The organism is Robertmurraya korlensis NBRC 107688 (genome assembly GCF_001591645.1).
Lineage (GTDB): Bacteria > Bacillota > Bacilli > Bacillales > Cytobacillaceae > Robertmurraya_A.
The window spans coordinates 1-171,385 of sequence record NZ_BCVH01000010.1 but is presented as its reverse complement, the minus strand read 5'-3'; the positions used below and the strand labels follow the sequence as shown (position 1 = coordinate 171,385).

Sequence of the window (171,385 nt, the reverse complement as noted above, 5' to 3'; positions counted from 1 at the left end):
CCTCGTTTTGTTCTTCATCACCGCACTAAAGATTTTATTCTCGTTCACTTTCCATTCCTTCTGATCTTCATACAATACTACTCCATCATCTAAAAAGTAAAACGTGAATTCAATAAGAATTCACGTCTTCATCCTATTACTCTTGACTTAAAATTCCAGCCGTTTGGTCACAAGATTGTAGAGCTGAGTTTACTTGTTGCAATGTTTGCTCGATGCGGTCACGGTTAGATCCCTTTTCAACTGTATTTAAAGCATTTTGTAAGGAATCCTTTGCTTCTGATAGGGCACTTACTGAATCCTGAACATATCCTCTAGCGTTTTTCTGCATGGAAAAAACCTCCTTATTATCGTACGGAGATATTATTTACCTTTTAAAAGAGAATATTCTTTCTTTAGGATGAAAAAATGGAATTTCCATGACAATGAAAAATAAGGCTGAGGCTAAAATCTATTTTTCGCACCTTTCTAACATGCCTGTCTATAATGTATAGTGATATTTTTTCGTACATTAAAAAAGGGAGCTGAGGATCATTGCGCAGCGAACAGCTTGATGATTTATATAGCCTAATTAAATTAACCGGCACAAAAGCGGAAGCTTTGGCTAACGATTGGATCAAAAGCCGAGTAAACCAAGAGGACATCGTTGAACTTTTAGGTAGTAGAACCAAATGGTATGGGAAGCTAATTAAAGAGCTACAAGATGCTGTGGAAACGGCCTCTGTCCCATTAAATATCCCCACAAAAAGAGATGTAGCAAGCATTGCCAAACTGACCATTCAAAATGAGGATAGGCTCGAGGAAATCCAGCAGAGATTAACACAAATTGAAACAACGCTAAAGCGAATAGAAGCATCCATAGGTACTAAACCTGCTTCTACAAAAGCACCCTTCCAAAAAGCGAGCCGAAAACCTCTTGACCGTAAAGAGAGAGCAAAGCTTGTCCAAGCGAATCTTGAAAAACTCTCCGATGCATTACTAAAACAATCAAAGCATGGTGAGTAAGATGGGGGCTGATCGATTCAAACTAGAAAGGACACGGTGGAATTCACTTTGTCGTGCATTGACCGAAGGCACTTCTATTCCAACCTCCACACCTAGACAAGCACTCTGGAAAAGAAATAAAGCAACCTTATGGTACTATCCCGCAGCTGACAAAAAGTATCATACACCACTCTATTTAGTTTATTCCTTAGTAAATAAACCTACGATATTGGATTTATTACCAAATAGAAGTTTAATTGGAGCACTTACCAATGCTGGTTATGACGTGTATCTGATAGACTTCGGAATTCCAGGTTATGAAGATGGCGATATGACTATCGACAATTATGTAATTAAGTATATTCAGGCAGGAGCAAGGGTTGCCCTGCAGCACTCAAATAGTAATGATATTAGTGTCATGGGATTCTGCCTAGGAGGAACTCTTGCTGCTATGTACGCCGCCATAGCAAGTGAGCCTATAAAAAATCTAATTCTCTTTGTGACACCGATTGATTTTTCTTATTTTCCAAAATTTGATCTCCTACATCAAGCCATCCTGGATGAAACAATTGACGTGTCACCACTTATAGATGCATTAGGGATTATCCCAGCGGCATTTATGAATTACGGAATTCGATTAATAACTTCCCCTGTCTATATTTCTCCTTATTTATCTTTATTAGAAAAAGGGCACATTAAGGACTATGTGGAAAAATGGTCCTTGTTCAACCATTGGACAAAAGATCATATTCCCTTTCCTGGTGCTGCTCTAAAGCAAATTATTCAAGATCTAATCATCAGCAATAAGTTAATGAATAGTAAATTAACGATTGGAGGTGAACCAGCCCGAATGGAACAGATTTCTGCTAACCTTTTAGTCATTGCTTCTACGAACGATGACCTGGTCCCTCTCGAACAAGCCTTGCCTATTATTGATTTAACAGGGAGCGAAGACAAAGAGCTCATCCAATTGCCAAATGGACATACTGGTCTGGCAACCGGGGCAGGTTTGCCTAACAATCTCTTTCAATGGTTAGCTCACCGTTCTCTTCCAATCACTACAGAAAACGAGGAGGTTATCTAATTGGAAAGAGGAATATATGATGAGGTTTACGACTATTTAGGTTTTGCTTATATTGTCTTTCAAATGTTTTTTGAGAGAGGAAACGATAGGTATGATATGGATCTTTATGCATAATAGGAAAAGGGCCCCACTGTGGAGGCCCCTTTTCCTTCTATAAAATAAACACAACAAAGATAATCGTTGCAAGAACAATTCGATAAATCGCAAACGGAATTAACCGAACCTTATTAATTAACGCAAGGAAAAAACGAATGGAGATTAAAGCAAAGACAAACGCACTAATAAAACCTGCAATAAAGAATGGCAGTGCATCCATGGTGAAGTGTTCCCAGCTATTTAAAAGAGATATCATACTTGCACCAGCCATAATCGGAACAGCCATAATGAATGTAAAATCAGCTGCCGCACGGTGACTTAATCCTAAAATGACTCCTCCCGACATCGTCGAGCCTGAACGAGAAAATCCTGGCCATAATGCAATACATTGGAACAACCCAATGATAATCGCTTGCTTGTACGATATCTGATCGACCGTTTCCACGGTTGGCTTTTTATCCTTTGGCAGAAGATCGGCAATAATCATTAGTACCGCACCAGCCACAAGTCCAATTAATACCGTTTCTGTTGTAAAAAGATGCTCATCAATATAGTCATCAAATAATACACCAAGAACACCGGCTGGAAGTAGACCAACGATTACCTGAGATAGTCTTAGCTTCTTTCCACCAAGCTCTTGCTTCTTTTTTCGGGATGATAATCCTAATAACTGAATAAAACGGTCTTTAAATACAATCACAACTGCCAAAATCGAACCTAGCTGAATCACAACCTTAAATGTGTTAGCTACTTCACTACCAAATAATTCTTTCGATTTAAAAAGCATATCATCCACAATAATCATATGGCCAGTTGAGGAAACTGGAGCAAATTCCGTTAAACCTTCTACAAGGCCTAAAACAATCGCAACAAAAATATCCCATATATTCATAAATTTACATACCTCTATTTCTATTAATTCGTTCTATCCGTTGATATTTACTTCTTATAAAAAATTCTTCGTCCAAAGAAGATAAGTATCGCTAAAATTGCAACCGCACCTACTGCATAGATAATATCAGAATAAATCTCGGTGTAACTTAAAATCTGTGTCCAATTTTCCCCGAGCTTTGCACCTATTACTATTAAAAGTGTGTTCCAAATGGCTGTTCCTAAAAGAGTAAAGAGTAGGAACAGTGGCATTTTCATATTTGACATCCCAGCAGGGACAGAAATAAGACTTCTCAATAACGGAACCATTCGGCAAAAGAATACGGTCCAAATTCCATAACGGTCAAACCAGGCATCCGCTTTGTATACATCTTCTCTTTTGAGCTGAAGATATTTGCCCCAACGGTCCACAAGCTTCTCCAAACGTCCCACATCGAGAATCGTACCAATATAGTATAGAATTGTGCCTCCAACTACTGATCCAGCCGTTGACGCGACAATCATCATCGCTACCGACAATTCTGTCTTTGTTGTCATAAATCCACTAAACGGTAAAACCAGTTCAGATGGGATTGGCGGAAACACATTCTCGATCACAATAATTAAAAATACGCCAAGATACCCGTAGTTCTCAATAATATTAAAAATCCATTCTTCCATAATTTCCTCCTTGCCAAAAAGCCTATTCAAAATCGAATCGCTTCTGTCTTCAACTTCATAATTGTAATCATTGTTGCAATACCCTGTCTACCTTCTTTTTACATTCTGGATGATTTTCCCTACCCTAATCCCAGGTAAAGCGTTCTTCCTTCCATGGGTTTCCATAGTTGTGGTAGCCATTTTTCTCCCAAAAGCCAGGTTTATCATCCTTGGAAAACTCAATTGCTCGCAGCCATTTCGCACTTTTCCAAAAGTACAAATGTGGAATGACAGCACGTAGTGGATATCCATGCTCTGGGGTGAGAGGCATCCCATTAAAGCTGTGAGCAAGTAGACTTGTCTCTTTTGCAAAGTCTTCAAAAGGAATATTCGCTGACCAGCCTTCTTCCGCATGAAAAATAACATGCTTTACTCCATCTAACAGTTCAACAGCACCTAGCACTGCCTGCGTGCTGATTCCACTCCAAGTGTTATCAAGCTTCGACCACCCAGTCACACAATGAATATCATTTTGGTATTCTGTTTGCGGTAGCTTCATTAGCTCAGGAAAAGTGAAAACCACTTCCTTTTTCACTTCACCAAATAGATGAAGAGTCCATTCATTTAGGTCTTGATAATATGGGACATTCCCATGATGTAACACAGGAAAAGTCGTTGTTATATTTTGATTAGGAGGAACACGTTCGTTCGTCTTCTTGCTAACTTTTCCAAAGTACATACAAGCACTCCCCTATTGTTAATATGTATGAATGAATGAAAAAATGCAGCCTTCATTAAGAAAGCTGCACTTTCATCTATTATAATACCATAGCGGCAATCCAACCGAAAATGACAAGTGGAATATTGTAATGAATAAAGGTTGGGACACATGTATCCCAGATATGATTATGCTGACCGTCTGCATTCAATCCTGCTGTAGGACCGAGCGTGCTATCAGAAGCTGGTGATCCTGCATCTCCTAGTGCTGCAGCTGTACCTACCAATGCAATCGTAGCCATCGGACTAAAGCCTAGTTCCATGCAAAGTGGGACGAAGATGGTAGCAATGATCGGGATGGTTGAGAAGGAAGAACCTATTCCCATTGTTACTAGTAAACCAACTACTAACATTAATATCGCTGCCAATCCTTTTTTTCCACCAATGACATTCGCAGACTGCTGAACAAGTTCATCAACAGCACCAGTTGCTTTTAATACCTCGGCAAATCCAAAGGCCGATAACATCACAAATCCGATAAATGCCATCATTTTCATTCCATCGGTTAACAACTCGTCCGCCTCACGCCACTTCACGGAACCACTTAAGTAGATAAGAATAATCCCTGCTAGAGCACCGATGATCATGGAATCGAGTAAAATTTGTACAACCAGTGCACCAACAATGGCTAACACTGCAAAAAGGATGGCAAACCTACTTTGTTCTTGCTTTTCAACTTTGATTAAATCATGTGTAACATAGTTTCTACCTTTACGATAAGAAAAGAAAATAGCTACTAATAATCCAACCAAAAGACCTGCTGTTGGGATGAACATCGCTGTTGGTATATCGGCAGCATCAATGGTTAGTCCACTATCAGACATGTTTGTAGCTAAAATATCATGAAAGATTTTTCCAAACCCTGCTGGTAGTAGAATATAAGGTGCCGTTAACCCAAATGTTAAAACGGATGCTATCAATCTCCTATCTATTTTCAACTCATTCATCACATTTAATAGTGGTGGAATTAAAATAGGAATAAAAGCAATATGGATAGGAATCAGATTTTGCGAGAAACATGCCATTAATAGAATAGCAAACACAATAAGAGCTTTAGAATAGACTTTTGCTTTTGTATCACCGTTCTTTTGAACCATCTTTAAGACGGCATCAACCAATACATTTGGCAGCCCTGTCTTTGAAATCGCAATAGCAAAGCCTCCTAATAAAGCGTAGCTTAAGGCGACTTCAGCACTTCCTCCTAATCCTCCAGAGAATGTTTCAATCGTTTCTTCAATCGATAATCCCCCTGTTAGACCTCCAACGATTGCCCCAATAATGAGAGATAACACGACATTTACTCGAAATAAACTTAATATTAGCATAACAAGCACGGCCAGTATAACTGCATTCATGTTGTTTAAGTGCTCCTTTCAAATTACAATCCTTTAGTTTGGTAAATTGGTAGAGTGATAAAATACAAGATATAAAATAGCATAACTTTTCAAGGTGTGTCAAGATAATAAAAAAACTCTAAGGACGTTTATCCCTAGAGTTTTCCTCAAAATTATTTGATTGCCTCAAATCTTTCAACAAATATGGCAAGTGTTCTTGTCATCACACCAGTTGCTCCATCTGGTCCTAAATCTGAAGCTTTAGAAGTTGTTGCAGTCCCCGCAATATCTAAATGTACCCATGGGGTATTTTCAGCGAACTCCCCAACAAAGGCTCCACCCATAATCGCATGTCCTTCTCGGCCAGGTGAATTGTTTAAGTCAGCAACCTTACTATTTCTTACTCTTTCTTTATCCTTTTCGAAAAGAGGAAGACGCCAAATTGGCTCTCCTGCTTCAGAAGAAGCTTCAAGGATTTGCTCAAATAATGCTTCATGATTCGTTAAGGCACCGGTTGTATCTGTTCCCAGTGCGATAATCACTCCACCCGTTAGTGTTGCGACATCCACCAAGTACTGTGCTCCATGGAACTTTGCGTATGTGACAGCGTCTGCCAATACTAATCTTCCTTCTGCATCCGTGTTTAATACTTCTATCGTCTTTCCGCTCATGGATATGATTACATCATCCGGCTTAAAGGCTGTACCACTAATCATATTATCTGTTGCAGGAATCACAGCAACAACATTTTGATCAGGACGTAATTCACCAATGATCTCCATCGCTCCCAATACGGCCGCTGCGCCACCCATATCGGTCTTCATGCCAACAATGCCGTCCTTTGGCTTAATAGAATAACCACCCGTATCAAAGGTCACTCCCTTACCAACTAAGCCAATTACATCAGTCCATTCCTCTTTCCCTTGATACTTTAGAACGATCATTTTTGGTGGCTCACTTGATCCTTGATTAACAGCTAACATGGCACCCATACCAAGCTTTAGCATATCTTCCTTCTCAAGAATTTCTATCTCAAATTCGTATTTTTCTCCTAGCTGTTTTGCGTAATTAGCCATATCGGTCGCTGTCAGCATATTTCCAGGTAGATTTACAAGGGTACGAGCAGAATTTGTACCACGACCATAAACATAACCTACCGTTAACGCAGCCTGATGGTCTTCCCTTTCCAGCTGTCCGCTGTAAACATGAACTTTTTCAGTCGTTTTTTCTGGTTCATTTGATTTTTGTTTATAGCCCTTAAATTTATATGTAGCTAAAGCAAGCGCTTCTCCGAGTGCATGAGCCACATCCATTGCCACTAAATCTTTCGCTACAAAGGAATCTAAGTAAACAGCCACCTCAACCAGCTTTGCCGATTGAATTTGTTTACAAACGGCCCCAAATGCTTCACGTATAGAGGCAAAAGAAGCATGATCCTCTTTTCCAAGTCCTACAACAAATAAATTTCTTGAACCAATTTTTCCAAATGTATGTATTTTCGTTATGCTCTTCTTTTTTGCAGATAAGTCACCGCTTTTTACTAATTCTGTTAAATAGCCATCAAATTGTTCATCTAACTCTTTTAATTCTCCATCGAACTTTATTGGCTTATCAAACAGACCAATCACTAGTGCGTCCATTGTTGCTGAAAAATCCACTTTATTATGTACGGAAAACATACCTTCACCTCCATCAGTTATAAACCTATTATATAAAAAACTATTTCGAATATCTAATTATCTTCTTCTAAAAATAAATAGTACCGAGGCAGTCTAGGAAGAGTCCCTACCTTTTCAAAGGGAATTCGATCAATATGTTGTGGTATAATAGTAATACATTGGTAAATAAATGCATGGAGCTCTTCAACATCAAGCCCCCAATGTGTGGGACGATACGAGTCTAAATATTCATAAGCCACCTTCATCATTGATCTTGCACCGACGACGTTACCATATTCGTAATGATAAATGGCGACACTCATTTGTAATAGGCCTTTTAAAAAGTAATTTCTTTTATCAGTCATCCACATTTCTTCCAGTAAATCGTGACAGGTATAATAATCACCTTCATTAAAAGAAATAAAAAACTCATAATATTCAGCTGGATAGTGTGACAATGACTTCCCCCCTAAATATGCTCCATTTACCACTATCTTAACAAAGGGAAATGGGAAAATCATGTTATAAACTAGAGCTTTTGTGGTATTGATTAGTGATGGAGAAAAGAGGTATATACATTATGGAATTTTTATTTAACTTCCCGTTAATTGCTTCCTTATTAGCGATCTTTTTTGCACAATTTGTGAAAGTTCCTATTCAATATCTTGCCACACGTAAGATTGATTGGTCCCTCTTAACAAGCACAGGAGGGATGCCCAGCTCCCATTCTGCTGCAGTTACTGCACTTTCTACAGGGGTTGCATTCGAGGTCGGTCATGACTCCGCTTTATTTGCTGTCTCGGCTGTTTTCGCTATTATAACCATGTTTGATGCTACTGGGGTACGAAGACAAGCCGGAGAACAGGCAATCGTGTTAAATCAACTTGTACATGACTTTCATAAATTTCTAGATGAAGCAAAAGGATGGCCGAATAAGCCTGAACAGGAGAAAAGAAAAGAGTTAAAGGAGCTTCTTGGACATAAACCAATTGAAGTATTCTTCGGAGGAATTACAGGGATACTCGTTGCGTTCTTCCTTCGATTCATCACTACATAAACAAAGATAATTTTTCCACTTAATTATTCGAGATATTTTGGAAGACTAAAAAGGCAAGTTCCTCACAAGAGAGACTCGCCTTTTTTTCTTATTCTCTTTCGGAACTTATATATTGCTGACGGAATACTTGTAAGGCCTTGTCTTCATTTAAGGCACGCAGTTCATCTTCTGTCAGTTTTCCATCACCTTTTTCAACCACATAAACCTCTAGTGTTTTTTTACCCCAGTTGTTGTAAACATCTTCAACTGTTTCATAATAAAGGTCTACTTTATTTCCTTTAATGGCTCCACCTTTATCAGCAACTACCCCGTAACCGTAGCCAGGAATAAAGAGGATTGTTCCGATTGGAAAAACATTTAAATCCGCAGCTACTGTTGAAAATAGATCTCTAGTTACCTTTACACCTGAATATGTAATTCCGAATTCTGGATGCCCAGGATTCTTTCCAGTTGATTCAACTCCTGCAGTGTAGCCAGTGGCAGTAACAGTTGCTTTCGGATATTGTCCCCAATCAAACGCTTCTTCAAGCTTAGGTGGAGCACCGATTACTTCTTCACTTGATGAGATTAATGTTTCCTCACTAGCTATATTATTTAAGAATTTAAATGCCAATCCAATCGATTTTAATGTGTGATCAATGACTGAGTCGTCACCAGAGCCTGTGTTTGCCTTTGTCACAAGTGATTCTGCTTTTACTCCTGAGATACTTTGAAATGTTGCACCTAAAGCTCCAAAAAACAGCACCATCAACATAACACGCCTTATCCACAATTTCATTATTTTCATCTTTTTTTCACTCCTCCCAAAACTAGTCATTTCCCATTTTTGAGAGAAGTATTCATATTTTAGTGAAATAGTAGACTTTGGAAAACATAGGAAACTAGGTTATTCCATGAAAAAAAGCCTCCACTAGTGAAGGCTAAAACATGCGATATCCTCTATTTCTTAACATTTTAATCGTGATTCCCGCAAGGATTGCTCCTGCCATTCCACTACTTAAAATCAGAATGTCCGCTAGAGCTAGGTTCATAAAACGGTTCCCCAAATCTTGAAACGCAGAACCAGTATTCGTAAAATATTCACTGAAGCTAACCACATCGACAATAAGAATTGAAACGATTGGATAAATAATTGCCATGATCCATGACATTCTTAGTAACATATTTAAGATGAATCCGATTCCAAAAAATAAAACAAAGAACAAAAGCATAGATATTGGTAGAACAAATATCGTCATTGGCATTTGGTGTTTCCCCCTTCACACATCAACATTTAGTGTACTAAAAGCAAAGGATTCTCGTCAATAAAATGGGGGAAGGAAAGAAGAACAAAAAAAACTCCGCATCTTATACGGAGGAAGTGTGTTATTTTGAATCTTTTTGTTTTCCAGTTCCCCCACAGCTTGGGCATGTTTCAGATCCCCCAAGTAAAAGCTGGAAGTAGCCCTTGCCCGAGCAATAAAGACATTCCTTTGTTTCTACCTTCACTGCATTCATTTTCCTCAACCTTTCCAAACGACTGAATTTTCAGATAATATACCATGAAAAATCAAAAAGGGAAAGTAAGAAAATCTTCCAAAAACAAAGAGTGGAAACGCATACAAATGTTCTTTTCTTTAATTTCCATACTATTTCTAAAAATTTTAATAATTACAAAAACAACTTATAAGATGTGTATCCGAACTGTTGTCCTGGATCAATACTGTCAACTTTGATTCTCTTTTCTGAATTCATTGCTTCTATCATAAACGCTAGCATGATGGAAGCTGTCTGTTCATCTTGCAACTGGTCAGGATGGATAAAAGCAGCCTCGTAAAGCTCATTTTCTTGAATAACAATACGTTCTTCCGGATTGGATTGCTGTAGAAGAAACATAATCATATTGTCGCTAATTTCATGCTTTATGACACCTGTTCGTATGCCAAGTAACTCTTCAACCCGGCAGGTTAACCCCGTTTCTTCCTTTACCTCACGAATAACGGCTTCATCAGCTGTTTCCCCTTCGTCTACAAACCCAGCTGGTAAGGACCACATCCCCTTTAATCCCCCATATTTCTTTTTTACCACAAGCCATTCGCTCTGAGCGTTAATGACCAAGCCAGCAACTGCTAGCCATACCTTTCCTCTATCCGTTCTTTTCAATATAGACACCCCACTTATTTATCCATTATATCATTGAGGTCATGAGATTTTTTGTCAAAAAAAGAACAAGCTGTTTGTTCAGCTTGTTCTTTTTACTCTATTATAGAACGTTGAATTTTCCTTTTTTCAGTACTAATGACGGTCCACCAATCATAAATAAAGCACGGTTATCAACCATCTTCTTCATAAATGAAGCCGTTCCACCAGTCATCTTCTTACCAAAGGCTACTCCAATGGCATCGTCATGTCCAAGTGAGCATACAGTACCTTTATTGTCGAATGTAAAGTGACCTAACTCCCCTTTGTCACGAATAAGTGCTACAAGATTGCTAGCACAAAGTTCCCCTTGTTGCATAGCAATTTGAGCAGTTGGAGGGTATGGACGATTCACCTTTTCATCAATAATTAGTGAGCAATCACCAATAATGAATACATTTTCGTGTCCTGGAACACGTAAGTCAGGTTGAACCTTTACACGGCCTCTCATTGCTTCAAATCCAGAGTTTTCAATAATTGAGCTACCACGAACTCCAGCAGCCCAAACCACTGTTGCAGACTTAATTTCTTCCACTTCGTCTTCGCCTTTACCAACAATTATACCAGTTTCATTTGCTTCTTTAATAGCCGTACCAATCATGAACGTAACACCTTTACGCTCTAATTGAGCTGTTGCATAGCTAACAAGTTCTGGGTCAAATCCTGGTAAAACCATTGGAGCTGCTTCTACGCAGATAAGTTTTACTTTATTGAAATCAATATCGTATTCACGGCATAATTCTGGAATACGGTTTGTTAGTTCGCCAAGGAATTCAATTCCTGTGAATCCAGCACCACCAACAACGATTGTTAATCTCTCTTCTTTCTTCTCTTCTTCCATATTATACGTAGCGAATTGATATTCAATATGCTCACGAAGTTGACGTGCTGCATTGATATTAGCAATCGCAAATGCGTGCTCTTTCAAGCCTTTAATTCCGAACGTTTCAGGCTCTGCACCCAGTGAGATAACAAGGTAATCGTACTCTACTTCACCATTTTCAAGAACCACTTTCTTTTCTTCATGGTTAATAGAAAGGACAGTGGCTTTAATAAACTCCACTTTGTTTGTGTCAATAACATCTGTTACATTGTAACGTACACGGTCATGATGTAATGTACCAGCTGATGCTTCATGTAACCATGTTGTTTCATAGTGGTAATCATTTTTGTTAATAAGTACGATATCTGCTTCATTAACACCGACTTGCTTTTGTAATCTTGTTACTGTCATTAATCCACCGTATCCGGCACCTAGTACTACGATCTTTGGCTTTCTCAAGACGTTCAAACCCACCTTTATTATATATAGTTTTTTGTGTTTTTTTTATCTTCCGCTTCAACAAAGGAATTTATTTTATAATAACACCGAAAAAGTTTGTGATGTTTTTCACGAAAGAAGACAAAAAAATGTTGGAAAAAAGACACAAAAAGTTAACAATATGTCTACATATCATCATATTCCTTTTTATCTACTTTTTCAAGCAGAAAATCTTCCAAAAATCGATCCTATAAATAGTAAACTTTTCTGACAATCTCTCTGCTGATAGTGATTATTTATGTGGCATTTTCATTATTTAGTCATAACCTCGAGCTATTTTTAATATTTTTTGTAGTATGAAATCCTACACATAGTTAGGGGGATATAGAATGAAAGAGGACCAGACAGTATACGACATTACCATTATCGGTGGAGGACCTACTGGACTATTTACTGCCTTCTATGGGGGAATGAGACAAGCTACTGTAAAATTAATTGAGAGCTTGCCACAGTTAGGTGGGCAGTTGTCCGCTTTATACCCTGAAAAATATATATATGATGTTGCTGGATTTCCTAAGGTTCGGGCCCAGGAATTAGTGAACAACCTAAAGGAGCAAATGGCGAAATTCGATCAAACGGTTTGCTTAGAGCAAGCAGTTGAGAAAATTGAAAAATTAAAAGATGGAACCTTCAAACTAACAACGAATAAAGAAGTCCACTTTTCAAAGACCATTATCATTACTGCTGGGAACGGAGCCTTCCAACCCCGGCGTTTGGAGTTAGCAAACAGCTCACAATACGAAGGAAAAAATCTGTACTACTTTATTGATGACTTACACCAATTGGCCGGTCAGAAGGTTGTTGTATTTGGTGGAGGGGACTCAGCCGTTGATTGGGCTTTAATGCTTGAACCAATTGCCGAAAAAGTTACAATTGTTCACCGCCGTGATAAGTTTCGGGCTCATGAACATAGTGTACAAAACCTTAAGAATTCCAAGGTCGAGATAAAGACCCCATACGTTCCTGCTGATTTACTTTCAAATGGTGAAGGAAATATTACACAAGTCGTGCTAAAGAATGCAAATGATAAAACTAAGGAAATTGTCGAGATAGATGCTGTAATTTGTAACTACGGTTTCGTTTCATCGCTTGGCCCCATAAAGGAATGGGGACTTGAAATTGCAAAAAACTCGATTGTCGTGAACTCCAAAATGGAAACAAATATCCCAGGCATTTATGCCGCAGGTGATATTTGTACGTACGAAGGAAAAGTAAAACTAATCGCATGTGGTTTTGGTGAAGCACCAACAGCAGTCAACAACGCAAAAACATTTTTCGATCCCAAGGCACGGACTCAACCATTGCATAGTTCTTCAATGTTTAAGTAGAAAAGCGAAAGTGACCGTTTAGAGACGTATGGACTGGAGCGCTTTGACTGAGATAAAGGAAACACGAAGAGCGGATGCGATTCGATGTTGACTTATCGTAGGGAAAGAGCGAAGTACACTAGTCTCTGGTCACTGAAGCTGGACAATGAAAAGCGGAAGCAGCTTGTTCAGGCGCGACAGGCATAAGATGAATCACGCAAGAAGGCCTGCCTTCTGGAGGGATTTAGCTTATGACCCGAGCCCTTAGATGCTGGAGCTGGACAGAGTAAAGCGGAAAAAAGTGCAAGGATCGCTCCTTGCACCTTTTTAGCATTCTTCAGGTGTACCTTGATCCGTTGCTGTACGGAAGGACGATCCACACCCACATGAAGCAATCGCATTCGGATTTTCAATAGTGAATCCACCACCCATAAGGGATTGCTTGTAGTCAATAACTGTCCCTGCTAACGCTGGAGCACTTTCCTTGTCAATTAAAAAGGTAATCCCATGCTGCACTAGCTCGGTGTCCCCGTCTTCTACTTCATGCGCAAATCCAAGTCCATACGACAAACCACTGCAGCCGCCACCTTTAATTGCTACGCGTAGGTACGCATTTTCCTCTTCATTTTCTTTCATCATATCTTTTATTTGAAGTGCAGCTGATTCTGTCACAGTAATAATATCCTTCATGAATACTCATTCCTCCCTCGAACATCTTTACTTTTAGTATATACAGCTACGTCCTTATACTCAACTGAACGGACTTATAAAAATGGAATTGGTTTTGGTAAATGGGCCTTTGTTAATTGATCGAGGGCTTGGAAGAAATTTGATTTGTTGATACTTAAACAAGGTTTAGGAATTCTAAATTTCGGTTTAGTTCATCGGTTCTACTATATATTGGAAATCATATGTTCTAAATTACAACTTAGTTCATCAATCCTACTATATATTAGAAATCATATGTTCTAATTACAACTTAGTTCACCTATTCCACTAGATATTGGATATCACATGTTCCAAATGCCGATTTAGTTCATCAATTCTACTATATATTGGAAATCATATGTTCTAAATTATAACTTAGTTCACCTATTCCACTAGATATTGGAAATCATATGTTCTAAATTACAACTTAGTTCATCTATTCTACTATATATTGAAAATCATATGTTCTAAATTACAACTTAGTTCACCTGTTCCACTAGATATTGGAAGTCACATGTTCCAAATGCCGATTTAGTTCATCAATTCTACTATATATTGGAAATCACATGTTCTAAATTACAACTTAGTTCATCTATTCCACTAGATATTGGAAATCACATGTTCCAAATGCCGATTTAGTTCATCAATTATACTATATATTGGAAATCACATGTTCCAAATGACGATTTAGTTCACCGATTCTACTAGTTACTGGAAATAACATGCTCTAAATGGTGATTTAGTTCACCGATTCTACTAGTTACTGGAAATAACGTGCTCTAAATGACGATTTAGCCCATTGATTCTACTAGTTACTGGAAATAGCATGCTCTAAATGACTAATTATGCCCTTATTCCACTAAATACTGAAATACCCTAGGCGCTAAGCCTCCTTCTTTCCAAATATAAAGTTTTCATAGTTCTTTTATCCCGAATAATAAGGTACAATAGTATTATATTAACCGTTAAAAAAACAAAGGGGTGTGTGTGATTATGACTGAACTACAGCCGCTTTATGATAAAAAATGTGAATGTATGATGTGTAAAACCAAGTTTACGACTAAGAAGCTTCGCTCACGTTTTGTAGTAGTAAAGTCCTACGATACTGACTTTGCCCCTACATATGAAAACATAGAAAATGATCCTAACCTTTATTTTGTAGCCGTATGTCCGAAATGTGGCTTTTCTTTTACAGATGATTTTGCTCCTTACTTTCCACCAGGTAGCAAGGAGACCATTGATTCAAAAATTGCCCAACAGTGGCTTCCACGTAGCTTTGGTGAGACAAGGACGTATAAAGAAGCAGCCAATACAATAAAACTTGCTGCCTATTGCGGAACGTTGAAAAAAGAAAAGCATGTATCAATTGCAGGGTTATATATGAGGCTTGCTTGGATTTACCGATCCATACTAGATTCCGAGCAAGAGCAACGATTTATGAAGCTTGCTGTCGATGAGTATATGGAAGCTTATATCACTGATGATTATCGTGGTACACAGATGACTGAACTCCGGCTTATTTATATGATTGCCGAGTTATCTAGACGAACGGGCCAGATAGATCAAGCAGTAAAATATTTTTCAAAGGTAATTGAAAAGCAAGGAAGTTATAACGAGGCAAAAATCGTTGAGATGGCAAGAGATCGCTGGCAAGAAATACGTGAAAATCAAAAGGCAAAAATATAAAAGGGTCCAGTTGCTGGACCCTTTTTTGTATTCAAAACATTGGATTCTCTTCTAAATAACGATAGATATTCTCCACTAGCTCATCAGGCGTATCTCCAGAAACGACTTCGCCATTTACTAGTGCATACAATGTTGATGCGCATTTGCCACAATAGCCAAGGCACCCATATTCAATAATATCTAGGTCATAATCCTTTTCGAGTTGCTCAAGTGCTTTTTGAGCCCCGCTTGCTAAATTGCTTATACAAAACTCTATAATTGGTTTTATCATTTCTCCCACCTCTACAAAGCTAATGTACCTTGTCCAACAAAAAAGTGCAAGTAGCTAGTTTCCTTCCATAAATTTAAATTGTCAAGAAATTGTACTGAATGTGTTGTGGTTTTGTCACAATTTCGTTATACTTTTTATGGTGTTTTGTATCATATTAAATCTTTTTCTATCGATTTATCATTGTAATATGTCATCATATTGCAAACGTTTTTATAAAAGAGAATAGCAACTCAACTGTAGAGAAAAAGGGGAAATTAATTATGAAGAATCTCGTTATTCTCGGCGGAGGCTACGGGGGAATGAGAATACTCGCACGCTTATTACCCTCTCAACTTCCTGACGATGTAACCATCACGCTAGTTGATAAAATTCCTTATCACTGCTTAAAAACCGAATATTATGCTCTTGCAGCTGGTACCATTTCTGATCAGCATGTGAGGGTCGCTTTCCCAGAACATCCAAGGCTAACGATTAAATATGGAGAGGTTAAATTGATTAACCTTGAAGAGAAAACCGTTCTTGTGAATAACGATCAGATCACTTATGATGATTTAGTTATTGGACTAGGTTGCGAAGACAAATACCACAATGTTCCAGGTGCGGATCGTTATACGTATAGCATTCAATCCATTGAAAAGTCTAGAACAACGTATCAAGCATTAAACAACCTGTCCCCAGGTTCGGTAGTAAGTATTGTTGGGGCTGGCTTAAGTGGGGTAGAACTAGCAAGTGAATTAAATGAAAGTAGACCTGATTTAAAGGTAAAGCTATTCGACCGTGGCAATCATATTTTATCTGCCTTCCCTGTTCGTTTAGGAACGTATGTGGAGAATTGGTTTGATAATCACGGTGTTGAAATTGTTAACAATTCACATATAACAAAGGTGGAAGAAAATCTACTATACAATCACGATGAGCCACTACACTCAGATGCGATTGTATGGACTGCTGGCATTCAGCCTGTAGAGATTATTCGAAATTTGGATGTTGAAAAGGATCATCAAGGTCGAGTAGTGTTAACTGTCCATCACAATTTGCCTACTAATGAACATGTGTATGTCGTTGGAGATTGTGCAAGTCTTCCACACGCCCCTAGTGCTCAATTAGCAGAAGGCCAAGCGGAACAAATCGTCCAAATCCTATTAAAAAGATGGGCAAATGAACCTCTTCCTGAAACCATGCCTGTTATTAAATTAAAGGGTGTTCTCGGCTCTCTGGGTAAAAAGCATGGCTTCGGATTAGTTGCCGAACGTCCTATCACCGGCCGTGTTGCTAGATTATTAAAATCAGGTATTCTTTGGATGTATAAATATCATAATGGGTAAAACTAAACTGAAAAGTCTCTCCTAAGTTTGTAGGAGAGACTTTTGTTATTCCTCTGATTTACTTAATAATTCGTTAGCCAAATGTGCAAGGTTGGTAGTCGTTTCATTAATCTCTTGAATTGATGAAACGATTGTATCCAAATCCAATTTATTTCGGTCAAACAACTGTAGATATTGTTCCATTTCCATTTTTACCGTTATAAGACCACTTTTGACCTCTTGTATTTTGAGCTGTGATGCTTGGGTTGAATCGTTCATAGAATCTAACCGTTGAGATAGATCCGTAATTTGTTGGTGACTCTCGTTAATTAATACTTTAATTTCTGCACTCAACTTTTTGGAGTTTTCCGCTAGCTTTCGTACTTCCGTTGCAACAACCGCAAAGCCTTTGCCCCCTTCTCCCGCTCTTGCTGCCTCAATCGATGCGTTTAAGGAGAGTAAATTCGTTTGGTCGGCAATCTCTTCTATTCCTTTAGCCATTTGAATAATCTGGTCCGAAATCCCTTTTAATACTTCAATTCCCTCTAGAGACGTACCTACTTCTCCTAGCACACCATTAAAGGTTATTACCATTTCTTCCATTTGAATCTGGTTAAAATTCGTCAAGCCGAGGAGATTTTTGCTGCTCTTTTGGGTCGATTCTGTTTCTTCTCGAATGCGTTTTGCCTTTTGATTTGTTTCGTTAATGGAAGCCTCTGTCTCCTCGACAGATGAAGCCACTTCCTGACTCATTGCTGTAAGTTCTCTTCTCAACAATTCGTTTGCAGAGTTCAACTCTTGTAACTCATTAATTCTCGCTCCCATATAACTCGATACAATGAGCTGTGAATCCAAATTGATTACATGAGTTAATGCAGTCAACACCTTACTTAGTATTTCTGGATTCTTTTGAAGGGCCTCAACAATCTTAGGGATGAGTAGGGTGTTTAGTGCTGAATACGTGGCTAAAAACCATTCAACCGGTAACTGTCCTCTCATATGGGATAACCCAATGCGACTTCTCATTGAAAAATAGTCTTCGTTTAAGTTTCCTGTTACCAAGCTTTGGAAATATTGAATAAACACTTGGTATAAACGATCCCTCGTTGTCTGTGTTGTAGCAATGTTCGATAGAATAGGAAAAGTAAATAAGTGATCTAGCACCTTCGTGATTAACTCATCTAATAATGGAGCAATCACCGGCTTTGTCTCACGTAATATTTGTAAATGTTCGGTATGAAAACCCATAAATCGTAATCTTTCTTGCAATTCCTTGTTAGGAAGAGCAATTTCTAGCTCGGCATCTGAGTACCGCATATCAGCTTTAAAAACCATATCTTTCTTTTTAAAAAACACAAAAATACCTCCTATGTCTTAGGTAATAAGAACCACAGTATTCATTATGTGTTTCAAAAAGAAAGAGAGCAAATTTGAATGTTCTCGAATAAAAGACAAAAAAGGTAACCATATAGCTACCTTTTTTATTGAACAGGTACTTTACTAAAAAAGTTTCGAATGACCTCCAGAAACTCATCTCCATACTTGCTATATTTATTTTGCCCTACACCGTTAACAGTTAAAAATTCTTCAGGTGTTTGCGGTACTTTTGCACACATATCTTTTAAGGTTGCATCCGAGAATACGACAAACGGTGGAACTTTTTCTTTCTCTGCCAAACTTCTTCTCTTTGCACGAAGCTCTTCAAACAGAGGGTTGTCCACCTCAGTAATCTTGCTAATCTTTACAGCTTCTTTTCTAAGTACTTTCTCATTCCCTACTAACACTTCTCTTCCAGCAGGTGTGACAAAAATGGTTGGATAAGCTCCATGCTCCACACCAATCAATTCACGAGTAATAAGAAATTCAATTTCCTCACTAACTTCTTTTGCATTCTTTGATTTTAAAATCCCATACGTACTTAGCTGGTCAAATCGAAAGTCAAACACCTTTTTATTTTTCGATCCGGTCAATACTTGTGCTACTAGGTTTTTTCCATATTTCTGCCCCATACGAATGATACATGATAAAATCATTTGTGCTTCCTTGGTTACATCCACGCTTTTTCTTTCATCTTTACAGTTCCCGCATCGCCTACAATCGGTCGTCTCTTCTTCACCAAAATACTCAAGAATATGAGAGTGTAAGCATGCTTCTGTATGGCAATAGTCGATCATCGATTGAAGCTTTTCGAGTTCCTGATTCATACGGCTACGATCAGCCGACTGATCGATTAAAAACCGCTGAATTTGAACATCCTGAGGGGAATATAGAACGACACATTCACTTTTAAGTCCATCTCTCCCCGCACGCCCAGCTTCCTGATAATAGCTTTCCATATTCTTCGGAAGCTGAAAGTGAAGCACATATCGGATATTGGATTTATCTATCCCCATCCCAAAGGCTGAGGTAGCAATCATAACGCTACTTTCGTCTTTTAAGAATAACTCCTGCTCTGAATTGCGTTCCTCGTCACTCATCCCAGCATGGTACCGGGTGACTGCTACTTTTTCTTTTTTTAGTCGGTCATACAGCTGATCCACCATTTTTCTCGTGGCTGCATAGATGATGCCACTTTCTTTACTATTTTTCTTAACATAGCTCTTTATATAAGCATACCGATCCTGGCCTTTTACGACCGAGAAGCTTAAATTTTCACGTTCAAACCCTGTAATAACACTGTTGGCATCGCTAATGTCTAAGGTTTTACATATGTCTTCTCTTACTTGAGGAGTCGCAGTGGCTGTTAATGCTAGAACGACTGGTTTATCATGTAGGCTCTTAATAAACCTTTGAATTTGCAAATAGCTCGGACGAAAATCATGACCCCATTGTGAGATACAGTGAGCCTCGTCAATTGCAATAAACGGAATACGTAACATTTGCAGGCTTTGCTGAAAATCACTAGATTCTAGGCGTTCCGGTGCAAGATATAGAAGTTTGTATTTGCCTTCCCTTGCGCCGGTTAACCTTTCTTGTATCTCTTTTTGTGTTAACGAGCTATTAATATAGGTGGCAGAAACACCTACCTGAAGAAGCGTATCGACCTGATCCTTCATTAGAGAAATCAAAGGTGAAATAACGATTGTTGTTCCTTCAAAAAGTAAGGCTGGAATCTGATAACAAAGGGATTTACCTCCACCTGTCGGCATAATACAAATCCCGTCATTTCCGTTAATGACCGTTTGAATGATCTGTTCTTGACCCTTTCGAAAGGTAGAATATCCAAAGTAGGATTGGAGTAACTGAATTGCTTGATCGAACAAAACTCGGGTCTCCTCTCTATTTGCTTGCCTTATATCCGTGCTTCTCCATTGCCCCAAAGATTGTCTTTAGTTTCGGGTTTCCTTCCCCTACCACTTCGTCCTCTAGGACAACAACAGGATAAAACATATCTTCTTCTATGACACGTTCAGCAAAGGCTTGCTTTTTTTCATCATTTGGTGGTTGGTAAATATCAACATAACTTATTTGAAATGGTTGGTTTGGAAACTTCCTTCCGATAGCCGCTTCCAACCACTCGTAGGTTTCTTTTGAAGACGGTAAATTCACACAGCTTGGACAAAGTACTTCTGCTCCATACACTACAAGCTCAATCATGTTCCTTCCCCCTTTACTCACTATGTCTATTTTACATGATAAAAAAGGAGAACACACATGTTTAACGATTTTTGGATATGAGTATTTCCAATAGATTTTTTTAATTAAAATGATTATAATAAGGGGTATGAAGGGAGCGATTTAAATGGCAGAGCAAGAAATGTTGGAACAAGTACAAGAAGTATTAAATAAATTACGTCCTTTCCTTCTTCGTGATGGTGGGGACTGTGAATTAGTAGACGTTGAGGATGGAATTGTTAAGCTTCGTTTGTTAGGTGCATGCGGCAGCTGCCCAAGTTCAACAATCACGTTAAAAGCTGGGATCGAGCGCGCTCTATTAGAGGAAGTTCCAGGCGTAGTTGAAGTAGAACAAGTTTTCTAATTCAAATTGAAGAAAAAGCGATTTCTTTCGAAATCGCTTTTTCTTATTTTTCAAGTCTCTTTACCTTTTTTTGTACTCGGCTTCCGTCATTGTCTATTTCTAAGGAATAGAACGATACATGAGGTAAATATGGCTCCATACGAGAGATTACCTCTTGTCCAAGTCCTTTCTCTACAAAACAGATGACACTTGGACCAGCTCCGCTTAAAGCAACCCCAAAGGCACCGTATTGACGTGCTAAGTCTTCTACTTGCTCGAGCTCAGGTACTAAGGATTTTCGGTAAGGCTGATGAAACAAGTCCTTGCTCATCATTTTACCAGCTAACTTTAAATTGCCTTGTAAAAGAGCCGCCACTAACACGTTAGATACAGAGCTAGCACGAACAGCTGACCCGTATGATAGCTCCGAAGGCAAGACACCTCTAGAAGCCTTTGTCAGAAGTTCTTCTTTTGGTACAACCATGACAATATCAAAGGCAAGGTCCTTATACGTTAAAAAATCAACCTCATCACCGATTTGAGTTCCAATGATCAAACCTCCATAAAGAGCTGCACCTGCATTATCTGGATGCCCCTCCATGACAGAAGCAATTTTCATCTTCTCCTCTTTGGAAAAGCCTAGTTCTCCAACATGATCAGCCAGTTCAATAGCTGCAACAATTGCTGCAGCACTTGAACCAAGACCTCTCGCTAAAGGAATATCACTTTTCATCTTAATGGAACATGGAGATAGACTTTTTCCGTGTGTCTTGGCAATTTCGATGGCAGTCGAAACAATAAAGTTTGTTTCGTCCTTCGGAAATACCTCAAGCTTTTCTGACAACATCTCAATTTGCCATTTCTCGGATTTTTCCACTTCTAGTGATAAGTAGAGGTTTAGTGCTAACCCGACAGAATCAAAACCAGGTCCTAAATTGGCCGTACTTGCTGGTACATCGATAAAAAGTACAGCTTCCTCAATCATTGATGAACAACCCCTCGAATATGGTTAGCAACTGCTTCCTCATCATTTGGTAATGATACTGGCTTAATTGGACTGCATTCGATCGCTGTATTAGGATCCTTCAATCCATTTCCTGTTAAGATGGCAACAATTTTGCTACCCTTAGCGATTGTGCCATTCTGCAATTGCTTATACACACCAGCGATAGACGCACATGATGCAGGCTCTGCAAATACACCTTCAGTAGATGCAAGCTTTTGATAAGCAGCCAAAATTTCTTCATCGCTTACTTCGTCAATCTTCCCAGCCGACTCCTCAACAGCAGCAGAAGCTAAATGCCAGCTAGCTGGATTTCCGATACGAATCGCGGTTGCAATTGTTTCAGGGTTTTCAAACACTCGGTTATGAACGATTGCTGCTGCCCCTTCTGCTTCGAACCCATGCATTTTTGGAAGGGTTGTTCCCTTAGCCTCGTGATATTCCTTAAAGCCTTTCCAGTACGCGCTAATATTCCCAGCATTCCCTACAGGAATAGCCAAAATATCTGGAGCTCCACCCAGCTGATCACATACTTCAAATGCAGCTGTCTTTTGACCTTCAAGTCGGTAAGGATTTACCGAGTTTACTAATGAAACCGGTTCTGTTTCACTAATTTTACGAACCATAGCTAATGCTTGGTCAAAGTTTCCTTCAATAGAGATAATCTCTGCTCCGTACATGATTGCTTGTGCAAGCTTCCCCATTGCAATCTTGCCTTCAGGAATAACAACAATACAACGCATTCCAGCTCTTGCTGCGTAAGCCGCGGCAGCAGCAGAGGTATTTCCTGTAGAAGCACAAATAACTGTGTCACTACCCTCTTCCTTCGCCTTGGCAACGGCCATTACCATTCCACGGTCCTTAAATGAACCTGTTGGATTTGTTCCCTCTGTTTTAACGTAAAGCTCTACTCCCCATTCTTTTGACAAATTCTCAAGGTAAATTAACGGAGTATTTCCTTCGTTTAATGTTAATTTCGGAGTGTTCTCACTTACAGGAAGAAACTCTTTATATTCGTGTATTAATCCTTGCCACCTCATGTTTTACTTACTCCCTTCCACTCGATACGAGCTCTTGATTTGCTTTGTTGTTTCTAAGTCTCTTAATTTTACTAAAATATCCTCGTAATCCTGTAAAGAAGCATGATGTGTGACTAACACAATTTCCGCTAAGCCTTTTTCCTTCACTGGAAGCTGGAGAATCTTCTCAAAGCTTACATGGTTTTCTGAGAAAATAGAAGTGATATTGGCAAATACACCCACTTCATCTTTTACTAGAAGACGCAAGAAATACTTTGATCTGATTTCATGTGCCTCTTTTAGTTTTTTCTTGTATTGAGGAGTTACCGCGCTTGTACCATTCACACCAAGACGCATGTTTTTCATTACTCCAACAAGATCTGAAACGATTGCTGTCGCTGTTGGAAGGCTTCCTGCACCTGGTCCGTAAAACATCGTTTCCCCAACCGCTTCCCCGTAGACATATACCGCATTGTATTCGTTGTGAACGGATGCTAGTGGATGTGAATCTACTAAGAAGGTTGGCTGAACACTTACCTCGACTTTATCATCGTCAAGATCGGCGATTCCAATCAGCTTCATTGTGTATCCAAGCTGTTTTCCATACTCTAAGTCTTCCTCAGTTATATCGGTAATTCCTTTTACTTTTACATCATCTAAATCAATTTTCATTGAAAAGCCAAGTGTCGAAAGAATGGTCATCTTCCTAGCTGCATCAAGCCCTTCAACATCTGAAGTAGGATCACTTTCAGCAAACCCAAGATCTTGTGCTTCCTTAAGCACCTCTTCATACGCACTTCCATCCTGTGCCATCTTAGTTAGGATGAAGTTAGTTGTTCCGTTAACAATCCCCATCATCTTCGTAATACGATCAGATGCTAATCCATCTACCAACCCTCTTAAGATAGGAATTCCACCTGCTACACTTGCTTCATAAAACAAGTCACAGCCATTATCAGATGCCGCGGTGAGTAGCTCTGAACCATGGAGAGCCATCAAATCCTTGTTTGCTGTCACCACATGTTTTTTATTATTTAGAGCGGATAAGAGATGTTGTCTTGTTTCCTCTACACCACCCATCACTTCGATAACCACATCAATTTCTGAATCTTGTAGTATATCCCTCGGGTCTGTTGTTAACATTTCTCTGTTTAAACTTACATCCCTTTGCTTATCGATATCTTTTACTAATACTTTTTTTATTTGAACAGGACAGCCAACTTGGTGCATGAGCTTATCTTGATGGTTCTCAATAATCTTTACTACACCCGTACCGACCGTGCCTAAACCTAGTAATCCAATTGAGATAGCTTTCATTCTTTTCCCCTCCTACGTGTATTTCTGGAATGAACAGTTGTTTGTGTATAGTAGACATTATAGATGGAGGGGCTTAATATTACAAGGGTTAATTTGTGTATATCTATTGTTTGCAAACGCTTAATCCCTTATATTATTTGATTATTTTGAGAAATATATTTTTTTATCTTATAGCCAATCCAACTTCGGAATCTTCATTCTTCGGACCGGTACCTCTGCAAGTTGATAAAAGGACGTTAAGAAATCCTCATGCTCCTTTGTTTGATCAAGGCTTTTGATAAAGCGGTCTTGCAGGCTATTTTTCTCTTGTTCGGAGCTGGTGATATAATAATTTTCTACATTATCAAAGAAATGTAGCGGGAATAGCAACCGAGCATACACTAACCGCCAAGAGAACGAAGAGAGTGGCATCACTGTCTGATAATCCTTAAAGAACTGGTTTACCTCAGGCTCATACAGCTTTATATTTGTAAAATACCGATCTCTTGTCCATTCAGCTAAATCTCGACTACAGTGATCAAATACCCATTCAAACGGATTTTTTATATAGATTTGATTTCCCCATGTATGTTTGGTAAACCGAACATGACAAATGGTTCCACTATCAACCGCTTGGGGGTCTTCATCTAGCTCTGTATCAACTAAATATTGAATAGCATTTTCAGCAAGCCCCATATAATAAGGAAAGGCTTCTAAAAACAATCGTTCAAATTCATGGTCTGGCTGCTTATATAGCATATCGTTCCATACCCGTTCCATTTGATCTAAACGTTGTTCCCAATATTGCTTCCACTTTCCCATTCGGTTGATTTTATTCGTTTGGAAATTCACCGTTCTTCCCCTGTAATGGAACTTAGATAGTTTCCGGCCCATATGTTGTTGGTTCCTATTTGTTGACATATGACAAACAAGCACCACGTACTTTGCTTGTTGACTCTCAAGTAACCATTGACCAGAATCTTTTTGTAAAAATTGACAAGCGTGTCTATCACCTTGATTCATAACATGTGTAGAGAGCTGCATTAGCTCAGATATATCATCCTCCGGGAGAGAGCTTACGGGTACGAGCATATATAATTGATCTTTTATTCTCCCCGACTCGTAACGCCCCACCGATAGTGGCTCTTCTAATTGAAGTTGGAAATGTTCACTTAGTATTTCTTGAAGCATACATACACCCTCTTTCGTTCACTTTACTACTTATGTATATGTTCATGGAATAGAAAACTTGTGTTTTGTTGCATAAGGGAGAGCAAAGAGGCAAATGCTTCAAAGGTAGACCGTGCACGTGAAATTAGTTCTGTGCATAATTTTGATGATATAGTTATATATATAGTGAAAATGAGAGAGAAAAGGTGAAGCGAATGGCTGAAGAGAAGAAGATGAGTCTAACAGAAGAAACAGCACGTAAATGGCTACACGAGCGAGGCGTGGAAGTTCAAGATATTGCTGACCTTGTCTATTTTCTACAGGAAAAATACCATCCTGATTTACAGATGAAAGACTGCATTGAAAATGTGGAACGTGTCCTTTCAAAGAGAGAGGTCCAAAATGCCATTTTAACAGGTATTCAGTTAGACATAATGGCTGAAAAAAAACTTATGGAGGAACCTTTGCAGTCCATTATTGAGGTGGATGAGGGTCTCTACGGGGTTGACGAGGTTCTCGCATTCTCCATTGTAAATGTGTACGGTTCCATCGGTTTCACGAACTACGGGTATATTGATAAATTAAAACCCGGGATATTAAAAGACCTCAATGATAAATCCTCTGGGAAATGCCACACCTTCTTAGATGATATTGTTGGAGCGGTTGCGGCTGCTGCTTCCAGCCGATTAGCACATCGTGCGCAGAATACGGAATGACACACAGAAAAGCTACCAAAAGGACAGGGATGAACATGAATGTTCGTCCCCTTCTTTATGTTTATACTTCCCACTGGTCCAATGAGTCTAGACAATAGGTTGGTTGCTTTTCGTATCCTTGTAATAGTTCCTTCGTCGTGACACCTGTGTGCACCAGTAACGTGTCTAGGCCCGCATTCATTCCAGCGAGGATATCCGTGTCATAGTAATCTCCTACCATGATAGTTTCCTCTTTCCTAGTCCCTAGCACCTCAAGTGCTTGCTCCATAATGATAGCCTCTGGCTTTCCAATAAAAATCGGCTTTGTTGCGGTTGAGACGGCAATTACTGAGGTGAGAGAGCCATTGCCAGGAAGCAATCCACGCTCTGTCGGGATCGCAATATCGGCATTCGTAGAAATAAAGGTTGCCCCAGCTCTAACCGCTATACAAGCTGTTGCAAGCTTTTCATATGTAATGTCACGGTCAATTCCACATACAACATAGTCAACATCCCTCTCAGCTTGCTCGAATCCTTTTTCAGCTAATGCGGTTTGAAGTCCTTCTTCCCCTATACAATACACAGTTGCGTCTTGTTTTTGCTTGGAGATATAGTTTGCTGTAGCCATACTGGTTGTAAATACCTGGTCATCAGTTGTTGGAATCCCAAAATCACGCAGCTTTGTCGCTACCTGACTAGGCGTTCTTGAGGAATTATTGGTTACAAATAAATAGGGAATATTTTGCTCCTTTAACTGTTTTACGAAGTCCGCAGCCTCTTGGATTAATTCTGTTCCCCTGTACATTGTGCCATCAAGATCGATTAGATAGCCTTTATATTTTTTCATATTTTTAACTCCTCTACCTTTATTTTATTATCATTATTCTGCACCAAACAGATGGAAAACACAAAAAGCCTCATTAATTAGAGGCTTCGCTTAGTTTTTGAATGCAGTGACTGGACCGAGTTCGTTCGTTAAGTACTCTCTTACACGCTCGGCAACAAGCTTAACAGAAGGAAGGATTCGAGAAAATGTATTCTTCACATCTTCATGATTAATCCTTGTATAATCCTGAACGAGTGTTTTACGATATTGAACCATCACTTTTAGGTCTTGGCTCATATCCGTTGAAATAACCTTTTCATCTTCAAGAATATCAATAATATCCTCATAGCTTCCGGGATCACGCATGATAAATCCATCGATCATCGCATTTCCGACATCAAGTATAGATTCAATCATCATTTGTGTAACTCGCTCAAGCGCTGCCTGTTCAAGTGGAGTCTTCCAGTCATTCTTTCCTTCAAACTGCTGTATTTGCTTTTCTAAATAAATCAGTCTTTCCTCGATCAGTTCTCTATCAACAAAGTACAAGTTGGTCAGCTCCTTTTCAAATTTAGCACAAATTTTTATCCGTTATACAGATGCTAGTCCATGCATTAACGAAGCTGGCCTAGCAAATAAGTATCCTTGTGCTAAATCGACTCGATTTCTAGATAAAACAGAGGCTTCCTCTTCGCTTTCAATTCCTTCAGCGACAACAAGAGACCCAGCCTCACGGGCAACAAGAAGAAGGCCCTTAAGCATAGATTCTTTTACTGAGTTTTTGTCAATATCCTGAATAACTGAACGGTCAATTTTTATGATATCAGGCATAATTTCACTAATGGTATTTAATGAGGCATAACCTGCACCCGTATCGTCCACAGCAATCCGGAATCCTAAATTTCTTAGAAGGTTTATATTATAAATAAAGTATTCCATTCCATCAATGGAATCTCTCTCTGTAATTTCAATCGTAATTTGAGTTGGAGCGATTTTTTTGTACTTCCCCATCAAATTCTTTAGATCACGAAGAAACTTTTGATTCCCTACCGTAATCGGGGTAAAGTTTATAAAAATATCGTGGGTACAGCCTGTATCGTTAATTTGTTCGAGTACTTTCTCTAGAACAATTAACTCGAGGTCATATAACATTCCTGTTTGTCGTGCAATCGAAAATAGATGCAATGGGTTTTCATATTCCGTACCCTTTGGTCCTCTTGTTAGCATTTCCCATGCACGGATTTCCTTTGTGGCCACATCAAAAATCGGTTGGGCTAGGAGAATAATATTTTTTTGCGCTACAATTCTACTCAGGCTATAAAGAAGCTCATTGAACTCGGTTTGTACTCGCTTTTCTGCCATCGCTAATGCTTGCTGACCGGCCTTTAAAATAGCTTCCTGAATGGAGTATTGCTTCTTTTCAACGAACATATAGCCTGATTCAAACTGTATTTTCAAGGTAGGAAACTGGTGGCATACTCTTCTTTCTGCTTCCCTTAAGACCTTTTTCATCACCTGATCGATTTCAGATATACAATGTTGCTCATGATCTACCTTGAGGAATAACGTGATTCCATCACTGTGGTAATCATGCAATAAAAGCAGATCCTTATCTTCAATCTGTCCTTGAATCACTAATTGAAAATTCATCTTCAATTTTTTAATAAAATCTATATATTGATTTTCACTTAACTGCTCATAAATGTCTTTCATATTAGAAATGTTAAACACTATAACAGCCACTTCATGCCCTTGATTAAAGGATTTTTGTACCCCCTGAATAATTGGGTCTCTTATGACGAATTGTGGCGGATAAAATCGAATGGATCTTAGTGGCCAGACTACCTTTCTCCACTGTAAAAAATTCTTTAATGACTTCGTGGTCCATGCCATTTCGTCTCATTCCTCTCAGAAGTTCGCGATGAAAACTATTTCCATTGTATCATAATTTAGGAAAAATGAGACGTTTTTCCTGTTCTATATTTCTCTTCAGAGTATGCATCTAGTATGGGCTTGTCACTTCTGTTAAGATGTTAATAGTGCGTACAATGAGACAAAGGGGTGACTAGGTTGGGAGATCGTTTCTTTTTATACGATGAACTAGTTAATACAAAAACACGCTTCGTAAGCTTTATGGGTGAAAACACTCGATTTGACTTAGCCATTATTCAATCAGATAGATATTATGGCAAACATGTCGTTCTTGATATTCAAGGTAGTCGATTCGCCATCATTGGCCCAGACGATTTAAAGGAAGAAGGATATTTAGAATACGCCTACCAGCTTTCTGAGGAAGATGCGGAAGAATTACGTTCCTTTTTAATGGAATTAATTTAAGCGTTGAATGCTTTCTTCATCCTCTCACATACTAAGGAGAGAGGTGAAAGGCATGAGTGATGAGAAGTATACTGATTTTTCAAATGTAGAGGTTGGGAGAAGTTATATTCCTGCTCAACAAACACCAGAAGGTCCATATGGCTCTCCTTACAAGGCTAACGAGCCTCTACAAGGGAAAAAGGAACCTGCAGGAGCGACGGAATTGCGTTCTTATAGTGCTTTCAACTACGAAAATAAGACGCTTCATGAAGGGCTTCCTAGACAAATGGACGGGGCACATCCAACACATGATGACCCTACCAGGGATACTCAGATCCCTTATAAGCAGAATCAAACTATGGACGAAAAATGACGTGTATTGCTACACGTCATTTTTTATCGTATTGGTATTTTTTACACGCTTAGCTACAAAGTATGGACACCCAAAGTTACAGTACTCGTACAGATATTCTGTTAATGTACTGATCTTCGTGTCAAATGTTGCTTTATGATTCGAATCCTCAAAGAACCCTCGTAGACGTAGTTGACCGTACCCCCAATCACCCACGATATAATCATATTTCGTTAATATATCGCTGTAACGAGCCTTAAAGGCATCCTCATTAAATCCATTTGATCTTTCTTCCACTACTTCGTAACAAATATTGCCGATACAGATCATTTGCCCACCTCACTAACTCATCTATTTTAAATTATAACTGATTCTCCATGAATTACTAAGAGGAAAAAAGAATTCCCGTGGTCATTCTATAAAAGAGGGGGTGTAAATCTTGAAAAACTCAATGATAATCCTTGGAATTTGTGCAATGACGACACTAACCGCCTGTCAAAATAACTTAGGACGTGATGATGTTCAGAACGAAAGAAGCAACGCTCTAAGTGTCAATGATCCAACCGGTGACATTTACAATCGAGACAAGGATGGTTCAGAAGACTTCGGATATGTCAGACACAAAAAGGATGAAATGGCTCGTACCCAGTCCAAAAACCACTATGCTGCTATTGATCGCGAAAAAGTGGCAGATATTATTGGTGAATATTGTACAGACGTCCCTAATGTAGACGATATTTCTACCTTAGTAACAGATGAGGAAGTCCTGATTGTGTACAACACTGATTCAAGTGATCGAAATTTAACAGCCGACCAAGTAAAGCGAATGGCCATGTCCGTTGTTCCAAGATGGTACCATGTATATGTAAGCGATAATGAAGCACTTCGTCCAAATGTAGAGAACTTTGCAAACCTTGGGCCTAATAGCCCAAATACCGAAACGGGAATCAATCAGCTTATTAAGCAAATGTTAGCTTCTCCTCAAGGAAAAAAGATGAGCACAGGTGAAAATGCAAATGGTGAGGCTCAAGGAGAGCTAAACGAGGATATGGATAAAGATGATATTAGCGAACATATGACGAAAACTAACCAATAAGTAAAAGAGGCTTACGAACTTCGTAATGCCTCTTTTACTCATATTAAGCTTCCTTAGCTTCTTTTTCGCCTAATAATTGCTTATGCTTAGCTGCTGCATTTACCTGCTCATCAGCATGGTAGGAAGAACGGACAAGTGGCCCAGCTTCACAGTGGCTAAAGCCTTTGCTTAAGGCAATTTCTTTTAATTCAGCAAACTCTTCTGGACGATAGTATTTTTCAACTGGAAGGTGCTTTTTAGACGGTTGTAAGTACTGCCCAATTGTTAATATATCTACGTTGTTTGCTCTTAGATCATCCATCGCTTCAACTAAATCTTCCATTGTTTCACCAAGACCGATCATGATGGAAGACTTTGTAGGAATATCCGGTTGCATTTCTTTTGCTTTTCTTAAAAACTCTAGAGAACGATCATATTTGGCACGTGCTCTGACACGATCGGATAAACGTCTTACCGTTTCAATATTATGATTCATAATATCTGGGCGAGCATCCATGAGCATACGAAGGTTTTCTTCTACCCCACCCATATCGGATGGCAGTACTTCAATGCTAGTGAACGGACTTTTTCTACGGATGGCACGTACTGTTTCAGCAAACACTGCAGCACCGCCGTCTTTTAAATCGTCACGTGCAACAGCAGTAACAACCACATGCTTTAGATTCATTAATACAACTGAATCAGCCACACGTTCTGGCTCTTGAAGATCAAGTTCTGTTGGAAGACCCGTTTTAACCGCACAGAAACGGCATGCACGAGTACAAATATCTCCTAATATCATAAATGTTGCTGTACGCCTAACAGCCCAACATTCATGAATATTTGGGCATTTTGCTTCTTCACAAACGGTATGAAGCTTTTTCTCTCTCATCATCTTTTTTAAGCCTGTATAATTTTCGTTCGTGTTTAATTTAATTTTCAACCACTCGGGTTTACGTACATATTCTTGTTTTTTACTCATCTACCCACACCATCCTTATATGATAAGTGTTTTTTTACACTATGTAGCTATTTCAGACTACTCCTGAATCACTTTAACATAATGAAGATTATACGACAAGCAAGAGACCTACTATTACCAGTAATTGATATATATTGTTTTAAATGTTTTAAGACAAACTAAAGCATGTTAATTCTTTTGAAGGAGGATCATCGTGCGGAAACTGCTAAAAGGAATCTTTATTTTTCTTGTTATGATGCTATTATTACCTTCTGTTCGATATGTACAAGCTGAAACGGATCAACAAACCATTTATGCAAAGCGACTCGAGCTTTATAAAGAAGTGGAAGCAGCTACCCAGATTCCGTGGTACTATATGGCTGCTGTAGACCAATTTGAAAGAAGTCTTAGGCAGTCCCGACGAGACCTACCAAAGGCAGAAGGTTTTACTGGAATTTACTACAAACCGGAGGAATGGGTTGGTCCTCTTAATCCAAATCTTGAAGATGAGAATCCAATGTCAATTAAGTTCTTTAACGGATTTGGAATTGACGGGAACGGTGATGGAAAGGCAAGCATGAAGGACGATGAAGATGTTCTTTTTGCTTTTGCAAATTACCTACTATCTTATGGTACGGACCATGATAATATTAAAATTGGTCTTTGGAATTATTATAAGCGGGACAAAACGGTAGGTATTATTGTTGGAAAATCCGATATTTATAAAAAATACGGTCGATTGGATCTTGATACTCATGCCTTCCCCGTTCCTCTAAGATCCGATTATAGCTACCGAAACACATGGGGAGACGCTCGTGGCTGGGGCGGCAGACGAATGCATGAAGGAACAGATATATTTGCACACCATGGTGTCCCTGTTCGTGCAACCTCTTATGGCATTGTTGAGATGAAAGGCTGGAACCGCTTTGGTGGCTGGAGAATTGGTATACGAGATATCAACAATAACTATCATTATTTCGCCCATTTAAGCGGCTTTAGTAAGGACCTACAGGTAGGACAAATTGTTGAACCTGGAATGGTCATAGGTGGTGTAGGAAGTTCTGGTTATGGTCCTCCTGGAACATCAGGGAAATTCCCTCCACATCTTCATTATGGAATGTATCGTGATAACGGATATACAGAATGGAGCTATGACCCTTTCCCACATTTAAAGCTTTGGGAACGTCAAGAACGTGCTCGACGAAAATAAAAAGAGGACTAGCGGCCATCAAACCGTTAGTCCTCTTTCTAAATATTAGTTAGCTTTTTTGCCTTTTGCATAAGCATTTGCCACACTTGCTGCAAATCCACCCCAAAGGATAACCATTCCAATAACCATCATAACAATTGCACTTGTTGACATTATTTTGAAACCCCCTTGCTATCGGTTGAAGGTAAATCTAAAGCACCTTTTTGCCACTTGAAAGCAGCGAATACAAATCCAACTACAATCGCAGCTAACGCTACTCCCCAGCCTGTATATAATAGGAAGCTAGTTGGATATCCTTCGTAGTTATCTTTTATGTTGTTGATAAAGTTTTGAATCATCATATATCCTAAAACAACTGGTGTAATAACACCTAAGCAAACTTTCCACCATGCACCTAAAAGCATATCTGACATGCTATTAGCATGCTGTTGAAGAACCTTCATTTCACGTAATACCCATGCTACTATTACTACTTCCGCAAATCCAGCAACAACAATACCAAATTGGTTGATGAAGTAGTCAGCAGCATCAAGGAAGTATAATCCACCTTGAGTAGCAAATAGAATGGAAATGACCGCCGAGATTCCTCCGCCAATCGCTACTGCCTTGTTACGTGATACTTTAAATTTGTCTTGAATACCAGCTACATATGTTTCAATGATTGAAATTAATGAAGTTAAGCCAGCTAATACTAAGCATAAGAAGAAAATTGAGCCTAATAAACCGTTAAATGCAGGGAATTCACTAATGATTTGTGGGAAAACAACGAATGCTAACCCTACTCCACCTGCAACTACTTCACTAACAGCAACACCTTGCTGAGCAGCCATAAAACCTAATGCAGCAAATACTCCAATACCTGCTAACAACTCAAAACCAGAGTTAGCAAAAGCAGTGATAAAGGCATTATTCGTTAAGTCTGTCTTCTTTGGTAGATAACTTGAATAAGTAATCATAATCGCAAAACCAATTGATAAGCTGAAGAAGATTTGACCGTATGCCGCTACCCAAACCTTAGGCTCTGCGATCAAGCTCCAGTTCGGCTTAAAGAATGCATCCAAACCTTGAGCAGCTCCATCAAGTGTTACAGCGCGAACAACTATTACTAGGAATAAAATAACAAGTGCTGGAATAAAAATCTTGTTCGCTGCTTCGATACCCTTTTTAACACCTTTGAAAAGAACACCAAGTGCGATAATCCAAACTAGTACTAATGGGATAAATACGCTAGGAACAATGCTTCCAACCTGACCAGGTGCCTCAGCAAGCTTTAAATAGTCTCCGAATAAGAAAGCTCCTGGATCCTTGCCCCATTTCTCTCCAAACGAGAAGTAAGCAAATGACATTGCCCAAGCGATAATGACAGCATAATATGTTGAGATAACAAATGAAATCGCAACCTGCCACCAGCCAAGCCATTCTGTTTTTTTGTTTAAACGAGCGAAAGTTAATGGTGCTGAACCACGATATTTATGGCCTAGTGTAAACTCTAGAACGAGAAGCGGGATACCAGCAGTTAAAATAGCAAATAAGTACGGTAAAAAGAATGCTCCTCCTCCATTTTCATAAGCTACTGCGGGAAAACGCCAGATATTTCCTAATCCAACAGCTGATCCAACTGCTGCCATGATAAAACCTGCACGAGTCCCCCATTGTGGACGATTATCCATAGTAAAAATGACCTCCTACTGCGTCCCAACCTTTTTTCCTTATTTTAGAAAATAATTGGAACTTTTTATATTTTCTGATTATTTAATTTAATCTAAAGTTAGTATAGCTAGTTTTTGTCCATCTGTCAAAACATTATTTTCAGAATAATAATTTAGTTTAAAACTTTCTATATAAGAGAAGTCGTCAAAAAATGAAAAAACTAACATTTCAGAATATTATTCTCACATACTTATATCCCCTCATCCTAACCATTTCCTACACCCCTTTCTCCTACTTTTATTTAGAAAAAAGTCAGAAGAATACAGATATCCTCTGACTTTTTCACTTAATGGTTAGTTATCTACAGGTAGCTCAATTGATGCACCAGAGTCTCCGCCACCACCGTTATAAAACTGTGGAACTTCTCCCTTTATTAGACCGGTTGCAACAGGTACATCCTCTTTAACGGTAATAATTTCCGTAGCAAATGGAATGATGATTTGCACCTTTACTTCGACTTGAACATGAATTTCCACCCAAGTATTATTGATACCCAACTCCTCTTTTATTGTCTTAAAGGTAGAGGTAACGGACCCAATAGAATTGAATTTTATTGGTATCTTTGGTCCTAAGTTTCCTAAAAGGGCATTATTGGTAGCTTGACCTAACGGAACATAATAAACAATACCATTTTCCTTTTTATCCGTATTGATTTCAATATCGGTGAAGGACTCGAGTTCTGTAAGATCTCCCTTTTCGGCTTTTTTGATGTTGTCTTGTACCAATTCAGTCACTTCTGCTTTTACACGGTTTAGATGTTCCGCGTTTAGAAAGACCACATCTCCATTTCCAGTTTCTTCAAATTTAATATCCATCACATTCGTTATTTTTTTACTGACTGCATTATTTATAACGAGTGAAGCAATTTTTCGAGTTTGTGAGTTTGCATAGCTAACAAGTGTGGGCTTTAGCCCTTCATTAATTATCCATAGACCAGCTGCTGTTGAAAAGATGAAAAATACAAAGGTAAGTAAAAAAACATATCTGAACGGCAATGGACCTCTCCGCGGCAGACGACCGCGAAATTTACGCAAGACAAATCCCCCCTTTACAAGCTATATGTATGCTGTAAAGGGGGGAACTAGCGCAAAAATATGAATTTTTTTATCCTAACTGGACTGGTTAAGGTTTTTTTGGAAAAGTTGTATCGCATTCAACAATCATTGAAGTTAAGCTTTTACTTAAGTCTAGCTCGTATGGTTCAATGCTTTTTCCATCTTCTTCAATGATCCGTATGATTGGCCGATCGCTGACTCCCATATTTTGCTTGGATACAACTCCTTTACGCCCATCATCTAGAATCACAGTAATACCAACAGGATAAATAGCTACTCCTTTACGAAATGCCTCTACAATTTTAGGATCAAAAAGAGTTCCTGATCCAGCAAACAAAATGTCTAGCCCATGATGTGGAAGCATGGCATCCCTATACACACGATTGGAGGTAACCGCATCAAACACATCAGCAACAGCAATGATTTTTGCCAGCTGATGAATATCATTACCTTCAATCCCACGTGGATATCCACTTCCATTTAGCCGTTCATGGTGCTGATACGCACAGTGGGCCACCATCAGTGACATGGCTGGAACATTTCGAAGCATCTGAAATCCTTCTTCAGGGTGTTTTTTTATCTCTTCGTATTCTTGGTCAGTAAGTTTTCCCGGCTTCTGAAGAATATCACTCGGTACTTTCACCTTTCCTACATCGTGAAGAATGGCTCCCATTCCTAATATTTCAAGTTCTTTCGGAGCAAGCTTTAACTTGATTCCAATCGCAAGGGAATACATCGTCACGTGTAAGGAGTGAGTAAAGATATAGTTATCATATGTATAGACGTCCGCTAACATGGTAAGCAAATTTTCGTTATTTTTCAGCTCAAATAATAGCTGTCGAATCAGATTTTTAAATCTTTTAGACGCTTTCTCAATAACAAATGTGGTATTAAATTTGCTGTCATTTTGAAGCTCCTGGAAGGTCGTTTCAATCGTCTGAACCGCCTCTCTTCGAATCGAATCCGGCAGAACCTCGATATACTCAATCCCTTCTGTTAGAGAATCTTTTATATATATGTACGTAATACCAAGCAGTAGTAACCGCTTAAGCATTTTTTCGTTTAACTCTACTCCCTCGCTCAGTAAAATCTGTCCTTTATCGTTTCTAACCGTTTTTCCGAGTATTGTTCCAGATTCTACATTAGCGGTAGCTACTAGTCTCATTATAGTTCTCCTGTATTAGTCCGACTGAGATTATTCAACAATTCCTGACAAATTCCTACTTTATCTTCTACGATAACTCTATTATCGACTTAATTTCAACATACTTTAGTACCTAATTATAAAAATAAATAGGCCAAATGACTAGATTTTCATATAAATAAGGACAAACCATTTCTCCTTTACCATTATTTCCAATAAAAAGTAAAAAAGGCGCATATTCTGCGCCTTTTTATATCATTTTTAACATGGCATCTTTTCCAAGCATTCCCTTTGTAATCCCTAGGCGTTCCGCTTCATACGTAACGGATTCTAAAGGTGCCTCTAAAAGTTGCTCAATTGTTTTAACGCCAACCGCTCTACCGGCAATGACTTTTCTATCCTTAAGCTTTTCATTGAGAAGTGCCACATCAAGAGCACCACACATGATGTATCCTTTATCATTGCTCACAACGAGCAGATTCGTTTTTGGAAGTTTTACTGACACACTTAAAAATGTATGTCCATTTATTTCTATAGGTGAAAGCTCAATCACTTGCTACACTCTCCTTTCTTCCTTAACAACGTATGTAATTGGAAGAAAAAATGTGAGTTGCATTTGCCTAGCTATTGCAAGTTTTGGAGCTTCCAGCGTAATAAATCACGCATAAACTCAGGGAAGTAGAAAACTTTATGTTCGGCTCTTCTAATCTCAGGAAATAGCTGGCCGAAAGTAAACATGTCTGGTATAGCTACTTGATAACGTGCTTCTCTATCAATTGGCTTTCCATTTATTAAAAAAGAAAGCCCCTTATTCCCACGCTCCGCTTTAACACCTTCAAAAATCATCTTCCCCATGAATGTGCCACGAAATCCAAACCCCTTTATCATCATATTTTCCCACTTTTCATCTAAAGCGAGTCTGATGACCTCTTGATATTCAGCACCTGAAAGGTCAACTACCGTAGGATTAATCGGATGGGGACATACGGTTAAGAGATCGAATTCTGTAACCGTTTCACTTGGTAAATCATGTAATAGTAATCCCTCATTTAAGAAGGCACTATCAACCTTACACCAGCTGCGAAGGGTTTCACACAAGAGTCGGGCTAACACTGCCTTAGAACGGTAGGGTTCTTCAATCCTAGCAACCTCGGTAACAAGCAAGGTCTTCCCTTCCTCATAGAGAAGACCCTCCTCTTCCTTTTCATTTTCAACATAAGGAAGCTCATTTGAATCGTAAACAATTGCTCGCTTCTTCATCACATGAAGCGTCTCGTTATCTATTGTTAGAGTGATATGACCAACAAACATGCCATACTTTCCTGCCGCACCAAGCATCACTCCATTTATTTCCTTGCCTTCATGAAACACGTGATGTGTGTGTGCCCCTAAAATCACATCAATTTCAGGAAAATGTTCAGCAATAAATTCGTCATCATGTATGCCTAAATGCGAGAGGAGAATGATTATATCTGCTTTATCTCGTACTTGTGCCAACTGCCTTTTTAATTCTGCCATCGGTTCTGATAATTCCCAACCTAGCTGCCCATAAAAACGTGAAAAATACGCAGTCAAACCAATAACAGCAACGCGTGCTTTATTTTTCAGTTCATAAATATGATATGGTTTCACCCAAGAAGGGCGGCTACCCTTATCCGTAAAAAAATTCGCTACAATAACATCGAACTTTCTCTTTTGGTAAAGAGCATCTAAGTCTTCATACGAGAGAGTAATTCCTTCATTATTTCCAATGGTCACGGCCGTATAGCCCGCCTTATTTAATAAATCTATGTTCCGCTTTCCCCGTGTAGCATCCGTTAGTGGATGCCATCGATCCATATGATCCCCAATGTCAAAAAGGAGAACATCTTCGTTTTCGCTTTGATGTAGGTCTCTCCTTCTCTGCAAAAAGGAGCGGATTCTAGCCCAGTGCTCAAAATGACTATGTAGGTCATTCGTGTGATAAATATGAATGTCTTCTAAGGTCATACCGCTTCTCCCCTCACAATAATGCTAAAACAAACCTAGCTGACGAGGTGCTAAGTTTTCATACTCAATTCCAAGCATGTTTATCAACTCAAGCGCGTTTTCAGCAGCATCCCCACCAGAATTATTATTAAATACGATATAAAGCTGTTTTGTTTCTTTTTCTAGCTTTTTTATATGGTCTACCCATTGTAGCAGTTCATTCTGATTATACCGATATAAGTATCTGACTTCACGCCAGTTTTCTGTACGCTTTTGCCATCCGTGTACATTTCGTCCATGAAAGCGAATCAACACCTTATCCTTCCCCAGTGATTCGAGTACAGTAGGAACAGACCCCTCTCCTGATTGAGGTTCATCACATATGCTATGAATCCATTTTTCTTCTTTCATAAATTGAAGTGTTCGCTCATAAAAAGAGGGGCGAAACCACGATTGATGACGGAATTCAAGGGCACATGGAATATCATCCATCTGCTCCTTACACCAACGCAAATAATCAACATGCTCCCGTTTACAATCAAACCATGGTGGGAACTGAAACAAAACAATTGCTAATTTCTCCGCTTCTATATAAGGGGTAAGAGAATCCTTAAACGCTTGAAACATTTGCTCCTTGCTTTCAAAAGGAATCTCTCCTCGCGTATGCCCAGTCATTCCTTGATATGCCTTAACAATAAAGTGAAAGGTAGGCGGGGTATCATCAATCCATTTTTGCGCATTTTTTACGGGCTGAATAGCGTAAAAGGAAGAGTCGACTTCTACCGTTGGAAAATAACCAGCGTAGTCTTTTAATTTACTTCTAGGTGAGGTATGTGGACCATACAAACGATCATGGTCACCCCAGCCAGTCACACCGATATAGATCATTCCACCCCTCCGTCCTTTTGTCATCATCATATCATATGTATGAAAAAACGTTCACCTATTAGGTGAACGTTTCCCTTATTCATTAACCGATAGAACCTTCCATTTCGAACTTGATTAGACGGTTCATTTCAACCGCATACTCCATCGGAAGTTCTTTCGTGAACGGTTCAATAAAGCCCATTACGATCATTTCTGTTGCTTCCTCTTCAGAAATACCACGGCTCATTAGATAGAACAATTGCTCCTCAGAAACCTTAGAAACCTTCGCTTCATGCTCTAATGAGATGTTGTCGTTTAAGATTTCATTGTAAGGAATGGTGTCTGAAGTAGATTGGTTATCCATGATTAGCGTATCACATTCAATATTCGCACGAGCACCGTCTGCTTTACGTCCAAAATGAACGATCCCACGGTACGTTACTTTTCCACCTTGTTTCGAAATTGACTTTGAAACGATGGTAGAAGACGTGTTAGGTGCTAAGTGAATCATCTTCGCTCCAGCATCTTGGTGTTGACCTTTACCAGCTAATGCGATTGATAATGTCATTCCACGTGCGCCTTCACCCTTAAGGATAACTGCTGGGTATTTCATTGTTAGCTTTGAACCAATATTTCCATCGATCCATTCCATAGTTGCGTTTGCTTCACAAACCGCACGCTTTGTAACTAGGTTAAACACATTGTTGGCCCAGTTTTGAATCGTTGTATAACGGCAGTAAGCGTCTTTCTTGATGATGATTTCAACAACTGCACTGTGAAGTGAGTTTGTTGTATAAACAGGTGCTGTACAACCTTCTACATAGTGTACATGCGCGCCTTCATCAACAATGATTAAGGTACGCTCGAACTGACCCATATTCTCTGAATTGATACGGAAGTATGCTTGAAGTGGAGTTTCCACCTTCACACCTTTTGGTACATAGATGAAAGATCCACCTGACCATACTGCAGAATTTAACGCTGAAAATTTGTTATCGGTTGGTGGGATAACTTTTGCCCAGTGCTCACGGAAAATATCTTCATTTTCGCGAAGAGCAGAGTCAGTGTCCTTGAACACGATTCCTAAGTTTTCAAGGTCTTCCTGCATGTTATGATAGACAACCTCAGATTCATACTGTGCAGAAACACCTGCTAAGTACTTTTGCTCTGCTTCAGGAATTCCAAGCTTATCAAATGTTTGTTTAATTTCTTCAGGAACTTCATCCCAAGAACGTTCAGTCTTTTCAGATGGCTTTACGTAGTACGTAATTTCATCGAAATTTAATGCCGCTAAATCTCCACCCCATTGTGGCATTGGCATATTGTAAAAATGCTCAAGTGATTTCAAACGGAAATCGAGCATCCATTGTGGCTCTTGTTTCATTTTTGAGATTTCTTCCACGATTTCACGTGTTAAACCACGCTTCGAGCGGAAGATAGACACATCTTTATCGGCAAAACCATATTTATAATCACCGATTTCAGGCGCTTTTTTAGCCATTGTCGTGTTCCTCCATTCGTAGGAGCATGCTTTTATGCTTCCCTTTATTGTTGTTCTTCTTCTTTAATGCCCTTCTCCATTGCTTTCCATGCTAATGTCGCACACTTAATTCGCGCTGGAAACTTGGAAACACCTTGTAACGCTTCTATATCACCTAAGTCTAGACTATCATCGTATTCCTTGCCTTGCATCATGAGAGAAAACACTTCCGATAGCTTTAAGGCTTCTTCAAGTTTTTTCCCTTTGACTGCTTGCGTCATCATGGAAGCAGAAGACATAGAGATTGAGCAGCCTTCACCTTCAAACTTTGCATCCTTCACGACACCTTCTTCCAGCTTTAGTGTAAGCTGAATTCGGTCTCCACATGTTGGATTATTCATATTGATGGTGAGGCTATCGTTTTCTAAAACCCCTTTATTACGTGGGTTTTTATAATGATCCATAATAACCTGTCTATAGAGGGTATCTAAATGATTAGAAGACATCGCTAAAATACTCCTTTGTTTTGACAAGCCCTTCCACAAGCTTATCAATCTCTTCTTCGGTGTTATACAGGTAAAAACTGGCACGAGCTGTTGCAGAAGCCTTTAGCCATTTCATTAGTGGCTGTGCACAATGATGGCCAGCACGTACAGCAATACCTTCTGCATCTAGCACCGTTGCAACGTCATGCGGATGGACATCATCAATATTAAATGTAACTAGCCCCGCACGGAGGCTAGGATCTTGGGGACCGTAAATCTTCATCCCTTCAATACGTGATAACTTATCCATCGCATAGGCTGCTAACTTATGCTCATGTGCTTCAATATTGTCTAAACCGATTTGTTCTAGAAAATCAATGGCAGCTCCAAGTCCGATTGCACCTGCAATAATTGGTGTACCTGCTTCAAACTTCCAAGGGAGTTCTTTCCAAGTAGATTCATATAAATCTACAAAGTCAATCATTTCTCCACCAGTCTCGACTGGCTCCATTTTTTCTAAATGCTGCTTCTTTCCATAAAGAACACCTATCCCTGTTGGGGCACACATCTTATGTCCAGAAAAAGCAAGGAAGTCACAGTCAAGATCCTGAACATCAATCCTGGTGTGCGGAGCAGCTTGGGCACCGTCAACCACCATCACAGCACCATTTTCATGAGCAATTTTCGCAATTTCCTTAATCGGGTTCATGACACCTAATACATTTGACACCTTCATTACAGATACAATTTTGGTATTAGAAGTAACCGTTGCTCTTACATCATCTAGGCTAATCGTTCCGTCTTCTTGAAGGGGAATATACTTAAGAGTAGCTCCTGTTTTCTTTGCTACTTGTTGCCAAGGAATAATATTCGCATGGTGCTCCATAAAGGTGATGACAATTTCATCACCTTCACGAAGATTGTCTGTACCATAGCTGTGAGCGACAAAATTTAATGCCGTTGTTGCTCCACGAGTAAAGATGATCTCTTCTGTTGATTTTGCATTGATAAACCTTCTAACCTTTTCACGTGCCCCTTCATATGCATCGGTTGCCATTGTACCAAGCGTATGAACACCACGATGCACATTAGAGTTGTATTCCTTATAATACTTTTCTAACGTTTCGATAACCGCAATTGGCTTTTGAGAAGTTGCTGCGCTATCAAGATACACTAATGGTTTGCCGTTCACTTCTTGATGCAAAATCGGAAAGTGACTGCGAATATCCTGGATATTCATTATCTAACTTTCCTTTCGATAACTTCCACCAACTGCTTTTTTACACCTTCAATTGGAAGCTCATTTACAACAGGAGCTAGGAAGCCATGAATGACAAGGCGCTCTGCTTCTGTTTTAGGAATCCCACGGCTCATTAGGTAATAAAGTTGAAGTGGATCCACGCGTCCTACAGAAGCTGCGTGGCCTGCTGTTACATCATCTTCATCGATAAGAAGAATTGGGTTAGCATCTCCACGTGCTTTTTCACTTAGCATCAATACGCGTGATTCTTGCTCCGCATTTGACTTGGTTGCACCGTATTCGATTTTTCCAATTCCGTTAAAGATAGAAGTTGCACTATCCTTTGTCACACCGTGCTTTAGAATTTGACCATCTGTGTGCTTACCCCAGTGAACAACACTTGTAGTGAAGTTTTGCGTTTGCTCCCCACGTCCAACTGTTACCATTTTCATGTCGCCAACTGAACCATCACCAACAAGATTCGTTACATTATCAGAAACGGTGTTTCCATCATTCATTAACCCAAGTGCCCACTCAATACGTGCGTCTCGTCCCGTTACTCCACGACGGTTCACGTATGTTGTTACACCTTTTGCTAACGTATCAACAGCACCATATTGAACAGTTGCATTTGTCCCTGCTACTACTTCCGTTACGATGTTGAAGATTGAATTAGCTTCTTCTACAGTTGAAATATAGTTCTCTACGTATGTGACGGAGCTGTTATCTTCAGCCACTACAAGAACATGGTTAAATACGTTTGCTTCTTTATCATCGTGGATAAATACCGCTTGAACCGGTGTGGAAACTTCTACATTTTTAGGAACATATAAGAATACTCCACCGTTCATAAATGCAGCATGAAGAGCAGTCAGCTTATGCTCATCAACCTTCACAGCATCTTTCATGAAGAACTTTTGTAGCAGGTCCCCATGTTCACGAGCAGCTGTAAAGATATCTACGAAAACCACTCCTTGATTTTTTAGTTCTTCTGAAACGGAAAGAATCGTCGGACGGTTATTACGTTGAATGTATAGTGTTTTCTCGCCTTCTTCCGTACCGATCAAAGATTTCACTTCTTCTGGAAGATCAGCAAGAGAAGCATAGTCTTCACTCTTAACAATATGCTTATCGAATTGAGTAAAGTTCCACTTTGTAATATTTGTTTTATCAGGTTTAGGAAATGGGAGGGTTTCAGCCGTTGCTAACGCATTTACACGCTGTTCGGTTAACCACGCTGGCTCACCCATCTCTTTTGAAAAAGAAGTCACATATTCCTTATCGAATGGTAATACGGTTTCAGTAGTCATCTCTGGTCCCCCTAACTTACGCTTCTTGCCCGACAGTTTCGTCCTCAATGCCAAGCTCTTGTTTAATCCAATCATATCCTTCAGCTTCCAAACGCTGAGCAAGCTCAGGGCCACCAGATTTAACGATACGTCCTTGCATCATTACGTGAACGTAGTCTGGTGTAATATAATTTAATAAACGTTGGTAGTGAGTAATCATTAAGCATCCGAACTCAGAGCTTCGCAATTCATTGATCCCTTTAGACACTACTTTTAACGCATCGATATCTAATCCTGAGTCAATTTCATCAAGGATTGCAATTTTTGGTTGAATCATCATTAATTGAAGGATTTCATTACGCTTCTTCTCTCCACCAGAGAAACCTTCATTAAGGTAACGTTGAGCCATATCTGGATCCATTTCTAAAAATTCCATGTTTTTGTCCATTTCACGGATAAATTTCATTAAAGAAATTTCGTTTCCTTCTTCACGACGGCTGTTGATAGATGAACGTAAGAAGTCTGCGTTCGTTACCCCACTAATTTCACTTGGGTATTGCATAGCTAAAAATAGACCAGCACGAGCACGCTCGTCTACTTCCATTTCAAGTACATCTTCTCCATCAAGAGAGATTGAACCAGAGGTAACTTCATACTTAGGATGTCCCATAATTGCTGAAGACAAGGTTGATTTACCTGTTCCGTTCGGTCCCATAATAGCGTGGATTTCTCCACCTTTAATTTCAAGAGTTACCCCTTTTAAAATTTCCTTTTCATCGATTGACACATGTAGATCCTTAATGGATAAAGTTGATCCTGACATATCTATTACCTCCATAATTTGAAAGAAAATTAGTTATTTCTTTAGTATTAAAACTTTATTTTAATTCTCATTCTATTCTCATTACAATCTTATAACAAATGAAATGTGATAGCAACTCTTATGAACTGACTTCTCGGTATATTACTTACCTATTTTTTTCTTCCATTATCTTTTCTATGTACGGGAACCACTTGATCAATAGGAAAACCAGTGGGATATTCCACTGGCCTGTTCTCTTCCTTATTATTATATACTCTACTAGTTATGAACCCTACGATCTAAATCAGCAATCATTCTTTGACTTTGCAAATAATTCAGTTGCCTTGCTTTTTCAATTTTCAATCTAACTTTATGTCTTCGACTGTAGGTTTCATATCCTACTCCATGAGCTCCATACAACGCCTTTTCCATCTCGCTCGTGTAGTTCAACCTTAGTTGACTGATATTGAATCCATCCCTTCAAATGATCGTTTTTTTTCGCCTTTATTGGTCACCTTTATCGTAACACAGGTCGAATGAACGTCACAAAGCTGAAAAAACACGATATTTTAGGATGTATGAGGGTCAGAGACTGTTAGAAAAAATTACAATACGATTTCCATACTTTTCTTGTCATTTCCTCTTATTAAAAGCTTAACTCATTGTTTTAATTGGTTAAAATCATCCATTGTATTTTGTACAAGGGTGACAGCCTGGCTCATGGCAGCGCCTCCACCAAAAGCTGCTGTTACACCAATTGCCTCAAGAATTTCTTTTTCAGATGCCCCTTGATCCATGCATCCTTTCACATGATAGATGATACAATATTCATCCTGAGAATATAGGCTAATTCCTAATGCGATTAGTTGCTTTTGCTTTTGAGATAATACGCCCTCTTGAAAACATGCTTCGGTGAATGCATTAAAATGACTAGCAATATCCGGCATTTTCTGAGTAAACGTGCCAAGTCCTAATTTATAATCATGTAGAGCCTCTTCACTCGGATTTCTTGGAATAAACCCTTGGTCCATTTTGTCCCACTCCAGTCTATAAGATATGTAGTATCACATAAATTAGTATCCTTGAATTAAGACAAATTATTACATATCCATAAAAAAACAGATGACTCTTATCAGAGACATCTGTTTATCACATTATTCAGATACTGGTACTACAGCACCTTTGTATTCTTCTAGGATGAAGTCTTGGATTTCTTTAGAGCGCAGAACCTCTACTAAAGTTTTGATTGCTTCAGAATTTTCATCACCTTTATTAACTACGATTAAGTTCGCATAAGGAGACTCACTGCCTTCAATCGCAATAGAATCTTCAAGAGGGTTAAGACCAGAATCCATTGCATAGTTAGAGTTGATTACTACTGCATCCCCTTCATTGTTGTTGAAGATTTGTGGTAATAATGATGCTTCGTACTCTGTATCAAAGTGGATGTTCTTTGGATTTTCAGCAATGTCTTCCATTGTTGCCTTTACTTTGTCAATGCCCTCTTTAAGGGTAATTACCCCTTCTTTTTCAAGCAACGATAAGATACGTCCGTGCTCAGCAACAGAGCTACTCATGATCACATGTGCTCCTTCTGGAAGTTCATCTAAGCTTTTGTACTTCTTAGAGTAAACACCCATTGGCTCAATGTGGATTCCACCAGCGTTAGCAAAATCGTAGCCATGCTCTTCTATTTGAAGCTCTAGGTAAGGAATGTGTTGGAAATAGTTAGCATCTAAATCGCCAGCTTCTAATGCTTGGTTAGGTAAGATGTAATCTTGGAAAGTTTCAATCTTTAAATCGATTCCTTTTTCAGCAAGAAGTGGCTTTGCTTCTTCTAAAATTTCAGCATGTGGTACATTAGAAGCTCCTACTACTAATTCAGTAGTGTCTGCTGCTTCTTCACCTGCGTTTGACTCATCGTTCGCTGTTCCGCAAGCTGCAAGAACTAAAGCAACGGTTAATGATAAAAATAAGCTTAAAAATTTCTTCATTCTTCTTTCTCCTATCTTTTGTCTAGTTTTGATGTTATAGAATCTCCAATAAATTGGATAATAAACACAATAATTAAAATAATTATAGTCGCCATAAAAGTCACATCGTTACGGCTTCTTTGGAACCCTTCTAAAAATGCAAGATTTCCTAGTCCACCTGCACCAATTACTCCTGCCATCGCCGTATAGCTCACTAAGGCGATTGCCGTTACCGTAATACCCGAAACTAATGCTGGCATCGATTCAGGGATTAGTACCTTCACAATAATCGTACTTGTTTTGGCTCCCATTGATTTTGCCGCTTCAATTACGCCTTTATCAATTTCGCGAAGCCCAATTTCTACCATTCTTGCATAGAAAGGAGCAGCACCGATAATTAATGCAGGTAAAGCGGCATTTTCACCAATCATAGTCCCTAGGATCGCTCTTGTAAAAGGAATAAGAAGAACGATTAGGATAATAAAGGGAATCGATCGAAACACGTTCACAACAGAACCGATTACTTTATTCACCACAATATTTTCCCAAATATTACCCTTTGCAGTTAAGAATAATAAAAGTCCTAAAATTAATCCTAGAATAAACGTAATAACAACTGAAATAGCTGTCATGTAAAGAGTTTCATTCGTTGCTTCAATCATTTTTTCCCAATTCACATTTGGCAAAAGTGTCTCAAGCATTCGAAATCACCTCCACTCCTACTTGTTGTGACTCGATATAAGAAATCGCTTTTGAAAGCTCTTCGCTTTCCCCATCCAAGTGGATGAAAAGAGTTCCGTAAGAACCATTTTGAGTTTGTGAAATTTTTCCTTGCAGGATATTTACAGTCACATTGTAGTGACGAATAAGGTTAGTGATAAGCGGCTGCTCAGCAGCTTCACCAACAAATCCTAATTGAACGACTGTACCATGAGGGTATAGCTCTAATAAATGCTCAATCGTTTCCTTCGTCTCTTCCGGCTCTGTTACCTGTTGAACAAATCGTTTCGTGATTTCTTCTTTCGGGTGTTTAAATACATCAAGTACCGGACCAAGCTCAACAACCTTTCCACCTTCCATAACAGCTACACGATGACAAATCTTTCTGATGACGTGCATTTCGTGAGTGATAAGAACGATAGTTAATCCTAAGCGCTTATTAATATCTACTAATAGCTCTAGAATGGAATCCGTTGTTTGTGGATCAAGAGCAGATGTTGCCTCATCACAAAGAAGAACCTTTGGATTGTTGGCAAGTGCTCTCGCAATCCCAACTCTTTGTTTTTGTCCACCACTCAGTTGTGAAGGGTATGCGTCTTCTCTACCTTCTAATCCAACTAAACGAATAAGTTCATCTACTCTTTTCATTCTTTGGCCTTTCGGAACTCCTGCAATTTCAAGTGGAAATGCAATATTCTCCCTTACAGTACGAGACCAAAGAAGATTAAAATGTTGAAAGATCATACTTATTTCTTGTCTAGCTTTACGAAGGCTACTTCCTTTAATTTTCGATACTTCATTCTTTGCCACAACAACGGATCCCTCAGTTGGAATTTCTAAACCGTTAAGCATACGAATGAGAGTACTTTTCCCTGCACCACTATAGCCGATTACACCAAAGATTTCTCCTTCTGTAATCTCTAAGTTTACATTATCAACAGCCGTTACTTTTCCTTGTCTTGAAGAGTAAATCTTCTTCACATCTTTTATCGAGATCAAAGGTTTCTCCTCCTTCCATTTCCGATTATTCTGATAAAACTACATGGTTTCGTGCTACAGAAGGCTTCATTTCCCCTATGTTCTAACATCCGTTCCATTCCTATTCGAATGAGGACAATCTATAAGAACAAAAAAACCTTTCTGCATGAGCAGAAAGGCAGAAACAATTACCTTTCTCTCATCTATCAAAGCATACGCTTTGTGTGAATTGGCACCATTTCAATATATGACGGTTGCCGGGCTTCATAGGGCACATCCCTCCACCTCTCTTGATAAGAGCTTATCAATTTATATGAACTTTTTAGTTGTAGTCTTAATCACGATTGCTATCGTATCATGGAAAAATAAGAGTGTCAACGATAAATTTCGACAAAAATCTTATGGATTACACATTGCTAGTAAGTGACGTTTTGCCTGTCGCTAATGTAATCGCTTGCTCGAGATCTTCAACTAAATCTTCTACATTTTCAATCCCTATTGATAGGCGAATTAAGTCCTCTGGAACCCCTGCTGCTTTTAGCCCTTCAGTGTCCAGCTGTTGATGAGTGGTGCTAGCTGGATGAATAACTAAGCTTTTGGCATCCCCTACATTTGCGACATGAGCCCAAAGGGTAAGACTATTTATGAACGTTGCTCCAGCCTCTCGACCTCCGTCAATTCCAAAGACAACGATTGAACCCGCTCCTTTTGGTAAGTATTTCTTCGCAAGCTCATAGTCTGGGTGCTTTTTATTTCCTGGATACATCACCCAATTAACTGCCGGATGGGCTTCCAAATAGTTTACCACCTTTTCCGTATTTGCCACATGCTCCTTCATTCTGACATGCAGGGTCTCTAAACCCAGTGTGAACTGGAATGCATTCTGTGGACTTAATGCTGGGCCAAGATCCCGCAGTAATTGAACCCTTGCTTTCACAATATAAGCGGCGGCACCAATTGCTTCACTATATACAAGATCATGATAGCTTACGTCAGGCGTTGTAAAGCCAGGGAATTTCGATGAATTCCAGTCAAACTTACCTCCGTCTACAATAATACCTCCAAGCGTAGTCCCATTACCTAATAACCACTTTGTTGCCGAATGAATAACGATATCGGCACCATGCTCGATAGGACGGCATAAATAAGGAGTCGCGAAGGTGTTATCAATAATTAATGGTACTCCCGCATTATGTGCGATGTTTGCTACTTCTTCGATATCTAAAATTCTCAAACTTGGATTTCCGATTGTCTCTGCAAACACGGCCTTTGTTTTCTCTGTAATAGCTTCTTTAAAGTTCTCTGGATTGGTGGAATCCACAAATTTCACTTGTATTCCATATTTAGGTAAAGTCACAGCGAACAGATTATATGTACCACCATATAGATTTGAAGCAGCAACAATTTCATCCCCTGCTTCAGCCAAGTTAAGAATGGCCAGTGTAATCGCTGCCATACCACTCGAAACAGCAAGTGCTCCTACTCCACCTTCTAACAGGGCCACCCTCTCTTCGAATACAGTAGTTGTTGGATTATGGATACGTGTATAAATATATCCAGGCTCAGCAAGTGCAAACAGATTTGCTGCATGCTCTGTGTTCTTAAACTGATAGGCATTGTTTTGATAGATTGGTACAGCTCTTGCTCCAGTTACCGGATCCGGGGTTAACCCACCATGGACACCAAGCGTTTCTAACCGGTACTTCTTCTGTTCTGACATTTCATTCACTCCCAATCATTTATTGTAATAAAAAACCCCTCATCTTAAGAAGAGGGGGAAATTACGTCTCTCCTTATCTTCCAGAGTAACCTCTGCTGGATTTAGCACCGTGTATTCTACCGGTTGCCGGGTCTCAAAGGGCCAGTCCCTCCACCACTCTTGATAAGAATTTTATGTTTAAGTCAATCACGTAGATGATAATAGCATGGATAAAATTAGGCAGTCAATGATAATTGCGAAAGTTCAGAAAAGTTTCATATATTATCCACAAGCTTATATGGCTTTACTAAAAAGAACATTGTTTCTAAGTATAATGTTGTTCGAAAGCTAGCCTGTAAGGTAACAAGATTCGATACCATTGCTTGTCTTAACTTAAACTCCCCACGAAGCAAGGATAATAAATGATCCTTCTTTCCTTGAAGCTGTGCATCGATATGATGATTTCCCTCCAATAATAATTCAACATTCCCTTTACTTATATGGATAAAGAAGACCTCATCTTCTGATTTTATACAAATAACGGTAGAAGCCTTCTTTAAAAAAGGCAGTAAATGGCTTCGGTTATTCCATTCATTCACGGTTTTTTGTAACTCGACAAGCATCATTCTTCCCCTCTCAATATCCGGATACCTATATATATTCCACTCGGAGAGAAGTCTTACCTTTAATATCTTTTCGACAAATTCCCAAGCAATTGTTAAGATAACTCACAAGGCTTTGTATCGAATGCTGTAGTTAGACTTCATTTCCCGAGAAATATGTCAACTTTTTGAACGATATTAATTTTACTGTCGAAGGATTATGGATTTCATATACAATAAAAAAATCAGACAAATACTGTCTGATTCCTACAATGACCTTAAACTTTCATATAAAAATGGTACCGATTGAAACGCATATATTTTCTTCACAAGTTCGTTGTTTCTTAACACAAGTAAACAGGGAACTGACTCAATCGAATATTGCTCAGCTAACGTTGGGACATAGTTTAGGTCAGCCTTTAGCCAGTTGTGCTGTGGCAAAAGCTGTTCAACGACCGAGAGCATTTTCCCTGCTACCTGGCATGTACCACATAAAGGTGTGTACAAGTAGAGAAATTTGGTCTCCTCATTCGCGAGGAGTATTTCCCTGTTATTTTCAAGCAATTCTTGCATGTTGTTACCCCTTCTTACACTTTGTCTAAAAATTGCGTAAAGACGTCGATGTTTGCCCCGAGCAGTACAGTAGCTAAATGATGTTCTGGTGCGGTAGCGACTTCTCTGTACGTTCGATCGATGTATAAATGGTCTGCTTCAGGAAATTCCCTTTTAAATAATCTTCGAAGCTTTTCTCCAGCTTCATCGGCATCCACAAGAATATAGACATCCTTTCCAAACAACTCATCAATGATCTCATCTAGCTTTGAAAGGGATATCGTTCCATTCGTACAAATAATGTCTACAGGCTCCTTAATAACCTTTTGCACCTTCTTTTTGTCTGACGTACCTTCCACAATAATTACTTTTTCAGGTCTCATTTCAGTCATTTGCATCACCTGTGAACATGTTGTATTTTTTCTTTACTTTATTCATTATTCTCGAAAGAGGTGTACAATTCCTCTAACTATTTTTATTATAAAAAAATAAACAGCGGAAAAACACCCGCTGCTCTTAGATTAACACCATCCACCCTCATCACAATCGGTATATCTTGGTTCGTCAGAGGATGGGGTCGATACAAGCTGAAAAATCTTCTCCCCAGCGTTTTCAAAATGATGCTCAAGTTGCATATTACTACCACTCGGTAAAGTTACCTTCCCGATTCGCTCGTTTTCTAAATAAAGAACTATTTCCCCATTTTGAAGTTTCCCGACAACACGGTCTGTAATATCTAACTTCCCTTGCTGCAAAGTCATGTTGGTAGCATCCCTTTCTTTTCTGTTATATGTTTAGCATACCCATGTTTGCTAGAAAAAAAAGAGACAATAAAAGACACCTATAAAGGTGCCTCATACATTAGTCTTCGTTAACCATTTCTTCATATTGATCAGCTGTCATTAGTTTATCTACTTCACTTGCATCTGTTGGCTCAATAACAATCATCCAAGCCTTTTCGTATGGTGATTCGTTAACGAACTCTGGGCTATCGTTTAACTCTTCGTTTATTTCCACTACTTTTCCACTTACTGGAGCGTAAAGCTCGGAAACTGTTTTAACAGATTCAACGCTACCAAACGGCTCATCAGCTGTTACTGTGTCTCCTACTTCTGGAAGTTCAACAAATACGATGTCACCAAGCTCAGATTGAGCGAAATGTGTAATACCGATACGAACCGTATTTCCCTCTGTTTTTACCCATTCATGCTCTTCAGAATAACGTAGATCCTTTGGTATACTCACGATCAAACCCCTCCAAATTATGTACTAATAGTTGATTACTTTGTAAGCCATACTTGTTCATAGTCTGCTTCCTTAAAGCCAAGCGTTACCTTCTCTCCATCTGTTAGCAATGGACGCTTAATTAACATTCCATCCGAGGCGAGAAGTTCAAGAAGCTCGTCCTCCGAAGATGTTGCAATTTTATCTTTCACACCAAGCTCGCGGTATTTTTGTCCACTTGTGTTAAAGAATTTTTTTAGCTCAAGTCCACTTGCATTGTAGTAGGATTCTAGTTCCGCTTTTGAAGGAGGCTGCTCTACGATATGTACCTCTTGATACTGAATATTGTGCGAATCTAGCCACTTTTTTGCGTTTCGACACGTTCCACATTTCGGATACCAATAGAAGGTCAATGCCATGTTACCACCATCCTTTTACACGTTCAATTGCATATTAACATAATTAGGTACAAATTCATAACCTTGACTACGAAATTTTCGAGGAATTTTATTCTTACAACCAAATACCCCCTACGCTACCTGAAGGGGGTATTATCCTTAGTTATAGGACAAATTTTTCTGCATCGATTAGTTTTTCTGATGCTTCGCGCTTTTTCGCAATGACGTTGATTGGTGTGTGTCTTGTAAATTTACGAAGTGCGGAAATCATCATTCGGAGTGCATCGCCTGTTTCTGTTGCCACAAGTGTTTCCTTTGCATGCTGCTCAATTTCATTGAACGCTTCCTGACAAAAGATTTGTGTATATAATAGCTTTTGCTTGCTCTTATCTTCTCCATCTTTTGCGATTGCTTTCTCTGTTCTTAGAACCACTGATTCCATTGCATAGGCATTGGATACAATATCAGCAATGTTCACTAAAATTTCCTGCTCTCTTTCAAGTGCTTTACCAAACTTTTGAGCAGCTAAACCAGCAGCAAGAAGACCAATTTTCTTTGCATTTTTCACTAGATACTTCTCCTGAGCTAACGGCTCATCTCCTGGTTCTTCCGGCATCAGCATCATAAGCTCTTCTTGTAGGGCTTGCGCTTTCTGGAATAATGGAAGTTCCCCTTTAAATGCTTTTCTTAAATAAGTTCCTGGAACTAATAGTCGATTGATTTCATTCGTCCCTTCAAAGATACGGTTTATTCTAGAGTCGCGGTACACTCTTTCAATTTCATACTCGCTCATAAAGCCATATCCACCGTGAAGCTGTACCCCTTCATCTGCTACGTAATCCAACACTTCCGTCGCGAAAAATTTATTTAATGAGCATTCAATTGCGTATTCAGCAATGGATGCGGCTACCGCTTTCCCATTTTTCACTTCTTCGTCCGATAGCTTGCTCATACGCTCTTCAAAAAGTCCCACCGTTCGGTAAACGGAGCTTTCCGCTGCGTATATTTTTGATGCCATCGTTGCGAGCTTTTCTTTTGTTAAATTGAATTGGGATAGCTTTGTTTTAAATTGTTGGCGTTGGTTCGTATACTTCGTCGTAATCTCAAACGCCGCTTTAGAACCGCCCACTGCCCCTACCCCAAGCTTATAACGACCGATATTTAGAATGTTAAAGGCAATAATATGACCCTTCCCATACTCTCCCAATAAGTTCTCAACCGGAACTTGAGCATCTTCTAAAATCAAAGTACGTGTGGAAGAACTCTTAATCCCCATCTTTTTTTCTTCTGGTCCAACAGACACTCCCGAAAATTCCCTTTCAACGATAAAAGCAGAGAAATGTTCGCCATCAATTTTTGCATAGACAACAAATACGTCAGCAAAGCCTGCATTTGTAATCCATTGCTTTTCTCCGTTAAGAACATAATGGGTTCCTTCTGCATTTAATACCGCTGTTGTTCTTGCTCCTAATGCATCTGAACCTGAGCCTGGCTCTGTTAACGCATAGGCAGCGAGCTTTTCACCTGTTGCTAGTGTCGGTAAGTATTTTTGTTTTTGACCTTCGTTTCCGAACAATACAATTGGAAGGGAGCCGATCCCCACATGCGCACCATGGGAAATCGAGAATCCACCACCTCGAGACATTTTTTCAGCGATTAATGCGGAACTGATTTTATCAAGAGCCAAACCGCCGTACTCTTCCGGAACGTCAGCCCCTAAAAGACCAAGTTCACCTGCTTCTTTTAAAAGCTTTACCGAACGGTCAAATTCGTGATTTTCGATATGCTCCACTTGAGGGAGAACTTCATTGGTAACGAAATCCTCCGTCATTTTTGCAATCATCTTTTGTTCATCTGTATAATCCTCAGGAGTAAAAACTCGATCATAGGAAACGTCTTCAATTAAAAAGCTCCCACCTTTAATAAGTTTGTCTGTTTGATTAGTCATGTTATTTCCTCCGTTCTATTATGATGGCTTTATAAAAGTTCAAACACTCCAGCAGCACCCATGCCGCCTCCGATACACATGGTGACCACCCCAAATTGTTGATTGCGTCGCTTCATCTCGTGAATAAGAGAAAGGGTTAGCTTTGCACCAGTACAGCCAAGTGGGTGACCTAGTGCAATGGCTCCACCATTGACATTCACCTTTTCCTCATCAAGTCCTAGCTCACGAATGACTTGAATGGATTGAGAGGCGAAGGCTTCATTAAGCTCAAATAATCCAATATCCGATAACTCTAATCCAGCGAGCTTTAATGCTTTTGGAATCGCTACAACAGGACCAATTCCCATAATTTCAGGTGGCACGCCTCCAACAGCAAACGATCTGAACTTAACAAGAGGAGTGAGTCCATGAGCCTCTGCTTTTTCTCGATCCATGACCATAACTGCGGCCGCACCGTCACTTGTTTGTGAGGAGTTTCCTGCTGTTACTGTCCCTGTTACGGAAAAAGCCGGACGAAGTTTTGCTAATGTTTCTATCGTTGACTCAGGACGTACCCCTTCGTCTTGACTGAAAACAAACGGTTTCTCAACTAGCTTATTGTCTTTCCCAATCGAACGTAGAATAACGTCTACTGGAACAATCTCATCAACAAACTTTCCTTCTTGAAGGGCTTTCGCTGCTTTTTGATGACTGCGTACCGCAAAAGCATCCTGATCTTCACGAGAGATTCCAAATTTCTTTGCTACCTCTTCTGCTGTGTGGCCCATTCCCATATAGTACTGCGGTGCTGATTCAGCCAGCTTGGCATTTGGTCTGACTACATGGCCCATCATCGGCACCAAGCTCATTGATTCTGACCCACCAGCGATGATAGTGTCGGCGTGACCAATCATAATTTTTTCAGCAGCGTAAGCAATCGATTGAAGACCAGATGAACAATAACGGTTGATGGTAATAGCAGGTACCGTGTCAGGGAGTCCTGCAAGTGCCCCAATATTCCTTGCCATATTGAGCCCTTGTTCTGCTTCTGGCATAGCACAACCAATAATTAAATCATCAATATTCCCATCGTAATTTCCCGCGCGCTTTAATGTTTCTCGTACAACCAGTGCACCAAGATCATCAGGTCTAACACTAGCAAGCGATCCTTTTTTTGATTTCCCCACTGGAGTTCGTGCTCCTGCAACAATTACCGCTTCTCTCATCACGTTCCCTCGCTTTCACTTTATACTACGACTCTATTAATCTATTAGTTGCGCAATGGTTTTCCTTTAATGAGCATATGCTGCATTCTTGCTTGTGACTTCGGCTCTGCGATCAAGCTCAAGAACGCTTCTTTTTCCAAATCAAGTAAGTATTGCTCATCTACTTCTGTTCCAAATGGAACTTTCCCACCGGCAATGACATAAGCAAGTTTCTTTGCAATTTTCAAATCATGCTCTGAAATATATCCGGAGTAGTACATCGTTTGTGCTCCTAGTAGTAAAGTAGCGTACCCTGTTTCACCAACGACTGGTACCTTCTTTCGAACAGGTGGCTTATAGCCTTTTTCATAAAGAGCTAGGACAACCTGCTTTGCATCGTATAGCTGGTGATCTCCATTGACACTAACTCCATCAGCTTTGTTTAAGAAATTGTTTTCACGTGCTTCGTCTCCTGATGTTGACACCTTTGCCATCGCAATCGTTTCAAACACTTTATTCGCTACGTTTTGAAGATCAAATGGAACACCGTTTGGCATGCTGCTTAAAAACTTCATGTACAGCTCTTTATTCCCTCCACCTCCAGGGATAAGGCCAACTCCTGCCTCAACGAGTCCCATGTAAGTTTCCATCGTAGCTTGGATATGTGCAGCCGGTAAGCAAACCTCTGCTCCTCCACCTAGTGTCATTGCAAAAGGTGCAGCAACCACTGGTTTTGTGCTGTATTTTATCTTCATCATCGCTTGCTGGAAGTGACGAACAACCATATCAATTTCAAAAATATTATCGTCCTGAGCTTCCATAAGGATCATCGCAAGGTTGGCACCGACACAAAAGTTCTTTCCTTGATTCCCGATCACCAAGCCCTTGAAGTTCTTTTCCACTTCATCAACGGCAAAATTAATCATTTGTACAATGTCGAGTCCAATCGCATTGCTTTGTGAGTGGAACTCGAGAAGTGCTACTCCATCTCCGAGATCAATTAAGCTCGCACCACTATTCTTTTTAATCACACCACGCTGTTTTTTGATTTTTTTCAAATTGATAACCTTAGGATTCTCTTCAACTAGTTTGTATTCACCATTCGTATAGAAATAAAGGTCACCATTTTCTTCTTCCTTATAAAAGCTTGTATGACCATTTGCTAGCATTTCCTTGACCCAGCTAGAGACGGTAAGGCCATCTTTCTCCATTTTGGCAATGGACTTTTCTAGACCTAATGCATCCCAAACTTCAAATGGCCCTTGTTCCCACCCGAAGCCCCATTTCATGGCACGGTCAATGGCGACGATATCATCGGCAATTGTACCGAGTAAGTCTGCAGAATAAACAAGTACTGGACTAAAAATATTCCATAATAATTGCCCTGCACGGTCATCCGCATATACAAGCGCTTTCATTTTATTCGCTAGTCCTTCTTCCTGTTTACTCATTTCGACAGAGGCAGTTTTTAATTTTTTCCGCTCCACGTATTCAAGAGTGGCAGGGTCTAATTCAAGTATTTCTTTTCCTTTTTTCTGGAAGAATCCTTGACCAGATTTGCTTCCAAGCCAACCCTTTTGTAGCATCTCGTTCATAAAGGCAGGTACTTCAAATACTTCCTTCTCCGCACCTTCCACCTGTTCATACACATTTTTTGCTACATGCGCAAATGTATCAAGTCCAACCACATCCAAAGTACGGAAGGTTGCACTCTTTGGTCGCCCAATTAATGGACCAGTTACCGAATCAATTTCTCCAACACTGTACCCACCTTTAAGCATTTCTTGTACTGTCACTAATAGACCGTACGTGCCAATTCTGTTAGCGATAAAATTTGGCGTGTCCTTAGCAACAACAACCCCTTTTCCAAGAATATCCTCCCCGTATTGCTTCATAAAATGAAGTACATCGGGTGAAGTATGTTTGGTTGGAATGATTTCTAAAAGCTTTAAGTATCTAGGTGGATTAAAAAAGTGTGTACCAAGAAAATGCTTTTGGAAGTCTATAGAGCGTCCTTCTGCCATGGCCTCAACAGAAATACCTGAAGTATTTGAGCTTACAAAGCTACCCGGCTTTCGATATTGGTCCACCTTCTCGAAAATCTGCTGTTTAATGGTTAGGTTTTCTACGACGACTTCAATGATCCAGTCAACTTCGCTTAATCGTGAAAGGTCATCTTCAAAATTACCTGCTTCAATAAGGGCCAAATTGCCTTTTGAGGTTAATGGTGCCGGCTTTTGTTTTATGAGCTTTTGAAGTGCTGTTTGGCTGATTCGATTTCTTACAGCTTTATCCTCAAGCGTCAACCCCTTTTTCTTCTCGTCATCAGTTAGTTCGCGTGGAACAATATCTAATAGCAGTGTTGGAACACCGATATTGGCTAGGTGTGCGGCGATACCGGACCCCATTACCCCCGAGCCTAAAACGGCAGCTTTTTTAATTTGTTGGATCAACTTTTGTCTCCCCCTTTTACTTTTTGAGTGGATTCGATAGTTTGAATGAATACTCATTCATTTTTGGTTACTCTAATCATAAGATATTTAAAAATTTTACGCAATCCTTTGTCATTGAAATTTGAAAATTTTTTGAAATTTACATTATTTTATGCGAGCAATAGAAAGCTATGATTGTGGATATGTTATACACGAGTAAAAATGTTTGGGGGTGTACCTATGGCAAAAATGAAGAAAGACCCATCAAAGGCTGGAGTAAGTGCTGCTAGCGTTAAAGGGAATGCTGGCCCAACTGTTGAAAATGACGGTGGCGGGAAAAGAAACAGCCAAAACAATCAGTATAAGAGATAAATGCTGTGTGCCCGCACTTAGTTTGGTGTCGGGTACATTTTTTTTTGAAGTACTGGTATTTGATTAAAACAAAACAAAAAATCTGACTATGTATAAAGTCAGATTTCCTCTAGGATTCATTCGTGGTTCTTAAGTTTTTTGAAGGCCTTTCTAGTTTCGCCCACGTCTCTCATCAGACGATACGGTTTACTAAGTACCCTTATTGGAAATTCTCCAATAAACTTACTAAGGTCTTCCCTATACTCTTCATTTAGTCTTGTAGGTTTTGTTGTAATGCGTTTGTATACTTCTTTATACAATTCTCTTGTAGGATTTAAATTCATTTCAAGTTTGCGGTGGCAGTTTGTGCACTCTGTACTATGGATCTTATCGTTTAAGTACTGAACACGGTGAAGGGTTTCATCATGACAGCGTGAGCAATATAGGGAGACATCAATTTCTGAGATTTTCATATTTACCTTCTCCTTATTACATATTCCGGCAATACATACCACTTCTCTGTTAAATGCCACTTAATTATATAATAGTATATTTTATCCTTTATCGAAAAGGTACAAGAAAAGAGTTATTCATTATATTTATTAATCATTGCACTTGCCGTTAGTTCATCGGTGATTAAAACATCAATAAATTTCCCTTTTAATGCACCTAATATACTTTCTACTTTATGTTCCCCTTCAACAACTGCAATTACTTTTTTTATACTTTTGAACTCTTCCAGGGTAATGCCAATGACTTTCTTATTTAATGTATCATTTATTGGCTGACCATTTTCATCAAAAAAACGATAACCAATATCTCCAACAGTTCCTACTTCTCGGAGATGAGATAAATCATCCTCTTGCAAATATCCTAGTTTCATTAAAGTTGAGTCGGTAAATGGATTGCCAATTCCGACTAGTGCAATATCCACATTCCTACCGTTTTCTAGGACCGTTTGGATATCCTGCATTCCCATTAACCGCTCCTTTAGTTCTTCCGTTTCAACAATTGCCGGAGCATATAAATAAGTACAAGTACTGTGAAGCTTTTTAGCTAATTCACTTGCAAGCTGATTTGCATGGATTTGTACTTGCTTTACACCCATCCCACCTTCCAATGGAACGACGGTAACCTCTTCTCTTCGTTCAAAAGGGTATTCTAAGACAAGATTAGCTAATGTATCTCCCCATGAAATCCCAATACTCTTAACATCCTTCATACTATTTGAAATATAGTTAGCACCAGCCTGCCCTACTTCCCTCTTGGCCATTTCACCGGTTAATCCGTTATTCGGAACAACCACTACATCAGTAAGATGGAAATATTTCTCTAGCTTCCGCTCTAATTCAACTGTGTGGACACTTTCATCCTTAATATAGACCTTAACGATTCCTTCATCCTTTGCCCTTTGAAGCAATTTGGATATAACAGGTCTTGAAACTCCTAATTTTTCGGCAATTTGTGCCTGTGTCCAGCCGTCATGATAATACATACTGGATACCTTCACCAATTGTCTCTTTTCTTGCCAATCCACATTAGCCATCTCCTTCACGGCAATGATTTTTTTATTTTTACAATTGTTTTGTATATGAACATTTTAAACCATATTATTTCAAAAATCACCACACCCATAGCAAAAGTGCCGAGAATATTTATTCTCGACACCAGTCTTAGTACTCACTATGTTCTATACCAATATATTAAACAGCTGATTGTATAGCTCTATCCGTTCTTATTTTGTTAACTGCATTCACGGCTGCTTCATAGAAGGTTTCTGATATAGTTGGGTGTGGATGAATCATCTTAGATGCTTCTTCGATCGTACCCTCCAAATACATGAAAGCGGAGGCTTCGGAAATCATTTCTGTTACGTGAGATCCGGCCATCACAACACCTATGATTTCACCGTATTTTGCTTCATAAATAATTTTTGTAAATCCTTCTGGTTCTCCCGCGCTTAGTGCTTTACCGCTCCCGGCAAAGTCGAATTTTTCCACCAATACTTCCATCCCCTGCTTTTTCGCTTCTGCCTCAGATAAGCCGACAGAGGCGATTTCAGGTAATGTGTAGATACAACGCGGCATGACTTTGTAATCAATTTGGTCAATCCCGCCCGCAGCATTATTGGCCGCAACGACTCCTTCAGCACTTGCTGCGTGAGCGAGTTGCCAGCCCCCTATGACGTCACCAACTGCATAAACATTGGTCTGCGAAGTTTCCATTTTATCATTTACTTTTATAAATGGTCCGTTCTGTTCAAGATGAAGTTCTGTAACTGCCGATAGATTCGGGCGGCGTCCAGTGCTCACAAGTAATGTATCTGCTTGTAAGGTAAGTTCTTGCCCCTTTGCATCCTCACATATGACGGTTTTCAGACCTTCTGTTTCCTGAACTCTTAGGACCTTTGCACCCGTATGAATGTTAATCCCTTTTTTCTTTAACATTTTTGTTAAAAACTTGGATGCCTCAGCATCCTCTGTGGGAATGATTCGATCAGCAGCCTCAACGATGCTTACTTGGGCTTTTAGTGAAGCGAAGATAGTTGCAAATTCAACACCGATCACTCCGCCTCCAATAATGATCACAGACTTTGGTATTTCCTTAATATCGAAGATTGTATCACTTGTATCAAATTGAACAGTATCCAATCCCGAAATCGGTGGTACGGCTGGTGTTGATCCTGTTGCCACAATCACTTTTGCTGCCTGAACCGACTCTTCTCCAACAGCCGTTTTCACCTTCACTACTCCACCAGGAAGTACTGAGCCATACCCGTTATATACATCAATTTTTCCTTGTTTTAGTAAAAAGGCGATGCCTCCACGCAACCGTTGTATCACGTCGTCTTTTCGCTTTTTTATTTTACTAAAAGAAAAGGTAAGGCTTCCGGTTTCAATTCCCCAATCCTTTGCCTTTTCAATTTGTTCAATGACTTCCGAATGCTTTAAATAGGTCTTTGATGGGATACACCCGCGATTTAAGCATGTTCCTCCAAGGAAGTCTGCTTCAATAAGGGCTGTTTTTTTACCGAGCTCAGCAGCATGTAGAGCTGCTACATAACCGCCAGGGCCTCCTCCAACTACAACAATATCGTAGAATTTAGTCATTAATATTCACCCCTATACCAGTAACTCGAATGGATTTTCAAGGATCTGCTTTAACTCGGTCAAAAATGCAGCTGCCGGTGCTCCATCCAATGCTCGGTGGTCAAAAGATAGACTTAACGTCATCATTGGACGGATTTCAAGCATCCCATTGATAGCGACTGGCTTATCCTGTATCCGGCCCACCCCAAGAATCGCGCTCTCAGGCTGGTTAATAATCGGTGTAAATGCATCGACTGCGTACATACCAAGGTTGCTAACAGTAAAAGTTGAGCCCCTCATTTGATCTGGTAGTAATTTATTTTCTCTGGCACGCTTGCCAACGTCTTTTGCGTCTATTGTTAATTCAGCAAGTCCCTTACTTACTACATCTTTAATCACCGGGACCATCAACCCATCCTGAACTGAAACGGCAAGACCAATATTGATCTCACTATGCTGAACAATTTCGTCTCCGTCAATCGATACATTCACTTGTGGATGACGGACAAGAGCGGCTCCTACAGCTTTTACGAGAATATCAGTAAACGATACACGGAATCCTGTTTGTTTTTCAATCACTGGGAGAAGGGCGGCACGAAGTTCTTTCACCTTTGTCATTTCCACTTCAGACGTTAATGTTACATGTGGTGCAGTGTATGCACTTTGTGCCATCCTGTCAGCTATCACTTTTCTCATACCAGACATTTTTCTACGCTTCGTTGCAGGTTCTTGAAGCGCTACTGCCTCCTTAGGAACTGCCGCAGAAACCACATCATCCTTAACGATTTTTCCATTCACGCCACTGCCTGTTACAGATGATAGTTCCACCTTCTCTGTTTGTGCGATTTTCCTTGCAAGTGGAGTAGCTTTTGGTATGGATGTCTTAGCTTCTAAGTGGGCGATCACATCTTTTTTATGCACACGCCCATATGGTCCGCTTCCATCAATGAATACTAATTCAAGATTATTTGTCCGTGCTATTCGACGTGCTGCCGGAGTTGCACGTGGTTTCTCACCTTCTTGAGTATGGCTGGCTGTTGGGATAAGCTCTTGCTGTTCGGAAACAGTAGCTTCTTCTTTTTCTTCTGTCGTTCCTTCTTCCCCAGTCATTCCTGGAGAGCTATCAGGTACCTTATCTCCTGCCTGGCCAATATAACCAATGATCTGATTAACTGGTACCTCTGCATCAACATCAAAATATTTTTTTAGTAACACGCCTTGATCGTATGCTTCTACTTCGATGTTGATTTTGTCGGTCATAATTTCAAAAAGCGGTTCCCCGATTTCTACCGTTTCCCCTTCTTCTTTAAACCACTGAAGGAGGGTACCGACTGCCATTGTGCTGCTTAGCTTCGGCATAAATATTTCTTTTGCCATATCGTCCCTCCTCCTTACTTGTTCTTTACTGTTTCTCTTACAGCTTCAATAATATCTGGAACTTGTGGGATTGCTGCTTTTTCTAATGTTGGGTTATAAGGAATGGGAACCGCCTTACCACCGAGACGTTTGATTGGTGCATCTAAATAATCAAATGCTTCACTTTCAGCCACCACACTTACAATCTCACCGCCGAAACCGCCGCGCTGAACAGCTTCATGAACAACAATTAAACGACCTGTTTTTTTCACCGAATTAATAATCGTTTCTTTATCTAGTGGAACAATGGTACGAGGATCAACTACCTCTACACTGATTCCCTCTTTTTCAAGCTCAGAAGCTGCTTCCAGTGCTTTATGAACCATGATAGCCGTAGCAACAATCGTTACATCCGTTCCTTCACGCTTGATGTCTGCTTTTCCTAGTTCAATTTTGTAGGATTCTTCAGGAACATCATCAGTCGTTCTATACAATAATTTATGTTCGTAGAAAATTACTGGATTATCATCATCAATGGCTGCTTTTAGCAAGCCTTTTACATCATAAGCTGTGGACGGCTGAACGACTTTTAATCCTGGGATATGTGCCATCCACGCTTCAAGACTTTGTGAATGCTGAGCCGCTGCACCTGTTCCAGAACCTGCGGGTGTACGTAGAACCATTGGTACTTTTCCTTTACCACCGAACATATAACGCGTCTTCGCAGCTTGGTTTACCATTTGATCCATAGCGATCGTGATAAAATCAGAAAACTGTAGTTCTAAAATTGGGCGCATCCCTGTTAATGCTGATCCGATTGCTGCACCCGCAATGGCTGCTTCTGAAATAGGTGTATTACGGACACGTTCAGGACCAAACTCTTCAATCATCCCGCGTGTTACACCAAATGCTCCCCCATAAACACCGATATCTTCACCAAGAATAAATACATCGTTGTTTTCTCTCATCTCCAGGCTCATCGCTTCTCTTACTGCTTCTAAATAGGTTATTTGTCTAGTAGTCATGTTCCCTCTCTCCTTTCTTTACGCGTATACGTCCTCTAGTAAACTATCAAGTGATGGTTCCGGACTGTTCTCAGCAAATTTCACAGCTTCCTCTATTTCCTCATATGCTTGATCCTGAAGTTGTTTAGCCGTTTCTTCTGTTAATATGCTGGCTTCAATTAGTGTCTCTTTAAAACGTTTGATCCCGTCTTTTTCTCTCCATTCCTTCTCTTCTTCACGGGTACGATATTTTTTTGCATCGCTCTTGGAGTGACCTTTCCAGCGGTAAGTTTTCATTTCAATTAATGTTGGGCCTTTGCCATCTCGTGCATGTTCAACTGCCTCATGAACTGAATTCATAATTTCAATCATGTCAAGACCGTCAACCACTTTTCCAGGGATTCCATAACTACTAGCTCGGTCAGCAATATTTTCTACACGTGTCATTTCCTTAACCGGTCCTGACATTCCGTATTGGTTGTTTTCACAAATGAAAATAACTGGAAGGTCCCAAATGGCTGCTAGATTTACAGATTCATGGAAGCTACCTTCGTTCGAAGCACCATCGCCAAAGAAACAAAGAACCACATAATCTTCTTTTTTCATTTTTGAGGTAAGAGCAGCTCCTACTGCAAGAGGAAGACCCCCACCGACAATACCATTCGCACCTAAATTACCTTTTTCCACATCGGCAATGTGCATGGAGCCACCTTTACCTTTACAATAGCCTGTTTCCCTGCCGAATAGTTCCGCCATCATTTTGTTAATATCGCCTTCTTTTGAAATACAATGACCGTGACCACGGTGTGTGCTAACTATTTTATCTTTCCTACCAATGACCGCTATGGATCCGGCAGCCGATGCTTCCTGGCCGACACATAGGTGTGTCGTTCCATGAATCATTCCTTTCGCAAAAAACTGGTCAACCTTCTCATCAAAATAACGAATCAGCCACATCTCTTTATATAAATCTTTTAATTTCTCTTCTGTAATCATCTCAGGAAGCTTTAATGTTTTAACCATCATTATCTGTTCCTCCTTTTACATTTGTTCTATACTGTTACATTTGTAAACATCATATAATCTGTATCCGTTTTAGTCAAGTGAAAAACGAATAATTTTAATTATTTTTACAATGGTACAAAGTCTGATATAAAAGGAATGATTGCGTTTTCACTAATGTGTACTATAAAAAACTAAAGGGAAAAAGGGAGCCAGTTTTTATATAAAACCAGATCCACCTTTTCCCTCTTTATTAACACTTGTCTATTTAATTATTTCAAAGAAATGACTGTTCCTTCATTAATATTGTTAGGGAAGGAATGAGGGGCCGCAAACACCGCTCCAGGCAAAACTTCTTCCATTGGTTCCTGGAAGTAAATTGAAACATGCCCTAATTCCCTGAAATTTTTGTTTGCAAGGTCTCCCAATGCAGTAATGGTAAAGCTTTCCTCACCAAACTGAATCGTTCCTCCCTGCTTTAATGGCTCTTCTTCTAGATTTTCAAATTCATGAATGACAGCCATTTCACGTAATTCCTTAGGTGCTTGTGGTCCAAATAATATTAAAATTTTATCTTCTTTAAAAGTTGGTACTAATACCCCAATTTCTTTTACTACTGATTTCGTCATCTTTATCCTCCCGTTTTGTTCGCTAGTTCTAAATTATAATGTCACAAGTGGGCGTTGTTCAGAGCTTGTTGGAAACAGCTGATCTTGTAAAGATCGTAACTTCCAAACGGTTGTATTTGTATCCAGTTCCACGTCATCCTGTGTTAAAAATTGGCCTGTCTTAATATCTTTTTTCGCTACTACTTTCCCACTGATTAAACCAATTGGTATATGTCCGTTAGTTTTCATATCAAGATGTGTTTCTAAGACACCACGTACGCTGTAACCACCGATTCCGTCTAACGTCTCACCTGCTTTAATATCCCGTTTAGCCACAGAAACGGTTTCAGAAATTGGTGCTCCTAGCGGATGAATAGAAGAATCATGTTCTAACACTGCTTTTGCAATCGTAATCGGAGTTTCTAAACTAGCTAGGTGATATGGGCGATAGAATACATAGTGTGGTCCATTTCCAACTTTTAAGTATCGAAGTTCTGCGTCAACTGGTTCAAGATCACTTTTCACAATGACGAATACTCCCGGAGCTAAACCGTTTACATATTCTACAACGCCAAAGCTATCTAGAACTCCTCCATTTTCCTTTAAGTCCAATTTATCAGCAACATCTTGTACGGTTGCTGATACTCCATGCATTCCTACTTTATCTGGCACTAAGCCAATCGCGTTACTTAAAAGATTCATTTCAGCCATTGTTTTTGTTCCATCTTGGAATGCCGCAAGCATGTGTGCACTCATGTGCTTTGCCTTCGCTTCCGCTGCAGCTACATCAGGATTAGATAGCGGATTGAACGGATTATTCTTCCCTTTCCCAGCAACCAATACTTCTAGACCCATCGTTTTTGCAAATTCATATAATTCTAAAGTAGCTGCCGGCTCATCACCTGCAGAACCTGAATAAACCAAACCAGCATTATTGAACATTTGATACATAATTGATCCGATTGTTATATCTACTTCTACATTGAGTAGAACAATATGTTTTTTTGATCTTAATGCCTCAAGAGAAACGTTCGCTCCTACTTCTGGAACACCTGTTGCATCTACAACCACTTCAACATGATTGGATTGAATAACTTCACGATAGTCACTAGTTACGACCATTGCGTCTTTTCTGCTAGATTGTGAGTGGTAGAAGTCAGCTGCTCTTTGTGCTGCCTGAATATTTACATCACAAATTCCAGTTACGATCATACCAGGGATTTTTGAAATTTGTGCAATCATCCCGAAACCCATTTGACCTGCGCCGATTACTCCGACTTTAATTGGTGCATTTTCACGTTCACGTTGTAGTAGCTTAGTGTAAATTGACATGATAAATTCCTCCCAAAAGGTAAAGTTATACGCTTACATTCCTCTTACACTATTAATTTTTTATATACTTTTCGCTGTTATATACAAATGTTATTATCAGTAACAATTAATCTAAATTTATAACATTTGTTACAACTACTATCATTTGTTCCACAATATTAGTGTAAATGCTTATGTAAGCGTAGTCAAGTCATAATTTTCAAATATATCAGATAAAACACTAAAATTTTGGTTCTTCTCTGAGATTTAAAAAAGCTGCACCCTATTTCGAGTGCAGCTCGACAAATTATCCTTCTACCAGCGCATTTCCTGTTACTTCATCTGTAATCAACACATGAATCAGGCCACCCTCTAGTGCTGCTTTGATAGCCTGGACTTTTTCTAAACCAGAAGCAACCCCTATGACTAACGGAATTGCTTTCAATTTTCCTAGTTCAATAGCTATCACTCTTTCATTCCATGAGTTGTCTACAGGCTTTCCAAACTTATTGATGAAGTTATAACAAATATCACCTACAATTTCGTGATCATTCGTAATCTGTAAGTGGTCCGAGCCCATATAGGATTTCACCATGGTAGAGTCTTCAGGACGGCCGCCAATACCGACCACTGCAATATTAGACTGCTCTGCTAGATTTAAAGTGAAGCGGATGGACGGCTGGCGAATTAACACTTCCTTTGCTTCCCTCGTATCAACCATTACTGGTACATGGAGGAACTCATACTTGGATTGAAGCGCACTTCCGACTTTAGAGACAATACTGTTGGAATGGATATCCACCCGCTCGTTCCCCATTCCACCTACTAATGGAACAACGGTTACGGATGGAAATATCTGTACTGAATTAATTGCCTTGGCCACTTCATTTAATGTCGTACCTGACGACATACCAATAATTTGACCATCCTTAATAACCCGCTGTAAGTACTCGTTGGTCGCTTCTCCTAGTTGTTTTTTCGAAGACTCTCGTCCTACACTTTCAATACAAACTACTTCACGTAAATTGTATAATCGCTCAATTTTACGTTCTAAATTCCTAAACTGGTGGACTTGATCATCATGAATGATGATTTCAACAATCCCCTCTTCTCTTGCCTTTGTTAGCACCTTTGAAACAAGAGAACGGCTGATTCCTATTTTTTCTGCAATTTCCGACTGAGTTGCACCTTCGTCATAATACATTTGTGCGACTTTGACTAGAATCCTTCTATCTTGAATAACCACAGTAATCCTCTTCTTTCATATCATACTGCCCCTATATACCCTTAAATCTTAATACATACCGAAACTTGCAAAGTAGGCAATTACAACAGATACAACGCCTGTGACTAAGCGACTGTACAATACTGCAGGCACTCCGTACCGTACCGTTTCAGGTTTCGCCTCCCCTAGAGATAAACCAACAGGAATAAAGTCACAGCCTACCTGCCCGTTAATAGCAAATAACGCAGGTAATGCGTATTGTGGCGGAATATTACCTAATGCAATTTGTGTACCTATTAATACCCCAATAACTTGAGCAATAACTGCCCCAGGTCCTAAAACTGGAGATAAAAAAGGTAGGGTACAAACCATAACAATAACTAACAATCCCCATAGTGAACCAGCTAGCGGAGTCAATGCCTGTGCGATCCAATCACCAACACCAGTATAGTTGATAATCCCCATTAACATACTAACGAATGCCATGAATGGTAGGATATTTTTAATAAGGATATCCATAGTATCACGGCCAGCTTGATAAAATGTTCCTGTAACGTTCCCAATTCCTTTTGAAAAGCGAAGTAAAATATTATCTTTTTGCTGGGTAGCTACTTCCTGTTTTAATTGCTTATAACTCTCCTTGAACTTTTCTTTATCCTTTGTATCAAATTTGGGATCATCGGTTACCTCCTGTGCACCAGCAGACTGACTATAGCCTTCTGCAATCGCCACCTCTTTTGGTGTCACCCCTGATACAAAAATATCATCTGTAATATATTTAGAAAGTGGACCTGAAGGAGAGGATGGAAGAACATCAACTGTCAATATCCGTTTCATCGGATATACACCAATCCTTGCTGTACCACCGCAGTCAATAACAACACATGCCATTTCTTCTTCCGGATAGGATCCCTTAAACCCATCAACAGCCTCAGCACCAGTCAATTCTGCAATTCTAGCAGCAACCGGATGAATTCCGCCTCCTGTAATTGAAACAATCTTATTCTTTTTTGCATTAGGTTCAATAAATAGACCAACACCCCAGCCGCCTGATCCTTTTGATACGAATACTCCACGATAAGTCGTCATCTACAACCTCTCCCTTCTATGCTAAGTCTGCGCCCTCTTTTTTCGCTAAATATTTCGTAATTAATTCCGTTACAATTCCACGAATTAAGATAACAACCACACCGACGATAAAATAACGGACAGCTAAGTCTGCTACTGGCAAACCTAATTCCTGAATTCCATTGGCAATTCCTAAGTAGACAAACAACTCACCGGCATTGGCATAAGGAAATAACCCTGTAACTGGATGAACGAAAGATACCGCTGAATCATAGAAAGCAGGTTTTTGCTTTTCAGGTAAGAAACGGCCGAAAGTATATGCCATTGGATTTGTTAGCATGAGGACTGATAGAACTGGCATTAGAGTGTAACGAAGGATTGTATATTTTGCAGCAAACTGAATGATTTTAGTGACTCTTTCTTCCCCGACGAATTTCATCATGGCATACGTAAACGTTAGTAGTACGACCAGTGTTGGAACAATTCCTGTAACTAGCCCCATAAATGTTTCTCCGCCCGCCTGGAACATTCCGATAAAATGCTCGCCTAACCATTTAATCCATTCCATTGTTTGACCCCCTTTTTATACTCCCATTGACACTTTGTTCTTAGATATAGTTAATAAAGCATTTTCACCCGCTTGTAACAATGCCTTACTATAGGCAGGAAGTTTGCTTTTCCCTTTTTCAGGAATCACATCATTCACATCACTTACGATTTCGCCTACATGTCTGCCCTTATATTGATCTAACGGCTTGAACTTAGTTAGAACGGACATCCCCTTTAACATGTGACATTCGTGAATAATATAGTTACTGTCCACAACCAATATGGCTATTGCACCTGGCTTGAACTTTCCACGTTCCATCCCTGAGAACATGAAATAACCATCTTCCCCCTTGTAATCCCTGATGATTTTATCTATGTTTCTTTTGTACTGTTTTATCTGGATAAATGATAATAAGTATTGAACAATGAGAATGGAACAAAGTATAATCGCAAGCTGCATAAAATCCCCCCTATTTCCACTTCATAGTTTTCTAGATTCTTAAATACCTCCTTTCCTGCATTATAATAGCGCTTACATTTTCATTTAAAAATTTTCCATTTAGTTAGAAACAAATGTTACAGCACGCAACTTCAGATAAGTTATCATTACATTTGTTACAACGTTTAACATTTGTTAAACTAAGGATAATAAAAATACCTATCACTGTCAATAACTATTAATATAAAATTCTAATAATTTAAAAAACCGCCCACTCTCTTAAAATGGGCGGGCGGTTCCTCTCTTATTTTTTTAATATTCCCTTTAGCACAAAGGCCACATTTGCTGGGCGTTCGGCGAGGCGGCGCATGAAGTAGCCGTACCAGTCGGTTCCATAAGGCACGTATACTCGCATTGTATACCCATCTTTTACGAGCTCAACCTGGCGTTCCGGGCGAATTCCGTAGAGCATTTGAAACTCGAATTGGTCGTTGGTAATTCCATGCTTTTTGGCTAGCTGTTTTGTGTATTCAATAATGGCATCATCGTGAGTAGCAACGGCCGTGTAATTTCCGTTTAGCATATGCATTTTAATGATTTTTTTGAAATTGACGTCAACATCTTTTTTATCAGGGTATGCAACTTCTGGGGATTCTTTGTAGGCACCTTTCACAAGCCGTAAATTTGGATGAAAGTCATTGAGCTCTACTATATCCTTTTCTGTACGGTACAGATATGCCTGAATAACGGTTCCTACATTGTCGTATTCACTTTTTAATTGCTTAAAGATTTCAATCGTTTTTTGAGCCCGCGAGTAGTCTTCCATATCGATCGTTACAAACACATCGTTCTTTTTGGCCGCTTCTAATATTCTTCTCATGTTATGGAGAACGACCTGATCCGAAATATCTAATCCCATTGATGTCATTTTTAATGATAGCTGGGATTGAAGCTTTTCTCTTCCAATGGCTTCTATGGCAATAATCGAGTTATCTGCCATTTCATTTGCCTCTTTTTCATTATCTACAAATTCCCCTAAATAATCGATCGTGACTAATAAACCATTTTTATTGAGCTCCTGAATGACTTTTGTTGCGAGTTCGATCGTTTCACCAGCAACAAAACGTGATGCACCGAAGCGTAATCCATATCTCTTTGCCAGTTTGGTTAATGCTTTATTTTTAGAAAGGAATAAAAAGAAATCTCTCATCAGTTGTTCCATTTTGACTTCCCTCCTGTAAGCGTTTACTATATTATATGAATAGGAATAGCTAAGTGTTTTATACTGCCATTTTATCATTTCAATTGGTTTATTTATACGATGTTGGGAAGGAATCACACGAGATTTCCCCATGAAAAAACCGAGCCAGTGGACTCGGTTTTATTTTTTTGCTTGTCTATGTGCTTCGTTTAATTCTTTTATTTCGTTAATGGTTTGCTTTATGTCTTCTTTGGCATCAGGATACGTATCATTCCAATGCTTGACAAGAGCTGGCATGGATTTGCTCATGTGAGAATATAGAATCCATGCCTTCACTTTTTCCACTTGGTCAGTCTCTGATTCACCTAGTAGCAATTCAGTATATTTTGTTAGTAATCCATTGATTTTTTCATCAAGATGATTGCTCACTTGTTCCCTCCGTTCTTACGTACCTTTTTGGGTTGATTACAAGTTTGTGGACAGATTTTACAACGGTCCGTGGTTCCTGTTAAGGCATAAAAGAAGCAGCAGGTTGTTCGTACACGAACTTCTTCACCAAGATCAGGAATATAGCGTTTTTCATGAAAATGCCGTTTAATGGGATTTTCGTGATAACTTCCAAACAATGAGCCAGGTGCCTGTTGTGCAATGAAGTGTAAATCCTCCTTTGAACGCTTTCGAACCTCTTCATCCTCATATTCAGATAATACCGACTCATATAACCAAAAGATATAAATCGAAATATTTTCCCATAACACCAGCTTGGATTGTCTTGACTCGGTTTTTACACTCTCCACAACTGGAGTTATGATACTGGAGAAAAAGTCAGCAATTGCTTCATCCCTCCATTGTTCTCTATCACCAGAAGGTTCACTTAGACTCCACTTTGAAAAATAGAACGTAGGAAGCCAAATCGGATCTTGTTCATCTGTTTGAAGATGCATATCCTCAAGATCTATATGAAATCGTTTGTTAAAAGCGGTCATTGCATACAAATAAATAGCTGCTAAAAAGGCGTATCTTTTAATAAACATAGATGCTGTAACTTTTATATTAGGAGATTGGATATGTTCGGAAACACGACTTAAAAAAGGTCGAAGCTGATTTTTTTGAAGAAGCTCATGTAACGTAATCGATAAATCAGATTCCTCATGGACTTTTTCCAATGTAAATCGGTAATTCTTCAGTTGATTTAATTCTTTTTCTGAAAAAAGGTTATCCATTGACCGCTCCTGCCTGTTTAAATACGGTTCTTCCTTTTCCATAAGGGATACAAAGTGGGGTTCCAAATAATGGATCAATCGAAATTTCACAATCCATTCCGAATACCGTTTTCACAAGACCTCTTGTCACTACGTCCTCTGGCTTGCCCATCGCAGCTATTTTCTTGTCCTTTACTGCCACGATATTATGTGCGTAACGACACGCTAAATTCAAGTCATGTAACACCATCACAATCGTGCGATTTTCCCTTTCATTTAGTTCAAATAATAGATCAAGGATGTCAATTTGATGTGTCATGTCTAAGTAGGTAGTTGGTTCATCAAGAAGAATAAAGTCTGTATCTTGAGCTAATGTCATCGCAATCCATGCTCTTTGACGTTGACCACCTGAAAGAGAATCAACCGGCCGTTCCTTTAGTTCTAGCAATCCGGTTGCTTCAAGTGCCGTATAGACCTTTTCTTCATCCTCACTTGACCATTGTTTCAGCCACGTTTGATAAGGATATCTTCCTTGTTTTACAAGCTGAAGCACGGTCAACCCTTCAGGTGCAACTGGTCCTTGTGGCAATACAGCCATTTGCTTTGCGACATCCTTCGAGGACATCTTTGCAATCTCCTTTCCATTTAATACAATTTCCCCGCTTTTTGGCTTTAATAAACGAGCAATAGAGCGTAAGAGGGTTGACTTTCCACACCCATTTCCGCCTATGAATACAGTGATTTCACCTTTAGGTATGTTCAAATCCAAATCATCTATAATAATCGAGTCACCATATGATAGCGTTAATTGTTTTGTTTCGATGGCTTTTTTCATCATTATTTGCACTCCTTCCCTATCATTATGTATTTCTTGTTTTAAAAAGAAGATAAATAAAGTACGGCGCACCGATACCAGCTGTAAACACGCCTGCAGGTATCTCTAATGGAGAGAACAACGTTCGTCCAATCAAATCGGCCACCATGACTAAAATTGCACCAATTAAAGCAGAAACCGGAAGTAACGCTCCATAAACAGAGCCCACTAGACGACGAGCCATATGAGGGGCCATTAGTCCAACAAACCCAATTCCTCCGGCAAAGGCAACAGAACATCCTATTAAAGCTGTACTTATGAGCAGCAACACAAATCTTAGTTTTTGCACAGAAGTTCCTACACTAGTAGCTACATCATCGCCTAATCCGAGTACATTCACTTTTCTAGCCATAAAAAAGCTAACCAACATAAGAGCGAAAGCCCATGGTACAATCGTAAATACATTTGCCCAAGTCGAGCCATGGACCGTACCTGTAATCCAAATATTTGCTTGGCTTGCTCGGTAAATAGGACCCATGAGCATCATCATCGTAGTTAGCGCTTGAAAAAGTGCTGACAGACCTATTCCTATTAATACAAGGCGAATCGGAGACACCCCGTTTTTCCACGCAAACAGATAGACAAGTAAGCCTGCAACAGCTGATCCGATAAAAGCCGCAAGTGGCATCCATTGAATACTAACGGTTAACGCATTGCTTTCATTACTAAAGAGTGCTAGAAATAACACAACCGCTGTTGAAGCTCCTCCAGTAATTCCGAGAACATCAGGTGACGCAAGAGGATTTCTGATCATTCCCTGTAAAATGCCCCCAGCTACAGCCAGAGACATTCCGACGACTAAAGCGACAATGATCCTTGGCAGTCGAAAGGATTGAATCACGAGCTTTTCCATCTCTGTTCCGCCTCCAAAGAAAACGGAGACGACAGTGAGAGGATTGATTTTCATCTCACCTAAACCGGTGCTAAAAATAAAAACAGCCATTGTTACTAATAGCAAGCAAAGCATCACAAAGCTCGCTTTTCTGTCTATTAATATAGACACTTTCTCTTGAAACCATCGAAGATTTTGATATTGCTTCACTTTGCGTTAAACCCCCTTCTAGCAATATAGATAAAGAAAGGAGTCCCTATAATTGCTGTCATCACGCCGACTGGTACTTCCTCAGGCATAATAACGTACCGTGCAAGGATATCAGCCAATAGTAAAAGAATGGCTCCTAAAAATGCTGAGTAAGGTATGACCCATTTATGATCAATTCCAACAATGCTTCTTGTTATATGAGGAATAACAATCCCTATAAACCCGACAGGACCAGCAACTGCAACTGCCCCTCCTGCTAACAAAATGACAATTAAACCAATTCCGATTTTTAGTAACCCGGTTCGAATACCAAGTGCCTTAGCCACATCTTCTCCCATTGATAGAACATTAAGCTTTGAAGCTAGAAGGAATGCACCCATCCAGCCAACAACAAAGTAAGGGATAACAGAAATAAGAATTTCGAGTTTTCTCCCTTGAATGGAGCCAGCTAACCAAAACAAAACTTGATCAAGTGCCACTTCACTTAATACAAGAAATCCTTGTGTAAAGGAGGCAAACATCGCAGCAATGGCAGCACCAGCCAATGTTAGCTTCATTGGGGTTAGTCCTTCTCGTCCAAGCGACCCGATGAAATAGACGCTGATGGCTGCAACCGCTGCACCGAGGAAGGCAATCCACGCAAAGGCTTGTAAATGACTGATTTGAAAAAGCGATACGGCTATAACCACAGCAAAACCTGCCCCAGCATTGATACCAAAAATGCTAGGTGACGCCAATGGATTATTTGTTAATGTTTGCATCAAAGCTCCAGCGATGGCGAGACTACTTCCCACTGCCGCTGCAATTAATGCTCTTGGCAATCGAACCGTTTCTATGACTAAATGCTCGTTTGTACCATTATTGTTTTGAAACGCTTCCCATGCCATTTTCCATGACGTATCGGTATATCCATATACAATGCTTGCTCCTATTAAATAAAGAAATAATAAAATGACAAAAATGAGACCGACTATTTTTTGAGAGTTATTTTTTAAAAGCATCCTTCTGTTCCTTTTCTACATATTGTTACTGCTTACAAGATTCAGTCTATTGGATGCCATACACACTGTCAATGATTTTGAGAATCATTTTCAATAAGTAACACCAGCTTTTTACAATCTTTTCTAATTGAAAATAAATCTCAATTAACTATTGACACCCCTTACAATTCATTTTATGATAATACCGTAAGTGAAAATGATTATCATTAACAATTACATACATTCATTGTAGGAGGAACTTATGAAACTAATTAAATTTTCTTTCACTATGTTAACCATCTTAATTCTTAGTCTTCTAGCAGCATGTGGAAGCACTGAAGAAGCATCCACAGAAAGTAATAAAGAGGATGCGAAGACAGAAAATACAAGCTATACCGTCGAACACGCAATGGGGACAACCACTATACCTGATACACCTAAAAAGGTTGTTATCTTAACAAATGAAGGAACAGAAGCCTTATTAGCATTAGGAGTAACACCTGCTGGAGCGGTTCAATCTTGGACAGCAAATGGAGATCCTTGGTATGAGCATATTGCTGAGGACATGAAGGATGTTCAAGTGGTAGGGTTTGAAACAGATACTCAGGTAAACCTTGAAGCCATTGCTGCACTACAACCCGACTTAATTATCGGAAACAAAATGCGTCAAGAATCAATCTACGATCAATTAAGTGCCATTGCTCCTACTGTATTCTCTGAAACATTACGAGGAGACTGGAAGGAAAACTTTGAGCTTTACGCAAAAGCGTTAAATAAAGTAGAAGAAGGAAACAAAGTGATTTCTGATTATGATACTCGTGTTGCAGACTTAAAAACAGAGCTTGGTGATCAACTTCAAAAGAAGGTATCAATTGTTCGTTTCCTAGCTGCTGATGTTCGTATTTATCAAAAAGATTCATTCTCTGGAGTCGTTCTAGACCAATTAGGTTTTGCACGTCCCGATAGTCAAAATGTAAATGAATTTGCGATTAAAGGTGCTACAAAAGAACAGATACCATTGATGGATGGAGACATTCTATTCTATTTCACCTATGAAACTGGTGACGGTGCTGCAAGTCAAGTCGAGAAGGAATGGATTGAAGATCCACTTTTCAAAAACCTTGAAGTAGCCAAGCAAGGAAACGTCCATAAAATCGACGATGCCATCTGGAATACAGCTGGTGGAGTTGTCGCAGCGAATCTGATGCTTGATGATATCGAAAAGTATTTCTTAAAATAAGTTAACTTCCTAAATTTGATATAGATGACTCGCTCAGATTTCTTACCCCCCTCAACGGAAATCGAGCACTCCCCTTAAAAAACCCTCGCCATAGCGGCGAGGGTTTTTAATCGTCGTTTGAAAACATATACTTTTTATGGTGATAACGAATCGAGAAGATTAAGCTGATGGCAAGGAAATTCCCCATTATTGAACTTCCACCATAACTAATGAATGGAAGCGGAATTCCTGTGATTGGTAAAAGGCCAATCGTCATCCCGATATTTTGAAACACATGGAAGGTAATCATACTTATAATCCCGACACAAATATACGTATAAAACTCATTCTTCGTTTCCATACCAACCTTTGTAATATGGTAGATCAGTAAGAAAAACAAACTAATAATGACACTAGCACCCACAAACCCAAATTCTTCTCCGACAATACTAAAGATAAAATCGGTATGACTTTCTGGCAGGTATACTTCCCTTGTTCCGTAGCCCTTCCCTGTCGTTTCTCCGGATCCAATGGCCAGCAAAGAACGGGTTAGCTGGAAGCCAGTAGAACTTTGATAATTGTAAGGGTCTATCCACGAGTAGATTCTTCCAAACTGGTATTCCTTCACTCCCAGATACTTTTCTAGTATTTCTGGTTTCCAAAGCACTAAGTAGAATATGACTCCGATGAATGTGACCCCTGCTGAAAAGATCGGAAGTAGGATTTTCCATGATACCCCCGATATAAAAACCATTCCTATCATAATCGCTATCATAACAAGAGATGTCCCTAAATCTGGCTGCTGCATTACGAGCAGTAACGGTACCATCGTGATTAGGACAATTTTCCCCAATAAAATAAAATCCGTCTGAATGGTTTTTATCCGAAATTTCTCATGATGATCTCCTATTGCTCTGGCAAGTGCAAGGATTATAAACACCTTCATGAGTTCGGCTGGCTGAAGCGAGCCAATAAACGGCGCTTTATACCAACTCTTCGCTCCATTTATCACTGGTGCAATACTAGATGGAGCAATAATAAGAAAAGCCAATAAGAATACACCGAATCCGTAGGCATACCATGAGAGCTTTTTAAGCTGATCCGAATCAAGGGTAATGACCGCAACAATGATTCCAACTCCAATTCCATACCAAATGATCTGTTTTAATAAGAAATTCGAATCATACTGTCCTGTCGATTGAGCACTATAAATTGCCGTACAGCTCGAGAGAAACAAAAGTATTAAGATAAATATTAAATGAAAGTCTATTTTAGACGATGACTGTTGATTTGAGGACATAAAAATACTCCCATCTGAAAACATGGTATTCAATATTCCATTATATTTTTAATTCTTATAAAGCACAACTATTCTCTTGCAAGTGGAAATGTTTACATAGAATCACAAATCTAATCCTTCGTAACGATTTTGCGTTGTGGCCAATTTGTGAACGAACCTTACAGGACTTAACAAAACCAAACATAACTTAACAAATATCACAGCTTTCTCTTCTACTGATAGGTAAAGTAAATAAAAAGGTATGGAGGTGTTTCATTGGAAACCGAAGCGTATACACCCGATGAAGTTGCAAAGCTGTTTAAAATATCTAGGCATACGGTTTATGAACTTGTGAAAAGAGGAGAACTAAAAGCATTTAAAATCGGTAATAAGATGAGGATTGATTATGGCGAAGTAATTCGTTTCAAAAAAAATAAAGAAACTCCCTCCATTTCACATGAACAACCTGTCCATTCCCTTTCAATTACTGGTAGTCACGACTTTTTACTAGAATCATTAGTAAAATATGTTACCTCCCAATCGAACTTTTTGGCCATTCGTCCCTCTTTTATCGGAAGTGTGGAGGGGCTCATGATGCTATACCGTGGTGCATGTGATATCGCTGCTATCCATCTTCTGGATCCAGCCTCACAAGAGTACAACCTTCCATTTATTAAGCAATTATTCATTCACGATCCCATAACCGTTATTCGAGTCGCTAGTCGTGAACAAGGGTTACTCGTTGCAAAAGGGAATCCAAAGAATATTCACTGTCTAAAGGATCTAACAAATAATAGTAGGTTTGTGAATCGTCAAAAAGGATCCGGAACTCGTTTTTTATTCGACTCCTTGTTAGCTAAAGAACGAATCCATCCTCTACAAATACACGGCTACCACGATGAAGAGTGGACCCACTTACATACAGCGATTAAAGTCAAGCAAGGGGAAGCAGACGCTGGAATGGGTATCAGAAGCGCTGTCATAAAGCTAAATCTTGACTTCATTCCTCTTGCAGAGGAGCAATTCGACTTGGTGCTTCGTTGGACCGAACAAAATAAAGCTGCCATACAGCATTTCTTAGATCTCATCCAATTCACTTCATTTATACAAGAGTTTGGCAATACAGAAGGCTATAAAACAGAAGACTTTGGAAAAGTTATTTATTCTTATCAATAAGGGGATTCCTATGGAAACAAATCTACTTCAAAAAATCCTTACTTTTAGTTGTTTACTAATTGTTTTCCTCTCTACAATGATCGGTTGTGAAAGTAACACTAGTAAAAAATCAAATGCAAAAATAGAAGAAACAAAAGACCTTATCCTCGCAACAACAACAAGTACACAGGATAGCGGACTGCTAGACGTTCTTATACCTATGTTTGAGAAAGAATACTCCATTCATGTAAAAACAATTGCCGTTGGTTCCGGCCAAGCTTTAGAAATGGGAACAAAAGGGGAAGCAGATGTGTTGCTTGTACATGCTCCTTCATCAGAGGAAAAGTTAGTTAGATCTGGAGATGTAATAAATCGACAACGCGTTATGTACAATGACTTTATTCTCGTTGGACCTAGTGATGATCCCGCCAGTTTAAGTGGAAAGACGATTACCGAGTCCTTTTACTCCCTCGCCAATGGGAATGGCATTTTTGTTTCAAGAGGTGATGACTCAGGGACTCATAAAAAAGAATTAACCATTTGGGACTCGATCGGTGGACACCCCGCTTCTATGGAGTCGTACATTGAATCTGGACAAGGAATGGGTGCAACTCTACATATTGCTGCAGAAAAAGGCGGGTATGTGTTAACCGATCGAGCTACGTTTCTTGCTCAACAAAAAAACTTTCCCCATCTCTCTATTATCATTGAGGGTGATAAAGACCTTTTAAACATCTATCACGTCATGCAGGTGAACAAAGAAAAACACGAAAAGGTTTATACATTTGGCGCTAAGGCTTTTGTGGACTTTATGGTTTCAGACGATACACAAAAAGTAATTTCAGAATTTGGGAAGGAAGAGTTCGGACAGTCTCTTTTCACCTCCTATACCGAATAACAAAGAGGGTTACACAGATGGAGCTTTTACTCAGTGGATTTACACACGCTTTATATTTACTGTTTTCTGGAGAAAAGGATGTTTACACCATTACCCTCCTCACCCTTAAGGTTTCTTTTACAGCTGTGATGATTTCAAGTTTTATTGGGCTACCGCTTGGGGGGGTACTAGGGTTAACTTCCTTTTCCGGAAGACGGTTTCTGCTTGTACTAGTGAATATTGGTATGGGCCTTCCGCCTGTTGTGGCTGGTCTTTGGATAACCATGCTCTTGTGGCGATCTGGCCCACTTGGTGATTACTCGCTTTTATTTACGCCACCAGCGATTATTTGTGCTCAGGTTCTTGTTTCCCTTCCGATTATAATTGGGTTAACTTGTTCTGCTTTTCAAAAACTAGATAGCCAGATACTCCTCCACCTTAAGGCGCTTGGCGCAACAAGATCACAAGCCTTTCTTATTCTATTAAAAGAAGCAAAAATTGGAATCCTTGCTGCTATTATTGCTGGTTTTGGAAGAATTATGGCAGAGGTTGGTGCCGCCATGATGGTCGGTGGAAACATTCAAGGGGACACAAGAATTTTGACCACTTCTATAGTTATGGAGGTATCAAAAGGAAACTTTGAGGTTGCTCTTGCTCTTTCTTTTATCCTTATGATTCTTTCCTTTACCATTACATTCTTCTTAACATTTTTACAGCAAGGGAAGGAAACAAGATAATGCTGAAACTCCAAAATATCTCCTATATAAAAAATGACCTGCAGATTCTATCCATTCCAGATTTCGAATGTATGAAAGGAGAAATCATGGGGGTCATGGGACCAAACGGTGCTGGTAAAAGTTCTCTTCTTAAAATTTGTGCCTTTTTGGAAGAAGCGACTGACGGTAGCATATTTTTGAACGGACATGAAGTATCCACTCATACCCTTCCTCTGTTTGAAAGAAGAAAACTTGCTGTCGTCATGCAACAATCTCTTCTATTTAATACAAATGTATTTGAAAACATTGCCATCGGGTTAAAATTTCGGAAACTATCAAAACCGGTAATCATGAGGAAAGTAGAAGAGTGGATGGATCGATTTCAAATATCGCACTTAGCAACCCAGCATACCTATCATTTATCAGGTGGAGAAGCCCAAAGAGTGAACCTGGCTCGCGCTATGGTCCTTGAACCTGATATCCTGTTTTTAGATGAACCTTTTTCAGCACTAGATTTTCCAACCAAGGTGACACTTTTAAAGGATTTAAAAGCCATACTTGATGAAACGAAAACAACTACCTTTTTTATTAGCCATGATTTAACGGAAATAAAGTATATGACAAACTCACTTACCATTTTAATGAATGGAAGAATCACTGAGTCCGGAAGGACAGAGTCAGTGATCTCCTACCCCAACTTAATGACTGCTCGTTTTTTAGAGCAATGGAATTTATGAGCGATTTAACAACCTTCTTCTATAGGGGTTGTTTCTTTTTTCTCTTCTGAAAAAGTGGCTCGGCTCATATAGTAGCTATGGAGGTGTTGACATGAAGTCTTCAAAGCTATCATTTTGGACCTTTTTACAAGGCTGGCTGGCTATCATGCTAGCTACGTTCTTACTTGCAGGACTGGCTACAACCTATACAAATGCCTTTACTTCTGAAACAGTCAAGAAGTGGATTTCGAATATTGATACCCATGAATGGCTGGTTTATTTCGTAAAATCCGAGAACCATCATATATATTCTGAAAAAGCGAGCCTTACTGTTTCCTCCTTATCAAAGCTTGCTTTAAAACTGGCAACCAATATTCAACCGGAAGATACAAGAACATTTCTCGGAAGAGAACTTCCAGGTTTTACCGTGTTTGATACAAATATCGTAGTTGCAGGTAGCGGCACAAATTTTACAAACCTACCGATTGAATCGGCTCCACCCGTAGAAATTTTATTACAAGAACGTGAAATCGCGAGGGAAATGCTGAAAGAGGCTGAAGGTAGCCAAGCACCTGTTGTAGCTGGAGAAAAGAGCGTAATGATTTATCACACTCATAGCTGGGAATCATTTTTACCGTTATTAAAAGATGCCAAAGAACCTGAAGAGGCTACAAGTAACAATGAATCCGCAAACATTGTTGCCATTGGGAAAAAGCTTACTGAGGAGTTAAATGCAAATGGAATCAGTGTTCTTCACGATACAACAAGCATGCCGAACCTATTAAAGGAGAATAACCTTACTACCGATCATTCCTATAATCTTTCTCGGAAGCTCGTCCAAGAGGCACTTGGACGAAATGATGGAATTAATTACGTCATTGATATTCACCGTGATGCGCTTCGTAAAGACAAAACAACAGAGGTGATTAATGGAAAATCTTACGCAAGACTATTCTTTGTTGTCGGGAAAGCAAATAAAAATTACGAACAGAATCTAAAAGTGGCAACCGAGTTAAATGAAATGATTGATGAAAAATATCCGAACCTGAGTCGCGGTGTTCTTGCAAAAGGAATAACGGAAGGAAATGGTGTCTACAATCAAGATTTGTCGTCAGGGTCAATCCTCGTAGAGTTTGGAGGAGTGGATAATGATTTAACCGAGCTGTACAACACGGTTGAGGCCTTTGCGGAGATCTTTAGTGAGTACTATTGGAAGGCAGAGAAGGTAAATGGATAAATTACATGTTCTCCCACATCATTATTTATTTTTCACTTTTATTTCTTCTTTATTTTTGTATCTCATGTTAGGCTACCACCTGATTACGATTGCTTGGCTTGCAGCGGGGATTATTACCTCGATTACCGTTTTAATTGAGGATCAGCTTCTTAAATTTCAGCAATCGGAAAAAGACTTATGATTCGTTAACTTTTTACCTTATATGGTAAAATATATCATATGATGAGAGGACGTGTTGTAATGAAATATGCTGTAGTAACTGGGGCTTCCAAGGGGCTTGGTGCATCGATTGCGGAAAGAATTCTTCAAGAACAATTTGGGCTCATTTCTGTCTCTAGAACTGATAACATCACCCTAAAACAACTAGCTGAGGATAATGGATTATTTTATCAGCATGTATCGTGTGATTTAACGAATAGAAGCGAAACAGAACAAGCTTTTTCTTCTATTGCGGAAACCATTTTTTCTAGCACAGAAAATGAAGTCTTACTCGTGAATAACGCAGGTGTCGTTGAACCGATAGACCGAGCTGGGAACTTAGATCATGAGGCGATTGAAATCGCCCTTCAACTGAACCTTGCTGCGCCCATGTTCACAACGAATCTTTTTTTACAAAAGGCAAACGGTAGCAAGCTAACCGTTGTAAATATAACATCAGGTGCTGCCGAAAGACCTGTTCATGGCTGGAGTGTGTATTGTAGTACAAAGGCTGCATTAAATATGTTTACCAAAACCGTTGCAGTTGAACAAAATCATTTAGGTAATGCTACTGTTATTGGTTATAGTCCAGGAATTATGGATACCGATATGCAGGGGGTCATTCGTTCCTCAAAAGAACACGCCTTCCAAGAAGTGAATAAATTTATCGCCTATAAAGAAAATGGGATGTTAAGAAGCACAAAACTTGTTGCCGATGCACTCATTGATTTGCTTCGTACAGATGAGGTTGAAAGTGGAAAAATTTATAGCGTGAATAACTTACTAAAGTAGCTTCTATTTTGAAGCTACTTTTTTTATGCTTGACTTGTAATTGGATGTTTAAAATAAGCAGGAAATTCCAGAGAAAATTTTGTTTTTACAAAAAGCACATCATCGATTGAGTCGATTGGATGAACCTCATAATTCTCAGGATGATCTGGTGTAAAATGCAGATACACTTTTCCCCCTAACGAGGATAAAGTTTGAATTTGCTTATCTAAGTTTACAACCTTCTTACTAAGACAATCAAACAAATGAACATCTCCGTCTATTAATTGATAGATAAGAATCGATTCATTTGATTCGTCATAATAAAGATCGTTTGAAAACACATGTAGAAAATGAAAGAAATTAATTCCCTCTGTATGTAGAGTAGAAAACTTTTGCGATACTGGCTTTCTATTTTTACTAAAGTCACGAAGTACATCTATATCGGTTTCTAGGTGCAACTTCCTTATGGAGTTGTTATGTTGTGTTGATGGGAGGTTTTTACTAAATAGATGTTCTTTTTTTCGATTAAACCCAAATTTCGGATAAAATTCAAGTACGGTACGGTTCGCAAATAAATAATAAAGGTCTACCTGTTCGTCATAATCATCGATTACTTTTTGTAAAAGCATTCTTGATAGCCCTTTGTTTCGATAATTCTCATCCTTCATAACCGTTCCAAGCTGAACTGCTTTTTTCTCTTGACCATCTATAAGAAGAGTCAGCACATTCACGGAGACATTGGCAATTACCTTGTTCTTTACTACAAATGAATACGGGATATACCGTTCATTCCAGTACCCCTTTTCATACCATTCCTCAAACTGAATACCAAAAGTAGACGTTGCAAGGTTGTTAAAGCTGTGACGAAGAGTCATTTGGTCTTTGTAATTCTTCACGAATTCCATATGATAACCCCATTATCGTATTTTAAAAATATTTTTCCTCTATATGTATAAAATGGTAACATATTGGCAAGGATAATAGTACAAGTGTAATTCCCCCTTTTTCTTTGACTCCCATTTGTGGGGGTCTTTTTCTTTTTCATGGTTTAAGGAACCCGTTGTGAGCCAAACTATCTTTTGAACCTACTTGAAAGGAGCTCATGACATGACAAAAAAGTTTAATAAAGGCAGCAAAAATCAAAATTCTCCTAAAAACCATGGTGTTTTACACGGAAGCGGGGACAATAGCAAAGGAAACAAACGTAATAAAGACCAAAATGATAAAACTGATCTTGATTAATGAACATAAAAAAGGTGCTGAAAATGCTTCAGCACCTATCTTTTTGGGTTAATCTTGATTGCTGGTGTATTGTACATAAAATGGGTTGGAAGTGGATCTGCTGTTTGATCATGGGAGAGCGCCTGATCGATTTCTAAATTTGCTTTTGTTGCTTCCGTATCACCAGGAGCAGATGAATGAACTTCACTATCCTCCAGTCTTTGAGTTAATTCAATATTTGCATCATTGATGGCTGCAACTTCGTCTTCTTTATTTTGCAATTCACTCACCTCTTTCATATTATCTGTCCCCTCTCCTATCTTATCCACTGTATTTCAATTGATTAGCACACTAACTAGTTGTATAATATAGATATAGTTAGTATACTAACTTCTTTTCGTGGAGGATTCTTTTAGATGATGGATAATTGTACAAATCTCGGTTATTTACTTACCTTATCAGCAAAATTAATGAAATATCATTTAATGAAACAATTGGATCAAGAAAATTTTACGGTACAGCAATGGGCAGTGATTAAAGACTTGGAGCGTCTAGAGGGATTGGGTGGTGCTGAAAATAATTTTATGGCCGTTTCGATTGCTAATCGACTCGATATGGATAAACCTACAATTTCAGGAATTATCAAGCGTTTGTTGGAGAAGGGATATATTGAAAAATACCCTCATTCTACAGACAAACGTGCTTCTATATTAAAATTATCTGCTCAAACCAAAGAGATCCTCCCCCGGTTAGAGGAACTAAGCGATCAGACGGTTTCGGCTGCGGTTGTTGATTTCACAGAGGAGGAGATCTCACAGCTTACCCATTTATTATTTCGTATGACAAAAAATTTAAAGGAAGAGGAATGAGGGTATGGGAAAAATACTAGTGTACGGCGGGGGAAATTCGTTAAAGCAGGTGTTTACTCTGTCCAAAAGGCAACGGATCTTAATTCCCATGTGGAGGTTGTTCCGTTTAATTTTATGGATGAAAAGACATTTGATGAGGCGTTACGTGACGTAGATAAAGTATTTCTTGTTCGTCCCCCACAGCTCGCTAATCCGAAAAAAGATATGAAGCCATTTTTAAGAGCAGCAGAAGCTCATAAAATTAGCCAAATTGTATTTGTTTCTTTAATGGGAGTCGAGAAGAATCCGTTCGTTCCACATCGAAAAATTGAGAAAATGATTAAGGAGTTTCACATTCCTTATACGTTTCTTCGTCCAAGCTTCTTTATGCAAAACTTACATACCACCCACCTTGATGACATCAAGCTTCGGGATGAACTATATATGCCTGCGGGAAAAGCCAAAACAAGTTTCATTGATACAAGAGATATTGCAACAGCTGCTGCTGTATGTCTGTGCGAAGACACTCATATTGGTAAATCCTACACTCTAACAGGTAGTGAGGCACTTGATTACTATGAGGTTGAACGGATATTATCAGTTGAACTCGGAAGAAAGATAGCATATAAAAACCCAGGTACCATTGAGTTTAGACGAACATTAATTGCTCGCGGAACGGAACCAACATTTGCGAATATCATGATGATGCTTTATTTAGCTACAAAGCTTGGAACAGCTTCCAAGGTAACAAATGACATGGAAGAATTGATTGGTAGAAAGCCTATTACTATGAAGCAGTATGCTGAGGATTATCGGGAAATGTGGATATAAAGGAGTTATTTCAACACTATGAAAAACCCCGCCAACAAGGGCGGGGTTTCCATATTTTATTTTTCTCGCAAGAACGGCCACCAGTTGGCTTTTCCAAATGTTCTTACCATAACGGGGATAAATAACGGAAGAATGACAAGAGCATATAGGAATAATCCAACTAATACGATTGATGCGATTTGTAGTAGAGAGAGCATTCCAGAAGGCATCATGGCAGCAAAGGTTCCGCCTAAGATGACTGCTGCTGAAATAATAACTGTACCCATTTTTCTCATTGATTCAAGCATCGCATCACGAATGGATAGGTCCTTATATTCGTTAAAGCGGTCCATTAAGAAGATACTGTAGTCAACTCCGAGTGCGATTAAGATGACAAAGCCGAAGAATGGTACGGCCCAGCTAATCCCTGTATAGCCTAGTAGGTTAACGAAAATCGCTTCGTTAATTCCCATGGATGTGTAGAACGTTAAAATTAACGATGCAATGATATATGCTGGCATAATCATCGAACGGAACAGAATCACCAATATGATTGTTATACCAACTAACATCAGCACCACTGTACGTGAGTAGTCTTCACCTGAAATCGCATCTAGATCGGCATTGGTTCTAGTCACTCCACCAACAGCAACAACAGCATTTTCAAGCTTTGTATTCGCTGTGGCACTTTTTACCGCTTCATTTAGTTTATCGACTTGATTAATTGCCTCGTTAGAATAAGGATTTGCTTCAAGGATGACATCTATCGTCATTACTTTACGATCTTCAGACATAAATGTGTCTAATACCTGAACAAAGTCTTCACTTTCAAGAACCTCAGGCGGTAAATAGAATGCACCATTCTCATTTTCAGAAAGTCCTTTAATATAGTCTTGCGCCGAGCCTAGACCATCCGAAATTTGATTTAATCCATCCACACTTTGGTTCAAACCGTCAGTTAGTTGGCCTAATTGACCGCCTAACTCACCGAATCCAGCTGCTAATTGTTGTTGACCGTCACGAATTCCGGCTAAACCAAAAGTAAGCTTTGGCATATTATCAACAATTTGACCTTGACCATTTGCAAGTTGATTCAGACCCGCAAGCTGTTTGTCGATTCCAACAATAAATTGCTCTAAACCTGAAACTATTTTCTGCTGATTCTCATTAATTACAGCAAATCCAGCATTAGCCTCAGCCATCCCACTAGCTATTCCCGCTAATTGAGGTTGAACGGTTTGAACCGTTCCCTTTAGTCTTTGGTACGATTCATCCATTTGTAGTGCAGGATAATTGGTTTCTAAAGCAGCAAAATACTGTTCGGTAGAAGCAAGAGCAGCAGAAAGCTCGTTTAAGCCAGCTCCCATTTGTCCATAAGCACCAGTTAGCTTTTTGTACTCCGCCAACAGCTGCTCAGCACCAGATTTTACATTTCCAAGCTCTGTTTTGATTTGTGCGGAGCCCGCAGCTCCTTGACGAATTCCATCTTCAATTTTTGCTAAGTTTGTTTGAATTTCTGTTAAACCTGATTGCACCTGAGAAGTCCCCGTTACAAGCTCTCCGATACCAGCTGTTGCTTTCTCAAGCTGTGGAGCGGAACTCTCAAGACCATCACTTGCTTCTTTTAGACCAGAGCTAATTTGATCAAGACCTTCTTTTCCTTCCCCAAGCCCTTCCTGCAATGTATCAGCTTGCTTCGCAATTAAGAAGTCTTCAATTGGTTCACCAGTTGGTCGTGTAACCGACCGAACGGTATCTACTAGTGGTACACGTGCTAACTGCATACTGATTTCTTCAACTAAATTGATATATTCCATCGAATCCATTTTTTCGTCATTTTTTAAAACGATTTGAGTCGGCATCGATTCACCTGGTCCAAAGCTATCAGCAATGGCATTGAAAGCACGAATCGAATGAACGTCACCACTTATTTCTTCGAGAGAGTTATATGATAGTTTACTATCATAAGTAACTAAGAAAGGGACACAAACTACTGCTACTATAAGAAGAGCAATAACAGGGCGTTTTAGAGAAAATTGACCAACGACACCCCAGAATTTGCTTTCTCCATGCTCTGCCGTACTTTTTGACGGCCAGAAGATTTTCCCACCAAGTACTGCCATAAAAAATGGAACAATTGTAAATAATGCAACCAATAATAACGCTACTCCAACTGCAACAGCTGCGGCTGATTGATAAAGTACAAACTTTGAAAATCCGATAGCTGCAAATCCAATCATGACAGCTAAACCACTAAAAAACACCGTACGTCCTGCATTTTTATAAGTAGCCACAATGGCATCCGCACGATTCTCATGATGTGTTAATTCTTCCTTGTATCGGCTTAAAAGAAGGATACAATAATCGGTTCCGATTCCGAACAGTATAGCTACAAGGAAAATTTGCGTGTAGCTTGAAATCGGGAAGTCTACTTTATCTACTAAGATGGAAACAATTGATTGAGCTGCCAAATAAGAAAATCCAACTGTTAGTAGTGGAATGATAGGTGCTACTACTGAGCGGAATACGAGTAACAACACAACTAAAATGAAAACAACTGTTATTCCTTCTGTCTTTTTCAGACCTTCTTGAGAGCTTGTCATCAAGTCTTCATTGATTAACCAGTTGCTCGTGTAATCGTGATCTACCTTTACATCCTCTATAGTTTTATAAAGGGCTTCACTTACTTCTTTTGGTTCACGATCGTTCCACACAATGGTTAGCGAGGTAAGAATCGCTTTTCCATCCTTTGAAACAAGCTGCTCTTCTAAAACCTCTTCGTTAAAGTGCGAAAGAATTTCTGTAATGCCAAGCTCTTCTTTTTTGTCTTCAAGTGCTCGAATCGCCTTTTCGGCTTCTTGTATTTCTTTTTCTGTTAGTTTTTCTTTACTATGAAAAACGAGGGCGACCTGCGTATCATCGCCTCCACCTTCCTGCTCTTGCACCTTTTCCATAATATCAGAGGCTAATGAGGAGGAATATCCTTCAGGCACATCAATTTGCCCCTTCTCACGAACAAGGTCGGCCATGTTAGGAGCTAGCATGAATAACCCCACAATTAGTGCAATCCATGCCACTAACACTAACCATTTATTTTTAATAATTGCATACATGGGCTAATCCTCCAGTTGATTTTTCTTTGTTTCTAAAAGTACATCATGCAATTTTTCGTATGACTTGATAAACATTTCAATTTCCTGCTGATCAAACTTGGTGATAATCGACTCAACCAAGTTATGGATTCTTGCTTCTGTTTCTAGATAGAGCTCGTTGCCTTTCTCAGTCAACGTTAAGTACACCACTCGACGATCATTTTCATCTCTCGTTCTCTTAATAAATCCTTTGGTCCATAATCGAGTAATGATAGCTGTGATGGCACTCTTTTTTACAGAGAAAACATCTGCAAGCTCTGACGATGTACAGGATTTATTTTGATAAATGTAGCGCAACGTATAATGCTGCTCACTTGTTAGATCACAATCAAGCTGCTCCTTCACAAGCGCTTCCCCAATTTTGTTCACGGAAAAAGATAGAGCTATATATTGATTCACAATTTCCTTTATACGTAGGTCTGGCATCAGTAACATGTCACCTCCAAAAAATAGTTTCACCATTTAATTGTTCAACTGTTTAACTATCTACTCGATTATCATAAGTGAGTTACTTATCTCTGTCAATCAATAAAAAAACGAACCAACTAGATTGGCTCGTTACTTTAATAAGCTATGATGAATCATTTCCAGTGTTCGTTTAAGATCAGCGACTTCTATTTGACCAGGAGCTGACGCTTTCTTTAACGCACCGAATGTAACACTCGATCCAAACACTTCTCCTGATAGACGACTGATGGCACCTTGCCCTGCCATAGACATCGTAATAATAGGTGTTTCAGGATACTTTTCTTGCATTTCAACCGTAGCCTCCAACAGTGCTAGCACATCTCTAGCAGAAGTTGGCATCACTGCTATTTTCGGGATATCGCCTCCTAGCTTTTTAGCTCTTTCAAGGATTTCAACCATTTCACTCTTAGAAGGTGTAGCAGCAAAATTATGACTAGAAAGGATCCCGAATCTACCGTTCTCATGAATGACCGAAAGTAACTGATTAATATCCTCTTCCCTATGACGTAGTTCTACGTCTACTAAGTCCACCATACCAGATTTGGCTGCTGCTTTGTTCAACTCGAAATAATAGGAAGGATGAATCTCCCTCTCCCCACCCTCTTCTAGGCTTCGAAATGTAAAAACAAGAGGAAGATCTTCCAAAAGCCCATGAATAGAAGAAAGTGTGGTCATAACCTTACTGAGGTCTTCGAATTCGCTGAAAAAGTCTACTCGCCATTCCACCAGGTCAACATAATTTCTATTTGACTGTATAAGCTCTGCCTCCGCTAAAAGATCTGTCACTGTTCTCCCTGTCATCGGTACACAAATCTTCGGTGTTCCTACCCCAATTTGAATATCTTTTACATTAATGAAATTTGTCAAGCTACGTCCCTCCATTCTTATCCTCTACTTTATCCTACAATCACTGTTTAAGACTACAAAAAAATAGGATACTCTGCAAAAAAAGAGTACCCTTTCTTCGATCATGAAGTTCCCTTGTATACTACCTTTAATAGCTGCTTTAAATCTTCTTCCGTTACATCCTTTGGGTTACCAGTAGTACAAATATCGTGAAGTGCTGAACATGCCATATCAGATAAGGCTTTCTCAAATTCTCCTTCATCGATGTTACATTCCTGAAGATGCAAAGGAATTCCCATCTTTTTGTTTAATTCAACGATATGGGTGATCAAGCTCTTAACCCCTTCTTCCGTACTACCGCAAGGGAACCCTAACATGAAGGAAATAGAGGCATACTTTTTCGCTGCTTTCGACGTTTCCACGGATCCATCAAATAGTCCTGCATTGTATGCGATTACATAAGGGAGTAAAATAGCATTGCTTCTGCCATGCGGCATATGAAACCTACCACCTAGTGTGTGTGCCAGGCTGTGATTGATTCCCAATGCTGCGTTCGTAAAAGAAATTCCAGCTATACATGAAGCAACATGCAACTTTCCTCTTGCTTCTAAATCCTCACCAAATCGGTAAACCTTTAATAAATTTTTAAACACGTCTTTAATAGCCTTTTCAGCATACATATCCGTGATATCAGTTGCTTGTTTGGAAACATAAGCTTCAATGGCATGTGTTAAAACATCCATTCCTGTATCGGCACTCACGGAAGGAGGAACCGTCTTTGTTAATCCTTCATCGAGAATGGCAATATCCGGATACATGAGTGGGTCACTTAAAGGTATTTTTGTACAATTACTCTTGTCAGTAACAACCGCATAGGAAGTTACCTCTGAACCGGTACCACTTGTGGTTGGGATGGCAATAAATTGGGGCTTACCCCTACAGGTTTCACCTGATATTCGCTCTTGTACACGAATCGCTAGTAAAAGCATAGCCTTCGCTGCATCAATGGGTGACCCTCCACCAACAGCAATGATACAACTTGGTTGCTCCTTAACCAGCAGTGTTAATCCTTTTTCGACGGTTTCAAGTGAAGGATCCGGTTCAACTTCGGAGAAAATCGCATAACTCTTCTTTTCCTCACTTAACATTTTTGTTATCTTTTCTACGATTCCAATCTTCACCATCATTTCGTCGGTAACAATAAAGATTTTGTCTGCCTCAATTTTTCGTACATAATCTAACGAATCGGTTCCGTAATATAACTTTGGGCCAAGAAGAAACTGTTTCATCTAATGATCCTCCATATCATCTCTGGTCGCTGACCTACATAAAACTAAAGATAAATAAGCTACAGAGAAATATTGTTGTTGCAGGTGGATCAATATGCGTGTCACAGTTATTGTTAAATGTTCGACCCATAATTTCACCAATGACTCCTGCAATGACAGCGAACAGTGTACCGATAAGAATACTTCCTGAGGCAATAGTTGCATAACCGGCAACTAGTGTGACATGGTGTGTTGCTGGAATGTTAAATCCAAATTGAACAAACATTAGTAAAGCTGCACTGATCACAAAGCCCAATACATTTATCTGTGTTAAATCTACTAAATACGATATGACTGCACCAAAACCAAATGAGTAAATAACAATAAATAATAGATTAGATTTATCTGGGAAAAAGGCTCTTTTCGTTCCATCTGAATTTTGTATCGTTCCGAAAATCCCTGTATGACCGAACGCGTAACGAGAAATGATTCCCGAGAAGAATACCGTCATTGCTACTGTGTCCGTTGGGATTTCTAAGTAGCCAAACAAGTAATTTAATAGGTATCCTCCAATCCCAAATACACCACCGACTAAAAGTGACATCGGGTCACTGTTGATCGTACTAGGTGAAGTTAAAATATCCATCCCGTTCGACAGGCCTTTTTTTCTGTTTGCCTCATATGCTGCTGCTGCAACACCACCGGCAAATGCAATATGAGGACCAAGCAAAGTTCCGAATACGACATTTCCTAAGATCAAATCAGATCCCCCACCAGCAATGATGGCAACCCCTATAAGTCCTACTAATCCCGTGAAGATAAATGCTGGTAAAGCACCAATTAATGCTCCGAAAACCCCGCCACCAAAAGCTGCAAGTATAATTGAATAACTCATTGTCATTATCCTCCCTTAATCATGCAAATTTCTATCTAATTGATAAACCATCTACTAGTACACATCGTCTCTTTCTTGCAAAATGCTTAGCAGAAGTCAATCCTTCCCCAGTCGGCCCTGCGATCGTAAAAGTGGTATAACCAACTCCGCCCACGCCGATACCTGCGTATGAAGGTCCATTTTTCACGAAAATCGTTGTCTGAATTTCCTTTGCAAACTTGGTTAAGTTATCAATATTTTTTGAATGCATGATGGCCGTATGTCTAAATCCATGCTCAACTTCTACTGCTAGGTCAATCCCTTCATCCACATTATTTACCCGTACAATTGGTAGAACCGGCATCATCAATTCAGCCAGGACAAGTGGATGACGTCCTTCATATTTGACATCGACAATCACGACGCGAACCTCTGGTCCAACCTCTATTCCCAGTTGTCTCAAAATAAAATCCGCATTCTTCCCAACAAAATCCTTGTTGGCATGACCGTTACGGACAACCAAATCTACCAGTCTTTGAATTTGTACTGGATCGGTTAGTTGATAAGCACCATTGTTTTTCATATTTTCAATGAGGCAATCAGCGATACAGTCTACAGCAATGACCTCTTTTTCAGCCACACAAGGGAGGTTATTGTCAAAAGAACAACCATCAATAATATCCTTCGCTGCTTTTTCTATATCAGCGGTTTCATCTACGAGTGCTGGTGGGTTTCCAGCTCCGGCACCAATAGCTTTTTTTCCTGTAGATAAAACGGCCTTTACAACTGCTGGTCCACCTGTTGCAACTAGCATTCGAACTTTTTTATGGTTCATCATAATGTTTGCTTGCTCGATGGAAGGCTGAAGTGTGCTTACGACTAAGTTTTTAGGTCCACCAGCCTTTGATATTGCTTTACTTATGATCTTAATGGTTTCTATAGATGTTCGTTTTGCTGTTGGATGGGGACTAAATACGATTGCATTTCCGGCAGCAAGCATTCCAATCGTGTTACAAATAATTGTTTCTGAAGGGTTTGTAGTTGGCGTAATAGATCCAATAACCCCATATGGTGAAAGCTCCTCAACAGTTAATCCGTTGTCTCCTGAACAAGCCGCCGTTGTTAAATCCTCAATGCCTGGTGTATTGTTAACTGCTACTAGATTTTTATTTATTTTGTCTTTCACACGTCCCATGCCTGTTTCTTCAACAGCCATTTCAGATAGGAGCTCAATATGCTTTCGAAATTCAGTGCGAATCGACTCGATGATTCGTCCTCTTTCCGCTAGAGATAGCTTTACAAGCTCCTTTTGAGCGACAAATGCAGCATCTATCGCGTCATTCATTTCGGAATATAAGCCATTCTCTCCATCCAAAGGGGGATCCTCATGGTTATTTAATCCAGCAAGGACCTGCATTACAATATCTTCAATTTGTTTCACTTCAATCATTTGATTTCACCTCTATTAAGCTTTCAAAAATCTTAACACCACAATTGGCTAACAAAATATCCTCTTCCACCGTTCCACCACTGACACCGATCCCACCTATTATTTTTCCATTAACCGTTAATGGGAATCCTCCTCCAAATGGAACAATTCTATTGTGGTTGGATTGGTGGAGGCCAAACAAGTCAGCACCCGGCTGAACGAGTGGGGCAAGGTTATGAGTGGGTGCTTTTAATGCCACAGAGGTATATGCTTTATTAGGAGCAAGTTCCACACTTACAAGCAGCGCCTCATCCATCCGATGTAAAAGAATGACATTGCCACCCTCATCAACGATAGAACATACGATTGGCACCCCCATTTCTTCGGCTTTTCTTTCAACTGCTTTCGCTAGCTTTCTAGCTAGATGAAGATCAATCTTCACAAGATAAGGGTTTACTTCCACTCGATTGAGCACTTTTGTAATCACTTGATCAACTAACGAGTAATACACTTCTGCTCTTGCTAACATAAAAAGTACATCTGATAGGCGATTAATATACTTAATCACCACTTCTCTTATTTCTGAGGTCTTACTTAGTTCAACCACGAGACGCTCCGCTCTTCGAATAATAGAACGAGCTTGATGTAACTGGGCAGAGGCAGTCGTCTCTCCAGGAATAATGAATTCCGTAATAGGACCTAAAAGCCCATCATACTCATCAATTACTTTTTCGAAATAAGTAATATCCTCGGTGGAAACAAGCTTTTTGATATAGCTTATCCCCTTTTCGTCACTTGCGAGTTCAGCACCGACAACAAATAGTTGCCGCTGTATGTTATGGATAATACTTTTCAATTCTTCACGCTTAATCATCGAATAGGCGATACCAAGCACAGCATTTGCCTCGTCGAGAGTCCCATAGCTAGAAACCTTCAAATGATCCTTGCCAATCCGACTACCGCCCAGAAGCCCTGTTTCACCTTTATCACCTTTTTTTGTATAGATGCTCATCACTCACACATCCTTATTTGTTCACTTCTAAGCTATCAATAATACCGACAATGGCTGCATCTATGGCAGAACTAGGTTTCCCAAATACCGATCTGGCTGCACTACCTTTTGTTATCAGCACAACCTCACCTGTTCCAGCTCCAACTGCATCGACAGCGACCTCTGGCAGCCCTAGTAATTCTTCTTTCTCATTGATACCTTGAACGATAAGTAGCTTTTTTCCAACGAAGTCCTCTTCCTTTCTTGTTGCTACGACCATTCCAACTACTTTAGCAATATACATTTTGCCTCACCCTTATCTCTCCTGATGGATGCTTACACCCCATTCACTTGCGGCTTCTCTAGCCAATGCCGTTATAATAGTCTGTTTTGACACTACCAAGTCACAGCTTGCTTGTTTTGCTTCGAATACAGCCAATCGACTCAACACACGGTCAGTATAATAAATAGACGATTTTTCAACCGGATTCTCTTCTTCTTCTGTTTCACTGAACTGGAAGGTAACCTTCCTTGAAGCCTCTGCTATATCTTTTGCTCGGACTAAGCTAATTCCATAGGCACGTAGTTGCTCTAAATGATGACTATTCATGTCTAAGTAGGCTTTTGGTGAGTGATGCATACGATATTTCTCCCGAATAGGATTCTTTAAGTCGCAAGCATCGTCAGCAGCAACGATTGGTGTTCCAGTCGTTATATAGTGAGAAACAAGATTGGTTACAGCAGAATCGACAATCCCTAATGAGATTTTTGTTGCAGAATTTAATGTAAGTGTGGGAATGATTAAAAGGCTAGTATCTTTATAAAATTCACCTAAGCCCTCTAGTTCTTTTTCATAGAACACCTCGTTTGTACCTAGATCCTTTTCTATCGTTCCAGGTAAAAACACATGCTCTGCACTGCGGGTTAATAGAATTTTAAAGGACCAGCCTTCTTTCTTCATGGTCTTCAGTTGTTCGAGTGCATCCTCGAAACCTAGTGCTCCACCAGTAAAAACAACAATCGCTGTTTTTAACCTTTGGTTTAATCGACGAATGACTTCCTTTACAATGTCTTGGATAGCTTTCTCTAAATCCAATCACTCCACCTCATTTCACACAATTCATAGCGATTCCTATCGGTGTGATAAAGAGAGGATTCTCCGGCTTAATTGTATCGATCCCAATTTCTTTCAAAAAAACACTTTCAAAGTCTTCAAAGAGACAAGCCCCACCTACGACGTAAATTTTGTCCGTTGCAGAGTATCGCAGATGACGGTTAACAATTGCCGCCATCTTTTCAATGACGGGTTTGACGACGGTGAAGATTTCGTCTTGTCTTTGATTGTCCTTTTTAAGCTTTTCCGCTTCTTCAAATGAGATCTTGTAATTTCCGGCAACAACTAAGCTCATATGCTTCCCACCGGTTGGTTCATCGGCCGTATAAATGACCTCCCCATTCTTTAGGATACTGATACCTGTTGTTCCGCCCCCAACATCAACCACGGCACCATCTTTTACACCTAAAAAGGTTGCAGCTGCTGTTGGTTCATCAACAACATTGACTATTTCAAGTCCTGCTGATTCAATGACATTCGCAATCGCTTTTGCGTTACCACCTATTGTTCCAGGAGGCACGGCGGTAGCTGCATACAGTAATGGAACACCGAGTAAATCCTCAACCTGTGTTTTAAGCTCCTTTACAATTTTGACCGCCCCTACATAATCTACGACAAGGCCATCCTTTACCACTGATGCTGGATGAAGAGCACCTGCAACTGGTTGATTTGACTCATCTAATACAGAAAGAACAATATTGGCTGTTCCAAGGTCGACACCGACCTTTAACTCACCTTCAAATTTATTCACTTTCTTATTCTCAATTAAACTGGCAAAATCCCGAATGTACTGGTTTATATATTCTAAGTTCACAGTCATTTGTTTTTAACCTTTCATGATTTTCCCAATCGCACCGGTACCAATCCCCGCTGCATTGGCTTCATCGGTATCCAAATGCATCTCTTCCACAAACCGATTGGACACTCTAATTAATACATTGTTAAAGGTTACTTGACGGATTCCATCAAAATGAACACTAACCATCTCTTTATCTTTTAAATGAAACTTCTCTGCAAAGGGTGGAGAGACGTGTACATGTCTTAATGCAGCGATAACTCCTTCGTTGATATCTAACTTCCCCTTTGGCCCAACAAGAGTGATACCAGGGGTACCAGTAATTTTCCCTGATTCTTTAACTGGTGCCTTCACACCTAACTTAAAGCTATCGGTTAAGCTAATTTCTAATTGTGTTAAGTTTCTAACAGGACCTAATATCCGGACATTTTCAATTGATCCTTTTGGACCGACAATTGTGACGGTTTCATTCGCAGCAAATTGTCCAAGTTGCTTAAGATCCTTCATTTTCGTCAACTCATATCCTGTTCCAAATAAGGCTTCTAGATCCTCTTTTTTTAGGTGTAGATGGCGGTTTGAAACACCCACAGGTACGTATGGTTGTTCTTCTAATTCTTTTATGCGTTTTACAACCTCTTGGACAATAACCCCATAGTCCCTCATTCCATCATCTCCTGAAACATTAAACTTCTACTTTCTCTACCTTTGGAATTAATCTCTCAATATCTGAGTGTGGTCTTGCGATTACATGAACAGAAACCACTTCACCCACTCGTTCTGCTGCAGAAGCACCTGCATCTGTTGCAGCCTTCACAGCTCCAACATCACCGCGAACCATTACTGTAATTAGACCTGAACCAATTTTTTCATAACCGACCAATGTCACATTCGCTGCTTTCGTCATTGCATCGGCAGCTTCAATGGCACCAACCATCCCTTTTGTTTCGATCATCCCTAATGAATCTCTCATTCTATTTTCCTCCTATTGTTGCATGATAGTGGATGCACATCGTCCTTGCTTCTCCTTTTCTTCTCGTACACATTGGATCCTTACAAATATTGCAAACCTCTTGGTCATTTTCTTCATTCAGTGAATCTCCATCTACATTTGCAACATCGTTCCCATGTTCATCCTGCTCTACAGACTTTCTTACAGGTTGTTCCTCCACCACCGCTTCTACCGGGCTTTCTGCTTCCCGTACTTCCTCTTCATTTGTTGACATCTGTTCTTCTTTTTCTACTTCCTCTTCCTCTTTTTCAACCTCAGTTATGATTTCTTTTGACACCCTACTTCTTGGGATGGTCATTTTCTCAATTTCATCGCTTGGTCTAGGGATAAAGTGCTTGCTTACAATTCGATTTACCTTTGATGCCTCTACAGTTGCAGCCTCAAGCGCTGCCTTCACAGCCCCCACATCTCCTTCGAATTTTACGGTGATCATTCCGCCGCCTTTTGAATTTTCATATCCTATTAAGCGAACGTTTGCTGACTTAACAGCTGTATCAGCCGCAACAATTGCCGCTGTCATCCCTACCACTTCAATGAGACCTAACGCATTTCTCGCCAAAATGCTTCCCCCCTCTACTTCAGATTGGTCAACTTTTGTACGACTGCTTGAACAATAAAAGCTATCTCCTCTTTAGAAAGTACACGCACTTCCTCATCAGATGGCTCCTCCGAATGGCATACTTCCTTAAATGGAATATTTTTTACAATTCGAGCCGCATTCGCTCCGAGCGTTCGTAACAATCCTTCACTCGACTGTAGTTTGAATTCAAAAAGCGGCTTTTCGTATGGCAATTTATTATAGTGAACCACTCCATGACCTGATTCACTAATCCCAATACCTACTCCAAGGTTGGAGCTTCCAGCCGCTCTGTATCCTAACGCTAAAGCGGATTCGGCATCATGCAGCTTTAAAACATATGGAACACCTTCCTCTTCCATACCATATAAGAGGTGGTTCACTAAGGTAGGCTCTTGTACCCTGCTGCAATAATACACATGGATTGTAGGGGAGTGTTCGTTATCTAGCTTCAATGAACTCATCTCCCTTCCTTCAATGCCATAATCAATCCAGTTGCCACCGCATTTCGAGGGCCTTCCGTTCCTCTTATATTTCCTCTTCCTGCCACCACACCATAGTGTGAAAGGGAGTCGGTCACAAGCTGTGGCACTTCGAAATCCAATGCAGACCCTCCTACTAAAACTACAAACTCAATATCTCGAATATTTCCAGTTGGACACACCATACTTAGCGCACGAATAGCGTTTGTCACAAACACCTTTTCTTTAGCTGAGCGCCGAATCAGTTTGATTTTTTCCACTGAGTGATTACCAGGAATCGGAATAAGATTTCCATCCTTTAAGATAACCACCCTTGCGAATACTTTTGGATCCAGTGGATGTTCAAAAAATTCAACCGTTCCATTTTCATGTCTTATATGGAATAGACTCTCAACCTTTGCAAGAGGATATTTCTTTATATCTTCCGCCAAGTCTAAATCCTCAAGACCAAGTTCTGAATTAATAAGCAAAGTGACCATGTTACCTGCTCCAGCTAAATGTACGGAGGTTGTTTTCCCTTCCGAAATCATGATGGATGCATCGGTCGAACCCGCACCCATATCAAGAATGGCAATCGGTAAATTGGTACCGGGTGTTGATAAGGCTCCTCTAATCGCCATATCCGCTTCTACCCCACCAACCTCAACCTCCACATGTATCTCTTCCCTTAATTTTTCAGCAATCATTTGCATTTGCAGCCTATCTGCTTTCACCATCGCTGCGATTCCCACAGCATTTTCCATTGAAAATTCCTCAGCAAGTCCACCCTTCACCATTTGTGGGATAAAGGTATCAACCGCCAATAAGTCCTGGATCATAATGTCATTTGGATGTTGCTTTGTCAGTTCAGCCATTACTTGTCTGACACGTTCAAGCATTCCTCCTGCATTAGTTCCTGGTTCTCCCTTAATGTCTTGAACAGGTGCAACGGATGTAAGTACTTCCATAATCCTGTTGGCGCCTTCATCTACATCAACAGAGCCTTTTTTTCGGGTACCAATGATTTGAATCTTTCCCGCTGGAATACTCCTTGCCTGTACGTCACCTGCTGGTGTTTTTATAACAACAGCTGATCGATTCCCAATAATTGCTCGAGCGATCGGTACAATCATTTTGGTTTCTTCTGCACTTAGTTCAAAAACGGTTGCGATCCCATATGGATTTGATAAAACTTCTACTACGCCTCCAGGGGGAGCAACTTCAATGGCCGCTTTCATTCCAACAGGTACCTTTTCCAAAAGACTTACCTCATCGACAATCGGAATTTTCTTGTTTAGGCGGTTATTAATTAGTACACCATCATCCTTCTGGACAACTGCGCCAGTCACTAGAACTCCCTTGGAAACTGCTTCGTTAATGAGTTCCGCAGCTATGGTGAAATCGACCTGTTTCCCAATTAATACGATAACGTTACTATTTGAACCCTCCTGATGGAGCCGTTCAATCGGCACTGTACGTCCTATGCCAATTCCTAGTCCCCCAGGTGTAGCTGGGTTATGTCCGATCATGGTCGATTCAGTAATAATCGTTTCCGTGATTGTTTCCATTGCGACGTCGCCTATTACTGGAGCCGCTTCATTGATACGAATCAAGTCTAGGTCCTCTACCTTTTTTCCCACCTTATGTAAGGCCTGCCTAAGGGACTCCAAGACCCCATGGATATTTTGTCTCGTTCCCTTAATTCCGGTGGTATTGACAATACCAGTGGCTAAAAATTTAATTTCATTAGTAGAGCTGACTTGAGCTAAAGCTGTTTCTGTGGTGGCATTCCCTATATCCACACCTGCAACTAGTTTCATATTTTTCAGACCTCCTGGTGTCGTCTGAGGAATGATTAATCCTGTCTCAACCGATTTCTACCTTTGTACACATCCGCTGCTTCTCTTACAAGACCAGCATTGATTGGTGCATTGTACTTAACCTCAAGTTCTTCAGCAATAGCGTACAATTCTTCCCGAGTAGATCGGTATGGACGAAGCGCATTATATATTTCTAGCATTCTTTCATCGGGAACTTTAATTAACTCAGCTGCTCTCCGTAAATTTCGAGCAAACGGCTTACGACCAACTGAATCTGCAATTTGAGCTTGGTACTCAAGTGTTTCTGGTGAGATACGAACATCCTCTGGCTTAACGGTACCATCTAACACTCCTTGTAACGTGATTTCGTTGATTCCTTTTCCAGTAGCTGATTTTAAAAGCTCAGGGCGTTTTTCAGCGATTGGATAATCACGGGTAGCTGTAAGGTTTTCAGCTTCCTTTACGGCTGTCATTACGGATTCCGCTTGAGGCTTTTCAGTACCCATAGAAGCCATAACCTCTTTAACTAACTGTTCAATTAATGCTTGATTCATATCTTTCACCTCCGGTTAAATGAAATTCACTTCTAATTCGATTGGTTTTGAGTTTGGTACTACATGCTCCGTTTCTTTAATATGAAGCAGCGCTGCCTTCGCTTGATACTTAGGTCTGGCCATTTGATCGTTTCTTGTTGGAACTGGATCAGGAGACTCACCCTTTGCGTATTTAGCAGCATTTTTACCTATTTTTCTATATGTCTCTAAATCTAGTAATGGAGCTTGTGGGAACAGCTCAAGATTACTTAAGATTAGTAAATCTTTTTGATGGATAACCGTTGTTCCTTTTGATTGAAGGCCAATTCCAATGCCAGAACCGCTTAATCTCGCCCCTTCATGAGCAACAAAAGCAACGTCAGAGCTCCTTTGAACTCTCACTACACGAGCAACTAAGCCTTCTTCCTCGATCCCTGCAATGATCTCTTTTAGAACATCTGAGTGAGGAATATTTTCAATCGTTTTGGTTTGATACTTTCCAAAGGCAGGAGCAACTGAAATGACTACTTCATCCTTTCGAGTTCCAACCTTTGCATTTCCTAGCTCTGTTAGCTTTAATCCTTTTGCTGTCGCTGCTACAGAGACTTGCTTAGGTGCTTCAGCTGCTGCTGATTCATTGGATAAATATCCTTGTAGTACTTCTTCTATTACACTGCGAATTAATTTTTCATTAATCTCCATGCTTTCCATCGCTCCTTTCTTTTAGTTGATATCCTCGGCACGAATAGCATTTGGAATGTTCTTGATTTCTTCCCAACGTGCTTCGCTTAATTGATAGCCTGTTCCTGGCCCCATATAATCATTGCGATTATTCACTGCACTAATTATGTTAAAATCCTTATCAATAATGGCTGATGTATGAAGGTAGTCACCAGAAATACGTTGCTTCAGCATGTTTAATACATTCTGTGCTACGTCATCAAAACCGTGTTTGCTCAATGCTTTTACGACATCGATTCCAGTTATACCCTTCTTCATCATTTCTTCTGCGGCGCGTAGGTCTTCTACGACATGTCGATCTGGCATGTCTTTACTTCCGTTAGCATAAGTTGCAGCTTCCACTTCTTCATCTGTAATCTCAGGTAATCCCAGTTCTTCAAATACTGCCTGAAGAGCACGAGCTGCTTTGTTTCTGACAGCAACCACATCTGCTTCTAGAACTGGACGTAAGCCGCCATCTACCTTTAAGTCACGTTGAAGAATGTTATAGTCATCAAAATCCTCAGCATCAAAGTTAGAACCAGCAAACATATTGTCATAGTTTGGTGTGGCACTATAACCAGAGAAGATAAAATCTGTCCCCGGGAGCATTTGCATAAGCAATCGAGCGGTTCTACGAATATCAGAATGTGAGAAGGTTTGGTCGTTACCAGAAGCAACCTCCATATCTAACATCGTCGTAATTAAGTTTTCAGCTAAAACGGCTCTAATACCTGAAGGAACGGCACCCGGAACACCGATACAGCTGATAGAACCATTTTGTAGTCCTTGAGATCCTGCACCTTTTGTGATGAAAATACAGCGCGCTTCAAGATACAGCATGGATTTTCCTTCGGCATACCCCATTTGCACCTCTGAGCCTGTTCCAGAAGTAAAACGCATCTTTAATCCGCGTGAAGCATAAGCAGAAGCAAGGAATGCCTTTGAGTATGGAGTATCATCACCATCAACGAAAACTGGTTCTGTGCCATATACGGAAACGGTTTCTGCATAGCAAGTTAACCCTCTCATACCAAGCTGAAGCTCTGCTGCTTCTTCAACCGCACACTGAGTTAGAATTCCACCGCGTCCGACTTGTGCACCAACTAATAACGAGAGGGCATTAAAAGGTGCGTAACGCACAATCCCTACCGTTGTTTCCTGCTCATCAAATCCACGAATCGCAGCTTCAGCTGCATCTGCAGCGATTTGAACTGGATGATCCTTTACATTCGTAACATGACATTGATTCGATGGTGTTTTTCTTGCTCTCATCTTTTGCATCGCCATCATCATTTCAACGACGTTCATGTTACTTACAACTTCAACAATTTTTGCTGGAGTCATCGAGGTAGTAAGTGGAATAATTTCATCTCTTGAGACATGAATATCAACGAGCATTCTCGCTAATTCAAGAGAGTCAATTTTCATTACTTCCTCAGCATGTTCTAAATTAATTCCATAATCTGCAATAAATGTATCGATAAAGTCAAATTCGTCTCTTGTTTTTCCATCGAGCTCGACAATTTTTCCATCTACAATTTTTATGCTTGGCTTTGGATCATTCGGACTACTCATTGCGATGAGACCAACACTTGGCCATTCAGCAACAAAGCCGTCTTTATTAACTGGACGTTCAGCCAATGCCTGAAAACGTTTTGATTTCATAAGTTTACCTCCCTCTCTCTATTATTAGATGTAAGGAACCGTGTCCGTTACAGGTGTGCTTCCTAATGTTCCAAGTAATTCCTTACCAACTTCTCTTGCGGCAATAATCGCTTGACGTACAGCTCCAGAATCTCCCGTAACCGTTAAGATCACTTCGTTTGAGAAGCTAGTTCCTTTCGCCGGAGAACTATAGCCTAGTACTTCAACATTCGCAGCCTTCACCGCTGTATCAGCTAATACCACACCGATAGCTGCTGGTGCTCCAACAATCAAACCAAATGATTTCCCAAGTGGTGCTCCAAAAGCCTTTTCACAAGCTAAGCTTGCACGAGCTGTGTATTGGAATTCTAAATGTCCTGCTTCATTGGCATATACATCACCGAATGTACGATCAAGCTCCTTAAGAGCTACCTCCACAGCACGTCTTGCATCTGCTACATCTTCCGCTCCAAAAATAATTAAACTACCATGACCTGCTCCACCTTTTGTGTCACGAGCAAGTTCAATTGCAAGTATTTCTGTATTGGTTGCTTTCACTGCTTCGTCAGCGGCCATAATGTGTGGACCAGCTCCTACACGAGCTCCAAGAATACCAATAGAGCGATACTTTTTATCCAGATTCATCGCTTCATGAACACTTGAATCTACGTTTGCAATGACTAAACCGATTGTGTCTCCTCTACCAACACCTACGAATTCAGTTAAACCGCTGTATTTTCTCTCAAGTGTTTGAACCGCTTTTGGTTGATCAACTTTCTTCATAACTTCTTCCATTACTTTTTCAATAAGAGTCTCATTCATCGATTTTCACCTCCGGATTTTTATGCGTGGACAAGTTTCGGTAAAACCTCTTCTACTTCAGCATGTGGTCTTGGAATGACGTGGATAGAAACCACTTCTCCAACCTTTGAAGCCGCTGCAGCCCCTGCATCTGTTGCAGCCTTCACTGCTCCTACGTCCCCTCTTACCATGACAGTAACAAGACCAGAGCCGATTTTTTCATAACCAACTAATGTAACGTTTGCTGCTTTTAACATCGCATCTGCTGCTTCAATGGACCCGATCAAGCCTTTTGTTTCCACCATTCCTAAAGCTTCTTTAATCATGATTAAGCCTCCTTGTTTTTAATGTAAGCGTAACCACTAAGAATGTAGTGACTACACCTACTTACGCTTCTCATTTGAAGCTATCTTAAATGTAATAGAATTCATCGTATTTCTCTCGGTATGAAATTGTCATCATAGGATAAATAGTTGTTATCAAACAGGACTGTCAAAAGGTAATTTTCTGTCCTTTGAATGACAATTTTCTACCCTGTTGATACTTTTTTGCACTTCTATGTGAACAAAAAAACATCCACCTGGTGATGAACCAGATGGATGTTTTTTTAGATATACCATTTGCCATTCGGAATATAGTAATTTCTTTTTAATAGATGCTTTCCTGCATCCTCTATTTGCCTTCTGTATTCAGAAGGTGTCATTCCTGTGCTCTTTTTAAATACCTTGCTAAAGTAGTTCGGCTCATGGTAAGAAAGCTCCAATGCTATATTGATTACTGGCATATCTGTTTTTTCTAGCATTTCCTTTGCAAGATTGATTCTTCTCTCTGATACATAATTGACAAAATTGATGTTTAATTCTTTTTTAAATAGACGACTGAGATAATGCGGTGATAAATGAACATGCTCTGCTACCTCTTCTAGGGTGACTCCTCGTTGGTAGTTTTTTTCTATGTAGTTAAGAGCACATTGTATTTGTTTGCGGTCTTCAGGCTTATTTTGGTTAATGATTTTAGTAAACAAATCCTCTATCCATTCGTATAGGTAGGCTGATGCTTTATCAATTGAGGTGATATCAATGCTATTTTTGGAGAACGGGGGAAGGGCTATGTCTTTTTCTTCATAAATACTCCGGATGGTGTGTAAGAAAGTAGTTAAAGCCAGTTGAGTGTCCTTATTCCAATTGGCTTTTTGGGTAGTATCCATAAACTCACCCACCAATTCTTTGGACTCCTTATAGTCCTCCTCACGTATCCTTTGGAGAAGCTTTTCTAGTACCTCTGCTATCTCATATGGACGTTCCTTGGCTTGGGCCAATTTTTCGAGCAATGCCAGTAAGTGAGAGGGTCTAATAGGCTTACGTAGTGACAGTGTACTCTGCTTGATTGATTCATTCTCACTAAATTCCTTAAGAAGTACAATGCTCATATTGGGGAATTCCTTTATGATTAACTCTGTTGCCAACTCGCTGCTCATCCCAGGCATTTTCTCATCCATTATTATCACATCAGGATACATATTTCTAATCAGTAATAATGCATCATTTGCGGAGGATGCTTCACCCATGATGACAAACTTATTGGAATGATTTAGTAAAATCTTCCGCAATGCTTCACGCTCCAGCCTTTCATCATCGACAATTAACACTTTAAGCATACATCAATCTCCCCATCAGTTTCGGAACTTTAATTATTACGTTTGTACCTACATCTTGTATGCTTTTTATTGAAATGGAATGCTCTGGTCCGTAATGAGTGACAAGAATTTGATTAACCATATTAAGACCTATACCTTTGCTTTGTCTCGTTGAATACGTTCCTTCTTTCCAGCTTAGAAGATTGTTTAGCACATGTTCTGGAATACCAACTCCATTGTCGGATACTTCAAGGATCCATTGGTCCCCCTTTGAAGAACCAGTAATCGTAACACTTCCTCCTCGCTCTTTCGGCTCCAAACCGTGAATAACAGCATTATCAACCAGGGATTGGATAATACCGGCTGGTACTTTGCTTTCATTCATTTGATCAGGAATGTCGATTTCGAATGTTATTCGATCCTCAAAGCGAATAGCCTGCATCGCTAAATAATTTTGAACATGGTTTAATTCTTCCTCCAAAGTAACAAGGGAATTAATATTGTCCAATAAATACCGAGAAAACTCCGTCAAAGAACAAATGAGTTCTCCGGTCTTCGGAGCATCCTCTAGGATAGAAAGATTAGATGCTGTGTTTAAGATGCCAAACAAAAAATATGGGTTCATTTGTAGCTGTTGTGATTGAATATCCTTACGTTGAAGCTCTTTTTCTAGATGCTCTCTTAGCTGCATTTCTTCAATAAGCTTCGTTTTCTTTTCATTTAGTTCACTTTGAATAAGCCGTGTAATATTTTGCTCAACTAAATTATTGACGACAAGAAACATCATTTCTGCGGCGGCTGTTATCTTTTCAAACGGAATCAATGGGATATCTTCAAAAGCTTCCTTTGCCTTTTCATGCTTTTCCCATTCTGATTTCCTTCCAATTGTCTCCAACTCATTTACGTTTGTCTCATCTAGCCTAGTTTGACCTGCAAGAATGGAGCCTAAGTATTGCTCGTTAGCTATAATCGGGATAGCAAAGTCAATTAGTCCACTATGACATTGATAAATATAAGGTTTCTTTCTTCTTGCTGCTTCCAATCCCCCAAATGCATCGCATTGATAGCATTTTTCACGATATTCTGGGAACTCTCGTAAATAGGCACAAAAAGAAGAAAACTTGCTGTATTTGGTGATAGGCTTTCCACTGTAGTCTACTGTAATCGCTGCCAATCCAGTTGCCTCTGCAAAACGATCTTGAATTTCTTGGAGCATATCCAAGTCACTCAATTGTTTCAAACTGAACGCTTCCACTAAGACCACACCCAATTCAAAAATAATTTAATAGAAAGCAAAATTCTTCCCGTTTTAACTATACAGCAGTCTTCTTCTCTTTAGTTATAAGGACTGTTAATATTCACAATATTGTTATATTTACCTCTATATCAACGGTGTAACCGCTTTATTACTCTTGACTAATCGAAGCGTATCTCTTGCAATCATGAGCTCTTCATTTGTCGGAATGATGTACACATCAACAAGAGAAGAAGCTACTTGAATACTCCTTTCCTTCGGTTCTCTTGTATCGTTTAGTTGGTCGTCGAGCTCAAGTCCGAGAAAAGTAAGACCTTCACAAATATCACTACGAACCATATGAGAGTTTTCACCAACTCCGCCCGTAAAAATAATCGCATCCACTCCATTCATAACCGCACAATACGAACCGATATACTTCTTGATTCGGTGAATGTACATCTTATAGGCAAGTGTTGCTCCTTCATGGCCAGCGTTTACTCCATCGGTAATCTCACGCATATCTGCCGAAATTCCAGACACTCCAACAAGCCCGCTATGCTTGTTCAGCATCGAGTTCACCTCATTGACATTTAGATCCTCTTTCACCATTACAAACGGAACAATGGCTGGATCGATATCGCCACTTCTCGTCCCCATGATTAATCCTTCAAGTGGAGTCATTCCCATGCTTGTATCCACGGATTTTCCGAATTCAATCGCTGAAATACTTGCTCCATTTCCGATATGGCATGAAATGATTTTTGTGGATTGGAGATCTTTTCCTGTAAGTTCACTATAGCGTTGACTCACGTATTTATGTGAAGTGCCGTGGAACCCATATCTTCTAATTTTATGTTTGTTATAAAGGGCACGAGGAATCGCATACATAAAATGCTCCGGTGGCATCGTTTGATGAAAAGCTGTATCAAATACACACACCATAGGAATATCTTCAGCTAGCTCTAGGAACGCATAAATTCCTTTTAAGTTTGCCGGGTTATGCAGAGGGGCAAGCTCTATATTTTTGCGAATCGCTTCAATGACATGGTTTGTAACAACGACTGAGTCCGCAAACTCTTCTCCTCCATGAGCTATCCGGTGACCAACAGCTGCAATCTCATGAACGGATGTAATCACTCCCCTGTTTTCGTCAGTAATCATCTTTAACACTTTACGCAAGGCGTCTTTATGCTCTAAGATAGAAGCTACCTCTTTAATCGTCTCATGCTCAGGCCGCTCATATTGAAAAATGGCCGTATCCATACCAATTCTCTCCACAATCCCTTTGGCAAGGACACTCTCCTTTCCCATATCAAACAGCTGATACTTTAAAGAAGAGCTCCCACAATTAATGACTAGTATTTTCATCGAACTACCTCCAGGCTTGCTTCCTGCTTAATCCGCTGGCCATTTTCATCATATTCAAAAAAGCCTTTGCCATTCTTTTTCCCAAAGCAACCGGCGTCAATATATGTCTTTAGTAATGGGCTAGGAGTAAATTTTTGTTCTCCTAGCTCGAGCGAAAGCTGCTCCATTAAACGCAGGATATATTTCAGTCCAAATCCGTCTACCATTTCTAGTGGACCTTCTTTCATACCAAGGCCAATCTTCATAGATTCCTCGATATCTTCTGCAGAAGCAATTCCCTCTGATAATATATTGATGGCTTCGTTCATTAACTGAAGACGTAGTCGTGTAGTAACAAATCCCGGTGATTCTTGAACGTAAATATCCTTTTTGTCTAGACTTTTTACGAGTTGGGATAACGTCTCAAACGTTTCAGGTGACGTGTTTTTCCCAGGTACAATTTCAACAACATTATAAAAAAAGTGAACACCAATCATTCGCTCTGGATGTTTTGCACCTTCCGCGAAATTAGATAAAGACAGAATCGAGCTATTGCTAGCAATAATGGTTTCTTTTGGAATCATTTGATCAAGCTTTAATAATATTTCTCGTTTTAGTTCCGGCTGACTTTTAATTGATTCCAAGATAAAATCAGCTTCTTGTAACTTATAAAAATCCGTTTCTAGTTTAATATGAGATAGAATTACCTTTTTCTCTGATTCTGTTAGAGCCCACTTAGCAATTCTCTTGTCTAGATCTATTTCCACCTGTCGCTTTTCCTGTTCGAGTATTTCGATGGAAGGATCATATAAAATAATGTCGTAATCTCTTTCAGCTAGGGCTTCCACAATCCAACAATCAGTCAGTCGATCAATAATGAGTCCAACTTTTCTAATCATTTCATTCGTCTCCCTTTACGCCATGGCCATAGCTAGCGCTTCAGCGTGATTTTCTTCAAACCATTGGATTTTCTCCCTCATTTGTACAACCTCTCCCACTAGAATGATCGATGGGTGAGAAATTTCGTGTTTACTCACAATCCCTTCAATTGTTTCGAGAGTTCCCGTTACTGTTTTTTGTACAGAGGTCGTCCCCCAATGAATGACCGCAACAGGTGTAGTAGCTTTCTTCCCATGAGACATTAGATTCTTGCATATATTTGAAAGATTGTTTACTCCCATATAAAATGCAATCGTATCAATTCCTGTAGCAAGAGCCTCCCAATTTAAAAATTCACTTCCTCTTTCACTACAGCCGTGTGCCGTTACCATCGCAAAGGAAGTGGCATAGTTTCGGTGCGTGACAGGAATTCCTGCATATGCCGATGCCGCAATTCCAGCCGTTACTCCAGGTACAACCTCAAAAGGGATTCCATGTTTCGCTAGAAACTCCGCTTCCTCCCCTCCTCGACCAAATACAAACGGATCACCGCCCTTCAGTCTTGTCACCACCTTGCCCTTCATCGCCTGATCCACTAGCAGTTGATTGATTTCATCTTGAATCAAATGGTGTTTACCAGGTCTCTTTCCACTATAAATCAGTTCACAGTCCACCTTTGCATACTTTAATAACTCTTTATTTACTAATCGATCATAAGAAATGACATCCGCTTTTTGAATGCATTCCAACCCATACAGAGTTAATAATTTCGGGTCACCAGGACCTGCTCCTACTAGATACACTTTTCCTTTTTTCATCGAGTCCCCTCCATCTTCGTTATTTATTTTTCATTTCTATACGAATCTTCTTTTCGTAATACTCCCTCATCTTTTCTTCAATAAATGGAAGATTAATATGCTCCATAACATGTTCAGCTAGTTGATCATATGCTTCCTCACGCTGGGAACGAAATGCCACTCGGTCATGCTTTTCTTCAAGACCCTTTTCTTTTCGAATATGATTAATAATGGCAGTACGATAAGAATCGTTATCGAAAATCCCGTGAAAGTACGTGCCAATAACTTTTTGATCCTCGCTTATTACTCCATCAGTGGTAGTACCATGAGTAATTAATGGTGTGCACGGCTTTAGAAACGTCGTAACTCCCATATGAATTTCATACCCTTCCACATCATGCGTCTGTTCATTGGTCTGAATGGTTCCTTTTGATAGAACCGTTGTTTTCTCAGAGGTGATGGTTGTATAGATTGGTAACAGGTTTAACCCGTCTTCAATGGCAACCTGCGATTCAATTCCTTCTGGATCCTCGACGGTTGCTCCAAGCATTTGATAGCCTCCACATATTCCAAACACCGTGGTTTTCCCACTTTTTGTGAGCTTTTGAATCTTCTCGAACAATCCAGATTGCTTAAGAAACATCAAATCCTCGATGGTATTCTTACTGCCAGGTAAAATGAGCAGGTCAGGATTTTGAAGCTGTTCCTTGCTACTTACAATTCGTACATGGCAGTCCTCTTCTGATAAAAATGGATCAATATCTGTGAAGTTTGATATTTTTGGAAATTGAATGACCGCAATGTCTATTTCTTTTTCCGGATTTCTTTCTGTACTGTATAGCTTTAAGGCAACGGAGTCCTCTGCATCCACCTTTACATTTGTATAAGGAACCACTCCTAGAACTGGCACCCCGGTATAGTCGGTAAACCAATCAAGCCCAGGTTCTAATAAGCTGACATCTCCCCGAAACTTATTAATAATAACCCCAATCACTCGTTCACGATCCTTCTCATCAATTAACTGAAGCGTTCCTACTAAGCTAGCAAACACTCCACCTCGCTCAATATCGCCTACTAATATAACAGGAGATTCCGTCATGTTCGCGACCCTCATGTTTACTAGCTCACGATCATTTAAATTTATTTCTGCCGGACTTCCTGCTCCCTCAATCACGATTCGGTCGAACTTTTGATCAAGTTGCTCGTATGCCTCCTTTATTAAAGTGAGTCCCTGCTGGAAAAATTCCTGTCGATAGGCTCCTGCCTGCATATTTTTATACGGCTTGCCATGCACAACAATTTGTGCCTCATAGTCTCTCGATGGTTTGATCAGAATCGGATTCATATCAGTAGTCGCTATCGTTCGCGCGGCTTCCGCCTGAACCCCTTGAGCTCTCCCAATCTCCTTCCCATCTAAAGTTATATATGAATTTAATGCCATATTTTGAGATTTAAATGGGGCTGTCTTATAGCCCTTATTAGAAAAAATACGGCAAAGCGCTGTTGAAATAACACTTTTTCCTGCATCTGAATGTGTTCCCTGTATCATAACGGACTGTGCTTTACGCATAGATGTACCCCCTACACCGTGAAATAAAGTTTTCTACTACTTGTGGACAGCTTCCGAAATGGAGATGTGTGTATCCCGCCATCAGGTTGCCCTTCGAGTATCCTTCAAGTGTTTCTCCTCTTAATCCTTTTGCTTTATATGCGTGAGGAATGTCTGTCGGCCCTTCGTATGTGGAATAGTGAAATTCATGTCCCCTTGCCATGGCGCCTTCCTTTACATACTGATTAGAGGGCATTCCTTTAATCTCCCGATACCCTAAAGCTACTAGTTTCTTCTGCATGGTAACTCTTCCTGGTATCACACCGGCCATTGGATAGACTTGACCGTTTGACGTAATTAACTGGTCTGTCAAAAACATAAACCCTCCGCATTCAGCAATTGTTGGAAGTCCTCCTGTAACGGCATCGTAAATGGATTGTTTCATTTCTACATTATCCGCCAGTTCAAAGGCAAACTCCTCAGGAAATCCTCCACCTATATACAATCCCCTAACGTCTTTGGGTAGCTCTTCCCCCTTTACTGGAGAGAAATAGATGAGTTCTGCACCAAATGCTTCCAATAGCTCAAGATTTTCAGGATAGTAAAAATTAAAAGCTTCATCCTTTGCTACCCCAATACGTACAGAATCGTGACCCTGTTCCCTTGAAAAAAGACTTTTCTTTGGAAGAGGGATTTCCTCAGCCTTTGCCAGTTCATATATTTGATTGATATCGACCGTTTTGTCTAGAAGGTCTCCTAAATTCTTAAAAAAGTCTTTTAACTCACCACGTTCAACAGAGGGAACTAACCCTAAGTGACGCTCAGGTATGGATAACTCCTCATTCTTCTCTAGGTATCCAACGACAGGAATGCCACATTCTTGTTCAATTGCTTGTTTCACTAACATATAATGGCCCTTGCTTCCGACCCGATTTGCTATCACACCAACAATATTTGCACGATGTGGGAAGGACTGGAAGCCTTTTACGATGGCTGCTGCACTTCTTGCCATACTTGAGCAATTAACAATTAATAGTACAGGAGACTGGGTCAATTCACTAATATGTGCGGTGCTTCCTTCGTTTGATAGAGAATCCCTCCCATCAAAGAAGCCCATCACTCCTTCAATGATGCTTATGTCAGCTCCATCCGAGCCTCGCAAAAGCACTTCTTTTACCATCTCTTCCGATAGCATCCAGCTATCCAAATTACGTGACTTTCTCCCCGTAACGGCAGTATGGTAGGATGGATCAATATAGTCTGGTCCACATTTAAATCCTTGAACCTCATACCCTTTCCGCTGAAGCGCCGCCATTAACCCAATGGTGATTGTTGTTTTTCCAACTCCGCTCCCTGTTCCTGCGATTACAATTCTACGGTTCGTCATCACTGTTACTCCCTTCCGAGGCGATGATCCATCAGAGCTACTGAAATCGTGACATTTCCTGACTTTTTCTTTGTTAGAACTAATTGATCATTCATGCTATAACACTTTGCCGCTGGCTCACTTACACCATAGGCACCTGTGTATTGATAGACTGTTTCTGATCGTTTGGATATGGTGACTTGGTTGAGTGTATCAGCCGAAAAGGTATGGAACACCCATTGATATTTGTCCGTAACTCTAATAAGACCTTCTTCGTCCTTTTTTAAATCGATAGACACGATCGCTTTCACACTTTTTTTAGAAAAATGGAGTTCGTCGAGCGTTTCATCAATTACCTGTTCTATTTCTACTGCAGGCGTTCCACGGTTACAGCCAATTCCTAATACAACGACCTTTGGACGATACACAACATTTTTTGTGAAATATGGATCCTCAGGTAATATTCGATGTGTGATTATGATGGCGGAAGTCGCTTTTCCCTTTTTTGCTTCATCTAGAACAGAATAACAAGCAAGATGGTTAGGAAGATCCTTATCATACTTCCACCAATTTCTTTCTCCTGATTCCTGTATAACTGCAACAGGCTCCTCATTCACTACAGCCGCACTGACTGCAGTCACATGCCCCGAGTCCTCCAACTCCCAACCAAACTCACGTCCTAGTAAATCAACAGCCAGTGTTTCCTGAACATCAGAGGCAGTCGTAATCACAGGGGTAGCACCAATTGCATTCGCTACCTTATGTGTTAGTTCATTTCCACCACCCAAATGTCCCGAAAGCACACTAATGGCAAATCTGCCGCTATTATCAACGACTACGACACATGGGTCCTTCTTTTTATTTTCTACCAGCGATGCGAGCATTCTAACCGCTGCTCCAAGAGAAAAAAGAAGAATCACTCCTCGATACTGCTTAAAGGTTTGCGAGAGTAGTTCGCGGGTAGAGTAATCAAATAGTCTTATTCCAAGCTCCGGCTCATCCCCTTTTTCCAATTTTCTAGCAATATAGACGTCCACTTGCTTCAATTTGTTTTGAAGGGAATGGGCGAGGTCTCGCCCATTTTTAGTAATGGCAATAACAGCAAATGGATTTTTGGGAACAAGCGGAATCATACCTTTTCCCCGACCCGGTACTCATGAGTAAACTGTTTATCGTAAAGCTTTGATTGATAGCGTTTCGCGTAGATATCCTCTTCTAATGCCCAGCCTGCTAAAATTAGGGCATGTTTTTGGATTCCATTTTCCTTTAAATCTCTTTCTAAATTTTCCAGTTTCGTTCGAATGATTTTCTGATCAGGCCATGTGGCTTTATACACAACAACCATTGGTGTATCCTTACTCCATCCAGCTTCCGTCAGCTCATTCACTACCTTTTTCGTTAATGCGGCACTTAAAAATAGGGCGATGGTTGATTGGTGCTTGGCGAGTTCACGTAAGCTTTCTAGCTCTGGTACTGGCGTTCGACCTTCCGCTCTTGTTAGAATGACGGTTTGCGTAAGATCCGGAACCGTTAACTCAGCACCAACCATCGCTGCTGAAGCAAATACCGAGCTTACACCGGGAACAATTTCAATCTCGACACCCGATTCCTTTAGTAGTGCCATCTGCTCTCCAATGGCCCCATACATGGCTGGATCGCCGGTATGAACGCGAACGACCTTTTTCCCTTCTTTGAGACGAGTAACCATGTAATCAACCATTTCTTCTAAGTGCATCGAAGAGGTTTTAACAATGGTTGCTCCGTCCTTTGCTTCTCTAATAAGTTCTTCATTCACAAGAGAATCTGCGTATAAGACAACATCCGCTTCCTTTAAAAGCTTCAAGCCTCTAACTGTAATTAGATCGGGTACACCTGGTCCTGCTCCTACAATATATAGCTTCATTTCCTCACCACCATTAGCGTTAAATAGCCGATTTTTTCGTTCTCAAGCTTTTCTACATTCCAAACAATTTCTTCGTCTGAGGTTACCTTTGTTACGACTGAGGCTTTATCGAGTAAATCAAGATCTCTTAAAACGTTTATTAATAGATTCATCACTTTTGCAGCCTTAAGGAAAATCACACATTCATGCTCCTCAATTGCTTTTCGCATGAGGTCATAATCATCGTGGGCAGGAATAATCCCAATACGATCATTTCCATCAGCAAGCGGTATCCCAAGCGTTGCAGCCGCCCCATTTATAGAAGAAATTCCTGGAATGACTTTAATAGGAACCTCTGGGTGATGCTCCTCCATTAGCCTCATTAAATAGATAAAGGTGCTATATAAAAAGGGATCTCCTTCAGTAACGAAAACACAATCCTTCCCTTCAGCGAGCTTTTTATATAACCCCTCCACTGCTTCCATCCAGTCTTTATGTAAAACATCTGGATCACTCGTCATGGAAAAAACAAAACCAAGCATTTCCTTTTCTGCAACATTTACATAACCTTCTATTATTTGATAAGCGTAGCTGCCGTCCCCTTTGCCTTTTTTCGGGTAAGAAATAACGGGGCATGTTTCCATTAAACGTAATGCCTTTACTGTAATAAGCTCTGGATCTCCAGGTCCAACACCCATTCCGTATAGTGTTCCGATCATGTTACCTCACCTTTCATTCTTGACCCAGTAATAATATAAATAGGATTAAGTGGGTCAAATCTAGTTAACTGTAAAACTGGCTTACTTCTAGAAATTTGCGCAAGGGTTATAGTTGTTTTAAAGCCCTTTGAACGAAAGATGGCAACTGCCTCGGATAACGATTCAATTGTCACTGCATTTACAACAATTCTTCCATCTTCCTTTAGTCTCGTACAGCACACTGTTAGAATATCTTCCATATTCCCTGATGTTCCACCTATAAAAACAGCATCAGGATCAGGGAATCGATCGAGACCTTCTGGCGCCCGGGCCTCTAGGACCGTAATATCGGTACGAAACTTTGCTAGATTTTTAGAGCAGTTCTCTAAGTCGGCCGCATTTTTTTCTATTGCAAAGACCGCCCCCTCTCTAGCAATCTTTGCTGCTTCAATCGCCATTGCACCCGTACACGTACCAATATCCCACACAATGCTCCTTGCTGACAATTTCATGGCACTAAGACTGAGCACTCGTATTTCCTTCTTAGTAATAAGCCCAGCTTCTGGCTTTCGTTGTGAAAACTCTTCATCTTCAATTCCTATCGTCCAATGAGGCCGTGGCACTGTTTGAATCAAGATAAGGACATTTAACGGGTGACATTCCATATTGGCTAACTCACTGAGAGAATAAAAGGAATATCGTTCATTCTCTCCACCAATATCTTCTGCGACGAATGCTCGGTACTCGGTCATTCCGAAAGACAAAAGGTAACTTGCAATTCGACTAGGAGTATGAGTGTGATCAGTTAATATGACAATCTTTTCCCTACCATCGATTCGTTGGGCAAGACCAACCATGCTCCTTCCATGAACACTTGTAAAATATGCATCATGCCAAGCGGTGTTCATTTTTGCAAATGCAAGCTGGATGGAACTTACACTCGGGTAAACCTCAAGGGGAAGCTTACTTGCTAACGATGCACCGATCCCATAGAAATATGGGTCTCCCGAAGCCAAAATAACAGTTCTACGTCGATCTATTTTTAAACCTTCTACAAGATCGCTCAGCCCTCCGGTAATTTCAACTTTCTCCCCGCTAAAATCAGGAAAATAACTTAATTGCCTCCCTCCTCCCACTAAGACTTCGCTTTCATTAATCCATGTCTCGTAGATTGGGAGAATACTAGCCCTACCTTCTGCACCAATTCCTATTAGCTTTATCTTGTTAGTCATTGATACTCGCCCTTCCTAACAACTGTCCGTTTAATGTGTACACGCTTGTTTCAATATTGAGTCCACCGCTTATCTCTTCAAACGACTGTTTACAGCAGGAATAGCAAAGGGAGTCAAAAAACCGTTGCCCCACTTCCCTTTCCATCCATTCTCCTACCTGTGAAGCGGTGTTGGCCTGGGAAATAGCTTTCGTAAGCTTCTCAGTTGCTCCAGCCTCCATTGCTAGTTGAGCCAAAAAAGAAAAGTCTATTGATTCTGTGTGGGCATGAACCATCATTTTTCCTTGTGCCACTTTTGATAATTTCCCCATCATTCCAACTAGCTTCACACTTTTCACACCAAGCTTTTTGCACTCATGAAGCGTATATCCGATGAAATCTCCCATTTCTATAAAAGCCACTTCTGGCAAATAGGAGTATTGCTTCATCGCATATTTCTCACTTCTGCCACCGGTGGTAATGGCAACCGTATCGCATCCTGCCGAACGTGCTACTTGTAAAGCTAATGTGATGCTTGCTGTGTAGGCCTCGTTTGAAAAAGGAACGACAATTCCCCGTGTTCCTAGAATCGAAATACCACCAACAATGCCTAGTCTTCCATTAAGCGTTCGTTTAGCAATTTCCTCTCCATCCGGAACAGAAATGACGATATGAACACCTTTATTGACTTTGTATGTTTCTAATAATTGTTGAGCAACCTCCTGAATCATTTGCCTAGGAACCGGATTGATGGCTGCCTCACCAATAGAAATGGGTAGTCCAGACTTGGTAACACGGCCCACTCCCCTTCCACCGTCAATCGTGATGGAGCTTGAATCAGAAAAGCTTACGCTTGCTTGAATGAGTGCACCATGCGTCGCGTCTGGATCGTCGCCGCCGTCCTTGACCGTTCCTGTAGTCACTTGATTCTCTGAGATGTCACCATACTGAATGGTGAAGGGGACATATTCCCCAGCTGGAATATAAATGGTTGTTTCGTTTGCTTTTTCACCTGTAAGCAAGGTGATCATGGCTGCCTGTACGGCCGCTGTCGCACAAGCACCTGTTGTATAACCGGAGCGTAGATTTTTTTTCTTTGTTGCTTCCATTTCCTACAATCCTTTTTCTGCTAAAATGGCTAGCGCATTAATGGCTGCGACCGCAATCGTGCTTCCACCCTTTCGTCCAACATTGGTGATAAAAGGAATATCAAGCTTCGCTAACTCTTCCTTTGATTCTTCCGCAGAAATAAATCCAACCGGTACACCGATAATCAGGCCAGGGTTTGCTTCTCCTTCTTTCACTAGACGAATGAGCTCCAGTAATGCGGTTGGTGCGTTGCCGATTGCAAAAATGCCTCCTTCAGCCTCTTTGGCTGCTTTCCTTATTGCCAGTATGCTACGGGTTACCTGTATCTTTTTTGCTTCTTCCACCACATCAGGATCTTTAATATAGACCTTCGTTTCACATCCATAGGCTTCAATCCGGGGCTTACTTATTCCGACTTGGACCATTTGAACATCACAGACAATTTTCTTTCCAGCTTTAATCGCAGAAATTCCCGCTTCAATGGCTTTTGGGTGAAAAAGCATGCTTTTCCCCAGTTCAAAGTCAGCTGATGCATGGATGATTCGTTGAACAATTTGGTATTCTTTATCAGGAAACGAGTGCACTCCTATTTCTTCATCAATTGTCTCAAAGCTCTTTTTTTCAATTTCCTGCGGCTGAATCGTTATTGGTTGAAACTCGGTGAGAAAGTTCATATTCTCTATCCCCTTTTATGAATTGAATAATACTTTCAATAGAATCGTAGGTTGTTCCAAAATGGATGCATGGCCTTTTTATGATGATGGTTTCTATTCCTAATTCTTCTGCTGCCTCCACTTTTTCATGGAAAGATCCTTCGTTCCCACTCTCTTTTGTAACAAGTAATCGGATCTCATAATTCAAGAACAGGGCCTTATTAAGCCCCTTTGAAAAAGGACCTTGAATCGCGATGATATCTCTTGATGCGATTCCAAGACGTTCACACTTTTCTAAGTTTTCTTGCAGCGGAAGAAGCCGGAACAGAGTTCTCCCATTCCTGCGATTTCTTAATTTTTCCGAAAAAATCCCCATTGTTTTCGCGCCAGTTGTCAGCATAATATTCCCCTCATACTTAGAAGCTAGCTCTGCAGCCTTTTCATAGCTCCCAACATAAGCAATTTGCTTCCCTTTTAAAACCGGCGATTTTCGTTCGTACCGAATGTAAGGAATACGGATGGATGTAGTTGCCTGAATCATATTTCTGGATGCTTCCTCTGCATAAGGATGACTGGCATCAATCACCAGTTGTATGGAAAAATCAGCCAGGCATTTTTCCATATCAACCGCTGTCAGTCGGTTCACCAGAACAGGAATCCCTTCTGCTTTTAATGACATGGCCGCGTTTTGCGTGACAACACTAACTACAAGTGGAAATCCATTTGCATGGATCCTTTTTGCAAGCTCTTTTCCATCACTGGTACCAGCCAACAGAAAAATCATTGATTTACTTTCTCCTCGTGATGATGGTGGTGATGAGCATGGTCGTGGTGATGGTGGTGATGATGGTCCATATGTTTCGCTGTCTCCATTCGGAAGTGACACGTATCACAATTCATCATGACAGAGTTTGTTACAGCTTCGTTCATCCGTTGTATAAACACCTTTTCAAGGTTTGGGTGAAAGCCCAAATACGATGCTAGCGTGAATTGTACGTAAGGAAGCTGTGTTTGTAGCCCAACGATTTGCTCTTCAAGTCGTTTCATGAGAACACCTGTAAACAATAGATATGGCAGAATGATAACCTTTTTTGCTCCTAAGGTGATAAGTGTATTTACACTTTCCTCTAATGAAGGTTCGGTTACAGCAATGAAGGCCGGTTCGATTTTTTTAATGGAAAGCTTTTCGCGGAGCAAACGGGATAGCTTGTATAAATCACTGTTTGCATCTCCATCACTGCACCCTCTTCCCAGAAGAACAACTCCGACATCCTCTTTCTCCATATTCGTTACGTCCATTACTTCTGTTACCCGCTGTTCACATATTTCTACCATTTCCTTATGTACACCAATCGGTCTACCATATGTAAATGTGACAGAAGGATATTTCTTTTTTGCCTCATCAATGACAAACGGGATGTGAAGCTTAGAATGAGAAGCAGCAAATAACATCATAGGAATGATCGCAATATTCGTTGCCCCCTGGTCCAAACATCGAGTGATTCCTTTATCGATGTCAGGTTCAGCTAGTTCTAAAAAGCAGGTCTCAATAATCCATTCCTTCACCTGATTTTTAATGTTTGTAACCATCTGTACTACTTGTTCATTGCCTTCTTTCTCTCTGCTTCCATGCCCAACAAATAGAACCGCCTTCATGTCATTTCCTCCTTATGCTTTTCCACCATGCAATGCCCAAGGTTCATGCTCTTTTTTTAGTCTTTCATGTGGCTTTAGCGGCTGTAGAGTTGAATCCAGGTCATATTTTCTTTGATAACCTCTAGGAGTAACCATTTTCCCGTCCCAAACAAACGTCGTTGAATTTCCAATAATAACGGTTGAGAGCATGCCAATTTCATGATTCAACATGTCACCAAGTGTGGTAACTTCCACCTTTTGGTTGTCACGATATGCTCCCTTAACGAGTCCAACTGGTGTATTCTGCGAGCGATATTGAAGAAGGATTTGTTGGGCCTCTTCAATTTGAGCCGTTCTTTTCATGCTTTTTGGATTGTAAAGGGCAATAATAAAATCTGCATCTCCTGCTGCATGTAGACGCTTCGCGATCGTCTCCCAAGGAGTTAAGTGATCACTTAAAGAAATGGTACAAGCATCGTGCATAACCGGAGCTCCTAAAAGTGACGCACACGAATTAATTGCTGAAATACCTGGAATGATTTCTACCTGTACATCTTTACAATCCTTTTCTGCTAGCACTTCATAAACAAGGCCTGCCATCCCGTATACTCCCGCGTCTCCACTAGAAATGACGGCTACCTTCTTGCCTCCTCTAGCCAACTCAATTGCCTCCTGAGCTCTTGTTACCTCCTCAGACATCGGGGAACTGATTACTTCTTTTTCTTTTACTAACTCGCTAATTAAATCGACATACGTCTTAAACCCAACAATCATATCGCTCTCAAATATCGCTTCCTTGGCTCTCTCTGTAATGTGTTTTTCATGTCCTGGCCCTAGGCCAACGATAAAAATAGATCCTGTCATTGAAACCTTCCTCCTACAGCTTTTTTTGAATGAATAAATGGGTTTTCTCCTTTCATCGTGGTCCGTAACAAGGAAAAGAGTTCATCTTGATTTTTCGGTACAAACACACTGTTCAAAGGTTTAATTATTTCGTCATACACCTCAAGCAACCATGGCTTTCGAAGCTGACTTCTTCGTAAGTTCTCCTGATTTTGAAAAGCATCGTATGGACAGCCGTGAAACAACAAGCACCCATTGCTGATAATCATGATTTCATCAGCCCACTCATAGGCAAAATCAACATCATGGGTAGATAAGACAGTCGTTTGTCCTTGTTCATGAAACTCATTTAAAAGTTGAATCATGGATTGAGTGGAAATAGGATCGAGCTGGGCTGTTGGTTCATCTAGCAAGAGGACCTCCGGTTCCATTACGAGAACTCCTGCTAGCGCCACCTTCTTTTTCTGCCCTTGACTTAAAAAATGAGTTGGTTTCCCTTTCAAACAAGTTATTCCTGTTTTTTCCATAATGTCATCTGTTCTTGTTTTACTCTCAAATCTAGAACATCCTAGATTTCTTAAACCAAACATAATATCCTCCTCAACGAGGGAGGAAAAAATTTGAGAGTCAGGGTTTTGCAGCACAAGTCCAACAAGTTTTCGTAACTCCTTTAAAGTAGAACGAGTATAGGAAAGCTCCTCCTCTTTAAAAAAGATGGAGCCGTTCGTTGGCTTTAAAATCCCATTCAAATGAAGAAGCAGCGTTGATTTCCCAGCTCCGTTATTGCCGAGCAGGGCAACTTTCTTCCCCTTTTTGATAGAAAAGGAGACATCCGAAAGTGCTGCTTCTTGCTCGTTGAATACTTGATAGACATTTTTGAATTCAAAAATGGTTGAACTCATACGAAAACTCCTTAACTAATAAAATTCAATAATAGAACAACTAAAAAAAATACGGTTATAAAGCAGACATGGATAACAGAAAGGTTTTTCTTTTCATAAACGGGGTCATACAACGTTCCTCCCCCACGGGAGTCAATACTGATTTGCAGTTCCTTGGCTTGTTGATACGTTTTAATAAACAAAGACGTTACTAGTCGACCTCCTGAAAATAGTCCAGATGAAATAGATTGATAGCCTAGTCTACTCCTTTGCGATACGTAAATATCAGCAGCCGTATCAAGCAATAAAAACAAATACCGATACGTTAACATAATGATTTCCAGTAAAAGTATTGGTACCTTCCATCGATGTAAAATACTTACTATCTGACTAATCGGTGTGGTAAGGATTAGAAAGTATAAGCAACTAATGCTGCTAAATGAGCGAATGATAAGTGGCAATACTACTTCCAACTGTCCTGGAAGGAAATACAAATGAAAGTTTGCTAGTTTCACTAAAAGAACCGCTTGTTGAACACCCGCAGATGGCGCAGCTGTTATGGAAAGAACAATTGATACACCTCCTAGGCACAAAAAGGAAAGTGGGAGTAAAAGAAGCTTTCCATAATAGGAAATTGGTATTTTTGCCACCCTTACTATTAATAGACTCATCACAATAAGGACTAGAAAGGAAATCCAACTATTTTTAAACAGCAATACAAGGAGCAGACTTCCCAGGCTCAAGGTGATCTTTTCAAAACTATTCGCGTAATTTAGCTTGTTTCTATAAGCGAAATAATCAACCCTCAGCATTAGGAACGATCATTTCTAGAAAGATATTTTGACTTGGCACGCGAAGAGCCGATAAAGTATCCGATGACAATTGAACCAATTGAGGCTTGAACGGCAAACAACAAGCTCTCCACCTCACTGCTGCTTGGCTTCCATAGATTATCTATCCAGGGCTTATAAGAGGGTGCTAGTTCTTCAATCACTTCAATAGCCTGCGTATCTGTTCCCGAAAAACTGGCATTATTCTTGAATATAAGCGGAATCGCCACAAGAAAAACAATTAGTAGGAATAACAAACTATTCTTTTTCATGAGCTAGTCTCCTTACGTAGAAAGTTGAGCATTTGTAATTCACTTGCATTGTATTTAAGCAAAAAGTTCATCACTACCACCGTTATGATCCCTTCTGAAAGTGCCAAAGGAATTTGCGTGACTCCAAATACGGAGATGAATTTTATGAATGCCCCTCCTAACCCGCTAGTTGGGTCAGGGAACGCAATGGCAAGCTGAAAAGAAGTCATGGCATATGTAGCTAAATTGCCAAACGCTGCTGCAAAGAAAATAACAAATTTCAAATTCACTCTAAATCTTTTCAACAGACAATAGACACCGTAAGTTACGAAAGGACCCACCACTGCCATGGAAAAGGCATTTGCTCCAAGCGTACTAATGCCACCGTGTGCAAGTAACAATGCTTGAAATAACAAAACAATAAAGCCAACTACACTCATAATGACCGGACCAAAAAGGAGAGTTCCTAGACCAATTCCAGTTGCATGCGAGCTACTTCCCGTTACCGATGGAAGCTTAAGTGCGGAAAGAACAAAGGCAAAGGCAGAACTTAAACCGAGCATCGTTTTTATCTCTGGTTGAACCGCCACTTTCTTTCGTGCTGAATGAATACCTGCCGCTAAAAAAGGGAGCATTAGCATCCACCAAATGATTGCCCACTTCATTGGTAAAAAACCTTCCATAATATGCATGGCGTACACATCTGATATGGATCCAACCCAGAAATAAAGTACACCTGCACCAATAAGCACCAATTTCTTGAGACTCCTCATCTATTGAACCTTCCTTCTAATAATCTAGCCCGACTATGGCTGGAACTTCTCGATCATAGTAATGCTTGATTCCTTTCATTTCTGTTACTAAATCTGCTGCAAGAAGAATATCCTTCTTGGCTCCCCTCCCAGTCAATACGACATGGAGACCCTCTCTTCTTGACTGAAGCGCTTCCAATACCTCTTTTGTTGTGACGATATCCTCAATCGGAAAACGAGAAACAGCTAACGCGTTATTTATCTCATCAAGAATCAGTACATCCACATCATTGCTTTGTAAAAGGTCCTTCGATAGTAACCAAGCATGTTTTAAAGCCGTCCGATGTTCCTCGGGCGTTTTCGTCCATGTAAATCCCATTCCCATTGGATATATTTCGATGCCTAGCTTTTGCAAGACTTTCCGTTCACCCACGGTTCGGTCGGGAGATTTTATAAATTGAATCATTTTTACCCTTTTCCCCTGACCAGCTGCTCTTACCGCGAGTCCAAGGGCAGCTGTTGTCTTTCCTTTTCCTTCTCCGGTATACACGAGTAGTTGACCTTTGTTCTCCATTCCTTTTCACTCCATTCTGTACTTTGTTACATACTGAGCAAAAGAAAAACACTTCCCATAGGAAGTGTTAACAATGTCCGTAAACATTTAGTGAGCAAAAAGGCCGTCACCTAACACCTCCCCTATCCTCGTAGGTTGGTACCATCCTAGTCTTAGGCAGGTCTCCTGGCTTGTGCTCATCACTCGCTACCCCTTCCCGTGTTTTTAACACAGTGGGTGATGTAGCTTGCTCACACTTACAGTGGCGGGACCGCATTGGCATTGAACCAATTTCCCTTTAATCTCTTCTGTTTGAAAAGAAACCTAAGTCTTTTTGTATTTGTTTTTTTGTATTTAGTTGGATTATACTCCTCAGAAACGTAAGCTGAGAAGTGCTCGAAGCCGCCTTTTCGAAAGTTTCATAATAAACTCATAATTCAGATGAATAATTGTCACAATTTACTAAACAGACGCTAACAATAGATGTTCTACACTTCCCTCTACAAGAAGCTTTCTTTCTCCTTTTTCCAGTCTTATCAAGGTTAAACTCGTTCCTTCAGTAATAGGAGTGGACCAAAAATCCTTTATGGTAAGCTTTTTTACAATCGATAAAAATGCCATGATGGCTACCCCATGAGTGACAATTAGCACTCTTCCGTCCGTATAGGTTCTTTCTATCTCCTGTAAGAAGTCTTCCACTCTAGTTATTACTTCTTCAAAGGTTTCTCCACCATCGTTGTAGTACCTGTCTGGAGCATTCCAGTAATGCTTATACTCCGATGGAAACTCATGATGGATTTCTTCCTCCGTTTTCCCCTGCCATTTTCCTAGATGTATTTCCATTAAGCGGGGATCAGTTGTTATTTGTTTTTCCATTGGGCGTATAAGCTTCGCGGTGGTATAAGCCCTACCACTGGGAGAAGAGATGACCTCATCAAAGGAGGTACAAGCTAAGTAGTCTCTCAACCGTTTCGCATCCTCAACCCCTTTTTTGGTAAGGGAGGAATCCAATCTGCCCTGCATTCGCTTTTGAACATTCCAAGTCGTTTGTCCATGCCTAGCAATATATAAATCAACCATTAAGGTCACTCCCTGCTCGATTTAAAAAGTTACTTCATGATAATTATGTCCTGAGAGTTCCCTTACCATATTCTCTTTCTCAGCTGGAAATGCAATAAGGCAGCATGTAGATGGACCAGATGTTTTTTCTAAATTGATTACACTATTCACTTCATTTTTTAAAAACGTTCGATTTGAAAATAGACGATTTAATTTGTAAAGCACTCCCTTGGACCCAACTGGCAATAGGACAGCTTCTTCTAATTGGGAGAGCTCCTTTACTAACTGTAGTGGTGCTACTTCTTTATCCTGCTCTATTACTTCATTTCCGACGAGAGGAAGACCAATAACAGCGACTTTCGTATTTTCTAGAAATGGAATAGCACTCATAGAAGCATCGTTTGTTCTTTTTCCTAATACCGTTAATCCCACCGCAGATTGTACAAGTGAAAAGTTACTTTCTGTGCTACCGGTGATCGGAACATCTGGTATAGAAAGCTCATGCAGTCCTCTCGTTATTCCTTTTACAAGTCCGTCCCACGCCTTATCACCACAAAAATTTTGAAGGATGACTGCTTCTGGAGTAGCTCCCGCACAATAGCATTCCATGGCTGCTACGCGAAAAGTATAATAACCGACGATATCATATGGAACGTGTACCGCATCCTGCTGTTTTAAACCGATTGCTCCGCTATTATCTGATGCCACTACAAGGGTTTCTTTGCCCATCTTTAGCAATTGGACATCTCTCATTTTTGAATTTTCCCTACCACTGCTGGTTTCATGATACTAGCTAAGCGAGGAGCGACAATCACAGCTAGGACAGTATTAATGACTGAAGCAATGAGTAATGAGGGAACCATACTTACATAAAATGCTTTTGAAATGAGATAGATAAATGGCAGTGGTGCTGCAAAGGTATTTCCTAGCACGAATAAGATAGAGGCAGTCCACTTGCTCCCTTTATGATAAAAGTAAGCAAATACCCCTACTAACAAGGCCATTTCGATCGCAATTAAAAAGTGCATCGGTCCAAGAGGCATTCCCCCAATTAACGCAGAGACCATATGCCCTAATCCACCGACAATTGCACCCGGAATCCCTCCTAGAAGCGCGGCAGCCACTATTGCTGGAAATGAATCAAGCGCGACACTTCCAATGATTGCTGGTATTTTTATCGCACCACCTACAACGGTTAAAGCTATAAATACGGCCATCCATGTTACTTTTACTACCTTCATTTTTCTTCCTCCTTTTGAATTGTCATCACTTGATACGTTGACCAATTCCATACCAGATGTGATCCACTCGATCACATAATTGGACCATATCCTGAAACGTCCATCCTGCATCATCACGCCATTTCCGATCCGTTTTTTCAACAGGCACAATTCCCCTTGTAATATCCGAACCAATAATAACGACTTTTCTCTTCCAACCATCCTTTTCCCAACAATCCCAATTCTGTAGCGTCTCTTTCCATATGGTTCTTACTTTGCCCGATTCATACTGAAGCGATAGTTCCCTAATCCAATACTCGATTCCTTCTACCACTACTAAAGATGCAGCGGGATCTTCACTAAGCCAGTCATAAAACGAGGTTTCATAAGCCTTTATCCAATTTTCTTGTGGATACTTGCACAAACTATAGTGTGCACGAACCCAATTTGCCTTGCCGTTACAAGCCCCGCCTGTTACAAAATGCAACGTCATCACCCTCCATTTTCATACAAATGGGAATCCCTGCTTCAACGAGATATGCTTCCTTTGCAGTGGAAACGACCTGTTGGTTTAGCCTGCCTAGGAGCTTTGCATACACGAGCACAAGGTCATTTGAGAATATCGGTTCATTTAAGATTTCATTGCTAACAACGATGAGCGTATGGCAGTTCTTTTGTATAGTGAGAATGCCATCCATAATCGATTTCTTGATTTCCTCATGAAAAGATGGATCCATCAGCCGCTCCTCGGTTTGAAACAAACGGTTGTTTAATAGATTGGTTAGGCAATCAAAGAGCACAATATCATTTGATTGAAAAGCAGTTGATAGCTTATGTAAAAAATAGGGCTCCTCCCATGTTGTCCATTGTTGCTCGCCTTCATTTCTTTGCACTTGATGCCTATTGATTCGATCCTTCATTTCCGCATCAAAGGCCACTCCAGAGGCAATGTAATGGAGATTACCATGGGTACTCTTTGCAAGACTCATCGCTGTTTTCTCTGCAAAACTGCTTTTTCCACTTCTAACACCACCACTGATAAAAATCAGCTGTCCACCTTCCGCCATTCCTTCATCACCTCTAATAGCCTTTCATGCTCGGTCGGCCCCTTAATTGCCAGTCGCAGCCATTTTCCGTCAAGTCCAGGAAAATTCATTGTATGCCTTGGAATCATCCCCTTTTCCATTAAAAAAAGGAAAAAGGGAAATTGATCGTGTACTTTGGCATCTTTTAATAAATAAAAGTTTACGTTTGTAGGGGAGTAAAAGAACTCATTTTCATGATAAAAAGACATTAGCCTTTCCCGTTCATTGTTTATTAAATGAATGGTTTGTTCTACATATTCTTCTTCTGACAAACACCATTCCCCAACCTTCATGGCTATCGCATTAACACTCCAGTGCGGTTTATTAGACCTTAGCTTTGAAAGCATGGCTTCATTTGCCATTATGTACCCAAGGCGTATCCCTGGAATGCTGTACATTTTTGTCATCGAACGAAGAATGATCATGTTCTCGCAGGATTGAAGGCAGGAAACGGTTGATTCGTACTCTACCACAAAGTCGTAAAAGGCCTCATCGACGATAAGCATGGTTTCATATTTTGCACATTCACGAGCAAGAAGTTCAATCGTTTGTTTCGGAAAAAACATTCCTGATGGATTATTTGGATTGCATAAAAATACTGCATCAACCTCACGTAGGTCCACAAGTAAATCTTCTAGGCGTAGTTCCCAGCTTTCCACATCCATTAGGTGATAGCGCACCTCACATTGATTGACTCGGCACGCTTCTTCGTATTCGGAAAAGGCTGGTTGAACGATAAGAGCTTTTTTACCAGACAATATTCGCCCGATTAAAGATATTAACTCCGCCCCTCCGTTACCAACTAGGATTTGCTTTTCACATACACCCTCTTTTGTGGCAATCAACTCTGTAAGCCTCGCCGCCGTCGGATCTGGATAATCCGATACAAGCGGAAACAGTTCATTCCACCTGTCTTTTACTATAGCTGGTGGACCAAGCGGGTTAATATTGGCACTAAAGTCAATGACTGATTCTGGCATATCGAGATGTAGTGCTCCATATAAAAATTGAGGATTAGATCCGTGCGTAGGCCATTTCAACGATCATCCCTCCAATCCATAATAGAAGTAAAAATGTAAGGACCGTTCGAGTTAAAATGCCGTTTGTTTGTAAAATATGCTCTCCTGTAACAGGAAAATGGGGTTCTCCCATTTTGGCTCGATCAGAGCGGATGCCTTTGTAAAAATTGATGCCTCCAAGCTGGATCCCAAGTAGGGCAGCTACCGCTGCTTCTCCCCATCCACTGTTTGGACTCGGATGTTTTTTTGCATCACGAAGAACAATTTTAGCTGACTCTCTAACACTCGATTGAACTGGCTTTTTGCTGATCAACATGCAGATGGAGGTTAGGCGACTTGGAATCAAATTTAACCAATCATCTAGTTTTGCTGATGCCCAGCCAAACTCCATAAATTTTTCATTTTTATAACCAACCATGGAATCACAAGTATTTACTGCCCGGTACAACATCGCAAGCGGTGCACCACCGATGAACGCCCAAAAAAGCGGAGCTGTTACCCCGTCACTTGTGTTTTCTGCGACCGTTTCAATCGTTGCGCGAACCACTCCCTGTTCATCGAGCTGATCGGTGTCACGGCCTACGATATACGATAGCTTGTGACGCGCTTCGGTGATGTCCCCCTTTTTTAACGGTTCGTACACCGTCATGGCGGCTTCCTTTAAACTTCTTTGAGCAATCGTCGTCCATATAATCACTGCTTCAACCACAATCCCAACTATAAGATGAATTTGATAAGCTAGCAGCGTAATTAGTAATGTTATCCCCACGACGAGCAGGAGAAGCGTGACCACCATAGCAACTCCCTTCCACTTTTTCTGTGTTCCTTTATTCCACTTCTTCTCAAGCTTATAAATCATTGTCCCAATCCATTTCACCGGATGCGGCCAATCGACAGGATCACCGAGAAGTAAATCGATAAAATAAGCAATTGTCATTGCCAATAGATGTTGAAGAAACATGGGTAACCCTCCCTAGGCAAAATAAAAACATCTCCATATAGATATGGAGATGTTGGAATAAGCTTCTTCCTTATGTAAGAAACCGACCACACCACCTATCCTCGTAGGTACACGGTGTCAAGATATAGTCAGGTTTCCTGGCTCATGGTCATTGCTTTCTGTACCTTCCCATGCAATCAACTGTTGCACAGTGGTTCCTTACAGTATGCTCCCATTTACAGTGGCGGGACCGCGTTGGACTTTCACCAACTTCCCTAGACTTCTTAAAAAGAAGTGCGCCTACTCTTGCTCAATATATACTTTTCATATCTTAATACTAATCTTGTAACTAGGGAATGACAAGGCAATCTCTGACATTAATTTTTCCATTGTGACAAATTGGAAACGGCAAACTACTATCACTATAAAAATATTAAAAAGCCAGTGTATGTTAGATAATCTCCCTCCATACACTGACTTTTCTATTCTACCCTTTTTGCTTGGCAATAACGACGAGTCGTTGCTTACTTGAATACCTCGGGTGACAGGTGATAAGTGTAACAAGGGACTCCTCTGGTATGGTAGAAAGCACACTCAAATCACTTGGGTCAATAATCTTCTGGTCGACCACTTCGTACTCAAACTCAGTTGAGGAGGAGGTAATAGAAAACGTATCTCCTTTTTGAAGTTTATCAAGCTCACTAAAGAACTCACCCGTGACAAACGAGCGATGTCCGAGGATGACACTGTTTTCCCCCTTTATACCTACTCGCCCAGTTCCTTCTAGGTGAGTAACCGCAACTCGGAGATTATCCTTTGTTGCTCCCTCTAATACGGGAACATCGAGCGAAAGCTTTGGAATAACGATCCTCATATCGTTCGGTACACCCTCTTGATTCGCGTCAACACCTGGAGGCAATAGCGCCTCCGCTGTGACGATTGTATCTGAAAGTATTTTTTTCTCAAGATAGAGCTTGTATCCATGTTGAAAACCTACGTAAGCAATAACAAATACCCCAGATGCTAACAGTACATTTCCGATCCATTTCCTCAACTTTATACCTTCCTTCTTCCTCTGACCACTAGCCCGAGAACAACTAATGCCGTTCCTACCATGAGAAGTGTCCATGTGGTAAAAGGAGAACCTGTTTTTGGCAACACTTTGATTGGTAAGCTACTAACTGGTGCGGCCCCCTCTTCTTTCACAGGTGTTTCTTTTTCAATTGGAGACTCAGCAGCAGGTTTGCTTTCCTCAGTAGGAGACTCGTCAACAGTAGGTGGTTCTTCTACCGCTTCAGTCAGTTTAGAGAACATATTCATATTGTATTCAACAATGGTCTGTCCAACATGTATGATCCCGTTTGTAATATAGCTGTCTTCGCCAGGAAGTGCTTCAACCGTTCTACCTTCGATTCGGCTATCATAGACCGGGTATCCATCCTTCTTAGCGATGATATAGTAATCTCCATCAGCAAAAACCATCCATGCATATTGTCCATCTTTTGTTGTGTACTGATTATTACGGTTTTGGTTTGGTGCAAAATCCTCTAAGATAGGTAGATTTACAAGGGTATGTGGTTCCCTGCCATACCTTCTGTTTGTTTCCGTATCAGCCCAGTACAGCTGCATATCAACACCTTCAATCGGCTCTAACGTACCAGGATCTCGAACAATTCCGTATGGATCGATTAAGGTCGATTCAATGGAAGCAACCCCATCTTCAGGGATGGTTACTGTCATTTTTTGTCCGGCGAGAATTACATCATTGCCATTCTGATCTTTTACAATAACCGTGATTGCAAATGTGTAAGATTCCCCTTTTTCTCCACCAGTAATGATGTATTGACCCTCTGGAGTAATGGTTACGTTGACATTACTAGTAGTTTCACCAACTAGTTTCGCCTCAAACGTTGCTCCAGGCACCATAGAAGTAATACTTTCTGGTTTACCCGACTCCTCATTTTTCATAAAGAGCTGCCCGATAACGGTATGCTCTGATTTCAACTCTTCACCCGTTCCAGAGGTTTGTCCAACATTCGCATCCTGTGTAAATGTTACGGGAACTTCCACTCCTCCTATGGTCATAGTCGTTGTAATTTGCAGCTTGTAATGCCAGTTTCCTTTCGGTACGACAATATCATATTCACCGTTTGAATTGGTTTTAACAGTTGTTTGAAAGTCCACGACACCATCTTTGTTAAAATCTTCTTTAATGGTAATCGTTGCGTTTGGTATTGGATTTTTCGTTACAGAATCAATGACTTGGCCTGTTACTCTTGCTGGAACAAAGGTAATATTAACCGACTTTGAATCCACTAAGCCCTTGTCAGGATTGTTAACTGATGCGGTTACCTTCTTCACAATGGACTGCAGGTTTCCACTTAAGTCTGGGGCAACCAGTATAACAGTCGCTTCGCCTTTGTCATTGGTTGTTGCTTCTGTTGACTTTAAGGTGCCTAGTTCGGTATCAAAGACAACCTTCTCATTTGCGATTGGTTCTCCAAGGCTATTTTTAATTACTGCTTTTAGTAAGACTTCCGTTTTTCCATCTCCTACAATCGAGCTTGGTGTTGCCGTTAGTTCGATTTGCAGGGGAAGGTTTGCGATCGTTACCACTTGATTGTCTTTAGTCGTTTCGTTATAGAACGTATCAGTTAACGTGACTTCCACCGCATAATCAGCAGGTATCAGTTCTTTCGTTACTTGATGTGACCATTTGCCATTCACTATATTCACCGGAACCGTTTCAACCATTTCCCCGCTTGTATCGTGAATAACAATCGTTGCTTTTCCTTCTACCGTTTCCTTCACTTCACCGGTTAACAATGGTGTTCGGTCTACAAAGGTTTGTTTTTCTCCACCGTCAATCGTGATGGCTATATTTGGTTTTGCCACATGTACCACGACTGTCAATTCTACATCTGAATGATAATCATCATTTACAAAAAGAGTAAAGGAATCATCACCAACATAATCTCGAGTTGGTTTATACATCCACGTTCCTAAATTGGTTACTGCTACTTGACCGTGTTTTGCACCAGTTCCCAGTCTATACGTCAAGGCATCGCTCTCTTTGTCAGTTACTTTTGCTGAACGTGTTACTTCCGTATTTTTCAAGGTGGTTACTTCGTCATCTGTTACAACCGGTGCTTTATTAGGTATGAACTCTAGATTAATAGATTCCATATCTACAAGGCCTTTGTCCGGATTGTGGACAGATACAGTGATTTGATTGCTAATTGAATCCAATTCATCTGTTAATTTTGGAGCAACTAAAATAACGGTTGCTTCACCTTTTTCATTTGTTGTTACGGAAGTTAACTTCAGGGTCCCTATTTCCGTTTTAAAGGTCACTATTTCATCTACAATTGGTGCGTTTGATTCATCTGTGATGACAGCTTTTAAATTAACTTCTGCTTTTCCATCTCCCAAGACGGATTGCGGCGTGGCAGTTAAGTTAATTTGTAATGGAACTTGTACAATTGTGAGAGCTTGCTCCGTCTTTGTTTGTTCCTTGTAAAAATTATCCTCAAGAGTAACTTCCAATAGGTACTCTTCAGGAGAGAGTTCGGTTTTCAGCTGGTATGTCCATTTTTCACTTTCAACAGGAACATTGGCAGTCTCAATTGTGTTACCATCTTTGTCCTTGATTACAATACTTACTTCACCCTGAAGCATACCAAATGCTTCTCCATTTATTAGCGGGGTTCGATCAACCGTACGATCTTCCACTCCACTATCAATAGTAATGATGAGGTTTGGCTTCACAACATGAACAATAACCTCTAAAGGTACAGCTTGATTATGTTGATCGCTTACTAGGATTGTGAAAGCATCGTCACCAACAAAGTCTAGGTTCGGCTCATATGTCCATGCTCCGTCAGCTGTCACTGTCACTTTTCCGTTTTGTCCATCTGTACCTAGGGTGTAGGATAATGGGTTCTTCTCTGCATCGTTAGCATGTGCGGTTCCATCAACCTTTGTATGTTTTCGTGTAGTTACTTCGTCATTGGTAACGACAGGGGCTTCATTTTTAACTTCTGGCTCCTTCACAGGAAGTGGTTCCATTTTGAAATCGTAATTCACGATCGAGTATCCAACACGTATGATTCCATCTTCTACATTGCTATCTTCGCCTTCTTTGACTGGGGTAGTTCTTCCTTCTTCTAAACTACTGTAGCTATAATAACCCTCTTTATTCGAGACGATATAATAGTCTCCCTCAGGGAAAACCATCCAAGCATAAAAGCCTGTATTGGAGGTGAACTGAGAGTTTTGATTATTATTTGGGTCGAAACCTTCAAGCAGAGGTAATTCTACTTTTGTATCTGCAACTCTTCCGGCTAGTCTGTTTCTTTCCGTATCAGCCCAATATAGAGTAACTTCTGCCCCATCAATCACTTCGTCTGTCTTCGCATTCGTTACGGTACCATATGGATCAATTAAGATTGGTAAAATCGTAGCCTGTCCGTCTTCAGGAATCTTGATTTCTACTTTCTTCCCTGCAAAAATGTCACCGTTATGTTGAATAGTAAAGCGAACATTATATGTTTTGCCAACTTCCCCACCTGTCACCTTGTATTGTCCGGAAACTGTTGGGGCAATTTGTATATTGGCAGTTGGATTTTCAACTTCTGGAACGATGGTTACATTGCCAAGTGCTTGGGTTATTTCTTGGACGGCACCGGTTGTTCTATTTACAACTAAGAATTGCCCTGAGACAGTTCGTTCAGCATTTCTTTGAATTTCAGAGTTTTGTATTAATTCAACCTGCGCACTTTGTGTGAAAGTGATCGGGACTTGAATTTCATCAACCACTGTTCTTGCACTTATTTCCACATCGTATGTTGTATTTCCACGTTTTACTGGGAAAATATAGTTTCCGAAAGCATCGGTAGTGCCTTGATACGAAAATATTTCACCATCTTCATATGTTTTATTTACCTTAATCGAAGCATCAGGGATAGGTACTCCCGTAATCGCATCTAGCACTTTACCTTTAACGAAAGCTGGTACAAAAGTAAGAAAGTAAGGAGCTTCCGCGTCAATGTTCTTCTCCACGTTAGTAACTGAAGCCGTAGCTTTAACGATTCGACTCATGGGTTGACCATAATAATCTGGAGTAATCAATTCCACGGTTGCTGATCCATACGCATCGGTCAAAGCTTCTGTCTGAACAAGTTGCCCCTGCTCTGAAGTAAATACTACTCTTTCATTTGCTACAGGGTTCATATCTTGATCTGTCACTACCGCTTTTAAGCTGACTCGTGACATCCCATCTGCTATTACCTTTTCAGGCGTTGCTAACAGGGTAATGTTATAGGAAGGATCGTAAACTGAAAAACTCTTTGTGTCTTCAAACACTGACCCTAGTTCAGTATCTCTAATAACTGCTTTTATCGTATATTTACCTGCCTCAAGTAGAATTGGTGAATCGAACTGCCAGTCACCGTCGTCAGTCATTAAAACTTCTTGTGTAGTTATTGTTGTACCATCTTCTTTTAACACATGAACCGTTAATAAACTGTTTTTTGTTTTTTTTGCTGTTCCTGTAAAGGTTGGTTGATGGTCATCGGTACGAATATCCGGTAGCCCATTGATATTCACACCTAGTTCTACAATTTGTATTCTAACCGTTGCTTCCGTTTTATTACCTAAATGGTTTGTCACCTCTACAATAAACTGATCCTCACCTAATTGTTCAGAATTTGGCTGATACGTCCAGTTTCCTGTTGAATCAATCATTGCTGCCCCCTTTTCACCATTAGATTTTAAGGTGTATTGAAGGGACTCGGTGTTTTGATCAGCAACAGCAAGTTTGCCATTCTTAGTTTGATTTTTTATCGTATACGTATTTTCATCCTGTGCAGTTGGTTTAGTTGGATCCACGATGATAAATTCGTGTGTCACCTTAGCTTCAGTTCCATTTGGCTGATTAATGTTGCCCAGCTCATCCATACCTGAAACGGTAATTGTGTGGCTTCCGTAAGCTAATTCACCTGTTTGGTAACTCCAATTTATTTTTTCACCAAGATTGATGATTTCTTTAGGACCGCTATCAACTTGTACAACCACAACACCTCTTGCTTCTCCCGTACCAATAAACGTATTGTTGGTCTTTGTGAACTCAGCAGGAGGTGTTAGTGTCACAGTTGTTGTTAAGTCTAAAAGTAAGGTTTGGGTATCTGATGCAGAAACCAAGCTTCCCTCTTTAGCTGTTGCAACAACGGTATGAGGTCCTTCGGATAACGCAGTTCCCAATGGAAGCCTCCATTTTCCATTTGTTACGGACACTGTATGAGTAAGAACATTATCTATCGTTACTTCTACTGTTCCGTTATTGGAGACAGATGCTTTCCCATAGATTGTTGGTGTTGTGTCGTTTGATACTGTTGAATCACCGTTTGCGATACTAACGGTGATGTTAGTTACATCATGACTTACAGTCCCCGTCGTCACGGTATTATTGTAATCATCTTTAGTTGAAGCTTTAAACGTATGTGTTCCAGTTGGGAGCTGACGGTCAATCACAACTGACCAACGTCCATTTGAATCTGCTATAGCACTTTTATATGCAACTGTTTCATTATTAATAAAAAGTTCAACGGTTTCTTCCGCTTCAGCGTTTCCTTTTACAACAAGTTTCGAACCTTCTATTACAGGTGTCTCAATTGTTAATGGATTTACAATAATAAACCTCTTGTTTGCTGTAGGAAGGTTAGTGCCGTTAGTATCTTCTATAGCTTGTACAAGATACGTTCCCGGTTCAGGGTTTAGAGTTAATCCTGTTTTCTCCCATGTTTGGGTGGTAGAGTTTGACTGAATATTAGCAAAGCTACCATTTGGGACTGGGGTAAAGACCTCCGTATTATTTTCAATGGTTACTTTACTGACCATAAACTTCACTTTTTTTGCGCCACCCGTAGAATTTACAAACTTACCCCCAATTCTCGTGGGAAATTTATAAACTTTTTCTACGCTGGGTCCATCTATAGAGATTAAGGTTCCCACATTGATGGTTTTACTTGCCGTTGCTATGTTACCTTCTTCATTTATCACTTTTACTTTAGTATCATAGGTTCCAGCGTTTTGTGGACTTGCAAGGGTGACGTTCCATTCTCCATTAGAAACCAACGTTTGATAGTTTATTCCAATAATAGTTAATGTAACCGGACTACCATCAACAGCGTTTGTTACTAATCCCTTTATCGTTGGAGTCAAACTATTGTACGTTGTTACATCTGCATATGAAATCGTCGGCTTATAAATTCCAAATGGTACAAGCTTCACACTTGCACCCTGTTCAGCTGCTTCTAACCCGTCCTTATTTATAACTCGTAGATTAGCAGATTTAGAGGTACTAAAACCAAATGATACGTTCGGCTTACTCGTATCTAAATCAGGGATGATTTCTTTTATTTTTGAAATCGGGATTTTAAAATCCAAAAAGTGATGTCCATTTTCTGCATCCGAAATGCTAGTTCCCGGAACAGCCATTCCTGTGCTGTCTGTTTTTGTGACTTGAATTACATTTTCCTTGTCAGGACTAGCTACAAAAAGATAGTCCACATGTGGGCTTTTTCCATCTATTCCAACGGTTGCCCGGTGTGTCTCATCTACTAGAATATCCACATTCCAGACTGATGATAAAAAGCCACCCTTACGATCAAAAGGATCCCCTAACAATCTCATACGAAAATAAAGATTTGCTGAGTCTCCATACACATAAAAGCTTGGCTTGTCTCCTACTTCATTCCGCCCATCGCTCCCGCTAGTAAAATCTACTTCGTCCGGAGAAATACCTGGCTCATTTGTAGGATCAAAGATGATTTGTCCCTCACTGTTTTCATAAGGGATAAATTGGGTGGTAATGGGTGTTCCAGTATCTGTACTTACCGCTGATACAACATTGCTAAATGGAGCAAGTAGTAAGGTACATACAACCAAGATATTACTAACTTTCATTAACCATTTCTTTCTCATACTCTGCCTCATTTCGACATTCTTCAACTATAATAGACAAATCGTATCATAGGAAAAAGGTACTATCAATACAGTGGGAAGTGTGGAAAACATATTTATTTTTTGTAAATTTCCCCTTCCTTCAAAATCTACCAAATGAATGTTTTGTCATCTTCCTTTACAAGTCCCTTTCTATTTGTTAAAATTTTTTAATAATTTAAAACATTAACACCATTGTGTTTTTGATAGATTGGGAGGAAATTAGAATGGCAGAATTAAGAAGTAATATGATAAAAAAAGGATTTGATCGTGCTCCACACCGAAGCCTATTGCGTGCGGCTGGGGTTAAAGAAGAGGATTTTGGGAAGCCGTTTATTGCGGTAGTAAACTCCTATATTGATATCGTGCCAGGACATGTGCACTTACAAGAGTTTGGGAAAATTGTGAAGGATGCAATCCGTGAAGCGGGCGGAGTTCCATTTGAAATGAATACAATCGGTGTAGATGACGGAATTGCAATGGGACATATTGGTATGCGTTACTCGCTTCCAAGCCGTGAGATCATCGCTGATTCAGTGGAAACAGTTGTGGCAGCACATTGGTTTGACGGAATGGTTTGTATTCCAAACTGTGACAAAATCACACCAGGTATGTTGATGGCATCACTTCGTTTGAATATCCCTACGGTTTTCGTAAGTGGTGGACCGATGAAGGCGGGAGTAACCAGTGAAGGCAAAAAGATCTCACTTTCTTCTGTATTTGAAGGCGTTGGTGCATACCAAGCTGGAAAACTTGATGACAAGGGACTATTAGAACTAGAACAATTTGGATGCCCAACATGTGGATCTTGTTCTGGTATGTTTACAGCAAACTCGATGAACTGTTTAGCAGAAGCGCTTGGATTGGCTCTTCCTGGAAATGGAACGATTTTAGCAGTAGCCCCTGAGCGTAGAGACTTCGTTAGGAAATCAGCCACACAGTTAATGGAACTAATTGAAAAGGATATTAAGCCTCGTGATATCGTAACTGAAAAAGCGATTGACAATGCGTTTGCTCTTGATATGGCATTAGGTGGATCATCTAATACGGTTCTTCACACATTGGCATTAGCTCATGAAGCAGAAATTGATTATCCAATCGGTAGAATCAACGAAGTAGCGGCTCGTGTTCCTCACTTGTCTAAGCTTGCTCCTGCTTCTGATGTATTTATTGAAGATTTGCATGAAGCGGGTGGTGTGTCTGCGGTTCTAAACGAATTATCTAAGAAAGAGGGAGCTCTTCACTTAGATACATTAACGGTGACAGCGAAAACACTCGGTGAGAATATTGCCGGATGTGATGTAAAGAACTATGATGTAATTCATTCCATTGATAACCCACATAGTGAAAAGGGTGGCCTAGCTGTGTTGTTTGGTAACCTTGCTCCAGACGGTGCCATTATTAAAACTGGTGGAATCACTGGTGGAAATCGTCATGAAGGACCTGCTGTTGTTTTTGATTCACAAGACGAAGCCCTTCACGGCATTGCAAACGGAAAAGTAAAAGAAGGCGATGTAGTTGTTATCCGTTATGAAGGACCTAAAGGTGGACCTGGTATGCCTGAAATGCTAGCTCCTACTTCTCAAATCATGGGTATGGGACTTGGCGCGAAGGTTGCTCTTGTAACCGATGGCCGCTTCTCTGGGGCTTCACGCGGATTGTCTATCGGTCACGCTTCACCAGAAGCTGCTGAGGGCGGACCATTAGCATTTATCCAAAATGGAGACAACATTGTGATCGATGTTGATGCTCGTTCCATGGACGTTGTTCTTTCTGATGAAGAATGGGCAGAGCGTAAAGCTAACTGGAAAGGCTTTGAACCAAAGGTGAAAAAGGGTTATCTTGCTCGTTATTCGAAGCTTGTAACATCTGCTAGCACCGGTGGAGTTATGAAAATCTAATATTTTCCCGACACCCATTCACGATATGTGAATGGGTGTTTTTGTATTTTTCCCAAAAAAAATTTCCTCTTACAGCACCAAGCGTGTAAGCGTTACCTTCCCTTCCTTCTTTTAAAAATACCTGTTGACACTTTTTACCTACTAGATTTATGATTCATGTAACAAAATTAAATAAGACCATTTACTTATCAAGAGCGACCGAGGGATAGGCCCTATGACGTCCGGCAACCTCCATTACATGGAACGGTGCCACTTCCTACAGAATGATTTCATTCTGAAAGATAAGGCGTATATATAACGATGCCTCTTTCTGAATGGAAAGAGGCATTTTTGTATTTTCATAGCTTAAGGGGTGACAGAGATGATCGAAATAAATGACTTGGTGAAAGTCTACCAAACGAAAAAAGGGAAAGTAACCGGTGTAGACCATGTGTCACTTACCGTGGATAAAGGCGAAATTTTTGGAATTGTTGGCTATAGTGGTGCGGGCAAAAGTTCTTTGTTACGCTGCCTGAATTTATTAGAGGCTCCGACTTCAGGCGAAATTAAGATTGATGGTGTTTCCCTTACTTCTCTTGGGAAAAAGGAGCTTCGGAGTGCTCGCCAAAAAATCGGGATGATCTTCCAACACTTTTATCTCGTAAGCTCAAAGACTGTTTTTGAAAACGTAGCATTTGCTCTAAAAGCAGCTCATAAATCAAAAGCAGAAATTGATGCACGAGTAACAGACCTACTTGAAATGGTCGGTTTGTCCGATAAGCGTGATGTGTTTCCGTCACAGCTAAGTGGTGGACAAAAGCAACGTGTAGGGATTGCGAGAGCATTAGCAAACAACCCCTCTGTTCTCCTTTGTGATGAAGCTACCTCAGCCCTAGACCCAAGCACGACCAAGGCAATATTGTCACTGTTAAAAAAGATTAATCAAGAGCTAGGGTTAACGATTGTACTGATTACACACGAGATGGAAGTCGTAAAAGAGATTTGTGATCGTATGGCAGTAATGCAGGATGGTCGAATTGTTGAGGAAGGTCAAGTGTATGAATTGTTCGCAAATCCGACAAATGAACTTACGAAGGAATTCATCAGTACCATTCTTCAATTTGATTTACCAGAACACTTGCTAACTTCAAGCAAAGGAAAGATTGTGAAGATCCATTTCCGTGGGGCGATTGCAGAGGAGTCAGTGATTTCAGATGCGCTTCAGAAGTTTCAGGTGAAAGGGAATATTCTACACGGCAAAATCGAGTACATAAAAGAGACCCCTCTAGGGATTTTCATTATGGAGCTTACTGGAGATCATGCTGAAGTAGAAAAAGCCCTTCAGTACATTACATCTCGAACAGAAAGCTTGGAGGTGATCAGAGATGCCGCTTGATAGCTTGATAGAATTGCTACCCGATTTAAACAAAGCCTTTTTTGAAACGATTTATATGGTGGGAATATCGATTGTGGTAGCCATGATTGTCGGCCTACCTGTGGGAGTACTATTATTTATTACCGACCGCGGATTGTTTTTAGAGAATTCCCTATTTAATCAAATTGTGGGGTTTTTAGTAAACATGATTCGGTCGGTCCCGTTTATCATCTTGCTCATTGCCCTTTTACCATTGGCAGACTTGATCGCTGGATCAACAATTGGGCCAACTGCCGCTTCTGTTTCACTCTCAGTAGCTGCGATTCCTTTCTTTGCTAGATTGGTAGAACAGTCACTGCGTGAGATCGATAAGGGAGTCATTGAAGCAGCTGTCGCGGTCGGGGCTTCCCCGTGGATGATCATCAAGGAGGTTCTTCTTCCAGAGGCCAAACCAGGGATCATCCAAGGCGTGACCATTACGATTATTAGTTTAGTCGCATACTCTGCGATGGCTGGTATCGTTGGCGGCGGAGGTGTCGGAGATCTTGCTATCCGGTTCGGTTACTACCGATACGACAACACCGTAATGATCACCACCGTTATCATCCTAATTTGTTTAGTCCAGCTCATCCAATTTTTTGGTGACCGACTAGCAAAAGCAGTAAACAAAAAATAAATCACATGTGACCACTGTCCATTCCAGACGGACAAAAACGCACCAACTGTCCACGAAGGGTGACAGACACCATAAAACTATTGGGGGAATATTTACGATGAAAAAGTTATTTTTGAGTTTTGTCATTTTGATTGCGATTGCTGCTCTTGCAGCTTGCGGTGGAAGTTCTGATGAAACTTCTTCTTCTGAGGAAAGTGCGACTACGAAAAAGGAAGTAAAAATTGGAGCAACATCTGGGCCATACAGCGACATGGTGTCAAACGCGATTAAGCCATTATTAGAGAAAAAAAACTATGTAGTAGAAGTAGTAGAATTCAGTGATTACGTTCAACCAAACCTTGCCCTTTCCAAAGGCGATCTTGATGCGAATCTTTTCCAGCACAAAATCTACATGGAAAACTTTGCAAAGGAAAATAAGATTGAACTTTCTGATGTGATTTCAGTACCAACCGCACCGATGGGAATCTACTCTAAGACGTTTACTTCTATTGATGAAATTGCTGATGGCGCTGCTATTGCGATTCCTAATGACCCAACAAACGCAGCACGTGCTTTCTTAATTTTAGAAGACCTTGGTTTAATTACATTAAATGCCGATGCTAATCCATTAACAGTTTCTGAAAAAGACGTAGAAAAAAACGTGAAAAACCTTGTATTCCAACCAATTGAAGCAGCTCAGCTTCCACGTGCAGTGGATGGCGTAGACCTTGCTGCTGTACCAGGGAATTTCGCATTAGCGGCAAAAATGGATCTATTAGATGCATTACAGCTTGAAAACATGCCAGATCAATACCGCAACCGTGTGGTAGTAGATACAAAGAATATTGACAGCCAATTTGCAAAAGACCTGAAAGAAGTCGTAGAATCGGAAGAATTTGAAGCGATTATCGATGAAGATTTTCAAGGCTTCGGAAAACCCGAATGGATGGTAAATCGCTAATTGGAGAACTCAAAAACAACGCCTTTTCGGCGTTGTTTTTAATAGAAAGGATTGAGGACAGTGACAAAAATAGAAGTTCGTGGTGCTCCCTCCTATTATGCATGTTATGAGCGTTCATTAAACGACCTAGAAAATCTACTTCTCTCCCATTCAATTAATCATTGTTTAGTGATACACGGAGAAAAATCTTGGAAAGCGGCCTCAGCCTATTTTCCGGAAATGACCAATGTAGAACTTACCTTTGTTCCCTATCATGGTGAATGCTCGTTAAATGAAGTACAAAGAATCTCAACGATAGCCAATGGCACAACCATCGACGCTATTATTGGAATAGGAGGAGGGAAAGTACTCGACCTTACAAAGGCAGTGGCACACGAAACAAGCACGGAAGCCATTCTTATCCCGACACTCGCCTCCACCTGCTCTGCTTGGACACCATTGAGCGTGTTTTATACAGAAGAAGGCGAATTCACTCATTACACCATTTTTCCTAAAAGCTCACTCATTGTTTTAATTGAACCTAGTATCATCCTTCATTCACCGGTGAAGTATATCCGAGCAGGAATTGCAGACACATTAGCCAAGTGGTACGAAGCCGATGTGTTAATACGTGAGTTACAAGAGCTACCGCTACCTGTAAAAATTGCCCATCAAAGCGCAAGACTATGTCAGATCGTTTTACTTGAACATAGCCAAGCTGCATTAGAGGCGATGGAAGAAAAAAAAGCGTCTCCAGCTTTTCTCCAAGTAATTGAAGCAATCATCGTTGCAGGTGGCATGGTCGGTGGCTTCGGAGACCGTTATGGGAGAATCGCTGCTGCCCACTCAGTTCATAATGGACTAACGGTTGCACCTGACACTCATCACCTTCTTCACGGCGAAAAGGTAGCATACGGCATTCTTGTTCAGCTTGTACTCGAGGAGAATTTTGAGGAGGTTGCCTCTCTTCTTTCTTTTTATCAATCCCTGGAGCTTCCTATTTTACTAAAGGATCTAGGATTAGATAACTCTGAAAAACTTACGGCTATTGCCGAGAGAACAGTAGCAGTTGGAGAGTCCATTCATTACTTGGAGAAAAATCTTACTTCAAACGATATCAAAACAGCCATTCTCACACTAGAAGCATTTGTTCATCCCCTTGTCTAACAGGACAAAGGGGATTTTTTCAAGGAAATTGTATCCAAATAGAATTTTTTTATTCAATGTTCACAGAATGTTACCAACTATTATTATCAATTTTTAGTACCTAGTAATAAATATCACATTCTTATTCCATACTACATGCTAGAATCGAATGGAGATTAAAAGAAATGGGTGATAATCATGAATTTTCCTCAGTTAAAAATCGGACATATGCTTCCTAAAGCTCCAATCATACAAGGTGGCATGGGTGTTGGGATTTCCCTTAGCAAGCTTGCCTCAGCTGTTGCAAATGCAGGTGGAATTGGCATTATTTCTGGAACAGGGATTTCCGTTGAAGAAATGAGAAACCATATTCGTCAAGCGAAGGCGCTTGTGAAGAAGGATGCAGGATATATTGGTGTAAATGTGTTATTTGCAATGAATGACTTTGCTGAAAAAATGAAAGCGGCACTTGAAGAAAAAGTCGACTTTATTATTTCGGGTGCAGGGATATCAAGAGATATGTATGCATGGGGGAAGAAAGCGGGGATTCCAGTCCTTTCAATCGTATCCTCAGCAAAGCTAGCGAAAATGTCGGAGCGTCTTGGTGCAGCTGCAGTCGTGGTCGAAGGAAATGAAGCAGGTGGCCATCTCGGGACCGAACGTCCATTGTTTGACATACTTCCGGAGGTTGTGGAGGCTGTAACCATCCCGGTTATCGCAGCGGGAGGAATTATGACAGGAGCAGACATCGCTAAAGCCTTTAGCATGGGAGCTTCTGGGGTACAAATGGGAACTCGATTTGTTGCCAGCGAGGAATGTGACGCACCACTTTCCTTTAAACAGAAATACGTTGAAGCGACAAAAGAAGATACACTGCTTGTCAAAACAACTGTTGGTCTTCATGGTCGTGCCATTGCGAACCATTTTACAGATTTAATCACCACTTCAGAAAAGCTTAAAATTACGAAGTGCAGAGATTGCTTAAAGAATTGTTCTTATCGCTTCTGTACCCTTGATTCCCTTTTAAAATCAATGGCAGGCGATGTTGAAAATGGACTTGTGTTTGCAGGAGCAAGGGTTCATGAAATCAAAGAGATTCTCCCTGTGAAAAAAATCTTTGAAAACCTAACAAATGAGTATCGACTTGCGATCAGTCAATAGAAAAAAGAGAGGGTTAGCCTAATTGGCTAACCCTCTTATTATTTCAAGCGTGTTTTCTATGTTCTCGATTCAGGGTTAGAGTTTTTGGTGGATGGCTTTTGTTAACTAGTTTTTGTTTGGTTACCAATAGGGGCGAATTTCTCGGTTTGTGGGAATCAAACAGCTACTTTGGTTACCGCTGACTTGTGATTTCCGGGTTCACGGGAATCTAACTCCCACTTTGGTTACCACTGACACCTGATTCCTGAGTCCATGGGAATCTAACTCCCACTTTGATTACCACTGGCACCTGATTCCTGAGTCCACGGGAATCTAACTCCCACTTTGGTTACCGCTGGCAAAAAATGCCTCAATCCATGGGAATCTAACCTAATATTTCTCGATCACCATTTTATTATGACAGGTGCTTTTCCTTTTTTAGGCCTCGGAGGTTATAACATTCACCTTATGACCTCTCTCCTTCTTTTCCCCATGCCTTGCGCTTCATAAAAATCATTTAATGACCGATAACCAGCCTTTTTCCATGCCACACACGTCAAAAAAATACTTTACGACACGATACCCTCTTCTTCCATGCTAAAAGTGTCATATCCCTCTAACCCAAACAAAAAAAATACCCCGACCTACGCCGGGGGCATGCATACTCTATTTTAAAGCTTCACTCGCTGTAGTCGTAATGCATTTATCACAACAGATACAGAACTGAAGGCCATGGCTGCACCCGCAAGCCATGGAGCTAAGAAGCCAAGTGCGGCAATGGGAATGCCAAGTGTATTGTAGGCAAATGCCCAGAACAGATTTTGCTTAATATTTGTAATGGTCTTTTTGCTCATAAAGATAGCATCTGCAATGCTGTTTAAGTCGCCACGAATGAGGGTGATGTCGGCAGCTTCCATTGCCACATCGGTACCCGTTCCAATGGCCATCCCGATATCAGCAATGGCCAAAGCTGGTGCATCGTTGATTCCATCGCCCACCATTGCCACTTTCTTTCCAGCTGCCTGCAGCTTTTGGACTTCCTCGGCCTTTCCTTCTGGAAGAACCTCGGCAATAACACGATCGACTCCCGCTTCTTTCGCAATCGCTTGGGCAGTTTGCTCGTTGTCGCCAGTAATCATGATGACCTCAAGTCCCATATCCTTTAATCGCGTAATCGCAGACCGTGAGGTTTCTTTAATTGTATCAGCCACTGCAACAATACCAGCAAATACGCCATCAACTGCTACTAGCATCGCTGTTTTCCCTTCTTTTTCAAAAGAGGCCATGTTTTCCTGAACCGTTTCAACGATAGTGACTTCGTATGTTTTCATCAAACGACGAGTACCTACTAACACGTCTTTCCCATCAATGACTGCCTTAATTCCGAAGCCAGGAATCGCTTCAAACTGAGACGCATGAACGAGTACCCTTCCTTTTTCCTTAATTCCTTCCACAATTGCTTGAGCAAGTGGGTGCTCTGATTGCTTCTCAGCAGAACCGACCAAAGTTAGGAATTCGTCTTCATTCATGGAAGTGACCACATCCGTTAGTACTGGTTTTCCATTTGTAATTGTTCCTGTTTTATCAAGAATGACCGTCTGAATACGGTGCGTCGTTTCTAAATGCTCTCCACCTTTAAAAAGGATACCGTATTCTGCGGCACGGCCAGATCCTGCCATGATGGATGTTGGTGTGGCGAGACCTAGCGCGCAAGGACAAGCGATGACTAAAACAGCAATTAATTTTTCTAATGCTTCTGGGAAGTCACCTGGAGCGACCCAAAAAAACCAAACGAGGAAAGTCACAATAGCAATTCCGACTACGATTGGGACAAAAATGCCTGAAATGGAATCAGCTAAGCGCTGAATAGGTGCTTTCGATCCCTGTGCTTCCTCTACCACCTTAATAATTTGCGCAAGAGCTGTGTCCTTCCCAACCTTCGTTGCTTGCACCTTTAAAAATCCATTTCTATTGATCGTTGCTCCAATGACTGAATCCCCAACCGTTTTATCAACTGGGACACTTTCACCTGTTAGCATGGACTCATCAAGCGCGGACTGCCCTTCCAAAATCACGCCATCTACAGGGATCTTTTCACCAGGCTTAACAAGTAGCACGTCCCCAGCAATCACCTGTTCCAATGGAATTTCCATTTCGACTCCCTCGCGAACGACTAGAGCAGTTTTTGCCTGAAGTCCCATGAGCTTTTTAATGGCTTCAGAAGATCGCCCCTTAGCTTTCACTTCGAACAATTTTCCTAATATGATTAACGTGATTAAAACGGCACTCGTTTCAAAATACAATCCGACTCCATGTGCGCTGTGACCAATCGTGCCAATGGCAATATACACACTGTAAAAATATGCAGCAGAGGTACCGAGAGCCACAAGCACATCCATGTTGGCACTTTTGTTTCGGAGCGCTTTATAGGCACCTACATAAAACTGTTTACCAATGTAAAATTGGACAGGTGTCGCTAACGCCATTTGCACCCATGGATTCATGAACACTTCGGGAACATATAAAAAGGATGTAAACGTAAAGTGCCCTACCATTGCCCATAAAAGTGGAAGAGATAAAATCATAGAGAAGATAAACTTTCTTTGCTGTTTCTCGATTTCCTTTAAACGATGATCAACTGTTTCTTTCTCATTTTCATCAGATTTAACGGTTGCTCCGTACCCAAGCTTTTCAATCTTCTGAATCATATCCGTAACAGATACATCGGCTGGATTATATTCAACAGATGCCTTTTCAAGGGCAAGGTTCACGTTAGCACCGACGACACCGTCAAGTTTGTTTAATCCTTTTTCGATACGGGTGGAACAAGCTGCACAGGTCATGCCAGTCACGTTTAGCTCTACTTTTTCAGTGATAACGTCATATCCAAGGGCTCGAATTTTCTCTTGAATATTAGCTGGTCCTGTTACGGCGGCATCAAACTTTACTGTTGCTTTTTCTAAAGCTAAATTTACATTAGCATCCGTGACTCCATCCATTTTTTTCAGTCCTTTTTCAATGCGAGTAGAACACGCAGCACAAGTCATACCGGTAATTTGAAATTGGCTTTCTAGTACCTTTTCACTCATATGAAAAACTCCTTATACCTATATAGGGTATATTTTTTTAAAAAGAGGACGTGCTATTTCTAGCACGTGATCTTTTTTATTTCACATCATATCCTTGGTCATCAATCGTTTCCTTGATTGTATCTAATGAAACTTTGTCAGCATCAAACTCGACAGCAACTGATTTGGTTTCTAGGTCAACCTTTACAATTGAAACTCCAGCTAATTCCCCTACACTGCCTTCTACTGCTTTTACGCAGTGTCCGCATGACATTCCTTCTACCTGTAGTGTTACTTTTTCCATTGTTAACAACTCCTTATTTTTTCATCAGTTTTTGAATCGTTACTAGCACCTCATCTAATACTTCTATATCGCCCTCTTGCAGTCGATCTACGACACAGCCCTTTAAATGACCTTCTAGCAAGATTTTTGCGACACTGTTTAACGCAGATTGTGTAGCTGAAATTTGAGTAATGACATCGTCGCAATACGTATCCTTTTCAATTAACCCCTTGATTCCACGAATTTGCCCTTCAATACGGTTTAGCCGTGTGACAAGATTGCTTTTCACTTTATCTGAATGGTGACTTTTTCGATCACTAGTGTGACAGCTTTCCTCTTCATGTAGCAAAGAATCATCTTGATTCATATGACTCCCCCCTTCGATATTTTTATAATAGCATACCCCTGTATGGTATGTAAATTAATTTATAAAGAAATATTGGATTTTTTTTAGAACTTTTCTCTATAAAAAAGGCTCCCCAAAAGGAAGCCTTATGATTCATCTTTTACCCGAAGCAACCGTAGACTGTTCAACGTCACAATAAGCGTGGCTCCCATGTCTGCGAAGATGGCGATCCATAGTGTGAGCCATCCTGGAACGACTAATAATAGAGCCAATAGCTTGATACCGAGTGAGAAAGTGATATTTTGTTTAATAATACGTAACGCTTTTCTGCTTAATTTTACGGTAAATGGAAGCTTTCTCAAATCATCAGCCATAAGTGCGATATCTGCTGTTTCAAGGGCTGTATCCGTTCCCGCTCCTCCCATGGCAATCCCAACGGTAGACGCTGCTAATGCAGGAGCATCATTCACTCCATCACCGACCATAGCGACTCGATGATAAGCAGATCGTAACTCCTTGATAAAGGAAAGCTTATCTTGTGGAAGAAGGTTCGCTTTTACTTCGTTTACTCCAGCTTTATTACCAACTGCCTTTGCCGTACCTTCATTATCACCCGTGAGCATAATGGTCTTTTGTAGCCCGAGCGAATGCAGCTGTTGTATCACTTCTTTTGTTTCTTCGCGAATTTCATCAGCCACTGCCACTATGGCTAGGAATTGTTCAGATGAACAAACAGCCATAACGGTTTTTCCTTGTTCCTCAAGGGCAGTGATTTTTTCATGGTAGACAGCTAATAAGCCACCCTCAATCTGTTCATTAATAAAGCTTGGGCTTCCCACATAATACTTTGTACCTGCAATTATCCCAAAGATTCCTTTACCAGTTACAGACGTAAAATCCTCAAGTTCTAAATGGGCGTAGTTTAACTCCCACTGATCTGCCTTTTTTAAGATGGCTGAGGCAAGCGGATGCTGGGAGGCCTTCTCAAGTGCTGTAATGATGGCAAATGTCTCGTTTGCATGGATGCCTGGGGCCGTTTCATAATCGGTAACTACTGGGACGCCCTTTGTTAATGTTCCGGTTTTATCAAATGCAATGGCCTTTAGGGCTCCCATTTCCTCTAAATGAATGCCACCTTTGATTAAAACTCCCTTTTTCGCTGCATTTCCAATAGCAGTTACAATCGCAACAGGTGTGGAGATGACGAGGGCACACGGACAACCAACCACTAGCACGGCCAACCCTTGGTAGATCCACTCATTCCATTGTGCACCAAACAATAGCGGCGGGACAATGGCTACTCCAAGAGCAAAGAGCATAATAAGTGGTGTGTAATACTTTGCAAAGCGGTCAACAAATGCCTGTGATGGCGCTCTCTCTGCTTGCGCTTCTTCAACCAAATGAATGATTTTCGCAATCGTCGTATCCTCCACATGCTTTGTCACCTTTACTTCAAGAAAACCTTCTTCATTAAGAGTGCCGGCATACACTTCATCGTTTATCCCTTTTGCGACAGGCACGGATTCACCGGTAATGGCTGCCTGATTGATGGCTGACAACCCTTTTACGATGATGCCATCCATCGCTAGCTTTTGCCCTGGCTTTACTAGTAACACATCATTGATTTGGATGTCTTCTACGTCAACAACCATCTCTTGCTGTCCACGTCGAATCATTGCTTCTTTTGGGGTGATGTCCATAAGTGAGCGGATCGATTGGCGAGCTTTATCCATCGAATACGATTCAAGTACTTCACTAATGGCAAACAAGATAACAACGGTTGCCCCTTCACCCCATTCACCAATAATAGCAGCTCCAATAACAGCAATCGTCATGAGTGTTTTCATATCAAACTGAAGGCGAAGCAAATTTTTTAACCCTGTCTGGAACAGGTGATAGCCTCCTATGATAATGGACGACGCATAAGCTATAATCGATGCAATCGAATCCTCTCCACGAATCTCACCAATGATCCATCCTACAAGTAATAGGACAAAGGCAGCGAGAACTGTTGCATATTTTTGTAAAAACGGCTCCTTAACCTCTTGGATACGAGCGTTTTTCGGTTGAACCTTTATCCCGTCAAATGCACCAGCTTTTTCTAGTTCTTCTATTGTTGCCTCACCAAACACAGTTAGTTTGGCGGCACCAAAGTTTATATTCGCATCAAAAACACCATCCAGGTGCTTTACGTTCGTTTCGAACTTTTTGGCACAGCTTGCTCAGGAAAGCCCTTGAACGCGATACACTTGCTTAACATTCGTCATACCAGTTGAATTATCCACGTAATGCCACCTCCTTTTGATGGGTAAAGGCGATGTCAACGAGTTGTTTTACATGTTCATCATCTAAGGAATAATAGACAAGCTTTCCTTCTTTTCGATATGTTGCTAGACCTAGGTTTCTAAGGAGACGGAGATGATGAGAGGCAGTTGCAACCGTGCAGCCAACAATGTTCGCCACATCGCATACACAGAGCTCCTCTTCCACACTTAGGGAGTAAGCAATTTTTAGTCTGGTGTCATCCGATAATGCTTTAAAAAGCTTCGAGACTTCCTTCGTATTTTGCATACTAAGCTCATCTTTTACTTTGGTAACCTTCTCCTCATCAAAACAGCTGACCTCACACACATCTTCTTTTGTCATCGCACTTCCCCATTTCATTCAAACATTCTTTTGAGTATTATAACATATGATATAAAATGAGAGTTGTGACAAAATAAAGAATGAATGAAAAAAAGGACAAACTTGTTGTCCTCAAACTTCTTACTCCGTTGTAGGCTTTTTTCGAAAAAAAATCTCTGGCTCGAAGCGGTGAAGTGGATGTGTTCGATTTTGTGCAGGCTCATGGGATATTCTAGGGGCCACCTCTGGTCTTCGGGGGTTATGTGCTGCCTTGGTTAAAGACTCTGTTAATGGACCCCACTTTCTTAACATCATTACAAAAATGAAAATCACGAATCCGGAAATCGCAAACACCACCGAAGGCGTTGCATTATTTACACCACCTACATCTAACAGCCTGCCACCTATTGTTTTTCCACCCGCCTCTCCTAATCCATACACCACATTTGATAATGCAAAAAATAAACTAATGAGCTCAGGCTTTGAGAGTTGAGAAATGGTACTATCTACGGTTGGTAAAATCATCATCTCACCAATAACAAAGATTGCTCCACTTATCATAAAGAAGAAGAAACCATTCGAGAAAAACAAGGATGAAATTCCAGCTGTTATAAACAATACCCCTACCGCTAACGCCGAAATCGGATTCATTTTAGTGATGAATCGTTTCGTAATAATTCCTTGAAGAGCAATAACGATAAAACTGTTGATGGTCCAAATTAACGATATATTTTTTGGATTATCTAAAACTACTGTTGCTCTTAGTGGTAAAGCTAAAGAGAATTGTGCATACAGTGCCCAGATAAGGATCGTTACTAGACTGAAAGTGATAAACGGCCGATGCTTTACTGCTTCCCCATATGCTCCTATGGGTAATGAGGGACAGGGGATGTCCCCGCACTTTTTCGGAAGCAATATCCAACTCACTAAGGCCAGGGCTACATAAATGGCGGCTGCGATAAAGAATATATTTCTCGATGCTTCTGCTAGAAGGAAGAAGATAACGAGTCCACTTATTCCTGTACCAACATTTGCCGCAATCCCACGGAGAGAAAATGCGGTCGTTTGGTTTCCACTTGAAGAAGCAAACGCCGCAATCGCTGCCTTAGTGGAAGGAGCATTCAGTCCATTACCAAGTCCCATAATTGCTGCGGAAACTAGAAGGAAAACATATTCCGTAAATATTCCAAAGTTTAGTACCCCACCTGCCGTTATCAACGCTCCTAATCCAATAATAAAACGTCTCCCTATTCGGTCCGCAAGTACTCCTCCTGTAATACTCCCAAACTGGAAAGCAATCGCTATCGTTGCTAAAATGGCCCCAATTTGTACTAAAGAGAGTCCTGTTTCGGTTGTTAGTATAATAGGAAGCATAGGCATTACTAGATAGGACCCTAGGTGGGCGAGCAATACCCCTAACAATAGAATTTTTAATGGACGGTCTAGCTTCCTGTATTCCCTTAATGCCACTTTGATCATCTCCAGCTGTGAATACGTTCACTTTCTACTTTTCCCCATAAAACTCAATTTATGAAAAAAGCCTGTTCCCCCATCGTCAGGATGGAGCAACAGGCTTACTCGTGCTAGCTGTTTAAGATATCTTCAATTTGTGTTAATTCTTCCGATGTGAATTCCAAGTGATTGAGTGCTGCTACATTGTCTTCAATTTGACTAACCTTACTGGCTCCTATTAAAGCAGATGTTACTCTTTCTCCACGAAGTACCCAAGCAAGAGACATTTGAGCAAGGCTTTGTCCTCGTTTTGCCGCAAGCGTATTGAGTTTTTGAACGCGGCTAATCACTTCTTCTGTTACTTGGTTTGTTCCTAATGCTCCTGTTGACTTCACAGCTCTTGAATCACTTGGGAGTCCAGTAAGGTACTTATTAGTTAGCAATCCTTGTGCAAGGGGGCAAAAAGCGATTGAGCCGACCCCGTTTTCTTGTAAGACATCCTGCAAACCATCTTCAACCCAACGGTTTAGCATGGAATAGCTAGGTTGGTGAATAACCAATGGTGTACCGAGTCGATTTAGTATGCTAATCGCTTCAGCAGTTTGCTCTGCACTATAATTCGAGATCCCTACGTATAACGCCTTTCCTTGTCGGACGATTAAATCCAACGCACCCATCGTCTCTTCAAGCGGTGTATTCGGGTCAGGTCTATGCGAATAAAAAATATCGACATAATCAAGCCCCATCCGCTTCAGACTTTGATCAAGACTTGCCATTAAATATTTTTTCGACCCCCAGTTTCCGTAAGGTCCAGGCCACATATAATAGCCTGCCTTTGAAGAAATAATCATTTCATCCCGATAAGGGGCAAAATCAGTCCTTAACATCTGTCCAAACATTTCTTCAGCGGAACCTGCCGGTGGTCCATAGTTATTTGCTAAATCAAAATGCGTAATTCCTAAGTCAAACGCTCTTCTAAGCATGGCACGGCCATTTTCAAACGTATCTACTCCACCAAAATTATGCCATAACCCTAGAGAGATGGCTGGAAGTAATAATCCTGATTGGCCACTTCGATTATATTTCATTGATTCATAGCGATTGTCCTTTGCTTGATAGACCATGTTTTATTCCTCTTTTCTCTTTAATTTAGTTGTTGCTATATACACACTTTTTAGGAAATAAACTATTTGTTTCAACAGCCAATCAGTATATTATCATCCTTAGAAAAGAGCTAATCTCCAAATAGACCAATAAACCCAGCGTTATGCGGGGAAAAATCCGGCTTTTAGGATTTTTCCAAAACAACAAACTTTACGAAAACAGCCTTAATTTATAAACCTGGTGCATTCGATTGAGCTGAAGTTTGCAGTCTTTGCTCTTTTCCATAAAGAACCATAAATACACATGCCAAGCCGGCAGAAAGAGTATAGACCGTAATCATATGGTCATAATTGATGAACTCAGAAATAAGTCCGAACAACAAATACCCTACCGTAGATCCAATCTGTGTCGCGTTCATGTAAAGAGTGGTTGCCGTACCCGGTGCTTCTGGCATAAAATCCTGAAAATAAGAAATAGCAATGCCAGACGTAATGGAAACCTGTGCGGCACTTAAGATTTGCAGGGGATAGATTTGCCAAGGCTCGGTAACAAAATTAAATAAAAGAAAATACGTAAGAGCAGTGATAAATCCAATCTTCACAAGCACTGAAACATCCATTCTTGTGGCTAGTAAACCTAGCCCAATCATCATCGGAACCTCAAAAATCGGTGGCACACTAAAAATCAAACCAACATCCATTTCCGTTCCATGAAGTACCTTCGTAACAAATTGAGGCACATTTAACATATGAATAGAAGTAGCTGTCGATAGTAATAGTGCCGCAGCTAGATTGGCAAAAATATGCGGTTTGATGATTGATTTTTTTACTGACAATGCCTCTTGACTCACAACCTTCTGTTTTGACACTTCCTGTAATAAAAACACAACAGTTAGAAAAGCAAGCAAGTACCCTGCAGCTACGAATAAAAACAACCCTTTGAAGTCAACCAATATTAAGAGCCAGGCCCCTAGAGCAGGGCCCACCGTCCAAGCTAAGGCAAAAAACATTCGAAAGATATTCATGATAAAAGGCGTATCCTCTGCTGGAATAGCAGCCTCTTTTAAAGCATCTCTTGCATATGCCCATAATTGAGGAACAGCAGCCGCTGATGCCCCCAATAGAAAGAATGCGGTTACAGACAAAGCAAAATAATTTCGTAAGTATGCAAATAATATATACCCAATCACCCCAGCGATGGTAGTAAGGATAAGCAAGTATCTTCTACTAAGCTTTGTATCTGATAACTTTGCCAACGAACTGCTAATGGTTACCCCACCTAACGCCAGCACTGTCATAAAGACACCGAATGCTGCGTTACTCATTCCGACTTCATCAATACCGAAAAGAGATGAGTAGGGGATAAAGAAGGAAGTGGCAAAACCAAGGATGGTGTTAATTAAAAAAAGAACAGGTAAGGATGGAATTCTCCAAATAAATAGTACCTTTTCCTTTGTTACGGTAATCATATTCTTTTTCATATCATCAATCCTTCTGTTGGACTATGAAGCTATAACTTTTTATACAACTACATGTTTCGGTGTTTGATTATTTAAAGCTAATAATAAATTATCTGTTGCTAGATGGGCCATTTGAAGTCTTGTTTTTATGCTCGCACTCCCTATATGAGGAAGAGTCACTACATTAGGCAGTGTTAATAACGAATGGTTCAGGAAAACGGGCTCCTCCTCAAATACATCCAATCCTGCTGCCCAAATCTGACCCGACTGTAATGCATCATACAAGGCATCCTCATTTACAATTCCACCGCGTGCGGTATTGATTAAAATGGCATTGCTTTTCATTAAAGCCAATTCTTTTGCTCCAATCAAATGTTTCGTTTCCGGAGTATAAGGAGTCATGATACAGACAAAATCAGATTCTTTTAATAACTGATCCATTTCAACATACGTCATAGAAAATTTCTTTTCCAGATCCAGCTTCCGAGACCGATTATGATAGAGAATTTTCATGTCAAAGCCTTGGGCTCTTTTTAGCAAAGCCGCTCCAATTCTCCCCATACCGATGATTCCTAATGTTGCCCCATACACATCTTGACCAGTCAATTGCATAGGAGACCATGTTTTCCAGTCCCCATTTCTCAAATAAGTCGATGACTCTATTAATCTACGAGCTGTTGCCATTAATAACGCAAATGTTAAATCGGCGGTTGTTTCTGTTAATACTCCTGGTGTATTGGTTACAGTGATTCCTTTTAACTTTGCTACTTCAATATCTATATTGTTAAAACCTACTGCCATATTACTGACTACCTTTAATCTTTTTGCCTTTTCCAATAAAGATTGATCGATGGTGTCGGTTAACAAACAAAATAACCCTTCCACTTCCTGAATTTCTTTCTCTAACACATTTCTTGGTACAGCAATATCTTCTTCCTTCCATATTCGAATCACGCAATGCTCTTCTATCCTTTGAATGATCTCATTAGGAATTTTCCTAGTGATATATACCGTCGGCTTCAAGTGCAGCCTCTCTCCTTTCAGATTCTAATTGAATGCCAGCACCTTAGGGTTATCTCCCTTTACTCCGTTTTCTAATATCTGCATAAGAAAAAGTACTTCTTCATCACTCACTAATTTCGGCTGTCCATTAATAATGTGGTTGTAAAGGGAATCATATACTTTTCCATAATCTCCAACAGGGGATGGAATTTTTTGTTTAACTTCCTGACCTTGTTCATCTGTGTAGGTTACTACTCCATAATGCTCTTCACGATCTTCTCCAAATCCGACACTTCCTGGCATCATTCCTGCTTTGAGAAACTCTTCCTGTCGATCGATTCCGTATTTAATAAAGCTTCCCTTTGTCCCATGAACAATGAATCTTGGGTATGGAACTTTCACTAGGTGATTCGTTTTCACGATTACCTTGAAGGTTGGGTAAAATAATTCCACATGGTAATAGTCATCAGGATTTTTCGAATTTCGGATCGAACGGATATCGTAATACAATTTATCAGACTTACCAAATAACGAGACGATCTGATCTAATGTATGAACTCCTAACCCGTAAAACGCCCCATCGTAAAATTCACCTGGTATCGAAGGAGCTTCCGTTCGGTAATAATCCATATGTGATTCAACTTCCACTACTTCTCCAAGGTATCCTTTTTCGAGCACCTCTTTTAACGCTAGGAAATCGCTATCGAAACGGCGGTTTTGATAGGGCATAATGACGAGATTTCTTTCCTTTGCTATTGTTAAGAGTTCCTTCGCCTCTTCAGTCGTCGTAACGAACGGTTTTTCAACAAGCACATGTTTATTATGCTCCAGGCATCTCTTTGCTAGCTCATAATGACTGTTGTGTGCTGTACATATACTTATTAGCTGGATCTCAGCATCGTTTAATAGCTCATTAAGTTCGTATGTAAATTCAATTCCATGTGTTTTATATGTGTTCTCGAGTTCTTCTTTTTTTGTGCGGGAGTAAATTTTTTTCACCTTTACATGATCTCTTACTAATAGATAGGGCAGGTGATATCTTATAACGCTTTTTCCAAAACCAATAAATCCCATTGTAAATTTCATCCTAATCACTCTCCTTATCTATATTAAAGCATAAGAAAACTCGCTTCACCATTAGGGGAAGCGAGTTGTAATAATTAATCTTTTATACCTTTTCAGGTGTACCCAATTTCGGTTGTTTCGGTGAACGTTTCACCCAAGCCATCGTTGTCATTAATGTAAATACTAATAATACTAACCCTAATACAAACGGGTAAATGATATTCACATCGTAAAGCAGTCCAGCGAGTGTTGGCCCAAGTATATTACCAATACTCATATATGCGTTATTCATTCCCATCGCAAAGCCTTGCTCATGACCAGCAAGCTTTGAAATTAGGGTGTTTAACACCGGGCGTAGAATCGACGTTGCTAAGAAGATAAGTAACGTAATACCAAAGAACAACACATAGCTTGAAGCAAAAATCGATAACAGAAATCCTACCGTGGCAACTGCTAAGAAAATAGTTAGTACCTTCTCCTCACCAAGGGTAACTACCAATCGATCAACAACAAATAATTGAACAATCGTACTGATGATCCCTGTCGCTGTGATCATCAAAGCGATTTCCTGAGGGGTTGCACCGAACTCATTATCAACAAACAAGCCTAGTACTGATTCATAAGCCATTAATCCAAAACTCATTACAAGGGTGATCACTAGTGGAATAAAATAAGGCATTTTCACCGATCGAACTAGCTTTTTGACCATGGATTCATCATCATAATGAATTCCTTCCGCTTGTTCCTGCTGGCTTTCTTTTAGGACAATAATGGAAAATATAACAGCTACAAGCGATACAATCGCCGATATCAAGAAGGGTACTTTTAATCCGTAATCTGTTAAAAAGCCTCCGATTCCCGGTCCAATGACAATTCCAAGTGACATAGCTGCTGAAATTAAACTATTTCCTTTAGCACGCTGCTCCATCGTTGTAATGTCTGCAACATAAGCGAATATGGCAGGAACGAGAAGCGCAGCTCCTATTCCACCGATTACCCGTGATGCGTATAACCACCAAATGGTATCAACGGCATAAAAAATAAACATCGATGCGGTTAATCCAATTAATCCGTATATAATCATTTTTCTTCGACCAAATTGATCCGTCCATTTTCCGGCAATTGGTGAGAAAATCAGCTGTGCTCCAGCAAATATCGCGATCATTAAACCAGCTGCGGTTCCGCCCTGACCAATCGATTGCAAATAAGCAGGCAAAATTGGGATAATGATACCGAAGCTCCCAATCGCAATAAACATATTTATCATTAGTACAATTAACTTTTTCCTTTGTTCCGCGCTCACGCAAGCACCTCCAGCCCCTGCGAGAATTTTACATTCTCACCTGAAATACACCTAAGTATACCACCAAATCTTCTTAAAGATGTAAGATAATATCCTAATTTACTAAAAATTAACCAAGGAAAAAGAGGACAAGCCGTAGCTCATCCTCTTTAGGATAAAAACAATCAAACCTACTTCTTCTTACGAATCTTCTCTACTTCATCCGCAACAAATTGCACTTGTGTACCAACAATTACTTGAATGCTATTTTGCCCAACAATATTGATACCTGGAATGCCTGTTGATTTGATTTTTGCTTGGTCAACAGCTCCCATATCCTTTACCTCTATACGAAGACGAGTAACACAATTGTCTACAGAAGTAACATTAGTATCTCCACCTAAGCCCTCATAAATGACAGCAGCCATTTGTGCGAACTTGTCACCACTAGCTGTCATAGTTGCTCCAGCCTCTTCTGCTTCATCTTCACGACCAGGTGTCATTAAATTAAACTTTGTAATTAAGAAACGGAATAAGAAATAATAAATTGCTGCAAATACTAAACCTTGCACAAGAAGCATATATGGTTGGTTTGCTAGTGGTAATCTTGAACTTAATACAAAGTCAACGAAACCAGCACTAAAGCCAAATCCAGCAGTCCAGTGGAAAAGGGATGCCACAGCTAAAGAAATTCCTGTTAACACCGCGTGAACCACATATAACATTGGTGCAACGAACATAAATGCGAACTCTAACGGTTCTGTTACCCCAGTAAAGAATGAAGCAAATCCTGCCGCAAGCATTAAGGAAGCCACTTGCTTTTTACGAGCGGTTTTAGCTGTATGATACATCGCAAGTGCCGCTGCCGGTAAACCAAACATCATGACAGGGAAGAAACCAGCTTGGTACATACCTGTTGTTCCTTTTGTTCCATTTCCAGACCAGAAGTTACCGATATCGTTAATGCCAGCCACATCAAACCAGAATACAGAGTTGAGTGCGTGGTGTAACCCTGTTGGAATTAATAAGCGGTTAAAGAATCCATACAATCCTGCTCCGATAAAATCAAGCTTACTGAACGCTGTACCGAATGAAACCAACCCAGTGAAAATAACTGGCCATGCAAAGAAAAGAACTAATGATACCACTAACATAGACACAGCAGTCATTATAGGTACGAGACGTTTCCCACTAAAAAAGGCAAGGGCATCTGGCAGTTTTACATGACTAAAGCGATTATATGCAAACGCTGCCACTAACCCTGATAAAATACCAATAAATTGATTTCCGATTTTTCCAAACGCAGCATTTACCTCTGCTGGATCAATCCCTTGAAGCATGGCCACAGCATTCGTTGAAAGCAATGTCGTAACAACCAAATATGCCACGAGGCCACTTAGGGCTGCAGATCCATCTTTATCCTTGGACATTCCAAGAGCAACCCCAACCGCAAAAAGAATGGCCATATTATCGATGATGGATCCTCCTGCTTTAATCAGGAACGCCGCAACTGGACTTCCTGCTCCCCAGCCAGACGGATCTATCCAATATCCAATCCCCATCAGAATGGCTGCTGCCGGTAAAACGGCCACAGGAAGCATAAGTGAACGACCAATTTTTTGTAAATACTTCATCACCATTTTGTTTTCCTCCTCTTTCTCCTCAAAAAAGTTATTTATAGATATTTGTAACTAACATTGGGATTCTTTCTTTGTATCGATCAATTAAACGTTGATTATGCGAACCAGCATCGTTGGCATTATTGCTTAAAAACACAGGAGGTTCTTTTCCCTCTTCAAGCATCAGCTGAATGGTTTCAGCCATAATTGCATTCACGATCGTCATACCGATAATGGAAGAACCAGAGCTAAACCCACTTGCACTATTTGGATGGTGCAAAAGGGTGTCGCCAACCTCTATGTGATTATCGATGGTCAAATCAACCATTTCAAACAAGTACTTTCCACTTTCATGCCTAGAAGCTTGTGTAGCTGCATAACGAGGGGAAGTAATTGCAATGATATACGCGCCCCTCTCCCTCGCAATTTCTGCTACTTCAATCGGAACGGGATTTCTTCCAGAAGTTGAAGCCACGATTACGATATCACCTGCTAGAATCTTGCTAGAAGATAGCTTCCCTTTTGCTAGACCACTCTTTTTTTCTAGATTGGATGATTCAACGGCTCCTTTATGCAGCATCAAATCCTCTATGAGAATGGGGCTAATCGGAGCGAGTCCACCTGCACGGTAAAAGAGTTCTTCCGCTAGCATATGGGAGTGTCCAGAGCCAAACACATGAACGATTCCATCGTTTTGTATACAACGAGCAATCTCATGAGCCGCTATACTCATTTTGTCCTGTTCTTCATTTTCAACCTCATCGAGTAACTCTCTCAGCTTTTGAAAATACTCTTTGATCATGTTCTCCCACCTCCCCTTCTACCTCTTCATGTCGATCATAAACTTGTAGCGATCTGCCCGATAAGAGGACTTCACGACTTCAATAGGGGTTTCATCTTCAAGATATGTGTTTCTCTGGATTAGCATAATCGGAGCTCCCTCTTGAATACGTAAAAACTCTGATTCAATTTGATTCGCCACCGATGATTCGATAATTTGTCTTGCATGATCGATTTTATAGCCTAACGTACCCTCGATATACTCATACAACGAACGATTCACAATCTCTTGTGTTAGCCCCTTTACCTTGTCTGTGGATATATAAGTAGTTTCAAGTGCCATTGGCACCTGATCAGCCAGACGGATTCGTTTGATTTCGTACACAGGACTACTTTCCTCAATTGAAAGATATTTAGCAATACGGACCGGTGCTGGAATGACTTCGAAGTTTATAAGCTGGCTTCCCGGCTCCAATCCCCTTGCCCTCATATCCTCGGTAAAGCTGGTTAGTCCTTGTAATCCTTGCTCCACTTTTCTTTCTGCTACAAAGGTACCCTTTCCTTGCAAACGGTATAAATAACCGTCGTTCACTAGCTTTGTGAACGCTTGTCGAACCGTCATACGACTAATTTGGTAGGTTTCCGCATACTCGCGTTCCGGTGGAAGGGCATCTCCAGGCTTCAGATCCCCTTTTTCAATTTGATCCTTTATCAGCTCCTCCAGCTGATAATAGATGGGAATAGGCGAGTTTTTATTAATCATACATAACTTCCTTTATATTTAAATTTCCAATGGCAGCTGCATCCGCAATAATAGTGACAGAAGGATGTTGCTTTAAGATGGATGCCGGAAACTGCTCGGTTAGATCTCCGGTTAATAGTTTGGCTAACGAATCATGCTTATGCTCACCTGACACTAGTAAAAGAATTTCCTTGCTCTTCATAATCGAAGCAATCCCCATTGTAATCGCCTTTTTTGGAACATCCTCCATCCTCTCAAAATAGATGGAATTTGCTTCTCTTGTTGATTCAGTTAACTCAACCACATGCGTATACGATTCAAAAGAAGCGCCCGGTTCATTGAAGCCAATATGACCGTTTGACCCAATTCCCAATAACTGAAGATCAATTTCTCCTTTAGCTCGAATTTGCTCCTCATAATTTTTACACTCTTGATCAAGGTCTGTCGCTATTCCATTTGGTACAAAGGTATTATCCTGATCAATATCAATATGATCAAAAAAGTTATCATTCATATAGTAACGATAGCTATTTGGACTCTGTCCTGTTAACCCAATATATTCGTCCAGGTTAAAGCTAACAACTTGTTTGTAAGATGTTTTTCCATGCTTATAATCCTCAATCAGCTTTTTATACGTCCCTAGTGGTGTTCCCCCAGTTGCTAATCCTAGCGTAATGTTTGGATTAGCACGGACCTTATCACTGATATAACTTGCTGCCAGTTCACACATATGCTCATAGTTTTTTACTTCAATTAGTTTCATAATCTATTCCTTTCTCTGAAATGCAATCGATCCACGACAAATCGTCAATTCCACTTCCAGGTCTCGATCTAAAATAACAAAGTCAGCATCCTTTCCAACAGTTATGCTTCCTTTTCGATCGTATACGTTTAATTGCTTTGCAGGATTAATAGACGCCATATGCACAACATCCTCAAGTGTACAATTCGTGTATGTGATCATATTTTTCACAGCACGTTTCGTCTCTAATATACTGCCTGCTAGTGTTCCATCTGAAAGCGTCGCCATTTCATCGTTCACATACACATCTTGGCCACCAAGCTCATACACTCCATTTTTCAGGCATTTTGCTCTCATGGAGTCTGTGATTAAGATTAGACCATCCTTTTTCTTTTGCTGAAAGGCGAACTTGACCATTTCTGGATGAACGTGAATACCATCCACAATCAACTCGGCCTTTAGCTCCTCTAGCAAAAAGGCTGCCCCAGCCACACCAGGCTCCCGATGATGCAACCCTCTCATCTGATTAAACAGATGTGTAACCTGAGTCGATCCTGCTTCAACTGCTTGCTTAACTTCTTCATAGGTTGCATCCGAATGACCAATAGAGGCAATAATATGATGGTTACTCAAATATTGGATAAGCTCTATTCCACCAGGAAGTTCCGAAGCAAGTGTTACGAGTTTAATCGTATCTTGTGAAAGGGCTTGCCAATTTTTAAACAACTCGGTATTTGGATGCTCCATATGTTCCACCGGCTGTGCTCCGGCTTTGCTTGGATTGACAAACGGCCCTTCCAGATGGATACCTAAAATCTCTGCCTGGTCCGTTGCTTGGTTGTTTTTGATATATTCACCAGCCACTTCTAAGGCTTTCTCAATTTTTTCGTGCGATTGTGTCATAGTTGTTGCTAAAAAGCTCGTTGTTCCTTCACGTGGAAGAGAAGTTGACATCGTATATAAGGCATCCTCAGTAGCATCCATGACATCTGCACCGTTGGCTCCGTGAATATGCACATCAATGAAGCCAGGAAGGAGTATGAAATGTGGAGGAAGCTCAATCACTTCGAATCCACTTTCGTCAGGTACCATTTCGAATGATCCTACTTCTACTATTTTTTGATTGCTTGTTTTAATATAACCGCTTTCAATTATTCCCTGTTCTGAAAACACTCTCATCCCTTTTAGTAAAAGGGGTGAATGAGAAGAATTCATCCTCTCTACCTTCTTTCTATTAAGACCTTATTGCAGGTTTATCATATCACTCTATACATATAGTTGTCTAGACCAATTTTTATACCAAATAAAAACAGCTACTGATTGCTCAGCAGCTCTATTTTTTACACACGATGACTCATTGGGAGTGAGAATAAGTAAATATTGATGATTCCTAGAACGAGCATTAAGCCATAGTATGGGAGCATGGCTTTAAAGGTTGCCTGCTTTCCCATCTTATAAGCCGTATAAGAGGATCCTATAAATCCTATCGTAATGATGATATATTGAAGCATTTGAACCGTTGGTGTCGTCGCTAAACTTAAGTCACCACTTGTTACCTCTTGTCCAATGAAAGCAAGTGAATTATACCAAATTGCTTTGCCCTCTGTGATGATATGAAACAAATTATGTCCAAGATGTCCGGCAAGATCTAGTGGAATAAAAGCATAACCAAAAAGGATAAAGTTTTTCTTTATTGTATTAGGCATCCCGAGTATGGTTGCTAGCTTGGCTGCACCTAATAAAAGCAAAATCGGAAGTGCCATAGAAATGATGAAGGCAATCGTAAAATTAACAACGTAATTAGAGGTACCCGTTACAAAAGAAATTGTTTCGAGAATTTGCCCCCATATTTCGAGCATGGTTATGTTTTGTACAAATACAATTCCCATGATAACTGCTGCAAGTGAGGCATGCTCAAGTTTTGGATTTTTGAGACTCCAAAGCTCTTTTGTCGGAACACGTAGGTTTAGTTTGATTGATTCATTCGGGCAATTTTTCACACAGTTTCCGCAAATATTGCATTCAGCACTCGAATCCATTGTACGAACAAATTGAAACATCGGGCACCCTTCTGCTTTTTCACTCCCCTTAAAGCAGCTTTGTGTTTTACACGTTCTACAAATATCTGCTGTTCCTCTTAGCTGTAACGCTCCCGATCGAGAGTAATTTCCAGCTAGTCCTCCTAAAAAACAAAGCGTTTTACAGAATGTTCTTCTCTCATAAAATACAGATGTTGCCACCACCATTGTGACAAGTAAAAGCAGCAAGTACCCTGATCCACGAGGTGACTCCACAATTCCCCATACATGATCACTATATGTAATCGCAATGAAGAATAAGTCGATTAGCCAGATCCCATACTTTCGTAAGAATTTCGGCATGGGCCTCTCACTGCCTACCATCTTACGGATGATATCACTTAGCTTTCCAAATGGACAGATGGCACACCAAAATCGCCCCAGTGCTATAAATAAGATAGGAATAATCGGCCACCATAGCACCCACGTCATTGTTGTTCCAAAATTACGATGTGGATTCACCGTTCCTGCCACTAACTCAAACACGATAATAGAGAAGACTAGTAACACTGTCCATTGAAAAATGCCTGGATACCATTTGCTTTTGATAAACTTCTTAATAATTGGAATGGATAATAAATCGAAAGAAGATTTTTTATTTGTTACCGCCATGATAGTTTCCTCCCTTTCTGACTCTGTTCCAAATACCTATCAGAAGGAAACCGGCATTTACTGATGCAATGCTCGACAGTACGATGTAGTTAGGACCAGTCTCTTCCCCAGTGAATGCACCGTGTCCGCCACCTTGGTCATGGGAGCCGGAATCATCATGACTTTCTTCTTTGATTGTGGATTCGGAATGTTCTTGGTTACTATGATTATGATTGGTAGATGCTTCTGTTTCATGGGAGTCATGTTCCCTTGAATCCTCACTATCATGAGTACTATCTTCGATCTCATGAGAATCATGGGAGTCCGTTACTTGCTCTTCGGTGTCTGAATGTTCATGTTCATTAGTTGAAAAGTCCTTTAGGTAGGTTTCTGCCTCTTGTTCCTCCCCTTCATGTGCAAGTACTGCCGTATTATAGGAAAAAAACAAGAACCATCCTGCTGCGATAAGAGCAAATTTCCAATGCTTCATACGAAATGTTACCTCCGAATGTAATTTAATGATTGCTTAGATAAAATGTAAACGGAGGATATGCAGAATTTATGTAGAATGTTTGGAGAAATTAAGAACAATAGAAGTAGCTTTTCACTTTTGTTGCAAGTTTAATAGAGTTTGTTGCAACTTATGGTTGATTTCTTGCAACTTTTTCAATCTGACATACATTTAGACAAATTCCTGCAATTATTACGCATGATAAAAGGAGCTCACACCTTTTGTGAGCCCCTTTTATCAAGCATTATATTTTTTCATAGATGAGAGTTGAATAGCGCGTGCAAATTTGAATGAGTGGACCAATCATCAACATAATGATTACAGTTCCTAGACCAATCGGCCCCCCAACGCTCCATGCAAAAGCTAAGCCAATCACCTCTAAAATGGTTCGAGAGACATTTAAAGTAATCTTGAATCTCTCACTGATGATAAGCATGGTACCGTCGTATGGCATGGTTGGGAATTTAGAGGTTAAATAAATACCGATTCCAATTCCAGTAAGAACGATCCCAACTAGGAATGCCCCCCATTGCATCGACAATGCAGCATCCACGAGTTGAACATTCTTCAAAGTAACACCCATTTGAAAATCGATAATGACACCCCACAATAGGACGGTAATCACCGATTCAAATTGAATGCGTTTCTTCGATAAGATTGAATTAAACACTAAATAAAAAGCTTGGATAAGCATAACCCAGATCCCAACCGTGAGGCCGAGTTTATCAGTGATCCCCACAAAAAACGCATCCCATGGCCCTGCTCCTACACCGGACTTAATGATTAAACCTACTCCTAAACACGCGATAACTAACCCAATAAAAAAGAAAGATGTTTTCTTTAACATCAATGCTTCCTCCACATCCAATTCTCATCCGATTTATCCGGTGCAGAACTAGGTAAAAATTATTTTTTTCCATAGGAAAAGCTCTGGGAACGATATGCCCCCAGAGCCATTTCATATCGTGCTTTTATGCTTCAACTTTCGTGAAGAATTGTGGTAAATGCTCTTTATGAGCCTCTAACATTTCATCAACGATTTCCTTAGCAAGCTTATCAGATTGCACAAGCGGGTTAATCGTTAAAGCAAGTACCGCTTTCTTGTAGTCTCCTGTTACTGCTGCTTCTGCTGCCACTCTTTCAAAAGACTTGATTTGTTGTACAAGTCCTCTTACTGCTACTGGAAGATCTCCAACCGCAATCGGCTTAGGACCTTCTTTTGTAATAATACAGTTCACTTCTACAGCTGAGTCATCTTCAATGCTAGCGATGGCACCATTGTTGCGAGTGTTAACCGGTTGAATATCACGCTTGTCATTGTAGATAGAGTTAATAAGGTTACATGCTGCGTCACTGTAGTAAGCTCCCCCACGCTTTTCTAACTGTGGAGGCTTAATATCTAGGTTTGGATCTTTGTAAAGCTCGAATAAATCCTTTTCTAAACGTTGAACGACTTCAGCACGTGTTCCTTCTGTTTCTGCTTTTTCAAGTTCTTCTTGAAGCATTTCATTTGTTTTGTAGTAGTAACGGTGGTATCCACATGGAATAACCCCTACACCTTTGATGAAGTCAGGCTCCCATGATAGACCTGAGATATTTTTCATTGTCATTGCATTTTCAGGGTTAGCCATTTCTTCGATTACTTGGTCCATTACACTTTTACCATCAAGGTATACATTTAGTCCATACACCATGTGGTTCAAACCTGCAAAGTCCACATGAACGCGCTCAGGCTCAACCTTCAACGCTTTAGCAATTCCCATTCTCATTCCAATTGGAACATTACATAATCCGACTACTTTTTTAATATTGCTGTAACGTAAAACTGCTTCCGTTACCATTCCAGCTGGATTTGTGAAGTTGATTAACCATGCATTCGGGCATAGCTCTTCAATATCCTTACAAATACCAAGGATTACCGGAATTGTACGAAGACCTTTGAAAAGTCCACCAGGACCGTTTGTTTCTTGGCCAATTACGTTATGTTCTAATGGAATTCTTTCATCCTTCGCACGAGCATCCAGTAGACCTACACGGAATTGAGTCGTAACGAAATCTGCATCCTTAAGTGCTTCTCTTCTATCTAATGTTAGGTGAATCTCAATTGGAAGGCCAGCTTTAGCAACCATACGCTTAGCAAGATTTCCAACGATTTCTAACTTTTCCTTACCAGCTTCTATATCAACTAACCAAAGTTCCCTTACAGGTAGCTCATCGTATCTTTTAATAAATCCTTCAATTAATTCTGGAGTGTAACTTGAACCTCCGCCAATAGTGACGATTTTAATGCCTTTACTCATTGTTCATCCTCCTAAAAAGTACTGATTTACTAACACCTATTCTATAGGGGATTTGCACAAATGAATATAGTTTTGGAAGCGTTTGATTTGTTTCTCACAAAAAGGCATTTGTTTCTTAAAAATAACACTGTGTTTCTTTCATAGTGTATAATGAATCATGAAAACAGCGTTAACATGTAAGGGAGAGAAGGCTTTGTTTACGAATGAGGTTATAGCAACATTCAATGAACTAGAGATGCTACTTTACAACTATATAACACAAAATAAAGGGAAAGTTGTCTACATGAGAATACGTGATCTTGCAGATGAAACCCACGTTTCCACCTCAACGATCATGCGATTTTGCAGGAAGTTAAATTGTGAGGGATTTTCCGAGTTTAAAGTAAAACTAAAGCTTTTAATTGATGAAAAGAATGAGCCGACCATTAAAAGCAGCCAACATGTTTTAGCAGAGTTTTTTGAACGAACACAGAATGAGAAATTCGCTTCTAAATTGGAGGAAGCTGCAGAGGTCATTTCAAAAGCAGATAGTGTTATTTTTATTGGAATTGGTAGTTCAGGGATTCTCGCCGAATACGGAGCGAGATATTTCTCAAGCTTAGGGAAGTTCTCTATGTATATTAAAGATCCATTTATGCCTATTCACGCAAATTTGAATAATAGTATCACCATTGCCCTTTCTGTTTCAGGAGAAGGGAATTACACCATTTCTCATATTCACCAGTTAAAAGGAAAAGGAAGTAAAATTATAAGTATTACCAACAATCGTCAATCCACGATTGCTAAATTAGCTGATGTAAACATCTCCTATTATGTAGCTGAAGAATTTGTGGATCATTCAAACATTACTACACAGATTCCGGTGATATATATATTAGAAGAAACTGCCCGATTGGTTTATGAGTTAGGGAGGAAGAATAAGGACGAAGAAATCCCTCCTTTGTAAAAAGGTGGGTTATTCGCTTCTCATTATCCTTAGATGCCAAGGTAAAAAGGCTAGAAACACAAATATAAATACAGGTATAGAGTACCAAGTTTTCCAACCCATACTCACCATGTAACCTGATTTTACTGCACCTAATACAAGTAGAAATGAAAGGACAATCCATAACCATTTGTAGAGAGTAGATTTATTATGGGTTAAAAAATTAAGAAAGATTAAGCCAATGGCTAAAGGAACAAATGAAATGAAAATGTAGTCGATAAAATAAGTATGAGGAGAAGGACCGATTCTAAATGCCTTAAAAACATCCCCCACTAATGCATTTCCAAGCCAGGCACCAAAACCTAGTACTCCTGCACTTAAATACAGCTCTCTTAAGGTCAGCTTTTTAGGCATAAATAACAGGATCAAGAGAAATATCGCTACAATTGTATAGGCATACCACATTTACGCTCACGGCCCTTCCGGAATTTCTTTCATTTATGTATACCTTTAAAATATCCTTGTCTCTGTTTGGTTATACAACTGTGAAAGAAGCGAATATTCTATCCTACTTATAGGAAAATAAAAAGAGGAAGAAGAAAAGAGGTGCATCATGAAAGAAAAAACAGAACCACAATTTAAAAGTGGTGAGTTGGTTAACGAGGAGCGAAAAGGTTATTACGGAATGGACCCAGAAACCAGTCTTCAATCTGTTAATTTTGCTACAACAGAAAATCCATACTTAAATGAACATTACCAAGAAGATTCTAAGGAAAATGAGTAAGAGCCGGAACATTAACTTATTAGCAAACTACTAAGTAGGAGTTACCTCACACATGAAATACATGAAATCGCAAATGAAACAGCTAATTAAAGACAATAAAGAATTGCAAAATCGATTAAAAGAATTAATGAAAGATCACGAGCTTGAAAAAGAATTTGCCCTAAAGGCTTTGTACCATGCGGAAGTTGCTGAAGGGGGAAAATATCAGTTAGCATACCAAGCACTAGACTTACCTAAAAAGTAGATTTTTTTCCATCACAAAAGAGAGTAGTCAAACGACTACTCTCTTTTGTGATGTGCCT

General features: G+C 40.2%; 175 protein-coding genes, 3 pseudogenes and 5 riboswitches. Of the genes and pseudogenes, 33 read left to right on the top strand and 145 right to left on the bottom strand.

Features of this window, described 5'->3' with window-relative positions:
* Positions 1 to 136: 136 nt before the first annotated feature.
* Positions 137 to 328: a hypothetical protein gene (locus BKO01S_RS14870; protein WP_066055545.1), complete on the bottom strand. Its 192-nt coding sequence runs from the start codon at positions 326 to 328 to the stop codon at positions 137 to 139.
* A gap of 203 nt (positions 329 to 531) precedes the next feature.
* Between BKO01S_RS14870 and BKO01S_RS14865 the strand changes: the two genes are divergently transcribed.
* Both BKO01S_RS14865 and BKO01S_RS14860 read left to right on the top strand, forming a co-directional pair.
* The gene (locus BKO01S_RS14865; RefSeq protein ID WP_066055542.1) at positions 532 to 1,002 is read left to right on the top strand and encodes a hypothetical protein; all 471 of its coding nucleotides are present in this window, start codon (positions 532 to 534) and stop codon (positions 1,000 to 1,002) included.
* 1 nt (position 1,003) lies between these two features.
* Positions 1,004 to 2,065 (top strand): alpha/beta fold hydrolase, encoded by a 1,062-nt coding sequence (locus tag BKO01S_RS14860; protein ID WP_066055539.1) that lies wholly within the window; start codon positions 1,004 to 1,006, stop codon positions 2,063 to 2,065.
* 151 nt (positions 2,066 to 2,216) lie between these two features.
* Here the strand turns inward: BKO01S_RS14860 and BKO01S_RS14855 are convergent, their stop codons facing one another.
* The 6 genes from BKO01S_RS14855 to BKO01S_RS14830 all read right to left on the bottom strand — a co-directional run bounded on the left by BKO01S_RS14855 (position 2,217) and on the right by BKO01S_RS14830 (position 7,918).
* A complete protein-coding gene (locus BKO01S_RS14855; protein ID WP_066055536.1) occupies positions 2,217 to 3,053 on the bottom strand; it encodes an undecaprenyl-diphosphate phosphatase in 837 nt (278 codons plus the stop codon).
* A gap of 47 nt (positions 3,054 to 3,100) precedes the next feature.
* Positions 3,101 to 3,712 carry a DedA family protein gene (locus tag BKO01S_RS14850; RefSeq protein ID WP_066055533.1) on the bottom strand — a complete coding sequence of 204 codons (612 nt, stop codon included), beginning with the start codon at positions 3,710 to 3,712 and terminating at the stop codon, positions 3,101 to 3,103.
* Between the two features lie 124 nt (positions 3,713 to 3,836).
* Positions 3,837 to 4,430: a sulfite oxidase-like oxidoreductase gene (locus tag BKO01S_RS14845; RefSeq protein WP_066055531.1), complete on the bottom strand. Its 594-nt coding sequence runs from the start codon at positions 4,428 to 4,430 to the stop codon at positions 3,837 to 3,839.
* A 79-nt stretch (positions 4,431 to 4,509) separates the two neighbouring features.
* Positions 4,510 to 5,823 (bottom strand): Na+/H+ antiporter family protein, encoded by a 1,314-nt coding sequence (locus BKO01S_RS14840; protein WP_066055528.1) that lies wholly within the window; start codon positions 5,821 to 5,823, stop codon positions 4,510 to 4,512.
* Positions 5,824 to 5,975: 152 nt separating this feature from the next.
* A complete protein-coding gene (locus BKO01S_RS14835) occupies positions 5,976 to 7,481 on the bottom strand; it encodes a leucyl aminopeptidase (protein WP_066055525.1) in 1,506 nt (501 codons plus the stop codon).
* 53 nt (positions 7,482 to 7,534) lie between these two features.
* On the bottom strand, positions 7,535 to 7,918 hold the full coding sequence (locus BKO01S_RS14830) for a DUF309 domain-containing protein (RefSeq protein ID WP_066055522.1): 384 nt from the start codon (positions 7,916 to 7,918) through the stop codon (positions 7,535 to 7,537).
* Between the two features lie 122 nt (positions 7,919 to 8,040).
* On the opposite strand from BKO01S_RS14830, the gene BKO01S_RS14825 reads away from it, so the two are divergent.
* A complete protein-coding gene (locus BKO01S_RS14825) occupies positions 8,041 to 8,517 on the top strand; it encodes a divergent PAP2 family protein (RefSeq protein WP_066055519.1) in 477 nt (158 codons plus the stop codon).
* Between the two features lie 88 nt (positions 8,518 to 8,605).
* Here the strand turns inward: BKO01S_RS14825 and spsC are convergent, their stop codons facing one another.
* The 5 genes from spsC to BKO01S_RS14805 form a co-directional block, all read right to left on the bottom strand.
* A complete protein-coding gene (gene spsC / locus BKO01S_RS14820) occupies positions 8,606 to 9,304 on the bottom strand; it encodes a stationary phase survival protein SpsC (RefSeq protein WP_066055516.1) in 699 nt (232 codons plus the stop codon).
* Between the two features lie 133 nt (positions 9,305 to 9,437).
* On the bottom strand, positions 9,438 to 9,761 hold the full coding sequence (locus tag BKO01S_RS14815; protein ID WP_066055513.1) for a YuiB family protein: 324 nt from the start codon (positions 9,759 to 9,761) through the stop codon (positions 9,438 to 9,440).
* A 121-nt stretch (positions 9,762 to 9,882) separates the two neighbouring features.
* Positions 9,883 to 10,014: a YuiA family protein gene (locus tag BKO01S_RS24670; protein WP_198158826.1), complete on the bottom strand. Its 132-nt coding sequence runs from the start codon at positions 10,012 to 10,014 to the stop codon at positions 9,883 to 9,885.
* Positions 10,015 to 10,167: 153 nt separating this feature from the next.
* Positions 10,168 to 10,659: an NUDIX domain-containing protein gene (locus tag BKO01S_RS14810; RefSeq protein ID WP_066055510.1), complete on the bottom strand. Its 492-nt coding sequence runs from the start codon at positions 10,657 to 10,659 to the stop codon at positions 10,168 to 10,170.
* A gap of 100 nt (positions 10,660 to 10,759) precedes the next feature.
* Positions 10,760 to 11,977, bottom strand: a complete 1,218-nt coding sequence (locus BKO01S_RS14805) for an NAD(P)/FAD-dependent oxidoreductase (RefSeq protein ID WP_066055507.1) — start codon at positions 11,975 to 11,977, stop codon at positions 10,760 to 10,762.
* 368 nt (positions 11,978 to 12,345) lie between these two features.
* On the opposite strand from BKO01S_RS14805, the gene BKO01S_RS14800 reads away from it, so the two are divergent.
* Positions 12,346 to 13,344 carry an NAD(P)/FAD-dependent oxidoreductase gene (locus BKO01S_RS14800; RefSeq protein WP_066055504.1) on the top strand — a complete coding sequence of 333 codons (999 nt, stop codon included), beginning with the start codon at positions 12,346 to 12,348 and terminating at the stop codon, positions 13,342 to 13,344.
* A 306-nt stretch (positions 13,345 to 13,650) separates the two neighbouring features.
* Here the strand turns inward: BKO01S_RS14800 and BKO01S_RS14795 are convergent, their stop codons facing one another.
* Complete coding sequence (locus tag BKO01S_RS14795) at positions 13,651 to 14,013, bottom strand: HesB/IscA family protein (protein WP_066055501.1); 363 nt, start codon at positions 14,011 to 14,013, stop codon at positions 13,651 to 13,653.
* Between the two features lie 1,011 nt (positions 14,014 to 15,024).
* Between BKO01S_RS14795 and BKO01S_RS14790 the strand changes: the two genes are divergently transcribed.
* A complete protein-coding gene (locus BKO01S_RS14790; RefSeq protein WP_066055499.1) occupies positions 15,025 to 15,717 on the top strand; it encodes a DUF2225 domain-containing protein in 693 nt (230 codons plus the stop codon).
* A gap of 31 nt (positions 15,718 to 15,748) precedes the next feature.
* Here BKO01S_RS14790 and BKO01S_RS14785 read toward each other — a convergent pair whose 3' ends face one another.
* Positions 15,749 to 15,988: a YuzB family protein gene (locus tag BKO01S_RS14785; protein WP_066055496.1), complete on the bottom strand. Its 240-nt coding sequence runs from the start codon at positions 15,986 to 15,988 to the stop codon at positions 15,749 to 15,751.
* 260 nt (positions 15,989 to 16,248) lie between these two features.
* Here BKO01S_RS14785 and BKO01S_RS14780 point away from each other — a divergent pair, with 260 nt between their 5' ends.
* Positions 16,249 to 17,313 carry an NAD(P)/FAD-dependent oxidoreductase gene (locus BKO01S_RS14780; protein WP_066055493.1) on the top strand — a complete coding sequence of 355 codons (1,065 nt, stop codon included), beginning with the start codon at positions 16,249 to 16,251 and terminating at the stop codon, positions 17,311 to 17,313.
* A gap of 45 nt (positions 17,314 to 17,358) precedes the next feature.
* On the opposite strand, the gene BKO01S_RS14775 is transcribed toward BKO01S_RS14780, so the two are convergent.
* The 3 genes and pseudogenes from BKO01S_RS14775 to BKO01S_RS14765 form a co-directional block, all read right to left on the bottom strand.
* Positions 17,359 to 18,648 carry a globin-coupled sensor protein gene (locus BKO01S_RS14775; RefSeq protein WP_066055488.1) on the bottom strand — a complete coding sequence of 430 codons (1,290 nt, stop codon included), beginning with the start codon at positions 18,646 to 18,648 and terminating at the stop codon, positions 17,359 to 17,361.
* Positions 18,649 to 18,782: 134 nt separating this feature from the next.
* Positions 18,783 to 20,555 (bottom strand): annotated as a pseudogene (recQ, locus tag BKO01S_RS14770) (DNA helicase RecQ); the annotation flags it as partial.
* Positions 20,556 to 20,571: 16 nt separating this feature from the next.
* Positions 20,572 to 20,889, bottom strand: a complete 318-nt coding sequence (locus BKO01S_RS14765; protein WP_066055482.1) for a YuzD family protein — start codon at positions 20,887 to 20,889, stop codon at positions 20,572 to 20,574.
* Between the two features lie 145 nt (positions 20,890 to 21,034).
* Here BKO01S_RS14765 and BKO01S_RS14760 point away from each other — a divergent pair, with 145 nt between their 5' ends.
* The gene (locus tag BKO01S_RS14760) at positions 21,035 to 21,271 is read left to right on the top strand and encodes a NifU family protein (RefSeq protein ID WP_066055479.1); all 237 of its coding nucleotides are present in this window, start codon (positions 21,035 to 21,037) and stop codon (positions 21,269 to 21,271) included.
* Between the two features lie 43 nt (positions 21,272 to 21,314).
* Here BKO01S_RS14760 and thrB read toward each other — a convergent pair whose 3' ends face one another.
* The 4 genes from thrB to yutH form a co-directional block, all read right to left on the bottom strand.
* The gene (gene thrB, locus BKO01S_RS14755; protein WP_066055476.1) at positions 21,315 to 22,235 is read right to left on the bottom strand and encodes a homoserine kinase; all 921 of its coding nucleotides are present in this window, start codon (positions 22,233 to 22,235) and stop codon (positions 21,315 to 21,317) included.
* Positions 22,232 to 23,293: a threonine synthase gene (thrC, locus tag BKO01S_RS14750; RefSeq protein ID WP_066055472.1), complete on the bottom strand. Its 1,062-nt coding sequence runs from the start codon at positions 23,291 to 23,293 to the stop codon at positions 22,232 to 22,234. Before thrC ends, thrB begins: the two co-directional genes overlap by 4 nt.
* A 3-nt stretch (positions 23,294 to 23,296) precedes the next feature.
* On the bottom strand, positions 23,297 to 24,589 hold the full coding sequence (locus tag BKO01S_RS14745) for a homoserine dehydrogenase (protein ID WP_066055469.1): 1,293 nt from the start codon (positions 24,587 to 24,589) through the stop codon (positions 23,297 to 23,299).
* Between the two features lie 168 nt (positions 24,590 to 24,757).
* A complete protein-coding gene (gene yutH, locus BKO01S_RS14740; RefSeq protein ID WP_066055466.1) occupies positions 24,758 to 25,759 on the bottom strand; it encodes a spore coat putative kinase YutH in 1,002 nt (333 codons plus the stop codon).
* A 194-nt stretch (positions 25,760 to 25,953) separates the two neighbouring features.
* Between yutH and BKO01S_RS14735 the strand changes: the two genes are divergently transcribed.
* Entirely contained in the window at positions 25,954 to 26,454 is a 501-nt protein-coding gene (locus BKO01S_RS14735; RefSeq protein WP_066055462.1) for a phosphatidylglycerophosphatase A family protein, read from the top strand.
* Positions 26,455 to 26,515: 61 nt separating this feature from the next.
* Here BKO01S_RS14735 and nucF read toward each other — a convergent pair whose 3' ends face one another.
* The 3 genes from nucF to BKO01S_RS14720 all read right to left on the bottom strand — a co-directional run bounded on the left by nucF (position 26,516) and on the right by BKO01S_RS14720 (position 29,152).
* Positions 26,516 to 27,280: a 5' nucleotidase NucF gene (nucF, locus tag BKO01S_RS14730; protein WP_066055459.1), complete on the bottom strand. Its 765-nt coding sequence runs from the start codon at positions 27,278 to 27,280 to the stop codon at positions 26,516 to 26,518.
* A gap of 90 nt (positions 27,281 to 27,370) precedes the next feature.
* Entirely contained in the window at positions 27,371 to 27,808 is a 438-nt protein-coding gene (gene hepT / locus BKO01S_RS14725) for a type VII toxin-antitoxin system HepT family RNase toxin (RefSeq protein WP_066055456.1), read from the bottom strand.
* 42 nt (positions 27,809 to 27,850) lie between these two features.
* Positions 27,851 to 29,152: an EAL domain-containing protein gene (locus BKO01S_RS14720; protein ID WP_066055453.1), complete on the bottom strand. Its 1,302-nt coding sequence runs from the start codon at positions 29,150 to 29,152 to the stop codon at positions 27,851 to 27,853.
* Between the two features lie 177 nt (positions 29,153 to 29,329).
* Here BKO01S_RS14720 and BKO01S_RS14715 point away from each other — a divergent pair, with 177 nt between their 5' ends.
* Together BKO01S_RS14715 and BKO01S_RS14710 are read left to right on the top strand one after the other, a co-directional pair.
* Positions 29,330 to 29,596, top strand: coding sequence for a DUF3055 domain-containing protein (locus BKO01S_RS14715; protein ID WP_066055450.1), 267 nt, complete (start codon positions 29,330 to 29,332; stop codon positions 29,594 to 29,596).
* Positions 29,597 to 29,648: 52 nt separating this feature from the next.
* A complete protein-coding gene (locus BKO01S_RS14710; protein WP_066055447.1) occupies positions 29,649 to 29,948 on the top strand; it encodes a cytosolic protein in 300 nt (99 codons plus the stop codon).
* A gap of 9 nt (positions 29,949 to 29,957) precedes the next feature.
* Here the strand turns inward: BKO01S_RS14710 and BKO01S_RS14705 are convergent, their stop codons facing one another.
* On the bottom strand, positions 29,958 to 30,257 hold the full coding sequence (locus tag BKO01S_RS14705; RefSeq protein ID WP_066055444.1) for a YutD family protein: 300 nt from the start codon (positions 30,255 to 30,257) through the stop codon (positions 29,958 to 29,960).
* 109 nt (positions 30,258 to 30,366) lie between these two features.
* Here BKO01S_RS14705 and BKO01S_RS14700 point away from each other — a divergent pair, with 109 nt between their 5' ends.
* On the top strand, positions 30,367 to 31,023 hold the full coding sequence (locus BKO01S_RS14700; RefSeq protein ID WP_066055441.1) for a YhcN/YlaJ family sporulation lipoprotein: 657 nt from the start codon (positions 30,367 to 30,369) through the stop codon (positions 31,021 to 31,023).
* 43 nt (positions 31,024 to 31,066) lie between these two features.
* Here the strand turns inward: BKO01S_RS14700 and lipA are convergent, their stop codons facing one another.
* Positions 31,067 to 31,984 (bottom strand): lipoyl synthase, encoded by a 918-nt coding sequence (lipA, locus tag BKO01S_RS14695; RefSeq protein WP_066055437.1) that lies wholly within the window; start codon positions 31,982 to 31,984, stop codon positions 31,067 to 31,069.
* Positions 31,985 to 32,216: 232 nt separating this feature from the next.
* Here lipA and BKO01S_RS14690 point away from each other — a divergent pair, with 232 nt between their 5' ends.
* Positions 32,217 to 33,173 carry a M23 family metallopeptidase gene (locus tag BKO01S_RS14690; RefSeq protein ID WP_066055576.1) on the top strand — a complete coding sequence of 319 codons (957 nt, stop codon included), beginning with the start codon at positions 32,217 to 32,219 and terminating at the stop codon, positions 33,171 to 33,173.
* Positions 33,174 to 33,218: 45 nt separating this feature from the next.
* Here BKO01S_RS14690 and BKO01S_RS23990 read toward each other — a convergent pair whose 3' ends face one another.
* From BKO01S_RS23990 to BKO01S_RS14565, 27 genes are all read right to left on the bottom strand, one after another.
* Positions 33,219 to 33,326: a methionine/alanine import family NSS transporter small subunit gene (locus BKO01S_RS23990; protein WP_084362092.1), complete on the bottom strand. Its 108-nt coding sequence runs from the start codon at positions 33,324 to 33,326 to the stop codon at positions 33,219 to 33,221.
* Positions 33,326 to 34,843, bottom strand: a complete 1,518-nt coding sequence (locus tag BKO01S_RS14685) for a sodium-dependent transporter (RefSeq protein WP_066055434.1) — start codon at positions 34,841 to 34,843, stop codon at positions 33,326 to 33,328. Before BKO01S_RS14685 ends, BKO01S_RS23990 begins: the two co-directional genes overlap by 1 nt.
* A 333-nt stretch (positions 34,844 to 35,176) precedes the next feature.
* Positions 35,177 to 35,917, bottom strand: a complete 741-nt coding sequence (gene yunB, locus BKO01S_RS14680) for a sporulation protein YunB (protein ID WP_066055431.1) — start codon at positions 35,915 to 35,917, stop codon at positions 35,177 to 35,179.
* A gap of 88 nt (positions 35,918 to 36,005) precedes the next feature.
* Complete coding sequence (locus BKO01S_RS14675; RefSeq protein ID WP_066055428.1) at positions 36,006 to 37,103, bottom strand: HD-GYP domain-containing protein; 1,098 nt, start codon at positions 37,101 to 37,103, stop codon at positions 36,006 to 36,008.
* Between the two features lie 229 nt (positions 37,104 to 37,332).
* Positions 37,333 to 37,635, bottom strand: a complete 303-nt coding sequence (locus BKO01S_RS14670; protein WP_066055425.1) for a YunC family protein — start codon at positions 37,633 to 37,635, stop codon at positions 37,333 to 37,335.
* Between the two features lie 71 nt (positions 37,636 to 37,706).
* A complete protein-coding gene (locus tag BKO01S_RS14665; RefSeq protein WP_066055422.1) occupies positions 37,707 to 39,071 on the bottom strand; it encodes a bifunctional metallophosphatase/5'-nucleotidase in 1,365 nt (454 codons plus the stop codon).
* 24 nt (positions 39,072 to 39,095) lie between these two features.
* The gene (locus BKO01S_RS14660) at positions 39,096 to 39,938 is read right to left on the bottom strand and encodes a DUF72 domain-containing protein (protein ID WP_066055419.1); all 843 of its coding nucleotides are present in this window, start codon (positions 39,936 to 39,938) and stop codon (positions 39,096 to 39,098) included.
* A gap of 82 nt (positions 39,939 to 40,020) precedes the next feature.
* The gene (gene sufB, locus BKO01S_RS14655) at positions 40,021 to 41,418 is read right to left on the bottom strand and encodes a Fe-S cluster assembly protein SufB (RefSeq protein ID WP_066055416.1); all 1,398 of its coding nucleotides are present in this window, start codon (positions 41,416 to 41,418) and stop codon (positions 40,021 to 40,023) included.
* Between the two features lie 44 nt (positions 41,419 to 41,462).
* Positions 41,463 to 41,903, bottom strand: a complete 441-nt coding sequence (sufU, locus tag BKO01S_RS14650; protein WP_066055412.1) for a Fe-S cluster assembly sulfur transfer protein SufU — start codon at positions 41,901 to 41,903, stop codon at positions 41,463 to 41,465.
* Positions 41,893 to 43,122 carry a cysteine desulfurase gene (locus BKO01S_RS14645; RefSeq protein WP_066055409.1) on the bottom strand — a complete coding sequence of 410 codons (1,230 nt, stop codon included), beginning with the start codon at positions 43,120 to 43,122 and terminating at the stop codon, positions 41,893 to 41,895. The genes sufU and BKO01S_RS14645 overlap by 11 nt, the downstream gene beginning before the upstream one ends.
* Positions 43,122 to 44,432 carry a Fe-S cluster assembly protein SufD gene (gene sufD, locus BKO01S_RS14640; protein WP_066055405.1) on the bottom strand — a complete coding sequence of 437 codons (1,311 nt, stop codon included), beginning with the start codon at positions 44,430 to 44,432 and terminating at the stop codon, positions 43,122 to 43,124. The genes BKO01S_RS14645 and sufD overlap by 1 nt, the downstream gene beginning before the upstream one ends.
* 16 nt (positions 44,433 to 44,448) lie before the next feature.
* Positions 44,449 to 45,234 carry a Fe-S cluster assembly ATPase SufC gene (sufC, locus tag BKO01S_RS14635; protein ID WP_066055402.1) on the bottom strand — a complete coding sequence of 262 codons (786 nt, stop codon included), beginning with the start codon at positions 45,232 to 45,234 and terminating at the stop codon, positions 44,449 to 44,451.
* A gap of 258 nt (positions 45,235 to 45,492) precedes the next feature.
* Positions 45,493 to 45,645 carry a YuzK family famiily protein gene (locus tag BKO01S_RS25295; RefSeq protein ID WP_501193738.1) on the bottom strand — a complete coding sequence of 51 codons (153 nt, stop codon included), beginning with the start codon at positions 45,643 to 45,645 and terminating at the stop codon, positions 45,493 to 45,495.
* 227 nt (positions 45,646 to 45,872) lie between these two features.
* Complete coding sequence (locus BKO01S_RS14630; protein WP_066055399.1) at positions 45,873 to 46,244, bottom strand: carboxymuconolactone decarboxylase family protein; 372 nt, start codon at positions 46,242 to 46,244, stop codon at positions 45,873 to 45,875.
* A gap of 123 nt (positions 46,245 to 46,367) precedes the next feature.
* A complete protein-coding gene (locus tag BKO01S_RS14625) occupies positions 46,368 to 47,207 on the bottom strand; it encodes a MetQ/NlpA family ABC transporter substrate-binding protein (protein ID WP_066055396.1) in 840 nt (279 codons plus the stop codon).
* Between the two features lie 11 nt (positions 47,208 to 47,218).
* Positions 47,219 to 47,887, bottom strand: coding sequence for a methionine ABC transporter permease (locus BKO01S_RS14620; protein WP_066055393.1), 669 nt, complete (start codon positions 47,885 to 47,887; stop codon positions 47,219 to 47,221).
* Positions 47,880 to 48,905, bottom strand: a complete 1,026-nt coding sequence (locus tag BKO01S_RS14615) for a methionine ABC transporter ATP-binding protein (protein ID WP_066055390.1) — start codon at positions 48,903 to 48,905, stop codon at positions 47,880 to 47,882. Before BKO01S_RS14615 ends, BKO01S_RS14620 begins: the two co-directional genes overlap by 8 nt.
* Positions 48,906 to 49,080: 175 nt before the next feature.
* Positions 49,081 to 49,184, bottom strand: a riboswitch (SAM riboswitch).
* Positions 49,185 to 49,290: 106 nt separating this feature from the next.
* Entirely contained in the window at positions 49,291 to 50,604 is a 1,314-nt protein-coding gene (locus BKO01S_RS14610) for an O-acetylhomoserine aminocarboxypropyltransferase/cysteine synthase family protein (RefSeq protein WP_066055387.1), read from the bottom strand.
* A 70-nt stretch (positions 50,605 to 50,674) separates the two neighbouring features.
* Positions 50,675 to 50,773: riboswitch (SAM riboswitch) on the bottom strand.
* Between the two features lie 85 nt (positions 50,774 to 50,858).
* Complete coding sequence (locus BKO01S_RS14605) at positions 50,859 to 51,206, bottom strand: SCP2 sterol-binding domain-containing protein (protein ID WP_066055384.1); 348 nt, start codon at positions 51,204 to 51,206, stop codon at positions 50,859 to 50,861.
* A gap of 246 nt (positions 51,207 to 51,452) precedes the next feature.
* Positions 51,453 to 51,758 (bottom strand): thioredoxin family protein, encoded by a 306-nt coding sequence (locus BKO01S_RS14600; RefSeq protein ID WP_066055381.1) that lies wholly within the window; start codon positions 51,756 to 51,758, stop codon positions 51,453 to 51,455.
* 14 nt (positions 51,759 to 51,772) lie between these two features.
* Entirely contained in the window at positions 51,773 to 52,129 is a 357-nt protein-coding gene (locus BKO01S_RS14595) for a toprim domain-containing protein (RefSeq protein ID WP_084362091.1), read from the bottom strand.
* A gap of 129 nt (positions 52,130 to 52,258) precedes the next feature.
* Positions 52,259 to 52,498: a YusG family protein gene (locus BKO01S_RS14590; RefSeq protein WP_066055378.1), complete on the bottom strand. Its 240-nt coding sequence runs from the start codon at positions 52,496 to 52,498 to the stop codon at positions 52,259 to 52,261.
* Between the two features lie 100 nt (positions 52,499 to 52,598).
* Positions 52,599 to 52,982 (bottom strand): glycine cleavage system protein GcvH, encoded by a 384-nt coding sequence (gcvH, locus tag BKO01S_RS14585; protein WP_066055374.1) that lies wholly within the window; start codon positions 52,980 to 52,982, stop codon positions 52,599 to 52,601.
* Between the two features lie 35 nt (positions 52,983 to 53,017).
* On the bottom strand, positions 53,018 to 53,380 hold the full coding sequence (locus BKO01S_RS14580) for an arsenate reductase family protein (RefSeq protein WP_066055371.1): 363 nt from the start codon (positions 53,378 to 53,380) through the stop codon (positions 53,018 to 53,020).
* Between the two features lie 142 nt (positions 53,381 to 53,522).
* On the bottom strand, positions 53,523 to 55,307 hold the full coding sequence (locus BKO01S_RS14575; RefSeq protein ID WP_066055368.1) for an acyl-CoA dehydrogenase FadE: 1,785 nt from the start codon (positions 55,305 to 55,307) through the stop codon (positions 53,523 to 53,525).
* Positions 55,308 to 55,336: 29 nt separating this feature from the next.
* Positions 55,337 to 56,512 carry an acetyl-CoA C-acetyltransferase gene (locus BKO01S_RS14570; protein WP_066055364.1) on the bottom strand — a complete coding sequence of 392 codons (1,176 nt, stop codon included), beginning with the start codon at positions 56,510 to 56,512 and terminating at the stop codon, positions 55,337 to 55,339.
* Between the two features lie 44 nt (positions 56,513 to 56,556).
* Entirely contained in the window at positions 56,557 to 58,941 is a 2,385-nt protein-coding gene (locus BKO01S_RS14565) for a 3-hydroxyacyl-CoA dehydrogenase/enoyl-CoA hydratase family protein (protein WP_066055569.1), read from the bottom strand.
* Between the two features lie 222 nt (positions 58,942 to 59,163).
* Here BKO01S_RS14565 and BKO01S_RS23985 point away from each other — a divergent pair, with 222 nt between their 5' ends.
* Positions 59,164 to 59,295 (top strand): YuzL family protein, encoded by a 132-nt coding sequence (locus BKO01S_RS23985; RefSeq protein WP_084362090.1) that lies wholly within the window; start codon positions 59,164 to 59,166, stop codon positions 59,293 to 59,295.
* Positions 59,296 to 59,411: 116 nt separating this feature from the next.
* On the opposite strand, the gene BKO01S_RS14560 is transcribed toward BKO01S_RS23985, so the two are convergent.
* The 18 genes from BKO01S_RS14560 to BKO01S_RS14475 all read right to left on the bottom strand — a co-directional run bounded on the left by BKO01S_RS14560 (position 59,412) and on the right by BKO01S_RS14475 (position 76,245).
* The gene (locus BKO01S_RS14560; RefSeq protein ID WP_066055363.1) at positions 59,412 to 59,747 is read right to left on the bottom strand and encodes a bh protein; all 336 of its coding nucleotides are present in this window, start codon (positions 59,745 to 59,747) and stop codon (positions 59,412 to 59,414) included.
* Positions 59,748 to 59,860: 113 nt separating this feature from the next.
* Positions 59,861 to 60,769, bottom strand: a complete 909-nt coding sequence (locus BKO01S_RS14555; RefSeq protein ID WP_439951048.1) for a sugar-binding transcriptional regulator — start codon at positions 60,767 to 60,769, stop codon at positions 59,861 to 59,863.
* Positions 60,770 to 60,977: 208 nt separating this feature from the next.
* Positions 60,978 to 62,384, bottom strand: coding sequence for a dihydrolipoyl dehydrogenase (gene lpdA, locus BKO01S_RS14550; protein ID WP_066055357.1), 1,407 nt, complete (start codon positions 62,382 to 62,384; stop codon positions 60,978 to 60,980).
* A gap of 12 nt (positions 62,385 to 62,396) precedes the next feature.
* Complete coding sequence (locus BKO01S_RS14545; RefSeq protein ID WP_066055353.1) at positions 62,397 to 63,740, bottom strand: dihydrolipoamide acetyltransferase family protein; 1,344 nt, start codon at positions 63,738 to 63,740, stop codon at positions 62,397 to 62,399.
* A 14-nt stretch (positions 63,741 to 63,754) separates the two neighbouring features.
* Positions 63,755 to 64,744, bottom strand: coding sequence for an alpha-ketoacid dehydrogenase subunit beta (locus BKO01S_RS14540; protein WP_066055350.1), 990 nt, complete (start codon positions 64,742 to 64,744; stop codon positions 63,755 to 63,757).
* Between the two features lie 18 nt (positions 64,745 to 64,762).
* On the bottom strand, positions 64,763 to 65,746 hold the full coding sequence (pdhA, locus tag BKO01S_RS14535; RefSeq protein WP_066055566.1) for a pyruvate dehydrogenase (acetyl-transferring) E1 component subunit alpha: 984 nt from the start codon (positions 65,744 to 65,746) through the stop codon (positions 64,763 to 64,765).
* Between the two features lie 251 nt (positions 65,747 to 65,997).
* Positions 65,998 to 66,354, bottom strand: a complete 357-nt coding sequence (locus tag BKO01S_RS14530) for a PTS glucitol/sorbitol transporter subunit IIA (protein ID WP_066055345.1) — start codon at positions 66,352 to 66,354, stop codon at positions 65,998 to 66,000.
* A 33-nt stretch (positions 66,355 to 66,387) separates the two neighbouring features.
* Complete coding sequence (locus BKO01S_RS14525; protein WP_066055342.1) at positions 66,388 to 67,665, bottom strand: NAD(P)H-dependent oxidoreductase; 1,278 nt, start codon at positions 67,663 to 67,665, stop codon at positions 66,388 to 66,390.
* A 286-nt stretch (positions 67,666 to 67,951) separates the two neighbouring features.
* Positions 67,952 to 68,890, bottom strand: coding sequence for a sugar-binding transcriptional regulator (locus BKO01S_RS14520; protein ID WP_232311245.1), 939 nt, complete (start codon positions 68,888 to 68,890; stop codon positions 67,952 to 67,954).
* 48 nt (positions 68,891 to 68,938) lie between these two features.
* Complete coding sequence (gene srlE / locus BKO01S_RS14515) at positions 68,939 to 69,958, bottom strand: PTS glucitol/sorbitol transporter subunit IIB (RefSeq protein ID WP_066055337.1); 1,020 nt, start codon at positions 69,956 to 69,958, stop codon at positions 68,939 to 68,941.
* A gap of 16 nt (positions 69,959 to 69,974) precedes the next feature.
* Positions 69,975 to 70,505, bottom strand: coding sequence for a PTS glucitol/sorbitol transporter subunit IIC (srlA, locus tag BKO01S_RS14510; protein ID WP_066055333.1), 531 nt, complete (start codon positions 70,503 to 70,505; stop codon positions 69,975 to 69,977).
* A gap of 15 nt (positions 70,506 to 70,520) precedes the next feature.
* Positions 70,521 to 70,946, bottom strand: coding sequence for a transcriptional regulator GutM (locus BKO01S_RS14505; RefSeq protein WP_066055330.1), 426 nt, complete (start codon positions 70,944 to 70,946; stop codon positions 70,521 to 70,523).
* A gap of 283 nt (positions 70,947 to 71,229) precedes the next feature.
* The gene (locus BKO01S_RS14500) at positions 71,230 to 72,147 is read right to left on the bottom strand and encodes a proline dehydrogenase family protein (RefSeq protein ID WP_066055327.1); all 918 of its coding nucleotides are present in this window, start codon (positions 72,145 to 72,147) and stop codon (positions 71,230 to 71,232) included.
* A gap of 159 nt (positions 72,148 to 72,306) precedes the next feature.
* Positions 72,307 to 72,555 carry a YusU family protein gene (locus BKO01S_RS14495; protein WP_066055324.1) on the bottom strand — a complete coding sequence of 83 codons (249 nt, stop codon included), beginning with the start codon at positions 72,553 to 72,555 and terminating at the stop codon, positions 72,307 to 72,309.
* Entirely contained in the window at positions 72,552 to 73,349 is a 798-nt protein-coding gene (locus BKO01S_RS14490; protein ID WP_066055321.1) for an IucA/IucC family C-terminal-domain containing protein, read from the bottom strand. Before BKO01S_RS14490 ends, BKO01S_RS14495 begins: the two co-directional genes overlap by 4 nt.
* Positions 73,342 to 74,163, bottom strand: coding sequence for an ABC transporter ATP-binding protein (locus BKO01S_RS14485; RefSeq protein WP_066055561.1), 822 nt, complete (start codon positions 74,161 to 74,163; stop codon positions 73,342 to 73,344). Before BKO01S_RS14485 ends, BKO01S_RS14490 begins: the two co-directional genes overlap by 8 nt.
* 25 nt (positions 74,164 to 74,188) lie before the next feature.
* Positions 74,189 to 75,244 carry a FecCD family ABC transporter permease gene (locus tag BKO01S_RS14480; RefSeq protein ID WP_066055318.1) on the bottom strand — a complete coding sequence of 352 codons (1,056 nt, stop codon included), beginning with the start codon at positions 75,242 to 75,244 and terminating at the stop codon, positions 74,189 to 74,191.
* Entirely contained in the window at positions 75,241 to 76,245 is a 1,005-nt protein-coding gene (locus tag BKO01S_RS14475; protein WP_066055315.1) for a FecCD family ABC transporter permease, read from the bottom strand. The genes BKO01S_RS14480 and BKO01S_RS14475 overlap by 4 nt, the downstream gene beginning before the upstream one ends.
* A 241-nt stretch (positions 76,246 to 76,486) precedes the next feature.
* On the opposite strand from BKO01S_RS14475, the gene BKO01S_RS14470 reads away from it, so the two are divergent.
* A complete protein-coding gene (locus BKO01S_RS14470) occupies positions 76,487 to 77,464 on the top strand; it encodes an ABC transporter substrate-binding protein (protein WP_066055311.1) in 978 nt (325 codons plus the stop codon).
* 106 nt (positions 77,465 to 77,570) lie between these two features.
* Here BKO01S_RS14470 and BKO01S_RS14465 read toward each other — a convergent pair whose 3' ends face one another.
* Positions 77,571 to 78,743 (bottom strand): FtsW/RodA/SpoVE family cell cycle protein, encoded by a 1,173-nt coding sequence (locus tag BKO01S_RS14465; protein ID WP_066055309.1) that lies wholly within the window; start codon positions 78,741 to 78,743, stop codon positions 77,571 to 77,573.
* 255 nt (positions 78,744 to 78,998) lie between these two features.
* Here BKO01S_RS14465 and BKO01S_RS14460 point away from each other — a divergent pair, with 255 nt between their 5' ends.
* The 7 genes from BKO01S_RS14460 (at position 78,999) to BKO01S_RS14430 (ending at position 84,413) form a co-directional block, all read left to right on the top strand.
* Positions 78,999 to 79,898 carry a helix-turn-helix transcriptional regulator gene (locus tag BKO01S_RS14460; RefSeq protein WP_066055307.1) on the top strand — a complete coding sequence of 300 codons (900 nt, stop codon included), beginning with the start codon at positions 78,999 to 79,001 and terminating at the stop codon, positions 79,896 to 79,898.
* A gap of 10 nt (positions 79,899 to 79,908) precedes the next feature.
* On the top strand, positions 79,909 to 80,775 hold the full coding sequence (locus BKO01S_RS14455) for an ABC transporter substrate-binding protein (RefSeq protein WP_066055558.1): 867 nt from the start codon (positions 79,909 to 79,911) through the stop codon (positions 80,773 to 80,775).
* Positions 80,776 to 80,792: 17 nt separating this feature from the next.
* Entirely contained in the window at positions 80,793 to 81,491 is a 699-nt protein-coding gene (locus BKO01S_RS14450; protein WP_066055304.1) for an ABC transporter permease, read from the top strand.
* A complete protein-coding gene (locus tag BKO01S_RS14445; protein ID WP_066055302.1) occupies positions 81,491 to 82,207 on the top strand; it encodes an ABC transporter ATP-binding protein in 717 nt (238 codons plus the stop codon). The genes BKO01S_RS14450 and BKO01S_RS14445 overlap by 1 nt, the downstream gene beginning before the upstream one ends.
* A 91-nt stretch (positions 82,208 to 82,298) precedes the next feature.
* Positions 82,299 to 83,423 (top strand): stage II sporulation protein P, encoded by a 1,125-nt coding sequence (spoIIP, locus tag BKO01S_RS14440; RefSeq protein ID WP_066055297.1) that lies wholly within the window; start codon positions 82,299 to 82,301, stop codon positions 83,421 to 83,423.
* Entirely contained in the window at positions 83,416 to 83,604 is a 189-nt protein-coding gene (locus BKO01S_RS14435) for a hypothetical protein (RefSeq protein WP_066055294.1), read from the top strand. The genes spoIIP and BKO01S_RS14435 overlap by 8 nt, the downstream gene beginning before the upstream one ends.
* Before the next feature lie 59 nt (positions 83,605 to 83,663).
* Positions 83,664 to 84,413, top strand: coding sequence for a (S)-benzoin forming benzil reductase (locus BKO01S_RS14430; protein WP_066055291.1), 750 nt, complete (start codon positions 83,664 to 83,666; stop codon positions 84,411 to 84,413).
* A gap of 23 nt (positions 84,414 to 84,436) precedes the next feature.
* Here BKO01S_RS14430 and BKO01S_RS14425 read toward each other — a convergent pair whose 3' ends face one another.
* Positions 84,437 to 85,297, bottom strand: a complete 861-nt coding sequence (locus tag BKO01S_RS14425; RefSeq protein WP_066055288.1) for a GNAT family N-acetyltransferase — start codon at positions 85,295 to 85,297, stop codon at positions 84,437 to 84,439.
* Between the two features lie 202 nt (positions 85,298 to 85,499).
* Here BKO01S_RS14425 and BKO01S_RS25035 point away from each other — a divergent pair, with 202 nt between their 5' ends.
* Positions 85,500 to 85,634: a hypothetical protein gene (locus tag BKO01S_RS25035; protein WP_269748528.1), complete on the top strand. Its 135-nt coding sequence runs from the start codon at positions 85,500 to 85,502 to the stop codon at positions 85,632 to 85,634.
* A gap of 35 nt (positions 85,635 to 85,669) precedes the next feature.
* Here the strand turns inward: BKO01S_RS25035 and BKO01S_RS14420 are convergent, their stop codons facing one another.
* Positions 85,670 to 85,912, bottom strand: a complete 243-nt coding sequence (locus BKO01S_RS14420; protein ID WP_066055283.1) for a hypothetical protein — start codon at positions 85,910 to 85,912, stop codon at positions 85,670 to 85,672.
* Positions 85,913 to 86,029: 117 nt separating this feature from the next.
* On the opposite strand from BKO01S_RS14420, the gene BKO01S_RS14415 reads away from it, so the two are divergent.
* Both BKO01S_RS14415 and BKO01S_RS14410 read left to right on the top strand, forming a co-directional pair.
* Positions 86,030 to 86,482, top strand: coding sequence for a MarR family winged helix-turn-helix transcriptional regulator (locus BKO01S_RS14415; protein ID WP_066055280.1), 453 nt, complete (start codon positions 86,030 to 86,032; stop codon positions 86,480 to 86,482).
* Positions 86,483 to 86,527: 45 nt separating this feature from the next.
* A pseudogene (locus BKO01S_RS14410) lies at positions 86,528 to 87,292 on the top strand (NmrA family NAD(P)-binding protein); the annotation flags it as partial.
* Between the two features lie 56 nt (positions 87,293 to 87,348).
* Here BKO01S_RS14410 and BKO01S_RS14405 read toward each other — a convergent pair.
* From BKO01S_RS14405 to BKO01S_RS14160, 50 genes and pseudogenes are all read right to left on the bottom strand, one after another.
* Positions 87,349 to 90,384 carry an MMPL family transporter gene (locus BKO01S_RS14405; RefSeq protein WP_066055276.1) on the bottom strand — a complete coding sequence of 1,012 codons (3,036 nt, stop codon included), beginning with the start codon at positions 90,382 to 90,384 and terminating at the stop codon, positions 87,349 to 87,351.
* A 3-nt stretch (positions 90,385 to 90,387) separates the two neighbouring features.
* A complete protein-coding gene (locus BKO01S_RS14400) occupies positions 90,388 to 90,849 on the bottom strand; it encodes a MarR family winged helix-turn-helix transcriptional regulator (protein ID WP_066055555.1) in 462 nt (153 codons plus the stop codon).
* A gap of 132 nt (positions 90,850 to 90,981) precedes the next feature.
* Positions 90,982 to 91,758 carry a type I 3-dehydroquinate dehydratase gene (gene aroD / locus BKO01S_RS14395; protein ID WP_157077380.1) on the bottom strand — a complete coding sequence of 259 codons (777 nt, stop codon included), beginning with the start codon at positions 91,756 to 91,758 and terminating at the stop codon, positions 90,982 to 90,984.
* Between the two features lie 101 nt (positions 91,759 to 91,859).
* The gene (locus BKO01S_RS14390) at positions 91,860 to 93,026 is read right to left on the bottom strand and encodes a 1-propanol dehydrogenase PduQ (RefSeq protein WP_066055271.1); all 1,167 of its coding nucleotides are present in this window, start codon (positions 93,024 to 93,026) and stop codon (positions 91,860 to 91,862) included.
* A gap of 34 nt (positions 93,027 to 93,060) precedes the next feature.
* The gene (locus tag BKO01S_RS14385) at positions 93,061 to 93,900 is read right to left on the bottom strand and encodes a DUF7973 family transport facilitator (RefSeq protein ID WP_066055267.1); all 840 of its coding nucleotides are present in this window, start codon (positions 93,898 to 93,900) and stop codon (positions 93,061 to 93,063) included.
* 31 nt (positions 93,901 to 93,931) lie between these two features.
* Positions 93,932 to 95,326 (bottom strand): aldehyde dehydrogenase family protein, encoded by a 1,395-nt coding sequence (locus BKO01S_RS14380; RefSeq protein ID WP_084362095.1) that lies wholly within the window; start codon positions 95,324 to 95,326, stop codon positions 93,932 to 93,934.
* Positions 95,322 to 96,320 (bottom strand): cob(I)yrinic acid a,c-diamide adenosyltransferase, encoded by a 999-nt coding sequence (locus BKO01S_RS14375; RefSeq protein ID WP_066055259.1) that lies wholly within the window; start codon positions 96,318 to 96,320, stop codon positions 95,322 to 95,324. Before BKO01S_RS14375 ends, BKO01S_RS14380 begins: the two co-directional genes overlap by 5 nt.
* Positions 96,321 to 96,333: 13 nt before the next feature.
* Complete coding sequence (locus BKO01S_RS14370; protein WP_066055255.1) at positions 96,334 to 96,603, bottom strand: EutN/CcmL family microcompartment protein; 270 nt, start codon at positions 96,601 to 96,603, stop codon at positions 96,334 to 96,336.
* A 12-nt stretch (positions 96,604 to 96,615) separates the two neighbouring features.
* Positions 96,616 to 97,395, bottom strand: coding sequence for a flavoprotein (locus BKO01S_RS14365; RefSeq protein WP_066055252.1), 780 nt, complete (start codon positions 97,393 to 97,395; stop codon positions 96,616 to 96,618).
* Between the two features lie 10 nt (positions 97,396 to 97,405).
* Positions 97,406 to 98,233 (bottom strand): ethanolamine utilization protein EutJ, encoded by an 828-nt coding sequence (gene eutJ, locus BKO01S_RS14360; protein ID WP_066055251.1) that lies wholly within the window; start codon positions 98,231 to 98,233, stop codon positions 97,406 to 97,408.
* A gap of 6 nt (positions 98,234 to 98,239) precedes the next feature.
* Positions 98,240 to 98,872, bottom strand: coding sequence for a phosphate propanoyltransferase (locus tag BKO01S_RS14355; protein ID WP_066055248.1), 633 nt, complete (start codon positions 98,870 to 98,872; stop codon positions 98,240 to 98,242).
* A 19-nt stretch (positions 98,873 to 98,891) separates the two neighbouring features.
* Entirely contained in the window at positions 98,892 to 99,179 is a 288-nt protein-coding gene (locus tag BKO01S_RS14350; protein WP_066055244.1) for a BMC domain-containing protein, read from the bottom strand.
* A 1-nt stretch (position 99,180) separates the two neighbouring features.
* The gene (locus BKO01S_RS25030; RefSeq protein ID WP_066055241.1) at positions 99,181 to 99,777 is read right to left on the bottom strand and encodes a BMC domain-containing protein; all 597 of its coding nucleotides are present in this window, start codon (positions 99,775 to 99,777) and stop codon (positions 99,181 to 99,183) included.
* Between the two features lie 14 nt (positions 99,778 to 99,791).
* On the bottom strand, positions 99,792 to 100,250 hold the full coding sequence (locus BKO01S_RS14340; RefSeq protein ID WP_198158824.1) for a glycerol dehydratase reactivase beta/small subunit family protein: 459 nt from the start codon (positions 100,248 to 100,250) through the stop codon (positions 99,792 to 99,794).
* A gap of 5 nt (positions 100,251 to 100,255) precedes the next feature.
* A complete protein-coding gene (locus tag BKO01S_RS14335) occupies positions 100,256 to 102,076 on the bottom strand; it encodes a diol dehydratase reactivase subunit alpha (protein WP_066055235.1) in 1,821 nt (606 codons plus the stop codon).
* A 35-nt stretch (positions 102,077 to 102,111) separates the two neighbouring features.
* Positions 102,112 to 102,630: a diol dehydratase small subunit gene (locus BKO01S_RS14330; protein WP_066055232.1), complete on the bottom strand. Its 519-nt coding sequence runs from the start codon at positions 102,628 to 102,630 to the stop codon at positions 102,112 to 102,114.
* Between the two features lie 15 nt (positions 102,631 to 102,645).
* Complete coding sequence (locus BKO01S_RS14325) at positions 102,646 to 103,311, bottom strand: propanediol/glycerol family dehydratase medium subunit (protein ID WP_066055229.1); 666 nt, start codon at positions 103,309 to 103,311, stop codon at positions 102,646 to 102,648.
* Positions 103,312 to 103,332: 21 nt separating this feature from the next.
* Entirely contained in the window at positions 103,333 to 104,997 is a 1,665-nt protein-coding gene (locus BKO01S_RS14320; RefSeq protein WP_066055226.1) for a propanediol/glycerol family dehydratase large subunit, read from the bottom strand.
* Between the two features lie 24 nt (positions 104,998 to 105,021).
* Positions 105,022 to 105,798 carry a propanediol utilization microcompartment protein PduB gene (pduB, locus tag BKO01S_RS14315; protein ID WP_066055223.1) on the bottom strand — a complete coding sequence of 259 codons (777 nt, stop codon included), beginning with the start codon at positions 105,796 to 105,798 and terminating at the stop codon, positions 105,022 to 105,024.
* Between the two features lie 20 nt (positions 105,799 to 105,818).
* A complete protein-coding gene (gene pduA, locus BKO01S_RS14310) occupies positions 105,819 to 106,100 on the bottom strand; it encodes a propanediol utilization microcompartment protein PduA (RefSeq protein WP_488592169.1) in 282 nt (93 codons plus the stop codon).
* Between the two features lie 284 nt (positions 106,101 to 106,384).
* Positions 106,385 to 107,434, bottom strand: a complete 1,050-nt coding sequence (locus BKO01S_RS14305) for a response regulator transcription factor (protein ID WP_066055217.1) — start codon at positions 107,432 to 107,434, stop codon at positions 106,385 to 106,387.
* Positions 107,427 to 108,653: a sensor histidine kinase gene (locus tag BKO01S_RS14300; RefSeq protein ID WP_066055214.1), complete on the bottom strand. Its 1,227-nt coding sequence runs from the start codon at positions 108,651 to 108,653 to the stop codon at positions 107,427 to 107,429. The genes BKO01S_RS14305 and BKO01S_RS14300 overlap by 8 nt, the downstream gene beginning before the upstream one ends.
* Before the next feature lie 141 nt (positions 108,654 to 108,794).
* Complete coding sequence (locus BKO01S_RS14295; RefSeq protein ID WP_066055213.1) at positions 108,795 to 110,018, bottom strand: acetate/propionate family kinase; 1,224 nt, start codon at positions 110,016 to 110,018, stop codon at positions 108,795 to 108,797.
* Entirely contained in the window at positions 110,015 to 110,896 is an 882-nt protein-coding gene (locus BKO01S_RS14290; RefSeq protein WP_066055210.1) for a 3-hydroxyacyl-CoA dehydrogenase family protein, read from the bottom strand. The genes BKO01S_RS14295 and BKO01S_RS14290 overlap by 4 nt, the downstream gene beginning before the upstream one ends.
* Before the next feature lie 15 nt (positions 110,897 to 110,911).
* A complete protein-coding gene (gene cobA / locus BKO01S_RS14285; protein WP_066055207.1) occupies positions 110,912 to 111,694 on the bottom strand; it encodes a uroporphyrinogen-III C-methyltransferase in 783 nt (260 codons plus the stop codon).
* Positions 111,695 to 111,713: 19 nt separating this feature from the next.
* Positions 111,714 to 113,243, bottom strand: a complete 1,530-nt coding sequence (locus BKO01S_RS14280) for a cobyric acid synthase (protein WP_066055205.1) — start codon at positions 113,241 to 113,243, stop codon at positions 111,714 to 111,716.
* Complete coding sequence (locus BKO01S_RS14275) at positions 113,236 to 114,612, bottom strand: cobyrinic acid a,c-diamide synthase CobB (RefSeq protein WP_157077379.1); 1,377 nt, start codon at positions 114,610 to 114,612, stop codon at positions 113,236 to 113,238. Before BKO01S_RS14275 ends, BKO01S_RS14280 begins: the two co-directional genes overlap by 8 nt.
* Positions 114,613 to 114,614: 2 nt before the next feature.
* The gene (locus BKO01S_RS14270) at positions 114,615 to 115,721 is read right to left on the bottom strand and encodes a cobalt-precorrin 5A hydrolase (protein ID WP_066055199.1); all 1,107 of its coding nucleotides are present in this window, start codon (positions 115,719 to 115,721) and stop codon (positions 114,615 to 114,617) included.
* Positions 115,718 to 116,491 carry a precorrin-4 C(11)-methyltransferase gene (cobM, locus tag BKO01S_RS14265; RefSeq protein ID WP_066055196.1) on the bottom strand — a complete coding sequence of 258 codons (774 nt, stop codon included), beginning with the start codon at positions 116,489 to 116,491 and terminating at the stop codon, positions 115,718 to 115,720. Before cobM ends, BKO01S_RS14270 begins: the two co-directional genes overlap by 4 nt.
* Positions 116,488 to 117,189 (bottom strand): precorrin-2 C(20)-methyltransferase, encoded by a 702-nt coding sequence (cobI, locus tag BKO01S_RS14260; RefSeq protein ID WP_066055194.1) that lies wholly within the window; start codon positions 117,187 to 117,189, stop codon positions 116,488 to 116,490. Before cobI ends, cobM begins: the two co-directional genes overlap by 4 nt.
* On the bottom strand, positions 117,186 to 118,400 hold the full coding sequence (locus BKO01S_RS14255; RefSeq protein WP_066055190.1) for a bifunctional cobalt-precorrin-7 (C(5))-methyltransferase/cobalt-precorrin-6B (C(15))-methyltransferase: 1,215 nt from the start codon (positions 118,398 to 118,400) through the stop codon (positions 117,186 to 117,188). The genes cobI and BKO01S_RS14255 overlap by 4 nt, the downstream gene beginning before the upstream one ends.
* Complete coding sequence (locus tag BKO01S_RS14250) at positions 118,393 to 119,487, bottom strand: cobalt-precorrin-5B (C(1))-methyltransferase (RefSeq protein ID WP_066055187.1); 1,095 nt, start codon at positions 119,485 to 119,487, stop codon at positions 118,393 to 118,395. The genes BKO01S_RS14255 and BKO01S_RS14250 overlap by 8 nt, the downstream gene beginning before the upstream one ends.
* Before the next feature lie 3 nt (positions 119,488 to 119,490).
* Positions 119,491 to 120,141, bottom strand: a complete 651-nt coding sequence (locus tag BKO01S_RS14245; protein WP_066055184.1) for a precorrin-8X methylmutase — start codon at positions 120,139 to 120,141, stop codon at positions 119,491 to 119,493.
* Entirely contained in the window at positions 120,089 to 120,904 is an 816-nt protein-coding gene (gene cobK, locus BKO01S_RS14240; protein WP_084362087.1) for a precorrin-6A reductase, read from the bottom strand. The genes BKO01S_RS14245 and cobK overlap by 53 nt, the downstream gene beginning before the upstream one ends.
* Positions 120,901 to 121,776, bottom strand: a complete 876-nt coding sequence (locus BKO01S_RS14235) for a sirohydrochlorin chelatase (RefSeq protein WP_066055181.1) — start codon at positions 121,774 to 121,776, stop codon at positions 120,901 to 120,903. Before BKO01S_RS14235 ends, cobK begins: the two co-directional genes overlap by 4 nt.
* A 27-nt stretch (positions 121,777 to 121,803) precedes the next feature.
* Positions 121,804 to 122,619: pseudogene (gene cobJ / locus BKO01S_RS14230) on the bottom strand (precorrin-3B C(17)-methyltransferase); the annotation flags it as partial.
* Positions 122,616 to 123,500, bottom strand: a complete 885-nt coding sequence (locus tag BKO01S_RS14225) for an energy-coupling factor ABC transporter ATP-binding protein (RefSeq protein WP_066055178.1) — start codon at positions 123,498 to 123,500, stop codon at positions 122,616 to 122,618. The pseudogene cobJ and the gene BKO01S_RS14225, both read right to left, overlap by 4 nt.
* An 11-nt stretch (positions 123,501 to 123,511) precedes the next feature.
* Complete coding sequence (gene cbiQ / locus BKO01S_RS14220; RefSeq protein ID WP_066055175.1) at positions 123,512 to 124,291, bottom strand: cobalt ECF transporter T component CbiQ; 780 nt, start codon at positions 124,289 to 124,291, stop codon at positions 123,512 to 123,514.
* A complete protein-coding gene (locus tag BKO01S_RS14215) occupies positions 124,291 to 124,581 on the bottom strand; it encodes an energy-coupling factor ABC transporter substrate-binding protein (protein ID WP_066055172.1) in 291 nt (96 codons plus the stop codon). Before BKO01S_RS14215 ends, cbiQ begins: the two co-directional genes overlap by 1 nt.
* Positions 124,578 to 125,333, bottom strand: a complete 756-nt coding sequence (locus BKO01S_RS14210; protein ID WP_066055169.1) for an energy-coupling factor ABC transporter permease — start codon at positions 125,331 to 125,333, stop codon at positions 124,578 to 124,580. Before BKO01S_RS14210 ends, BKO01S_RS14215 begins: the two co-directional genes overlap by 4 nt.
* A 16-nt stretch (positions 125,334 to 125,349) precedes the next feature.
* A complete protein-coding gene (locus BKO01S_RS14205; protein ID WP_066055167.1) occupies positions 125,350 to 125,886 on the bottom strand; it encodes a cob(I)yrinic acid a,c-diamide adenosyltransferase in 537 nt (178 codons plus the stop codon).
* Between the two features lie 138 nt (positions 125,887 to 126,024).
* A riboswitch (cobalamin riboswitch) is annotated at positions 126,025 to 126,208 on the bottom strand.
* A gap of 119 nt (positions 126,209 to 126,327) precedes the next feature.
* Positions 126,328 to 126,945: a histidine phosphatase family protein gene (locus tag BKO01S_RS14200; protein WP_066055163.1), complete on the bottom strand. Its 618-nt coding sequence runs from the start codon at positions 126,943 to 126,945 to the stop codon at positions 126,328 to 126,330.
* A gap of 21 nt (positions 126,946 to 126,966) precedes the next feature.
* A complete protein-coding gene (locus BKO01S_RS14195) occupies positions 126,967 to 127,677 on the bottom strand; it encodes an ATP-binding protein (RefSeq protein WP_066055158.1) in 711 nt (236 codons plus the stop codon).
* Positions 127,674 to 128,165, bottom strand: a complete 492-nt coding sequence (locus tag BKO01S_RS14190; protein WP_066055155.1) for an ECF transporter S component — start codon at positions 128,163 to 128,165, stop codon at positions 127,674 to 127,676. Before BKO01S_RS14190 ends, BKO01S_RS14195 begins: the two co-directional genes overlap by 4 nt.
* A gap of 25 nt (positions 128,166 to 128,190) precedes the next feature.
* Positions 128,191 to 128,637 (bottom strand): bifunctional adenosylcobinamide kinase/adenosylcobinamide-phosphate guanylyltransferase, encoded by a 447-nt coding sequence (locus BKO01S_RS14185; RefSeq protein ID WP_232311246.1) that lies wholly within the window; start codon positions 128,635 to 128,637, stop codon positions 128,191 to 128,193.
* A complete protein-coding gene (locus tag BKO01S_RS14180; protein ID WP_066055146.1) occupies positions 128,603 to 129,211 on the bottom strand; it encodes a bifunctional adenosylcobinamide kinase/adenosylcobinamide-phosphate guanylyltransferase in 609 nt (202 codons plus the stop codon). The genes BKO01S_RS14185 and BKO01S_RS14180 overlap by 35 nt, the downstream gene beginning before the upstream one ends.
* Positions 129,190 to 130,269, bottom strand: coding sequence for a threonine-phosphate decarboxylase CobD (gene cobD, locus BKO01S_RS14175; protein ID WP_066055141.1), 1,080 nt, complete (start codon positions 130,267 to 130,269; stop codon positions 129,190 to 129,192). The genes BKO01S_RS14180 and cobD overlap by 22 nt, the downstream gene beginning before the upstream one ends.
* Positions 130,244 to 131,209 carry an adenosylcobinamide-phosphate synthase CbiB gene (cbiB, locus tag BKO01S_RS14170; RefSeq protein WP_066055138.1) on the bottom strand — a complete coding sequence of 322 codons (966 nt, stop codon included), beginning with the start codon at positions 131,207 to 131,209 and terminating at the stop codon, positions 130,244 to 130,246. The genes cobD and cbiB overlap by 26 nt, the downstream gene beginning before the upstream one ends.
* 110 nt (positions 131,210 to 131,319) lie before the next feature.
* A riboswitch (cobalamin riboswitch) is annotated at positions 131,320 to 131,506 on the bottom strand.
* A 169-nt stretch (positions 131,507 to 131,675) separates the two neighbouring features.
* A complete protein-coding gene (locus BKO01S_RS14165; protein ID WP_066055135.1) occupies positions 131,676 to 132,242 on the bottom strand; it encodes a class D sortase in 567 nt (188 codons plus the stop codon).
* 2 nt (positions 132,243 to 132,244) lie between these two features.
* Positions 132,245 to 139,171 carry an Ig-like domain-containing protein gene (locus BKO01S_RS14160; RefSeq protein ID WP_066055129.1) on the bottom strand — a complete coding sequence of 2,309 codons (6,927 nt, stop codon included), beginning with the start codon at positions 139,169 to 139,171 and terminating at the stop codon, positions 132,245 to 132,247.
* 245 nt (positions 139,172 to 139,416) lie between these two features.
* Between BKO01S_RS14160 and ilvD the strand changes: the two genes are divergently transcribed.
* The 6 genes from ilvD to BKO01S_RS14130 all read left to right on the top strand — a co-directional run bounded on the left by ilvD (position 139,417) and on the right by BKO01S_RS14130 (position 146,346).
* A complete protein-coding gene (gene ilvD / locus BKO01S_RS14155) occupies positions 139,417 to 141,090 on the top strand; it encodes a dihydroxy-acid dehydratase (RefSeq protein WP_066055127.1) in 1,674 nt (557 codons plus the stop codon).
* Between the two features lie 182 nt (positions 141,091 to 141,272).
* Positions 141,273 to 141,378: riboswitch (SAM riboswitch) on the top strand.
* A gap of 73 nt (positions 141,379 to 141,451) precedes the next feature.
* On the top strand, positions 141,452 to 142,465 hold the full coding sequence (locus BKO01S_RS14150) for a methionine ABC transporter ATP-binding protein (RefSeq protein WP_066055124.1): 1,014 nt from the start codon (positions 141,452 to 141,454) through the stop codon (positions 142,463 to 142,465).
* Positions 142,455 to 143,120, top strand: a complete 666-nt coding sequence (locus BKO01S_RS14145; protein WP_066055121.1) for a methionine ABC transporter permease — start codon at positions 142,455 to 142,457, stop codon at positions 143,118 to 143,120. The genes BKO01S_RS14150 and BKO01S_RS14145 overlap by 11 nt, the downstream gene beginning before the upstream one ends.
* Before the next feature lie 97 nt (positions 143,121 to 143,217).
* A complete protein-coding gene (locus tag BKO01S_RS14140; RefSeq protein ID WP_066055117.1) occupies positions 143,218 to 144,060 on the top strand; it encodes a MetQ/NlpA family ABC transporter substrate-binding protein in 843 nt (280 codons plus the stop codon).
* Positions 144,061 to 144,120: 60 nt separating this feature from the next.
* Positions 144,121 to 145,206, top strand: coding sequence for an iron-containing alcohol dehydrogenase family protein (locus tag BKO01S_RS14135; protein WP_157077377.1), 1,086 nt, complete (start codon positions 144,121 to 144,123; stop codon positions 145,204 to 145,206).
* Positions 145,207 to 145,383: 177 nt separating this feature from the next.
* Positions 145,384 to 146,346, top strand: coding sequence for an NAD(P)H-dependent flavin oxidoreductase (locus tag BKO01S_RS14130; protein ID WP_066055108.1), 963 nt, complete (start codon positions 145,384 to 145,386; stop codon positions 146,344 to 146,346).
* Between the two features lie 650 nt (positions 146,347 to 146,996).
* On the opposite strand, the gene BKO01S_RS14125 is transcribed toward BKO01S_RS14130, so the two are convergent.
* The 20 genes from BKO01S_RS14125 to BKO01S_RS14030 all read right to left on the bottom strand — a co-directional run bounded on the left by BKO01S_RS14125 (position 146,997) and on the right by BKO01S_RS14030 (position 169,374).
* Positions 146,997 to 149,414, bottom strand: a complete 2,418-nt coding sequence (locus BKO01S_RS14125) for a heavy metal translocating P-type ATPase (RefSeq protein WP_066055105.1) — start codon at positions 149,412 to 149,414, stop codon at positions 146,997 to 146,999.
* A 76-nt stretch (positions 149,415 to 149,490) separates the two neighbouring features.
* A complete protein-coding gene (copZ, locus tag BKO01S_RS14120; RefSeq protein WP_066055102.1) occupies positions 149,491 to 149,697 on the bottom strand; it encodes a copper chaperone CopZ in 207 nt (68 codons plus the stop codon).
* A 13-nt stretch (positions 149,698 to 149,710) separates the two neighbouring features.
* Complete coding sequence (locus BKO01S_RS14115; protein WP_066055098.1) at positions 149,711 to 150,043, bottom strand: metal-sensitive transcriptional regulator; 333 nt, start codon at positions 150,041 to 150,043, stop codon at positions 149,711 to 149,713.
* A gap of 125 nt (positions 150,044 to 150,168) precedes the next feature.
* Positions 150,169 to 152,289, bottom strand: a complete 2,121-nt coding sequence (locus BKO01S_RS14110; RefSeq protein ID WP_084362094.1) for a heavy metal translocating P-type ATPase — start codon at positions 152,287 to 152,289, stop codon at positions 150,169 to 150,171.
* Between the two features lie 10 nt (positions 152,290 to 152,299).
* Positions 152,300 to 152,668, bottom strand: a complete 369-nt coding sequence (locus BKO01S_RS14105) for an ArsR/SmtB family transcription factor (RefSeq protein WP_066055094.1) — start codon at positions 152,666 to 152,668, stop codon at positions 152,300 to 152,302.
* Positions 152,669 to 152,788: 120 nt separating this feature from the next.
* The gene (locus tag BKO01S_RS14100; protein ID WP_066055091.1) at positions 152,789 to 154,117 is read right to left on the bottom strand and encodes an MFS transporter; all 1,329 of its coding nucleotides are present in this window, start codon (positions 154,115 to 154,117) and stop codon (positions 152,789 to 152,791) included.
* 113 nt (positions 154,118 to 154,230) lie between these two features.
* A complete protein-coding gene (gene mgrA, locus BKO01S_RS14095; RefSeq protein WP_066055088.1) occupies positions 154,231 to 155,223 on the bottom strand; it encodes an L-glyceraldehyde 3-phosphate reductase in 993 nt (330 codons plus the stop codon).
* Positions 155,224 to 155,432: 209 nt separating this feature from the next.
* On the bottom strand, positions 155,433 to 156,683 hold the full coding sequence (locus BKO01S_RS14090) for a sugar efflux transporter (RefSeq protein ID WP_066055085.1): 1,251 nt from the start codon (positions 156,681 to 156,683) through the stop codon (positions 155,433 to 155,435).
* A gap of 39 nt (positions 156,684 to 156,722) precedes the next feature.
* Positions 156,723 to 157,685 carry a 2-hydroxyacid dehydrogenase gene (locus BKO01S_RS14085; protein WP_066055081.1) on the bottom strand — a complete coding sequence of 321 codons (963 nt, stop codon included), beginning with the start codon at positions 157,683 to 157,685 and terminating at the stop codon, positions 156,723 to 156,725.
* 24 nt (positions 157,686 to 157,709) lie between these two features.
* Positions 157,710 to 158,750: an oxidoreductase gene (locus BKO01S_RS14080; protein ID WP_066055078.1), complete on the bottom strand. Its 1,041-nt coding sequence runs from the start codon at positions 158,748 to 158,750 to the stop codon at positions 157,710 to 157,712.
* Positions 158,751 to 158,832: 82 nt separating this feature from the next.
* Positions 158,833 to 160,032, bottom strand: a complete 1,200-nt coding sequence (locus BKO01S_RS14075; protein ID WP_066055075.1) for an MFS transporter — start codon at positions 160,030 to 160,032, stop codon at positions 158,833 to 158,835.
* A gap of 170 nt (positions 160,033 to 160,202) precedes the next feature.
* Complete coding sequence (nagE, locus tag BKO01S_RS14070; RefSeq protein ID WP_066055548.1) at positions 160,203 to 161,648, bottom strand: N-acetylglucosamine-specific PTS transporter subunit IIBC; 1,446 nt, start codon at positions 161,646 to 161,648, stop codon at positions 160,203 to 160,205.
* A 34-nt stretch (positions 161,649 to 161,682) separates the two neighbouring features.
* Complete coding sequence (locus BKO01S_RS14065; RefSeq protein WP_066055071.1) at positions 161,683 to 162,432, bottom strand: SIS domain-containing protein; 750 nt, start codon at positions 162,430 to 162,432, stop codon at positions 161,683 to 161,685.
* An 18-nt stretch (positions 162,433 to 162,450) separates the two neighbouring features.
* Complete coding sequence (locus BKO01S_RS14060) at positions 162,451 to 163,173, bottom strand: GntR family transcriptional regulator (protein WP_066055069.1); 723 nt, start codon at positions 163,171 to 163,173, stop codon at positions 162,451 to 162,453.
* Positions 163,166 to 163,915 (bottom strand): glucosamine-6-phosphate deaminase, encoded by a 750-nt coding sequence (gene nagB / locus BKO01S_RS14055; protein ID WP_066055066.1) that lies wholly within the window; start codon positions 163,913 to 163,915, stop codon positions 163,166 to 163,168. Before nagB ends, BKO01S_RS14060 begins: the two co-directional genes overlap by 8 nt.
* Positions 163,916 to 163,918: 3 nt before the next feature.
* On the bottom strand, positions 163,919 to 165,109 hold the full coding sequence (nagA, locus tag BKO01S_RS14050) for an N-acetylglucosamine-6-phosphate deacetylase (protein ID WP_066055064.1): 1,191 nt from the start codon (positions 165,107 to 165,109) through the stop codon (positions 163,919 to 163,921).
* 125 nt (positions 165,110 to 165,234) lie between these two features.
* Entirely contained in the window at positions 165,235 to 166,584 is a 1,350-nt protein-coding gene (locus BKO01S_RS14045) for a 4Fe-4S binding protein (protein WP_066055061.1), read from the bottom strand.
* Entirely contained in the window at positions 166,568 to 167,053 is a 486-nt protein-coding gene (locus tag BKO01S_RS14040) for a hypothetical protein (RefSeq protein ID WP_066055058.1), read from the bottom strand. Before BKO01S_RS14040 ends, BKO01S_RS14045 begins: the two co-directional genes overlap by 17 nt.
* A gap of 265 nt (positions 167,054 to 167,318) precedes the next feature.
* Complete coding sequence (locus BKO01S_RS14035; RefSeq protein WP_066055055.1) at positions 167,319 to 167,921, bottom strand: YczE/YyaS/YitT family protein; 603 nt, start codon at positions 167,919 to 167,921, stop codon at positions 167,319 to 167,321.
* 124 nt (positions 167,922 to 168,045) lie between these two features.
* On the bottom strand, positions 168,046 to 169,374 hold the full coding sequence (locus BKO01S_RS14030) for a 6-phospho-beta-glucosidase (protein ID WP_066055052.1): 1,329 nt from the start codon (positions 169,372 to 169,374) through the stop codon (positions 168,046 to 168,048).
* 193 nt (positions 169,375 to 169,567) lie between these two features.
* Between BKO01S_RS14030 and BKO01S_RS14025 the strand changes: the two genes are divergently transcribed.
* A complete protein-coding gene (locus BKO01S_RS14025; protein ID WP_066055049.1) occupies positions 169,568 to 170,320 on the top strand; it encodes a MurR/RpiR family transcriptional regulator in 753 nt (250 codons plus the stop codon).
* 9 nt (positions 170,321 to 170,329) lie between these two features.
* On the opposite strand, the gene BKO01S_RS14020 is transcribed toward BKO01S_RS14025, so the two are convergent.
* The gene (locus BKO01S_RS14020; RefSeq protein WP_066055045.1) at positions 170,330 to 170,764 is read right to left on the bottom strand and encodes a hypothetical protein; all 435 of its coding nucleotides are present in this window, start codon (positions 170,762 to 170,764) and stop codon (positions 170,330 to 170,332) included.
* 148 nt (positions 170,765 to 170,912) lie between these two features.
* Between BKO01S_RS14020 and BKO01S_RS24665 the strand changes: the two genes are divergently transcribed.
* Together BKO01S_RS24665 and BKO01S_RS14015 are read left to right on the top strand one after the other, a co-directional pair.
* Positions 170,913 to 171,083 carry a hypothetical protein gene (locus BKO01S_RS24665; protein WP_198158822.1) on the top strand — a complete coding sequence of 57 codons (171 nt, stop codon included), beginning with the start codon at positions 170,913 to 170,915 and terminating at the stop codon, positions 171,081 to 171,083.
* A gap of 52 nt (positions 171,084 to 171,135) precedes the next feature.
* Positions 171,136 to 171,327, top strand: a complete 192-nt coding sequence (locus BKO01S_RS14015) for a hypothetical protein (protein ID WP_066055042.1) — start codon at positions 171,136 to 171,138, stop codon at positions 171,325 to 171,327.
* The last annotated feature ends 58 nt before the right edge of the window (positions 171,328 to 171,385 follow it).

Bases quoted from the DNA above. Each gene is read 5' to 3' on its own strand.
- BKO01S_RS14870 (WP_066055545.1), bottom strand. From the start codon at position 328: ATGCAGAAAAACGCTAGAGGATATGTTCAGGATTCAGTAAGTGCCCTA.
- BKO01S_RS14860 (WP_066055539.1), top strand. From the start codon at position 1,004: ATGGGGGCTGATCGATTCAAACTAGAAAGGACACGGTGGAATTCACTT.
- BKO01S_RS14855 (WP_066055536.1), bottom strand. From the start codon at position 3,053: ATGAATATATGGGATATTTTTGTTGCGATTGTTTTAGGCCTTGTAGAA.
- BKO01S_RS14850 (WP_066055533.1), bottom strand. From the start codon at position 3,712: ATGGAAGAATGGATTTTTAATATTATTGAGAACTACGGGTATCTTGGC.
- BKO01S_RS14845 (WP_066055531.1), bottom strand. From the start codon at position 4,430: ATGTACTTTGGAAAAGTTAGCAAGAAGACGAACGAACGTGTTCCTCCT.
- BKO01S_RS14840 (WP_066055528.1), bottom strand. From the start codon at position 5,823: ATGAATGCAGTTATACTGGCCGTGCTTGTTATGCTAATATTAAGTTTA.
- BKO01S_RS14835 (WP_066055525.1), bottom strand. From the start codon at position 7,481: ATGTTTTCCGTACATAATAAAGTGGATTTTTCAGCAACAATGGACGCA.
- BKO01S_RS14825 (WP_066055519.1), top strand. From the start codon at position 8,041: ATGGAATTTTTATTTAACTTCCCGTTAATTGCTTCCTTATTAGCGATC.
- spsC (WP_066055516.1), bottom strand. From the start codon at position 9,304: ATGAAAATAATGAAATTGTGGATAAGGCGTGTTATGTTGATGGTGCTG.
- BKO01S_RS14815 (WP_066055513.1), bottom strand. From the start codon at position 9,761: ATGCCAATGACGATATTTGTTCTACCAATATCTATGCTTTTGTTCTTT.
- BKO01S_RS24670 (WP_198158826.1), bottom strand. From the start codon at position 10,014: ATGAATGCAGTGAAGGTAGAAACAAAGGAATGTCTTTATTGCTCGGGC.
- BKO01S_RS14800 (WP_066055504.1), top strand. From the start codon at position 12,346: ATGAAAGAGGACCAGACAGTATACGACATTACCATTATCGGTGGAGGA.
- BKO01S_RS14795 (WP_066055501.1), bottom strand. From the start codon at position 14,013: ATGAAGGATATTATTACTGTGACAGAATCAGCTGCACTTCAAATAAAA.
- BKO01S_RS14790 (WP_066055499.1), top strand. From the start codon at position 15,025: ATGACTGAACTACAGCCGCTTTATGATAAAAAATGTGAATGTATGATG.
- BKO01S_RS14785 (WP_066055496.1), bottom strand. From the start codon at position 15,988: ATGATAAAACCAATTATAGAGTTTTGTATAAGCAATTTAGCAAGCGGG.
- BKO01S_RS14780 (WP_066055493.1), top strand. From the start codon at position 16,249: ATGAAGAATCTCGTTATTCTCGGCGGAGGCTACGGGGGAATGAGAATA.
- BKO01S_RS14765 (WP_066055482.1), bottom strand. From the start codon at position 20,889: ATGATTGAGCTTGTAGTGTATGGAGCAGAAGTACTTTGTCCAAGCTGT.
- BKO01S_RS14760 (WP_066055479.1), top strand. From the start codon at position 21,035: ATGGCAGAGCAAGAAATGTTGGAACAAGTACAAGAAGTATTAAATAAA.
- thrB (WP_066055476.1), bottom strand. From the start codon at position 22,235: ATGATTGAGGAAGCTGTACTTTTTATCGATGTACCAGCAAGTACGGCC.
- thrC (WP_066055472.1), bottom strand. From the start codon at position 23,293: ATGAGGTGGCAAGGATTAATACACGAATATAAAGAGTTTCTTCCTGTA.
- BKO01S_RS14745 (WP_066055469.1), bottom strand. From the start codon at position 24,589: ATGAAAGCTATCTCAATTGGATTACTAGGTTTAGGCACGGTCGGTACG.
- yutH (WP_066055466.1), bottom strand. From the start codon at position 25,759: ATGCTTCAAGAAATACTAAGTGAACATTTCCAACTTCAATTAGAAGAG.
- BKO01S_RS14735 (WP_066055462.1), top strand. From the start codon at position 25,954: ATGGCTGAAGAGAAGAAGATGAGTCTAACAGAAGAAACAGCACGTAAA.
- nucF (WP_066055459.1), bottom strand. From the start codon at position 27,280: ATGAAAAAATATAAAGGCTATCTAATCGATCTTGATGGCACAATGTAC.
- BKO01S_RS14720 (WP_066055453.1), bottom strand. From the start codon at position 29,152: ATGGCATGGACCACGAAGTCATTAAAGAATTTTTTACAGTGGAGAAAG.
- BKO01S_RS14710 (WP_066055447.1), top strand. From the start codon at position 29,649: ATGAGTGATGAGAAGTATACTGATTTTTCAAATGTAGAGGTTGGGAGA.
- BKO01S_RS14705 (WP_066055444.1), bottom strand. From the start codon at position 30,257: ATGATCTGTATCGGCAATATTTGTTACGAAGTAGTGGAAGAAAGATCA.
- lipA (WP_066055437.1), bottom strand. From the start codon at position 31,984: ATGAGTAAAAAACAAGAATATGTACGTAAACCCGAGTGGTTGAAAATT.
- BKO01S_RS14690 (WP_066055576.1), top strand. From the start codon at position 32,217: ATGATGCTATTATTACCTTCTGTTCGATATGTACAAGCTGAAACGGAT.
- BKO01S_RS23990 (WP_084362092.1), bottom strand. From the start codon at position 33,326: ATGTCAACAAGTGCAATTGTTATGATGGTTATTGGAATGGTTATCCTT.
- BKO01S_RS14685 (WP_066055434.1), bottom strand. From the start codon at position 34,843: ATGGATAATCGTCCACAATGGGGGACTCGTGCAGGTTTTATCATGGCA.
- BKO01S_RS14675 (WP_066055428.1), bottom strand. From the start codon at position 37,103: ATGAGACTAGTAGCTACCGCTAATGTAGAATCTGGAACAATACTCGGA.
- BKO01S_RS14665 (WP_066055422.1), bottom strand. From the start codon at position 39,071: ATGACCTTAGAAGACATTCATATTTATCACACGAATGACCTACATAGT.
- BKO01S_RS14660 (WP_066055419.1), bottom strand. From the start codon at position 39,938: ATGATCTATATCGGTGTGACTGGCTGGGGTGACCATGATCGTTTGTAT.
- sufB (WP_066055416.1), bottom strand. From the start codon at position 41,418: ATGGCTAAAAAAGCGCCTGAAATCGGTGATTATAAATATGGTTTTGCC.
- sufU (WP_066055412.1), bottom strand. From the start codon at position 41,903: ATGTCTTCTAATCATTTAGATACCCTCTATAGACAGGTTATTATGGAT.
- BKO01S_RS14645 (WP_066055409.1), bottom strand. From the start codon at position 43,122: ATGAATATCCAGGATATTCGCAGTCACTTTCCGATTTTGCATCAAGAA.
- sufD (WP_066055405.1), bottom strand. From the start codon at position 44,432: ATGACTACTGAAACCGTATTACCATTCGATAAGGAATATGTGACTTCT.
- sufC (WP_066055402.1), bottom strand. From the start codon at position 45,234: ATGTCAGGATCAACTTTATCCATTAAGGATCTACATGTGTCAATCGAT.
- BKO01S_RS25295 (WP_501193738.1), bottom strand. From the start codon at position 45,645: ATGGAAAAGGCGTTGTATGGAGCTCATGGAGTAGGATATGAAACCTAC.
- BKO01S_RS14630 (WP_066055399.1), bottom strand. From the start codon at position 46,244: ATGGACCAAGGGTTTATTCCAAGAAATCCGAGTGAAGAGGCTCTACAT.
- BKO01S_RS14625 (WP_066055396.1), bottom strand. From the start codon at position 47,207: ATGAAGAAATTTTTAAGCTTATTTTTATCATTAACCGTTGCTTTAGTT.
- BKO01S_RS14620 (WP_066055393.1), bottom strand. From the start codon at position 47,887: ATGCTTGAGACACTTTTGCCAAATGTGAATTGGGAAAAAATGATTGAA.
- BKO01S_RS14610 (WP_066055387.1), bottom strand. From the start codon at position 50,604: ATGTCAGAACAGAAGAAGTACCGGTTAGAAACGCTTGGTGTCCATGGT.
- BKO01S_RS14605 (WP_066055384.1), bottom strand. From the start codon at position 51,206: ATGCTTGTCGAGTTACAAAAAACCGTGAATGAATGGAATAACCGAAGC.
- BKO01S_RS14600 (WP_066055381.1), bottom strand. From the start codon at position 51,758: ATGCAAGAATTGCTTGAAAATAACAGGGAAATACTCCTCGCGAATGAG.
- BKO01S_RS14595 (WP_084362091.1), bottom strand. From the start codon at position 52,129: ATGACTGAAATGAGACCTGAAAAAGTAATTATTGTGGAAGGTACGTCA.
- BKO01S_RS14590 (WP_066055378.1), bottom strand. From the start codon at position 52,498: ATGACTTTGCAGCAAGGGAAGTTAGATATTACAGACCGTGTTGTCGGG.
- BKO01S_RS14580 (WP_066055371.1), bottom strand. From the start codon at position 53,380: ATGGCATTGACCTTCTATTGGTATCCGAAATGTGGAACGTGTCGAAAC.
- BKO01S_RS14575 (WP_066055368.1), bottom strand. From the start codon at position 55,307: ATGACTAATCAAACAGACAAACTTATTAAAGGTGGGAGCTTTTTAATT.
- BKO01S_RS14570 (WP_066055364.1), bottom strand. From the start codon at position 56,512: ATGAGAGAAGCGGTAATTGTTGCAGGAGCACGAACTCCAGTGGGGAAA.
- BKO01S_RS23985 (WP_084362090.1), top strand. From the start codon at position 59,164: ATGGCAAAAATGAAGAAAGACCCATCAAAGGCTGGAGTAAGTGCTGCT.
- BKO01S_RS14560 (WP_066055363.1), bottom strand. From the start codon at position 59,747: ATGAAAATCTCAGAAATTGATGTCTCCCTATATTGCTCACGCTGTCAT.
- BKO01S_RS14555 (WP_439951048.1), bottom strand. From the start codon at position 60,769: ATGTATTATCATGACGGCTGGACACAGGCACAAATTGCCGAAAAATTA.
- lpdA (WP_066055357.1), bottom strand. From the start codon at position 62,384: ATGACTAAATTCTACGATATTGTTGTAGTTGGAGGAGGCCCTGGCGGT.
- BKO01S_RS14545 (WP_066055353.1), bottom strand. From the start codon at position 63,740: ATGGCAAAAGAAATATTTATGCCGAAGCTAAGCAGCACAATGGCAGTC.
- BKO01S_RS14540 (WP_066055350.1), bottom strand. From the start codon at position 64,744: ATGACTACTAGACAAATAACCTATTTAGAAGCAGTAAGAGAAGCGATG.
- pdhA (WP_066055566.1), bottom strand. From the start codon at position 65,746: ATGGTTAAAACATTAAAGCTTCCTGAGATGATTACAGAAGAGAAATTA.
- BKO01S_RS14530 (WP_066055345.1), bottom strand. From the start codon at position 66,354: ATGACGAAATCAGTAGTAAAAGAAATTGGGGTATTAGTACCAACTTTT.
- BKO01S_RS14525 (WP_066055342.1), bottom strand. From the start codon at position 67,665: ATGTCAATTTACACTAAGCTACTACAACGTGAACGTGAAAATGCACCA.
- srlE (WP_066055337.1), bottom strand. From the start codon at position 69,958: ATGACGACTTATCGTGGAGTATTCGTATCAAAAGGATCAGGCGGCTGG.
- srlA (WP_066055333.1), bottom strand. From the start codon at position 70,505: ATGGAATGGATTAAATGGTTAGGCGAGCATTTTATCGGAATGTTCCAG.
- BKO01S_RS14505 (WP_066055330.1), bottom strand. From the start codon at position 70,946: ATGCAGCTTGCGATTATACTTTGTTCCATTCTCATTGTTCAATACTTA.
- BKO01S_RS14500 (WP_066055327.1), bottom strand. From the start codon at position 72,147: ATGGAACAACTGATGAGAGATTTCTTTTTATTCCTTTCTAAAAATAAA.
- BKO01S_RS14490 (WP_066055321.1), bottom strand. From the start codon at position 73,349: ATGGATAACCTTTTTTCAGAAAAAGAATTAAATCAACTGAAGAATTAC.
- BKO01S_RS14485 (WP_066055561.1), bottom strand. From the start codon at position 74,163: ATGAAAAAAGCCATCGAAACAAAACAATTAACGCTATCATATGGTGAC.
- BKO01S_RS14475 (WP_066055315.1), bottom strand. From the start codon at position 76,245: ATGCTTTTAAAAAATAACTCTCAAAAAATAGTCGGTCTCATTTTTGTC.
- BKO01S_RS14470 (WP_066055311.1), top strand. From the start codon at position 76,487: ATGAAACTAATTAAATTTTCTTTCACTATGTTAACCATCTTAATTCTT.
- BKO01S_RS14465 (WP_066055309.1), bottom strand. From the start codon at position 78,743: ATGTCCTCAAATCAACAGTCATCGTCTAAAATAGACTTTCATTTAATA.
- BKO01S_RS14455 (WP_066055558.1), top strand. From the start codon at position 79,909: ATGGAAACAAATCTACTTCAAAAAATCCTTACTTTTAGTTGTTTACTA.
- BKO01S_RS14450 (WP_066055304.1), top strand. From the start codon at position 80,793: ATGGAGCTTTTACTCAGTGGATTTACACACGCTTTATATTTACTGTTT.
- BKO01S_RS14445 (WP_066055302.1), top strand. From the start codon at position 81,491: ATGCTGAAACTCCAAAATATCTCCTATATAAAAAATGACCTGCAGATT.
- spoIIP (WP_066055297.1), top strand. From the start codon at position 82,299: ATGAAGTCTTCAAAGCTATCATTTTGGACCTTTTTACAAGGCTGGCTG.
- BKO01S_RS14435 (WP_066055294.1), top strand. From the start codon at position 83,416: ATGGATAAATTACATGTTCTCCCACATCATTATTTATTTTTCACTTTT.
- BKO01S_RS14430 (WP_066055291.1), top strand. From the start codon at position 83,664: ATGAAATATGCTGTAGTAACTGGGGCTTCCAAGGGGCTTGGTGCATCG.
- BKO01S_RS14425 (WP_066055288.1), bottom strand. From the start codon at position 85,297: ATGGAATTCGTGAAGAATTACAAAGACCAAATGACTCTTCGTCACAGC.
- BKO01S_RS25035 (WP_269748528.1), top strand. From the start codon at position 85,500: ATGACAAAAAAGTTTAATAAAGGCAGCAAAAATCAAAATTCTCCTAAA.
- BKO01S_RS14420 (WP_066055283.1), bottom strand. From the start codon at position 85,912: ATGAAAGAGGTGAGTGAATTGCAAAATAAAGAAGACGAAGTTGCAGCC.
- BKO01S_RS14415 (WP_066055280.1), top strand. From the start codon at position 86,030: ATGATGGATAATTGTACAAATCTCGGTTATTTACTTACCTTATCAGCA.
- BKO01S_RS14405 (WP_066055276.1), bottom strand. From the start codon at position 90,384: ATGTATGCAATTATTAAAAATAAATGGTTAGTGTTAGTGGCATGGATT.
- BKO01S_RS14400 (WP_066055555.1), bottom strand. From the start codon at position 90,849: ATGCCAGACCTACGTATAAAGGAAATTGTGAATCAATATATAGCTCTA.
- BKO01S_RS14390 (WP_066055271.1), bottom strand. From the start codon at position 93,026: ATGAAACAGTTTCTTCTTGGCCCAAAGTTATATTACGGAACCGATTCG.
- BKO01S_RS14385 (WP_066055267.1), bottom strand. From the start codon at position 93,900: ATGAGTTATTCAATTATACTTGCAGCTTTTGGTGGCGGGGTTTTCGGA.
- BKO01S_RS14375 (WP_066055259.1), bottom strand. From the start codon at position 96,320: ATGAGCATCTATACAAAAAAAGGTGATAAAGGTGAAACAGGGCTTCTG.
- BKO01S_RS14370 (WP_066055255.1), bottom strand. From the start codon at position 96,603: ATGTATATTGCTAAAGTAGTTGGAATGGTCGTAGCAACAAGAAAGGAA.
- eutJ (WP_066055251.1), bottom strand. From the start codon at position 98,233: ATGACTGTGAACTTAGAATATATAAACCAGTACATTCGGGATTTTGCC.
- BKO01S_RS14355 (WP_066055248.1), bottom strand. From the start codon at position 98,872: ATGAGGGACTATGGGGTTATTGTCCAAGAGGTTGTAAAACGCATAAAA.
- BKO01S_RS14350 (WP_066055244.1), bottom strand. From the start codon at position 99,179: ATGAGAGATTCATTAGGGATGATCGAAACAAAAGGGATGGTTGGTGCC.
- BKO01S_RS14335 (WP_066055235.1), bottom strand. From the start codon at position 102,076: ATGAAACTAGTTGCAGGTGTGGATATAGGGAATGCCACCACAGAAACA.
- BKO01S_RS14330 (WP_066055232.1), bottom strand. From the start codon at position 102,630: ATGAATCAAGCATTAATTGAACAGTTAGTTAAAGAGGTTATGGCTTCT.
- BKO01S_RS14325 (WP_066055229.1), bottom strand. From the start codon at position 103,311: ATGGAGATTAATGAAAAATTAATTCGCAGTGTAATAGAAGAAGTACTA.
- BKO01S_RS14320 (WP_066055226.1), bottom strand. From the start codon at position 104,997: ATGAAATCAAAACGTTTTCAGGCATTGGCTGAACGTCCAGTTAATAAA.
- pduB (WP_066055223.1), bottom strand. From the start codon at position 105,798: ATGAATGAGACTCTTATTGAAAAAGTAATGGAAGAAGTTATGAAGAAA.
- BKO01S_RS14305 (WP_066055217.1), bottom strand. From the start codon at position 107,434: ATGCTTAAAGTGTTAATTGTCGATGATGAAAGGCTGGAGCGTGAAGCA.
- BKO01S_RS14295 (WP_066055213.1), bottom strand. From the start codon at position 110,018: ATGAAAATACTAGTCATTAATTGTGGGAGCTCTTCTTTAAAGTATCAG.
- BKO01S_RS14290 (WP_066055210.1), bottom strand. From the start codon at position 110,896: ATGATTAGAAAAGTTGGACTCATTATTGATCGACTGACTGATTGTTGG.
- cobA (WP_066055207.1), bottom strand. From the start codon at position 111,694: ATGAAAAAAGGAAAAGTGTATCTAGTAGGAGCAGGTCCTGGTGACCCG.
- BKO01S_RS14280 (WP_066055205.1), bottom strand. From the start codon at position 113,243: ATGCGTAAAGCACAGTCCGTTATGATACAGGGAACACATTCAGATGCA.
- BKO01S_RS14270 (WP_066055199.1), bottom strand. From the start codon at position 115,721: ATGATTCCGCTTGTTCCCAAAAATCCATTTGCTGTTATTGCCATTACT.
- cobM (WP_066055196.1), bottom strand. From the start codon at position 116,491: ATGAAGCTATATATTGTAGGAGCAGGACCAGGTGTACCCGATCTAATT.
- cobI (WP_066055194.1), bottom strand. From the start codon at position 117,189: ATGATCGGAACACTATACGGAATGGGTGTTGGACCTGGAGATCCAGAG.
- BKO01S_RS14255 (WP_066055190.1), bottom strand. From the start codon at position 118,400: ATGACTAACAAGATAAAGCTAATAGGAATTGGTGCAGAAGGTAGGGCT.
- BKO01S_RS14250 (WP_066055187.1), bottom strand. From the start codon at position 119,487: ATGGAAGCAACAAAGAAAAAAAATCTACGCTCCGGTTATACAACAGGT.
- BKO01S_RS14245 (WP_066055184.1), bottom strand. From the start codon at position 120,141: ATGAACTTTCTCACCGAGTTTCAACCAATAACGATTCAGCCGCAGGAA.
- cobK (WP_084362087.1), bottom strand. From the start codon at position 120,904: ATGATTTTTCTGTTGGCTGGTACCAGTGATGGAAAAGAGCTTGCAAAA.
- BKO01S_RS14235 (WP_066055181.1), bottom strand. From the start codon at position 121,776: ATGAAGGCGGTTCTATTTGTTGGGCATGGAAGCAGAGAGAAAGAAGGC.
- BKO01S_RS14225 (WP_066055178.1), bottom strand. From the start codon at position 123,500: ATGAGTTCAACCATTTTTGAATTCAAAAATGTCTATCAAGTATTCAAC.
- cbiQ (WP_066055175.1), bottom strand. From the start codon at position 124,291: ATGCTGAGGGTTGATTATTTCGCTTATAGAAACAAGCTAAATTACGCG.
- BKO01S_RS14215 (WP_066055172.1), bottom strand. From the start codon at position 124,581: ATGAAAAAGAATAGTTTGTTATTCCTACTAATTGTTTTTCTTGTGGCG.
- BKO01S_RS14210 (WP_066055169.1), bottom strand. From the start codon at position 125,333: ATGAGGAGTCTCAAGAAATTGGTGCTTATTGGTGCAGGTGTACTTTAT.
- BKO01S_RS14205 (WP_066055167.1), bottom strand. From the start codon at position 125,886: ATGGAGAACAAAGGTCAACTACTCGTGTATACCGGAGAAGGAAAAGGA.
- BKO01S_RS14200 (WP_066055163.1), bottom strand. From the start codon at position 126,945: ATGGTTGATTTATATATTGCTAGGCATGGACAAACGACTTGGAATGTT.
- BKO01S_RS14195 (WP_066055158.1), bottom strand. From the start codon at position 127,677: ATGAGAGATGTCCAATTGCTAAAGATGGGCAAAGAAACCCTTGTAGTG.
- BKO01S_RS14190 (WP_066055155.1), bottom strand. From the start codon at position 128,165: ATGAAGGTAGTAAAAGTAACATGGATGGCCGTATTTATAGCTTTAACC.
- BKO01S_RS14185 (WP_232311246.1), bottom strand. From the start codon at position 128,637: ATGACGTTGCATTTTGTAACAGGCGGGGCTTGTAACGGCAAGGCAAAT.
- BKO01S_RS14180 (WP_066055146.1), bottom strand. From the start codon at position 129,211: ATGGCGGAAGGTGGACAGCTGATTTTTATCAGTGGTGGTGTTAGAAGT.
- cbiB (WP_066055138.1), bottom strand. From the start codon at position 131,209: ATGTTTCTTCAACATCTATTGGCAATGACAATTGCTTATTTTATCGAT.
- BKO01S_RS14160 (WP_066055129.1), bottom strand. From the start codon at position 139,171: ATGAGAAAGAAATGGTTAATGAAAGTTAGTAATATCTTGGTTGTATGT.
- ilvD (WP_066055127.1), top strand. From the start codon at position 139,417: ATGGCAGAATTAAGAAGTAATATGATAAAAAAAGGATTTGATCGTGCT.
- BKO01S_RS14150 (WP_066055124.1), top strand. From the start codon at position 141,452: ATGATCGAAATAAATGACTTGGTGAAAGTCTACCAAACGAAAAAAGGG.
- BKO01S_RS14145 (WP_066055121.1), top strand. From the start codon at position 142,455: ATGCCGCTTGATAGCTTGATAGAATTGCTACCCGATTTAAACAAAGCC.
- BKO01S_RS14140 (WP_066055117.1), top strand. From the start codon at position 143,218: ATGAAAAAGTTATTTTTGAGTTTTGTCATTTTGATTGCGATTGCTGCT.
- BKO01S_RS14130 (WP_066055108.1), top strand. From the start codon at position 145,384: ATGAATTTTCCTCAGTTAAAAATCGGACATATGCTTCCTAAAGCTCCA.
- BKO01S_RS14125 (WP_066055105.1), bottom strand. From the start codon at position 149,414: ATGAGTGAAAAGGTACTAGAAAGCCAATTTCAAATTACCGGTATGACT.
- copZ (WP_066055102.1), bottom strand. From the start codon at position 149,697: ATGGAAAAAGTAACACTACAGGTAGAAGGAATGTCATGCGGACACTGC.
- BKO01S_RS14115 (WP_066055098.1), bottom strand. From the start codon at position 150,043: ATGAATCAAGATGATTCTTTGCTACATGAAGAGGAAAGCTGTCACACT.
- BKO01S_RS14105 (WP_066055094.1), bottom strand. From the start codon at position 152,668: ATGACAAAAGAAGATGTGTGTGAGGTCAGCTGTTTTGATGAGGAGAAG.
- mgrA (WP_066055088.1), bottom strand. From the start codon at position 155,223: ATGGTCTATCAAGCAAAGGACAATCGCTATGAATCAATGAAATATAAT.
- BKO01S_RS14090 (WP_066055085.1), bottom strand. From the start codon at position 156,683: ATGAAAAAGAATATGATTACCGTAACAAAGGAAAAGGTACTATTTATT.
- BKO01S_RS14080 (WP_066055078.1), bottom strand. From the start codon at position 158,750: ATGAAATTTACAATGGGATTTATTGGTTTTGGAAAAAGCGTTATAAGA.
- BKO01S_RS14065 (WP_066055071.1), bottom strand. From the start codon at position 162,432: ATGATCAAAGAGTATTTTCAAAAGCTGAGAGAGTTACTCGATGAGGTT.
- BKO01S_RS14060 (WP_066055069.1), bottom strand. From the start codon at position 163,173: ATGATTAATAAAAACTCGCCTATTCCCATCTATTATCAGCTGGAGGAG.
- nagB (WP_066055066.1), bottom strand. From the start codon at position 163,915: ATGAAACTAATTGAAGTAAAAAACTATGAGCATATGTGTGAACTGGCA.
- nagA (WP_066055064.1), bottom strand. From the start codon at position 165,109: ATGAATTCTTCTCATTCACCCCTTTTACTAAAAGGGATGAGAGTGTTT.
- BKO01S_RS14045 (WP_066055061.1), bottom strand. From the start codon at position 166,584: ATGGCGGTAACAAATAAAAAATCTTCTTTCGATTTATTATCCATTCCA.
- BKO01S_RS14040 (WP_066055058.1), bottom strand. From the start codon at position 167,053: ATGAAGCATTGGAAATTTGCTCTTATCGCAGCAGGATGGTTCTTGTTT.
- BKO01S_RS14035 (WP_066055055.1), bottom strand. From the start codon at position 167,921: ATGTTAAAGAAAACATCTTTCTTTTTTATTGGGTTAGTTATCGCGTGT.
- BKO01S_RS14030 (WP_066055052.1), bottom strand. From the start codon at position 169,374: ATGAGTAAAGGCATTAAAATCGTCACTATTGGCGGAGGTTCAAGTTAC.
- BKO01S_RS14020 (WP_066055045.1), bottom strand. From the start codon at position 170,764: ATGTGGTATGCCTATACAATTGTAGCGATATTTCTCTTGATCCTGTTA.
- BKO01S_RS24665 (WP_198158822.1), top strand. From the start codon at position 170,913: ATGAAAGAAAAAACAGAACCACAATTTAAAAGTGGTGAGTTGGTTAAC.
- BKO01S_RS14015 (WP_066055042.1), top strand. From the start codon at position 171,136: ATGAAATACATGAAATCGCAAATGAAACAGCTAATTAAAGACAATAAA.